Annotated in this window: 201 protein-coding genes, 15 tRNA genes, 1 other RNA gene and 10 pseudogenes (2 of these 227 cut by a window edge); 107 read left to right on the top strand and 120 right to left on the bottom strand. The window is 48.0% G+C overall.

Annotated features, from left to right (window positions below; all coding sequences use genetic code 11):
- The 3 genes from speG to AC3CIC_RS04290 all read right to left on the bottom strand — a co-directional run.
- Positions 1-68, bottom strand: the 5' portion of a protein-coding gene (gene speG / locus AC3CIC_RS04300; RefSeq protein ID WP_394212643.1) for a spermidine N1-acetyltransferase. 460 nt of this gene lie to the left of the window's left edge; only the first 68 of its 528 coding nucleotides appear in the window; the start codon lies at positions 66-68; the stop codon falls past the left edge of the window.
- A gap of 226 nt (positions 69-294) precedes the next feature.
- Entirely contained in the window at positions 295-552 is a 258-nt protein-coding gene (locus AC3CIC_RS04295; RefSeq protein WP_488515431.1) for a hypothetical protein, read from the bottom strand.
- 371 nt (positions 553-923) lie between these two features.
- Positions 924-1193 (bottom strand): hypothetical protein, encoded by a 270-nt coding sequence (locus AC3CIC_RS04290; RefSeq protein WP_017004760.1) that lies wholly within the window; start codon positions 1191-1193, stop codon positions 924-926.
- 208 nt (positions 1194-1401) lie between these two features.
- Here AC3CIC_RS04290 and AC3CIC_RS04285 point away from each other — a divergent pair.
- Positions 1402-2969, top strand: a protein-coding gene (locus tag AC3CIC_RS04285; RefSeq protein ID WP_488515430.1) for an IS3 family transposase whose coding sequence is annotated in 2 segments (ribosomal slippage) — positions 1402-1855 and positions 1855-2969 — 1569 coding nt in all. Because the reading frame shifts where the segments join, the coding sequence is not laid out codon by codon here.
- Positions 2970-3586: 617 nt separating this feature from the next.
- Here the strand turns inward: AC3CIC_RS04285 and ffs are convergent.
- An RNA gene (gene ffs / locus AC3CIC_RS04280) (signal recognition particle sRNA small type) lies at positions 3587-3683 on the bottom strand.
- Positions 3684-3819: 136 nt separating this feature from the next.
- Positions 3820-4554 carry a VP0952 family biofilm-associated protein gene (locus AC3CIC_RS04275; protein WP_488515429.1) on the bottom strand — a complete coding sequence of 245 codons (735 nt, stop codon included), beginning with the start codon at positions 4552-4554 and terminating at the stop codon, positions 3820-3822.
- Between the two features lie 194 nt (positions 4555-4748).
- On the opposite strand from AC3CIC_RS04275, the gene AC3CIC_RS04270 reads away from it, so the two are divergent.
- Positions 4749-5060 carry an MGMT family protein gene (locus AC3CIC_RS04270; protein ID WP_016958467.1) on the top strand — a complete coding sequence of 104 codons (312 nt, stop codon included), beginning with the start codon at positions 4749-4751 and terminating at the stop codon, positions 5058-5060.
- A gap of 28 nt (positions 5061-5088) precedes the next feature.
- Here AC3CIC_RS04270 and cutA read toward each other — a convergent pair whose 3' ends face one another.
- Positions 5089-5436, bottom strand: coding sequence for a divalent-cation tolerance protein CutA (gene cutA, locus AC3CIC_RS04265; RefSeq protein WP_488515428.1), 348 nt, complete (start codon positions 5434-5436; stop codon positions 5089-5091).
- 133 nt (positions 5437-5569) lie between these two features.
- Here cutA and AC3CIC_RS04260 point away from each other — a divergent pair, with 133 nt between their 5' ends.
- Positions 5570-6280, top strand: a complete 711-nt coding sequence (locus AC3CIC_RS04260; protein ID WP_488515427.1) for a DUF1223 domain-containing protein — start codon at positions 5570-5572, stop codon at positions 6278-6280.
- Positions 6281-6389: 109 nt separating this feature from the next.
- On the opposite strand, the gene AC3CIC_RS04255 is transcribed toward AC3CIC_RS04260, so the two are convergent.
- Positions 6390-6809, bottom strand: coding sequence for a YbaY family lipoprotein (locus AC3CIC_RS04255; RefSeq protein WP_016958470.1), 420 nt, complete (start codon positions 6807-6809; stop codon positions 6390-6392).
- A gap of 234 nt (positions 6810-7043) precedes the next feature.
- Here AC3CIC_RS04255 and tesB point away from each other — a divergent pair, with 234 nt between their 5' ends.
- Entirely contained in the window at positions 7044-7907 is an 864-nt protein-coding gene (tesB, locus tag AC3CIC_RS04250) for an acyl-CoA thioesterase II (RefSeq protein ID WP_488515426.1), read from the top strand.
- A 154-nt stretch (positions 7908-8061) separates the two neighbouring features.
- On the opposite strand, the gene AC3CIC_RS04245 is transcribed toward tesB, so the two are convergent.
- From AC3CIC_RS04245 to AC3CIC_RS04225, 5 genes are all read right to left on the bottom strand, one after another.
- Complete coding sequence (locus AC3CIC_RS04245; protein WP_394212599.1) at positions 8062-8985, bottom strand: porin; 924 nt, start codon at positions 8983-8985, stop codon at positions 8062-8064.
- A 335-nt stretch (positions 8986-9320) separates the two neighbouring features.
- A complete protein-coding gene (locus AC3CIC_RS04240) occupies positions 9321-9629 on the bottom strand; it encodes a hypothetical protein (protein WP_488515425.1) in 309 nt (102 codons plus the stop codon).
- A 112-nt stretch (positions 9630-9741) separates the two neighbouring features.
- A complete protein-coding gene (locus tag AC3CIC_RS04235; protein ID WP_488515424.1) occupies positions 9742-11520 on the bottom strand; it encodes an ABC transporter transmembrane domain-containing protein in 1779 nt (592 codons plus the stop codon).
- Entirely contained in the window at positions 11517-13262 is a 1746-nt protein-coding gene (locus AC3CIC_RS04230; protein ID WP_488515423.1) for an ABC transporter transmembrane domain-containing protein, read from the bottom strand. The genes AC3CIC_RS04235 and AC3CIC_RS04230 overlap by 4 nt, the downstream gene beginning before the upstream one ends.
- Before the next feature lie 80 nt (positions 13263-13342).
- A complete protein-coding gene (locus AC3CIC_RS04225; protein ID WP_488515867.1) occupies positions 13343-13807 on the bottom strand; it encodes an Lrp/AsnC family transcriptional regulator in 465 nt (154 codons plus the stop codon).
- 195 nt (positions 13808-14002) lie between these two features.
- On the opposite strand from AC3CIC_RS04225, the gene AC3CIC_RS04220 reads away from it, so the two are divergent.
- The 6 genes and pseudogenes from AC3CIC_RS04220 to AC3CIC_RS04195 all read left to right on the top strand — a co-directional run bounded on the left by AC3CIC_RS04220 (position 14003) and on the right by AC3CIC_RS04195 (position 17430).
- On the top strand, positions 14003-15076 hold the full coding sequence (locus AC3CIC_RS04220; RefSeq protein ID WP_016958478.1) for a PLP-dependent cysteine synthase family protein: 1074 nt from the start codon (positions 14003-14005) through the stop codon (positions 15074-15076).
- 131 nt (positions 15077-15207) lie between these two features.
- Positions 15208-15366, top strand: a complete 159-nt coding sequence (locus tag AC3CIC_RS04215) for a hypothetical protein (RefSeq protein ID WP_016958479.1) — start codon at positions 15208-15210, stop codon at positions 15364-15366.
- Positions 15356-15715: a Fic/DOC family protein gene (locus AC3CIC_RS04210; protein WP_488515422.1), complete on the top strand. Its 360-nt coding sequence runs from the start codon at positions 15356-15358 to the stop codon at positions 15713-15715. The genes AC3CIC_RS04215 and AC3CIC_RS04210 overlap by 11 nt, the downstream gene beginning before the upstream one ends.
- On the top strand, positions 15678-15953 hold the full coding sequence (locus tag AC3CIC_RS04205) for a Fic family protein (RefSeq protein WP_488515866.1): 276 nt from the start codon (positions 15678-15680) through the stop codon (positions 15951-15953). The genes AC3CIC_RS04210 and AC3CIC_RS04205 overlap by 38 nt, the downstream gene beginning before the upstream one ends.
- 108 nt (positions 15954-16061) lie before the next feature.
- Positions 16062-16754, top strand: a pseudogene (gene queC / locus AC3CIC_RS04200) (7-cyano-7-deazaguanine synthase QueC); the annotation flags it as partial.
- 130 nt (positions 16755-16884) lie between these two features.
- Entirely contained in the window at positions 16885-17430 is a 546-nt protein-coding gene (locus tag AC3CIC_RS04195) for a peptide-methionine (S)-S-oxide reductase (protein WP_488515421.1), read from the top strand.
- 66 nt (positions 17431-17496) lie between these two features.
- On the opposite strand, the gene AC3CIC_RS04190 is transcribed toward AC3CIC_RS04195, so the two are convergent.
- The 3 genes from AC3CIC_RS04190 to AC3CIC_RS04180 all read right to left on the bottom strand — a co-directional run bounded on the left by AC3CIC_RS04190 (position 17497) and on the right by AC3CIC_RS04180 (position 22153).
- Positions 17497-17814: a DUF1244 domain-containing protein gene (locus AC3CIC_RS04190; protein ID WP_488515420.1), complete on the bottom strand. Its 318-nt coding sequence runs from the start codon at positions 17812-17814 to the stop codon at positions 17497-17499.
- A 130-nt stretch (positions 17815-17944) separates the two neighbouring features.
- Complete coding sequence (locus AC3CIC_RS04185) at positions 17945-21073, bottom strand: multidrug efflux RND transporter permease subunit (protein WP_488515419.1); 3129 nt, start codon at positions 21071-21073, stop codon at positions 17945-17947.
- Entirely contained in the window at positions 21074-22153 is a 1080-nt protein-coding gene (locus tag AC3CIC_RS04180; protein WP_488515418.1) for an efflux RND transporter periplasmic adaptor subunit, read from the bottom strand.
- 221 nt (positions 22154-22374) lie between these two features.
- On the opposite strand from AC3CIC_RS04180, the gene AC3CIC_RS04175 reads away from it, so the two are divergent.
- From AC3CIC_RS04175 to AC3CIC_RS04160, 4 genes are all read left to right on the top strand, one after another.
- Positions 22375-22459: transfer RNA gene (locus AC3CIC_RS04175), tRNA-Tyr, on the top strand.
- A 71-nt stretch (positions 22460-22530) separates the two neighbouring features.
- Positions 22531-22615, top strand: a tRNA-Tyr gene (locus AC3CIC_RS04170).
- A 72-nt stretch (positions 22616-22687) separates the two neighbouring features.
- A tRNA-Tyr gene (locus AC3CIC_RS04165) sits at positions 22688-22772 on the top strand.
- 71 nt (positions 22773-22843) lie between these two features.
- Positions 22844-22928, top strand: a tRNA-Tyr gene (locus AC3CIC_RS04160).
- A gap of 81 nt (positions 22929-23009) precedes the next feature.
- Here the strand turns inward: AC3CIC_RS04160 and AC3CIC_RS04155 are convergent.
- Both AC3CIC_RS04155 and AC3CIC_RS04150 read right to left on the bottom strand, forming a co-directional pair.
- Entirely contained in the window at positions 23010-23978 is a 969-nt protein-coding gene (locus AC3CIC_RS04155; protein WP_488515865.1) for a glutathione S-transferase family protein, read from the bottom strand.
- 155 nt (positions 23979-24133) lie between these two features.
- Complete coding sequence (locus AC3CIC_RS04150; protein WP_488515417.1) at positions 24134-24550, bottom strand: hypothetical protein; 417 nt, start codon at positions 24548-24550, stop codon at positions 24134-24136.
- A gap of 224 nt (positions 24551-24774) precedes the next feature.
- Between AC3CIC_RS04150 and xthA the strand changes: the two genes are divergently transcribed.
- Positions 24775-25581: an exodeoxyribonuclease III gene (gene xthA, locus AC3CIC_RS04145; RefSeq protein WP_371733025.1), complete on the top strand. Its 807-nt coding sequence runs from the start codon at positions 24775-24777 to the stop codon at positions 25579-25581.
- Between the two features lie 161 nt (positions 25582-25742).
- On the opposite strand, the gene AC3CIC_RS04140 is transcribed toward xthA, so the two are convergent.
- From AC3CIC_RS04140 to AC3CIC_RS04125, 4 genes are all read right to left on the bottom strand, one after another.
- A complete protein-coding gene (locus AC3CIC_RS04140; protein WP_016958489.1) occupies positions 25743-26465 on the bottom strand; it encodes an ABC transporter permease in 723 nt (240 codons plus the stop codon).
- An 11-nt stretch (positions 26466-26476) separates the two neighbouring features.
- Entirely contained in the window at positions 26477-27178 is a 702-nt protein-coding gene (locus AC3CIC_RS04135; protein WP_017004744.1) for an ABC transporter permease, read from the bottom strand.
- A 179-nt stretch (positions 27179-27357) separates the two neighbouring features.
- Entirely contained in the window at positions 27358-28122 is a 765-nt protein-coding gene (locus tag AC3CIC_RS04130; protein ID WP_016958491.1) for a transporter substrate-binding domain-containing protein, read from the bottom strand.
- 76 nt (positions 28123-28198) lie between these two features.
- Positions 28199-28969, bottom strand: a complete 771-nt coding sequence (locus AC3CIC_RS04125; protein WP_016958492.1) for an ABC transporter ATP-binding protein — start codon at positions 28967-28969, stop codon at positions 28199-28201.
- Between the two features lie 383 nt (positions 28970-29352).
- On the opposite strand from AC3CIC_RS04125, the gene AC3CIC_RS04120 reads away from it, so the two are divergent.
- Entirely contained in the window at positions 29353-30999 is a 1647-nt protein-coding gene (locus tag AC3CIC_RS04120) for an ABC transporter substrate-binding protein (RefSeq protein WP_488515416.1), read from the top strand.
- Positions 31000-31003: 4 nt separating this feature from the next.
- On the opposite strand, the gene AC3CIC_RS04115 is transcribed toward AC3CIC_RS04120, so the two are convergent.
- Entirely contained in the window at positions 31004-32179 is a 1176-nt protein-coding gene (locus AC3CIC_RS04115; RefSeq protein ID WP_488515415.1) for a tetratricopeptide repeat protein, read from the bottom strand.
- A 149-nt stretch (positions 32180-32328) separates the two neighbouring features.
- On the opposite strand from AC3CIC_RS04115, the gene ycaO reads away from it, so the two are divergent.
- From ycaO to pflA, 5 genes are all read left to right on the top strand, one after another.
- Positions 32329-34083: a 30S ribosomal protein S12 methylthiotransferase accessory factor YcaO gene (gene ycaO, locus AC3CIC_RS04110; RefSeq protein WP_488515414.1), complete on the top strand. Its 1755-nt coding sequence runs from the start codon at positions 32329-32331 to the stop codon at positions 34081-34083.
- A 550-nt stretch (positions 34084-34633) separates the two neighbouring features.
- A complete protein-coding gene (locus tag AC3CIC_RS04105; RefSeq protein WP_394212578.1) occupies positions 34634-36178 on the top strand; it encodes a DUF3360 family protein in 1545 nt (514 codons plus the stop codon).
- A 198-nt stretch (positions 36179-36376) separates the two neighbouring features.
- Entirely contained in the window at positions 36377-38653 is a 2277-nt protein-coding gene (gene pflB, locus AC3CIC_RS04100) for a formate C-acetyltransferase (RefSeq protein WP_488515413.1), read from the top strand.
- Positions 38654-38926: 273 nt separating this feature from the next.
- The gene (locus AC3CIC_RS04095) at positions 38927-40132 is read left to right on the top strand and encodes an EAL domain-containing response regulator (RefSeq protein WP_488515412.1); all 1206 of its coding nucleotides are present in this window, start codon (positions 38927-38929) and stop codon (positions 40130-40132) included.
- Positions 40133-40333: 201 nt separating this feature from the next.
- Entirely contained in the window at positions 40334-41074 is a 741-nt protein-coding gene (pflA, locus tag AC3CIC_RS04090; protein ID WP_488515411.1) for a pyruvate formate lyase 1-activating protein, read from the top strand.
- 117 nt (positions 41075-41191) lie between these two features.
- Here the strand turns inward: pflA and AC3CIC_RS04085 are convergent, their stop codons facing one another.
- Entirely contained in the window at positions 41192-41839 is a 648-nt protein-coding gene (locus AC3CIC_RS04085; RefSeq protein ID WP_488515410.1) for an energy-coupling factor ABC transporter permease, read from the bottom strand.
- Positions 41840-42055: 216 nt separating this feature from the next.
- Here AC3CIC_RS04085 and AC3CIC_RS04080 point away from each other — a divergent pair.
- The 4 genes and pseudogenes from AC3CIC_RS04080 to AC3CIC_RS04065 all read left to right on the top strand — a co-directional run bounded on the left by AC3CIC_RS04080 (position 42056) and on the right by AC3CIC_RS04065 (position 47509).
- Positions 42056-42564 (top strand): annotated as a pseudogene (locus tag AC3CIC_RS04080) (YfbU family protein).
- A 676-nt stretch (positions 42565-43240) separates the two neighbouring features.
- The gene (gene speA / locus AC3CIC_RS04075) at positions 43241-45163 is read left to right on the top strand and encodes a biosynthetic arginine decarboxylase (RefSeq protein WP_394212570.1); all 1923 of its coding nucleotides are present in this window, start codon (positions 43241-43243) and stop codon (positions 45161-45163) included.
- A gap of 52 nt (positions 45164-45215) precedes the next feature.
- Entirely contained in the window at positions 45216-46139 is a 924-nt protein-coding gene (gene speB, locus AC3CIC_RS04070; protein ID WP_488515409.1) for an agmatinase, read from the top strand.
- Positions 46140-46477: 338 nt separating this feature from the next.
- Positions 46478-47509, top strand: coding sequence for an IS110 family RNA-guided transposase (locus AC3CIC_RS04065; RefSeq protein ID WP_488515408.1), 1032 nt, complete (start codon positions 46478-46480; stop codon positions 47507-47509).
- Positions 47510-47938: 429 nt separating this feature from the next.
- Here the strand turns inward: AC3CIC_RS04065 and AC3CIC_RS04060 are convergent.
- Positions 47939-48106 (bottom strand): annotated as a pseudogene (locus tag AC3CIC_RS04060) (IS6 family transposase); the annotation flags it as partial.
- 66 nt (positions 48107-48172) lie between these two features.
- Positions 48173-48436, bottom strand: a pseudogene (locus AC3CIC_RS04055) (helix-turn-helix domain-containing protein); the annotation flags it as partial.
- Between the two features lie 152 nt (positions 48437-48588).
- On the opposite strand from AC3CIC_RS04055, the gene AC3CIC_RS04050 reads away from it, so the two are divergent.
- The 7 genes and pseudogenes from AC3CIC_RS04050 (at position 48589) to AC3CIC_RS04020 (ending at position 55236) form a co-directional block, all read left to right on the top strand.
- The gene (locus AC3CIC_RS04050) at positions 48589-49590 is read left to right on the top strand and encodes a phytanoyl-CoA dioxygenase family protein (RefSeq protein WP_488515407.1); all 1002 of its coding nucleotides are present in this window, start codon (positions 48589-48591) and stop codon (positions 49588-49590) included.
- Between the two features lie 16 nt (positions 49591-49606).
- Entirely contained in the window at positions 49607-50932 is a 1326-nt protein-coding gene (locus AC3CIC_RS04045) for a serine hydroxymethyltransferase (RefSeq protein ID WP_488515406.1), read from the top strand.
- Positions 50929-51567 (top strand): LysE family translocator, encoded by a 639-nt coding sequence (locus tag AC3CIC_RS04040; RefSeq protein ID WP_488515405.1) that lies wholly within the window; start codon positions 50929-50931, stop codon positions 51565-51567. The genes AC3CIC_RS04045 and AC3CIC_RS04040 overlap by 4 nt, the downstream gene beginning before the upstream one ends.
- 135 nt (positions 51568-51702) lie before the next feature.
- Positions 51703-51854 (top strand): annotated as a pseudogene (locus tag AC3CIC_RS04035) (GFA family protein); the annotation flags it as partial.
- Positions 51855-51947: 93 nt separating this feature from the next.
- Positions 51948-53056 (top strand): IS3 family transposase gene (locus tag AC3CIC_RS04030; RefSeq protein ID WP_488515404.1). Its coding sequence is split into 2 segments (ribosomal slippage): positions 51948-52200 and positions 52200-53056, totalling 1110 coding nucleotides; the frame shifts between segments, so codons are not numbered across the junction.
- Positions 53057-53369: 313 nt separating this feature from the next.
- Positions 53370-54185 (top strand): 23S rRNA (guanine(745)-N(1))-methyltransferase, encoded by an 816-nt coding sequence (rlmA, locus tag AC3CIC_RS04025; RefSeq protein WP_488515403.1) that lies wholly within the window; start codon positions 53370-53372, stop codon positions 54183-54185.
- 94 nt (positions 54186-54279) lie between these two features.
- A complete protein-coding gene (locus tag AC3CIC_RS04020) occupies positions 54280-55236 on the top strand; it encodes a ChaN family lipoprotein (protein ID WP_488515402.1) in 957 nt (318 codons plus the stop codon).
- A gap of 44 nt (positions 55237-55280) precedes the next feature.
- Here the strand turns inward: AC3CIC_RS04020 and AC3CIC_RS04015 are convergent, their stop codons facing one another.
- Entirely contained in the window at positions 55281-56852 is a 1572-nt protein-coding gene (locus tag AC3CIC_RS04015; RefSeq protein ID WP_488515401.1) for a cryptochrome/photolyase family protein, read from the bottom strand.
- A 349-nt stretch (positions 56853-57201) separates the two neighbouring features.
- Positions 57202-57651 carry a terminus macrodomain insulation protein YfbV gene (yfbV, locus tag AC3CIC_RS04010; RefSeq protein WP_017004724.1) on the bottom strand — a complete coding sequence of 150 codons (450 nt, stop codon included), beginning with the start codon at positions 57649-57651 and terminating at the stop codon, positions 57202-57204.
- A 418-nt stretch (positions 57652-58069) separates the two neighbouring features.
- Between yfbV and AC3CIC_RS04005 the strand changes: the two genes are divergently transcribed.
- Both AC3CIC_RS04005 and pta read left to right on the top strand, forming a co-directional pair.
- Positions 58070-59266 carry an acetate kinase gene (locus tag AC3CIC_RS04005; RefSeq protein ID WP_017005509.1) on the top strand — a complete coding sequence of 399 codons (1197 nt, stop codon included), beginning with the start codon at positions 58070-58072 and terminating at the stop codon, positions 59264-59266.
- Positions 59267-59419: 153 nt separating this feature from the next.
- Complete coding sequence (gene pta, locus AC3CIC_RS04000) at positions 59420-61567, top strand: phosphate acetyltransferase (protein WP_016959362.1); 2148 nt, start codon at positions 59420-59422, stop codon at positions 61565-61567.
- A gap of 73 nt (positions 61568-61640) precedes the next feature.
- On the opposite strand, the gene AC3CIC_RS03995 is transcribed toward pta, so the two are convergent.
- Positions 61641-64472 carry a hybrid sensor histidine kinase/response regulator gene (locus AC3CIC_RS03995; protein WP_488515400.1) on the bottom strand — a complete coding sequence of 944 codons (2832 nt, stop codon included), beginning with the start codon at positions 64470-64472 and terminating at the stop codon, positions 61641-61643.
- 272 nt (positions 64473-64744) lie between these two features.
- Here AC3CIC_RS03995 and AC3CIC_RS03990 point away from each other — a divergent pair, with 272 nt between their 5' ends.
- A complete protein-coding gene (locus AC3CIC_RS03990; RefSeq protein WP_017004719.1) occupies positions 64745-65845 on the top strand; it encodes a response regulator in 1101 nt (366 codons plus the stop codon).
- On the opposite strand, the gene AC3CIC_RS03985 is transcribed toward AC3CIC_RS03990, so the two are convergent.
- The 4 genes from AC3CIC_RS03985 to AC3CIC_RS03970 form a co-directional block, all read right to left on the bottom strand.
- Positions 65842-66450: a LysE family translocator gene (locus AC3CIC_RS03985; RefSeq protein WP_198928787.1), complete on the bottom strand. Its 609-nt coding sequence runs from the start codon at positions 66448-66450 to the stop codon at positions 65842-65844. The two genes, AC3CIC_RS03990 and AC3CIC_RS03985, sit on opposite strands and share 4 nt — an antisense overlap.
- A 143-nt stretch (positions 66451-66593) precedes the next feature.
- Positions 66594-67973 carry a TRAP transporter large permease gene (locus AC3CIC_RS03980; RefSeq protein ID WP_016959346.1) on the bottom strand — a complete coding sequence of 460 codons (1380 nt, stop codon included), beginning with the start codon at positions 67971-67973 and terminating at the stop codon, positions 66594-66596.
- Positions 67970-68536, bottom strand: coding sequence for a TRAP transporter small permease subunit (locus tag AC3CIC_RS03975; RefSeq protein WP_488515399.1), 567 nt, complete (start codon positions 68534-68536; stop codon positions 67970-67972). Before AC3CIC_RS03975 ends, AC3CIC_RS03980 begins: the two co-directional genes overlap by 4 nt.
- Positions 68537-68609: 73 nt before the next feature.
- The gene (locus AC3CIC_RS03970) at positions 68610-69719 is read right to left on the bottom strand and encodes a TRAP transporter substrate-binding protein (protein ID WP_371733045.1); all 1110 of its coding nucleotides are present in this window, start codon (positions 69717-69719) and stop codon (positions 68610-68612) included.
- 987 nt (positions 69720-70706) lie between these two features.
- Between AC3CIC_RS03970 and metN the strand changes: the two genes are divergently transcribed.
- The 5 genes from metN to AC3CIC_RS03945 all read left to right on the top strand — a co-directional run bounded on the left by metN (position 70707) and on the right by AC3CIC_RS03945 (position 74481).
- Positions 70707-71741, top strand: coding sequence for a methionine ABC transporter ATP-binding protein MetN (metN, locus tag AC3CIC_RS03965; protein WP_488515398.1), 1035 nt, complete (start codon positions 70707-70709; stop codon positions 71739-71741).
- Positions 71731-72423, top strand: coding sequence for a methionine ABC transporter permease (locus AC3CIC_RS03960; protein ID WP_016959342.1), 693 nt, complete (start codon positions 71731-71733; stop codon positions 72421-72423). Before metN ends, AC3CIC_RS03960 begins: the two co-directional genes overlap by 11 nt.
- Before the next feature lie 50 nt (positions 72424-72473).
- On the top strand, positions 72474-73286 hold the full coding sequence (locus AC3CIC_RS03955) for a MetQ/NlpA family lipoprotein (RefSeq protein ID WP_371733046.1): 813 nt from the start codon (positions 72474-72476) through the stop codon (positions 73284-73286).
- A gap of 146 nt (positions 73287-73432) precedes the next feature.
- On the top strand, positions 73433-74197 hold the full coding sequence (locus tag AC3CIC_RS03950) for a sulfite exporter TauE/SafE family protein (RefSeq protein ID WP_488515397.1): 765 nt from the start codon (positions 73433-73435) through the stop codon (positions 74195-74197).
- 8 nt (positions 74198-74205) lie between these two features.
- The gene (locus AC3CIC_RS03945; protein WP_016959339.1) at positions 74206-74481 is read left to right on the top strand and encodes an Rdx family protein; all 276 of its coding nucleotides are present in this window, start codon (positions 74206-74208) and stop codon (positions 74479-74481) included.
- Positions 74482-74521: 40 nt separating this feature from the next.
- Here the strand turns inward: AC3CIC_RS03945 and AC3CIC_RS03940 are convergent, their stop codons facing one another.
- The 4 genes from AC3CIC_RS03940 to AC3CIC_RS03925 are packed head-to-tail and all read right to left on the bottom strand — an operon-like array spanning position 74522 to position 76801.
- Positions 74522-74917: a CBS domain-containing protein gene (locus AC3CIC_RS03940; protein WP_016959338.1), complete on the bottom strand. Its 396-nt coding sequence runs from the start codon at positions 74915-74917 to the stop codon at positions 74522-74524.
- Entirely contained in the window at positions 74914-75264 is a 351-nt protein-coding gene (locus tag AC3CIC_RS03935; protein ID WP_016959337.1) for a P-II family nitrogen regulator, read from the bottom strand. Before AC3CIC_RS03935 ends, AC3CIC_RS03940 begins: the two co-directional genes overlap by 4 nt.
- The gene (locus tag AC3CIC_RS03930) at positions 75264-76070 is read right to left on the bottom strand and encodes a DUF1538 domain-containing protein (RefSeq protein ID WP_016959336.1); all 807 of its coding nucleotides are present in this window, start codon (positions 76068-76070) and stop codon (positions 75264-75266) included. Before AC3CIC_RS03930 ends, AC3CIC_RS03935 begins: the two co-directional genes overlap by 1 nt.
- Positions 76067-76801: a DUF1538 domain-containing protein gene (locus AC3CIC_RS03925; RefSeq protein ID WP_016959335.1), complete on the bottom strand. Its 735-nt coding sequence runs from the start codon at positions 76799-76801 to the stop codon at positions 76067-76069. Before AC3CIC_RS03925 ends, AC3CIC_RS03930 begins: the two co-directional genes overlap by 4 nt.
- 291 nt (positions 76802-77092) lie before the next feature.
- Here AC3CIC_RS03925 and AC3CIC_RS03920 point away from each other — a divergent pair, with 291 nt between their 5' ends.
- On the top strand, positions 77093-77986 hold the full coding sequence (locus AC3CIC_RS03920; RefSeq protein ID WP_488515396.1) for a TIGR01777 family oxidoreductase: 894 nt from the start codon (positions 77093-77095) through the stop codon (positions 77984-77986).
- 132 nt (positions 77987-78118) lie between these two features.
- Here the strand turns inward: AC3CIC_RS03920 and AC3CIC_RS03915 are convergent, their stop codons facing one another.
- Both AC3CIC_RS03915 and AC3CIC_RS03910 read right to left on the bottom strand, forming a co-directional pair.
- Positions 78119-80539 carry an ABC transporter permease gene (locus tag AC3CIC_RS03915; protein ID WP_488515395.1) on the bottom strand — a complete coding sequence of 807 codons (2421 nt, stop codon included), beginning with the start codon at positions 80537-80539 and terminating at the stop codon, positions 78119-78121.
- Positions 80536-81213, bottom strand: a complete 678-nt coding sequence (locus AC3CIC_RS03910) for an ABC transporter ATP-binding protein (RefSeq protein ID WP_016959332.1) — start codon at positions 81211-81213, stop codon at positions 80536-80538. The genes AC3CIC_RS03915 and AC3CIC_RS03910 overlap by 4 nt, the downstream gene beginning before the upstream one ends.
- Between AC3CIC_RS03910 and AC3CIC_RS03905 the strand changes: the two genes are divergently transcribed.
- From AC3CIC_RS03905 to AC3CIC_RS03890, 4 genes are all read left to right on the top strand, one after another.
- A complete protein-coding gene (locus AC3CIC_RS03905; RefSeq protein ID WP_016959331.1) occupies positions 81212-81820 on the top strand; it encodes an arylesterase in 609 nt (202 codons plus the stop codon). The two genes, AC3CIC_RS03910 and AC3CIC_RS03905, sit on opposite strands and share 2 nt — an antisense overlap.
- Before the next feature lie 8 nt (positions 81821-81828).
- Positions 81829-82656 carry an SDR family oxidoreductase gene (locus tag AC3CIC_RS03900; RefSeq protein ID WP_488515394.1) on the top strand — a complete coding sequence of 276 codons (828 nt, stop codon included), beginning with the start codon at positions 81829-81831 and terminating at the stop codon, positions 82654-82656.
- Positions 82657-83115: 459 nt separating this feature from the next.
- Positions 83116-83970, top strand: a complete 855-nt coding sequence (locus AC3CIC_RS03895) for a tetratricopeptide repeat protein (protein ID WP_488515393.1) — start codon at positions 83116-83118, stop codon at positions 83968-83970.
- 198 nt (positions 83971-84168) lie between these two features.
- The gene (locus AC3CIC_RS03890; RefSeq protein WP_488515392.1) at positions 84169-86133 is read left to right on the top strand and encodes a CHASE3 domain-containing protein; all 1965 of its coding nucleotides are present in this window, start codon (positions 84169-84171) and stop codon (positions 86131-86133) included.
- A gap of 250 nt (positions 86134-86383) precedes the next feature.
- Here AC3CIC_RS03890 and cueR read toward each other — a convergent pair whose 3' ends face one another.
- Positions 86384-86803: a Cu(I)-responsive transcriptional regulator gene (gene cueR, locus AC3CIC_RS03885; RefSeq protein WP_017004711.1), complete on the bottom strand. Its 420-nt coding sequence runs from the start codon at positions 86801-86803 to the stop codon at positions 86384-86386.
- A gap of 122 nt (positions 86804-86925) precedes the next feature.
- Here cueR and AC3CIC_RS03880 point away from each other — a divergent pair, with 122 nt between their 5' ends.
- The 3 genes from AC3CIC_RS03880 (at position 86926) to AC3CIC_RS03870 (ending at position 91251) form a co-directional block, all read left to right on the top strand.
- Positions 86926-89718, top strand: coding sequence for a heavy metal translocating P-type ATPase (locus tag AC3CIC_RS03880; protein WP_488515391.1), 2793 nt, complete (start codon positions 86926-86928; stop codon positions 89716-89718).
- A 147-nt stretch (positions 89719-89865) separates the two neighbouring features.
- Positions 89866-90300, top strand: coding sequence for a DUF411 domain-containing protein (locus AC3CIC_RS03875; protein WP_394213447.1), 435 nt, complete (start codon positions 89866-89868; stop codon positions 90298-90300).
- A gap of 63 nt (positions 90301-90363) precedes the next feature.
- Positions 90364-91251 (top strand): TraB/GumN family protein, encoded by an 888-nt coding sequence (locus AC3CIC_RS03870; protein WP_488515390.1) that lies wholly within the window; start codon positions 90364-90366, stop codon positions 91249-91251.
- An 802-nt stretch (positions 91252-92053) separates the two neighbouring features.
- On the opposite strand, the gene AC3CIC_RS03865 is transcribed toward AC3CIC_RS03870, so the two are convergent.
- The 3 genes from AC3CIC_RS03865 to AC3CIC_RS03855 form a co-directional block, all read right to left on the bottom strand.
- Positions 92054-92130: transfer RNA gene (locus AC3CIC_RS03865), tRNA-Pro, on the bottom strand.
- A 50-nt stretch (positions 92131-92180) separates the two neighbouring features.
- Positions 92181-92257: transfer RNA gene (locus tag AC3CIC_RS03860), tRNA-Pro, on the bottom strand.
- A gap of 179 nt (positions 92258-92436) precedes the next feature.
- Positions 92437-92513: transfer RNA gene (locus AC3CIC_RS03855), tRNA-Pro, on the bottom strand.
- A 315-nt stretch (positions 92514-92828) separates the two neighbouring features.
- Between AC3CIC_RS03855 and AC3CIC_RS03850 the strand changes: the two genes are divergently transcribed.
- Together AC3CIC_RS03850 and smrA are read left to right on the top strand one after the other, a co-directional pair.
- Entirely contained in the window at positions 92829-92969 is a 141-nt protein-coding gene (locus AC3CIC_RS03850) for a DUF3149 domain-containing protein (RefSeq protein WP_016960630.1), read from the top strand.
- Between the two features lie 197 nt (positions 92970-93166).
- Positions 93167-93751, top strand: a complete 585-nt coding sequence (gene smrA / locus AC3CIC_RS03845; RefSeq protein ID WP_083248031.1) for a DNA endonuclease SmrA — start codon at positions 93167-93169, stop codon at positions 93749-93751.
- Positions 93752-93861: 110 nt separating this feature from the next.
- Here the strand turns inward: smrA and AC3CIC_RS03840 are convergent, their stop codons facing one another.
- From AC3CIC_RS03840 to AC3CIC_RS03820, 5 genes are all read right to left on the bottom strand, one after another.
- Positions 93862-94476 carry a LysE family translocator gene (locus tag AC3CIC_RS03840; RefSeq protein WP_488515389.1) on the bottom strand — a complete coding sequence of 205 codons (615 nt, stop codon included), beginning with the start codon at positions 94474-94476 and terminating at the stop codon, positions 93862-93864.
- Complete coding sequence (locus AC3CIC_RS03835) at positions 94473-94895, bottom strand: lysozyme inhibitor LprI family protein (protein WP_488515388.1); 423 nt, start codon at positions 94893-94895, stop codon at positions 94473-94475. The genes AC3CIC_RS03840 and AC3CIC_RS03835 overlap by 4 nt, the downstream gene beginning before the upstream one ends.
- A complete protein-coding gene (ybaK, locus tag AC3CIC_RS03830) occupies positions 94892-95374 on the bottom strand; it encodes a Cys-tRNA(Pro) deacylase (protein ID WP_394213620.1) in 483 nt (160 codons plus the stop codon). Before ybaK ends, AC3CIC_RS03835 begins: the two co-directional genes overlap by 4 nt.
- Before the next feature lie 162 nt (positions 95375-95536).
- On the bottom strand, positions 95537-97213 hold the full coding sequence (gene ushA / locus AC3CIC_RS03825) for a bifunctional UDP-sugar hydrolase/5'-nucleotidase UshA (protein ID WP_488515387.1): 1677 nt from the start codon (positions 97211-97213) through the stop codon (positions 95537-95539).
- A 205-nt stretch (positions 97214-97418) separates the two neighbouring features.
- The gene (locus AC3CIC_RS03820; RefSeq protein WP_488515386.1) at positions 97419-98762 is read right to left on the bottom strand and encodes a Na+/H+ antiporter NhaC family protein; all 1344 of its coding nucleotides are present in this window, start codon (positions 98760-98762) and stop codon (positions 97419-97421) included.
- A 278-nt stretch (positions 98763-99040) separates the two neighbouring features.
- Between AC3CIC_RS03820 and AC3CIC_RS03815 the strand changes: the two are divergent.
- Positions 99041-100914 (top strand): annotated as a pseudogene (locus tag AC3CIC_RS03815) (methyl-accepting chemotaxis protein).
- A gap of 114 nt (positions 100915-101028) precedes the next feature.
- Here the strand turns inward: AC3CIC_RS03815 and kdsA are convergent.
- The 6 genes from kdsA to hemA form a co-directional block, all read right to left on the bottom strand.
- The gene (gene kdsA, locus AC3CIC_RS03810; protein WP_016960622.1) at positions 101029-101883 is read right to left on the bottom strand and encodes a 3-deoxy-8-phosphooctulonate synthase; all 855 of its coding nucleotides are present in this window, start codon (positions 101881-101883) and stop codon (positions 101029-101031) included.
- A gap of 13 nt (positions 101884-101896) precedes the next feature.
- A complete protein-coding gene (locus AC3CIC_RS03805; protein ID WP_016960621.1) occupies positions 101897-102706 on the bottom strand; it encodes a SirB1 family protein in 810 nt (269 codons plus the stop codon).
- A 2-nt stretch (positions 102707-102708) separates the two neighbouring features.
- Positions 102709-103092 (bottom strand): SirB2 family protein, encoded by a 384-nt coding sequence (locus AC3CIC_RS03800; RefSeq protein ID WP_016960620.1) that lies wholly within the window; start codon positions 103090-103092, stop codon positions 102709-102711.
- A gap of 82 nt (positions 103093-103174) precedes the next feature.
- Positions 103175-104020 carry a peptide chain release factor N(5)-glutamine methyltransferase gene (gene prmC, locus AC3CIC_RS03795; protein ID WP_488515385.1) on the bottom strand — a complete coding sequence of 282 codons (846 nt, stop codon included), beginning with the start codon at positions 104018-104020 and terminating at the stop codon, positions 103175-103177.
- The gene (gene prfA, locus AC3CIC_RS03790) at positions 104020-105108 is read right to left on the bottom strand and encodes a peptide chain release factor 1 (protein WP_488515384.1); all 1089 of its coding nucleotides are present in this window, start codon (positions 105106-105108) and stop codon (positions 104020-104022) included. The genes prmC and prfA overlap by 1 nt, the downstream gene beginning before the upstream one ends.
- Before the next feature lie 14 nt (positions 105109-105122).
- Positions 105123-106382, bottom strand: a complete 1260-nt coding sequence (gene hemA, locus AC3CIC_RS03785; protein ID WP_016960617.1) for a glutamyl-tRNA reductase — start codon at positions 106380-106382, stop codon at positions 105123-105125.
- 313 nt (positions 106383-106695) lie between these two features.
- Between hemA and lolB the strand changes: the two genes are divergently transcribed.
- The 14 genes from lolB (at position 106696) to AC3CIC_RS03715 (ending at position 114018) form a co-directional block, all read left to right on the top strand.
- Positions 106696-107304, top strand: coding sequence for a lipoprotein insertase outer membrane protein LolB (gene lolB / locus AC3CIC_RS03780; RefSeq protein ID WP_016960616.1), 609 nt, complete (start codon positions 106696-106698; stop codon positions 107302-107304).
- Positions 107301-108176, top strand: a complete 876-nt coding sequence (gene ispE, locus AC3CIC_RS03775; RefSeq protein ID WP_394213608.1) for a 4-(cytidine 5'-diphospho)-2-C-methyl-D-erythritol kinase — start codon at positions 107301-107303, stop codon at positions 108174-108176. The genes lolB and ispE overlap by 4 nt, the downstream gene beginning before the upstream one ends.
- A gap of 42 nt (positions 108177-108218) precedes the next feature.
- On the top strand, positions 108219-109166 hold the full coding sequence (locus AC3CIC_RS03770) for a ribose-phosphate pyrophosphokinase (RefSeq protein WP_026024034.1): 948 nt from the start codon (positions 108219-108221) through the stop codon (positions 109164-109166).
- A 202-nt stretch (positions 109167-109368) separates the two neighbouring features.
- Positions 109369-109959: an aminoacyl-tRNA hydrolase gene (gene pth, locus AC3CIC_RS03765; RefSeq protein WP_016960613.1), complete on the top strand. Its 591-nt coding sequence runs from the start codon at positions 109369-109371 to the stop codon at positions 109957-109959.
- Between the two features lie 26 nt (positions 109960-109985).
- Positions 109986-111077 (top strand): redox-regulated ATPase YchF, encoded by a 1092-nt coding sequence (ychF, locus tag AC3CIC_RS03760; RefSeq protein WP_488515383.1) that lies wholly within the window; start codon positions 109986-109988, stop codon positions 111075-111077.
- Positions 111078-111307: 230 nt separating this feature from the next.
- Positions 111308-111384: transfer RNA gene (locus AC3CIC_RS03755), tRNA-Met, on the top strand.
- A 28-nt stretch (positions 111385-111412) separates the two neighbouring features.
- Positions 111413-111497 (top strand) — tRNA-Leu (locus AC3CIC_RS03750).
- 58 nt (positions 111498-111555) lie between these two features.
- Positions 111556-111630 (top strand) — tRNA-Gln (locus tag AC3CIC_RS03745).
- 11 nt (positions 111631-111641) lie between these two features.
- Positions 111642-111718: transfer RNA gene (locus AC3CIC_RS03740), tRNA-Met, on the top strand.
- 80 nt (positions 111719-111798) lie between these two features.
- Positions 111799-111883 (top strand) — tRNA-Leu (locus AC3CIC_RS03735).
- A 77-nt stretch (positions 111884-111960) separates the two neighbouring features.
- A tRNA-Leu gene (locus tag AC3CIC_RS03730) sits at positions 111961-112045 on the top strand.
- 73 nt (positions 112046-112118) lie between these two features.
- A tRNA-Leu gene (locus tag AC3CIC_RS03725) sits at positions 112119-112203 on the top strand.
- Positions 112204-112239: 36 nt separating this feature from the next.
- Positions 112240-112314, top strand: a tRNA-Gln gene (locus AC3CIC_RS03720).
- Between the two features lie 222 nt (positions 112315-112536).
- Positions 112537-114018 (top strand): protein adenylyltransferase SelO, encoded by a 1482-nt coding sequence (locus tag AC3CIC_RS03715; protein WP_488515382.1) that lies wholly within the window; start codon positions 112537-112539, stop codon positions 114016-114018.
- A gap of 43 nt (positions 114019-114061) precedes the next feature.
- On the opposite strand, the gene AC3CIC_RS03710 is transcribed toward AC3CIC_RS03715, so the two are convergent.
- Positions 114062-115222, bottom strand: coding sequence for a 2-octaprenyl-3-methyl-6-methoxy-1,4-benzoquinol hydroxylase (locus AC3CIC_RS03710; RefSeq protein WP_488515381.1), 1161 nt, complete (start codon positions 115220-115222; stop codon positions 114062-114064).
- A 291-nt stretch (positions 115223-115513) separates the two neighbouring features.
- On the opposite strand from AC3CIC_RS03710, the gene miaB reads away from it, so the two are divergent.
- From miaB to AC3CIC_RS03680, 6 genes are all read left to right on the top strand, one after another.
- The gene (gene miaB, locus AC3CIC_RS03705; protein WP_016959663.1) at positions 115514-116938 is read left to right on the top strand and encodes a tRNA (N6-isopentenyl adenosine(37)-C2)-methylthiotransferase MiaB; all 1425 of its coding nucleotides are present in this window, start codon (positions 115514-115516) and stop codon (positions 116936-116938) included.
- Between the two features lie 115 nt (positions 116939-117053).
- Complete coding sequence (locus AC3CIC_RS03700) at positions 117054-118127, top strand: PhoH family protein (RefSeq protein WP_488515380.1); 1074 nt, start codon at positions 117054-117056, stop codon at positions 118125-118127.
- 1 nt (position 118128) lies between these two features.
- Positions 118129-118593 (top strand): rRNA maturation RNase YbeY, encoded by a 465-nt coding sequence (gene ybeY, locus AC3CIC_RS03695; protein ID WP_394210850.1) that lies wholly within the window; start codon positions 118129-118131, stop codon positions 118591-118593.
- A gap of 24 nt (positions 118594-118617) precedes the next feature.
- A complete protein-coding gene (corC, locus tag AC3CIC_RS03690) occupies positions 118618-119484 on the top strand; it encodes a CNNM family magnesium/cobalt transport protein CorC (protein WP_016959666.1) in 867 nt (288 codons plus the stop codon).
- Positions 119485-119491: 7 nt separating this feature from the next.
- Positions 119492-121039: an apolipoprotein N-acyltransferase gene (lnt, locus tag AC3CIC_RS03685; RefSeq protein ID WP_488515379.1), complete on the top strand. Its 1548-nt coding sequence runs from the start codon at positions 119492-119494 to the stop codon at positions 121037-121039.
- Positions 121040-121131: 92 nt separating this feature from the next.
- Complete coding sequence (locus AC3CIC_RS03680; protein WP_016959668.1) at positions 121132-121716, top strand: lipid-binding SYLF domain-containing protein; 585 nt, start codon at positions 121132-121134, stop codon at positions 121714-121716.
- Between the two features lie 101 nt (positions 121717-121817).
- Here AC3CIC_RS03680 and AC3CIC_RS03675 read toward each other — a convergent pair whose 3' ends face one another.
- Positions 121818-122303: a zinc ribbon-containing protein gene (locus AC3CIC_RS03675; protein WP_488515378.1), complete on the bottom strand. Its 486-nt coding sequence runs from the start codon at positions 122301-122303 to the stop codon at positions 121818-121820.
- Between the two features lie 108 nt (positions 122304-122411).
- On the opposite strand from AC3CIC_RS03675, the gene leuS reads away from it, so the two are divergent.
- From leuS to AC3CIC_RS03605, 14 genes and pseudogenes are all read left to right on the top strand, one after another.
- Positions 122412-124985 (top strand): leucine--tRNA ligase, encoded by a 2574-nt coding sequence (gene leuS / locus AC3CIC_RS03670; RefSeq protein WP_488515377.1) that lies wholly within the window; start codon positions 122412-122414, stop codon positions 124983-124985.
- A gap of 39 nt (positions 124986-125024) precedes the next feature.
- Positions 125025-125696, top strand: a complete 672-nt coding sequence (locus tag AC3CIC_RS03665; protein WP_016959671.1) for an LPS-assembly lipoprotein LptE — start codon at positions 125025-125027, stop codon at positions 125694-125696.
- Complete coding sequence (gene holA, locus AC3CIC_RS03660) at positions 125693-126721, top strand: DNA polymerase III subunit delta (protein WP_488515376.1); 1029 nt, start codon at positions 125693-125695, stop codon at positions 126719-126721. Before AC3CIC_RS03665 ends, holA begins: the two co-directional genes overlap by 4 nt.
- A gap of 99 nt (positions 126722-126820) precedes the next feature.
- Positions 126821-127138 (top strand): ribosome silencing factor, encoded by a 318-nt coding sequence (rsfS, locus tag AC3CIC_RS03655; RefSeq protein ID WP_016959673.1) that lies wholly within the window; start codon positions 126821-126823, stop codon positions 127136-127138.
- 4 nt (positions 127139-127142) lie between these two features.
- Positions 127143-127613, top strand: a complete 471-nt coding sequence (gene rlmH, locus AC3CIC_RS03650) for a 23S rRNA (pseudouridine(1915)-N(3))-methyltransferase RlmH (RefSeq protein ID WP_016959674.1) — start codon at positions 127143-127145, stop codon at positions 127611-127613.
- Between the two features lie 3 nt (positions 127614-127616).
- Positions 127617-129500 carry a penicillin-binding protein 2 gene (gene mrdA / locus AC3CIC_RS03645; protein WP_488515375.1) on the top strand — a complete coding sequence of 628 codons (1884 nt, stop codon included), beginning with the start codon at positions 127617-127619 and terminating at the stop codon, positions 129498-129500.
- Complete coding sequence (rodA, locus tag AC3CIC_RS03640; RefSeq protein WP_016959676.1) at positions 129497-130618, top strand: rod shape-determining protein RodA; 1122 nt, start codon at positions 129497-129499, stop codon at positions 130616-130618. The genes mrdA and rodA overlap by 4 nt, the downstream gene beginning before the upstream one ends.
- A complete protein-coding gene (locus tag AC3CIC_RS03635) occupies positions 130618-131421 on the top strand; it encodes a septal ring lytic transglycosylase RlpA family protein (protein WP_017006257.1) in 804 nt (267 codons plus the stop codon). Before rodA ends, AC3CIC_RS03635 begins: the two co-directional genes overlap by 1 nt.
- A 111-nt stretch (positions 131422-131532) precedes the next feature.
- Positions 131533-132705 carry a serine hydrolase gene (locus tag AC3CIC_RS03630; RefSeq protein WP_016959678.1) on the top strand — a complete coding sequence of 391 codons (1173 nt, stop codon included), beginning with the start codon at positions 131533-131535 and terminating at the stop codon, positions 132703-132705.
- 198 nt (positions 132706-132903) lie between these two features.
- Positions 132904-133173 carry a DUF493 family protein YbeD gene (gene ybeD, locus AC3CIC_RS03625; protein WP_016959679.1) on the top strand — a complete coding sequence of 90 codons (270 nt, stop codon included), beginning with the start codon at positions 132904-132906 and terminating at the stop codon, positions 133171-133173.
- A gap of 152 nt (positions 133174-133325) precedes the next feature.
- Positions 133326-133978: pseudogene (gene lipB / locus AC3CIC_RS03620) on the top strand (lipoyl(octanoyl) transferase LipB).
- Entirely contained in the window at positions 133975-134940 is a 966-nt protein-coding gene (lipA, locus tag AC3CIC_RS03615; protein ID WP_016959681.1) for a lipoyl synthase, read from the top strand. Before lipB ends, lipA begins: the two are co-directional and overlap by 4 nt.
- Before the next feature lie 188 nt (positions 134941-135128).
- Positions 135129-136670 (top strand): YjjI family glycine radical enzyme, encoded by a 1542-nt coding sequence (locus AC3CIC_RS03610; RefSeq protein ID WP_488515374.1) that lies wholly within the window; start codon positions 135129-135131, stop codon positions 136668-136670.
- A gap of 53 nt (positions 136671-136723) precedes the next feature.
- A pseudogene (locus tag AC3CIC_RS03605) lies at positions 136724-137616 on the top strand (YjjW family glycine radical enzyme activase).
- On the opposite strand, the gene AC3CIC_RS03600 reads toward AC3CIC_RS03605, so the two are convergent.
- From AC3CIC_RS03600 to AC3CIC_RS03570, 7 genes are all read right to left on the bottom strand, one after another.
- Positions 137613-138536, bottom strand: coding sequence for a LysR family transcriptional regulator (locus AC3CIC_RS03600; RefSeq protein WP_017004692.1), 924 nt, complete (start codon positions 138534-138536; stop codon positions 137613-137615). The pseudogene AC3CIC_RS03605 and the gene AC3CIC_RS03600 sit on opposite strands and share 4 nt — an antisense overlap.
- A gap of 147 nt (positions 138537-138683) precedes the next feature.
- Positions 138684-139967 carry a glutamate-5-semialdehyde dehydrogenase gene (locus AC3CIC_RS03595; protein ID WP_488515373.1) on the bottom strand — a complete coding sequence of 428 codons (1284 nt, stop codon included), beginning with the start codon at positions 139965-139967 and terminating at the stop codon, positions 138684-138686.
- 55 nt (positions 139968-140022) lie between these two features.
- A complete protein-coding gene (proB, locus tag AC3CIC_RS03590; RefSeq protein WP_488515372.1) occupies positions 140023-141180 on the bottom strand; it encodes a glutamate 5-kinase in 1158 nt (385 codons plus the stop codon).
- Between the two features lie 105 nt (positions 141181-141285).
- On the bottom strand, positions 141286-141690 hold the full coding sequence (gene crl, locus AC3CIC_RS03585; protein WP_016959687.1) for a sigma factor-binding protein Crl: 405 nt from the start codon (positions 141688-141690) through the stop codon (positions 141286-141288).
- 225 nt (positions 141691-141915) lie between these two features.
- A complete protein-coding gene (gene frsA, locus AC3CIC_RS03580) occupies positions 141916-143169 on the bottom strand; it encodes an esterase FrsA (protein ID WP_016959688.1) in 1254 nt (417 codons plus the stop codon).
- A 156-nt stretch (positions 143170-143325) separates the two neighbouring features.
- Positions 143326-143784 carry a xanthine phosphoribosyltransferase gene (gpt, locus tag AC3CIC_RS03575; RefSeq protein ID WP_016959689.1) on the bottom strand — a complete coding sequence of 153 codons (459 nt, stop codon included), beginning with the start codon at positions 143782-143784 and terminating at the stop codon, positions 143326-143328.
- 66 nt (positions 143785-143850) lie between these two features.
- Positions 143851-145137: an NCS2 family permease gene (locus AC3CIC_RS03570; protein WP_016959690.1), complete on the bottom strand. Its 1287-nt coding sequence runs from the start codon at positions 145135-145137 to the stop codon at positions 143851-143853.
- A gap of 1264 nt (positions 145138-146401) precedes the next feature.
- Here AC3CIC_RS03570 and AC3CIC_RS03565 point away from each other — a divergent pair.
- Positions 146402-147861: pseudogene (locus tag AC3CIC_RS03565) on the top strand (aminoacyl-histidine dipeptidase).
- 81 nt (positions 147862-147942) lie between these two features.
- Here AC3CIC_RS03565 and dinB read toward each other — a convergent pair.
- From dinB to bolA, 10 genes are all read right to left on the bottom strand, one after another.
- Positions 147943-149001, bottom strand: coding sequence for a DNA polymerase IV (dinB, locus tag AC3CIC_RS03560; protein WP_488515371.1), 1059 nt, complete (start codon positions 148999-149001; stop codon positions 147943-147945).
- A 159-nt stretch (positions 149002-149160) separates the two neighbouring features.
- Positions 149161-149382, bottom strand: coding sequence for a (Na+)-NQR maturation NqrM (nqrM, locus tag AC3CIC_RS03555; protein ID WP_016959695.1), 222 nt, complete (start codon positions 149380-149382; stop codon positions 149161-149163).
- A gap of 10 nt (positions 149383-149392) precedes the next feature.
- Entirely contained in the window at positions 149393-150409 is a 1017-nt protein-coding gene (locus tag AC3CIC_RS03550) for an FAD:protein FMN transferase (RefSeq protein WP_017004687.1), read from the bottom strand.
- Between the two features lie 257 nt (positions 150410-150666).
- Complete coding sequence (gene nqrF, locus AC3CIC_RS03545) at positions 150667-151890, bottom strand: NADH:ubiquinone reductase (Na(+)-transporting) subunit F (protein WP_016959697.1); 1224 nt, start codon at positions 151888-151890, stop codon at positions 150667-150669.
- A 31-nt stretch (positions 151891-151921) separates the two neighbouring features.
- Positions 151922-152518, bottom strand: coding sequence for an NADH:ubiquinone reductase (Na(+)-transporting) subunit E (gene nqrE, locus AC3CIC_RS03540; protein ID WP_016959698.1), 597 nt, complete (start codon positions 152516-152518; stop codon positions 151922-151924).
- 7 nt (positions 152519-152525) lie between these two features.
- Positions 152526-153158, bottom strand: a complete 633-nt coding sequence (locus tag AC3CIC_RS03535; protein WP_016959699.1) for an NADH:ubiquinone reductase (Na(+)-transporting) subunit D — start codon at positions 153156-153158, stop codon at positions 152526-152528.
- Entirely contained in the window at positions 153151-153942 is a 792-nt protein-coding gene (locus AC3CIC_RS03530; RefSeq protein ID WP_016959700.1) for a Na(+)-translocating NADH-quinone reductase subunit C, read from the bottom strand. Before AC3CIC_RS03530 ends, AC3CIC_RS03535 begins: the two co-directional genes overlap by 8 nt.
- Positions 153929-155173: an NADH:ubiquinone reductase (Na(+)-transporting) subunit B gene (locus AC3CIC_RS03525; protein ID WP_016959701.1), complete on the bottom strand. Its 1245-nt coding sequence runs from the start codon at positions 155171-155173 to the stop codon at positions 153929-153931. Before AC3CIC_RS03525 ends, AC3CIC_RS03530 begins: the two co-directional genes overlap by 14 nt.
- Positions 155174-155176: 3 nt before the next feature.
- Complete coding sequence (locus tag AC3CIC_RS03520) at positions 155177-156517, bottom strand: Na(+)-translocating NADH-quinone reductase subunit A (protein ID WP_488515370.1); 1341 nt, start codon at positions 156515-156517, stop codon at positions 155177-155179.
- A 498-nt stretch (positions 156518-157015) separates the two neighbouring features.
- Positions 157016-157339 carry a transcriptional regulator BolA gene (bolA, locus tag AC3CIC_RS03515; protein WP_371732948.1) on the bottom strand — a complete coding sequence of 108 codons (324 nt, stop codon included), beginning with the start codon at positions 157337-157339 and terminating at the stop codon, positions 157016-157018.
- Between the two features lie 126 nt (positions 157340-157465).
- On the opposite strand from bolA, the gene AC3CIC_RS03510 reads away from it, so the two are divergent.
- The 8 genes from AC3CIC_RS03510 (at position 157466) to AC3CIC_RS03475 (ending at position 164205) form a co-directional block, all read left to right on the top strand.
- Complete coding sequence (locus tag AC3CIC_RS03510; protein WP_488515369.1) at positions 157466-158593, top strand: methyltransferase; 1128 nt, start codon at positions 157466-157468, stop codon at positions 158591-158593.
- A 27-nt stretch (positions 158594-158620) separates the two neighbouring features.
- Entirely contained in the window at positions 158621-159193 is a 573-nt protein-coding gene (locus tag AC3CIC_RS03505) for a YajG family lipoprotein (RefSeq protein ID WP_017004684.1), read from the top strand.
- Complete coding sequence (locus AC3CIC_RS03500) at positions 159193-159762, top strand: peptidylprolyl isomerase (RefSeq protein ID WP_488515368.1); 570 nt, start codon at positions 159193-159195, stop codon at positions 159760-159762. The genes AC3CIC_RS03505 and AC3CIC_RS03500 overlap by 1 nt, the downstream gene beginning before the upstream one ends.
- Positions 159763-159778: 16 nt before the next feature.
- Positions 159779-160147 (top strand): hypothetical protein, encoded by a 369-nt coding sequence (locus tag AC3CIC_RS03495; RefSeq protein WP_016959707.1) that lies wholly within the window; start codon positions 159779-159781, stop codon positions 160145-160147.
- A 48-nt stretch (positions 160148-160195) separates the two neighbouring features.
- Positions 160196-161590 carry an AmpG family muropeptide MFS transporter gene (locus AC3CIC_RS03490; protein ID WP_488515367.1) on the top strand — a complete coding sequence of 465 codons (1395 nt, stop codon included), beginning with the start codon at positions 160196-160198 and terminating at the stop codon, positions 161588-161590.
- Positions 161591-161844: 254 nt separating this feature from the next.
- A complete protein-coding gene (locus tag AC3CIC_RS03485) occupies positions 161845-162609 on the top strand; it encodes an outer membrane protein OmpK (protein WP_488515366.1) in 765 nt (254 codons plus the stop codon).
- Between the two features lie 119 nt (positions 162610-162728).
- Positions 162729-163619: a 2-dehydropantoate 2-reductase gene (locus AC3CIC_RS03480; RefSeq protein WP_488515365.1), complete on the top strand. Its 891-nt coding sequence runs from the start codon at positions 162729-162731 to the stop codon at positions 163617-163619.
- Positions 163606-164205 (top strand): DJ-1 family glyoxalase III, encoded by a 600-nt coding sequence (locus tag AC3CIC_RS03475; RefSeq protein WP_488515364.1) that lies wholly within the window; start codon positions 163606-163608, stop codon positions 164203-164205. The genes AC3CIC_RS03480 and AC3CIC_RS03475 overlap by 14 nt, the downstream gene beginning before the upstream one ends.
- A gap of 91 nt (positions 164206-164296) precedes the next feature.
- Here AC3CIC_RS03475 and thiI read toward each other — a convergent pair whose 3' ends face one another.
- The 3 genes and pseudogenes from thiI to pomA all read right to left on the bottom strand — a co-directional run bounded on the left by thiI (position 164297) and on the right by pomA (position 167575).
- A complete protein-coding gene (gene thiI / locus AC3CIC_RS03470) occupies positions 164297-165745 on the bottom strand; it encodes a tRNA uracil 4-sulfurtransferase ThiI (protein WP_016959712.1) in 1449 nt (482 codons plus the stop codon).
- A 129-nt stretch (positions 165746-165874) separates the two neighbouring features.
- Positions 165875-166803 (bottom strand): annotated as a pseudogene (locus AC3CIC_RS03465) (flagellar motor protein MotB).
- 10 nt (positions 166804-166813) lie between these two features.
- Positions 166814-167575: a flagellar motor protein PomA gene (gene pomA, locus AC3CIC_RS03460; RefSeq protein WP_017004679.1), complete on the bottom strand. Its 762-nt coding sequence runs from the start codon at positions 167573-167575 to the stop codon at positions 166814-166816.
- A 351-nt stretch (positions 167576-167926) separates the two neighbouring features.
- On the opposite strand from pomA, the gene xseB reads away from it, so the two are divergent.
- The 4 genes from xseB (at position 167927) to AC3CIC_RS03440 (ending at position 174301) form a co-directional block, all read left to right on the top strand.
- Positions 167927-168172 carry an exodeoxyribonuclease VII small subunit gene (gene xseB, locus AC3CIC_RS03455; protein WP_488515363.1) on the top strand — a complete coding sequence of 82 codons (246 nt, stop codon included), beginning with the start codon at positions 167927-167929 and terminating at the stop codon, positions 168170-168172.
- Positions 168165-169064, top strand: coding sequence for a (2E,6E)-farnesyl diphosphate synthase (gene ispA / locus AC3CIC_RS03450; protein ID WP_016959716.1), 900 nt, complete (start codon positions 168165-168167; stop codon positions 169062-169064). The genes xseB and ispA overlap by 8 nt, the downstream gene beginning before the upstream one ends.
- 29 nt (positions 169065-169093) lie before the next feature.
- Positions 169094-170956 (top strand): 1-deoxy-D-xylulose-5-phosphate synthase, encoded by a 1863-nt coding sequence (gene dxs / locus AC3CIC_RS03445; RefSeq protein ID WP_488515362.1) that lies wholly within the window; start codon positions 169094-169096, stop codon positions 170954-170956.
- 408 nt (positions 170957-171364) lie between these two features.
- On the top strand, positions 171365-174301 hold the full coding sequence (locus tag AC3CIC_RS03440) for a sensor domain-containing protein (protein ID WP_488515361.1): 2937 nt from the start codon (positions 171365-171367) through the stop codon (positions 174299-174301).
- A 72-nt stretch (positions 174302-174373) separates the two neighbouring features.
- On the opposite strand, the gene pgpA is transcribed toward AC3CIC_RS03440, so the two are convergent.
- The 9 genes from pgpA to glyA form a co-directional block, all read right to left on the bottom strand.
- On the bottom strand, positions 174374-174862 hold the full coding sequence (gene pgpA / locus AC3CIC_RS03435; RefSeq protein WP_016959720.1) for a phosphatidylglycerophosphatase A: 489 nt from the start codon (positions 174860-174862) through the stop codon (positions 174374-174376).
- Positions 174863-174876: 14 nt separating this feature from the next.
- The gene (thiL, locus tag AC3CIC_RS03430; protein ID WP_488515864.1) at positions 174877-175848 is read right to left on the bottom strand and encodes a thiamine-phosphate kinase; all 972 of its coding nucleotides are present in this window, start codon (positions 175846-175848) and stop codon (positions 174877-174879) included.
- Between the two features lie 67 nt (positions 175849-175915).
- A complete protein-coding gene (nusB, locus tag AC3CIC_RS03425; protein WP_371732996.1) occupies positions 175916-176389 on the bottom strand; it encodes a transcription antitermination factor NusB in 474 nt (157 codons plus the stop codon).
- Positions 176383-176853, bottom strand: a complete 471-nt coding sequence (ribH, locus tag AC3CIC_RS03420; protein WP_016959723.1) for a 6,7-dimethyl-8-ribityllumazine synthase — start codon at positions 176851-176853, stop codon at positions 176383-176385. Before ribH ends, nusB begins: the two co-directional genes overlap by 7 nt.
- Positions 176854-177066: 213 nt before the next feature.
- Complete coding sequence (gene ribBA, locus AC3CIC_RS03415; RefSeq protein ID WP_488515360.1) at positions 177067-178176, bottom strand: bifunctional 3,4-dihydroxy-2-butanone-4-phosphate synthase/GTP cyclohydrolase II; 1110 nt, start codon at positions 178174-178176, stop codon at positions 177067-177069.
- A gap of 96 nt (positions 178177-178272) precedes the next feature.
- Positions 178273-178935 (bottom strand): riboflavin synthase, encoded by a 663-nt coding sequence (locus AC3CIC_RS03410; protein WP_488515359.1) that lies wholly within the window; start codon positions 178933-178935, stop codon positions 178273-178275.
- An 8-nt stretch (positions 178936-178943) separates the two neighbouring features.
- A complete protein-coding gene (gene ribD / locus AC3CIC_RS03405) occupies positions 178944-180056 on the bottom strand; it encodes a bifunctional diaminohydroxyphosphoribosylaminopyrimidine deaminase/5-amino-6-(5-phosphoribosylamino)uracil reductase RibD (protein WP_488515358.1) in 1113 nt (370 codons plus the stop codon).
- Between the two features lie 8 nt (positions 180057-180064).
- Positions 180065-180514, bottom strand: coding sequence for a transcriptional regulator NrdR (gene nrdR / locus AC3CIC_RS03400; protein WP_016959727.1), 450 nt, complete (start codon positions 180512-180514; stop codon positions 180065-180067).
- 119 nt (positions 180515-180633) lie between these two features.
- On the bottom strand, positions 180634-181884 hold the full coding sequence (gene glyA, locus AC3CIC_RS03395; protein WP_017004674.1) for a serine hydroxymethyltransferase: 1251 nt from the start codon (positions 181882-181884) through the stop codon (positions 180634-180636).
- 531 nt (positions 181885-182415) lie between these two features.
- Between glyA and AC3CIC_RS03390 the strand changes: the two genes are divergently transcribed.
- Positions 182416-182985, top strand: a complete 570-nt coding sequence (locus AC3CIC_RS03390; RefSeq protein WP_371732997.1) for a DUF6198 family protein — start codon at positions 182416-182418, stop codon at positions 182983-182985.
- 128 nt (positions 182986-183113) lie between these two features.
- Here AC3CIC_RS03390 and glnB read toward each other — a convergent pair whose 3' ends face one another.
- The 3 genes from glnB to purL all read right to left on the bottom strand — a co-directional run bounded on the left by glnB (position 183114) and on the right by purL (position 188044).
- Positions 183114-183452 carry a nitrogen regulatory protein P-II gene (gene glnB / locus AC3CIC_RS03385; RefSeq protein WP_016960918.1) on the bottom strand — a complete coding sequence of 113 codons (339 nt, stop codon included), beginning with the start codon at positions 183450-183452 and terminating at the stop codon, positions 183114-183116.
- Between the two features lie 113 nt (positions 183453-183565).
- Complete coding sequence (locus AC3CIC_RS03380; RefSeq protein ID WP_017004673.1) at positions 183566-184003, bottom strand: GNAT family N-acetyltransferase; 438 nt, start codon at positions 184001-184003, stop codon at positions 183566-183568.
- A 132-nt stretch (positions 184004-184135) separates the two neighbouring features.
- Positions 184136-188044 carry a phosphoribosylformylglycinamidine synthase gene (gene purL / locus AC3CIC_RS03375; RefSeq protein ID WP_488515357.1) on the bottom strand — a complete coding sequence of 1303 codons (3909 nt, stop codon included), beginning with the start codon at positions 188042-188044 and terminating at the stop codon, positions 184136-184138.
- A 370-nt stretch (positions 188045-188414) separates the two neighbouring features.
- On the opposite strand from purL, the gene mltF reads away from it, so the two are divergent.
- On the top strand, positions 188415-189896 hold the full coding sequence (gene mltF, locus AC3CIC_RS03370; RefSeq protein ID WP_488515863.1) for a membrane-bound lytic murein transglycosylase MltF: 1482 nt from the start codon (positions 188415-188417) through the stop codon (positions 189894-189896).
- Positions 189897-190005: 109 nt separating this feature from the next.
- Entirely contained in the window at positions 190006-190167 is a 162-nt protein-coding gene (locus tag AC3CIC_RS03365; RefSeq protein ID WP_016960914.1) for a hypothetical protein, read from the top strand.
- Between the two features lie 16 nt (positions 190168-190183).
- On the opposite strand, the gene tadA is transcribed toward AC3CIC_RS03365, so the two are convergent.
- The gene (gene tadA / locus AC3CIC_RS03360; RefSeq protein ID WP_017005861.1) at positions 190184-190705 is read right to left on the bottom strand and encodes a tRNA adenosine(34) deaminase TadA; all 522 of its coding nucleotides are present in this window, start codon (positions 190703-190705) and stop codon (positions 190184-190186) included.
- A 4-nt stretch (positions 190706-190709) separates the two neighbouring features.
- Complete coding sequence (locus AC3CIC_RS03355; protein WP_017004670.1) at positions 190710-191642, bottom strand: LysR family transcriptional regulator; 933 nt, start codon at positions 191640-191642, stop codon at positions 190710-190712.
- Positions 191643-191813: 171 nt separating this feature from the next.
- Here AC3CIC_RS03355 and AC3CIC_RS03350 point away from each other — a divergent pair, with 171 nt between their 5' ends.
- Positions 191814-192944, top strand: a complete 1131-nt coding sequence (locus AC3CIC_RS03350) for an S-(hydroxymethyl)glutathione dehydrogenase/class III alcohol dehydrogenase (protein ID WP_371732954.1) — start codon at positions 191814-191816, stop codon at positions 192942-192944.
- A gap of 58 nt (positions 192945-193002) precedes the next feature.
- On the top strand, positions 193003-193848 hold the full coding sequence (gene fghA, locus AC3CIC_RS03345; protein WP_016960910.1) for an S-formylglutathione hydrolase: 846 nt from the start codon (positions 193003-193005) through the stop codon (positions 193846-193848).
- A gap of 203 nt (positions 193849-194051) precedes the next feature.
- Here the strand turns inward: fghA and AC3CIC_RS03340 are convergent, their stop codons facing one another.
- From AC3CIC_RS03340 to guaB, 3 genes are all read right to left on the bottom strand, one after another.
- Positions 194052-195611 carry an AbgT family transporter gene (locus AC3CIC_RS03340; RefSeq protein ID WP_488515356.1) on the bottom strand — a complete coding sequence of 520 codons (1560 nt, stop codon included), beginning with the start codon at positions 195609-195611 and terminating at the stop codon, positions 194052-194054.
- A 375-nt stretch (positions 195612-195986) separates the two neighbouring features.
- Positions 195987-197564 carry a glutamine-hydrolyzing GMP synthase gene (gene guaA, locus AC3CIC_RS03335; protein ID WP_371732955.1) on the bottom strand — a complete coding sequence of 526 codons (1578 nt, stop codon included), beginning with the start codon at positions 197562-197564 and terminating at the stop codon, positions 195987-195989.
- Positions 197565-197628: 64 nt separating this feature from the next.
- Positions 197629-199095: an IMP dehydrogenase gene (gene guaB, locus AC3CIC_RS03330; protein WP_016960907.1), complete on the bottom strand. Its 1467-nt coding sequence runs from the start codon at positions 199093-199095 to the stop codon at positions 197629-197631.
- Between the two features lie 163 nt (positions 199096-199258).
- Here guaB and xseA point away from each other — a divergent pair, with 163 nt between their 5' ends.
- Positions 199259-200587, top strand: coding sequence for an exodeoxyribonuclease VII large subunit (gene xseA / locus AC3CIC_RS03325; RefSeq protein ID WP_016960906.1), 1329 nt, complete (start codon positions 199259-199261; stop codon positions 200585-200587).
- Between the two features lie 29 nt (positions 200588-200616).
- Here the strand turns inward: xseA and AC3CIC_RS03320 are convergent, their stop codons facing one another.
- From AC3CIC_RS03320 to trmJ, 20 genes are all read right to left on the bottom strand, one after another.
- A complete protein-coding gene (locus AC3CIC_RS03320; protein WP_488515355.1) occupies positions 200617-200853 on the bottom strand; it encodes a zinc ribbon domain-containing protein in 237 nt (78 codons plus the stop codon).
- Between the two features lie 754 nt (positions 200854-201607).
- A complete protein-coding gene (der, locus tag AC3CIC_RS03315) occupies positions 201608-203104 on the bottom strand; it encodes a ribosome biogenesis GTPase Der (RefSeq protein ID WP_017004668.1) in 1497 nt (498 codons plus the stop codon).
- A gap of 88 nt (positions 203105-203192) precedes the next feature.
- Positions 203193-204353: an outer membrane protein assembly factor BamB gene (bamB, locus tag AC3CIC_RS03310; protein WP_016960902.1), complete on the bottom strand. Its 1161-nt coding sequence runs from the start codon at positions 204351-204353 to the stop codon at positions 203193-203195.
- Positions 204354-204362: 9 nt separating this feature from the next.
- The gene (locus AC3CIC_RS03305; protein WP_488515354.1) at positions 204363-204968 is read right to left on the bottom strand and encodes a YfgM family protein; all 606 of its coding nucleotides are present in this window, start codon (positions 204966-204968) and stop codon (positions 204363-204365) included.
- 13 nt (positions 204969-204981) lie between these two features.
- Positions 204982-206250, bottom strand: coding sequence for a histidine--tRNA ligase (hisS, locus tag AC3CIC_RS03300; RefSeq protein ID WP_017005871.1), 1269 nt, complete (start codon positions 206248-206250; stop codon positions 204982-204984).
- Between the two features lie 53 nt (positions 206251-206303).
- Positions 206304-207422, bottom strand: coding sequence for a flavodoxin-dependent (E)-4-hydroxy-3-methylbut-2-enyl-diphosphate synthase (ispG, locus tag AC3CIC_RS03295; protein WP_016960896.1), 1119 nt, complete (start codon positions 207420-207422; stop codon positions 206304-206306).
- Positions 207423-207437: 15 nt separating this feature from the next.
- On the bottom strand, positions 207438-208412 hold the full coding sequence (rodZ, locus tag AC3CIC_RS03290; RefSeq protein ID WP_488515353.1) for a cytoskeleton protein RodZ: 975 nt from the start codon (positions 208410-208412) through the stop codon (positions 207438-207440).
- The gene (gene pilW, locus AC3CIC_RS03285) at positions 208402-209157 is read right to left on the bottom strand and encodes a type IV pilus biogenesis/stability protein PilW (RefSeq protein WP_488515352.1); all 756 of its coding nucleotides are present in this window, start codon (positions 209155-209157) and stop codon (positions 208402-208404) included. Before pilW ends, rodZ begins: the two co-directional genes overlap by 11 nt.
- 25 nt (positions 209158-209182) lie before the next feature.
- Positions 209183-210304: a dual-specificity RNA methyltransferase RlmN gene (gene rlmN / locus AC3CIC_RS03280; RefSeq protein ID WP_016960893.1), complete on the bottom strand. Its 1122-nt coding sequence runs from the start codon at positions 210302-210304 to the stop codon at positions 209183-209185.
- A 178-nt stretch (positions 210305-210482) separates the two neighbouring features.
- Positions 210483-210914 carry a nucleoside-diphosphate kinase gene (gene ndk / locus AC3CIC_RS03275; protein ID WP_016960892.1) on the bottom strand — a complete coding sequence of 144 codons (432 nt, stop codon included), beginning with the start codon at positions 210912-210914 and terminating at the stop codon, positions 210483-210485.
- Positions 210915-211068: 154 nt separating this feature from the next.
- Positions 211069-212370 (bottom strand): aminopeptidase PepB, encoded by a 1302-nt coding sequence (pepB, locus tag AC3CIC_RS03270; protein WP_016960891.1) that lies wholly within the window; start codon positions 212368-212370, stop codon positions 211069-211071.
- A 190-nt stretch (positions 212371-212560) separates the two neighbouring features.
- On the bottom strand, positions 212561-212761 hold the full coding sequence (gene iscX / locus AC3CIC_RS03265) for a Fe-S cluster assembly protein IscX (protein WP_016960890.1): 201 nt from the start codon (positions 212759-212761) through the stop codon (positions 212561-212563).
- Positions 212762-212783: 22 nt separating this feature from the next.
- Positions 212784-213122 carry an ISC system 2Fe-2S type ferredoxin gene (fdx, locus tag AC3CIC_RS03260; protein WP_016960889.1) on the bottom strand — a complete coding sequence of 113 codons (339 nt, stop codon included), beginning with the start codon at positions 213120-213122 and terminating at the stop codon, positions 212784-212786.
- Positions 213123-213124: 2 nt separating this feature from the next.
- On the bottom strand, positions 213125-214972 hold the full coding sequence (gene hscA, locus AC3CIC_RS03255; RefSeq protein ID WP_488515351.1) for a Fe-S protein assembly chaperone HscA: 1848 nt from the start codon (positions 214970-214972) through the stop codon (positions 213125-213127).
- 38 nt (positions 214973-215010) lie between these two features.
- Positions 215011-215526, bottom strand: a complete 516-nt coding sequence (gene hscB, locus AC3CIC_RS03250; protein ID WP_488515350.1) for a co-chaperone HscB — start codon at positions 215524-215526, stop codon at positions 215011-215013.
- A 13-nt stretch (positions 215527-215539) separates the two neighbouring features.
- Complete coding sequence (iscA, locus tag AC3CIC_RS03245) at positions 215540-215863, bottom strand: iron-sulfur cluster assembly protein IscA (protein WP_017004663.1); 324 nt, start codon at positions 215861-215863, stop codon at positions 215540-215542.
- A gap of 24 nt (positions 215864-215887) precedes the next feature.
- Positions 215888-216271, bottom strand: a complete 384-nt coding sequence (gene iscU, locus AC3CIC_RS03240; RefSeq protein ID WP_016960885.1) for a Fe-S cluster assembly scaffold IscU — start codon at positions 216269-216271, stop codon at positions 215888-215890.
- Between the two features lie 28 nt (positions 216272-216299).
- Complete coding sequence (locus AC3CIC_RS03235; protein WP_016960884.1) at positions 216300-217514, bottom strand: IscS subfamily cysteine desulfurase; 1215 nt, start codon at positions 217512-217514, stop codon at positions 216300-216302.
- Between the two features lie 30 nt (positions 217515-217544).
- Entirely contained in the window at positions 217545-218066 is a 522-nt protein-coding gene (gene iscR / locus AC3CIC_RS03230; RefSeq protein ID WP_016960883.1) for a Fe-S cluster assembly transcriptional regulator IscR, read from the bottom strand.
- 110 nt (positions 218067-218176) lie between these two features.
- Positions 218177-218908: a tRNA (cytosine(32)/uridine(32)-2'-O)-methyltransferase TrmJ gene (trmJ, locus tag AC3CIC_RS03225; RefSeq protein ID WP_016960882.1), complete on the bottom strand. Its 732-nt coding sequence runs from the start codon at positions 218906-218908 to the stop codon at positions 218177-218179.
- A gap of 218 nt (positions 218909-219126) precedes the next feature.
- Between trmJ and suhB the strand changes: the two genes are divergently transcribed.
- Positions 219127-219930 (top strand): inositol-1-monophosphatase, encoded by an 804-nt coding sequence (gene suhB, locus AC3CIC_RS03220; protein WP_016960881.1) that lies wholly within the window; start codon positions 219127-219129, stop codon positions 219928-219930.
- 110 nt (positions 219931-220040) lie between these two features.
- On the opposite strand, the gene secF is transcribed toward suhB, so the two are convergent.
- The 7 genes from secF to AC3CIC_RS03185 all read right to left on the bottom strand — a co-directional run bounded on the left by secF (position 220041) and on the right by AC3CIC_RS03185 (position 228189).
- Positions 220041-220991, bottom strand: coding sequence for a protein translocase subunit SecF (gene secF, locus AC3CIC_RS03215; protein ID WP_016960880.1), 951 nt, complete (start codon positions 220989-220991; stop codon positions 220041-220043).
- Between the two features lie 12 nt (positions 220992-221003).
- Entirely contained in the window at positions 221004-222857 is a 1854-nt protein-coding gene (secD, locus tag AC3CIC_RS03210; RefSeq protein WP_016960879.1) for a protein translocase subunit SecD, read from the bottom strand.
- Between the two features lie 26 nt (positions 222858-222883).
- Positions 222884-223213: a preprotein translocase subunit YajC gene (yajC, locus tag AC3CIC_RS03205; RefSeq protein ID WP_016960878.1), complete on the bottom strand. Its 330-nt coding sequence runs from the start codon at positions 223211-223213 to the stop codon at positions 222884-222886.
- A gap of 80 nt (positions 223214-223293) precedes the next feature.
- The gene (tgt, locus tag AC3CIC_RS03200; protein WP_016960877.1) at positions 223294-224421 is read right to left on the bottom strand and encodes a tRNA guanosine(34) transglycosylase Tgt; all 1128 of its coding nucleotides are present in this window, start codon (positions 224419-224421) and stop codon (positions 223294-223296) included.
- Between the two features lie 327 nt (positions 224422-224748).
- Positions 224749-225804, bottom strand: a complete 1056-nt coding sequence (queA, locus tag AC3CIC_RS03195; RefSeq protein WP_016960876.1) for a tRNA preQ1(34) S-adenosylmethionine ribosyltransferase-isomerase QueA — start codon at positions 225802-225804, stop codon at positions 224749-224751.
- Positions 225805-225912: 108 nt separating this feature from the next.
- Entirely contained in the window at positions 225913-226983 is a 1071-nt protein-coding gene (locus tag AC3CIC_RS03190; protein ID WP_488515349.1) for a S1 family peptidase, read from the bottom strand.
- Between the two features lie 198 nt (positions 226984-227181).
- Positions 227182-228189, bottom strand: coding sequence for a serine protease (locus tag AC3CIC_RS03185; RefSeq protein WP_488515348.1), 1008 nt, complete (start codon positions 228187-228189; stop codon positions 227182-227184).
- 258 nt (positions 228190-228447) lie between these two features.
- Between AC3CIC_RS03185 and AC3CIC_RS03180 the strand changes: the two genes are divergently transcribed.
- The gene (locus AC3CIC_RS03180; RefSeq protein ID WP_488515347.1) at positions 228448-228897 is read left to right on the top strand and encodes a CBS domain-containing protein; all 450 of its coding nucleotides are present in this window, start codon (positions 228448-228450) and stop codon (positions 228895-228897) included.
- Positions 228898-229000: 103 nt separating this feature from the next.
- Entirely contained in the window at positions 229001-229615 is a 615-nt protein-coding gene (locus AC3CIC_RS03175; protein ID WP_488515346.1) for an acyl carrier protein phosphodiesterase, read from the top strand.
- 168 nt (positions 229616-229783) lie between these two features.
- Here AC3CIC_RS03175 and aceA read toward each other — a convergent pair whose 3' ends face one another.
- On the bottom strand, positions 229784-230686 hold the 3' portion of the coding sequence (gene aceA, locus AC3CIC_RS03170) for an isocitrate lyase (protein WP_016960871.1). Its footprint extends 402 nt past the window's final position; 903 of the gene's 1305 nt are visible here — the last part of the coding sequence; its start codon lies beyond the right edge, outside the window; its stop codon occupies positions 229784-229786.

Below are 230686 nucleotides of genomic sequence, written 5' to 3'. Positions count from 1 at the left end.
TTGTTCAACTGATGAATAAAGCGAAGGTCGGTTTGCTCAAGAGCACGTAGTCGGATTTGATTATCCATATCACTTTCCATTAACAATTTAAAATATCATCTACAGCATAAAATACAGATTTTTATGCCAAGCAAGGAAAATATCACTATTGCTTGCAGTGGGAAATGGAAATGTTGGCCCAAATACCCCGATACCTATCTCATTCGCTTTATTCGGCATCGGTGGCATCGATAGCCACTAAGCTGGCTATCACACAGGCAGTGCGCAGAGGATTATTGGAAGTAAGTCGCTTATTTACATCGCAAGCGCAAACAAGGCGAGAGGGATACCAATCACGGACAAGTGTAAAACGTTGAAAAATTTATCGCGATGTTGAACAGGCTTGAAACCCACAATCGCCAGTAGTGCATCAAGAATCGTCATCTTCTGTCGCGTGACCATCAATACAAACAACAACAAGACACCCCCCATAAAGATGAATTTCGCCGCTACGCCATAAGGTGTCGCCCAAACGGCATTGAGGCTTTCAACAAAACTTTGATCGGCTGGCATTGATACTTACATCCTTGTTTACTGGTCTTTTGGGGCATCCTGCCCTTTGGGGCGACGTGAGGCGCAACCCGCATTTCATCATCAAGAGACTATAGCGCGAATGGGGATCTGATAACGTTCCTGATTTGAAGAAAAAGCGCAAAGGAGAAAGGAGAGGAGATGAATCACTAACTCATCATCTTCTCTTCTGATGGTATTTCCTTGAACCTCCGCAGAGCCGACTTCAAAATGTATGGTTCCTGCAATAGGCTCCTCAGGCACAACATCATCCTTAATGCAATAACACGCGCAACCTCTTGGGTGAGTCCTGCTTTACGCGCCATTACCTAAGTGTCGTAACAGCGCATATCCATTTACATTGCATTGCCCTCTCAACGAATGGCGTCTAACACCTTTTTTAGCAGTTCGCCGCCTTCCTCTTTCAACGCTTCGATGCGCGACGTTAATAATGCTACGTTGCGATTATCCGCCGAAGCCTCTTGAATCGCTGAAATAAGCGCTGGGTAAGCAGCATGTTCTGTGATCTCAGGGCTGAGTCGGGATACGTCTAGGTCGGTATCAAGCAACAGGCTGGCTTCTTTTTCGGACAAATCACGGTCAGTCTTGTCGGCAGTGCGCCTTGCGCGTTCAAGCATGCTCATTATCTTCACTCCAAATGTTTGTTGGCTTTTTTATCGAGTTTTCGAATCTCATCCAGCCCTGTAGAGGCCTTTTCAGACAGGTCGGAAAGTTGCTGATTAATCTGGTTACGAACCGCTTCTAGCCCGGCGTTATCCCCCGGTGTCAGGATAGTTGTCCAGATCTTAGAACGCCCAAAAATCCAGCAATGGAGGGCTAACGAAGGACACTATGCCGAGATATTCCGAAGAAAGAAAAGCTGCCATCTTGAAGAAGCTACTGCCACCGCATAACAAAACCATTCCAGAAGTTGCTGCGGAGGATCACATCAGCGAAGCAACGTTATACAATTGGCGTAATAAACTCCGCTCCGAAGGTAAACCTGTGCCAGGTAATCAAAAAAATTCTGAACATTGGTCAGCTGAAGCCAAGTTCGCCACCGTCATCGAAACCGCCAGTTTGTCAGAAACTGAGCTTAGCCAGTATTGTCGCCAGAAAGGTTTGTACCCTGAACAAGTTAAAGCGTGGAAACTCGCTTGTATCAGCGGTGCGGGTCAAGCAGAGCAATCTAAGAAAGCAGAGCAGACAGAGCGTAGAGCGGATAAAAAGCGTATCCGAAAATTGGAAGCAGAGCTGCATCGTAAAGACAAAGCCCTGGCAGAAACGGCGGCGCTATTGGTGCTGTCAAAAAAGCTCAACGCCTTGTACGGGAGCGACAGCGAGGAGGACTGACTCCTCTCGATATGCGCGAGACATTGCTGGCGCTTTTTGATGAAGCGGTTGCTAATGGCGCGCCTCAGTACAAGGCTGCAGACCTCATGCAAGTTCCACAGCGAACGTTGCGCCGCTGGCGTACGTCACAGGGTCATGTGTTGCCCGATCTTCGTCCTCTGGCTATCAGACCAGAGCCGAAAAACAAGCTGTCAGAGCAAGAGCGCCAACATATTCTGAATGTCTGCAATGAGGCTGACTATGCCAATTTACCGCCCAGTCAAATCGTGCCGAAACTGGCCGATCAGGGAGAATATATGGCCAGTGAGTCAAGCATATATCGTGTGCTGAAAGCTAACGACCAACTGCACCATCGAGGACGGGCGAAACCGCCACAGCCTACGACGGAGCCCGCTTCTCATGTGGCGACAAAGCCCAATGAGATCTGGACTTGGGATATCAGTTATCTGCCCGCGAAGGTTCGTGGTCTGTACTGGTATCTTTATATGGTCATTGATATCTACAGTCGCAAAATTGTGGGTTGGGAAGTCCATGACTGCGAATGCGGAACCCTTGCTTCTCAGCTGATTGAGCGAGCCACCTTCAGTGAACGCTGCTTCGTGAAGCCTCATTATTTACATTCTGACAACGGGGCCCCAATGAGGTCACTCACCTTGCGTGCAAAGCTTGATGAAATGGGCATCCGAACATCCTTCAATCGTCCGGGCGTTAGTAATGACAATGCCTATTCAGAGTCATTGTTCCGTACAGCCAAGTACCGGCCTAACTATCCGGAGCATGGCTTCGAAACGCTGGCAGAGGCACGTGAATGGATGCTGAATTTTGTAAACTGGTACAACAACGAGCATCACCACAGTGCGATTAAGTTCGTCACTCCAGCAGAAAGACACAGAAACTTAGATACAACAGTGCTGGCGAAGCGGCATGCCGTGTATCAGCAGGCGAAAGCCAAGCATCCTGAACGTTGGGCAAGGGAGACTCGCGACTGGTCACCCGTTGGTTCGGTAACACTCAACCCCAAAAGCACAGACAATAACGAACATGGCGGTCAAAAAAGAGCCGCTTAATTAGAAAATCTGGTCAACTACCTTGAAATCTACCGATACTAGCTTGGGGCAAATGATAAGCTCTATCGAGGATAAGCAACAAGGTTTATATTTTATTAAATTACTGATCTTAACATACAAGTTAAGCAAACTAAGGACAGGCATACTTAAAAACCAGTGTTCGGATTACAAAAAGTAGGGCGAATAGGAGACTTTTAAATACCTCATCAAAAATGATGCTAACTCACTTTGGGGCAAAAACAAGCTACCCCAACTCACTCTGGTCAAATCATGCCCTCCCCGAATCATCCCGCTTCACCGCACGCACCAGCAATAACGCCGCTATTGCCACCAGTAGAAGCCCAAACCCAATAAACACCCATTGTCCGTCTGTCATCTTGATATCCTATTTGTGTGTATTCAAAGTACGCAACGCCCTTCCTAATAAATCTAGGAATGAAGCTTTCTGCATATGATTATAGGAAAAGTTTACAGGCGTGTTGAGGCAGGGTTTTGGTGGTTAACATGGGAGTTAGTGTCAGATCACGTTGTTTTTTCGCGTTTCTTTGAGTGTGTGGGTAAACAAAGGAGAGTGAAAATGTAGAAAGGGAATTTTTGAAACGCTAGAAGGGTGGAAGCCTCCCCAGCCACATCCCGGCACACACGTCCCAAGCGGGGGCTGCTTCCTTCCGGATCTGACCCAATACACAAGATAGTGTTGCGGGAGGACCAAGGAGGCCTCCATAGATTCTTTTACCGAACAATTTCTTATGAAAGAAACCGTTGGTTCGAGCGCATTATGTGTGAACCCTAAGCCCATTGCAAGGGGTTATCTGGCTATCACTGTCTAACTGGTGAGTTTTTATCCGCCCTACTCTTCTTCGTTTTCTGCATTGAGCAAGTAATCGCCTAACCATGCAATGGTGAGTGACAGTAACCACGCGACAAACACGGGGTTGGGCACGCTAAATTGCGGGAACACGACGATGGTTGCGAACGCGATGGCCGGTAAAATCACGCTGAGCTTGTCGCCCCGTGCTTCGCCGCCAATACATTGTAATTCTTGCAATGTTATCACTAACACACTGCCGCAGAACGCGAGCAAGGCGGCTTGTGTCCAACCACCCGCCAAGAGTGCGAGAATGAATAGCGCAGGCCACCAGCTGAGGTTTTTTATTGGCTTCCAGAAATAGGCGGAAACCCACACGGTGATCACACAGAAGATTTGCAGCAAGGTATAGCTCATGGCGCCACCGAGCTTTTCATCCCCTTGCAATGCCAACACGCCGCATTCCATGGCAATCACCACGGAAATCACGAGCAATGAAACCTGCCAGTTACGACGTTCTCCAGTGATCAGTACTAAAGCTGGGAGGATCATCCAAAGGCTTAACGAGATGGCGATGGGTTGGTATGGCATGAGTGCGCCGAAGCCAATAAGCCCGATGGCGAGCAGCCAGACAGCAACGCCGCCTGAGCCAATAAAAAACAGCGCGGGGATTGCGAAGGCAATCAGCGGGATATTTCCATCGGCAATAGCAGCCGAGAGTGCGGCCCCAACAACCATGACGGCAGCGGTGACCATTAACATTGTCGCATACCACATAACCGCACCTCCTTGCGCCTTATGCTGACATCGAACCAATATCTTCTTGGTGGGTTGTCTTTGTTTCTGCTTATCCTTGAGGGTTGTCTTCGCAGCGAAGAGAATCTGCTGCTTTCCTATCCACAATTACTGTTCACAATTGATATGATAGCGAGCAATAACCCTTTTCTTTTTTCATTGTGCTCAATATCAATATGCCTAATTTTGACGATCAGATCTACGCGGTCTTGATACAGATACCCCAAGGAAAAGTAACAACTTACGGTGATGTCGCAAAAATGGCAGGCTTCCCGAGACATGCGCGGCATGTTGGCAAGTTATTAGGCTCCTTACCCAAAGATAGTCGTCTACCTTGGTTTCGGGTAATCAATGGGCAAGGCAAGATTTCGATGATTGGTGAACGCTTCGATCGTCAACGCGAAAAACTGCGGGATGACGGCGTTGAGGTAAAAGATAACGGCACGGTCTCGTTGCGACGTTTCCGCTGGGACGGTTTTCCAGTTTGATAAACAAGCGGCTTCGGTGATTGGAAGCTTATGGTTCTTGCTTCTTCTCCTGATCGCAACTCTCGCTTATCCATCCTAGATACGCATCTAGCCCTTGCTCAATTGGCAGTTGGATGATCTCTGGCACGTCGTAATCATGCAAACGGCATATCTCTAACTCTATTGTTCTATACAATGACTTTTTCGTTTTGATCATCACCTGCTTTTCGGCATCTTCTGCGATTTTGCCCTGCCAATGGTAATAACTTTGAATAGGCATGACCTGTATACAGGCCGCTAGCTTTTTCTCTAATAACGACTCAATGATGCGCTTGCCAATGTGCTCGTTGGCAAACGTGGTTAACACGACAATGTAGGCGTCTTCTGATGCTGTCATGGCATACCCTCTCTGCGCGTGTGTGCTTTGTTCGGCCAATCTTTCACGTCTTGATGAAAGCAAAAAGACGTTAGTAAGGTCTTTGAATATACCCCCACTCACGCCGAGTAACCTCAAGATGCAGGATGCTGTTATGCGAATCGCGCTCTTATTGCTCTTATCCGTCTCCATGGGCACAACATTGCCTGCGCTTGCCCAAAGCTTTGAAAACAGCGGCTCACCTGCCACTGTGGTGGAGCTTTTCACCTCAGAAGGATGCAGCAGTTGCCCTTCTGCAGAAGCGGCTCTCAATCAATTAAAAGAAAGCGATGGATTGTGGACACAGGTGATCCCCATGGCGTTTCATGTTGATTACTGGAATGACATCGGCTGGCCGGATCGCTTTTCCAAACCTGATTTTAGTCAGCGTCAGCGCCAGAAAGTGTCGCAAAGTAGTGCCAGCGGCGTTTATACCCCCGGCTGGTTTATTAACGATCAAGAATGGCGCGGCTTTTTCGCCCGTCAGTCAGTGCCTTATGCCAATGGCCCTGCCGCATCGGTGCTAAAAGCCTCGGTGAACGGCAATACATTGCGGGTTGACTATGCAGGCAATGAGCGGCTAAACGCGAATTTTGCACTGTTGGCGATGGGATTAACCACGGAAGTGAAACGGGGCGAAAATCGAGGTAAAACCCTTGAGCACGAATTTGTGGTGGTGGATTTTGACGCCAAAGCAGGTCAGCGTCATTGGCAGTTTGTATTGGATGAAGACACCATCGAAACACCGTCTGCGATCGCGGTATGGCTAACGCCGCAAGGCGGGGGCGATCCCATCCAAACCGTTGCAGGCTGGCTTGAGCCTTGAGCCTTAAGAAATTAAAGACAAAACATGCATCAACCGATCAAAAAAGGGGAGCTTAGCTCCCCTCTGTTATTTAGATTGCGTCGTCATTGAGCAACGCTTTTTGTAGAGGCTATCTAGCTGCGCTAACAACCTGAATGCTGATGTTCTGCGTTTTCGCGGGGTCGTTGATCACGGGGTTGGCCGTGTCGCTGATAAACAGCAATTGCCCATCAAATTCGATGCGCGCGCTCACTGTGTAGGTATGACCCGGTTTAATTTCTGATGGCGAATAGCTTAAGCTAAATGGCAGAGGAACTTGTTGGCCTTCCGTCATGTAAGATTGGCTGCTAATCACTTCCATCGGTGCATCTGCGAGAGACACGTCCGCAAGTGTGACGGTTAGCTTGGCGTTATCAGGAAGTGCAATGCGCTGTAAGTAATAAACATCACCGTTGACTGTCGCCATGACGGGTTCCTTTGTGAAGCCACTGCACGCGGTAAAAACCACAGCGACCAGCGCCAAGAAGAAACCATAAAACGCTTTTTTCATTACTTGTACTCCAAGGCGACCATATTATTGATAACAATAACAAGAGTTTAACACTGCAGGGGCGTATTCCTCCCTACAATTGTGGATTTAAGATCACAATCTGAAATATTATTTTGCTATTGATTAGAAGCATAAACCCATAAAAAGTTCGGTAATATACGGGGATTGAGAGAATTTTGTCAGTTTTCTGTCAACTCATTTGAAATCATTCCGTTATGTTTGGCTAGGAGCACTATGAGCACACAACTTGACGCACTTTTATCACTTCTGAACCTTGAACAGCTTGATGAGGGCTTATACCGAGGGCAAAGCGAAGACTTGGGCTTGCCGCAAGTTTACGGCGGTCAAGTGATAGGACAAGCGCTCTCCGCTGCAAAAGGCACTGTCGAAAGTGACCGTTTCGTGCATTCGTTCCATAGCTATTTCTTGCGCCCTGGTGACCCAGAAAAGCCGATTATTTATGACGTCGAAAATCTCAGAGACGGACAAAGCTTTTCGACACGTCGCGTAAAGGCAGTACAAAAAGGCAAGCCGATTTTCTATCTAACGGCGTCTTATCATTTGCATGAGCCCGGCCTTGAGCATCAGTTCACCATGCCGAACGTCGCTGGCCCTGAAGGTTTGATGTCGGAAAAAGAGCTTGTTGCTTCTATTGCACAGCATTTACCCAAGCACATCAGTGATACCTTCGGTGGTGACCGCCCAATTGAAGTTCGTCCTGTGGTTGTGGTTAATCCGCTAGCGCCGGAAAAGCAGGACGCGAAGCAGTATTTGTGGATCCGCGCGAACGGTAAAATGGTGGACGATTTGCGCATTCACCAATATCTGCTGGGCTACGCCTCTGATTGGGGTTTCTTAGTCACTGCCATGCAACCGCATGGCGTTACGCTGATGACACCGGGCATGAAAGTGGCGACGATTGATCATGCCATGTGGTTTCACCGCGAATTCCGTATGGATGAATGGCTACTGTTTGCTATCGACAGCCCTTCTGCCAGTGGTTCACGTGCCTTGGTTCGTGGCAGTTTCTACAACCAGAAAGGTGAATTAGTGGCATCAGCGGTACAAGAGGGCTTGCTGCGTAAGCGCAAAAACTAAGTTCCGTTAAGCACGATAAACGCACAGAAAAAGGCCAGCAGTGATGCTGGCCTTTGCTATTTTTTTAGGGCAGTTGTAGGGCAGTTCTTTGGAAGAAATAGCGCCTAAGAAGACGCAACTCTCAAGAGAAAATTGCGCTTAGCAAACGGGACGATTAGAAATCGTAACGAATACCGGCTTGCAGTTGGTCGTCTTTGCCAGAGATACCTTCAAACTTGTAACCCGCGTAAGTGCGTAAGTGACCGTTGAATTTGTACACCGCTTCAAGTGCGATGTTGTTGGCTTCTTCCGTGGTGGTGTTATCAAACTCACCAAAGTTATATACACCCACGACAGCAAGTTGCTTGGTCGCTTTATATTGCGCTGACAGTTCGTAGCCTGTGTAATCTACGTTGCTTTTAGACGCCATGGTGTAAAGTGCGCCCAAGGTAATCGCATCTTGCTTGAACTGTGCAGCAAGGTTGATTTGGTCGTCGCTGTCAGTCCCCGCATCTTGAGAAACATAACCTGCACCAACGGCGAATGCACCGAAGCTGTAAAGTGCTGAAATGCCCACGCTGTCTGCATCTTTCTCATCCGCTGCGATGTAGTTCGCTTGAATGCTCAAACTGTCAAACTCACCAGCGTATAAAAAGTTGTTTTCGCGCTTATCTTTGTTGCCTGAAACCACGTCTGCAGCGTCACCACCAAACGTTGCCATGACATCAGTGATATCCGTCAATTGAACTTGCGCAGAATCTTGCTTACCGTAAGAAAGCTCGCCTGCTGAGAAGCCTAGGCCTGCGTAGAAATAACGGTTTTTCAAGCTATCAGCATCTGAAAATTCTGCTTCGTACTTACCAAAACCATACAGTTCATCTGAAATTTCAGTTTTACCTTTCAGGTTTACACGAGCACGAGATTTGTCTTTGAAAGAGCTATTTTCAGTGCTTTCGTTGTTATCAGAAATGTTGAAACGCGCTTCCGCACGACCGCCTACTTTGAGTGTTGTACCGTCTGCATCGTATACCGTTGCAGCCATTGAAGGGGCTGATACCAACGCACAAAGAATTGCTGAAGCGAGTGCTGCCTTTTTCATTTTCTAACGTCCTTTTAAATATTGGGCTTTCTGCCATCTCATTTTCGAGAAGGCCAAGGTAGACGTTGAAAATGAAGCTTGGGTGACTAAACGGTGACATTTCATGGCGAGTCATATTGCAGTTTGATGACCGTAAACATGGCTCGCAAAATGGCGCAACGTATTGATAAATTTCAGTTGTGTTGGACGAAAAAAAGAGAAAAAAGAGGAGAAGAGGAGAAGAGGAAAAATAAGGGGAAAGAAAGAGATTAACAACGAGAGCCGAGAAAAAGCCAAGGGGCTGACGGTGTACCGCCAAAGCCCCAAGTTGAAGAGTCTGTTATTCGCGTGTCGTGCTATTCAAGTGACAGGTTTTCTTTTTGATAGTCCGACATCTCACTGCCATCTCGGTTTTTCAAGTTGTTAAGTTCTTGCTCATGCAGGTACGGCTGCTTCGTGTACTGCTGAAGTTGATAATCCGATACAGCTTGTGGCAGTTGAGAATTACCAGGCTCTAACGCAGGTTGTGGCATGGGGTCAGATTGAAGACTCATGGGGGGAATAGCATCTGGGTTGTTCATTTCATCTAAATTTTCCGCCGCATCTGCTGCCGAAAAAACAACCAGTGGCAGCGCCATCAACAACAAGGCAAGTTTTGTGTTCATAAGTGGCACTCCGATAACGAGGTTTATAACCGATCACATACGGTATAGTTCTCTGTACACGCTAACGGTGTGCCACTTTTAAGCTTATCTTTTATGACTAGCGAGAATCACGTTATTCCGCGCTTTCCGCTTCACCACTGGCAATTTGCTCCAGTTCCACCAGATGGGCTTTCGTCTGTTGTAGCTGATACATCTGCCAATATCGACCCTTGTTAGCCAGCAACTGCTGATGGCTACCCTGCTCTTCGACATGCCCGCGATGCAGCACCAGAATCTTATCTGCATCGGCAATGGTCGAGAGTCGGTGCGCAATCACAACAATGGTCATGGTATGACGAAGGGACAACAACGCGCGTTGCACCCGCTCTTCCGTCCCCGAATCAATGTTCGCTGTGGCCTCATCCAAGATCAAAATACGTGGACGTTCCACCAGCACACGCGCTAGCGCCAACAACTGTTTTTGACCCGCGGACAAAGTGACATCGCCGGTACCAATCGGCGTATCAAGCTTGGTAGGAAGATGCTGAACATAATCCGCCAAATCGACTTGCTCCAGCGCCTGCCAAATATCATCATCAGATATCTTGCGCCCTAGCGTGACGTTTTCACGAAACGTGGCTGACAACACATGCGGGTCTTGCTGCACCATGGCAATACCTGTGCGCATCGCGTTTTGCGTGAGCGATGAAATAGCGCGGCCACCGAGTTTTAACTCGCCCGCTTGCAAAGGGTAAAAACCCATCATCAGCGACGCTAATGTGCTCTTTCCGCTGCCCGTGTGTCCGACTAGCGCGAGGAACCCACCTTCTTTTACCGACGCATTGATGTCAGTCAGCACCGGTGTTTTGCCGTCGTAGCTAAAAGTGAGATTGGAAATCTCGATGGCGCCATTTTCAATCGGCGCATCATCGCTGCCGTATTGATTCGGTTTAGCGTCCATCAATTCAAACAATCGCTCGCCCGCCATGATCGCTTGCTGCAACAGCGACAAACGCTGCATCAGTTCAATCAAGGGTTCTGTCACGCGTCCGAGGTAACTGATAAAGGCATACAGCACGCCGACACCAATCACTTCACTTCCCTGCCAGCCAAAAATCGCAGTCAATGAGATCAGTGCAATGCCGGACATGAGATCAATCAGTGGACGCAGAAAGATGCCGTTCACTTTGACGATCTTCACTTCTGTGGTCAGGTGCTGATCGGTTAGCGACGCAAAGCGTTCCGAAAATCGCTGCTCTTGCCCCATCAACTGGATCAAGCTCATGCCCTGAATCGACTCGCTCATCACGCTGTTAATGTCGGTGAGTAGATCGCGCGAATCTCGATACGCAGGCGTAGAACGATGCTGGTAGTAGTACATCACAAACACCACGGACGGCAGCAAAATAGCGACAACAAGGGTCAGCGTTGGACTGAGCAGGTACATGGCAATCAACATGGCGGTGATAAGCGCCACACTGTTCAAAAAGCTGGCGACAACCTGCACGTACAGCTCTTTGAGCGATTCTGTGTCGTTCGTCACCCGAGAGACAAGTTTACCCGCAGGCACGTAATCAAACGCCGATAGAGGCTGATTGATGATGCTGGCATACACCTTCTTGCGAATGGTCTGCACGATGCCAATCGCAATGCGACTAAAGCGCAAGCCATAGCTGTAGTGCAGCGCAGCAGAAAGCACGGTCGCCGAGATGTACCCTATCGCCAACCCCCACAACACCATGGGCGGGAAATACGATTTCGCCAGGTAATCATCAAGGAAAATGCGTATCAACCAAGGGCCGCTGACATCCGCAACCGCGGCAACCAGCAACAATGCGGCGGCAATCGCGAAGCCTTTTTTGTCATCCAGCAAGTAACGCAGCAATCGCGCTAAGACGTCACGTTTACTCATAGCGACTCCTCCAGCGCTTGTTCGAGTTGCTGATAATGCTGCATTTCTGAGTACCATCCGTTAGCTGCTACCAGTGCGGTATGTGTGCCGCGCTCTTCGATATGCCCTTTTTGCAACACGATGATCTCATCGGCCGCTTCCAGTGCTGAAAGTCGGTGAGCAATCACCACCGTGGTTTGGTGCTGTGCGCGGTCGTGAAGGTTTTTCAGAATATGGTGCTCAGTGCGACCATCAACGGCTGACAAGGCATCATCCAATACCAGAACTTCCGCATCGAGTAACAAAGCACGTGCAATCGAAATGCGCTGTTTTTGACCGCCAGATAGGGTAATGCCTTTCTCGCCGACGAGGGTTTCATAGCCTTCGCGGAACTGGAGAATGTCGTCATCGACACATGCGAGTTTGGCCGCGGCGCGTATCTGCTCGTGTGTCGCGTCCGGTCTGCCCAGCGCGATGTTTTCCGCAATGGAACGCGAGAACAAAAATGGCGTTTGGGTGACCACGGCCAATTTGCTGCGCCACTCGCCGATCTTAAATTCTTTCAAACTGACATCGCCATATTTCACGGCGCCTTGAACCGGATCTTCAAAACGCAGCATCAAGGAAAGCAGGGTCGATTTTCCGCTGCCAACGGGGCCAGCAATGCCGAGCATTTTTCCCGCCGGAAGCTCGATGGCAATATCGCGCAATGCGGGAATATCATGACCACGCCACGTAAACTGATCGAGGGTAATGGCAAGCGTCTGCGGATTTTCCGGTAACGGCATCTCACCGTCTTGAAGCTCTGAGGTTTCATCCAACACTTCTTTGATACGCTTCCACGCTGCCGCACCACGTTCAATGATGTTAAATAGCCACGCAACCGCCAACATTGGCCAAATCATCAAGCCTTGATACAAGGTGAATGCCGTCAGCTCACCGAGCGTCAGCGTGCCAATGGCGACCATATAACCGCCGCCTGTGATAGAACAGAAGAACGAGGTGCCGATGGTGACGAAAATCACCGGATCGAACATGGCATCGACTTTCGCCACCGCCATGTTTTTCTCGCCCGTGTCATCGGCGACCTTGTTAAAACGCGCAATTTGCTGAGATTCCAAGCCAAACGCGCGGATCATGCGAATGCCATTGAGCGACGATTGGGTTTCATCAGACAGATCAGAAAACGCGGCTTGTGATGCGGAGAAACGATGATGCAACTGCGTGCCAAATCGGTTCACCATAAACGCCATAACAGGCATAGGCGCAAGCGCCAAAAGAGTCAGTTCCCAGCTAATGGTCGTGGTCATCACGATCAGCACGGCCAAGCCTGTGATCACCGAGTCCGCCAACGTGAGCACACCTTCACCTGCGGTCATCACCACCGCTTTCACATCATTGGTAGAACGCGCCATGAGATCGCCAGTGCGATAGCGTTCAAAGAAGCGAGGCGAATGGGTAGTGAAATGGCGATATAACTTATCACGCAGCACAGTGCCAAGCCCCGCCGCTGCGCCAAATAACCAGACTCGCCAGATAATACGTAGCGCATAGACAACAAACCAAAGCAGCACGATAGCGCCAAGCGCCATCAGCATATGCTCTCGGGTAATGTCGCCTGCCATGACGCCGTCCACCAACCAACCGATCGCTTTTGGTGGGATAAGTTCAAACGTCGCGACGAAAACAAATATGACAATGGCACCGACATAGCGCTTCCACGCCTGTCGAAAATACCAACCTAGCTCGACGAAAATGCGCATTCATCCTCCTGTGCGCGATGACTTTTAGTTCTAATAATTTTTTATATTTTATCAGGTGAAACATCTAACAAGATGAAGCATCAAAGAGGCAATGCCGTGGTGTACTTCAGCGGTTCCATCGCAAAGGTTGAGGTCACATTGGTCAGACCCTCTAAGCTGTTCACCAGCTTTTTGTAAAACTGATCATAAGCGGCCATGTCTGCCACTTGTACCTTCATCATGTAGTCGTATTCCCCCGCCATGCGGTAGCACTCCATCACTTCTGGAAATGGCGTCACCGCATCCACAAACTTGCGATACCAGCTCTCTGAATGATCGGCCGTTTTTATGTGTACAAATGCCGTGAACGACAACCCAAGCGCTTGAGGATCTAACAGCGCCACGCGCTTTCGCAACACGCCACATTCTTCAAGGCGCTTTAACCGCTTCCAACAAGGCGTAGTAGTGAGGTTGACCTTCTCGGCCAAATCAGACAGCGATAGCGACGCATCACATTGCAACCAATCCAAGAGTTGACGATCAATATTATCTAAGGAAATAGCCATTAACGGTTTACCATTTTTGCGCGAAACACGATGAATCATTCCTCCAACCAGCCTACAAGAGAAATTATTCCTATAATTCTGTTTATTTTAGAATTATTTTCCATGCATGGCGATTTATAAACGATAAATGGCAAAACATTACTCTTAACAACCGCTTATAGTTTAGGTATCAACTATGCAGTAAGAGTTTGACCAATGATGACCGACACCGTTAGCACTAACACTTCGTCTCACTGGGTTTGCGAGGCAATTCGTAAAATAGAAGCGGATTTCCAACGTTCAGCGGACACCCACTTGATTAAGCTGGATTTACCCTATTTCAGCGATATTGATATTTACCTCAAAGATGAAAGTACCCATCCAACAGGTAGCCTGAAACACCGCCTTGCACGCTCACTTTTTCTCTACGGTTTGTGTAATGGTTGGATTAAAGAAGGCACCACGGTCATTGAGTCGTCATCTGGCAGCACGGCCATTTCTGAAGCCTACTTCGCCCGCTTGCTTGGCCTCCGCTTTATTGCGGTTGTGCCGTGCACCACCGCGAAAAAGAAAATCGAGCAAATCCAATTCTACGGCGGCGAAGCGCATTTCGTTGATCGTTCTGATGCGATTTATGCTGAATCTCGTCGCTTGGCAAAAGAGTTGAACGGCCATTACATGGATCAGTTCACCTACGCCGAACGCGCAACCGACTGGCGCAGTAATAACAACATCGCTAACAGTATTTTCGGTCAGATGAAGTTCGAGCGTTACCCCGTGCCTAGCTGGATTGTGATGAGCCCAGGCACAGGCGGCACATCGGCAACCATTGGTCGTTTCATTCGCTACCGTTGTCATGAAACCCAACTGCTGGCGGTTGACCCTGAAAACTCGGTATTCCACGAATTCTACAAAACCGGAGATTGTTCCCTGACGCTTGATCGCGGTGGAAAAATCGAAGGCATTGGTCGCCCGCGCGTTGAGCCGAGCTTTATTCCCGGCGTGATTGATCGCATGGAAACCATTGCTGACGCAGACAGTGTGGCAACCGTTCACTGGCTGGAAGGCATTTTGGGCCGCAAAGCAGGCGCATCCACAGGCACTAACCTGTTCGGCGCGTTGAAACTGGCTGAAGAGATGCAAGCGCGCGGCGAGAAAGGCTCAATCGTCACCCTGCTGTGCGACAGCGGCGATCGCTATCTTGATACCTATTTCGATGAAGCATGGGTAGAAGCCAATATCGGTGATGTTGCGCCAACGCTGGCGTATTTGCAGAAGTTTGGCGGGTAATAGGCTTATTGTTTCCCTGTATTGCGCTAACTAGATAACCCAATATGTGCATAGTCTGCATCAAAGCCACATTGATGACAGACTGTGCTTTTTTGCTTTATAATTGACCTAATTGCAAAGTGGGAGGCTACATGACGAAAACGTGTTCGAAAGCACCATCTGAAAATCAAACGCAATTCAAACCAAAAATTGAAAACTTTAAAACCAGCCTTGCTTATGAAGGCTTATCACTTAATAAAACTAACAAGAATCGTTCAATTGAAGAATTGAAACAAGCGTATGCGAGATAAATATGGCGTAGCACAAGACAAATATTGCTACGCAGATTCTGATGTTCTGATAAACCTACTTAACATCAGAGATTTTGACGACTTGGCAGAAGCTGAATCTGAATTCACTGCTGAACGCTATCGAACCTATCAAAGTAAAAAAAAACCGATAGAAAGGTTTGATCTCGCCCACCTGAGCCACCTCCACTATCACCTGTTCCAAGATGTGTACAAATGGGCAGGTCAACTAAGAGATGTAGATATCTCCAAAGGAAATACAAGGTTTTGCACCTTCACTCGAATAGTGCCAGAAGCAAACAAACAAACTTTTTATCAAAATCCCTTCGTTACAAACAATCACACACCGTGAACAACTCATTGACGCGGTTGCAGATCTTTTTTGTGAGCTTAATCTTTTGCATCCATTCAGAGAAGGAAATGGACGAACGCTAAGGTTTTTTTTCGAAGAAATGCTTTTTGATATTGGGTATGACATCACTTGGCCGGAGATTAACCAACAGCAGTGGGTTGAAGCAAATATTGCTGGTGTACATTTAGATCTGGCTCCGCTTAAGGGTATCTTCAACCAAGCAATACCTAACCGATAACGCGCTAAACATCCTACTTGTCAAATCGATTTATACAGCTCTTGCATAGAGCTCCTCACCCTTCTGCGCTAAACTCCGCACCTAAGAAACTATCTACAAACGGTTAAAGGTTTACCCATGAAAAAAGCGGTTGTCGTCTTTAGTGGCGGTCAGGATTCAACAACCTGCCTGATTCAGGCGCTGTCTGAATTTGACGAAGTGCATTGTATTACCTTCGATTATGGTCAACGCCACAAGCAAGAAATTGAAGTGGCTCGTGATGTGGCTGAAACGCTCGGCGCGACATCACACAAGGTAATGGATGTCGGTCTGCTGAATGAGTTGGCGATAAGCTCGCTGACCCGTGACAACATTCCTGTTTCACACGAACTGCAAGAAAACGGCCTACCAAACTCATTTGTACCGGGTCGTAATATTTTATTCCTGACACTGGCAGGGATTTACGCGTATCAGTTGGGCGCACAAACCGTGATCACGGGTGTGTGTGAGACCGATTTCTCTGGCTACCCAGATTGTCGCAATGATTTTGTTCAGGCAATGAACAAGTCATTGGTGCTGGGAATGGATCGTGAACTGGAAATTCGAACGCCTTTGATGTGGCTAAACAAAGCGGAAACCTGGGCGCTGGCAGACAAGTTCAGTAACCTTGAGTATGTTCGCGATAACACCCTAACTTGCTACAACGGCGTGATTGGCAAAGGCTGTGGCGATTGCCCTGCCTGTGATTTGCGCCAAAAAGGGCTAGATAGCTATCTTGATGACAAAGATGCAGTGATGGCATCGTTGAACGAAAAAGCCTAACTTCGCTTTCAAGCTCTAAAAGTCAGGAAAACCAGAAAACAAGGCAGCACAGTCTGCCTTTTTTATCATTTAATGAAAGTTATTCCTGCATCTCCGGTTTCTATTGATAGCGAAATTCAAAGGAGGATGCATGTATCTTGCAGTAAGTGGCACCTGTTACTGGTGTATGGAAGCGGTATTCAGTTCATTACGCGGTGTTTCCAACGTTGAGCAAGGCTTTGTGGCATCTGATGATGGGCGGTTTGTTGAAGCTGCACTATTTTGCATCGACGAGTCTCGCATTCGTCTCGAAGAAGTGATTTGCGCGCACCTTGCGACTCACGCTTGCACGGCCAATCACAGCGCGCGTGATAAGTATCCCAGTGCGATTTATCCCTTAGATAACAACAAAATCGGTCAGTGTCAGTTTGCTATTAGTCTGGCGGCGAAAGCCTATTCGGTGCCAGTGATCACGCAAGCAAAACGATTTATCGCTTTTTATCCTACCCCCTATGCACAGCAGAACTACTTTTGGCGTCAAACAGATAAACCCTTTAGCCAAAACACCATATTGCCAAAACTCAAAACGTTGGCGATAAGGTTTCCTACCCAAATCAAACCCCGAGTCGTGCAGTACTTAAGCGCGAGCATTGGCGCTATGCGCGAAAAAGAAAAGCGCCAACCGGCGCTTTCTTAGATATCACGTTTATGCGCGACAGTGTGCTGCCGCCAACCGAAGGTTATAGTGATTAGTCTCTGATCACTACTTCGCTTCTCTGACCTTCTTACGTTCGTTGTATGCTGCCATTTGCTCATCCGTGGCTGGCAGTTGGTGATACGCTTTCCACTCACCATAAGACATGCCGTAAACTCGCTCGCGCGCTTCGTCGTCACTCACATCAATGCCGTTGTTATCAGCTTCAGCTTTGTACCACTTGCTCAGGCAGTTACGACAAAAATCCGCCAGAATCATTAGGTCGATATTCTGAACATCTTTGTTGTTGTCCAGATGCGATAGGAAGCGACGGAACGTGGCGGCATCCAGTTGATCTTGTTGTTCTTGCGTCAATTTATCAGACATGACTTTTTTCCCGTTGATGCTTATTGAATTCGTTATCGTTCAACCTTACCAATGCTCAGCACGGAAAACCAAATAAAAAAATGCCAGCCTCTTAGCAAGGCTGGCATTTTTATTGTGCTGTCTCAGATAATTAGCGCGCGTCGAATTCGCCATGTGCCGCGCGATGCGGCTTGGCAGCTTCAAGCTCGGCATTCAACTGCGCTTCAACATAACCCGGAGAATGGGTTTTGACTGAAAGCAGACGATACATAGCTGGAATAACGAACAAGGTCACCGCTGTTGCGAACGTCATGCCCGCAAAAATCACCGTACCCACGGCAACACGGCTTTCATAGCCTGCTCCCGTCGAAATAATCAACGGAATCGCACCAATGATCGTGGTGAATGCCGTCATCATGATTGGGCGCAGACGACGCACAGACGCATCAACAATCGCTTGTTCAAACACCACACCACGGTCACGAAGCTGGTTCGCGAACTCCACGATCAAGATACCGTTTTTGGTCACCATACCAATCAACATGATCATGCCGATTTGTGAGTAGATATTGAGCCCTTGATTGGTCAGCCATAGACCAGCAAAGCCACCGAAAATCCCCATTGGAACAGTCAGCATGACCACCAACGGATTCACGAAGCTTTCAAACTGAGCAGCAAGCACCAAGTAAGCCACTAGCAACGCCAAGCTAAACACAATTAAGATGCTGCTTTGGTTGTCTTTAAACTCTGCAGATTCACCAGAATAACTGACCGAAATATCGGCTGGCAGCAATTCGATGACTTTGGCATCCAGAAAATCAAGTGCATCGCCTAAGGTGTAACCGTCACCCAAGTTGGCTTTCAGAGTGATGGCTTTTTGCTTATTGAAGTGACGCAATGTCTGCGCGGACGCGACTTCTTCCACTTCTGCTAGCGTATCCAAACTCACCAGATCGCCATTGCGGGTGCGCATGTAAATCTGGCTGATATCATCTTTGCTGTTGAAGCGCGATTCATCACCACGAAGATACACATCGAACTCTTCACCACGATCCACAAACGTGGTCTCAGTGCGTCCGCCCAACATGACTTCCATGGTGTTAGACACTTCATCGACACTGATACCCAGCTCCGCCGCACGTTGACGGTCAATTTTCACAACAAGTTCTGGCGTGGTTTCTGCGTAATCGAGATCCACCCCTTGCAGCATTGGGCTGTTATTGGCTTCGTCCACGAGCAATTGTGCCCATTTGTTGAGCTCTTGATAGTCAGGACCACCAAGCACCAATTGCACAGGCTCGCTTGAACCCCCACGGAAACCCGGCATAAAGGCGCGCACAAAAATATCAGGAATACCGGCTAAGGCTTGGCGAACACGCCCTAGGGCTTGGCCTGCGGTTTCATCTCGGTTATCCCAGTCTTCCAACTGCATGATCACAAAGCCTGTTTGATCGCCGGCCATGCCGCCAAATGCTGGTGCTTGCAAACTGATAGATGTCAGCAGGCCTTCTTCCACCAATGGCATCAGGCGTCGCTCAACTTCTTCCATGTTGCCAACCATACGGTTGTACGCTGTGCCTTCTGCGCCTTTAACAAAGGCCATCAGCACGCCGCGATCTTCTTGCGGCACGAGCTGTGCTGGCAAGTTTTTCATCAAAAAGGCGCTACCACCAATACAGGCAATAATCACCAGCGGCGCGACGAATCGCGCGGCAACAGCAACGGTTACCATGCTGCGATATCCATTTTCGAATTTCTCGAAGAAGTTATCGACCATGCGATTGAACGCGCCACGCTTCACGTTGGCTTTGAGGATTTTACTGCCCAGCACTGGCGTTAGTGTTAATGCCACGATAGAGGAGAAAATCACAGACATCGCGAGCAGTACGGAGAACTCGGTAAACAGTTTTCCGACCATGCCATCCATAAAGGAGATCGGCAGGAACACCATCACCAGTACAGCCGTTGTCGCCACGACCGCAAAGCCCACTTCTCGCGTGCCGTTGAAGGCTGCCACCAACGGCGTTTCGCCTTTTTCGATATGGTGGAACATGTTCTCGACCACCACGATGGCGTCATCAACCACCAGACCAATGGAAAGAATAAGCGCCATCAAGGTCAGTAGGTTGATAGAGAAACCAAAGAAGTACGCGGCAATAAATGCAGAGATCAGCGACACAGGTACTGTGATCGCAGGGATCAATGTCGCGCGAACCTGCCCAATGAAGATGTACAGCACTAGCACTACCAGTGCCCCTGTTACAAACAGAGTGCTGTAAACCTCATCAATGGAACGTTCGATAAAGATAGTCGAGTCATAGTCCACCCAAAGGCTTGCCCCTGCGGGCAGGAACTGCTGGAACTCGTCAACCAGCGCTCGCACGCCGACAGCGACATCCAACGGGTTCGCATCAGATTGCGGTACGATCCCTAAGCTGAGGTTGTTGATGCCGTTGTTTTTGTACGTGGCATTTTCGTTTTGGGAGCCAATATAAACGTCAGCCACATCTTTTAGATAAATCGGGCTGCCATCTTTTGCTGTGCGGACCACCAGATATTGAAAATCTTCTGGTGTTTGATACAAACGCTCGGTACGTACCGTCATCTTGGTGATGTCGTTACGAATTTCACCACCTGGACTTTCGAGGTTTTCACGACGAAGTGTTGAGGTAATGTCTTCCGTGGTGACACCGCGACCCGCCATCAAAACAGGGTCGAGTCGCACGTACATGACTTTGTACAATGCACCATATAGCTCAACAGAACTCACACCAGATAGCAGGCTGAATTTATCTTCCAGCACGCGCTGCGCGTATTCTGTCAGCTGTGTTCTGTCCATTTCAGGCGAAGCAAGGTTGATGTAGATTGACGCTTCACCCGAGCCGTTGGATTTGGACACGACCGGTTCATCAGCTTCGTCAGGGAGACCACGTTGTGCTCGCGCGACGGCGTCACGCACATCACTCACGCCTTCTGTTAAATCCCAGTCGATATCAAATTCAACCGTGATACGAGACATGCCGTTACGGCTGACAGAGGTAATTTCCTCAATGCCACTGATACCAGAAAGCTCATCTTCCAATACCTGGGTGATCTGACTTTCCATGATGCTGGCTGACGCCCCCGCATAACGGGTCATCACCGACACCACAGGGCTGTCGATATCTGGGTATTCGCGTACAGAAAGATTACTAAAAGAAACGATACCGAAAACACACAGCAGCAGGCTCAGTACAATCGCGACAACCGGTCGCTTAACAGAGACATCCGAGAGCCACATTTATTCGCCCTCGTTTTTCGCGGCTTTGGCTGCGGTCAGATCGTTAACTTTAGTGCCATCACGCATGCTCACGAGACCTTGCACCACGATGCGGTCACCAAGTTCAAGGCCGCTTTCGACGGTGACTTTGTTTTCAACGCGCGCGCCCAACTTCACTTCGGTGCGATGCGCAATACCTTGGTCATCGACCAGATAAACAAAGCGTTTCGTGCCAGAGTATTCGATCGCTTGAACCGGTATCACTGTGGTCACCTGCGGAGCAAAGCCCAGCGTGGCTTCCATCATCATCCCTGGGCGCAGCAAACGATCACCGTTATCAATGTCGATACGCGCACGCAGGTTAAGCGTGTCATTGTTTATGCGTGAATCGACAGCCGTTAGTTCCCCATCAAAGGTTTTGTCTTTCCACGCTTTGGTACGAGCAGTCACGTTAATGTCTTTGCTCAGTTCACTCAGGTATTGCTCAGGCACGTTGATGTCTAATTGCATCAAGGCCAGATCATCCAGGTTCAGAAGCGCTTCGCCCGCAGATACCAGTTGGCCACGGGTGATATCCACCAAGCCCACAGTGCCCGCGAACGGCGCTTTGATGTGAAGGTCATCCAGATCGGCTTGTGCCGCATCCAGACGCGCTCTAGCGATGTCGACACTTGACTGTTGGGCATCGAGTTCAGTTTTGGTTAAAGCGCCGCGCTTGTGCAGTTTGGCAAACTCACCCAATTTGCGCATTTCGTCTTTATGGAAGGCTTGCGCTTCGGCTACTGACGCTTGTGCCTTGGCCGTTTCTAATGTCAGTAGTGGCGTGCCTTCTTTGACTTGTTGACCCGCGCGAACATGAATCGCATCAATTTTACCGCCAATCTCAGGGGAGATGATCACAGAGTTTTCAGATTTGAGGTTACCAATCAGCGATAGGTTGCGTGCAACGGGATATTCTTCCACCTGCGCGGTTGCAACGGCAATCGCCGCACGAGCAGGATGCCCAGAGGGGCTATCTGCCGCTTCTGTTTTACTTTGCCAAGCGAAGTAGCTCACGCCGCCAAGGACAATGGCAGCAGTGAAAAGGAGTTTGTTTTTCATTTTATTAACCGTAAATAACAACTCGCCATAGTCTACTCCATGCCTATCTTGCGTGCGGTAAAGAAATGTAAATCCGAGAAAAGTTTACGCTAATCACGCAAAATCCCCCAAATTGCTCCAACACGGCGTATCAACGCCGAAAAAACCAGCAAACGCGCGTTGTTTTCGTTAAAAAGGCTTTACAGCTTCCCTTCGTTTGATAATATGCGCCCCGCACTTGTGGTGGGATTCCCGAGTGGCCAAAGGGATCAGACTGTAAATCTGACGGCTCCGCCTTCGAAGGTTCGAATCCTTCTCCCACCACCATTATTCGCTTTGTGGATTGATGGAAACATTGGAACGCAACGCAAGATAGAAAATGTAAAAGAAAAACTCGTGGTGGGATTCCCGAGTGGCCAAAGGGATCAGACTGTAAATCTGACGGCTCCGCCTTCGAAGGTTCGAATCCTTCTCCCACCACCATCATTCGCCTTGTGGCTTGATGGATAACATTAAGAACGCAACGCAATATAAAAAAGTAATAGAAAAACTCGTGGTGGGATTCCCGAGTGGCCAAAGGGATCAGACTGTAAATCTGACGGCTCCGCCTTCGAAGGTTCGAATCCTTCTCCCACCACCATCATTCGCCTTGTGGCTTGATGGGCAACATTAAGAACGCAACGCAATATAAAAAGTAAAAGAAAAACTCGTGGTGGGATTCCCGAGTGGCCAAAGGGATCAGACTGTAAATCTGACGGCTCCGCCTTCGAAGGTTCGAATCCTTCTCCCACCACCATCATTTAAAAAGCCAGCTCATTGAGCTGGCTTTTTTCGTTTGTACTTGATGGCTGCACTTCTTTATTGACCGCGCATTGCGCTATTTACCGATGACGCCTCTGCCATGAGGCGCCCACAAATCCTGCTCTGGCCCTTTAGGCACAATACGTGTCGGATTGATGTTAGCGTGACTGAAATAGTAGTGACGCTTGATATGATGCATGTTGACCGTGTCTGCCACCCCTTGCACCTGGTACAGCTCTTTCATATAACCAAACAAGTTAGGATACTGAGCGATCTGCTGACGGTTGCATTTAAAGTGACTCACATACACAGGATCAAAGCGAACCAGTGTGGTGAATAAGCGCCAATCTGCTTCGGTGATATGATCGCCAGCCAGATAGCGATGGCTCGCCAAATGTACATCGACTTTATCTAGCGCTGCAAACAAATTATCAAACGCATCTTCGTAGGCTTCTTGCGTGGTGGCAAACCCGCTGCGATACACGCCGTTATTGATATTTGGGTAGATATAATCGTTCCACTCATCAATCGTGTCACGAAGTGCTTCTGGGTAGTCATCGTCAGTATTGCCTGTTAGCTCGTTAAACGCCGAATTGAACATGCGGATGATTTCTGACGATTCGTTACTGACAATGGTTTGGGTTTTCTTGTCCCAAAGAACGGGGACAGTCACGCGTCCAGTGTAAAACGATTTTGCCTTGGTGTAGATTTGATGCATGAAGTTGAAGCCGAACAATGGCTCAGGTGAATCAAACACCCACCCGCTTTCCAGCATATCCGGGCTGACTATGGACACATCAATGTGCGCGTCTAAGCCTTTGAGCTTGCGGAAAATCAATGTGCGATGCGCCCAAGGACAGGCTAACGACACGTAAAGGTGATAACGACCTGATTCGGCTTTGAAGCCTGACTCGCCCGTTGGCCCCGCTTCGCCGTCCGGCGTTACCCAAGATCGGAAACCTGCATCTTCACGGACGAATTTGCCGTTGGACGCTTTTGTGTCGTACCACACGTCATGCCAGACACCTTCAACTAACTTTCCCATCATCTCTCTCCTCAACTCATCTGCAATCAGTGTATTAAGCAAACGCAACAATGTCGGTAGCAGGAAGTTGGCAGACTTATTCGAAAAAACTGAACATCAGAAAAAAACCCCTCGAATGAGGGGCTTAATTTAGAAAGCGTGTGGATATAAACGGATTAAGTACGACCACCCAGCATGCTGATGTTAAAGGTCACATTTTTTGCCGCACTACCGTCTGGGTACATTTCATTGATTTCAATTTCATCATCATTAATGACAAATCGTATTGTCGGATCTTGAGCCTGATCTCGCCATCGACCCTCGTTTTGAGCCCAAATGGCGCGCTTCTTGTTTATTTTGCAGCGCACATGCCACTTATTGTTATCATCAGGTCGTGCATAGGAGATGTAGAAAACATCGAGTTCCGTCTCTTCTTCCTTAACAACCTTGTCCGTCATCATCATGGTTGGGCTTTTTCCCTTGATGGCAGCTAGGCTCGCCTTGCAAATCTGCTCTGTGGTGAAATCACCGTACTCGCTGCACCCTGCAACGAGAATAAGAGCCGATGAGACCATCGCTGTTTTTATCAGCATGCACATTTTCATTTAATGACCTCTTACCATGGGTATAAGACAAACAACACCTTGATTGCCAATAATATTGTTTTACTACAGCATAGTTGCAAATGTAAGACTCTGCGCTATGACACATTGGATTGTGTTTTTTCCAAGGCGCTTTACACAACCACTCTGAACCGTAATCAGTTACAATAGGCTGCGCTCAACGTATTTCACCAAATAAAGAGTAGAACAAAGACATGAAAGTCATCTCATTTAATATCAATGGCCTACGAGCACGTCTTCACCAACTTCAAGCACTGATCGAGAAACATCAACCGGATGTGATTGGCTTGCAAGAAATCAAAGTTCACGACGAAGCCTTCCCTCTCGAAGATGTCGAAGCCATGGGTTACAAGGTCTATTTTCACGGTCAAAAAGCACACTATGGCGTGGCAATGCTGTGTAAAGAAGAACCCATCAAGGTCCAAAAAGGATTCCCGACTGACGAAGAAGATGCTCAGCGCCGAATGATTATGGCCACCTTCAAACAGGCCGATGGCAGTGAAGTGACGGTACTCAACGGTTACTTCCCGCAGGGTGAAAACATTGCGCACGAAACCAAGTACCCTGCAAAGATAAAATTTTACAGCGACTTGATGACTTACCTCAATGACGCGCACACCAACGAAGAAAACGTGATCGTGATGGGCGACATCAATATCAGCCCAATGGATTTAGATATCGGCATTGGTGAAGTGAACCGCAAGCGCTGGTTGAAAACCGGCAAATGTTCGTTCCAGCCAGAAGAACGTGAAATGCTGGCAACACTGATGAACTGGGGTTTTGTGGATACCTTCCGCCAGCAGTTCCCAGATGCCGACGACAAGTACTCATGGTTCGATTACCGCTCACGTGGCTTTGACGACAACCGTGGCCTACGCATTGATGTGGTTCTCGCAACCCCCTCTCTCGCGGCGAAATGCGTAGATACTGGCATTGATTACGAGCTTCGAGGCATTGAGAAGCCGTCCGATCACGCGCCAATTTGGGCAACCTTCGAGTAAGCGCGGAAGAGAAAGTCCTAGGAAGAGCATTAGGTTACAACGCCCACAAAAAAACCGCCGATATATGGCGGTTTTTTTTGCTTTGGGGTTTTGTTCTTTTGCTCTTCCTAGGACCTGCTTTTCCTAGCACCTAGTACCCTATGTGTACCTAGGCCCTGCTCTTAGCTTTCCAACGGTCTCAAATGCCTATGCCAGCGATGCTCTAATCGCTTAAAGCCATAAACAATGCTGAACGTTAAGCACAGATAAATAGCCGCGACAAACAAGAACGCATCAAACGGTGCGTAGAAACGTGCGTAGATGTCTCGTGCTGCGCCTGTCAGGTCAATAATGGTGACGACGGATGCAATCGAACTGGCATGTAGCATGAAGATAACTTCGTTGCTGTAAGCCGGCAATGCACGACGAAATGAAGACGGCAAAATAATGCGACGAAGAATCGTAAAGCGAGACATGCCATACGCCTTGCCCGCTTCAATTTCGCCATTCGGCGTCGCCATCATGGCGCCACGCAAAATCTCAGTCGTATAAGCCGCGGTATTCAGCACGAAAGCAAATAAGCATGGGTAGAACGCATCTTCAACAATCGCCCAAAACATGGATTGTTGAATGCCTTCAATTTTCGCCACACCATAGTAAATCAGATAAAGCTGGATCAAGAGTGGCGTTCCACGGAACACATACACGTAAATCCAAACAGGACGGTTAATCCATGGGTTCTTTGACGTTCTTGCGACAGCCAACGGCACAGACAAAATAAGGCCGAGGATCAGTGACAGTACCACTAACTGAACCGTAGTGGTTAAGCCACTCCAGTAATGAACAATGGTCGTTGAGGTGAAAATCTCGTTTTGATCGAGAAAAGCATACAGTGATTCTAACATTCCGACTCTCCTTAGCCTCTTACCACACCAGCACTGAATTTACGTTCCAGTCTTTTAAGGCCTAGCTCAGAAACGGACGTGATCATCAGGTAGACAATCGCTACCGGAATAAAGAATTTAAACGGTTCGTTCACCGCGCCCGCGGCTTCTTTTGCCAAGCGCGTCATATCAGCCAAGCCAATCACGGAAACCAGCGCCGTGGTTTTCACCAAAACCAACCAGTTGTTGCCGATACCCGGCAGAGCGTGACGCATCATTTGCGGGAACATAATGCGACGAAACACCATCCAGTCACTCATGCCGTAAGCGGTGCCCGCTTCAAGTTGACCTCGATCAACCGCGAGAAACGCGCCACGAAAGGTTTCAGCCATGTATGCGCCGAATATAAAGCCGATGGTCGAAACGCCTGCGGTGAATTCATCGACGTTAAAGAAAACATCGTATTCGTAGGTGTCATAGAGCCAGTCAGAAAAGTTGTTGAGCATGATCTGAACGCCGAAGAAGATCAGCAGCATCAGCACCAGGTCAGGCACGCCACGAACAACCGTGGAATACACTGTCGCCACGCCACGCGCGAAGCGGTTTTTGGAGACGCGAGCCATTGCGGTTACCAATCCAAGTAACAAAGCAATAATCGCTGAAAGCACCGCCAATTCGACGGTCAGAATAGCGCCCATAAATATGGAAGGGCCATAACCATGCAGATCTAACATCCTTTACCTCCTGCACGTAAAAAAACCGACGTCGATTGTCATCGGTCGCAAGGGAGCATATCCGGCGCCCTTTGGAACGCTCTGTGTATCGTTAGCTCTGTCCGTTAACGGTATACAGGGTGTTGCTCTAACTTGAGGGCAGCATTCAACACGGAATACTCACCCTCAAGGACGATCAATTACATTTTGATGTCGTACTTAAAGTACTTGTTCATGATCTCATCATATGTACCGTTTGCTTTTACTTCAGCCAACGATGCATTGAAGATCTCAACCAAGCCTTTGTCGCGCTGACGGAACGCTGCAGCAACACCATTACCGAGTTGAATATTCTCACCAACGGTTTTGAAGTTAGCACCATCAGACGCACCCAAAATCGCAGCTTCACCAACAGGGAAGTCAATCAGTACCACGTCAAGACGACCGCCTTGCAGGTCCAAAACCAGATCATCACCGGTTGTGTAGCGCTTGATTTCAGCAGTTTTGCCAAATGTGTCAGTCGCGTGGTTATCTTGGATCGTGCCACGTTGAACACCAATACGCTTGCCAGCCAGTGATGCAACATCACTTGGGTTCAAAGTAGACGCTTTTGGTGCGAAGTAGCCACTTGGGGTGTTGTAGTAAGGTTCTGAAAACGCAACTTGCTTCGCACGTTCTTCAGTGATCGACATAGAAGAGAAGATCACGTCGTACTTACGTGCTTTCAAGCCAGGAATGATGCCATCCCATGCTTGCACAACCCAGCTACAGTTTAGTTTTGCGTTTTCACACACTGCATTACCTAGGTCTACTTCAAAACCTGTCAACGTGCCATCGGGTGCTTTGTATTCGAACGGTTCATAAGGTACATCCACAGCGATGCGTACGTCTTTCCACTCTTTCGCTTGAACAGCTGTCGCGCCAAGTGCAGCAGTGACTGCTACAGCAACTAACCATTTTTTCATCTTTCTGTCTCCTTATGGATATTTGAACCAGATGGGGATATTCCTTTGCCATCTGTCGAATATGCGTAAATACGCGTTAGTAAATTGAAGAAATAAATTGTTTTAAACGCTCTGACTCAGGCGAGGTAAAGAGCTTTTCAGGATGCCCCTGCTCTTCTACTCGTCCTTGATGCAAGAACATCACGTGATTGGATACATCGCGAGCAAACGCCATTTCGTGGGTAACCACCAGCATGGTGCGCCCTTCTTCTGCGAGAATTTTCATCACATTTAGTACTTCACCGACCAATTCGGGGTCGAGTGCTGACGTCGGTTCATCAAATAATAGCGCTTCTGGCTCAACAGCGAGTGCGCGAGCTATTGCGGCACGTTGCTGCTGACCGCCTGACAAATGACCGGGGTAATAATCTCGGCGCTCATAAAGGCCAACACGCTGAAGGTAAGCTTCTGCGCGCTCTATGGCTTCTGCTTTCGATACACCAAGAACATGGATAGGGGCTTCGATGACGTTTTCCATGACGGTCATGTGGGACCAGAGGTTGAAACCTTGGAAAACCATGGCGAGGCGAGAGCGAATACGTTGCACTTGTTTTTCACTGACAGGAATGGCGTCACCACCGCGTCCATTCTTCATCTCGATCAGTTCACCATTGACCCAGATTTCTCCGCTGGTCGGCGTTTCAAGTAGGTTGATGCAGCGAAGAAAGGTACTCTTACCTGAACCGGAAGAACCGATAATTGAAATCACATCGCCGCGATGTGCATCCAGTGAAATTCCTTTTAAAACTTCGTGTTGACCGAACGTTTTATGTAGGTCTTTAATCTGCAGCGCTACTGCTTCCGTCATGCGCTTGACTCCTGTCATTCTGTTAGCACGTCGCTTTTCGTTGAATCTAGTTCTCAGCCGCATAAACACTGAGTTCAAAAGTAATTTGAACTCAGTAATAATGACCAAAATAGTGAAGCTCGGCGATTCAATTGACAATCCTGTAATTTTCACCCGTGCTACAACATAATTCACTGCTTAAGCTCGTTTCTGTGAAAATAACACCCATCAGTTCCAACAGCAACAATTTGTTAACCTTTAAGTTGGTAAAAAATAAGTCATTTTAAATGCATAAATAAACAGAGTGAATGATTGCTATGCCATCGATTTCATTGATGGTTAGTTAAGGTTAGTGTAGGGTGTGTTTTGAGAAAATACTCTTATATTTCAATATCGAGAGAAATATGCTTTCCCGCTTGCTGACACTGTGTTTTGCGCTTGTCTCTTTTGCAGGTATCGCCGCGCCTCACACACTAACGATCATCCCCGAGCTATCAAACGGTTTCGTGCGTAACTACAACCCTTTTCGCCCCGATAAACTGGCGACGACACGGGATTTCATCTTTGAACCTTTGATGGTATTCGAAGACGATGTCACTCACTATCGCTTGGCCAAAAGCTACGCCCTGTCACCTGACTTAAAGGGGATTACATTGACCCTAAGAGACGGTATTCAGTGGTCTGATGGTGTTTCCTTCTCTGCGGATGATGTTGTCTTCAGTTTGTCACTGCTCAAAAACGAACCAGAACTGGATTACAATTCACTCGGCGAGTGGATCGAACGTGTCGAAAAACGTGGTAAAAATGAGGTATACGTCTCGTTAACTCGCCCAAACGCGCAAATTGCGCTGCGTCTGCAAGAGGCGATTATCGTTCCGGAGCACCAATGGAAGGATATTAGGGACAAACGCTACTACCTCAATGCCATGCCTGTGGGTAGTGGCCCTTTTACCGATATTCGTGCATTTAGCAGTAACAACGTCGTGCAGTGCCGCAATCCCAATTATTGGCAACAAGATGCGCTTAAGATCGACTGTATTCGGTATCCATTGGTGCGTACCAATGACGAACTGATCTCTCGCTTAAGTAATGGTGAGTTTGATTGGGCAAGTGCGTTTATTCCTGATATCGAGCGAAATTACTCGTCGTATTCTCCTGACTATCACTACCACCATAAGCCGTCGACTATTGTCAGCCTGCTTTTTAATTTTAACCACCCCGATCCTGAAACACGCCAAGTTATTCAAGATGTCAGATTTCGTCGCGCCATCTCCATGAGTCTCGCGCGCGACCTGATCATCGATATTGCGGTATTTGGTCAAGGCGAAAAGGCGGCATTTGCCAGTGGGTTAGAGTCTAAATTTGACGATTGGATTGTGAACTCAGCGGCAGAACAGCACCTGTACTACATTCGCTTTCACCCGAATACCGCTGCACGTCTTCTTGATGAAATGGGCCTCAAAGACACCAATGACGATGGATTTCGTGAGCTGCCCTCTGGCGCCCCACTCTCACTGAGTCTTATCGCACCATCAGGTTGGAGTGACTTCACCTCTGCCGCCAATATCACGGCAGAAATGTTGAATGCCATTGGTATAAAAATCGATAGCCAAGCACTGCCTTTTTCAAAATACACGGAGCAAATGGCAGAAGCCCGTTATGACATGAGCATAACGAACTACTTTTCAGGCATGACGCCTTTTCGCTATCTCAATTCTGCGTTCAACAGTCGCTACCAAACGCCGTTAGATCCCCGCTTTGCGCAGCACTACTTTCGTGATGAAGAAATCAACCAACTGCTCGATGCATTTTTGCTGGAAACCACGCAAGAAGGGCAACGAAAAGTGATTAACCGCCTCCACTTGCTCATCTCAGAACAACAGGTGACCGTGCCTCTTTATTACAAGTTGGAGACGGTGGAATTTACAAAAACCCGATTTAACGGGTGGCGCAGGCATGCCGATGGTACACCCAACGTTCCACCTATTTGGTATACAGAAAGGCTGCGTCTGATTCAGCTATTGGCACTCGAACCAGTTGACGGCGAGTAGCAAACTACTCCGTCGTTGACTCGTTCGTCATTAAATCTAACGTTTTTAGCCAAACATCAGCGTCGCTTGCGGGGTCAAGTTCTCGCAGGGTTTCATAAGCCGAACGAGCCAATGACAATTGGTTGGATTTCATCGCGCTATAGCCTAGAATTTCCCATAAAAAAGCATCTCGATACCCCCCCATATCAATCGCCTGTTGCGACAACATGGCAGCATCTGACCAACGTTGTAGTTCCGAGGCGACACGAGATTGTGCTTTAAGCAGATAAAGTTCCGGCTCTTCTTTATTAAGTACTGACGCCACTTCCCATGCTTGTGACCATTGTCCAGCCTGCATGTGATATTGCAGTTTACGCTTTAATACATCTCGACTAGTACCGACCTGCTCTTTTTGAATGCCTTGATTGAGAAAGCCCATTGCTTGCACCGGCTCACCGAGCATGCTGGCAAATTGCGCCATATCGAGATAATCCGCCCCACTCAGCGCTGACCCTTTCTTTTGCTCAGATTTCAAGATTGAAAGTGCCTGACGCACCTCACCCAAACTGGCATAGGCCATGGCCTGTTTTTGCTGCCAACGAAATTCGTCACCAAACTTCTGCTGAATAATTCGCGTTGTATTCACCAAAGCACGGTGTTGCTTAAGCTGTTCCTCACTGAGCGCTTTGATCTGCCAGATAAACTCAGGCACATCAGCATAACGCGCAATAATCGCGTTGCTTTGTTTTAAGGCTTCACGGTAGTTTTTCTGTGTGAATAAGGCTCGCGTGTATAACTGTGCAACGGGCTGAAACGGCGGAAATTCGTCGAGATAGGTACGACCATAGCTGACAGCCATGTCTGACCTATCCCTTTTCATCGACAAAGACACTAATGCACCTAATGTATCCTGTCGCAAACTGGCAGGTAACTTTCGGTACTCAATGGCTTTTGTATATGCCATATAGGCGCGGTCATAATTGCCTTCATGTAAATAGATAAAACCAAGCAGACGTTGATGAAGCGCTTCTTGTTCCTCGTTATCAGCCACAATGGCTTTTGCGAGATCTGCGGCATCACTGAAATTATCTTGAGACAATAACTGTTCAATGCGGTTCAGGTGATTGGAGAAGTCAGGATCGCTGGCCTGTACTGGAAAAATCACACTGAATAGGAGGATGCCGGCGCCAAATAATTTCATATCCCTCAGCCATTAACGATTTGATATCTCGACTATAACGTAATTTGGACAACTGCTGGCTAACTGAGCGTCTATTTTTTGCAAGTACGTAGCAATATTTTGACATTATGAGTATATACTCCCAGCCCCTCTGTGAGATTGAGAACCCCATGAAAACCTATATCCCTGGTAAAGATGCCGCACTGGAAGAGTCGATCAATCGTTTTGAATCCAAGCTAACAGCTGCGGGATTTAACGTTGAACCTGTTTCCTGGCTAAACCCTGTCCCTAACGTTTGGTCTGTTCATATTCGTGACGTTGACGCACCAATGAACTTTACTAACGGCAAAGGTGCCAGCAAAAAAGCCGCGTTAGCGTCTGCGCTGGGTGAATATTTCGAGCGTTTATCGTGCAACTATTTCTATGCCGATTTCTATCTTGGCAAAGAGATCGCTGACTCTTCGTTTGTTCACTACCCGAACGAGAAATGGTTCCCGCTCACTGACGACGACAGCCTACCAGAAGGTCTGTTAGATCAACCGATGTCTGCGTTCTATGATCCAGACCAAATGCTAACTTGTTCAGATCTCATTGATCTTCAATCGGCCAATGAAGATCGCGGTATCTGCGCATTGCCGTTCGCACGTCAGAAAGATCAACAAACCGTTTATGTACCCATGAACATCATCGGCAACTTGTACGTGTCAAATGGCATGTCAGCAGGTAACACGCAAACAGAAGCGCGCAGCCAAGCATTGTCCGAAGTCTTCGAACGTGCCATTAAAAACCGTATTATTTCGCAGCGTCTGAGCATGCCGGAGATCCCTGCTGAAGTACTGGCTCAATACCCGTCTATTCAAGCGTCTATTGATGCGATGGTTGCCGAAGGCTTCCCTATCGTTGTGTACGACGCGTCCATGGGCGGCAACTACCCCGTTGTTTGCGTCACGCTGTTTAACCCGCATAACGGCACTTGTTTCACGTCATGGGGGGCACACCCTCGCTTCCAAGTGGCACTAGAGCGCACTGTGACAGAGCTATTGCAAGGCCGCAGCCTGAAAGATCTCGATGTGTTCGAAGCGCCATCTTTCCACGATGAAGATGTGGCTGATCACCACAACCTGGAAACGCATTTTATTGACTCATCAGGCACTGTGTCTTGGGACATGTTTAAAGACTCGCCAGATTACGCATTTGCAGAATGGAACTTTGAGGGAACCTCACAAGAAGAAGTGGATTGGTTGCTAGCAAAACTGCACGCTGAAGACGCCGACGCTTATATTGCCGATTACGACCACTTGGGCGTGAACTGCTGTCGCATCATCGTACCGGGCTGGTCTGAAATCTACCCACCGGAAGAAGTGCAGCTTTGCAACAACAACCGTGGCACCGATTTGCGTGATGCTTTAGGCATGCTGCTAGCGACGGAATACAGCGATGACGCCTGTGAATTCTTGTTCGATGTGCTAGAAATGGCGGATTTCGACGACAGCTACATGGTATGTGAGCTGATGGGTATTGCGCCGGACGCAGGCACCATTTGGAAATCACTCACCATTGGCGAACTGAAATGCTTATTGGCATTGGCGATGGGCGATTTGGAATCAACACAAGACTTCGCCGTATGGAGCTTGGATTACAACGCCACGATTTACAGCCAAGAACGCTCAGTGTTTATGCGCTGTTTGATTGCAAGCCTAGAACTTGCACAAGACAAAGACCGCGACCCTGTTGAATATCGACGCGCATTTGGCTTCACCTATGGTGACAGCGTGACCGAAGCCGTTTGGCAGTCCATCACTGGCGATATTCGCTTTTATGGCTTGACCGCGCCGGAAGCGTCGCTTACCGAATTTGGTGCGCATCAGAAGTTGCTGGGTTCTTACCACAAGCTGCAAAAAGCAAAAGCTGCCGCGCAAGACTAACACCCAATAGACGGTTACATGCCCACATGGTGATTCGTCATGTGGGCGTTTTTTTGCAATATGGTTGTCGGTGAGCATCGATTGTTGGATTGTTGATGTCATCAGCTTATAAATGATCCTCCTTTAAAGAAAGGAACAGCTTAAGACGTTTGGTTTTTGAGAAAAAATGATATGCGTCCGAAATTCATTCATTGAGGCTGGTTGCCCCCGATGTTTCTCTGTAAAAACACCTTGAATTACACATTTCTGTAGCACGCATCACACTCCGCCTTTGGTAATTTTATTTCAGTTTCGCATCCAAATAGACAGATTTAGTCGTAAATACGACCATTTGATTGCTATTTGACCAATCCTCTCTTGCCTGACGTGTAATTTATTTTCACGAAAATGATCTAAATCAAGTTAGCCGAGAAGAGGTTTGTTAGTATTCATGTTACGAATTTTGGCTCCCGGCTTTTGCCCGTTTCACACCTTATTTGAAGGGTGAAACATTTGCTGAACAAGGCGAGAGCGTAACCAGTTCTGTTTGCTTTTGTACGTAGAGGACTTTATGTCAACCCAAGCCCCATCAGAGCAAATCGGTGATCAGGCGCAAAGCGAGTATCAAGCTAAGCACCGTCCCGCTTCGGAGTTCGCAACGCGTTCAGATTACCTGGACCACGAACTTCAAATCATGAACCCACGCCGTTGGAAACTTAACCTTCCTGGCCGTGATTTCCGTTTCGAACTCGAAGATTTAGTTCCGGCTCTTGCAGGTACTATCGGCATTATCGCAATGTACTCAGCGGTAATGATGTCTTGGGCTGATGGCCTGACACAAGCTTGGGACCACATCAACCTCGGTAAAGAATTCGCCATCGAAGTCGCACGTGTTGAGATGCTTATCCCAGCGCTGCTTTTCTGTATCTTGGCATCTGGCTTTATTAACCCTCGTGCAAACCTTGCTGGTAACCACGGCCCAATGATCCCGTTGATCGGAACCATTGCGCTGGCAGGCGCTCACCCCCTCGCTTTAGCATTACTTCTTGGTGTGTTTGGCCTGACGTTGAGTTACTTCAAGGGCGGTTCAAAACTGGTCAACCTCACCAGTGAAGGTGTAGCAGGTGGTCTGCTTGTCTTCCTTGGTTTTACCGGTGCAATGAGCCAAATCAGTGACATTCAATCTTGGGCCAAGGGCTTGGAATCAGCGTCAGTGGCTAAAGGCAGCATGGGCTATATCGGTCTGGTTGTCCTTGCCGTGAACGTCATCCTTTACGCATTCCTAGCGCGTATCGGTAAACGTTGGTTAGCGATTCCTGCTTGTGCGGTATTAGGCTTAATTACTGCATTGGCCATGGGCGCAGGCTTTGACCTGACGTTCACAACCGAAATGGGTCTGCCTAACCTGAACCCTGTTTATTGGTGGGGAAGCACTGAGCAAGGTTGGATGCTGGGTCTGCCGAATCTGCAGCACTTTATTGCATCATTGCCATTTGCCATTCTTGCTGTTGCTATGTGGTCACCAGACTTCTTGGGTCACCGTATCTTCCAAGAGTTGAACTACCCGAGAAAAACCGAAAAAGTACTGATGGACGTAGATGACACCATGACCACTTGTTCACTACGTCAAATCGTAGGTACAGCGGTAGGTGGCGGTAACATCACTTCATCTTGGGGTACTTACATGATCCCAGCAGCTATTGCGAAACGCCCAATTCCAGCGGGTGCCATTTTGCTTGGCTCACTGTGCATCATTATTGCCATCCTTGGCTTCCCTATGGACGTTGCAGTATGGCCACCAGTGATGCGTATCGCGCTACTGGTTGGTGTATTCCTGCCATTGCTTGAAGCTGGCGTTCAGATGATTCGTGAAACCAAAGATTCACAATCAGCCGGTATCTGTATCTTCGCTGCCATGGTTGCGAACCCAGTACTAGCATGGGCACTAGCAATGCTGTTGGACAACAACGGTCTCATCGGTGACAAAGAGCGTGCGAAGAAACTGTCTTTTGTAGACCGTATCGTGATTCCTGGTTCAGTATTAGTTATCTGTCTGGTTGCTATGCTGGCGGTTGGTATGCTCGAAGATCAGTTCGGTATTCCAGCACTGATGTAATTATTGATTTGGGCAGCCGCTTTGGCTGCCCAAATTACTATCCATACAAGGCTAAGAAAGCGTAAAATCAAGCTCGTTTAATAAAGCGTTTTTGCTTTTACAGTTTTTAATGATCGCGTACTGACCACTGTCTCCACAGTGGAGCGGCATTCAAACCGCTAAGTACTTGTTTTCTTCTACTAAAAAGGTAGGTACATCATGTCTGAGCAATTTGCTAAAGCATGGGAAGGTTTCGCTGAAGGCGAATGGCAGAACGAAGTTAACGTTCGTGACTTCATCCAGAAGAACTACACCCCTTATGAGGGCGATGAATCATTCCTAGTGACTGAAGGTACTGAAGCGACTAACGCGCTTTGGGACAAAGTCATGGAAGGCATCAAGCTTGAGAACTCAACTCACGCCCCTGTAGACTTCGATACTTCTGTTGTTTCTACCATTACCGCTCACGATGCAGGTTACATCATCCAAGATCTGGAAAAGATTGTTGGTCTGCAAACTGAAGCACCATTGAAACGCGCACTTATCCCTAACGGTGGTGTGCGTATGATCGAGGGTTCTTGCAAGGCTTACGGCCGTGAGCTGGACCCAATGGTTTCAAAAATTTATTCAGAATACCGTAAGACGCATAACCAAGGCGTTTTCGATGTCTATACCCCTGACATCCTAAACTGCCGTAAGTCTGGTGTTCTGACTGGTCTGCCTGATGCATACGGCCGTGGCCGCATCATCGGTGACTACCGTCGCGTAGCACTTTACGGTATCGACTACCTGATGAAGGACAAAGCTAAGCAATTCCATTCGCTACAAGCGAAACTGGAAGCTGGCGACGATCTTCAAATGACCATGCAACTGCGTGAAGAAATTCAAGAGCAGTACCGTGCATTGATCCAGATGAAAGAAATGGCTGCAAAATACGGCTGTGACATCTCTGGTCCTGCATTGACTGCACAAGAAGCTGTTCAGTGGGTTTACTTCGGCTACCTAGCCGCTGTTAAATCTCAAAACGGTGCAGCAATGTCTTTGGGTCGTACTTCTACGTTCCTAGACGTGTACATCGAGCGTGATATTGCTGAAGGCAAGATCACGGAAGTTGAAGCACAGGAAATGATCGACCACTTCGTCATGAAGCTGCGTATGGTTCGCTTCCTACGTACGCCTGAGTACGATGAGCTGTTCTCTGGTGACCCAATTTGGGCAACAGAATCAATGGGTGGTATGGGTGTTGACGGTCGTACTCTGGTAAGCCGTACTAACTTCCGCTTCCTGAACACGCTTTACACCATGGGTCCAAGCCCAGAGCCAAACATCACTGTTTTGTGGTCTGAGCAACTGCCAATCGGCTTCAAGAAGTTCTGTGCGAAGGTATCTATCGATACGTCTTCTATCCAGTACGAAAATGATGACCTGATGCGCCCTGATTTCGACAACGATGACTACGCTATCGCTTGTTGTGTATCACCAATGGTTATCGGTAAGCACATGCAGTTCTTTGGCGCGCGTGCAAACCTTGCGAAAACTCTGCTGTATGTAATCAACGGCGGTGTTGACGAGAAAATGAAGCTGCAAGTGGGTCCTAAGCAAGCGCCTATGACTGACGACGTTCTGGACTTTGATAAAGTTTGGGCTGACCTAGACAACTTCATGGATTGGCTAGCAACTCAGTACGTGACCGCACTGAACGCTATCCACTACTCGCATGACAAGTACAGCTACGAAGCGTCTTTGATGGCACTTCACGACCGTGACGTTTATCGCACCATGGCGTGTGGTATCGCAGGTCTTTCTGTTGCAGCTGACTCACTGTCTGCTATTAAATACGCAACGGTTAAGCCTATCCGTGACGAAGACGGCATCGCGATCGACTTCGACATCGACGGCGACTATCCGAAATTTGGTAACAACGATTCACGTGTTGATGACATCGCATGTGAACTGGTTGAAAGCTTCATGACCAAAATTCGTAAGATGAAAACGTACCGTAACGCTGTGCCTACTCAGTCTATCCTGACTATCACGTCAAACGTGGTGTACGGCAAGAAAACGGGTAACACGCCAGACGGTCGTCGTGCAGGCGCACCATTCGCACCGGGTGCAAACCCAATGCACGGTCGTGACGAAAAAGGTGCTGTCGCATCTCTGACGTCTGTAGGTAAACTGCCATTTGCTCACGCAAAAGACGGTATCTCTTACACCTTCTCTATCGTGCCTAACGCACTGGGTAAAGATGGCGACACGCAGAAAGCGAACCTTGCTGGTCTAATGGACGGTTACTTCCACCACGAATCAGGCATCGAGGGTGGTCAACACCTGAACGTGAACGTTCTGAACCGTGAAACACTGGAAGACGCTGTTAAGCACCCAGAGAACTACCCACAGTTGACTATCCGTGTATCGGGTTACGCTGTGCGTTTCAACTCTCTGACTGCTGAACAGCAAAAAGACGTTATCGCACGTACTTTCACTGAATCTCTATAATTTTTTAGAGTCAGTTTGAATCAGAAAACACCTCCCATGCGGAGGTGTTTTTTTATGTCCTTTTTCCACTATATCCACACCAATTTCCCGTCTCTTACCTTTCTCTTATCCATCTTTGATACCAAATATCCCACGATCCCCGTATTGGTGAATTCCCAGCCCATCTACCGTACGACGTTCTGTCGACGTCTGCTAAAAACCTGACCATACTGTAGGGAAAAGCTTGCCCATCAACTAAATAGCGCAACCTATTACAAGGATTTGTGGGGAAACATGAAGATATTGCTTGTCGAAGATCATCCGTTTCAAAGGGACATGGTAGCAGGACAATTGATGCAGCTATTGTCTGGGGATGAGATGCTTCTGACAGCTGGAAGTGGTGCCGAAGCACTTGAACATGTGCTTGCTCATAAACCCGATTTGGTCTTTTGCGATTTACACCTGCCTGACATTGACGGTATCAAGCTCTTAAGCAACATGGCAGAAAGAGGCTTTTCAGGCTGTATCGTCATCACCAGCGCAGCATCGCAAAAGGTGCTGGATACGGTAAAAAGTATGTGTGAAAACCTTCACCTGAATGTGCTAGGCATACTCCCGAAGCCTGCCACTATCCCTTTGCTGAAATACTACATCAACCTCACCCATGAGCATGACACCAATTTCCCACTAGATCTTGTTCCATTGTCGGAAGATGAGGTGCTTGAAGCATGGAAAGCGCAACTGTTTGAAACGTGGTTTCAGCCTATCGTTCGCTTAAGTGACGGAGAGTGGATCGCCTGCGAAGCCCTTCAACGTTTGCACCACCCAACACGCGGCACGCTAATACCTCGACATTTTTTAGGACAACTTTCGGCGCTGAATATGGAGTCCGAACTCACGTTGTCAGTCATAGACAAGATCATTGCCAATCAGGTTGACCTGAAAGGACGGCCAGTCGGCGTGAATATCTCGATGAACAACCTCATTGAACTTAACTTCATTGACCAAATTATCGAGATCGGTAAAGCGCACCCTACACTGTGTGAAGCCATGTATTTTGAACTGATGGAACCCGACCATTTCGTCCATATTGGACAAGTTCAAGAGGCAGCATCGCGTTTGCTGCTCAATGGCTTTCGCATTGCCATCGATGATTTTGGTGCGGGGCATACTTCACTGCAAGAAGTGGAATTTTTGCCGCTAGACTCGCTCAAAGTGGGCTTGTCTTTGGTTCTCCCCATGCTAAGCAGCCGAACAGCGAGTGCATTGGTAGAAGCGAGTATCCTGATAGCAAGGCGCATCGGTGTCGCTTCGGTCGCCGAAGGGGTTGAATGCATTGAAACATGGCACGGCGTTCGAGATATGGGCTGCGACTACGCTCAGGGATTTTTTATCGCCAAGCCCATGCCTATTGAAGACCTAGAAAATTGGCATACGTTATGGTTATCGCTCAAAAATCACCGGTCCCTCTGCCCCCCTTCAGTGCTTAATACCATTTAACGTCACTTAACGCGTTTTTAGCTTGCACACTTTGTCATTTTTAACGAAGGGCACCTGATTACCCCTGCCTCAAATTCATCGCGATTAACTCGCTCTTCCTCTCCGAATAATGTCTATGCCAAACAGGCTGAATCCCTGTATCTGAAAGGGGTTTCGGTATAATATAACCCCTTACTTTTTACAGTAGTTTTGGAGAATCTCATGTCGGTGATGGGCCGTATTCACTCTTTTGAGTCTTGTGGAACCGTTGATGGTCCTGGCATTCGCTTTATCGTGTTTTTGCAAGGTTGCTTGATGCGCTGCAAATACTGCCACAACCGCGATACATGGGATCTGGATGATGGCCGTGAAGTGTCTGTTGAAGAAATCATGAAAGAAGTGGTCTCTTATCGTCATTTCATCAATGCATCTGGCGGCGGCGTTACCGCTTCAGGCGGTGAAGCCATGCTTCAACCTGAATTTGTACGTGACTTTTTCCGTGCAGCAAAAGCAGAAAACATTCATACCTGTCTTGATACCAATGGTTATATTCGTAAACACACTGACGTGATTGACGAAGTACTCGACACAACCGATTTGGTGATGCTGGATCTCAAGCAACTTAACGATGAAATCCATAAAGATCTGGTTGGTGTTTCAAATCGCCGCACACTCGATTTTGCTCGTTATCTGCATCAGCGCGGCCAAAAGACCTGGATTCGCTATGTGGTCGTTCCGGGTTATACCGACGATGAAGATTCGGTTCATCGTCTCGGCGAGTTCATCAAAGACATGGACAATATCGAAAAGATCGAGATGCTGCCTTACCATCAATTGGGCGAGCATAAATGGGAAGCGTTGGGTTACGAATACGACCTCAAAGACGTGAAACCACCAACGAAAGAAACCATGGAAAAGCTGAAAGCAATTTTGGAAAGTTATGGCCACAAGGTGATGTACTAAGCCTGCCGTCCATGACATGCCCGCTTTAGATAACCGATTAAAAAACGGCCATTTTGGCCGTTTTTTTGTCTCTGCAACCTCAGATGTTTACCCTTTCAGGTATTGTTAATGTCTCATCTAACGCTCTGGAGAGAGATACTCCTTGTCATAAAACGTGCGCAGCCAATGTGGTCGGTACACCGCCAGCAAAGTCACGGCCATTCCATTTAACAAGCCTTCTGGGAACCACATCAACAGGGCCAAGATCAGATAATTATCAACAATGGTTCCCCATGGATGCAGCCCTGAAATCCAATACCCTGCCGATACAACACAAAGATGAAAAACAAGGGTGAACGCTGCATTTAAGAACCCAGCGACAAAAATATAGATAAACAAATGGTGGCTTAGATACTGGTAGGAAAGCCAGAATATCGCATAGCTAACAAAAGCAGGGATCACCGCTGTGGTGAAGGCATACAGGCCAACGTCTTGCCAAGGCAACAAGCCAAACCCCACCATTAACGCCAAAGGGAACACACTGATCCAAACGGCAATCCTAGGGCCATGGCACAGCGTCAGCACTGTCATGCCGAGGAAATGAATATCGAGCCCCTCACTGATCCCAGCTTTCAACGCCCATAAGCAAAACAACACCATGGCACTCGCAAACACCAAATGCTGATACCCTTTGTTTTGATGCATTTTCTGCCACGCGACTGGCGTCCAACAAAACCAAAGCGCCACCAATAAACACGCCCACCCCAATCCTTGCCAATAAACCATGAGTGCTCCATCACACGTTCCGCTGTGGTCGAAATTTTAAGCAGTATTCACCACACAGGCTTCAAGTTAAAAAACCGTAACTAACCTGTGTTGAGATCAAAAAAACACACGGTGCTAACTGCTAATCTGTGGCACATGAAATGCCAAATATGCTCACGACTAACGACAATTAAGAGACTGTTTGGATAACGAATTTTAATCTTTTGAGGCTATACCATGGAAATGACCCACGCTCAGCGTCTTATCCTATCTAATCAGTACTCGCTGATGTCGCAACTTGAACCACAAAACGCGGAAAAGTACCGTCGTCTACAAACCATTGTAGAACGTGGTTACGCGCTGCAAATGCGTGAACTTGATAAAGACTTCGGCGATATGTCTGAAGATCTCTGCCGTCAGGTGGTTGATATCATGGAAATGCACCACGCACTTCAAGAATCATTCCGCATGTTAGAAGCTGGCACACGATGCGAATGCGATGTCGATGAGCGTCGCCTTCAGTTCTGGGGCTTCGATGCAGCAACAGAAGCACATCTAGTTAACTATGTTCGTTTCCTTACCGACATTGAAGGCGTTTATACCCTCAATTCGATAAAGGCTCGCACCATTTCAACAGCCAAATGCCGATGCTTGAGAAGTATCAGCGTATGTTAACTGTATGGCGCAACTGTCCGCGTCAGTATCACCTCTGTGGCAATGAACTTTGCCAAATCGTGAACGCATAACTCTCACAAGCTTTCGCTCAAAGCCGTTCTCCTGAACGGCTTTTTTGTATCAATTATTGTGTCTGCACCACAGTCAAATAGGCTGTGAAGAAGAAGGTGATGATACGAGAATCCGCCCCCTATCTGCCCTGCCTCTTCGGCCACCCACTCGATGAAACAAATCACTCGTCACGTGCAAATTAATTTATTTGCACCGAGCGTAAAACGGTTGTCTAATCGCCACGCACCCGTTCTGGTTTAGATGATGCCAATGAGGTGTATCCGGGCTTTGAACAGCATTTCCCAATGAATGAATGCTGACAATAAAAGAGCCGTGTTCCCTGTCATACCGTGCCTGTCTGCAGCACGGCCTTTTTAGGAATGGCAATGAAATCTTTCGCAAAACCGCATGTTCTGGCGACTAGCCTGACCCCCGTTTGCGACACCGCAGTAACTCTTCATCCGCAAAACAGCCCCCAGACCCTGTCGACTCATACGCGCAGGAAAAGGGCATCGTTAAGGCGAACACGAAGCGCTGACGCCGTGCTTCTTGATCTTTCGCTACAGATGCCTGAATAAGGTCTGCCTGCGTTAAACGCAATCCAATAATTTTCTTTGGTACAAGCTACCGTTGATCGCGTGACGTTATCCGCGGTCTGCGAACTTGCTTGTGCCCAATCACCGCCGAGGAATGAACATGAGTGATTGGTCTATTAATGACGCCCGTGATGTCTACAACACACCGTATTGGGGTCAGGGGTACTTTGATATTAATGCTCAGGGTGAAGTGATTGTTCGTCCTGATGTAAAACGTCCAGAGAACACTGTCGGGCTATCGACACTGGCCGATGAGCTGATCGCGCAAGGCGCATCGCTCCCGGTATTGGTGCGTTTCCCAGAGATCTTGCATCATCGCGTAGACAGCCTGTGTGCGAACTTTAATGATGCGATTGCTGACTATGGCTACCTCGGCGAATACCTGTTGGTTTACCCCATCAAAGTTAACCAACAAGAAGCCGTTGTGAGCGAAATTCTCAAAAGCCAATATGCGCGTCAACAGCGTCAGCTCGGCTTAGAAGCAGGCAGCAAGCCTGAACTTATGGCGGTGCTAGCCATGGCGCGTCAAGCAAGCTCTGTGATTGTGTGTAACGGTTATAAAGACCGCGAATACGTGCGTCTGGCACTCATTGGTGAAAAACTCGGCCACGAAGTGTACATCGTGCTCGAAAAGCTTTCCGAACTTGATCTGGTGCTTGAAGAAGCCAAAGCCTTAGGCGTGAAACCACGTCTTGGCCTGCGTGCGCGTCTTGCCTCTCAAGGCAAAGGCAAATGGCAAGCAAGTGGCGGTGAAAAGTCTAAATTTGGTCTGTCTGCTTCGCAAGTTCTGACCGTGATGGACAAGCTGCGTGAACACAACATGTTGGATTCACTGCAACTGCTTCACTTCCACCTCGGTTCGCAAATCGCCAATATTCGCGATGTACGCTCCGGCGTGAGCGAAGCTGCCCGTGTGTATGCAGAACTTCACAAACTTGGCGCAGGCATTACCACTGTCGACGTGGGCGGCGGTCTCGCCATCGATTACGAAGGAACACGCAGCCAAAGTAGCTGTTCAATGAACTACAGCTTGCGCGAATACGCCAACAATGTGGTTTATACCATCGGCGATGTCTGCAAAGAATACGACATAAAAATGCCGCGTATTATCTCAGAATCTGGCCGAAATCTGACCGCACACCATGCTGTGTTGGTCACCGATGTCGTCGGTGTGGAACGCTATCAGCGCGAAGAGGTGTTTGCGCCAGCTGAAAGCGCACCACAGAATTTGCACAACATGTGGCATTCGTTTAAAGATTTGAGCCAATCAGGCGATCAGCGTTCATTGGTCGAGATTCACCATGACAACCAAAGCGATCTGTCCGAAGTGCACATGCAGTTTGCCATGGGTATGGTCAGCTTTGCCGAGCGCGCGTGGGCAGAACAAATCAGCCTGCGTATTTGCTACGAGTTGTCACGCAAAATGTCGTCAAAGAACCGCGCGCACCGTCCTGTGTTGGACGAACTGAACGAACGTTTGGCGGACAAGTTCTTCGTGAACTTCTCTTTGTTCCAGTCGTTACCTGACGCATGGGGCATCGACCAAGTCTTCCCAATTTTGCCGCTGAGCAATCTGGACAAAGCGCCAGAGCGCCGTGCAGTCATGCTCGATATCACCTGTGACTCTGATGGTGCCGTTGATCAGTACGTGGAAGGACAAGGCATCGAAAGTACCCTTGCTGTTCCAGCATGGAGTGACGAAGAGCCTTACCGCATGGGTTTCTTCCTTGTGGGTGCTTATCAAGAAATTCTGGGCGACATGCACAACCTGTTTGGCGATACGGATACCGCCGTGGTGCGTAGCCGCAGTGAAGGCGGTTTCGACATTGAAGCCATTGAACGTGGTGACAGTGTTGGCGACGTTTTGCGCTATGTGCATCTCGACCCATCACAGTTCTTGCTGCAATACGAAGAGATGGTAAAAGAGCATTTGCCCGAAGAAGAGCACGATGCAATTCTGGCTGAATTGTCAGAGGGCCTAAATGGCTACACCTACCTCGAAGACATTCGTTCAAACCGTTAATTTTTGATTGCCCGCTCCAGCGGGCAATTCGTATTTGATAGGGAGTTATTTCATGGCAACACTGGCCAACTACCCAGATTATTCGCTGTATTCCAATGCGTTCGGTTTCCTTCGTCAGCCATTGGTTTTCCAACCACACGGTTGCGACGCTGACGTTATCATCACAGGTGTGCCATTTGATATGGCGACCACGGGGCGTTCAGGCAGCCGCATGGGGCCAGGGGCCATTCGTCAGGCTTCGATCAATCTGGCTTGGGAAGGTAAACGCTGGCCGTGGGACTTTTCACTGACCAAAGAAATCAAAATGGCCGATTGCGGCGATCTCGTTTTTGATTGCGGCGACGCAGCGCAAATGTGTGAGCGCCTAGAAGCGCACGCCACCAGCTTGCTGGCTGAAGGCAAAACGCTGCTCACTTTTGGTGGCGATCACTTTGTTACCCTGCCGCTGCTACGTGCTCACGCCAAACAGTTTGGTGAAATGGCGCTGGTACACTTTGACGCCCACACAGACACCTATGACATGGGCAGCCAATACGACCACGGCACCATGTTCTACCATGCGCCCAACGAAGGTTTGATTGACCCACTAAGCTCAATCCAAATCGGTATTCGCACCGAGCACAGCCACAAACTTGGCTACCAAGTGGTGGATGCAGCAACCGCGAATGATTGGTCTGCTGATCAAATCATCGAAGCGATCAAAACGCGCGTTGGCGATCGTCCGGTTTACCTAACGTTTGACATCGACTGTCTTGACCCCGCTTACGCACCGGGCACAGGCACACCAGTGTGCGGCGGTTTGAGCACAGACAAGATCCTAAAAGTTATCCGTGGGCTTCAGGGCATTAACCTGATTGGCATGGATGTGGTAGAAGTCGCTCCCGCGTATGACCACGCGGAGCTAACGTCTCTAGCAGCCGCGACGATTGCGACCGACCTGCTTCACGTGTGGGCGGCGAACCGTAAGGCGAAGTGATAGTAACTCGCTAACGAAAAACACCCGCTTAGGCGGGTGTTTTTGTATGTGCTAGTGGGTTGAAAGCTGTTTGTTCGCTCAAGATCGTTTATGCCCCATTCCGTGTTGCCAACGTTAAAATACATCAGCCTCGCCCCAAGTGGTTTCGATAGATTTTCTAATAACAAACGAGAGGTTGGTAGCAATACCACATCTTGCCAAAGGGCGTCAGGATTGTATTTGCCCGATAGCTAACACTTCTTTTCCTTTCTAAAAGTGCCTGATGAGATGGACGCTCCCAAATACGGCGTCATGCACCAAACTGAGATTGCGAAATCAGTTAATCAGGAGCGTCCGTTATGCAGTGTAAAACCATTGGCCTCGATCTGGCTAAGAACACCTTTCAAGTCTGTGGCGTAGGCGAACATTCCACGCCGATTTTTAACCGTAAATTGAAGCGCAGCCAACTGGTGCAGTTTTTTGTCCAACAACCACCGACAACCGTGGTGATGGAGGCCTGCTACTCCGCCCACTATTGGGGGCGTGAACTGGCTAAACTTGGTCATCAAACAAAGCTTATTCCCGCACAACATGTCACGCCCTTCGTGCGAGGAAACAAAAATGACCACAATGATGCCTTAGCCATTGTTGAAGCCTGCCAACGGCCTCATGTCCGTTTTGTGCCCGTAAAAACCGAGTACCAACAAGAAATACTGTCTCTGCACCGTGTACGTGAGCGACTACAGCGAAATCGTACATCTTTGGTTAACCAAACCCGAGGCATATTGAGTGAATTTGGTGTCATTGCACCTGTTGGCGTTAAGCACCTCAGAGCCAAGCTTGCCGACATTATCGGGGATACCTCGTGCTCTCAAGGGCTACGTAACATTGTGGCTAACGCCTACATAGAGTTGCTTGATACGGAGCAGCGTATTGAAGACATTGAACAAAGGCTTAAGGCCTTCCTTGACGAACATCCTTGCGGTGACATTGTCATGAGCCTTCCTGGTGTTGGGCTCATCAATGCGTCGGCGTTTCTTGCTTCCATAGATAAAGGGCAAGCTTTTCATTCCCCGAGAGAATTTGCGGTGTGGCTAGGCCTGACGCCTCAGCTTTATGCCTCGGGCGATACACGTCGCATGGGAGGCATTACGAAGCGAGGCGACCGATATCTGAGAACACTATTGGTGCATGGAGCTCGGGCGGCGTTGAGTCGTGCGAGAAACAAAACAGACGCATTAAGTGTGTGGGGCAATCAGTTGGTACATCGGCGTGGTTACAACAAAGCCGTTGTGGCCTTCGCCCATCGCCTGGCACGACTGATGTGGATATTGCTCCAGCGGAATGAATGCTACCAACCGCAGCCAGCCTTGGAGGCATGCCAAGGATGAACACACAAAGAACGACGAGTCTGCCTTCACAATCACACCATTTTTATACAAAAAGCAATGCAACAAGATGGCGTGGCGGCGGATAATACAATCAGTTTCACCCACCGTGGTCAGTCATGGTTGATGAACAAAGGTTTTCCCTACCTGATTCAAGCCTGTCTGGGACAAGGGCGCTAAGCCCGAGTGTCTGTTGAAGGCGGTCAGGTACGGAACTCATTAGAGGCCGAGGCAGGCGAAAAAACCGCCTCATTCTTGTCAAAGAAACGAGCCTGGATATATGTCAGTACTGACCTTCCCTTAAAGGGAATGAAAACCTGAACATCAACACTGAACACAGTGGCAAAAACAACCTGAAATTCGTCTCGCTACGCGAAACGACAAGAGCATTTTGGCTTGACGTTCGGGGAGCGTCCATATATGTCCCAGCAAGTATTCAATAAACCACCGATAAATCGTTGAGCGGTTCACTGAAATCCCTCTTTCCGCCAACATATCACTGACGTTGGCATAACTCATGGGTGTTGAGCCATACCAACGTAGCGACCAAAGAATGATTTCAGGCGCGAAGTGTTTCCATTTGAATTCGTTGTTGGTCATTGACTACCCATCCGCTAAGGCGATATGAATATGTTGGATCACGAGGGATTTTTTGCAACAAGCCCCTATCAACGCCATGGTTTGAATCACCGTTAGATAGCCTGATGAACCGCCATTTAAAGGCGTTAGTTTTGCCGATAATGTGTAATCAACAAGGTGGCGATGCACAGTTGTTTCGTGGATACGCAGAGCTTGTGAAATCATTGCGGCACTCCAACCTTCAGATGCAAGAAGTACCGCTTTAATGCGGTCACGCACTCGACCATCACGAGTTTTATCATGTTGTATTTCGAGTTCTTTTTTCTGATTATCGGTTAGAGATATTTTCATGGTCTGTAAACAATCCTGAACGTTTAAAAAATCAAGCATCTTCAATGATCACGGGTATAGTTGACCACTAAAATAAAGACTGATAGGTTCGACACCCTTCATTTAACATCATAGTAATATCACAGTAACATCATAGGGTGGACAGCTAATCAATGGACAAGAGCAAAGGATTGACGAGAGAGCAAATAAGGTGTTTTCGCCGAGATGGTTATTTAGGACCATTACCGAGGTTCGCAAATGTCGAATTAATTCAAGATGTTTTAACGGAAGTTAAGGAGATAGCTCAAAGCCCAGAGCCGCATCCCCTGTATGGTCGTTATTCTGTCCGGGATTGGCATTTAGTATCGACGGAAATTAAAGAGTTGATGACAGATTCAGCTTTGATCCCACAGCTACAGTCTCTAATTGGAGGCGATTTAGCTCTTTGGCGCTCAAAAATTTTTCACAAGAAACCTGGAGAGAATGGTACAGGTTGGCATCAAGAGTGGGGGGATTTCGATGGTGAAGAGATTGGTAATAATAAGCCTAGTTTAAGGCCAAAACAAGAAAGGCGAGATCGTTGGTGGAATTTAACTGTTTGGGTTGCTCTTACTGATGTTGAGCTTGATTGCGCTCCGTTACGTTTCATTCGTGGTTCACATAAAAAACAATATCCTAAAACCATGGTTCCGATGACAGAATCTGAGTTTTGGCATGATCCATTTATTGACTGTAAAACAATCGAAGACGTTGTCGAAAGGGCGAATAATTACACACTAGTATTGGACGTTGATACCAGTGGGATTTTTGAAAATTATCAAATTAGTGGGAAATCATTCGAGGATGTTAAAGCCTATGTTCGAGCTGAACTTGCAAAATTACCTGCAAAAAAAACATTGGGTGTAGACGAGAGCCAAGAAGATATAGTGACGATCCCTATGAAAAAAGGGGAATTTGTTATTTTCACGGAAAGAACCATGCATGGTTCTCTTACTAATACATCTTCTAATGACCGGTTTGGCATTAATTTTAGAGTAACGGCAACGGATACGGAAATTTATCCATTTCGACATTTGGGCGACTTTATTGATGGCTCAAACATAGATATCACAAAACATTCGAGCTTACTGCTCTGTGGTAAGGATCTGTCTAACACACGTAACAGTTATACGTGAGAAGGGAGGTTAGAAAGTGATTATCAACAAACAAATGCATGACATGAATATTCTGAATGATGCTTCTGCCTTACTTGGGCGTTCGACTTCTAAAGAGCTCTATCAAAAATTAAGATCTTTAATAGAGCGACACGATACTGTGAGAGTGAAGACAGGAGTAAACCTTGTGGCAGCAGAAGGCCCTATGAGTTTACAAGCTCGGGGACTACTAAGTTGTGACTTGGGATCTAGAGCCTCAGGCGGTTCTATTGGGCGAAATAACCGTTTTTTTACGGGGCTTGATCAAGCTGACGAAATAGAAGCACTTTGCATAGTATTACTTAAGGAATTATTTGAATGCAATCATGCAGACTCTAGGCTTTTAGGAGGGCTTCATGCTAATACGGTTGTCTACTCAGTTCTCAAAAACCATTTCAACGTATCAGATATGTCCACCCTCAATACATTTTATGGTGGTAACTCAAGTAACCATAGTTTAGGCCCCCCGGGGATCTTGAACTATTCCATTTCAGATCTTCCTGTGGATCCGAATACCCTCGAAATTGACTTAAACGCCTTTGAAGACATGGCTAAGTTTAGACAACCGAAATTAGTGAGTTTAGGGGCAGGCCTCAACCTTTTTCCCTTTCCTGTAAAAGAGATAAAAGACATTATTTCTCGTTGGGGAGGGATGTTACTTTTTGATGGCTCACACCAAGCAGGGTTGATTGCTGGTGGAGTTTATCCAAACCCTCTGTCTTTGGGAGCTGATATCTACACTGCATCGACAGGAAAGACGTTTAGTGGTCCTCAGGGAGGAGTAATTTGTTGGAATTCGGAAAAGTTTTCTTCTCCGATTAGCACGACTATATTCCCAAAGCTAACTGGTTCACATCAACTTAATCGAATTGCTGCCCTGACGGTCTCATGCTTAGAATTAAAGGAATATGGCCTTGAATATATGGCTCAAGGGATACTTAATGCTAGGCAACTTGCTAGTAATTTACAGGCGCACGGGTTGGAGGTGCTCTGTTCTGATGAAGGCTTTACTGAAACTCATCAAGTTGTTGTGAAATGGACTCGAGAAGAAGGTGCGCGTTTAGCATGCTACCGTCTAGCTGATGTTGGGGTTTTTGCTAATGCAGTCCCACTTCCTGAAGATAGAGAGTTGTTATCTGGGATACGTTTTGGTGCAACAGAAATTACTCGATTAGGGGTTACACAAAGTCAAATAGTTGTTTTAGCTGAGGTAATCGCAGGCGTTCTACAAGGTAATTACAATTTGAAGGAGGCGCGTAATGTAGTAAGTGAGTTAGCCTCAACATTTTCTGGCTTTAAATATAGCTTGGAGGGTGGACAATGATTTCAATTACAGAACTGTTTACCTACTTATTTGTTACGTTGCTATATGCGTTTATGCCCGGTCCTGCAATGCTTTACAGTATTGCTCAAGCAGTGTCAGGAGGGAAGAAAGTAGGAATTATGGCAGCTTTTGGCCTTCATATAGGAGGTTATTTTCATGTAATTTTAGCTGTATTAGGTTTGTCTTCTGTGCTTTTAGCTAATCCTTCTCTCTATTCTGCTATTCAAATGTTAGGAGCTCTCTATCTTGTTTGGTTGGGTTTCCAACGTATCTATCTATCAAAAAAATTACGTATTACTTCTTGTGAAAGCAATCTTACCTCTCCTAAAAGAACGTTTATTGATAGTATCATTGTAGATATTCTGAACCCTAAAGCCGCAATTTTCTATCTTGCTTTTCTCCCACAGTTTGTGAATGAAGCAGGAAGTGTTGCTGTTTGGCTCCAACTGCTTATTTTGGGAGTTGTTACGAATTTATTGTTTAGTAGTGCTGATCTGTTAAGTGTTTTGATGGCGAGTCATCTACAGAAAAAGTTCCAAGCAAGAAGTAACTGGGTTGATGTTTTCTCAAGGTGGTCTGGTAGTATTTTTATACTGTTAGGTGTTATGGCCTTGGTAAACTCCTCGTACAATTAGAGGGAGGGACACACTTCTCGGATTTTCAATTCAAGTTGAGCTTTATGTTTACGATGTAATGACTTAGGTTAGACGGTAGTGTTGCTCGTTACTTAATTCGTAGTTAGCTGCGACTCATGTTGTGAGGAGTAATAAATGGAATATCCACTTATAGGAGCATGTCAGTGCGGGCAAGTGACCTATGACTTGTATGAAAAACCACTAATGGTCTTTGCTTGTCACTGACAGAGAGCCAAAAACTGTCTACCAGCCCATTTAGCATTACAGCAGTTGTCGATGCCGAGAAAACTACTAAGGGAAACTATTCAAACTGTCTACTTCCCCTATGCTGAGACAGTCTAAACTGGAGTTTTCTGCCACAGAAAAAGCAGGAGAGCACCATGAAGAAGTCACGGTTTACTGAATCACAGATTGTCACGATCCTCAAAGAAGCCGACGCAGGCATGAAAGTTGACGATATTTGCCGTCAACATGGCATCAGTAGCGCAACTTATTACAATTGGAAAGCCAAGTATGGTGGGCTTGATGCGTCTGAACTGAAGCGTATCAAGGAACTAGAGGCAGAAAATGCCAAGCTCAAAAAAATGTTTGCCGACGTCAGTTTGGAAAACCATGCCATGAAGGAGCTGTTCGCAAAAAAGGGTTGGTAGTGTGTGAGAAACGAGATTGTACACGCACGTTAGTTGCCGCTGGTCTGAGTGTTCTTCGTGCATGCCGGCTCACGGCACTGGGGCGCGCGAGTTACTATCGAGAGCCGAAGGATTGGCGTATTGCCGATATTGAGGTTATTGATGCCATTAATGCGGTACTTGAAAAAGCCCCTAATGCAGGTTTCTGGAAGTGTTTCTGGCGAATAAAGCGAAAACATAAAGGTTTCAACCATAAGCGGGTATACCGAGTTTACTGCCGTATGGGATTAAACCTAAAACGGCGTCAAAAGCGCGTACTACCGCCACGAATTGCTATGCCGCTGGATGTGGTGGATACACCAAACCACCAATGGGCACTCGACTTTGTCCATGACGCTCTGTATTGCGGTAAACGCTTTCGGACGCTCAATATTCTCGATGAGGCAACACGCGAATGTTTAGCCATAGAAGTCGATACCAGCTTACCAGCGGGACGAGTGGTACGTGCCCTCGAACAGTTGGAACAAGAACGCGGCCTACCAAAACAGCTTCGTATGGATAACGGACCAGAGCTTATCTCTGAGCAATTAACCGACTGGTGTAAAGCACACGATATTGACCTTGTGTATATCCAGCCTGGCAAGCCTCAGCAAAACGGTTTTGTTGAACGTTTTAATGGTTCATTCCGGCGAGAGTTTTTGGATGCATATTTGTTTGATTCACTGGTTCAGGTTCGAGATATGGCATGGGTATGGATGTGTGATTATAACGAAGAGCGAACCCACGAAAGTTTAGGAAATATTCCTCCGGCGGAATACCGGAGAAAGCTGGAAACCTCTAATTATGAGTTGTCTCAATAAATGGGGAGTGGACACTAGGTTCTAACCCTTTTCAGCCGCCCCACTACGCATTATACCCATAGTGTTAAATAGCTTTAGATAGACCCAAAGATAGCACCTACCCGTGATTTCAACTCTTCAAGAGAAACTTGCTTAGAGCAGTAAGACGCAGATCGTGGTGTATATTGCTCCGTGATAAATGCAGCCGCATAGCCTTTCGCATCATTGACAATTGTCTCTATGAATTTTCTTCTTCTATTCTCCTCACCTTGCTTGAACCCCCAGCGCCTACACCGTATCCTTGCCGCTCATCCATTCTTGTCGAAACATCACTATGTCATCTTATCTTTGCCCACTGTGTCAGCTTCCGCTTAAGCGCATTGAACGCACTTACAAATGCACCAATAACCACCAGTTTGATGTGGCGAAAGAAGGGTATGTGAACCTTCTTCCGGTTCAGCATAAGCGTTCAAAAGATCCCGGTGATAACAAAGAAATGATGCAGGCTCGCCGTCAGTTTCTTAACGGCGGTCACTACCAGCCAATGCGCGATGCGGTGTGTGAGTTGCTTTCTGACTTATTGGCCGATCAGTCATACACCCAGCTTTTGGACATAGGTTGTGGCGAAGGGTATTACACCAGCCATTTTGCGCAGGCATTGCCTGACACCAAGGTGCTTGGCCTCGACATTTCCAAAGTCATGATCCGCCATGCAGCCAAACGCTACCCAGAATGCGATTTCTTGGTCGCCTCAAGCCAACGCCTCCCCTTTGCCGACGCGCAACTGAGCGCGGTAGTACGCATCTACGCACCTTGTAACGGTGAAGAGCTTCAGCGCACTATTAAAGACAATGGCGTGGTCGTGACTGTGACACCAGGCCCTCGTCACCTGTATCAGCTCAAAGAGGGTATTTATGATGGCGTAAAGCTTCATGATGTCCCTGTAGAAGATCTGCCAGGGTTTGAACTGGAAACCGAGCACAGCGTTGCCTATCCAATGACGCTCAACAGTGAAGACGCAACCACATTGCTTCAAATGACGCCGTTTGCATGGCGAGCACCTGACGCGTTGTGGCAGACATTAAAAGAGACTGAGCAGTTTGACTGCGAAGCAGATTTCACCCTGCGCGTTTATCGCAAGAAAGCCTAAAAAGCAGAAAAACGCGGGAATAACGCAACAAAGCAATCACCCACGTTTTCCGTCATACTGGTGCGTATCTCCTGATATTCAAGGACACGAATTCATGTCGATACGCGCATTTTCCGCCGCATTCATTCTCGCGACGCTTTTAGGTTGCAGTCACCCACTTACGCCGAAAGAAACCCCAGCCCCCAAGGGCACGCTTTACGACTACCGCATTGAATCTCCCAATGGCGTGCCCTATTCGCTCAACGAACTTGCCAATGCACTGAGTGACGCTGACGTCATATTGGTGGGGGAATGGCACACCCATCCTGGTATTCACTTATTTCAAGCGCAATTGCTTTCTACTCTCGCCGCGCGTTATCCCGCCACTGCGCTGTCTATGGAGCAATTTTCACGCCCAGACCAAAGCCTGATTGACGGCTATCTTCAAGGTGATTTTGGGGAAAGTGCGCTATTGAGCCAAAGTGGTAAATGGCCGAACTATGCCAGTGATTATCGCCCTTTGATTGAAATAGCCAAAACCAATGCCATGCCTGTTATCGCGGCGAATACCACGCAAGAGATCGTGCGTTGCCTCGCCGCTAAAGGGGAAGGCTACCTTGATACATTACCTTCGGAGAAACGTCGCTACGTGGCACAAACCCTCTCGAGCGAGCCCTCGCCGTACAAAGAGAAATTCTTGTCCGTGATGTTCCACGGCAACGAAGAGAAAACCAATAACCAGTATCTGGCACAAATCGCGTGGGACGACACCATGGCCGAAAGCATGGTCGAATTTTTGGCAGAAAACCCGAATAACAAGGTGATGCACATTGCAGGCGCGTTCCATGTTGAAAATGGCTTAGGTATTGCAAGCCGCATTTTGGCGCGAAACCCCAGCCTCAAGATCGCCATTGTTTCGCCGCAAACCCAAGGTGCGCCGCTGCCCAACGAGGTTAAAGATTATCGATTAGTCGTCAACCCACTGCCTGAGCAATGGCTATCAGAGAAAGAAATGCAGGATGCTATCGGGAGCATGCGACACAACGGTGGGAACGCACCTAGCTGCTCCTAGATGCTAAACAGCGAGCCTGCGTGCAAACCCATCAGGCTCGCCCGCTATAACTGCTCAATGGCTTGTAGGCTTCGAGCCGCTTTGTCTAACACCGCTTGTTTTTGCTCGTCAGTCTTCTTATTCCAGTTCGCATACACCATTTTGGTTCTTGGGTTGCCGCCAAAATCGTCTTGGTGTTTATCCATAAAATGCCAATAAAGCGCGTTCAATGGGCAAGCGTCATCTTCGGTGGTTTTCGCGACCTTGTAGTGGCAGTTCGTGCAGTAGTCGCTCATTTTCTTCACATAATTACCGCTTGCTGCGTACGCTTTCGACCCCACGATACCGCCATCAGCAAACTGGCTCATGCCGCGTGTATTGGGAAGCTCCACCCACTCAATCGCATCGATATAAATCCCGAGATACCACTCGTCAACTTGCTCAGGGGCAATGCCCGAAATCAGGCAAAAGTTACCGGTGATCATCAAACGTTGAATATGGTGCGCGTAGGCGTAATCGAGTGACTGTTCGATCGCGTGTTTCATGCAGGCCATTTTGGTGTTGCCCGTCCAAAACCATGACGGCAAATCGCGCGTAGCAGACAAACTATTCAGCGTGGCGTACTCCGGCATGTTCACCCAATAGATGCCACGAATGAACTCGCGCCAACCAATGATCTGGCGAACAAAGCCTTCCACTTGTGCCAAGGTGATTTCATCGGGTCGTGTGTGATAGTGATGAATCGCCGCGTCCACCACATGCTGAGGGCTCAAGATTTTGCTGTTTAGCGCAAACGACAGCCTAGAGTGATACAGGCTCCATTGTTTGTGCTTGCCTTCCTCATCGATCTGCCCAGTCATCGCATCTTGGAAGCGTCCAAAGTTAGGTAAGCAATGCTGGCAGAAAAAAGTCAGTAATTCGTTCGCTTGCGTGCGTGTTATCGGCCACAGTAGATTTGAGTCAGGTTTTCCGATCACCTTGATTTCGTGGCGCTCAATGCGCGCGAGAATGTCAGTGACATCATGACCAAACAGCAGTGGCTCTGGTACATCGTCGATGTCTTTCGCTTTGAGTTTGTTTCGATTATCAGCATCGTAGTTCCATTGTCCGCCTTCAGGTTTTTCGCCGTCCATCAACACATTGAAGCGCACACGCATCTTGCGGTAGAAGGCTTCCATGCGGTGTCGCTTACCTTGTTTAAAGTCGCGGGGAAGTTCTTGGTCAGAAAGGTAGAAATGCTCTGACTCAACCACATTGGAAGCAATAGACAACGAGGATGCAAATACCGACAGTTGTTTCCTCAGACGATACTCATCCGGCAATTGGTATTCGAATGCACTCACGCCATGTTGCTCAATGAGGTGGGTAAGCAAGGCCGGTAAATCCGGGAATGGCGCGGTGTCGTCCAAGGTGAGGTGCAAGACTCTGTGCCCTGCGTGTTGCAATGCCCGTGCGAATGCAGACATGGCGGCGAAAAAGGCACAGACCTTTTGTACATGATGAGGCACATAGCTGGATTCTTGGTGAAGCTCGGCGATGACATACAAGGTGTCATCATCTTGCTCCGTAAACCAAGAGTGACTGGCGTTAAGCTGGTCTCCAAGAATCAAACGTAATCGAGAACAGGTTGCATTCATTGGGTGCTCACTCAGTCCGACGCATCAGTGCGTTTGGAATGGGTACGAAACCTGATGATAAATGGATTGTTCTTTTTGTTTATTAACTGACTGTTTTATCGAGCATCCAGATAGTAGCGCTTAGCTCCGCACCTCCACCGATGAACAAACCGCCAAGGAATCGCAGGTGTATTGGGTTTTGGCAAACTGAGTTTTAGACATGAAACTTAGTGTTAAATCACTTCAGGCAGCGTAAGTACAGGGACTCCATCACCTGACGTTGGCGGTTTAGGGCTGAAAACAAAAACGCCTCGATTCATAATCGAGGCGTTTCTTCATTCTACGGATCGCTTAATAAATGCCTAGGCAGTTAGAACCAGCGTTCCAGTGACGATTTATCTAATTGCTTGAACGCGCGATTCAAGGTTTGCGCCAGTTCTTTGTAACGAGGGCGACTTTTGATGGGTTGTACTGCCCCACCTTCACTCACAATTTTCTCGTGCAGCTCGCGATACCAACCCGCCAATGCCGGCGGAAGTTGCGTGTCACGACGTCTTCCCAGCCACCACATACCCTGTAGTGGCATACTCAATGCGAACAACGCCATGATCATTGCTTGAGGCAAGCCTGAGTAATTATTAAAGGCCATTTGCATCAACACACTCATCACTGCGACAGCAGGCATCACTTTGGTAGCAAACTGTGTTGCTCGAATCACCCGGTTTTCTGGGAACATAGGGGCCAATTCTTTTCGGATTGGCCATTCCGTCATGTATTTTTGACCATCACGAAAACTGTTCCACATCGATTTATTGCTCATACGGTGCATACCTCTCAGCGATGTCTCTGTATTGTCAGCTAAAATCCTGCTGCAAGCTTTAAAATAAAGTTTATAAACATTAATTCAAATCAATAATGACTTAAAAATTTTTGTTATCTGCCGCAAGTATCGCTATCCTTAGCCGACCTAAATCAATTGTTGCTCGGATTTGATTATCTCGCAACCACAGAAACGCCAAATGGATGACCGGCAGCGCAACAAATCACCAACGATGGTGAGCCTGTAGGTTAGTCTGTCTGGCGTTTTTCGTTGCATATCAGGGACCGATGAGCGATGCATCTATTCCGCGACAAATTTTTTGCTTATTGCTTTTGTGAGAAGAATAGTGACTTTTTTATCTACTATCCTTCTCCGATTAGTTAACAAACTCTATTTTACATCGAATAGGTAGTATTAAATGTCTAAGCTGGTTCTTGTTCTTAACTGCGGCAGCTCATCGCTGAAATTCGCTATCATTGACGCACAAACAGGTGATGAGCACCTGTCTGGTCTGGCTGAGTGTCTACACCTGCCAGAAGCTCGCATTAAGTGGAAATTGGACGGCAAACACGAAGCTCAATTGGGCGAAGGTGCTGCACACAAAGAAGCACTGAGCTTCATCGTTGAAACCATTCTGGCTTCTAAGCCTGAACTGGCAGAAAACTTGGGCGCAATTGGTCACCGTGTTGTTCACGGTGGCGAGCAGTTCACGCAATCTGCACTTATCTGTGACAGCGTTCTGAAAGGCATTCAAGATGCGTCTAGCTTCGCACCGCTTCACAACCCAGCACACCTTGTTGGTATTGAAGCGGCTAAAGCTGCATTCCCAGAGCTGAAAAACGTTGCAGTATTTGACACAGCGTTCCACCAAACTATGCCGGAAGAAGCGTACCTATACGCGCTGCCATACAAGCTGTACAAAGAGAACGGTATCCGTCGTTACGGCATGCACGGTACTTCTCACTTCTTCATCGCGCAAGAAGCAGCAAACCTACTTGGCAAGCCAGTTGAAGAACTCAACATCATCAACTGTCACCTAGGTAACGGCGCATCTGTATGTGCAATCAAAAACGGTAAATCTGTAGACACTTCAATGGGTATGACGCCGCTTGAAGGTCTGGTCATGGGTACGCGTTCTGGTGATCTTGATCCTGCTATCATTTTCCACCTGCACGATGCACTGGGTTACAGCGTTGAGCAAATCAACAACATGCTAACCAAAGAGTCTGGCCTTGCGGGTCTGACTGAAGTGACTTCTGATTGCCGTTTCGTTGAAGACAACTACGGTCAGAAAGAAGAAGCAACCCGTGCGATGGACGTATTCTGTCACCGTCTTGCTAAATACGTAGCCGGTTACACTGCATGTCTTGACGGTCGTCTTGACGCAATCGTATTCACTGGCGGTATCGGCGAGAACTCTGGCCCGATCCGTGAATTGGTTCTGAACCGTCTGGCTCTGCTGGGTGTTGAAGTTGACCAAGCACGCAACCTGAAAGCACGTTTCGGCGGCGAAGGCGTTATCACTACAGATAGCAGCCGTGTTCCTGCGATGGTTATCTCTACCAACGAAGAACTGGTTATCGCTCAAGATACTGCACGTCTGACGGGTATTTAATCAGTATTTGACGTGAACTTGCGACTGGTCAATGCGATCAGTCGTTTCAATTTGGCATAGTAATAGGCCACATTGAACACATTAACAAAGCCTGCCTCGCGCGGGCTTTGCTCCTGACGTAGTAAAGAGGAATTAACCGTGTCCCGTACTATTATGCTCATTCCAATCGGCGCTGGCGTTGGCCTAACAAGCATTAGCTTAGGCGTATTGCGTGCGATGGAACACAAGGGCGTTCGCGTTTCGTTTTTCAAGCCAATCGCGCAACCTCGCCATGGCGACAATCAGCCTGACCTGACCACCACAATTATCGAAGCTAACAGCAGCATGAAAGTGGCTGTGCCACTCAGCATGGCAAAAGCTGAAGCGCTGATCCGTACTGACCAAAATGATGTGTTGATGGAAGAAATCATCGCACGTTTCAAAGAAGCCACTGCTGATACAGAAGTCGCGCTGATTGAAGGTCTAGTACCGACACGTAACCACCCGTTCGCTAACCAAGTGAACTACGAGATCGCGAAAACACTGGATGCGGAAATCGTGTTCGTGGCGACGCCGGGTACGGATAACCCATCGCAGCTTCGTGAGCGAATTGAGGTTGCGGTATCTAACTTCGGTGGTTCGAAGAACAAAAACATCTCTGGTTTGATCATCAACAAGCACAATGCGCCTGTTGACGAAGAAGGCCGCACTCGCCCTGACCTGTCTGACATCTTTGACGAGTCAAACGCGGCGAAACCAACCAACGTAGAAGTGATGGAGATTTTCAACTCTAGCCCTATCCGCGTTCTTGGTTGTGTGCCTTGGAGCATCGATCTTATTGCAACACGTGCAAGCGATTTAGCAGCGCACTTGAAAGCTGAGATCGTAAACGCAGGTGACATTAATACGCGTCGTATTAAGAGCATCACGTTCTGCGCACGCTCTATTCCAAACATGATCGAGCACTTCCGTCCGGGTTCACTGCTGGTGACTTCAGCAGACCGTCCTGACGTTATCGTAGCGGCATGTCTGTCTGCGATGAATGGTCTTGAAATCGGCGCCCTGCTGCTAACTGGCGGTTACAACATCCCAGAACAGCTTCAAGGTCTTTGTGCGCGTGCGTTTGAATCTGGCTTGCCTGTATTCACCACCAAAGGTAACACTTGGCAGACATCTCTGAATCTTCAGAGCTTCAGCCTAGAAGTGCCTGCTGACGACAAAGAGCGCGTTGAGTTCGTTAACGAGCACGTAGCAAGCCACATCGACGGCAACTGGATTGAATCGCTTTCTGAAGGTTCTGTTCGTGCGCGTCGTCTGAGCCCACCAGCGTTCCGTTACCAGCTTACTGAGCTTGCTCGTAAAGCCGCTAAACGTATCGTTCTGCCTGAAGGCGACGAGCCACGTACAGTGAAAGCAGCATCAATTTGTGCTGAGCGTAAAATCGCTGAGTGTGTGCTTCTGGGTAACCCTGATGAAATCCGTCGCGTAGCCGCTCAACAAGGTGTTGAACTTGGCGCTGGCGTCACCATCATCAACGCTGACGAAGTGCGTGAAAATTACGTCGCGCGTTTGGTTGAGCTACGTGGTTCGAAAGGCATGACGGAAGTTGTGGCTCGCGAGAAGCTAAAAGATTCAGTATTCCTTGGCACCATGATGCTTGAAGCGGGTGAAGTTGACGGTCTGGTTTCTGGTGCGGTTCATACCACAGCAAACACCATCGTTCCTCCGTTCCAAATCATCAAAACAGCCCCTGATGCATCTATCGTATCTTCAATCTTCTTCATGCTTCTGCCTGATCAAGTGCTTGTATACGGTGACTGTGCGATCAACCCAGATCCAACGGCTGAGCAACTTGCTGAAATCGCTATTCAATCTGCTGATTCTGCAGCGGCATTTGGTATCGACCCTCGCGTTGCAATGATCTCATACTCTACCGGTGAATCTGGTAAAGGCGCAGACGTTGATAAAGTGCGTGAAGCAACAAAACTGGCACAAGCGAAACGCCCTGATTTGATCATCGACGGTCCGCTTCAGTACGATGCAGCAATCATGGAAAACGTAGCCGCTTCTAAAGCGCCTAACTCTCCTGTTGCGGGTAAAGCTACCGTGTTCGTCTTCCCAGACTTGAACACCGGTAACACCACGTACAAAGCGGTACAGCGTTCTGCTGATTTGGTTTCTATCGGTCCTATGCTGCAAGGCATGCGTAAGCCGGTAAATGACCTGTCTCGTGGCGCACTGGTAGACGATATCGTTTACACCGTGGCACTGACTGCGATTCAAGCGAAACAAGCTGACGACGCGGAAGCGGCGGCAGAATAAGCCACGCGCTTATTGATAAAAAAAGCCGATGCTGATGCATCGGTTTTTTTTTGTCTTGAGATTACCCGCTGTATCAGCCGGTCTTTTTCTTGAGCTCTTTAAGGTGGTCTTCTGCAGTCAGAAAATCAAATTGGCCTATCGCCTCTTGCAAACGCTGGAATTCCTCAAGCTGGTTGCACCATTGCGGCAGGGCTTTCGCCAAAACAGTCACCTTATCCTGCACCTCAATATCAAACTCCTGCAAACTGACTTGCAACGCATTAAGCTGCTCAACAAGATAAGCATCAAGCGGTTTGATTTCTTCGTCAACTTGCGGCTCAGGCGTTTCTTCCGCGCTAGCGGCTATTTCATCAAACTTTTCAATCGCAGCGATAATCATCGATTTCAGCACTAGCACTTCACTTTCTGATACTGGCTCGCCCGCGTTATATTTGTCTTCCAACGCAGAGGCGACATCGGCCATTTCATCCGCGCCTATGTTGCTGCCGGCACCTTTACACGAGTGCGCCAAAATGCCTTTCTCGCTGTTGTCATCCGACGTCAGCAATTGCTCGACAGAACTCACCTGAGAATTGAGAAAAAGCGACAGTATTTTGAGATATTTTGCTTTGTTGCCCCCCAAGCGTTTAACGCCGTCAGCAAGATTGATACCAGGGACATTATCCACCATCAGGTCGAACATGGTTTCGGTGTATTCCATTGTTGCTCTCCTTCGGTTTTTTCCTGCCTCATCACCTTGTTGTTGCGGTTGCGATGTGAGTACAATTTCTGGCTCTGGCTCTGGCTCTGGCTCTGGCTCTGGCTCTGGCTCTGGTTCAGGTTTTGATTCTGGTACTAATTCAGCTTCTTTTTGCGTCTCAGCTTGCACCTCAGCCTTAACTTCTGGCTCTGGCTCTGGCGCATGAGACAACGTTTTAGCCATTAACACTGCCTCACTGTCGACTTGGCGCTTTTCATCCAAAGAAGCCGCATGGGATTCTATGGCCGAAGGGGAAACATCGGTTTCTGATGTAACAGACTCGATTGGAGGTGCCGCAGGGTCACCTTTGGTTAGCCAATGAATTAAGCGATCTTTCAAAAGTTCAAAATTGATGGGTTTCGCGATATGCTCATTCATGCCCGCTTCCCGACAGGCCGCCACATCATGGGCATCCGTATTTGCCGTCATGGCTAGAATCGGTAGCGCTGTCATTCCCATTTCTCGGCGGATAATTTTTGTGGCTGTCACGCCATCTATCACGGGCATTTGCATGTCCATCAACACTAAATCGACGGCGTATTCTTTCAGTATTTGAATCGCCTCATCACCATTATTTGCCACCAATACATTGATGGGTAAACACTCCATGGCACCAATAGCGACTTCTTGATTGATCAAGTTGTCTTCAACCAGCAGCACCATGCGATCGCGTATCACCAACTCCCACTCAGGGATATCTTCAAGCTCTAACTCTGAGTCGCGATCATAAGCGCTATGCCTGATTGGGGCGACAGAGTGGCGCTCATCGGTAATAGCACGAAGCAATGCAGAAGGAAGTGTCGGCAGGGCTAGCCATTTAAACGTAAAGGATGGGCGAGTTTCCGGCACATCCAAACAGTGATCGGGGCCAGAAAGCAGCAATACTGATGGCGATGTCTTTAATCCCCCCAGAACTGAGGTCAATAACGACGTCATTTCTGCACTAATACCTGCCCAATCGACGACAATATGTGCGTAGTTCCCTCTTTCTATTCCTTTTTGACACTCTTCTAATTCAGCAAAATCACGACATTGACTGACGTTTGCTCCGGCATAGACAAGTGGGTCACAAATGTTGCCTTGCAGGGTCGTATTGGTTGCTATCACCAACACACTTTTTGTCGTTAATGCGCGCGACCATGCACCACCCAATCGCGTATTTCCCCTCACGCCAGACTGACAAGGCAGCGTGAAAGAAAGCATCGTTCCTTCACCAAGCCGACTTTCCACTTGAATATTGCCGCCCATCAGCGCCACCAACTCTTTCGCCAACGACAAACCGAGCCCTTTCCCCCCCTTGGAGCGAGACGTCGATGAATCGGCTTGAGAAAATGGCTGAAACAACAGATCGAGATCTTTGCGCTTAATACCTATCCCAGTGTCATTGACCGCAAATCGGATCTTCACGTCGTCTTCGCGACGAGACTCAAGCGAAACAGAGATTGTTACTTCGCCCTCGTCAGTGAATTTGATCGCATTATCGCCGAGCGCCATCAATACCTGCATCATGCGAACGGTATCCGCATCGATCACCTTTGGTATGTTCATGTCGACATTGACACACAACAAGAGGCCTTTTTCATCAGCGCGCTCACCCAATGTCTTAGCTACCGGTGAAAGAATGGTTTCAACATTACATTCCACCCATTCAATCTCGAGGTTGCCCGCTTTAACATTGGTAAAATCTAAGGTGGCATTGACCGCTTCCAACAACGAATGCGCAGAGGTAACAACACGCCGTATGTAGCGCTGTTGCTTGGACTCTAGGCCGCTATCTAGGGCAAGTTGAGACATACCCAAAATCGCATTGAGCGGTGTTCTAAATTCATGAGACATATTGGAAAGAAAATCGCGCTTAGCCTGATGCGATACCTGCGCAGCTTTCTTTGCGATTTGCAGTTCCTTTTCTTTTTGCATTAACGCTTGTCGTTGTTCTCGCAACTCTTCTTGCGCGCGCTTATTCATGACACTGTTGAAGACTAACGCGCCAGCGAGAGCAAGAAGAAGGATAACCAGTAATGTGATGATACTCGTGGCATCAGCCACAACGCTTTGATCAATCGGAGGAAGGTTCGTTCCCGACAAATATCCATGCTCTTCTTTGCCCAAAACAGTCAAAGGAGAAGTCAATGTAAACACACCAAACAATTTTACTAGTTGGGTCATAGTCAGCGTAAAGTGCTATCTCAAACAGCACATTTCCATTATGTCGAATTGCAATCCGCCCGGGTCGAAATCAAAACGGGCACCTACCTTTTTCGCTGAAATACATCATGGGCGAACTGTCAACAAACCAACAAGGCTTTCGTTGGTACATCAAGCATCTGGTTTTGACGCTAAATGCATGTCTCAAATTAAATTAATGTGATTCATAATTGGAACAATAGTAAGAGTAGACCTAGGATTGAATTAGTGAAAAGTGAATCAGGATCCCGTTGATGGAGTCACCGGAAAGCAAACAGAAAAAACGCGCAACCATCCTGGTCGTTGACGATACTCCAGAGAATCTCGTGTTCGTCAGTGAAATGCTGAAAGACAGTTATGAAGTAAAAGCAGCAACGAACGGCCAAACTGCGCTAGCTATCGTCGAGAAGTTTTCTATCGACCTTATTCTGCTGGATGTCGTCATGCCTGGCATGGATGGCTATGAAGTGTGTCGCCAAATTAAAGCGAAAAAGAGTGCATGCGACATACCCGTGATTTTTCTCACCTCAAAATCAAAAGCTGAAGACCAAGAGTTTGGCTTTACCGTTGGTGCTGCGGATTACATTAAAAAGCCATTAAGTCCCCCCATCACGATGGCTCGCATCAAGATCCACTTGGAAAACAAAGCATCGCAAGATTTCCTACACGATCAAAACGAATACCTTGAAGCCGAAGTTCAACGTCGGGTGAAAGAGCTCAGTGTCATTCAAGATGTCACCATCAATGCGTTGGCAAGTCTTGCTGAAACCCGTGATCAGGAAACAGGCAATCACATTGTACGTACACAATATTACGTGAAGATTTTGGCCGACCAGCTCTACCTGCGAGGTAAATATCCAGAACTTGTGACTGCAGAGTACATCACCATGGTCTTTAAAACCGCGCCGCTGCATGACATTGGCAAGGTAGGGATCCCTGATGCGATCTTGCTCAAGCCAGGCAAACTCACAGCAGAGGAATTCGAGATAATGAAAACCCATGCCAAGCTGGGTTATGACGCCATCGTAAAAGCCGAAAAAGAAGTGGACGCGCATTATCCCTTCTTGAGCGCGGCAAAAGAGATTTCTTATGGGCACCACGAGAAATGGGATGGTTCGGGCTATCCGCAAGGTCTGATCGGAGAAGACATTCCGCTCAGTGCGCGACTCATGGCTGTTGCCGATGTATTTGATGCGTTGGTGAGTAAACGCGTTTACAAATCAGCCATGTCGCACGATGAAGCGTTTGAGATCATTCGTGAAGGCAAAGGGACCCATTTTGATCCCATGCTGGTCGATTTGATGTTTGATATGAAAAACGATTTTATTAAAATTGCAGACACCTACAAAGACTAACCAACCGCCAACCAAACACCGACAGCCATCATTAATGTACCTGCAATACGGTTCATCATCCGCACATTTCCACTTTTTTGTAGGAAATGGCGTAACGTGCGCCCACCACTCGCATACAGCATCAAACAGCTAAACTCTGTCATCAAGATTATGCCGATCAGTACCGCTAGCTGAGGAGGAAGTGCAGCTTGAGGGTTAATAAATGGTGGTAGCAAGGACACCATAAATGCCCAGCCTTTAGGGTTGGCAATAGCAGTAACAAACCCTTGCGTTGCCAACGATAGTGGAGAGGTATTTCCATTCACTGATAAGTCATCTGGAATGGCCATTTTTCCGCGAGATAGCCACATCTGAATGCCCAGATAAAACAAGTAGGCACCACCAACGTACTTGAGCACCATGAACAAGCTCGGATAATTGAGCATGATCGCAGCGACACCGACCACTGACGCCAACGAGACCAGCCCAACGCCAATCAGCTCACCCCACATCATATGCAGACTTTTTCTTACGCCAATACTCATGCCGAGCGTCATGGCAAAAGTCATACACATTCCAGGGGTCACTGAAACAAAGAAAAATGTGGGAATAAACACCGCTAACATGGCGATATCAACAGCAGATGTCACGTTATCTCCAGACAAAAGCAAACAAAAAGTCGCTTAGTAGAAACTGAGCAGGGTCATTTCGTCAAGTGTAATTAATGAGAAAAAAAAGCCTCCAAAAGAGGCTTTAAACTCATCAAAATTTATCCGTATACCAATTCAGGCAGCCATGTCGCGAGTGTTGGCCAATAGGCAAGCAAGCCCAGCATTAGAAGCTGAATGAAAATGAATGGTACAACGCCACGATAAATATCAGACGTTGATATGGAATCAGGCGCAACACCTCTCAGGTAGAACAACGAGAAACCAAACGGCGGGGTTAGAAATGATGTCTGCAGATTCAACGCAATCATGATACCCAGCCACACAGGGTCAACACCCATGGTCAGCAGAATCGGCGCTACAATCGGAACAACCACAAAAGTGATCTCGATAAAATCGAGGAAGAAGCCCAATAAGAACAACACCAACATCACCAGTGCCATCGCACCAAATACGCCACCAGGCAGGCTTGTCAGAAAGTCTCTAACAATGTCATCGCCACCAAAACCACGAAATACCAAAGCAAAGAGTGACGCACCAATGAGGATCAAGAACACCATCGCCGTCACTTCAGTGGTGCTACGCAGCACATGACGAAGTATTGACAGGTTAAACATGCCCTTGCTCATTGCCAAAATGATTGCACCCACAGAGCCGACAGACGCGGCTTCTGTCGGTGTTGCTACGCCGCCTAAGATTGAACCCAACACCAGAACAATCAACATCACAGGTGGGAACAATACGGTCAACACCTGCATCCAAAGCTCTTTGCTCACTTTGCGCTCTTCCACTGGGATCGGCGGCACACGCTCAGGTTGCGTAATGGCAACAAAAATAAGGTAAAGAATGTACATACCCACCAGCATGAAGCCTGGGATCAGCGCGCCCAAGAACAAATCACCAACAGTGACGCTGTCTGGCGAAAAAATCCCTTGGTCTAGTTGCGCTTGTTGATACGCAGAGGAAATGACATCCCCCAGCAATACCAAAACAATTGAGGGTGGAATGATTTGTCCCAGCGTTCCCGAGGCGCAAATAATGCCCGTTGACAGCTTGGGGCAATAACCGCGTTTCATCATCGATGGCAACGAGAGCAGACCCATGGTGACCACGGTTGCGCCCACAATACCGGTACTGGCGGCAAGCAGCATCCCAACGATAGTCACGGAAATACCTAAACCACCCGCCAAGCCCCCAAACACTTGTCCCATGGTGTCCAGCAAGTCTTCCGCAATGCGAGATTTCTCTAGCATGACCCCCATAAAAACGAACAACGGAATCGCAACAAGCAACTCATTGGCCAAGGTGCCTTGAATACGGTTGGGTATCGCTTCGAGAAAAGCTGGGTCAAACGTTCCCGTGACTGTCCCAATAAACGCGAACAAGAGCGCAGAACCGCCAAGCGTAAACGCGACGGGATAACCCACAAGGAGGACGCCAAAGGTAAACAGAAAAAGAAATAAAGCGAGGAACTCACTCATAACGCGTGCTCCTCGTCGTGGTCTTCGAGTTGTTTAGCAATGTCTTGATGTCCTGTAATCGTGAGCACTGATTTAAGGGCTTCAGCAATACCTTGTAAAATCATCAAAGCAGGCATCAATAAAATACTGGTTTTAAAAAGGTATTTGGCATCGACGCCACCCGCTTCTTGCGAGCCTTCCATGATTTGCCATGAGACTGCGACGTAATCCCATGCGATATAGAAAATGAACGCGCATGTCGGAAGTAATAAGAACAAAAAGCCAAGCAGGTCGACCCAGGCTTTTTTCTTTTCAGACGCGGGGCGATAAAAAATATCAACGCGAACATGGGCGCCTTTTAACAGCGCGTAAGCAGCGCCAAGCATGATGACGTAGTTGTGAAAATAAAGGACGGATTCTTGCAGAAAAACAGATCCCGAGTTAAACAAATAGCGCATAACGACGACCAAAAAGGTAATCAGCACAATGGCTAACACGAACCAAGAAACAAAACGTCCTGTCCAGTCACTAAAACGATTAATGCCCTTAATGAGGGCAATAAGACGAGGAGAGGCGGTATCCATACTACTACTCTAACTTCAGCCTGTTGGCTCAATGGAAAAGAAAAAGAGGCTGCCATAGACAGCCTCTTAAAGGTTATTGCGGATTACGGGCATTCAACATAGCTTGCTCAGAAATAGCATGCCAATCAATCGCTTGGTCACGGAATGATTTGTAAGAGTTGTACACTTTCTTACTCACTTCATCCACTTCAGCTTGCTCGGCAACCACTTGATCCGCCAAAACTTGCAGTTCACTCAGCACTTCTGCTGGGTAAGGACGAAGTTCGACTTTGTGCTCACCAATCAGGCTTTCCAATGCTGCGTTGTTACGGGCAGTGAACTCAGCCAACATGTCAGCATTCGCTACGCGCGTCGCCGCAAGAACGATAGATTGAAGATCTTTAGGTAGCTTATTAAACGCTTCTTTGTTGATCAGCGCTTCTAGCGTTGTACCTGGCTCATGCCAACCTGGGTAGTAGTAGTATTTTGCGGCTTTGTGCAGACCAAAGGCCAGATCATTGTATGGGCCAACCCACTCAGTCGCATCAATCGCGCCAGATTGCAGTGACGGGAATATCTCACCACCGGGCAGCAATACTGGTGTACCACCCGCACGTTTCAACACTTCACCGCCAAGGCCTGGAATACGCATTTTTAGACCTTCTAGATCGCCAATGGTATTAATTTCCTTGTTAAACCAACCACCCATTTGCACACCGGTGTTACCCGCAGGCATAGGGATGATACCGAAAGGTTCATAGGCTTCAGCCCAAAGCTCAAGACCACCACCGTTGTAGATCCAACCGTTCATTTCTTGTGCTGTCAGGCCAAAAGGAACCGCTGCAAAGAACTGACCTGCAGGCGCTTTGCCTTTCCAGTAGTAACCTGCACCGTGACCCAGTTCCGCGGTTCCGCGCGAAACTGCATCAAACACGTCGAGTGCACCAACAAGTTCCCCTGCGCCGTATACTTTCACGTCCAAACGCCCATCACTCATCTCGGTGATTAGCTCAGCAAGGTTATTTGCACCTGTACCTAGCCCTGGGAAGTTTTTCGGCCAAGTCGTTACCATTTTCCAACTGATTTTTTCCTGTGCTGCTGGCTGAGCCTGCGCACTTGCTTCCTGCTTTTCTTCACCACAACCAGATAGCAGCACACTCAGTGCGACTGCTGTTGCGGCAAGAAACGAACGACGTTTGTACATGAGAGTTATCTCCTTGCTTGGGAAAGGCGAAAGGTTTAGCAGTACTGAAGGTTTACATCAAAAAGTAGGTACTGCCTTACTAACACGACACTCATCAATCACACCGATGAGTTAATGGTTTGTTACGATAACTTTACCTATTATCGCGACCAGCAAGTAGTAAAAGGGCAAGGTTGTTTGAAGTTGGTCAAACAATGATCACTAGAAATATAAACATATGATAGATAACACGCTCTGTGAGCGACCAATTACGTGCTACGCCGCGTCAACCTTATCCCTGCGCGTTGTGTTTACATTTTTTGGTAGAGACGAAAATGCCTTCCCACAGGAAGGCATGTCGTCGTGTTTTTTGGCGAAAAAAAAACGTTTTCGCGTTAACTTAACGCATCTTTAAATGTCACCATATATCGGCAAATCAACGCATCAATGACCCTCAAAGTCACCTTGACGACCCAAGCCATTGGAAACGCAATATCCTGAAAACGATGCTGCAAACAATGACGTTCCACAACCCGATTTTTCCGATGGCGATAATGCCCTCAACGCAAGGCGAGCGAGAAAATATCAACGGTTTTGAAGCATGTTGCGTGCGGAAGAGTCGAGTAGGTCCATATTCATTAAGCGAATAGAATTGACGAAAGACCTTAGTGTAAATCGACATTAGAAACGTGCTTCAGTGCAAAAACTAAGCAGTTGGTTCACGAACAACAGAAATTTAATTACAAACCGTTCAGGTTTGGGTATTTCTATAGAGCACTTCCCCGTAAGCATCCTGCCTTACTGGACTTTTCTTAAAATACAGTCTTTGTACTTCCCTCAAAACACGTCAAAAAAACCTCAAATAAACGTATAGACGTCTAGCCGTAAAAATATCTATTGACTTGTCGTTCGACTATAAATAGCATCAAATTCCAGAGTGAAGAACAAAAGCAACGATTATCACTACATTTTAACGATTATTTAACACAATTTTGTCCAGGATGGATTATGATCGAAATTAGTCAGGTTAATAAAGAATTCAAGCAGGGCGTGAAAACAATTCATGCTTTGCGTGATATTGACCTTCACATTCCACAGGGCAGAATTTTTGGGGTTATCGGCGCATCTGGCGCAGGTAAAAGCACCTTGATTCGTATTGTTAACTTGTTGGAACGCCCAACAAGCGGAAGTGTGAGCGTCGATGGTGTTGAACTCACCCGCCTTTCAGCGTCAGAGCTGACGCGAGAACGCCAAAAGATCGGCATGATCTTCCAGCACTTTAATTTGCTCTCTTCCCGCACTGTATTTGATAACGTGGCGTTGCCACTCGAACTAGCAGGCAAAGAACAGGCAAATATCCAAAAGAAAGTGACCGAGCTACTCGAACTGGTCGGCCTTGAAGACAAGCACGATACTTATCCGGCGAATCTGAGCGGCGGTCAAAAGCAACGCGTGGCGATTGCGCGCGCACTCGCCAGTGACCCAAAAGTCCTGCTATGCGACGAGGCCACCAGCGCCTTGGACCCTGCCACCACCCATTCAATTTTGAATCTGCTGCAAACGATTAATCAAAAGTTAGGTTTAACTATCTTGCTGATCACCCATGAAATGGATGTGGTAAAGCGCATCTGTCATGAAGTGGCAATTATCGGTGACGGAAAATTGGTAGAAAAAGGCACGGTCGGCGATATTTTCGCCCATCCAAAAACCGAGCTTGCCCGCGACTTTATTCGTGCCACCCTAAATCTGTCGATTCCTCAAGATTACGCAGCGCGTCTGCAAGTTGAAAATACCGGCTCACTGCCGCCCTTGGTGCGTCTTGAATTTACTGGCACCAGCGTGGATGCCCCATTGGTGAGCCAAGTTTCGCGCAAATTCAATATCGATGTGAGCATCCTAAGTGCAGACATGGATTACGCCGGCGGCGTGAAATTCGGCCTAATGCTGGCAGAGTTTTTCGGTGATGCACCAGATGTCACACGCGCATTGGAATACTTAAAAGAACACAACGTCAACATCGAGGTGCTTGGTTATGTCGCTTAATATTGCTGCCATTTCTGGCTGGTTCGCTGAAAACGAACGACTTGTAGGCTTATTGATTGATGCACTCGGCCAAACCCTCACCATGGTGTTTGTTTCAGGTTTCATCGGCTTTGTGTTTGGTATTCCTTTAGGTGTCTTGCTTCATCTGTCCAAACCACGTGGTTTGCTGGAAAACAAGCTACTTAATCGCAGCTTAGGGGCCATAGTGAACATTGGTCGCTCTATCCCCTTCATCATTTTGCTGGTTGCCATCATTCCGTTTACTCGCCTTGTGGTGGGTAGCTCGATCGGCACAGCCGCAGCCATCGTGCCTTTGATTGTTGGCGCTATTCCTTTCATTGCTCGCCTTGTTGAAGGGGCGCTCATCGAAGTGCCTTCAGGTCTTGTTGAAGCGGCGCAAGCAATGGGTGCCACACCGCTGCAAATCATCCGTAAGGTTTTGTTACCAGAAGCCCTGCCTGGCATCGTGAACAGCGTAACGATCACCTTGGTCACGCTGGTGAGCTATTCCGCGATGGCGGGAGCTGTTGGCGGCGGTGGCTTGGGCGATGTCGGCATTCGCTACGGATACCAACGCTTTGATGGCACCGTCATGATGATCACCATTGTCATGCTCGTCATACTGGTGCAAATGATTCAATCGGCCGGTGATTACTTCGTAAAACGGGTCGACCACAGATAAATATAGAAAATCAAAAATAATGGAAATTTAAGCTCATAGGAGATGCGCAAATGACTTTCAATCTTAAAAAAATCGCCACCGCTCTAGGTTTAGCGTCAGCACTAGTACTTACCGGCTGCGGTGAAGAAAAAGCGGTCGATCTGACCAAAGTGAAAATCGGTGTGATGGCGGGTGCAGAAGAGCAAGTTGCCGAAATCGCAGCAAAAGTGGCAAAAGAAAAATATGACTTAGACGTGGAACTGGTGACGTTTACGGATTACGTTTCGCCGAATGCAGCACTGGAAGAAGGCGCCATTGATGCCAATGCTTTCCAGCACAAGCCATACTTGGACCAGCAGATCAGCGACCGTGGTTACAAATTCACTATTGCAGGTAACACCTTGGTTTACCCAATTGCGGGTTACTCAAACACAGTGACGTCTGTTGAGCAAATCCAAGACGGCGCTCAAATCGCGGTACCTAATGACCCAACAAACCTAGGCCGTTCTTTGATTCTTCTTGAAGAGCAAGGCTTGCTGACGTTGAAAGAGGGCGTAGGCCTTCAAGCAACGGTACTGGATATCGTAGGCAACCCAAAGAACTTGGATATTGTTGAGCTAGAAGCGGCGCAACTTCCACGCTCACTGGACGATGTGACCCTCGCAATCATCAACAGCACGTATGCAGCGACTATTGGTCTTTCACAAGAAAAAGACGGTGTCTTTGTTGAAGATAAAGAGTCTCCGTACGTGAACCTGATTGTTGCTCGTACTGACAATGTTCAAGCGCAGAACGTTCAGCAATTCGTTCAGGCTTACCAATCTGATGCGGTATTCAGTGCTGCAATGGACATCTTTGACGGTGGCGCAGTGAAAGGCTGGTAATCACTTACCTTTCATTTCGAACTAAAGCCTGTGCTCGTCACAGGCTTTTTCTTTTCTGTGTTACTGGTAACCATTCTCTCGCCGTGGTATCAACACTCAATCGCAGCATAACGACTGCCAACCAATCTCTTGTTAACTGAGCGAATATGGATATTCTCGCAACCTTTGGCCTATTTGTCGGCTCACTGATCTCAAATACCCTCGCCTCTCTCGCTGGCGGCGGCGCTGGCTTACTTCAACTTCCCCTGTTGTTATTCCTTGGTCTGACATTTTCTATCGCGCTTGCGACCCACAAAGTGGCGTCTGTTGCCCTTGGTTTGGGTGCAGCACTGAAACACTGGAGAAGCGGTAACCTCGACCCCACACTCACGCTTTATGTGGTTTTAGCTGGTGCTGCGGGCGTGATAACAGGTGCGAATCTTATCTTGTTTGTACCCGGTCCTTTGGCAGAAGCACTGCTGGGAGCGCTGATCATTGCGCTCGGTCTCTATTCCCGAATGCGAAAAAGCTTGGGACAAGATGCAGAGCCGAAACATCGTGACACCTTGGGCTTGGTAATAGGCTGCATCGGGTTAAGTGTGATTGGCATACTCAATGGCTCTTTAACCGCGGGGACAGGGCTTTTCGTGACGCTGTTTTTGGTACGATGGTTCGGTTTAGATTACAAACAGGCCGTTGCGCTTACATTGGTCAGCGTCGGTATCTTTTGGAATGGATTAGGGGCGATAACACTTGCTGTCGCCGGCGCCGATATCTACTGGCCTTGGATACCCGCACTACTGGTTGGGTCGTTACTCGGCGGTTACTTGGGCGCTTACATGGCTGACAAGTACAGCAATCAGCTGATAAAAGTCGCCTTTGAGTGGCTCACGTTCGCTATCGGACTAAAACTGCTTTGGAGCGCATGGTAAGGAACATCATGGACAAAATGAATATCGATATTTACTACTGCCGTCAATGCAACTGGATGTTACGATCGTCGTGGATGGCGCAAGAACTGCTTTCTACCTTCAGTGAGGAAATTGGCGGCCTTACACTTCACCCTGATACCGGCGGACGTTTTGAAGTCCACTGCAATGGGGTGATCATTTGGGAGCGCAAACGCGATGGCGGCTTTCCCGAAGCCAAGGTGCTGAAACAACGCGTCCGCGATGTGTTCGATCCTGATCGTGATTTGGGACATAACGACCGCTAAGGCTTTTCCAACCCAACGCGCAGTGATCTCAACACATAGCCTAGTCCGACAACATCCCATACATGACGATACTGTTGTAACTCACGACACCCAAGACTTCGCCATTATCGATCACTGGCGCTCGGCTAATACCAAAACGCTCAAACAGTCGAGCGCAATACTTTACGTTCATGTTTGCCGACACACCCAATGCGGGCTTGGTCATGATCTCATAAATATTAACGCGTTCAGGCGAGCGATTTTGTGACAGTACCTTTTTGGCGATGTCATTCATCAGCACCAAACCGTATTCGTCATTTTCATCACGCTTATCTACCACAAGTGCTTTGATATGCTTATCTCGTGCAATGCGAATTGCCTCAGCAACGGTAATTAATCCGTCTACTACGGCAAAATCATCTTTCATGACGTCACCAACGCGTTTCGTTACTTTCATAATTCATCCCCAATCACGCTACTCAATTCTTGCACTTGATGCGCCACACCGACCGCATCTTCGATATCTAACTGTACGGCAATCCCTTTTCCAGACGTCGCATCAAACTCGCCAACTTGATTAATGGTCTCCAAAATACTGCGAGCGAGGTGCTCTTCCACCACAAAAAGCAGTACGTCACGCTGCACATCAAGGGTCAAACCAAAAAAGGTTTTCTGCTTGGTGAGCCCTTCACCTCGCGCATTGTTAATGACGGTCGCACCCGTCGCTCCTGCCTTCCTTGCGGCATCAAGCACCGCATCGGTTTTTGAATCTTCAATGAAAGCGACAATCAGTTTGAATCGCATTATGGTTCCCTCGTTTCTTTTTGAGCCGATCCGCGTTTTGCTGACCACTCGGTTAACTGTGCATATCCCATGACGGTGATCATTGGGAATAAGCTGGCAAAGGCAATCAAACCAAAACCATCAATTAATGGGCTTCTCCCTGGAACCGTGGAGGCAAGGCCAAGGCCTAGTGCAGTCACTAACGGCACCGTTACCGTAGATGTTGTTACCCCGCCTGAGTCATATGCTAGCGGGACAATAAATTTGGGCGCATAAAAGGTTTGAATAACCACCAATACGTAGCCAGCAATAATGTAGTAATGGATAGGATCGCCGGCGACAATACGATAACAGCCCAACGAGATACCGAACGATACCCCGAGCGCCACTGAAAATCGCAACCCGTTTACACTGATCGCGCCCCCCGACACCTGCGCCGCCTTTATTGCCACAGCGATCAAGGAAGGTTCTGCCACTGTGGTGCTAAAGCCTATGGCCGCAGCAAAAATGTACACCCAATAGTAATGCTGCCAATCCACCACAGCGGGCATGACCGCGCCTTCACCGTATAGAAATTCCGGTGCAGTTAGCTGAATTGCCATCGACTCGCCAAGTGGGAACAAGGCCATTTCGAGCCCCATCAAAAACAAAGACAGCCCTAAAATAACGTAGGCGAAACCGAAAATGATTTTCTTTAGGTTCACCACAGGTTTGCGTAAAACCGCAAACTGAAAGCCAAAAATGATACAGACGATAGGAAATACGTCTCTGACCGTCGAAAGTAAGGTGTCGAAAAAGGTTGGGATAAGGGAAAGGAATAGGGTCATACCGCCACCATCCCGTAAACCATGACGAATATCATCGGGGACAGGGAGGCAAAGGCAATCAAACCAAAGCCATCAATCATCGGGTTGCGCCCTTTAATCACAGTGGCTAAACCAACGCCTAATGCGGTCACAAGCGGCACGGTAATGGTGGATGTAGTCACACCGCCTGAATCGTAGGCGATGCCAATAATATAGCGCGGCGCAACCATGGTCATCGCCACCACCAGCATGTAGCCACCAATGATAATACGGTGGATAGGCCAGCCTTTGAGTATGCGCAACACACCCAACATAATGGCAAAGCCAACCGAAAAGGCGACCGTGAGCCTAAGGCCATTAGCATAGGAAGACTGCGCTTCTTCGGTGAGAGGGATCATCCCCCCTTCAGCAGCCACTTCTGCGGCCTCTGCTGCGACAGCAGTGAGTGCAGGTTCGGCAATCGTGGTACCAAAACCCAGCAGAAACGCGAACACCATTAGCCAAAATACACTGCCTTTTTTCGCCAGCGCGTGAGCCATGGATTCACCGATGGGGAACAAGCCCATCTCCAAACCAAAAACAAAGAACGTTAGCCCCATCACGACGAGAACTAGGCCGATGACAATTGAAATCCAGTCTGGCAACGGCTGCTGCAAGACGACGACCTGAAAAAAACCAATGACCAAGATGATAGGCAACAAATCTTTAAAGCTTCCTAACATCGCGGTGAGCAATGCAGTAAATCCCTTCACACTCATTCCATTTGAATATACTCAAGTCACTAGCGCTTCCCGAGTACGAACGGCAAACCAATAATAAAGACGATATACTCAAACAACCTCAAGATGCTTGAGTATATGCTGTCTTTATAACCCTGAGCCACTGTACAGGTATTTGCCATCCCACAATGTCTATAGGGTGATAAAGGTAACAAGGTTTTCTTTAAAATCGCTATCGTGGTCATTTCTGTATTTGGCGAGATAGTGATCATTTAACCGATTGAATGCATACTAATCTTATCGTTCATCGAAAGGATTATTCCCATGCACATTCTTGTCACTGGGGGAACGGGCTTAATTGGTCGTGCGCTCATCGCTCAACTGGAACATCATCAGGTCACTGTTCTTACCCGCTCACCAGAGATGACCAAGAAAAAGTTACCCAGCAGAGTTCACCTGATTAAAGAGCTGGATGCGCTATCAGACTTCAATGGCATTGACGCGGTCATTAATCTGGCAGGCGAACCTATTGTTGACAAACGATGGACGGAACAACAAAAAGGCATTATTTGCACCAGTCGTTGGGGGATCACTGAAAAACTGGTGAATCATATCCTTGCGGCTGAAACGCCTCCTCATACCTTTATCAGTGGCTCTGCCGTTGGCTATTATGGCGATCAAGGCGATAAAATCGTCGATGAATCACTGAAGGTTGATGCGACTGATTTTGCTCACTCAGTTTGTGCAAACTGGGAAAAAATCGCGATGAAAGCCGATTCAGACCATACCCGCGTTTGCCTGCTGCGCACGGGGATTGTGCTGAGCAAAGAAGGCGGCGCTCTCAAGAAAATGTTATTGCCCTATCAATTCGGACTGGGCGGCTCCATTGGTGATGGCAGCCAGTATTTTCCGTGGATCCACATTAATGACATGGTATCGGGCATTATCTTTCTGCTTGAGCATGCAGAAGCACGCGGGCCCTTTAACCTCACAGCCCCGCATCCCGTCACCAATAAAGCCTTCAGCAAAACACTGGCTGCAACCCTGAAACGTCCTCACCTGCTTTTCACGCCAAAAGTGGCGATATCCTTGATGTTAGGCGAAGCGGGTCAACTGCTGTTAGAAGGGCAACGCGCGATGCCTCGAGCACTAGAAAATCTCGGGTTTGGTTTCGAGTATCCTGACTTGCCGCCGGCATTGGACGATCTGTTGAGTTAGCAACCTGCTACGTGAGCCACCAATCAGCCTAATCATAAATACAGCAAGACCGCGAATTTTCAAAAGAAACAAAAGAGAGAAAAAGAAAGGCACGTTTTCACGTGCCTTTTTGGTTTTCGTATTTTCAACACATTATTGTCTAAGCGGCTGTAGCAACCCTCTTATCATCCATGCGACGGTTAAGAAAACCAATCCAACCGCGAGCGTGGGCAAGCTAAGCCAAACTTCTGGGTGTAAGCGAACAGGCAATTCGACGCCCCACTTCAACAGCGCTGCCATCGCCAATTCTGCCCCCCCCACCGCCATGCAACCCGAAACAAAGGCCATGATGCCGTATTCCGCCCACAAGGTAGTATTGATACGCTTCTTACTCGCGCCCAAGGTACGATACAGCATGATTTCACGTTGTCGTTCTGACAAGGTAATGCGCAGCAAGGTCAGCAACAGCAATAAACCACTCACCACCGCCAAGCCAGCCAGTACCGACAACGACAAACTGATTTGCTTCAAAATCACTTGGATTCTGCCACTCATGGTGCGCAAATCGAGCAAGGTTATGGTGGGGTAATCACGGCCTAACTGATTGAGAACATCGCTTTGCTCTTGCTCCAAACGAAAACTTATCAGCCAGTTCGCTGGCAGTGTCTCCACGAGCGCAGGGTCAAATATGAAGTAGAAATTTGGCTTCATGTTTCGCCATTCCACATCGCGAATTGAGTTCACGGTGGCAGTAAACTCCTGACTACTGACGCTAAAAGTTAGCTCGTCGCCCAAACGTAAACCAAGACGTTCAGCAATGCCGCTTTCGACAGATACACCGCCTTCACTTGGCCAAGTACCTTGCAATACCTCATTGTGGCTCGGCAATGTGTCTCGCCATGTGAAGTTCAGCTCGCGACGTAACGCTTCATCACGCTCCTCACGATTAGGCTCAAGATCCGCATAGTTGTCGCCGTTTTTACCTATCAATCTGCCGCGAATAATCGGGTACGCTTCCGATCGTTCAATGTTGTTTTCATCAACACGAGACAGGTAATCATCCAACTCTTGTTTAGCGATGTTCAGGGCAAACACATTGGGTGCATCAACCGGCAAGGTCTGTTGCCAATCTTCTAACAGGTCCGTTCTTAGCAGCCAGATAATCGACAGCAGCATGAAGGAGGTTGCCAATGCACCCAGTTGTGCACCGCTCGAAGCAGGATTACGGGTAATCCGGCTCAAGGCCAGTTTGAATGCAGGTCGTTTTACGCGTTTTTGTGCAAAGCGAAGCACCATAACGCCAAGCCCTGCCAGCAGGCTAAGCATAAGCACCAGTGCCGCCAACACCAGCCACAGCAAGCGATTGTCGTAGGACCAAGCAATCAGCGCTAAGATTGGCACAGAGGCAAGCGCCCAGCTCCAGGGATTCTTTCTTGCTCGCACTTTGCTTTGTTCTTGCAGCACACTCATTGCTGGGGCTTCAATTAAACGGATCAGCGGAATACCCAGCGCAGGTAATGCCACCAGCAAAGCCACTAATGGGCCTAAGATCCACGGCAACATGCCATAACTTGGCAGTGGCGAGGGCAACACATCAGCCAAAGGCAGGCGCAGTAAGTATTCCAGCGCTGCGCCAATGCCCAAGCCCAGCACGGTCGCCATGACCATCAACATCAGCAACTGCCTTGCTAGCCAGCGACGAACCCAACTTCGTTGTGCCCCAAGGCTTTTGACCATGGCTAATGTTTGGGTGCGACTGTCCGCGTAATGTTGGCAAGTCAGCAACAAGGTCGCCGCTGCCATGATGATGACCAACACGACGGTTAACGACAAATACCCGCGACTGCGCTCAAGCATGTCACCGGTGCGATCCCCGTCGTTTTCGTCAATCCAACGCTGACCGTCAGTGAGGGTGTATACAGATTTTACAGCGGCTAATTCATTGTCGCTGCCACGAAAGAAATAACGGTAGCTGACTCGACTGCCAGGGCGCACAACACCGGCGGCTTCAACATCGCTTTGGTGCATCAATGCCGCTGGCATTTGGCTAAACGGATTGAAAGATAACTCAGGCTCTGAAACGATCATCCCGGACACCGTGAGGGTTAAATCTCCCACATCAACCTGATCCCCGCGTTTCACGTCCAGCAGTGAGAAAAGGCGCTCTTCCAGCCACAACTCGCCCGGCTGAACCTTGTCATGCATCTCGGCGTCACTTTGTAGCTCCAACGCCCCACGTAGCGGATAGTTGCTCTCTACCGCCTTCACGGTGATGAGTTGCATGTTGTTGTCACTGAATGCCATGGTGCCAAAGCGCGTTTGATCGGAGCCTTCCGCGCCGGAAGCGTCAAGTGCAGTCAGTACCTCTGGTGCCAAAGGCTGGTTACTGCGAAGCACCAAGTCCGCCGCCAGCATCGAGCGGCCTTGCTGGGTTAAAACAGACTCAATACGCCCCGCCAATGCCGACAGCGCAAAGACACAAGCAATAATAAGTGCAAGCGCCGCAACAACAGGCCAAAGCTGACCATGAAACAATTCACGCCACGCCCAGCGCCAAACCAAATTCTTCCTCATGCCGCCCCCACCATTTCACCCGCATTAAGATGCAAGGTTCGGTGGCAACGATCAGCCAAAGCAGGATCGTGAGTCACCAAGATCAGTGTTGTTCCGTGGTCGCGGTTGAGAGAGAAAAGCAGGTCAATCACGGTTGCTGCGGTGTGCTGGTCAAGGTTGCCTGTCGGTTCGTCCGCAAACAGCACACGAGGCTTGGTCATAAACGCTCGTGCAATGGCTACGCGCTGTTGCTCACCGCCAGAAAGCTGCGAAGGCAAATGGGTTTCACGGCCATTGAGCCCAACTGAGGCAAGCAATTCCATGGCGCGTTCTTCGTCTTCATCCTCACCGCGAATCGTGCAAGGAAGCAGTACGTTTTCCAGGGCAGTCAAAGAAGGCACAAGCAGGAAGCTTTGGAAAACAAACCCGATAGATTCAGCCCGCAGTGCAGCACGCTGATCGTCATCAAGCTGGCTAAGAGGCTTGCCCAATAATTCGATTTCTCCGGTACTTGGTGTATCCAATCCGGCAAGCAGTGTCATTAGTGTTGACTTGCCTGCACCAGAAACGCCCACCAAAGCAATACTTTCCCCTTGCTCGACCTGAAGCGAAACATCCTGCAATATGGTCAGAGACTGCGTATTCGTTGTTACTTTTTTTGAAACATTTTTCGCCCTGATCACTGGAGTTGTCATGATTCGCATCCTTTCTTTTTGTCTTTTAATTCTGAGTCAAAGCGCTGCGGCGCAGACGCTGCTTGTATTGGGTGACAGCCTAAGTGCTGGATACCAGATGCCCATTGAAAAAAGTTGGCCAAGCCTCTTAGAGCCTAACGTTGTTTCCGCTAGCCCTATCGAACGCGTCATTAATGCCAGTATTTCGGGAGACACCAGTGGCAATGGCCTCCACCGTTTACCCGCCTTACTTGAACAGCATTCTCCCGATTGGGTATTCATAGAGTTAGGCGCAAATGACGGGCTGCGAGGCTTTCCACCCAAGCAAGTACGCAACAACCTCGCCAAATTGATCACCCTCAGTCAGGAAAGTGGCGCAAATGTCGCTATCATGCAGATCCAGATCCCACCAAACTATGGTCAACGATACAGCAAGGCCTTTGCTGATATCTATCTGACATTGAGTAAAGAAATGCAAATCCCACTTATTCCGTTTTTTATGGAGAAGGTGGTATTGACCGAAGGATGGATGATGTCTGACGGCCTCCACCCAAACGAAATTGCTCAACCTTGGATTGCCGAATTTATGACCGAACAACTTCTCCCTCATCTGAACAAACAAGGATAGTAAAAACAATGACAAATACCGTTTTGATAACTGGATGTTCAACGGGAATTGGTTACGCTTGCGCCCACGCATTGGCAAAGAAGGGCTTTGATGTCATTGCGTCATGTCGAAAAAAAGAAGATGTGGCAAGACTAAATGCCGAAGGACTGAATTGCATTCAGCTCGATTTAGCGGACACAGACAGCATTCTTGCTGCGGTTGAAGAAGTCAGAACACACACTGGCGGAAAGCTATATGGTTTATTTAACAATGGCGCTTACGGCCAACCCGGTGCATTAGAAGACCTCCCCACCGATGCACTTCGGAAACAATTTGAAACCAATTTCTTTGGGTGGCACACGCTTACTCAAGCCGTTATCCCGATGATGATGGCAAATGGCAAAGGCCGTATCGTGCAAAACAGCTCTGTGCTGGGTTTTATTGCGCTGAAGTTTCGCGGCGCATACAACGCCAGCAAATTTGCGGTGGAAGGCTGGACTGACACACTCAGACTGGAACTAAAAGGCACCCCCATTCAAATCAGTTTGATTGAACCGGGTCCGATCGACAGTCGCTTTCGCGCCAACGCGCTTGATGCGTTTCTTCGGGCTATCAATCTCAATACCAGCCGCTTTAAAAAAGATTATCTCGCCCAACAATCACGCCTCGAAAGCGAGCATTCCACCAACAAATATACTTTGCCATCAGAAGCGATCATTGCACCTTTGTTACACGCACTAACCGCGCCAAACGCAAAAATCCGTTACCGTGTGACAAAACCGACCCACTATATGGCGATATGTAAAAGACTGCTCCCCGCAAGCATGCTTGACCGTCTGTTGGCGAAAGGAGGCTAAAGGCAGTAACTGTCGATTGGTTCCCAAAAACCGCTGAAAAACAATCTTATCAGGTTCATATTTTTGTCATAAATGATCGGTAGGCTTAACCCTGTACCGTGAAACACCTGCCCCACCCTTCAACTTCAACGTGATGTGAGTCGGATCAGGCCGTAAACGGGGACGAAAACAAAAACAATAATTCCCCTCAAGGAGCCGGACTATGTCCTTAAGCCAATTGAACTGGCTCTGTTTGAGTGTAACGCTGGCTATTTTGCTTGTGTTCTAAGTCAGCGTTTCATATCGACAAACGCCAAGAGGAAGGCCACTGATTATCAGTGGCCTTTTTCATTTCTCGCCAGTGATAGCCATGAAAACTCTCATCTTTGCCATCAAGCACTAATTTCGTGCGCTAATGCCTTGAATTTTCGGTGCTCTCCCCCCACCTTTACAGCATTACTCCTTTAATCAGGCGATAACATGCAACCTAATTACATTGTTGAACTTACCGAGCAAAACTTTCAGCAAGTGCTGGAAAACTCAGTAACAACACCCGTCCTGATCCACTTTTGGGCTCAGATGAGTCCTGAAAGTACGGAAATCATTCCTGCAATCGAAAAACTGGCACATGAATACGCAGGGGCGTTCACACTGGCATTGCTCGATTGTGAGCAGCAACAAATGTTGGCGCAACAGTTTGGCGTGCGCGCTTTACCAACCATTGCCCTGTTCAGCAATGGGCAACCTGTCGATGGTATTGCGGGCCCACAAACCGAAGACACTATTCGTGAAATGCTGACGCGTCATCTGCCTAGCCAAGATGAAATGGCATTCAAGCAAGCACTGGCACAAATTGCTGAAGGTAACCACGCAGAAGCACTGCTGCAATTGAAGGCACTAGAAGCCACGCTGAGTGAGGCGGGAGCCTATAAGTTGGCCTTGGCGGAATGTCATGTCGAAACCCAGCAATATGATGCGGCAGAAGCGATTCTTGCGACCGTGTTAATGCAAGATCAGGATGCGCAATACAAGGCGCTCGTTGCCAAAGTTGAACTGCACAAGCAAGCTGCTGACACACCGGAAATTCGCGAGCTTGAGAAAGCATATGAAGCAGACCCAAGCAATGCTGAAGTCGCCTATGAACTCGCTGTTCAGTACAGCCAAGTTAGCCGACAAGAAGAAGCGTTGGAGATCTTGATTGGTCTATTACGTAAAGATCTTAACTGTGCCAACGGCGACGCGAAAAAGACCATGATGGATCTTCTCGCTGCACTGGGGCAAGGCAATGAGATAGCAAGCCGTTATCGTCGCCAGCTCTACTCACTGCTCTACTAATTGACACACCACTGAAATAAATCATCATTGCCTCATTATTATATAGCCCCTTATCTATAGGGGTTATTCCTCTTTAAAATCATCACTGCCCACAAAAACACACAGCAAAAGTCTCACTTTTGAACCACACTAAACCTTGAACTTGCAGCTAATGAGTATCAATCCTGCTCGACAAAGTACGCCAGTGGAGGAAAAGCCTTGTTAATAAAAAAGTTAACCATCAAATCAAAACTACTCGTCGGTAATTTGATCACAGCTTCGTTACTCGTGGTGCTTTGTAGTATTGCGTGGAGTGGGATCAACACCATGGATAAAACCGCTGACATGGTGAGCCACACTTACAAAGTCATCGATAACTCCAATGGCCTTGTCAACGCGATGGTAGACAAAGAAACGGGTTTAAGAGGATTTGCTATCGGTGGCGGTGATGACTATTTAGAGCCTTATTACGCTGGGATCACCGCGTTTGATGAAAGGCTGAAAACAGTCAAAAAACTTACCAGTGATAATCCCGCTCAGCAAATACGATTCGACGATGTGGCCAAAGATGCCGCTGCATGGGATGCCTATGCAGAGGGTGTTATCACTTTGCGAAAAGATATTCGTGAAGGTGAAAAAGCCAATATCCAACTCAAAGAACTTATTGCTTCCGGTATTGGTAAGGAAAAATTTGATGGCCTTCGCGCAGAAATTGCCACAGGAAATTTTGGTCTCGCTGGCACTCGCCTTCTTGAAGCTATGGTGAACATGGAAACTGGCTTACGTGGCTTTATGCTCAACCGCCAGGAGGAATATTTGGAGCCGTACCTGGGAGGCAAAGAAACGGTAAACAACATTCTAAAAACGCTTCAGGGCACAAAACTCGCGGCAGATGCAAATGGCTGGATTGACGACTATGCCGAAAAAGCCATCGCAACGGTTCGCGAGGCCAATCAATATGCAACAACATCAGACTTGTTCAACAAGCTATCTAAAAAAGAAGGTAAAGCTTTTATGGATGGCCTGAGAGAAAAAGTCTCAGCTATTGTTGCGGTGGAAGAGAGCTTAAAAGATCAACGCTACGTTGCTGCCCACCAAGCATCAACCGTCGCATCAAACGTAATCATTTTCGGTGGGCTGCTTACCATTATCGTGGCGATTTCTTTTGGTATTTTCGTTTCTAACTCCATCACCAAGCCCATCAACAAAGTGGTGATCGCAGCAGGGCAGCTCGCAAAAGGCGACCTGACCTTCAATCTTGATAAAGGTCACAAGAACGAAGTTGGTGAGCTGCAAAATGCGCTGATTGCAACATCAGAAAGCCTCAGTAACATTATCAGTAACATGGCTAAAGCCAGCGACCGATTAACAAACGCGTCAAACGAGCTGGGGGAAACCACCCACGCAACCAGCCAAGGGGCGCAAAACCAGTTAAAAATGACCGACCAAGTTGCTGTTGGTATGCAGGAAATGGCCAGTGTTGTTGGGGAAGTATCTGCTAACGCCGAGTCAGTGGCGCGTCTTGCCGATGAAGCTCACGGTCATGCTCAGTCAGGCATGAAGGTGGTACAAGGTACCATCAGCAGTATCCAGCAGCTTGAAGGGGAAGTGAAAACAACAGCCAATCGCCTTAATGAGCTCGCCCAGGAGACAGACAATATCGGCGGCATTCTAGATGTGATATTAGGTATTGCCGATCAAACCAATCTACTCGCCCTCAATGCGGCCATTGAAGCTGCCCGTGCAGGTGAACAAGGCCGAGGGTTTGCCGTTGTGGCCGATGAAGTAAGAGGATTGGCACAGAGAACGCAAAATTCCACATCAGAGATACAGTCACTGATTGAAAGGCTGCAACAAGGAACACGTGAAGTGGTCACGAGTATGGAAAAGAGCAGCACTATTGTTCAATCTAGTGTGGCTGATGCTAGCAAGTCAGGAGATGCGTTCGATACGATCACTCAAGCCATCAGTGAAATTCAACAGTTCAGCACATTAAATGCCACAGCCTGTGAAGAGCAAAGCGCAGCAACCAATGAAATAAATAATAATGTTCAGGAAGTCAGCATCATCTCGAAGAAAAGTGCGGATGGTGTAGAAACCACGGTTAAGTCCACTGATGAGCTCTCGCAATTAGCAAGCACTCTGAAGGGAATTGTGGATCAATTTAAGCTCCGACAAGCCTGAGTGTAAACTAGCACCGACATGTAAAAAGGCCGCTTTGATAGCGGTCTTTATTCTTTCTGTGAGTCAGTGATTCAACCACCCACCCGTTGCCCCAAATTTGGTTTCAACGCACCTTCCCCAGTTAAGGGCATACATAAGTCTTTGTGTATCAAATCACGACAAGTGTTAAACATCAGTTGAGTAATTGTCGTTCCAACCATACTGATAGCAGATGCACGAGAAAGTGGCTAGCCAGCACACTAATTGGTCGTCAGTCTTCAGTTCTCATCGATGCGTTTTCACTGTTCGAAGACAGAGCTTCGATGATGGGACAGCAAGCACTTTCATCTCCAGGACATGCACTCGCTAAGGATTTCAGCGACGTTTTCATCGCCTGAAGTTCTTTGATTTTGTCGTCAATCTCAGCGATTTTTTCTAACGCTTTTTGTTTTACATCAGCGCTGCGGCGGTTTGGATTACGTGACATATCCAGTAAAATTTGGCATTCATCCAAACTAAACCCGACCAATCTCGAACGCTTGATCATTTGCAATTCATTGATATGACATTCGTTATAGGCGCGATATCCATTCTCACTTCGCTCAGGTTCACTGATGACCCCTTTTTGCTCATAGAAACGAATAGTCTTCGCTGTCAGCCCCGTTAAACGAGAAACCTCATTTATTTTCATCAATGACTCCCGATCTCAAATTCACGCTTGACCTTACAGTTGATGGAAGGTTTATGCTCTGTATTATGAACAATTAGCCTGCCTGACTGCAAGTCATGCAAATGCACAACAAGGTTACCGCTATGGCTGACATTGAAATGACAAACGCAACCACGCCACAAAAGGCACAAGCGCTGATCACTCTGCCCCTATCAGGGCTAAGCTGCATGAACTGCGCCCGAAAAGTCATGGCGGCGGTTGAACCTATTGAAGGTGTTCATTCTGTCACTGCAGATAAAGCCTCCCTGACCATCAATGCCGATGCACCTATTCAAGAGGTTATCAAAGCTGTCGAGTCATTAGGCTATCAAGCAGGTGAAACCCTAACCGTGCCATTGTCAGGGTTGAGCTGTGGACGCTGCATTGCAAAACTCACCAGCGCCTTCGAGCAAAGCGACACCATTTTTGATGCCGTTGTGAGCAAAACAGAGGCGACAGTGACAGGCACGATCGACAGAGCGGGCATTGTTGCTATTGTCGAAAAAACGGGCTATCAGGTGCCAGATCTGCAAGACGAAGTGATCGCAGGCATTAACGCTAACGCTGAGACACAAACTGAATCAGTGGATCAATCAGCATCACTGCCTATCGATGCTGAGTCAGTAAAAGATACCGTGACCACGAACCAAACAACTGACAGCGTGACACAACAATTCATTTTGTCAGGCATGAGCTGCGCAAGCTGTGTCTCTTCGGTTGAGGGCGCACTAAAAGGCGTTGCTGGCGTTGATAGCGTGAACGTCAATTTGGCTGAGCGTACCGCGCTGGTGTCCGGTCACGCCCCTGCCGCAGCACTGATTCACGCGGTTGAAGACGCAGGATATGGCGCAGAACTTAGTGAAGATGAAACAACACGTCGCGAGCGCCAAGCCACCTTGTATGCGCAGCAGTTTACTCAACACAAACGCAATACGTGGTTGGCGTTAGGATTAGGCGCACCGCTAATGGCATGGGGTCTGTTCGGTGGTTCAATGACCGTTGACAGCACCACCAGCCAAATTGCATGGGGCATTGTTGCTGTCATGACGTTCGCCTTGCTGTGCACAGCAGGCAAACATTTCTTTGTCGATGCGTATAAATCAGCGCGTCATCATAGGGCCACCATGGACACCTTGGTGGCGCTAGGCACAGGGTCTGCTTGGCTTTATTCGACTGCTGTTGTTGTCGTACCAACACTGTTCCCTGAGCAAGCTCGGCATGTTTACTTCGAAGCCACAGCCATGATCCTTGGCTTGGTGACTCTTGGTCATGCCATTGAAGCCAAAGCACGTGCTTCAACCTCTAAAGCATTGGATCGACTGCTCGATTTGCAACCGCAAAACGCGTTGGTTGTGGAAAACGGTCAAGAGCGTGAAGTGCCATTGGCTGCCGTCACCGCTGGCATGGTGCTTCGCATCAAGCCGGGTTCAAAAATTCCTGTCGATGGCGTCGTAGAAAGCGGTGAAAGCTTTGTCGATGAATCCATGCTCACAGGCGAGCCATTGGCAGTAAGAAAAACGCTCGGTGATACTTTGCATGCGGGTACCGTCAACCAAAACGGCAGCATGTTGTTTAAAGCCACTGGCATTGGCAGCGACACCATGTTGTCACGCATCATCAATCTTGTTCGTCAGGCGCAAAGTAGTAAGCCCGCTCTAGCAAGAATGGCTGACACGGTATCGTCGATTTTCGTCCCAACCGTGATGATCATTGCGATTCTCACTGCGCTGGGTTGGTACAACTTCGGCCCTGACCCAAAACTCAGCTTCATGCTGGTCACAGCGACCACGGTGCTGATTATCGCCTGCCCTTGCGCACTTGGGTTAGCAACGCCCATGTCCGTCACCACAGGCGTTGGGCGTGCTGCTGAGCTCGGCGTGTTAATCCGTGATGCAGAAGCGCTTCAACATGCGGCAGGCGTCGATACGGTTGTTTTGGATAAAACTGGCACGCTGACAGAGGGTAAACCTCAAGTCACGTCATTGGTAAATTTTGGACTCGACGATAATGTTGTCCTGCAACTCGCCGCAAGCTTAGAGCAAGGCTCAGAGCACCCGCTAGCAAAAGCAGTACTCGATGCGGCCAAGAGCAAATCACTGACATTGTCGAATATCGACCAATTTGAAGGTATTCCTGGCAAAGGGCTTCAAGCTGTCATCGACGGTGACACTTACCTGTTAGGTAATGCGCGTCTGATGGAAGAAAAAAGCGTGGACGTGAGCAGCGCAAGCGACGCTGCAGCGAAACAAGCAAAACGCGGTGAAACGGCGGTTTATCTCGCCCAAGGTACGAGGTTGATCGGTCTAATTGGCATCAGCGATCCACTACGACATGATTCGGTCAGTGCCGTCGCACGCATGAAGAGTTTGGGCTACAAGGTCGTGATGTTAACGGGCGATCACCCTGACACCGCCAACGCCATCGCGGCACTTGCAGGCATTGATGACGTGATTGCAGGGGTGCTGCCTGATGGCAAAGCCGACGCCATTATCACGCTACAAGCTCAAGGCCGTAAAGTCGCCATGATAGGTGATGGGATTAACGACGCGCCTGCGCTTGCGAAAGCCGAAGTAGGCATCGCTATTGGCAGCGGTAGCGATGTTGCGATTGAAAGTGCGCAAATGACCCTGATGCGTCACTCCATTGATGCAGCGACAGACGGGTTAGAATTGTCCAAAGCAACGCTACGCAATATGAAAGAGAACCTGTTTGGCGCATTTATTTACAATTCTTTGGGTATTCCCATTGCAGCGGGTGTGCTATATCCCCTCACCGGTGCATTGCTTAGCCCCGTGGTAGCAGGCGCAGCCATGGCGTTGTCATCCATCACCGTGGTGAGTAACGCAAATCGACTGCGCTGGTTTAAACCTCGCAAAGGAGGCAATCATGTTGGTTAATCTGATAGGTATTGGCCTGATTGCTTTAATCATTTGGTGGTTCTGGCTATCTGGCAAGAAAGATAAACAATAAAATTAAACATTTAGCCAGGCGCCCTTACAGGTGCGCGTGGTGATAAAGATCTTAAAAACACTGAGGAGATAATCATGAAAACTCTACCTAAACTTGCCGCCTTTTCCCTCGCTCTTCTTTCAGCAAGCACTTTTGCGGCAGCAGGCATCACGTATAAATCCCCTTATTGCGGTTGCTGTAAAGAGTGGGTAAAGCACATGGAAGACAATGGCTTTGAGATGACCGCTGAAGACCATGTGAACATGAACCCCATCAAACAAAAGTTTGGCATCAAACCGCAGCTCGCTTCTTGCCATACTGCTGTGATTGATGGCTACGTATTTGAAGGTCATATTCCCGCTAGTGACGTTAAGAACTTCCTTGCTGAAAAACCTAAGCTAGCCGGCCTTGCGGTTCCCGGCATGCCGATGGGCTCACCTGGCATGGAATATGGTGATCAAAAAGATGCCTATAACGTGATTGGCTTTTCAAAAAATGGCATGACGATGGTCTTTAACAGCCACAATTAACAACGCATAGTGACTTATTGGCAATGGGTCTCCATACTTTGATTTCATCAGCATGGAGGCTCAATGTTAAAAGTTATTACAATTCTTATCTCACTGTTTTATTGCACTTATACAGCCGCAGAACCCACTGTTTGGCAGGCAAAAAAAGGGCAACTGACTTTTGTGTTGATGGGGTCTGTCCATATGGGCAAACCTGATTTCTATCCCCTTCCTAGCAGTATTCTCGACCCTTTCCCACACACAACAGGGTTAGTCGTCGAAGCTGATCTAAACAAAGATACCCAGTTTGAGATTCCGCAGGGAGCAACGACAAAATCTCTTTTGAACAAACAAGAACTTCGCCGTCTGACGGAGATAGCCAAAGAGATTGGCGTACCCGAAATCGCCTTATACAACATGCCGCCATGGCAAGCAGCTATGGCCATTCAACAGGCGCAAAGTGAGCAGTTTGAGCTCGACGCAACCCTTGGGGTCGATCTGCACTTTCTCTCTCTGGCGCAAAAAAAAGATATCCCAATCATTGCGTTTGAAACGGTTCAAGAACAACTGGATATGATTGCTTCAATGGGAAAAGACGGCCTACCGCTACTCGCAGATACCCTGAACTACTGGGAAGACTCGAAAGCACTACTACCTTGCATGTTCAGCGCTTGGGAAAGCGGCGACAGCCAAACCATGACGGCAATCGTTGATGACATGATGCAAGAGGCGGGTGTGCTGGAACACGTCATATTCACAGACAGAAATGAAAATTGGGTACAGCAATTAAGTAATACGGGTCGCTTTACTGATGGCACTTACACGGTTGTTGTCGGTGCACTTCATTTTTATGGCGAAGAGGGCTTACTTGCTTTGCTCGAAAGCAAAGGGTTTACCATCGAATCGTTAACTGAAAGCCGAAAAGCCGATTGCGACATTTCGGCGCTCCTGTCGCGAGAAGGTGTGTCGTAAAACTTAGCCGCTAACCACCACATTTGTGACAAGCATAGAAACCACGAAAAGCAGAATGAACCAGATGATGAATGACTTGCGCATGAGATGTCCTTACAACGTGGGCGCGGTACGCGCTGAAAGTGAATTCAGTTTAACGTAAACACCCCCTCCAACGCAGCGACAATTCTGATTTTGTTACACACTCAGCAGCCAAAAAACGAAAAAGCCTCAGCATTTCTGCGAGGCTTTCGAATGGTTGGTCGGTGAAGATGGATTCGGACGGGGCGACCTTCCGTACCCGACCCTCTGGTCCGCTTTTATTCAGAAGCAGAGATGCGCTACCAAACTACGCTATTCACGTGCAGCGTTTTACTCTACGTCAGATGCAAAAAAGCCTCGCATTTCTGCGAGGCTTTCGAATGGTTGGTCGGTGAAGAGGGATTCGATTGGTTCGGCATTCCGAGGACTTGCCATCAAGCGGGGCGGCCTTCCACGCCCGACCCTCTGGTCTGCATTTATTCAGAAGCAGAGATGCGCTACCAAACTACGCTATTCACGTGCAGCGTTTCACTCTACGTCAAATGCAAAAAAGCCTCGCATTTCTGCGAGGCTTTCGAATGGTTGGTCGGTGAAGAGGGATTCGATTGGTTCGGCATTCCGAGGACCTGCCATCAAGCGGGACGGCCTTCCACGCTCGACCCTCTGGTCCGCTTTTATTCAGAAGCAGAGATGCGCTACCAAACTACGCTATTCACGTGCAGCGTTTCACTCTACGTCAGATGCAAAAAAGCCTCGCATTTCTGCGAGGCTTTCGAATGGTTGGTCGGTGAAGAGGGATTCGAACCCCCGACCCTCTGGTCCCAAACCAGATGCGCTACCAAGCTGCGCTATTCACCGAACCGATACAACTCTTTCTGAATCATCAGAGGCGGCTGTCTACCTGAAAGTGGTCGGTGAAGAGGGATTCGAACCCCCGACCCTCTGGTCCCAAACCAGATGCGCTACCAAGCTGCGCTATTCACCGAGATTTTGCGTTTTTTTGAGATGCTTTCAGAGGGTCACCCTCTGCTCCGCTATTCCCAAGATCCGGATGCGCTACTAAGCTGCGCTATTCACCGAACGTTGTTCTTTGTCAGCCGTTATGCTAACTAATGATAAGACCATCTTGAAACTCGTTCATTGATATCTCACCACTTTAAATAGTGGTCGGTGAAGAGGGATTCGAACCCCCGACCCTCTGGTCCCAAACCAGATGCGCTACCAAGCTGCGCTATTCACCGAACGTGTTGCTGTATTTCTTTGTGTCGAGTGCGTTAGAAAAACCACGTTACTCACCGACAATCGCTGTTTACGCAGTGCGTCTCAGAGGTCGCTATAATACTCATCCTTGTACGAGACTCAAGTATTTTATCATGATTTTTACTCGTTACGGACCGTTCGCTCAAAGGATCACCAATCCGAGGCAAATTGCGACCTTGAACACAGTTGAATTATCACGTGGCACTAACACGCTGCTCACTTGATCTGGATCATCGATGAATCGTTCACCAATTGGCAACCTAGTCTTAACTTTCACAGACATAGGAATCACAAAAATGGACTTCTGGTTAGACCTACTTTTCGGAAACGCAATTGGCCTCTCCTCAATGATCGTCATTTTTGTTGCTATTGGCATGATCACGTTTATGGGTGGTTTCTTTGTTTACAAAGCGCTTCAAGAGCCTGAAACGCACTAATTTCATTGAAGCTGCTAACTGAAAAATTTGGTTGCTTACGCCAGAGTATACAAGGCGCTCTGGCCTTTTTTTCTCATTATAAGAAAAGAAGTTTGCCGCAATTTCTCCCATTCCTGCATTTTCCGCAGCACGATCTACAAGACCTACGCGCAAATTACAATTATACTCCAGCGATGCTTCACCAATCCGTAACGACTATGAACGGTAATAATGAGTCCGATATTTTTCGGGAAATGATGGCTGATGTAGCGCCGATTGATCACGATACGGTGGAAAGAACCAGCCATCCGCACAAACCCTCTGACGCACAGCTTGCTCGTCAACTTGCTGCGCAGCGACTCTCTGACGGCGATCCTCAGTACCTTTCTCTTGATTATGCCAAGATGCTTAAGCCGGAAGATACCGTTGGTTACAAGCGCGCAGGTGTACAAGATGGTGTGTTCAAAAAACTGCGTTTAGGCAAGTATGATATCCAAGCGCGACTGGATCTTCACAAGTTCACTTTGAAAGACGCGCGTGAAGAGATCCTCAAATTCCTGAAACAATGCCAACGTATGGACATTCGCACTGTCATCGTTGTACATGGAAAAGGTGAACGTTCAACACCACAGGCTCAAATGAAGAGTTATGTCTGTCAGTGGCTTGAACAGATCAGTGATGTGCAATGTTTCCACTCAGCACTACGCCATCAGGGCGGTGCAGGTGCAGTGTACGTTTTGATTAAAAAGAGCCAAGAAAAGAAGCTAGAAACGCGCGATCGCCACTTGAACCGCCGCAGTTAGCGTCCGTCATCACTGATAAAAAATGACACGAATAACGTAAAAAGGAGCGAATACATCGCTCCTTTTTTGTTGTTTGATACGCAGCCAAATCGACTGACACGATTGCTAGCCTATAGGGTCACAATCACACGAGCGGCTAACCCGAGCAGCACTAACCCGCATAGCTTATCAATCAATACCGCATTTTGTTTTAGCGTTTCTAACATACGGCTGGATGACAGAGCCAGTGCGACGAGCGTATACCAAAGCCCATCAATCAAGAACGGCGTGATCACAATGACAGATCGGCTAAAGGTATCCGAACCAATGGCGACAAACTGGCTGAACAACGCTAAAAAGAACAACGCCAGTTTTGGATTAAGCACCGAAATCATTGCGCCATCTCGTGCCGCTTCCAATAACGTCGTTTTCTCGCCTTTTTCAAGTTTCGCCGCAACGCCACCTTTTGCACGCAGCGACTTAATCCCTAGCCAAGCAAGGTAAGCAGCACCTGCATAGGTAATAAACGTAAATACCATCGGCGATTCTTTTAAAATCACAGCCAACCCAAGCAAGGTAAGCAACGCGTAAAAGCCCACACCCAAGGCATGTGCCCATGCTGCGACAATACCGTGCAAACGCCCACCAGCAAGGCTGTGACGCACCATAACAACCAAGCTAGGTCCTGGGGACATCGCCCCTAACAGGCATACCAATACCAGACTTAACCAAACAGACAAACTCACTCTGTATTCCTCTTTGCGCCCATCAATCCATTTAAACGAGCTACCTGCTCATTAGTGAGTTCAATCATACAACTAAGATAACCTTGTCCACTGCCGGAACCAGACGCGTAGCTAACCTCCACCATTTCGCATTGCTCTTCTCGCCACACGTCAAAACTCGCAACAGCTTTGTTTTCTGCAGCAACCGCGTTAGAGCCCGACGAAATTTGATCTAATTCTACAAAGTGCACATTGAGTGCAGCCGTAGTTCTGTCCAATTCGACCCGCGCAACCTGCCAATGATTATCAAGGCAAGCGGTCACCTCAACATGGGTTTCGTGTGCTTTGTAACACGTCAAAAGTGCTGATTCTGGTTTCTCCGCCGCGGCAGAAAAAGGTAAGCACACTAGCATGAATGCGGGTAACCCTTTGTGCATCATTTGCTCTCCTTTCCAATTGAAGCCATCTTCCCTTGGGTTAACGCCACCAAATCCGCTGGTGATAGCTCGATCTCTAGTCCACGACGACCCGCACTGACATAAATCGTCTTAAAGTGTGCAGCGCTGGCATCAAGCAGTGTCGGCAAACGCTTTTTCTGACCTAGCGGACTGATCCCTCCCACGACATAACCCGTGGTTTTTTCTGCGATGTCGGGGTTCGCCATTTCCGCCTTTTTGGCACCCGCCGCTTTTGCAGTCGCTTTTAAATCCAATTGCCCCACAACGGGAACAATCGCCACGCCGAGCTTTTTAGGGTCGCCATTCATGGCAAACAGCAGGGTCTTGAACACACGCGTAGGATCTTGCCCAAGCACAGATGCCGCTTCTAGGCCGAAATTAGTGTTGTTAGGGTCATGCTCATAGCTATGCACGTGGAATGCGATGCCTGACTTCTCTGCGAGGGTAATGGCCGGTGTCATAATAATTTCTCTCGAGCGTGGCGAAGGCCAGTTAACATGTTACAGCCAATGACCTGACTAATACTGTTGCGATAATGACATAAAAAAAGGCACTGTCACCAGTGCCTTTTTAGCCAGAGCGTGATAGCGCAAGCGTTTACTTGCACTTCAATTCACAAGTCTTTACTTGTAAACGATATCGCCAGTTGGCTCATACTTGTTCACATCAATTGGCGAGTTTTTCTCTAAGAAGTCTTTAAGCACTTCCGCATCTACAAAACCCGTGTTGACGTTGCCAGGATGATCGGCAATTTTTGGATAGCCATCACCGCCTGCTGCGTTATAGCTTGGCACGGTGAAACGGTACGTTTTATTTGGATCCAGTGGCTCACCACCAATCACAACGTCACTCACGCCTTCTGGAGAAACACTCATCGCAATACCATAAAATTGCGCATAGGCACCAGAATCAACGGATTTTGTCGCAACCACATTCAGATAGTCCAATACTTCAGCACCGCTCATGTCGGTGTAAGTCAGCATATTTCCAAACGGCTGAACGGTCAGGACGTCTTTGTAAGTCACGTCACCGCCTTCGATAGAATCACGCACGCCGCCTGAGTTCATCACGGCAAAATCTGCTTTCGCACGTTCTTGGTGTGCAGCGGCAATCATACGGCCCAGATTAGTTTGCTGGAAACGCACCACGTTGCGATCACCTTCCAGTTTTCCGTTGGTTTCCGCGATCTTGATGTTTAGCTGATCTTGGCCTTTGTCTTGGTAAGGTTTAAGGAAGTCATAAATCTCTTTGTCTTTAGGAATCTCGCTCTCGATAAAGACTCGCTTCTTCTCGCCGTTAACCTTTATTTTTTTCTTCAGGTTTACGGGAATCAGGTCGTAAGACACTAAGTTCAATTCGCCGTTGCGGAATTCAAAGTCTGCCTTACCAACGTACTTACCCCATTCGTGCGCTTGAACAATCCAAGTGCCGTTTTGGTTGTCTGGCTTACACTCATCACCCGGTTTGAACGACTTGCTGTATACGTTTGGACCTTCCATACACACTGGCTCTTGTGAGTGACCACCCACAATCATATCCAGCGAACCACCGTCAAGATAACGCGCAAGCGCCACGTCACCCGGCGCGTTCACGCCACGATTACCATCTTCATAGTGACCCATGTGTGTGGTCGCAATGATGATGTCAGGCTTTTCGGTTTTCTCTAGCTCAGCAATCAGCTTTTTCGCTTCTTCTTTTGGATCACGAAAATCTAGCTCGCCAATGTATTCTGGGTTACCGATTTTTGCTGTGTCTTCAGTAGTCAAACCGATAACCGCAATACGTAGGCCATTCTTTTCGAAAATTTCGTAGGCCTGGTATTTACGTTCACCCGTCGCTTTGTCGTAAATATTCGCTGACAGCATTGGGAAGTCAGCCCACTGCATTTGCTTTTCTAGCACGTCGAGCGTGTTATCAAATTCGTGGTTGCCCAGAGCCATCGCGTCATAACCAATCATGGTCATACCCTTGAAATCTGGTTCTGCGTCAAGTAAATCAGACTCTGGAACACCTGTATTTATGTCACCGCCAGACAGCAACAGCACCGAGGCACCCTGCGCTTCAGCTTCGGTGCGTAAGTGGTCGATTAGCGTCTTACGTGCTGCCATACCGTACTCGCCATGGCGATTATGCCAAAAGCGACCATGGTTATCATTGGTATGAAGAATAGTGACGTTATAGGTGGTATCTGGTTGCCAACCTTGCACAACTTCCGTTGTTTCAGTGGTGGTTGAACAGCCAGCCAATGAGGCCAGCAATGCAGCGCTAATGGCTACTTTCAGAGAAAGGCGATCCTTCATGGGTGTACCTATATTTGTTGAGAACTTTAAAGCTAGCGTATGTCTAGCTTCTAGATTGATTAACGAAGATTTTCGTCATTTTCACGAAACAGTCTAAATATATCCGTTAATCATCACATTGTTCTTTCAACAAACTGCCGCCCAGATCACTGAAAAACACCCTGTAGGTAGACATCTAATGCCTGCTACAGGGTGTTTGTGGTGGTTATTTCGCCGCGAGTTGTCGCTTTGAGCGCGCGATGGCAAAACCTGCAGATATCGCCAAAAGGAAACAGTAATAAGACTGTCCAACCACGGAAAGTGGCGACAATTCAAAAATAGAACCCAATAGCAATGCTTGAGCGCCATAAGGCAACATGCCTTGGATGACACAGGAGAATATATCCAACAAACTTGCACTGCGTTTTGGTGCCACATCATGTTGCGTTGACAACTCTTTCGCCACACCACCAGCCACAATGATCGCCACCGTGTTATTGGCAGTGCAGAAATTCGTCAAGCTAACAAGAAGCGCGATACCCGCTTCACTTGCACGCGGTGAGCCTTTTTCAGCCGACTTGTCAGCACGTGACAAGATAAGTTTGCTTAGTTTCTCAGTGACAAAAGCAAGCCCGCCCTGCTGACGCATCAACTCAGCCAGACCTCCGATAAGCAAAGACAACAGGAAGATCTCCTGCATGTTGCCAAAGCCCGCGTAAACATCCTGACTGAATGTCATCACGCTGTAGCCATCGGTTTGCGCCAAGCCCACAACTCCTGCGAATACAATGCCGATAGTCAGCACCACAAACACATTAATGCCGTATACCGCCAAGGCCAGAATAGTTAAATATGGCAACACGGCTAACCAATCAATCTCACCTGCCACTGGGGCTTGCGTGACTTCATTGGCAAAGAAGAAAATCAACAATGTCACCAACGCTGCAGGGACCGCAATTTTTACGTTCTCTCGAAATTTGTCTTTCATGTGACACCCTTGCGAACGCGTTGCCGCAATGGTGGTGTCTGAAATGATCGAAAGATTGTCACCAAACATCGCGCCGCTCAATACCACACCTGCCATCAACGCGGCATCTATACCCGTGCTATCGGCTATTCCCAGCGCAACAGGCGCAACGGCGGCGATGGTGCCCATGGACGTCCCCATTGATGTCGCAATGAAGGCAGAAATGAGGAATAAGCCTGGCAGAATGAAACTAGAAGGGAGTATCGCCAAGCCTAAATTAACGGTCGCATCCACCCCGCCCGTCGCTTTTGCGACCGCAGAGAATGCACCGGCCAACAGATAAATCAGACACATTGCCGTTATGTCACGGTGCGACACACCTTCAATAAACTGGCCAATCGCTGTGTTCAATTTATCTTTGCTCATCAACACCGCCAGCATGATGGCAGGCAATACCGCTATCGGTGCTGGGAGCTGATAAAACGCGAATTCAATATTCTGGGTGGAGAAATATACGCCCGTACCAATGAACAGGCACAGGAATAGTCCAAAGGGCAGCAGCGCGAGCGCTGAGGGAGTCATGTCTGATTGCTTCTGTGTCATGTCATGTTGCATATATTTTGTGAGGTTGGACGCAGAGTAAAAGGAAACGCCCATTACGTCAATAAATAGACGTCTAAACGTCCGCATATATTTATCTTCATTGCCCACACTTCTTGGTTTGAAACAAGCTCACACTATGATGTCTTTTTGCTAAAGCATTCACTATCCGTGCCGATACCACACGTCATACCAATAACAATATTGACCATAACAACATGGCGATTGGCCCCTTTGGCGCCTTTCCTTTGAATTCTCGAGTAAGCTGCAAGGAACGTAAGATGACACTCACACTCAAACAAAAACTCATAGGCACTTGCCTTGTTGCCGTGATGGCAATGGCAACTGTTCTCTCATTACTGGCAGCCAATCAACTGTCTACGCAAACTCAACAGAGCCTAGAGTATCGCGTAAAAAGTATGTCTGAAGTCGCTAAAGTGGGCTTCACTGATTGGTTAGAGGCGCACTCGGTGGCGATGTCTGGCTTCATTCAAACCATGCCCCACAATGATGAAGTCAACGCCCTGGAAATGCTGCAATTATCAGGCAAGTTTGCGATGACGTTTTATGCGCAAACCGATGGCACACTTGTATTGGCGAACGGCGCAAGCGTAGACATCGACCCTCGTCAGCGTCCTTGGTACCTTGAAGCAATCAAAGAAGGCAAGACTATTTGTACCGACCCATACCGTGATGCGCTAACAGGCGAAACCATGGTTACTGTTGCCACACCCGTGTATCAAAATGGTCAGCTGACCGGCGTTGTCGGCGGAGATATCAGTCTTCGCAAAGTCGTCAGTGATTTGTCTCAGTTTAATTTTGGTGAAAATGCATTCGGCATGCTGTTTAGTGACAGTGGCACGCTAATCGCACATAGAGATCCAGCCCTAAATAGCAGGCCTGTCACCCAATACAATCCCGCGCTAAACCTTTCTGTTGTTCGTCAAGCCACGCAGAACAGCGAATTGGTACAAACCACGCTCAATGGCAGCAACAAAGCCTACTTCTTTACTGAATTACCACTAGCCCAATGGTTTATCGGTATTGAGTTGGATATGGAAACGGAACTGGCGGAACATCACAGTGCTGTGACCACTCTGATTTTAACCAGTCTTGCCGTGACACTGGTGGTTTTAGTGCTATCAGTTTGGCTGGTGAATGTACTGTTTCGCGATCTGAACCGTGTGGCTACTGCAATGGCAGAAATTGCCAGTGGTGATGCGGATTTAACACAGCGTCTCACCCCTCACAGCAATGATGAAGTGGGTCAACTTGCCCATAACTTCAATACCTTTGTTACCAATATGCACACGATGGTCTCGCACCTAAAAGATGTAGGTGAGTCACTGTCAGTGCAAGCGAATAACGCAGCCGACCAAGCAGGTATTCGCAGCGCGCGTATTCGTGGTCAGCAAGATGAAATCAGCATGGTTGCCACCGCCATTAATCAAATGGCAGCAGCGACACAAGAAATCGCAGGCAGCGCAGAAAATACCGCACAACTGTCAAAAGAGGCTGTTGGGTCTTCTGAATCAGGCGCATCCCAGGTTATGCAGAGTCAACAATCTATCGGCAATCTGTCCGTAGAGGTGGAGTCAGCAACCTCGGTTATTGCGGAGCTGCAATCGCACACCCAAAGCATCAACTCTATCTTGTCGACCATTCAGGACATAGCAGAGCAAACTAACCTATTGGCGTTGAATGCGGCCATTGAAGCGACCGCGCAGGTGAGCAAGGTCGTGGCTTTGCGGTAGTTGCAGATGAAGTTCGTGTGCTCAGTCAGCGCACACATGATTCAACCCGCGAAATTCAGTCCACCATTGAAACACTGCAAAGCACCACCCATTCTGCAGTTAAAATCATGGAAGGCAGCCGCCACCTTGCGACCACCAGCGTTGAAGATGCGAATAGCGCCACCGACAGCTTGTCACAAATCACGACCTCGGTTTCCACCATCAGTGACATGGCCACACAAATTGCTTCCGCTGCAGAAGAGCAATCTCTGGTAACAGCAGAAATAACACGCAATACAGAAGCTGTGCGCAGTGCGTCAGATGAATTGGCACAAGAAGCCAACGACGCATCCCAACAAGCAAGTGAGCTTTCCCAATTGTCCAAACAACTGAATGCTGAAATCTCTCGCTTCCACTTGTAGTAAAAACTGATGCCAACGCATCAAGGTAATGACGACAACAAAACGTAAAAAAGCCGGCGTAAGCCGGCTTCTATTTTTTATCAGTTTGCCTGATAAACTAACGCAATAAACGCCTTAGCGAATATCTAATTCATCAAAGCTTTTCACCAGATCGTCCAGTGCTTTCATTTGCTTTAGGAATGGCTCTAGCTTATCCAGTGGCAAGGCAGAAGGTCCGTCACAACGCGCGTTGTCTGGATCTGGGTGTGCTTCAATAAACAGACCCGCAATCTTGGTGCCTAAACCTGCACGCGCCAAATCCACAGTTTGTGAACGACGACCACCCGATGCTGCACCCAGAGGGTCACGGCATTGCAGGGAATGCGTCACATCAAAGATGATTGGGCTGCCATTGCTGGCTTTTTTCATTACGTCAAAGCCCAGCATATCAACAACCAAGTTGTCATAGCCCATGCATGAGCCACGCTCACACAGAATGATTTTTTCGTTTCCGCACTCAGCAAACTTGTCGACGATGTTGCCAACCTGACCTGGGCTCATGAACTGAGGTTTTTTCACGTTGATAACAGCATTGGTTTTCGCAAACGCTTCCACCAGGTCGGTTTGACGTGCAAGGAATGCCGGTAGTTGAATCACATCAACCACTTCAGAAACTGGCTGTGCTTGCCAAATTTCATGAACGTCGGTGATCACTTTCACGCCGAACGTTTCTTTCAGCTCTTGAAAGATTTTCATGCCTTCATCGAGGCCTGGACCACGATAAGAATGCACTGATGAGCGGTTAGCTTTGTCGAAAGACGCTTTAAAAACGTATGGAATACCCAGTTTTTGCGTCACTTCCGCGTAATGCTCACAAATCTGCATCGCAAGATCGCGAGACTCCAACACATTCATTCCGGCAAAAAGAACAAATGGCTTGTCGTTAGCAACGTTAATATCGCCAATCTGAACTGTTTTTTGTGCTGTCATGCTACATTCCTGATTAATGGAAAATAGGGGCTTCTGCGGTCAACACTTTGACCTGCAGTTTCAAAAGCTCAGCGGCCGGATCATTGGGACACTGAGCAATAAAGTATTCGTAGTCTTCTGCCGCAACCCAGTCACATTTTAGCTGCTGGAAGATATAGCCACGGTCTCGAATTTCATATGGATCATCAGGGCTAAAGGACAATGCTAGCTCACTGCAGCGTAACGCCATGGCGTAATTTTCTTCGCGAAGCAATGCGCTTTTAATCACTGCCAACCAACGGCCAATCAAGGTCGGGTTATCCGTTCCTTCAAGGTGTTCGGGTTGTAGCTGTGCCATTGAACCTTCTTTGCCCACTAACCAACCGCGCAACACACGTGGTGATAAAAACTCGCCATCAAACGGGTTAATATACTGCGCTTCGCGATGATGCCAATCCACTTTCAAGATTAGCTGAGTGGGAAAACCAACAGGTTCTAGCGGTAAATCCAAGCGATCAGCAAAGAAAAGGAAAATGGCGCCCAGACTTACCGGGATACCTTTGCGACGCTTCAATACTTTTTCGACAAAGGCATTGTCGGATGAAAAGTATTGTTCGAAGTCTCCTTTGAATCCCCATTCTTTGTAGAATAGGCGGATTAAGCCTTCCAGCCGAAGCTCATCATTGGTTTCTCCCGCCAAAAGATGTTCAGCATCCTTGGCAAGCACTTCTAGCTCCGCACGCACCCAATGCATGGATGTGGCGGGATCAACGGCGGCATTGAGTGCTAATGCACCCTCGACCATCGTTAGCGCATCTAATTCCTGATCAGTAAACTCGATCATATTTACCCCAACAACTGCGGTGTTTTGGTGATCGCTAAGTTAGCGGCCGCAAATACCCAACCTAAAGCACCAAAAAAGGCAAAGAGTCTAAACAGTGTGCCCTGGCTGTAATGCAGAGCCACGTATCCCAGCGCGATATAAGCCAGTACACAGGTCAATTTCTCTGTCATCCAAACGGCGCTTGGCGTGAAGGGAATAAAGCCAGTGATGGCGATCAGCGCGATCCCCGTTGCTAACAATCCAGTATCAATAATGTGTGGAACGACTTTAACCCACTTTTTCTCCAACATTTTGCTGCCCATCATCAGCCACGCAAAACGAAGGATAAAAAGGCTTACACTCAAGGCGATAAACAAAAAGTGGGAGTGCTTCAATGCAGCGTACATAATCCGTAATTCTCTATTTCGTTATTGATAGTCGTATCTATCGGCAACTTTACTTGTCGGCAGATATTTGGGGTAATAGGTATTAGCGCGTCGAACGACCTAGCGTAACACGATCATGTCCTGCATAGTCTTGCTGGGTTTCAACATCGTAAAATCCAGCCTCTGTAAACAGTGCCCTGACGGCATCACCTTGATCAAAGCCATGTTCAATCAATAGCCAGCCATCGCGACTGAGATACTGAGGGCTTTGCTGACAAATGTGGCGAATATCCGCCAACCCATGTTCATCTGCAATTAATGCCGTTTTCGGTTCAAAGCGCACATCACCTTGAGCAAGGTGCGGGTCTTCGGGGTCGATATACGGGGGGTTACTGACAATCATGGTAAAGGTTTGTGCCGGAATTTTATCAAACCAGCTACTTTGAACAAATTGGGCATTGGTAATGTGATTTTCGCGTTGATTGCGTTGAGCAAGTGCCACTGCTTCAGGCCGCAAATCCACACCCGTGACTTGGATGTCACGACGCTCACTGGCCATAGACAGCGCAATAGCACCCGTTCCTGTGCCAAGATCTAACACATTCCCTTCACCCGCAGGTAAACGCGCCAACGCCAATTCAACCAATCGTTCGGTATCAGGACGTGGGATCAATGTGCTGGGTTCGACACTCAGTCGCAACGACCAAAAATCACGATAGCCAATAATGTACGCAACAGGCTCGCCCAATTTTCGACGTTCAATCAGCGCATCAAAATCTTTGCTTTCTTGCTCAGACAAGACTTTGTCCGACCAGGTGTACAAGTAGCTGCTCGGTTTATCAAGCACATGACAAAGCAACACCGAGGCATCAATCCTCGGTGACGGGCTTTGGTGATCGGCTAACAAAAGCGCTGCATCACGCAGCGCATGTTCGATAACGGTTGGCATTAGTGCTGTTCAGCCAGCGCCGCCAGTTGATCTGCTTGGAACTCAAGAGCGATTGGCTCAATCAAGCAATTCATATTGCCTTCCATCACTTCATCCAAGCGGTATACCGTCAGGTTGATACGGTGATCAGACACACGGCTCTGCGGGTAGTTATAGGTACGGATACGATCCGAACGGTCACCAGAACCCAACAGGTTACGTCGTGTGCTTGCCTGCTCTGCCGCCAGCTTCTCTTCTTGCGCTTTAATCAAACGCGCGGCCAGCACAGACATCGCTTTGGCTTTGTTTTTGTGCTGTGAACGTTCGTCCTGACATTCGACCACGGTGCCCGTTGGCAAGTGAGTAATACGAATAGCAGAATCGGTGGTGTTGACGTGCTGACCACCCGCGCCCGATGAACGGAAGGTGTCGATTTTCAAATCAGATGGATTAATATCTGGAACTTCCGCTTCTGGAACCTCAGGCAAAATCGCGACGGTACATGCAGAAGTATGAACACGACCTTGCGATTCTGTTGCTGGCACACGCTGGACTCGGTGACCACCTGATTCAAACTTCATCACACCGTAAGCACCATCACCTGAGATCTTGGCAACCATTTCTTTGTAACCGCCCTGCTCAGAGCTATTGGCGTTAATGACTTCAACACGCCAGCCTTTTGATTCTGCAAAACGGCTGTACATGCGGAACAAGTCACCTGCAAATATACCCGCTTCATCACCGCCTGCACCGGCACGAATTTCCAAGAAACAGTTGCGGTCATCGTTCGGGTCTTTTGGCAGCAGCAGAACTTGAAGTTCTTCTTCTAGGCGTTCGATTTCCACTTTCGTGGTTTTGATTTCTTCTTGCGCCATTTCGCGCATTTCAGGATCGTCTTCGTCCGCCATTTCTTTTGCGGCGGCTAGGTCTTCTTCAGCTTGCTGATAAAGGACAAAGCACTTGGTCACTTCTTCTAGCTGACTGTATTCTTTCGACAAGGCGCGGAATCTGTTCTGATCACCGATAACACCAGGGTCACCCAGTAGATGTTGTACTTCTTCATAACGCTCAGCGAGCGCTTCTAATTTGGCGAGAATAGATGGTTTCATAGTAAGTTTTACAACTATTTTAGGGGATCCAAACCTAAGCTCTGACGCAGCGTGTCGAGTGTACGCTCATCACCATTTCTGGCAGCTTCCTGCATGGCCTGAGTCGGCGCATGGATCAATTTATTGGTCAGTTTATTGCTCAGTTCAGCCAGCACTTTTTGTGGGTCTGCACCGCTAGCCAGCGCCTGTAGGCTTTTACTGAGCAATTCATTTTTTAGTGCTTCAGAATCTGCACGATATTGTTTAATGCTGTCCACGGCGTCGCGTGAGCGCATCCAGGTCATAAACCCATGGCTTTCTTCTTCAACGATGGCTTCAGCCTGAACGGCTGCGGCTTTTCGTTGCTCTCGATTGCGTTCGACAATCGAGTGTAAATCATCGACGGTATACAAATAGGCGTCATTAAGCTCGCCCACTTCTTCTTCAATATCACGAGGCACGGCAATGTCGATCAGCAGCATGGGCTGATGCCGGCGTGCTTTCAAGGCTTTTTCCACCATCCCTTTACCGATAATCGGCAATGGCGCGGCGGTCGAGCTGATCACGATATCGGCCTTGTGCATGTGCTCGGGAATTTCTTCCAACGAGATCACTTTTGCCCCAAAGGCATCTTCAAACGGCTTGGCTCTTTCACGCGTTCGGTTTGCTACGATGATGTTTTTACATTCGTGCTCATACAAATGCTTGGCAACCAGTTCAATAGTTTCACCCGCTCCCACTAGCAATGCGGTTGAGGCTTCCAAAGATTCGAAGATCTGCCGCGCCAAGGAACAAGCCGCAAACGCAACAGAAACGGCGTTGCCGCCAATATCAGTTTCGGTACGAACACGCTTGGCAACCGTAAAGGTTTTATGAAATAAACGCTCTAACGGGCCGTTAATCGCATTGAGCTCAACAGATTCCGCATAGGCTTGTTTGACTTGCCCAAGGATCTGAGGCTCTCCCAACACAAGCGAATCTAACCCACAGGCAACACGCATTAAGTGTTGTGCAGCAGCTTGATCATGATGGGTGTATAAGCAAGGAAGTAAGGCATCACTGTCCAGGCTGTGGAAATCACGAAGCCAATCCACGACTGCACCTGGGCTAGGTTGGTCTAATTCACAATAGATCTCGGTTCGGTTACAGGTAGATACAATAACCCCACTCTGCACGACCTGCTTTTCTTTTAGCTGGTGTAGTGCATCGCGAAGTTGTTGCTGTGAAAAGGCGACCTTTTCACGCAAGTCGACCGTAGCGGTCTTATGATTAATTCCGAGAACTAGCAAGCTCATTAAGCAGGGTTACCGACAGCACCAGATGAAATCCGAACCGTGGATTTTACGTTATGGGCTCGTCGAATAAAAGATAACATTAGTTTCCTGTTCCCGCTAACAACCAGAAGTGTGACTATTTCGCACTCAATGCGAAATTTTCGTCCATTTTTTCAACAACTAATCATTGATTATATTTCAAGATGTCGCCCAACTTTCTGTTTCATTTGTCTGTTTGTGTGAATTTTCTTGATCTGTCGCGGATAAGCCACTGATGATTGCCGATAATTATCTGTATAATTGTTCGCGACCGCTATATAAACGGAGTTTCATCATGTCTCGCTCTATCAAGCTTGCTCTGACCTTCATGCTTGGTTTTCTCGCTCTTTCGGGATGCACTTCAGTACCTGCACCTTCTACTGAGTGGCAAACCCACCAAGAGGCGCTCGCTGGTATTACAAACTTCACCGCAAAAGGCAAAGTGGCCCTGATCAGTCCAGAACAACGTGTTTCCGCCAACTTCCTCTGGCAACAAAAAGACGATGAACTCTCTTTAAGGCTCACTAATTTCCTTGGCACGACGTTATTAACGCTAGAGGCTACGCCTGACATCGCTATTTTGGTGGATAACGAAGGCCAGCGTTACGTCGGGCGAGATGCCGCCAGCCTGTTAGAAAAATTAACCGGTATTGCTTTACCCGTGGACGACATGACGCAATGGATCAAAGGATTGCCAACGGAGCAAAACGATTTCACCTTAGGTGCCGATAATCGGCTGGCTTTTTTAAGCGAAAACAGCGCCGAGTCCAATCAGCCAGGTTGGCAATTGGAATACAGCACCTATGATGCCAACACCGACAGTTTGCTTCCGGCCAAAATCAAAATGAACCAGAACACGCAAAAAGTGAATCTGGTGATTTCCGAATGGATCTACCCGCAATGACACAATCCGCAATAGAACAATACTCGGACACCACCACTTGGCCCTCCCCCGCCAAGCTGAATCTTTTTTTATATGTCACAGGTCAGCGCGAAAACGGCTACCACGACTTACAAACGCTGTTTCAATTTCTCGATTATGGCGACACGTTACATATCACGCCCAATGAAACAGACAAAATCACCCTATCACCAGACATCGAAGGGGTAGCGGTTGAAGATAATCTCATTTATCGCGCAGCAATGACGCTAAAAGCCCAATCAGGCAGCAAGCAAGGCGCGCATATTCACATTGAAAAAATTCTACCAATGGGTGGCGGGCTTGGTGGGGGCTCTTCCAATGCAGCCACCACATTGGTCGCACTCAATCACCTTTGGAACACTGCACTATCAAGCGATGAACTGGCAGACCTTGGGCTAGCACTGGGCGCAGATGTCCCGGTATTTGTGCGCGGTGTGACAGCATTTGCAGAAGGTGTTGGCGAAGTACTCCAACCCGCCTACGCTGAAGAAAAATGGTATCTGGTCGCAAAACCTGATGTTAGTATCGCAACAGCAAAAATTTTTGGTCATCCTAACCTGCCACGAGACACGCCAAAACGCGCATTAAATGTGCTATTGGCGGGAAATTACGAAAACGATTGCGAAAAGATAGTCAGAGAGTTGTTTCCAAAGGTTGATAAGGCCATTTCGTGGCTGGTAGAATACGCGCCGTCAAGATTGACTGGAACGGGTGCCTGTATTTTCGCGGAGTTCGAGAATGAGGACGACGCTCGTTTAACATTTAACAAATTGCCCGACTGGCTCACTGGTTTTGTAGCTTGTGGTGTGAACACTTCACCGCTCTTAACCACGCTAAAAGCGCAGAAACAATGAGACAGACAAAACTCAATGGATACAACCCCGAGGTTTTCCACCGTGCCTGATATGAAGCTGTTTGCTGGTAATGCAACGCCTGTGCTCGCCCAACGCATTGCGAATCGCCTATATATGTCACTAGGTGACGCTACCGTTAGCCGTTTTTCTGACGGCGAAGTGTGTGTACAAATCAACGAAAACGTACGGGGTAGCGACGTATTCGTTATCCAGTCGACGTGTGCACCTACCAATGACAACCTAATGGAATTGGTTGTGATGATCGATGCACTGCGTCGCGCATCTGCTGGTCGCATCACCGCAGTTATTCCTTACTTTGGTTACGCTCGCCAAGACCGCCGTGTGCGTTCTGCGCGTGTTCCAATCACTGCGAAAGTGATTGCAGACTTCCTATCTAACGTCGGTGTTGACCGCGTTTTGACGGTTGACCTGCACGCAGAGCAAATCCAAGGCTTCTTCGATGTACCCGTAGATAACATCTTCGGTACACCGGTACTGCTTGAAGATATGCTAGCGAAGAAACTGGAAGATCCAGTGGTCGTTTCTCCAGACATCGGTGGTGTTGTGCGTGCTCGTGCAACAGCAAAGCTGCTGGACGACACTGACATCGCTATCATCGATAAACGCCGCCCACGTGCAAACGTGTCTCAGGTTATGCACCTGATTGGTGACGTTGAAGGCCGTGACTGCATCATCGTTGACGACATGATCGACACCGGTGGCACTCTGTGCAAAGCAGCAGAAGCGCTGAAAAACCGTGGTGCGAAGCGTGTATTCGCTTACGCAACACACGCGGTATTCTCAGGTAACGCGCCTCAAAACATCAAAGATTCTGTGATTGACGAAGTGATTGTCACCGACTCAATCCCGTTGAGTGCAGAAATGCAAGCGACGGGTAAAGTGTCTCAGCTGACCTTGTCAGGCATGCTGGCTGAAGCAATTCGCCGCATCAGCAATGAAGAATCAATCTCTGCAATGTTCGATTCTTAATCGACACCTTGTTAGAGTAAAACGCCTCGCTTTTGCGGGGCGTTTTGTTTTGCACAGTACTTACTCAAGCGAACTCTTTACGCCATCATTTTGAGGTCGCTTACGTATAGTGTTAGGATATGCCGCCTTTGGCGTTGGTCGGGTGACGTCATCTGATCTTTAGCGCCTAACCGATGACAACCATAACAACGAGAATCTCACCGTGAGCGACCAAATTCGTCTTTTAGTGGGTCTGGCGAATCCTGGACCAGAATATTCAAAAACCCGTCACAATGCGGGGGCTTGGGTCGTTGAAGAGTTAGCACGTATTCATAATGTGCAACTGAAAGAAGACAAAAAATATTTCGGTTTAACGGCCAGAATTAGCATGGGTGGTGAAGATCTACGTTTATTGATCCCAACAACATTCATGAATCTGTCCGGTAAATCTGTGGCTTCACTGGCCAATTTCTTCCAAATAAAACCGGAAGAGATCATGGTAGCTCACGATGAGCTAGACTTGCCGCCAGGTGTTGCCAAGTTCAAAAAAGGTGGTGGGCATGGCGGTCATAATGGTCTGCGTGACATCATCAGCAAGATGGGCAACAACAAAGAGTTTTATCGTCTTCGCATCGGGATCGGACATCCCGGCCACAAAGACAAAGTAGCGGGTTTTGTATTAACGAAAGCCCCTGCTAATGAACAAAGCCAAATCGAAGAAGCTGTCGACGAAGCCGTTCGCTGTATCGACATTCTGCTGAAAGATGATTTAGCTAAGGCGCAGAACCGCCTTCATACATTCAAGGCGCAATAATATTTTTAACGAAAGGTTACCATCTCATGGGTTTTAAATGCGGTATCGTTGGCCTGCCAAACGTAGGTAAATCAACACTGTTCAACGCTCTGACCAAAGCCGGTATCGAAGCGGCAAACTTCCCGTTCTGTACTATCGAGCCAAACACGGGTGTGGTACCTGTGCCTGATCTGCGTCTGGATGCGCTTGCGAAAATCGTTAACCCACAACGTATTTTGCCAACCACGATGGAATTCGTAGACATCGCGGGCTTGGTTGCTGGTGCGTCAAAAGGTGAAGGTCTGGGTAACAAATTCCTTGCAAACATCCGCGAAACTGACGCGATCGGTCACGTTGTTCGTTGTTTCGAAAACGACAACATCATCCACGTCGCTGGCAAAGTTGACCCTGCTGACGACATCGAAGTGATCAACACGGAACTGGCACTGTCAGATTTGGAAGCATGTGAGCGCGCTATTCAGCGTCAAGCGAAGAAAGCAAAAGGCGGTGATCGCGACGCGAAAATCGAGATCGCTGTGCTTGAAAAGCTTCTTCCTGTGCTGGAAGAAGGCAACATGCTGCGTTCAGTAGAGCTGACCAAAGAAGAAAAAGCTGCGGTTGATTACCTCAACTTCCTGACCATGAAACCAACCATGTACATCGCGAACGTTAACGATGACGGTTTTGAAAACAACCCATACCTCGACATCGTGCAGGCGATCGCTGAAAAAGAAGGTGCTACCGTTGTTGCTGTTTGTGCTGAAATCGAAGGCGAGCTGTCTGAACTAGAAACAGACGAAGCGGCAGTATTTCTTGAAGAAATGGGCTTGGAAGAACCAGGTCTAAACCGTGTGATTCGTGCTGGCTACGACCTGCTAACATTGCAAACCTACTTCACCGCTGGCGTAAAAGAAGTGCGTGCATGGACGGTTGCTGTTGGTTCAACCGCGCCACAAGCTGCCGGTAAGATCCACACTGACTTCGAAAAAGGCTTTATTCGCGCCGAAATCATCGGTTACGACGATTTCATCACTAACAACGGTGAAGCTGGCGCGAAAGTTGCGGGCAAATGGCGTTTGGAAGGCAAAGAATATATCGTTAAAGACGGTGATGTTATTCACTTCCGCTTTAACGTGTAATTTGGCTTCATTGATGAAATTATAAAAGCTGGCTTTTGCCAGCTTTTTTATTTTTCAGCGCCTGTTTTTGTCTAAAACCGCTTGATTCGATCAAAAAACGGTCCTCCCTGCTCAAAATCCAAGCGAAGACACCAAATCACTGAAAAAACCGCGGGAAAAAGGTTGACGGGGTCTTAGCTTCTTCGCATAATGCGCCCCGCACTCAGGGGAGACCCTGACGAAAATAAGATGGCTACGTAGCTCAGTTGGTTAGAGCACATCACTCATAATGATGGGGTCACAGGTTCGAATCCCGTTGTAGCCACCATTCTTTTTTCAGTGCCAAGCAATACAAAGCGGAAGTGGCGAAATTGGTAGACGCACCAGATTTAGGTTCTGGCGCCGCAAGGTGTGAGAGTTCAAGTCTCTCCTTCCGCACCATTGCTCTTGTGAAGAGCAAAAGAATTGAAAAGGTCATGCTCTAGAGCGTGATGACTGTTGGGATATCGCCAAGCGGTAAGGCAGCGGCTTTTGATGCCGCCATTCCCTGGTTCGAATCCAGGTATCCCAGCCATTTTTCAGGTTGGCTACGTAGCTCAGTTGGTTAGAGCACATCACTCATAATGATGGGGTCACAGGTTCGAATCCCGTCGTAGCCACCATTTATTCGAAGGCCTTGGGCTTTCAAAACAGACTGACACTGTCACGTGTTCAAAAGCATTAGCTTTAGTCTGAAAAATTTGCGGAAGTGGCGAAATTGGTAGACGCACCAGATTTAGGTTCTGGCGCCGCAAGGTGTGAGAGTTCAAGTCTCTCCTTCCGCACCATATATCTTGTTTCTCTCAACGTTTAACGTTGAATAGAAGGTTTCAGACAAGACTAAAAAACTGAAACGACTAGGATTGCGGAAGTGGCGAAATTGGTAGACGCACCAGATTTAGGTTCTGGCGCCGCGAGGTGTGAGAGTTCAAGTCTCTCCTTCCGCACCAATCCTCTTGTTCTTTATTTGTGCTTTAATGCATAGTAGAGACGGTCAGACAAGATAGAAAACTGATCAAAAATGCGGAAGTGGCGAAATTGGTAGACGCACCAGATTTAGGTTCTGGCGCCGCAAGGTGTGAGAGTTCAAGTCTCTCCTTCCGCACCATACTTTAAGACTCATGCTTCATTGCGTGAACTCTGTTGGGATATCGCCAAGCGGTAAGGCAGCGGCTTTTGATGCCGCCATTCCCTGGTTCGAATCCAGGTATCCCAGCCACAACATTGAAAAGCTCGCTCTCAGCGAGCTTTTTTTGTTTCTGATTTCCTTCTTTTTGTACTCCTTCCCCCTCTTTATTTCTGCCTGTACCCGTAACATTTTCCTTGGCGTCTGTATGGTTGAATTGGTATTGAATCCCTGTAGGCTTATGGTGATCATGTGCTGATCGGATCGCTTTCGATCGCGTATCAAACAGTTTGTACGACAGGGGCGCAGTAAAACATGAACAAAAATGACAACCTCAGCAATCCTATTCAACATCAGGTGTATCACGCTCTTCCTGATGATGTGTACAGCGACGTCCCGCCGGTGCGCGTCGAGCAGCCTTCGCTACTCGCTCTCAATCACGATCTGCTTTCACAATACGGCCTCACCTCATCATGGTTTGAAAGCGCAGAGGGCATTAACTTTCTTGCCGGTAATCATGACTATGCCGAGCAGCATCCTATTGCTATGGGCTATGCCGGTCATCAGTTTGGTCACTACTCTCCGCAGTTAGGTGATGGACGGGCTCATATGCTGGGGCAGTTTAAAGACGCTAACGGCCAATTAATCGATGTACAACTCAAAGGCTCGGGACGCACACCCTATTCCCGAGGTGGTGATGGTCGTGCCACGCGAGGCGCAGTGATCCGAGAGTACCTCATCAGCGAAGCCATGGCTGGGTTAGGCATCCCCACTACACGAACATTGGCCATGATATCAACGGGCGATCAAGTGATGCGCGACTACCAAATGGTGCCTGGTGCCATTCAAGTACGCACCGCAACCAGCCATATTCGCGTCGGCTCTTTCCAGTATGCTTATGCCAAACTGGGTGAGAGCGGCGTAAAAGCACTGGCGGACTTTCTTATTGAGCATCATTTTTCCGATATTGCTGAAAGTGACGATAAATACCTCGCGTTGTTTGAAGCGATTTGTGTGCGTCAGGCAAACCTTATTGCACAGTGGATGTTAGTCGGCTTCATTCATGGTGTGATGAACACAGACAATATGTCACTGGTGGGTGAAACCATCGATTTTGGTCCATGCGCATTTATGGATGAATTCAAAACAAACAAAGTGTTTAGTTCTATCGACCGTGAGAGTCGTTATGCTTGGGACCAACAGGCCAATATTGGCTATTGGAATTTACAGCGTCTCGCTGAAACTTTCTTGCCACTGTTAGACAGCGATTCGGACAAAGCCGTAGAGAAGGTGCAAGCACCACTGACCACCTACATCAACACATTCCAGCACGCCTTTGAGCAAGGGCTCAAACGAAAATTAGGCGTAACGGTATCAACACCAGATGCGGAAGACTTTGTTAACCATGCACTGCCGGTGGTTGCCGCTGAGGGTATGGACTTTACTCAATTTTTTGATGCGCTTACACGCGTAGCACAGGGTTCGCCTAACAGTGACGTTCTGGCTTTGTTCTCCAACCAAGAAAAAGGCGAGCAGTGGTTGAGCAGTTGGCAGGAAATTAGGGAACACTCAACCGAGACAGTGAGTGCGATGCGAACGGCGAATCCCACGCTTGTCGCAAGAAATCATCAGGTAGAGCAGGCGATTCAAGATGCGACAGAGCGTGACGATTTTGCTCTATTCCATCGTTTGAATGAGGCGTTGAAAACACCGTATACCGTGAGTGAAGAAAACCAAGATTTACAAGCCGCGCCGGCACCTAACGAGCGCGTGCTTAGAACCTTCTGCGGGACTTAACTTAACCAAACATTGAAAGTATATTCGAAAACAAAAATGGGGCTCAAAGCCCCATTGCGTATTTCAAAACCTGCTTCTTTATTGGGCCGCTTTTCTCCGCCAGCTTTAGTCCAACATTGCGTAGCAATTTCAGCGGCGCAATTTCATTGCTAAATCCAGCATAGAAGAGATCCATGCCCGCCTGCATGATGAGGTTATCGGGTTTACGTTTACGCTCGTAGGCTGCCAGCACTGAGTCATTGAGCCATTCCACGCCAGCATCAGCAGCCACATCCAATAACGCGTCCACGTCTTTAAATCCGAGATTAACACCCTGACCCGCCAGTGGGTTGATGGTATGCGCAGCATCACCGAGCACCACCACATTATTGCGATAATAAGACTGCGCATGGCGTCTGGTAAGCGGAAACGCACCGTGTTGAAGCACCTCAATATCACCTAGCTCTTTAGGGAAGTGGCTCAAGATTTCTTGTTTCAGCGCTGCAGGTGTCATAGCACCAAGTTGTTTAATGCGTGAGGGTGAGTCATACCACACCAACGAACCTTGATGACCAGTAAGAGGCAGGAATGAGCGCGGTCCATCCGGCGTAAACCATTGCCATGTGACATCTTGCTGAGGCAATTCGGTTTTCACATTAATCAACATACAGTGTTGGCGATAATCCCAAGCAGTCACACCAATGTTGGCATAATCTCGAACGCGGGAATTCGCACCATCAGCGCCAACTAACCAGCGCCCATGAAGCACCTCGCCGCTTTCCAATTCTACGCGGTGTCCATCACCATCAGGCTGCATGGCAACAATATTGGCAGGACACAGCAAATCCAGATTTTCTTGCGCTTCACAGGCCTTCCAAAGCGCCAGTTGAAGCACACGATTTTCAACGATAAACCCTAGTTCAGACAAATCCATACTTTGCGCATCAAAGCGGATACGGCACTCAGGATGCTCCCAGGTTTCAAGGCGACGATACGGACACAGGCGCATTTTGAGCACCGAATCCCATACCTTGAGCGAAGTAAGCAGTGATACAGATGCTGGCGAAATAGCCGACACACGTAAGTCCATTGGCTGCTCTGGCGAAAAAGCCTGTGGCGCAATACGCTCCACCATTGCCACGCGTTTTCCTTGTCTGGCAAGACCAAGCGCTGTCGCCGCCCCCACCATACCGCCACCGACGACGATAATATCGAATTGTTTCATAACACAATCTCTTTAAGTCCTGAGGGCATTTTACCCTTCACGCCACCAATTGCGACTCCCTCTGACCTCTGCACCACATAAATCCTGCAAAAAATTGGGGAGAAGGTGATCTGGTCACAGTTTGGCTAAAGCAGTACAATACGCCCCCAATGTCCAAACCTCGTTGAAATTCTCACGGTTTGGCAACAACTGGACAATGCTTTTCGGCTGAGGTTGCAGTTATAACACAGCGTTACCACACATCACCTTTCAGCCGAAACACGTAAAACATTACTATGAGCAATAAGTTACATGGCTAAAAAACTTTTGATCAAAACCTGGGGCTGCCAGATGAACGAATACGATTCATCTAAAATGGCGGATCTTCTTAATGCGGCTGGCGGCTACGAGCTAACCGAAGTACCTGAAGAAGCCGATGTACTGCTTCTCAACACGTGCTCTATTCGCGAAAAAGCCCAGGAAAAAGTGTTCCACCAGCTAGGACGCTGGAAAAACTTGAAAGATCAGAAGCCCGATCTCGTGATTGGCGTAGGCGGCTGCGTGGCAACCCAAGAAGGCGACCACATTCGTGAACGCGCTCCTTATGTTGACGTAATTTTCGGTCCGCAAACGTTGCACCGTTTACCACAGATGATCAAACAGTCTCGTGAAGACCACGGTCCTGTCATGGATATTTCTTTCCCAGAGATCGAGAAATTCGATAACTTGCCAGAGCCACGAGCTGAAGGTGCAACAGCCTTTGTTTCGATTATGGAAGGCTGCTCAAAGTACTGTACGTTCTGCGTTGTGCCATACACACGCGGTGAAGAAGTCAGCCGTCCAATGGATGACGTACTGTACGAGATCGCACAACTGGCAGAGCAAGGCGTGCGTGAAGTTAACCTGTTGGGTCAAAACGTCAACGCATACCGCGGCGAAATGCACGATGGTGATATTTGCACGTTTGCAGAACTGCTGCGCTATGTGGCTGCGCTAGATGGTATCGACCGCATTCGTTACACCACCAGCCACCCGATAGAATTCACTGACGACATCATCGAAGTGTATCGCGACACGCCAGAGCTTGTTAGCCACCTACACTTGCCTGTTCAAAGTGGTTCAGATCGTATTTTGACGATGATGAAACGCCCGCACACGGCGATTGAATACAAGTCAAAAATCCGCAAGCTGCGCGAAGTGCGTCCTGATATCGCCATGAGCTCTGATTTTATTATTGGCTTCCCTGGCGAAACAGAGGCTGACTTCCAAGCCACGATGAAGTTGATCCGTGACATCAATTTCGATATGAGCTTTAGTTTTGTCTACTCACCACGCCCGGGGACACCGGCGGCAGACATGCCGGATGACACCCCAGAGCAAGTGAAGAAAGACCGTTTGTCTGAACTTCAACAGCAAATCACTGCGCAGACCATGATCTTTGCGCGTCAGATGCTAGAGACAGAACAACGTATTCTTGTTGAAGGGCCATCTCGCAAAAACCTGATGGAACTGCGCGGCCGTACAGAGAATAATCGTGTGGTTAACTTCGCGGGATCGATGGATTTGATTGGTCAATTCGTTGACGTGAAAATCACCGACGTGCATGCAAACTCATTGCGCGGCGAACTGGTTCGTACTGAGAAGGAAATGAACCTGCGTATCGCAATATCTCCAGCCGAGATGATTGCAAAAACACGCAAAGAAGATGATCTAGGCGTAGGCGTGTATACTCCGTAATAGTACGGAATCACATCGCCGTGCCAAGCCCCGTTTCGACGGGGAGAATCAATGGTTACCGGTGTGCTATTCAGGCACCGGTGATGTTTGTGAGGACAGGTTTGCGAGGACAGTATTGAACAAGATAATTACCTTAGAAGTATCACTGGAACCAGCTGATAACTCACGCCTAGCCAGCCTATGCGGCCCTTTCGATGACAATATCAAGCAACTCGAACGCCGTTTGGGAGTGGAAATCAACCACCGCAGCCATCACTTCTCCGTTGTGGGTAAGCCACACACTGCCACTGCGGCAATCGAAATTCTCAAAACGCTTTATGTAGAAACTGCCCCTGTTAAGAATCGCTTTCCCGATTTGGAACCAGAGCAAGTTCACCTCGCCATCAAAGAAAGCGGTGTACTTGAGCAGCAGGTAGAATCTTCTATCCCCTACGGGAAAGAGATCAACATCAAAACCAAGAAAGGCGTGATCAAGCCACGTACACCCAATCAGGCGCAGTACATCACCAATATGGTGACGCATGATATTACGTTTGGTGTCGGGCCTGCAGGTACAGGTAAAACTTACCTCGCTGTTGCTGCTGCTGTTGATGCACTTGAGCGCCAAGAAATTCGCCGAATTCTGCTGACGCGTCCCGCAGTAGAAGCGGGTGAGAAACTGGGTTTCTTACCCGGCGATCTTAGCCAAAAAGTCGACCCTTACTTACGCCCACTTTACGATGCCCTTTTTGAAATGCTGGGTTTCGAGCGTGTCGAAAAGCTGATCGAACGTAACGTGATTGAAGTCGCGCCGCTTGCTTACATGCGTGGTCGCACACTGAATGATGCCTTCATTATTCTTGATGAAAGCCAAAACACCACCGTTGAGCAAATGAAAATGTTCCTGACCCGTATTGGCTTTAACAGCCGCGCGGTGATAACCGGTGATGTCACGCAAATAGATTTACCGCGCAATGCAAAATCTGGCCTGCGTCATGCCATTGAAGTGTTAGCGGATGTCAATGAAATCAGCTTCAACTTCTTCCAAGCAGACGATGTTGTGCGCCATCCTGTGGTTGCACGCATTGTCCTTGCTTATGAAGCATGGGAAGCAGAAGACGCCAAAGCTCGAAAACACGCAGAAGAACGTCGCCGTCAAGAACGCGAAGCCACATTCTCGACGCCGCAATCAGAAGAGAACCAACCGTAACATGCAGTATTTTGTCGATCTTCAAATCGCGACACAAAACACCGAAAACCTGCCAAGTGAAGAGCAGTTTCAACACTGGTTTGAACAAGCAGTAAAATCTTTTTGCGAACAAGCAGAAGTGACCATTCGCATAGTGGATGAGTTTGAAAGCCAAACTCTTAACCGTGATTATCGCGGTAAAGACAAGCCAACAAACGTATTGTCATTTCCGTTTGAAGCGCCTCCTGGTGTAGAGTTAGACCTACTAGGCGACTTAATTATCTGTCGTCAGGTAGTCGAAAAAGAAGCAAAAGAACAGAATAAAGACCTCTTTGCCCATTGGGCACACATGGTTGTACACGGCAGTCTCCATCTGCTAGGTTATGATCATATTGATGATGAAGAAGCAGAAGAAATGGAATCTCTCGAGATTTCTATCATGAATGCGCTTGGGTTCGACAACCCTTACGCGGCCGACTTTATCTAAATTAACGTTGTAAATATTGAGACAATGAACGAAGACAACTCACAAAGCTCTGAAGGTCCGAGTAGAAAGACCTTCTTCGAACGTTTAGGACAGATTTTTCAGGGTGAACCCAAAGATCGTCAGGAACTGGTAGATGTATTCCGTGATTCAGAACAGAACGATCTGATCGATCACGATACACGGGATATGCTCGAAGGCGTCATGCAGATTTCTGAAATGCGCATTCGAGACATCATGATTCCGCGTTCGCAGATGGTAACCATCGAACGCTCACAACCTCTCGAAGAGATTATCACGGTTATCAACGACGCCCAGCATTCGCGCTATCCGGTGATCAGCGATGACAAAGACCATGTTGAAGGCATTCTGCTAGCAAAAGACTTGCTACGCTACCTGATGGCCGACAGCGAACCGTTCGACATTGATAAAGTAATCCGCCGCGCTGTTGTCGTGCCGGAAAGCAAACGTGTTGACCGCTTGCTGAAAGAATTTCAGGAAGAACGCTATCACATGGCGATTGTTGTCGATGAATTCGGCGGCGTATCCGGCGTGGTGACTATCGAAGATATTCTTGAAGAAATCGTTGGCGATATTGAAGACGAATACGACGACGAAGAAGAGCAGGAAATCCGCCAGCTCAGCAAGCACACCTTTGCGGTGAAAGCGCTGACCACGCTGGAAGATTTTAACGAGAAATTTGGTTCTCAGTTCAATGATGACGATATCGACACCATTGGTGGATTGGTCATGACCAGCTTTGGTCACCTTCCAACCCGCGGCGAAGAAGTGGACATCGAAAACTTCCATTTCAAAGTCACCGCAGCTGACAGTCGACGCGTTATCCAATTGCAGGTTACTATCCCCGATACGACTGCAGAGGAAACGGCTTAATCGTCAAATGCTAAATATTGAAACTTCAAAGCGGCCCCAAGAATTCATGCGGATCTTCGGGGCCGCTTTTTCTGGTGCACTTGCTACTCTGGCGTTCGCGCCTTACGCCTTCTGGCCAGCCATGCTGGTCTCTTTGATCGCACTTCTCCTACTTATCCACCAGCAATCACCTAAGAGCGCCGCGTTAATCGGCTTTAGCTGGGGTCTGGGCCAATTTGGTACCGGCGTTGGTTGGGTGTATGTGGTTATTGAGAAATTCGGTGGCTTACCAACGGCGATAGGGCTTTGTCTCATCGGCTTGTTGGTGATGTTCTTAGCGCTCTACCCTGCGCTGTTTGCATTCATCCTAAGACGCACTCGACTGCCACTCGCGCTATCGTATTTGTTATTCGCCCCCTCGCTTTGGCTTTTAATTGATTGGTTCCGCGGCTGGTTCTTAACGGGCTTCCCTTGGCTGTGGCCTGGTTACAGTCAAATTGATGGCCCTCTTTCTGCCTTTGCCCCTTTGCTGGGCGTACAGGGCATTACGCTTGCGCTACTGATTATTTCAGCATCGATTGCGCACACGCTCATTGTTCGTAAAGTCTCGGCGCTATTGCCGGCACTTGTGGTGGCGATTGTTGCCGCGGTATCCAGTCAAATTCCGTGGGTACAGGAAACAGGCGAAAGCGTTGATGTCGCCATGGTGCAAGGTAACGTTCCTCAAGAGCTGAAATGGCTACCGAGCCAGCGCTGGCCGACGTTACTGAGCTATCAGGACATGACACGTCAAAACTGGGACGCTGATATTGTTATCTGGCCAGAAGCTGCCATACCCGCACTGGAGCGCGATATACCCGACTTCCTTGCCCGTCTCGATTCGGCGGCGATCAACAACGACACTGCTATTATTACGGGCGTCCTTGATCAAAACCAAGAAGGACAATTCTATAACAACGTGATCACCCTCGGTGATAATGGCATGGAAGGATACGATTATCCGGCGCAGCAAAGCTACAGTAAGCACCATCTGCTGGTATTTGGTGAGTTTGTGCCGTTTGCTGACATTTTGCGTCCGTTAGCGCCACTGTTTAATCTGCCCATGTCATCATTTAGTCGCGGTGACTATACGCAGCCGAACATTAGTGCAAAAGGCTATCAACTCGCCCCTGCGATTTGCTATGAAATTGCATTTAGCGATCAAGTCCGCCAAAGCCTAACACCCGAATCTGATTTCATTTTAACCCTGTCTAACGATACCTGGTTTGGTACGTCTATCGGCCCGCATCAGCATCTTGAAATAGCACGAATGCGCGCGCTGGAAAATGGCAAGCCTGTCCTGCGTTCAACCAATACAGGGCTCACTGCTGCTATTGGCTATCAAGGTGACGTGATCGCACAAATCCCGCAGTTTGAAACCATCGTATTGCGCGCCGATGTGCCGACAACACAAGGACAAACGCCCTATACCCGTTTTGGTGACTGGCCGCTTTATCTGTGGATTCTTATGTCAGGGATTGCACTGATTGTGTTAACACGCGGTCAAACATCATCATCTGACAGCAAGTCGCAATAATAAGAGCGAACATTCGCTAACCCCCTGTGTCTTAAACAAGGCTGAGCATCTCGTCTCAGCCTTGTTTTTATTTGCTTCATAGGGAGATTCAAATGCGCGCCTTAGCACGACTTTTGTCACTAACAGTGATCCTTTCTTCTTCGCTTTTTATCACACCCGCCTCGGCCGAACCTGATCCGGAATTATTTGCCGACACCCGTGCAGCCCTTGCCAATTACCACCGTTTTAATCAAGTAAAGCCGTTTTTCGAAAAGGCTTATGGCTACGCCGTGTTTCCATCTGTCGGAAAAGGCGGGTTCTGGATAGGCGGTGCATATGGAAAAGGCTTAGTCTTTCAAGGCAATAATACCGTCGCACAAGCCGAGCTTATTCAAGTGTCGATTGGGCTTACGTTTGGTGGGCAAGCATTCAGCGAAATACTGTTTTTTGAAGACAAAGAGACTTTCGACAGTTTTATGGCGGGCAGCTTTGAACTAGGCGCACAAGCTTCCGCTACGGCGCTCACTGAAGGTGCTGCGGCACATGTGGGTACCACGGGCACATCAGCCAGCGCAGGCAACGTGCAATCCAAGGCTTATTACATAAACGGCACCGCCATTTTCACCCAAGCCAAAGGCGGGCTAATGGTGGAAGCAGCACTCGCTGGGCAGAAATTTAACATTGAGCCGCTAAAATAAGCCGCAAGCTGGGTCCTGGGAGCTTTTGATTAGGCGACGACCTGAATCAAGCTTTCGCTCTTCCTAGGATCCTTTTTTCCTAAGCCCTGTCTTCCCCACATTTACGCCGGAAATGGCTTACGGCTAAACTGTTTGTTGCCGCATTTGATGCACGGGATCAACACGCCAACATGGGTATGCTCGGTCTGATTCGCGCACTTCTCGCAAACCAGAATCCCCAAACCAACCACTTCGCCGGCAGAATACACACCATGATGCTGAATATCTTGCAGCACTTCACGCCATTCCAGTTGGGTCTTGTCTGTGATTTCGGCCAATTGCTGCCAGATAGAATTGGCAATCAAACTGCGGAATAACTGACCATCATCTGCGCCTGTCTCTGGCTCATTGTAACGCTCACTGAACGCCTGAACATCGCGCTTGAAGTATGCTTCAATCAAGGCGAGTTCATCTTTGGTCATGTCTGCCGCAGCAGCAAAATATCGCTCAGACAAGTCAACCCAGCGTTGGAGCTCTTCAGGGCTGTTCTTTAACGCGTTGCTAATTCGTTGAGTTAGCAACTTATATTCCGTTTTTTGCTCTGACATTGGGCACCTCTGCATTCAACTGTTGTTGCGCCATCTACCTTTAGTTATTCTATGTCGATTATTTTGGTACATTTCATACCTATCTCACAAATTTCCCGGATGTCATCGATGCAAGAACAATACCGTCCACAGGACATAGAGCCTAAGGTTCAGGCCGATTGGGACAAGAACAAAACTTTTGTTGCTCAAGAAGACCCTAGCAAAGAAAAGTTCTACTGCCTATCAATGTTCCCATACCCAAGTGGTCGCCTGCACATGGGTCACGTTCGTAACTACACCATCGGTGATGTGATTGCTCGCTATCAGCGCCTGCAAGGAAAAAATGTGATGCAGCCTATCGGCTGGGACGCATTTGGCCTGCCGGCGGAGAACGCCGCGGTGAAGAACAAGACTGCACCAGCACCTTGGACTTACGAAAACATCGAATACATGAAGAACCAGCTAAAACTGCTGGGCTTTGGCTATGACTGGGATCGCGAATTCGCGACCTGTACGCCTGAATACTATCGTTGGGAACAAGAGTTCTTCACCAAGCTGTACACTCAAGGCTTGGTATACAAGAAGACGTCTTCAGTTAACTGGTGCCCGAACGACCAAACCGTACTGGCTAACGAACAAGTTGAAGATGGCTGTTGCTGGCGTTGTGATACGCCTGTAGAGCAAAAAGAAATCCCACAGTGGTTCATCAAAATCACCGCTTATGCGCAAGAGCTGCTGGACGATCTGGACACCCTAGAAGGCTGGCCTGACATGGTGAAAACCATGCAGCGCAACTGGATTGGTCGCTCTGAAGGTGTTGAATTGTCGTTCACCGTTGCTGGCAATTCAGACCTAGAAGTTTACACCACACGTCCTGACACCCTGATGGGCGTCACCTACGTGGGTATCGCCGCAGGTCACCCTCTGGCCGCGAAAGCTGCAGAGAACAACCCAGAACTAGCAGCATTCATCGAAGAGTGCCGCAACACCAAGGTTGCAGAAGCAGAGCTTGCGACCATGGAGAAGAAAGGCATGGATACGGGCTTGACCGCTATCCACCCTTTGAATGGCCGTGAAGTGCCAATCTATGTGGCTAACTTTGTTCTGATGGATTACGGCACAGGCGCTGTCATGGCGGTTCCTGGTCACGACCAGCGCGACTACGAATTTGCCACCAAATATGGCATCGAAATCATCGGTGTTATCAAACCAGAAGATGGCAGCGAGCTAGATATTTCAGAAGCTGCGTACACCGAAAAAGGTGTTCTGTTTAACTCTGGCGAATTCGACGGTTTGGCTTTCGAGCAAGCGTTTGACGCGATTGCGGCAAAACTTGAGTCAGAAGGCAAAGGCCACAAGACAGTCAACTTCCGTCTACGTGACTGGGGCGTTTCTCGTCAACGTTACTGGGGTGCACCAATTCCAATGGTCACCACAGAAGACGGTCAAGTACACCCTGTCCCAGCAGATCAGCTACCCGTTCTTCTGCCAGAAGACGTAGTGATGGATGGCGTGACTAGCCCTATCAAAGCAGACAAAACATGGGCAGAAACCACCTATAACGGTCAACCTGCGCTGCGTGAAACCGATACGTTTGACACCTTCATGGAGTCTTCTTGGTATTACGCGCGTTACTGTTCACCAAAAGCTGACCAAATGTTGGATTCAGATGCGGCCAACTACTGGCTGCCAGTTGACCAATATGTGGGGGGTATTGAACACGCTTGTATGCACCTTCTGTATTCTCGCTTCTTCCACAAACTGCTGCGTGATGCTGGCATGGTGGAAAGTGATGAGCCATACAAACAACTGCTGTGCCAAGGCATGGTGTTGGCGGATGCTTATTACTACAACAACGAAAAAGGCACGAAAGTATGGGTTTCTCCAACTGACGTGACCGTTGAGCGTGATGACAAAGGCCGCATCACTAAGGCAGTTGATAACGAAGGCAACGAGGTTGTTCACTCAGGCATGACCAAAATGTCTAAGTCGAAAAACAACGGTATCGACCCTCAAGAGATGGTGGACAAATACGGTGCTGATACCGTGCGTTTGTTCATGATGTTTGCGTCGCCAGCGGATATGACGCTGGAATGGCAAGAGTCTGGCGTTGAAGGCGCAAACCGCTTCCTGAAACGTATCTGGAAACTGGTCTTCGAGCACACCGCAAAAGGGTCGGTTTCTGCATTGGATGCCTCTGCGTTAACCGCCGATCAGAAAACGCTGCGCCGTGAAGTACACAAAACCATCGCGAAAGTAAGCGATGATATTGGCCGCCGTCAAACCTTCAACACAGCGATTGCTGCCGTGATGGAATTGATGAACCGCCTAACGAAAGCGCCGCAGGAAACCGACACGGATCGCGCGATCCTTGATGAAGCACTTAAAGCCGTGGTTTCTATGCTTTACCCAATCACGCCGCACATCAGCAATGAATTGTGGATTGCTCTGGGTGAAAGTGATGTCGACAACGCGCAATGGCCTATCGCAGACAGCGATGCCATGATTGAAGACGAGAAGCTAATCATCGTTCAAGTGAACGGCAAGCTTCGCGCAAAAATCACCGTTGCGGCTGACGCAGCGAAAGCTGACGTTGAAGCCATGGCACAAAACGATGAGCACGTAGTGAAGTTCACCGAAGGGAAAACCGTTCGTAAAGTGATCTACGTACCAGGCAAACTGGTTAACATTGTTGCTAACTAATTTGTTCGCATCTTTGCCAACAACAACAGGGAGAATTCGGTGACATCGATCTTTCGCTCTCTCCGAACCCTGCTTGTCGTGGTGGCCGCTTTGGCCACCGCGTCTTGCGGATTCCAACTTCGTGGCAGCTACAACCTGCCTGATGAAATTCAGAAGCTTTCTATCACGAGTTTTGACCAATACGGCAAACTGACCCGTGAGATGAAATCCCAGCTTCGTCTTTACGATATTGATCTCGTACCACCGGCTGAAACTATCTCAAATCTACGTTTGAATGGTGAGAGCTATGGTGAAAGTACGCTTTCTCTTTACCAAAATAGCCGCGTTGCAGAAAAGCAATTTGCTTACACTGTGAGCTATTCCGTGACGGTGCCTGGTAAAGGAAACTACGGATTCTCTACGTCTCTTAGCCGCACCTACCTTGATAACCCATTGACCGCACTAGCAAAGTCAGTGGAGGAGGAAATGCTTGCGCAAGAGATGCGAGTTGAAGCGACAAAGCAAATCATGCGACAACTCGCGCGTTTGAATGCGCATATCGAAGCCTTTGAGCGCAAAGAAGCCGAAGAGAAAGCCTTACGTGAGCTTTATCAGGGCGTCGATAGCACCAACCCTGACCTCACTATTGAAACGCGTTTTAACGGCAAGGAAGAGGAAAACCGCGGTAAACCTCTGTCCAGCTACACCACTGACGGTGAAAACGTCGAATGAGGATCTACCCAGAACAACTGACACAACGCCTATCTCAAGGTTTGTGTCAGACTTACCTTCTGTTCGGCAATGAACCACTGCTTAAACAAGAAGCCCAACAAAGTGTCATTGCAGAAGCGGCGCGCCAAGGTTTTGATGAAAAGCACCGCTATACGGTCGACAACCAGCTCAACTGGCAAGACATATACGATACTTGTCAGGCACTGAGTTTGTTTTCCAGCCGCCAGGTCATTGTCCTGACGTTGCCTGAAAACGCGCTGACAACTGCTCAAGCCAATGCATTAAAAGAACTCGAGCCGTTGCTACACCAAGATCTGGTGTTGATTCTGGAAGGCCCGCGTCTTAACAAAAAACAAGAATCAGCGAAATGGTTCACGCTGTTTCAAAAAAATGGCCTTTATGTGCCATGTAATACACCCGATGCACGCCAATTGCCTCGCTTCGTCGAAACGCGCTGTCATGCACTTGGCTTAAAGCCAGATCATGAATCCGTCCAATTGCTCGCACAATGGCACGAAGGGAACCTTCTCGCTCTGTCGCAAAGCCTGATGAAGCTGCAGTTGTTGTATCCCGATGGCGCACTCACTTTGCCACGTTTGCAAGACGCCCTGTCACGAAACAATCACTACACGCCCTTTCAGCTCACCGATGCGTTGATTGATGGCAAAGCCAAACGTGCCGTGAGAATTACGCGCCAATTGGAAGCGGAAGGTGTCGAGATCACCATATTGCTTCGCGTGATCCAAAAAGAGTTAATACAACTTTGCAAGATGCAGGAATATGGCGCGTCGGGCATGGGGATAAATAAGATATTTGACCATTATTGCGTATGGCAAGCTCGCCGAGCACCGCTAACCTCAGCCTTGCACCGACTGCCACTGTCAAGATTAATGCACTTGGTCAACAGCCTTGCCAACATCGAAATGATGGTAAAAACTGACTTTGATAGCCAGCCTTGGCCTGCGCTGTCCGCGTTTTGTCTTGATATGTGTGGCCACCCTGTGCACCTTGAGCCCATTCGCTGAGTATCAACGCGACACCACCGTATTTTAATCGCAACAGCCAGTGTTATAATTTTCTCGATGAGATCTCACTGACCAATAGCCACCATTAAGGGGAAAACATTGCTTCCGGACCAACTTCAACATTTCGTTGCCGACAAAGCTGATGATATGAAAGCGGCAGACATCGTGACTCTTGATGTCAGAAACAAAAGCAGCATCACTGATTTTATGGTGCTGTGCACCGGCAACTCTAAACGTCACGTTTCCTCCATTGCCGAGCATGTTGCTGATGAAGCACTGGCTGCCAACGTTCGCTCATTGGGTATGGAAGGACAAAACGAAGGCGAATGGGTTGTGCTAGACCTTGGTGACGTCATGTTACATGTCATGCAAGACGACCAACGTCAGTTGTACGAGCTTGAAAAGCTGTGGAACTGATCCGATGAAATTACAACTGATCGCGGTTGGCACCAAAATGCCGAAATGGGTCGAAGAAGGCTACAAAGAATATAGTCGCCGCTTCCCAAAAGATATGCCCCTTGAGCTGATCGAAATTACGGCAGGTAAACGCGGGAAAAATGCTGACATTGCGCGCATCTTGCAAAAAGAAGGCGAAGCGATGCTGGCGGCGGTTCCAAAAGGAAACCGCATTGTGACACTGGATATTCCGGGTAAGCGCTGGGACACAGAGCAGCTGGCTGAGCAATTGGAAAGTTGGAAACTGGATGCTCGAGATGTTTCCATCTTGATTGGCGGCCCAGAGGGACTGTCACCTGCATGCAAAGCGGCCGCAGAGCAGAGTTGGTCTCTGTCACCATTGACACTTCCTCACCCATTGGTCCGTGTAGTGATGGCTGAAAGTCTTTATCGCGCCTGGAGCATTACCGCGAATCACCCTTATCATCGGGAATAGTTCATGAGATACAGGCGTAGCCCAATACGCGATCATCAGGCCGAATCTTCTTTGTTTATCCGCCGAGCCATTGTGGCTTTCGGCGGCATTGTTATTTTAGTCGGCCTGCTTTTACTCAATCTGTACACCATTCAGGTTGATGACCATGATGATTACATCACCCGCTCAAACGACAATCGCATCAAAGTGGTGCCGGTTGCGCCTAATCGCGGCCTCATTTTTGATAGAAACGGTAAACTATTAGCCGAAAACCGCCCCGTTTACGCACTCGAAATTACGTCTGAGCAGGTCAAAGATATTCCTGGAACCATTGCGCGTTTACAGGCATTGATCGATATTTCTGATCGTGAAATCGCCGCGTTTGAACGAGACAAAAAACGCTCTCGTCGCTTTAATGCGGTTGCCGTCAAAAATCAGCTTTCCGAAGAGGAAGTCGCGATATTTTCAGCCAACCAACACAAATTCCCAGGTGTTGAGATTAAAGGCTACCTCAAGCGTTATTACCCTTACGGCGATGCACTGACACACGTATTGGGTTACGTGGCCAAAATCAATGACAAAGACGTTGCGCGTCTTGAGCGCGACGAAATGAGCACCAACTACAGAGCGACTCGCGATATTGGCAAGCTCGGCATTGAACGCTTTTACGAAAGAGATCTTCATGGAACCGCGGGCTATCAAGAAGTTGAGGTGAACAGCCGAGGACGTATCATTCGCACCTTGAAATACGTCCCCCCTGAGCCAGGTAAAGATCTTGTACTCAACCTTGATGTGGATCTTCAGCTCTACATCCGTTCCATTTTGGGTGAGCGCCGTGGTGCTGTTGTCGTACTTGACCCTGAAGATTCGTCCGTTTTAGCTATGGTCTCATCGCCAAGTTATGACCCGAACCTATTTGTTCATGGCATATCTAGCCCAGAATATCGCGGATTACTTGAAGACAAAAACCGACCTTTGGTCAACCGTGCGACACTCGGTATTTATCCACCAGCCTCAACAATAAAACCGTTTATTGCTGTCGCTGCGCTTCAAGAGAAAACGCTCACTCTTAATACCACACGTAATGATCCCGGTTATTGGCATTTACCTAATTCAACCTCTCGACCATTTCGAGATTGGCTAGCATGGGGTCATGGCAGAGTAAATATCGTTCAATCGATTGAAGAGTCAGTGGATACGTTCTTCTACCAAATCGCCTACGATTTAGGGATAGACAAGCTGTCTGAATGGATGAGCAAGTTTGGTTTTGGTGATTACACAGGCATCGATATCCACGAAGAAAGCAAAGCCAACATGCCAACCAGAGAATGGAAAATGGCACGTTACCGACAGCCTTGGTACAAAGGTGACACAATACCGGTCGGGATTGGTCAGGGTTACTGGACATCAACACCGATGCAAATCGCTAAGGCGACCACCGTATTGGTCAACAAAGGCATCGTCCATCCACCGCACCTTTTAATGCGCACAGAATCAGAAGGTGAAGTGGAAATCGCACCGATCGCGCCGTACCCGCCCATTGCTGATGTTAACGACAAGTACTGGAATGCAGCACTTGAAGGTATGCGTTTGGTTAACCATGGCAAAAAAGGAACTGCACGACGTGCATTTGCCAATGCCCCTTATGTCACGGGTGGAAAATCGGGCACCGCACAGGTATTCGGATTGGCAGAAGACGAAGAATATAAAGCAGATGAAATTGCGGAGCATCTGCGTGACCACGCCTTGTATACTGGCTTTGCACCTTTCGATGATCCTCAAGTCGTGGTTTCTATGGTGTTAGAAAATGCTGGGGGTGGGTCCACCAATGGTGCTCCGATCGCCCGTCGTATTTTTGACCATATGTTGCTCGGGAAAGATAAAAATAACGAGGAGCAGGTTCAATGAGTATGTTCGCGTCCACAGGCCAAAAAAAGACCATTTTTGAGCGCTTGCACCTCGATGCTCCCCTGTTGCTCGGCATTATTTTACTGATGGGTTTTGGTTTAATGGTGATATGGAGCGCCAGCGGACAAAGCGTTGCCATGATGGAGCGTCAGGTTTTCCGCATGCTGCTGGCTCTCGGAGTGATGTTCGTGCTAGCGCAAATATCGCCGCGACATTACGAGTTCTGGGCGCCGTATCTCTATGTCACTGGCATAATCATGCTGATTGCCGTGCTATTTTTTGGCGAAACAGCCAAAGGGGCACAGCGGTGGCTGGATCTCGGTATCCTCACCTTTCAGCCCTCTGAGTTAATCAAACTTGCCGTGCCTCTGATGGTGGCACGTTTCATTGGTAAAGAACCTCTTCCGCCTCGCTTTAGAAACCTGATTATTGGCTTGGTGATGGTCTTTGTGCCTACCATCCTCATCGCCAAGCAACCGGATCTGGGAACGTCGATACTCATTGCGGCATCAGGGATCTTCGTTTTGTTTCTCTCTGGTATCCGATGGCGCATCATTCTTGGCGCAGGGGCTTTGGTCGCGGCATTTATTCCAGTGCTTTGGTTTTTCCTCATGCGCGAATACCAGCGCGTCCGTGTGCGGACACTTTTCGATCCAGAATCAGACCCGCTTGGCGCCGGTTACCATATTATTCAATCCAAAATAGCGATTGGATCCGGGGGTATTTCAGGCAAGGGGTGGCTGCAAGGCACACAATCACAACTGGAGTTCTTGCCAGAACGCCATACCGACTTTATCTTTGCCGTGATTGCTGAAGAATGGGGAATGGTCGGCGTCGCTTGCTTGCTCATGTTGTATTTGTTCATTATCGCGCGAGGTTTAATGCTGGCAAGCCGAGCACAAACGGCCTTTGGTCGCATGATGGCCGGCAGTATTGTGCTAAGTTTCTTTGTGTATGTATTTGTTAATATTGGCATGGTCAGTGGTATTTTACCCGTCGTTGGCGTCCCACTTCCATTGGTCAGTTACGGCGGTACATCCATGGTGACGCTAATGGCAGGCTTCGGGATTTTGATGTCTATCCACACTCACAGAAAAATGCTTTCAAAGGCTTTGTAATGAAAAAACTTCTCGTATTGATTGCGATTGTATTGTCAGGTTGTGCCACTAAGAACGACGAACGCTACAGTATTGCGCAAGACCAGGCGCCTGAAGCAACACCCACTTTGGAACATATTGAGGATGCGCATCCTCGTTACGAACCCTACAGTCGAGCGGGAAACAAGAACTACACGGTTCTTGGTCAAGACTACGAAGTGATCAAAGATCCCGAAACGTTTACCACTGAAACCGGTATCGCTTCTTGGTATGGCAAGAAATTTCATGGCCATAAAACCTCGAATGGCGAGATTTATGATATGTATTCGATGTCAGCAGCCCACAAAACATTACCACTGCCGAGTTATGTCGAAGTGGAAAACACCGCCAATGGCAAAAAAGCCATTGTACGTGTTAACGACCGTGGGCCGTTCCATGAAGGACGTGTCATTGATTTAAGTTACGCAGCAGCATCGAAACTGGGGGTTTTGGCTTCGGGTACGGCTCCCGTCAAAGTCACTTTACTTAAAGTCGACAAACCCGTGGAGAACGATGAATGGCAAGGTGCGCGACTCAATCGCTACTTTGTGCAATTAGCCGCGATCTCCGATAAAACCAAAGCAGAAAAAGCGGCTGCGAGTTTTAGCCAGCAGTTCGAACTTCCCACTGACATTCATCAGTCGGGAAAAGTGTATCGTGTTCGTCTCGGCCCATTTCATGACTATGACCAAACGCAACATGCTGCAATGCTTGCACAAGAACATCAAATAAATGAGGCCTTCATCGTTGTTGAGCCAATGAGTAATGAACCGACTCTGAAATAGAGTGTCATTAATTAGTAAGTTGTTGTAACCCCATCTGACACTTATCAGGGCTATCTGATATAGTGTCGACTGCTTTTGACTAGAGAAATATTCAAGTAAGTACTTATATCTATGAAAAAATCACCTTCTTTGTTGCGCTCTTTAGTCTTGTTGACTGCCGTATCCACTTCCGCTGTAACGATTGCAGCACCATCTGTCGTACCTGATGCGCCTCAAATCGCAGCAAAAGGCTATGTATTGATGGACTACAACTCGGGCAAAGTCTTGGCCGAGAATAATGCCTACGAACGTCTAAACCCAGCTAGCCTAACCAAAATGATGACAAGCTATGTTATCGGTCAGGAAGTTGAACGCGGCAATATCAGCCTCGAAGACGAAGTTGTTATCAGTAAAAATGCTTGGGCGAAAAACTTCCCAGGTAGTTCGAAGATGTTTATCGAAGTAGGTACCACTGTTTCAGTTGCTGACTTGAACCGCGGTATTATTATTCAATCAGGGAACGATGCATGTGTGGCGATGGCTGAACACGTAGCGGGCTCTGAAGATTCATTTGTCGATCTCATGAATGGCTGGGCGAAAACCCTCGGTATGAAAGATACCAACTACGCCAACTCACACGGCCTCGATCATGATGAATTATACTCAACGCCTTATGATCTGGCACTTCTAAGCCAAGCCCTTATCCGTGATGTGCCAGAAGAATACCGCATCTACGAAGAGAAATCGTTCACCTACAACGGCATCACCCAATACAACCGTAACGGTCTACTTTGGGATAAGAGCATGAATGTTGATGGTATTAAGACAGGCCACACAGACAAAGCCGGTTACAACCTCGTCAGCTCTGCAACCGAAGGCAAGATGCGTTTGATCGCTGTTGTCATGGGTACAAACAGCGCTAACGCACGTAAAGCAGAAAGCAAGAAGCTGCTGAATTACGGGTTCCGCTTTTTCGAAACCGTTGCACCGCATAAAGCCGATGAAACTTTCGTAACCGAAAAAGTATGGATGGGTGATACCGACCAAGTTGCATTGGGCGTGAGCGAAGATACCTATGTCACACTGCCTCGCGGTAAAGCGAAAGATTTAGAAGCCAGCTTTGTGCTAGAAAAAACACTTGAAGCCCCTATCGCGAAAGGCGATGTGGTCGGTAAGCTTTACTATCAAGTTGATGGCGAAGATGTGGCGGAATACCCACTAGTTGCGCTTAATAACGTGCAAGAAGGTGGTTTATTCAGTCGCTTGGTTGATTACATCATCATGTTCTTCAAGAGCTTGTTCTAAGCACCCAGAAAGAATTTAGAAGGCAGCCTATTGGCTGCCTTTTTATTTGCCTCGCCCGCCCCCATATTCCTCCTCAAGCGCATGATCTTGTTTTCTTATAACAGGACGATTACTATTCTCCCCCAACGCAATGCGTGATCATTAGCACAAAATATAGGTCGCCGGACAATGCTTCCGACGCCAATTCTGGAGTAAAAAATGGAAGAGCAACCAAAACTAAAAGACCTTCTGGAGTTCCCATGTACATTCACTTATAAAGTGATGGGTTACGCCAAACCAGAACTCACAGATCTGGTTTTGGAAGTCATTCAGCGTCACGCTCCGGGTGATTACACACCGAGAGTGACACCCAGCGGCAAAGGTACTTACAATGCCGTGTCTGTCACCATTACAGCGACGTCTATCGAACAAGTTGAAACGCTGTACAAAGAACTGGGTGATATTGAAATCGTTCGTATGGTTCTGTAAGCGATCACGTATAGACAAGATCACCACAATACTTTACGACAATGCCCTTACAAATAGACGGCTGTTAATTCAGCCGTCTGTCATTATAATGGCGTAACTGACGAGCTCGGTGCCCTTAATCTCTCAGCCCTTTTTAGCCAAGCAGGTGTACTTTGCAACAGAACCGCCTCATTATCAGACAACTTGGATTGCGTCCTTACGAGCCGACGTGGAAAGCCATGCATGCTTTCACTGACGAACGCACGGCTGAAACCTGTGATGAGATTTGGCTGGTCGAACACGAACCTGTGTTTACCCAAGGCCAAGCGGGAAAAGCGGAGCACTTACTCGCGACAGGAGGTATTCCTGTGGTGCAAAGTGACCGTGGCGGACAAGTGACCTATCATGGGCCTGGTCAGCAGATTGCTTATATCCTGATTGACTTGAAACGCAAGAAATTGGGTGTAAGAGAGCTGGTAACCAGCATAGAAAACATAGTGATTGATACGCTTGCTCACTATGGTATTGAATCAAATGCACGACCGGACGCACCGGGTGTGTATGTGGGTGATAACAAAATTTGCTCGCTGGGTCTTAGGATCCGTCGCGGCTGTTCATTCCACGGATTGGCATTAAACGTCAATATGGATTTGTCTCCGTTCCTACGCATTAACCCTTGTGGCTATGCAGGGATGGCAATGACACAAACCGTCGATTTAGGGGGCCAGCATCACTGACTGAGCTTTACCCTGTGTTAGTAGATAAACTGACATCGCACCTGAACTATGATCAGGTCGAGTCCCTAACAGAAAGCAATCAATTATGAGCAAACCGATCCAGATGGAACGCGGCGTTAAATACCGTGATGCAGACAAAATGGCGCTCATCCCGGTCAAGAACATGCCGACTGAGAAAAAAGAAGTGCTGCGCAAGCCCGAGTGGATGAAGATCAAACTTCCTTCTGACAGCAAACGTATTCAAGAAATTAAGTCTGCATTGCGTAAAAACAATCTGCATTCTGTCTGTGAAGAAGCGTCTTGCCCGAACTTGGCTGAGTGCTTTAACCACGGTACTGCTACGTTTATGATTTTGGGTGCAATTTGTACTCGACGATGTCCATTCTGCGACGTTGCCCACGGTCGCCCGAATGCACCAGATGACAATGAGCCAGCAAAACTGGCGAAAACCATCAGCGACATGAAGCTCAAATACGTTGTTGTGACCTCCGTAGACCGTGACGATCTGCGTGATGGCGGCGCACAACACTTTGCGGATTGTACCCGTGAAATTCGCGCCCTAAACCCAGAGATCCGCATTGAAACACTGGTGCCCGATTTCCGTGGTCGTATGGATACGGCATTGGAATTGCTAAAAGACAATCCGCCAGATGTGTTCAACCACAACCTTGAAACAGCACCGCGTCTTTACCGTAAAGCTCGCCCAGGCGCCAACTACAAGTGGTCGCTCGAACTGCTGAAGAAATTTGGTGAGATGCACCCTAACGTGCCGACGAAATCGGGTGTCATGATGGGTTTGGGTGAAACCAAAGAAGAGATCGTACAAGTGCTGAAAGACTTGCGCGAGCATGGTGTGACCATGCTGACACTCGGCCAATACCTGGCACCAAGCCGTCACCACTTGCCGGTTGAGCGTTATGTGCCGCCAGAAGAATTTGATGAACTACGCGATATCGCATTGGAGCTGGGCTTTACTCACGCTGCATGTGGTCCGTTTGTTCGCTCGTCTTACCATGCTGATCTGCAAGCGCAGGGTGTGGAAATCAAGTAGACACCATTGCTCTTTTAATCATGCTAAACGCCGAGCCCATGCTCGGCGTTTTTGTGTTGGTCGTTTCCCAAAAATCCGATTGCCCTTGGCGGATTTCCAAAATGGAAATATCACCTTCCCATAAAGTTAATAGTGGAAACTCCTAGCCGCAACGTAAAATAAACCCAAATTAAAGTAGGGTCTTTTCCATGAACAACAACCTTTCTGAACTGCAGCAACGTTTTTACCAGATCATCAACAACCCAACGCTTTCTCCAAAGCAGAAGAACCAATTTCTGGCATTGGAAGCGGAGGCAAGCCTGCCTTACCTGTCGATTGAAGACGACATAGCGCAAGCAATGAAAGACGGTGTTATCTGTGACATGTTTGAAGGGCACGCGCCATTCAAACCACGTTACGTGCTGCCAGATTACGCGAAGTTTCTTTCGCAAGGTTCTGAGTACTTGGAATTGACGCCAGCAGAAAACCTTGATGATGCACTCAACATGCTGAATATCATCTATCACCACGTTCCTTCCGTGACCAACATTCCTGTGTATGTCGGCCAACTCGATGATGTGCTGATGCCTTACGTTGGTTCGCTGAGCGACGAAGATATCTACCAAAAAATTAAACGTTTCTGGATCATGCTTGATCGCACTCTGCCAGATGCATTCATGCATGCGAACATCGGTCCTGCTGACAACATCATCTGCCGCACTATCTTGCGCGTCGATGCTGAATTAAAACAAATCGCACCAAACCTAACGTTCATGTATGACCCTGCTGTCACACCAGACGATTTGCTTCGCCATGCCACTCGCAACATCTGTGAATGCAGCAAGCCACACATTGCCAACTACCCAATGCATGCTGGCGCTTACGGTGACAAACGTTTCGGCATCGTGAGCTGTTACAACTCTCTGCCATTAGCGGGCGGTTCAAACACCCTAGTGCGTATGAACTTAAAAGAAGCCGCGAGCAAAGCAGAAAGCACAGAAGACTTCATCAACACAACGTTGCCAACTTACAGCAAGTTGATGGTTGAGTTGATGGACGTTCGTAGCACTTACCTTCACGAATCTTCAAATTTCTTCACCAACTTCCTTGCAACGGAAGGCCTGATTGAAGAGAGCCGTTTTGCACCCATGTTTGGCATCTACGGCATGGCTGAAGCAGTGAATGCTCTGTTAGAAAAAGATGGCAAGCAAGGCAAATACGGACATGACATCAGCGCCAACGAGCTGGGTCATGCCATTTCTGAAAAGCTGGCTGCACTGGTTGACGAAAACCCAGTGAAGTACGGCTACAACGGTAAGGCACTGCTTCATGCCCAAGGTGGTATCAGCCTAGACATGGACGCTACCCCAGGCGTGCGCATCCCTTACGGTACTGAACCTGATCCTGTGACGTATGTTCACGCAACGGCGGGCCACCACAAACACTACACATCAGGCATCAGCGACATTCTGACCATTGATGAGACCGTGAAATCGAACCCTGAAGCCATGTACAACCTTTGTAAAGGCGCTATCAACCTGGGTTACCGTGAATTCACGGCCAATGTCGCGTCGAACGATTTGGTTCGCGTGACGGGTTACATGATCAAGCTGTCTGATATTGCGAAATTTGACGACGAAGGTTCACGCAAGAACACCACGTGGTTAGGTGCAGAAGCATCGAAGAACACGGGGATTTTGAACCGTGCGCCACGCGTGGTGAGCTTTGAATCAACCCCTGTTTACAAGTAACAGTATTGCCGATCACAGCGTCCGTTAATAACGAACACAACGAGAGCAAGAGAATGTCAGTGAAGCCAACGCAAAACCAAGCACTGGTCAGTCGTATTCTGACATTCTCTTGTGTTGATGGACGGGCAACCGCTTGGTGGTATTTTTGCAAGGATGTAACTTCGATTGCATCACTTGCCATAACCCTCACACCATCAATCACTGCACCCATTGTGGTGATTGCGTGAAAAGCTGTCCAAGCGATGCCCTGTCCATCCATACCCAAAAGAACGACCAACAGCGTGTTATCTGGCATGCTGATAAATGCACACACTGCGACCGTTGCATTGATGTGTGCCCAGACAAATCCAACCCGAAGATTGTTCGCTACGGCGTGGACGAGATGCTTGCGCTGATCCGCAAACATCATTTCTTCCTCAATGGCATCACCATTTCTGGCGGTGAAGCAACACTGCAACTTCCCTTTATACTGTCATTGTTCAAAGCCATAAAATCTGACCCTGAGCTTGCACACTTAACCTGCTTCATCGACAGCAATGGTTCATTGTCCCGCACGGGATGGGAGCGCGTTTCGCCCTACCTTGATGGTGCCATGATCGATCTCAAAGCCTGGCAATCAGACACGCATTTGTGGCTCGTCGGTCGAGATAAGCATCGCGTCATCGACACCATTGATTACTTGGCTACGCAGAACAAGCTGCACGAAGTGCGTTTGCTGCACATCCCAGGGAAAAGCGATTTGGATACCGAAGTCGATGCGGTGGGAGATTACTTAAAGACCCTGCCTGAAGGTGTGAAGATCCGCCTTAACGCGTTTCAACATCACGGTGTGATCGGTGAAGCGTTAACGTGGGAGAAATGCAGTGAAAGCGAGATGAATCGCTTCCACGAATTGTTGTTTTCGAAGATCAATCGGCCCATGCAATTGCCGACGGTTTATACCTAAATCTCTGCCGTGTCACCAACCAGTTGATCGTGCAACCAGCGACACGCTGGATTGTTCAAACTCACCGTGTTCCAAACCAAGCTATAGGCCACTTGGCCATAATCAAATGGCAGCGCTTTGGCCACCAGCCCCTTGCCTTGCAAAGCCGTTTCTGCCCAGCGTTTCGAGCAAGTAAACAAATACGGCGAGTGCTGACACATTAAAGCCGCTGAACCAAAGTCTGCGACCATCGCAGCAATGTTTCTCGCGCCATGTCGTTGCGTAAGTGTCTGTTCAAAGTAAGGCTCAGCCAAATCCTTATCAATGACGCGAATGTGGCGATAACTTAAATACTTTTCAATAGTCAGCGCTTCATTGGAAAGTGGGTGTGCCGGGTTCATCAAGCAGACCATTTCATCACTTAAAATCGTTTTCCAAATAAGACTCTTGCTGTGTGTCGGCGGCTGACTGATATCATGCGGAAGCAGCAGAAAATCGATTTTTCCATTCAAAAGCGCTTCGAAGCTAAATTGCTCTTTGGTGGAAATAACCAACTGCGCATGGTCACTCAATCGCTGAGATATTTGCCCCAACTGAGGTGCAAAAAGCTCAAACGTACTCTCTCTCATCGACAATGAAAGCATGCCCGTAAAGGTTTCAGGCAAGAATTCTCCTTGCTGAAAAATACCATTCATGTTCGACAGAACATTGTGGATTGCGGGGCCAATACTTAACGCATATTGTGTCGGTGCGAGTTGGTTTCCTCTGCGGAAAAAGAGCTCATCGTTCAGCTGCGCTCTTAGTTGTCCCAACGCTTTGCTGACGCTCGATGGCGTCACACATAATATATTGGCCGTTGACGTCACACTATGCGTCATCAATAGCACATGCATAACGGTGAGGTTTTTAACGCTAATACGAGAAAGTGTGGCGTAATCCATCGAAGACCATCTTCATTCAAACAATCACGGCATAGCGTAGCCTTAAACCCGTCTAATACCAATTGGTATTAGACTGAGATATACGCAAACGCCAGACACAACAAAGGCGCTGATTCAGCGCCTTTTCATCGAAAATCTGCTTACCGATTATGGGCGAGACAGATAATCCGCTTTACCTACCCACTTGTAGGTTGTCAGCTCCTCTAAGCCCATAGGGCCGCGAGCATGAAGCTTTTGTGTAGATACAGCAACTTCTGCACCCAAACCGAACTGGGCGCCATCAGTGAAGCGTGTAGAGGCATTCACATACACTGCCGCAGACCCTGCGCCATTGATAAACGCTTCTGCCGCCATCAAATCGTTGGTGAGGATCGCATCAGAGTGGCTCGCATTGTGGTCACGCATATGTTTGAGCGCTGCGTATACATCCGAGACCAATGCAACGCCAAGGGTAAAGCTCAACCATTCGGTATCAAAATCACCCTCTCCCGCTTCTTGCAGGTCTGCAACACCACCCAACAATGGCAATGCCGCCGCTTCAGCAACAATCTTAAGCTTATTGTCATTGAACAATGGCGTCAGTTTTTGCAGAAGTGTTTCTGCAATTTCTTGATTCACTAGCAAGGTATCTAGGGCATTACAGGCAGACGGACGTTGCGCTTTAGCATTGATAATCAAATCCAATGCACGGTCCAAGTCAGCGGTTTTGTCTACGTACATATGGCTGATGCCGAAGCCACCAATGATGACCGGAATGGTGCTGTTTTCTTTACACATTTTGTGCAAGCCCGCACCGCCGCGAGGAATGATCATGTCGACATAGTCATCAAGACGCAGCAATTCACCAACCAATTCGCGATCTGGCTTCTCGATATACTGCACAGAGGCCGCGGGTAGGTCTGCTTTTTCCAGCGCGGTTTGGATAACTTTCACCAACTCAACGTTTGAATGGAAGGTTTCTCGACCGCCACGAAGGATGCTTGCGTTACCCGTTTTCAGGCACAAAGAGGCAATATCAATCGTTACGTTAGGTCGAGCTTCATAAATCACGCCAATCACGCCGATAGGCTCGCGACGACGGCTCAACGTCATGCCGTTCTCAAGCACTTTGCAGTCCATTTCGCTACCGACCGGATCAGAAAGCGAAATCACGTTACGAACGTCGGCGGCAATACCAGCCAAACGCTCGTCGTTCAGCAGAAGACGATCTAGCATTGCATCAGGCAAGCCGGCTTCACGACCAGCATCGATATCTTTTGCGTTCGCAGCAAGGATGCTAGCTGCATTCGCTTCTAATTCATCAGCAATCACTGCCAACGCTTTATTCTTCTGCGCTGTTGGTGCCGTTGCCAATACATATGCAGCGTCTTTGGCTGCGCGTCCCATCTTCTGTAGACCGTTGGTTTGTAGACTGGTTGTTTGCAGACTCATGTCAGCCTCTATTGCTTGTCCATAGCGTTAGCAGCAGTACCACTAACCAAATTAATTAATCAATGACGACGAGATCGTCGCAATGTATTGCAACGGCGCCGTGTGCATAGCCCAGAATATCTTGAATATCCTGACTGTGTCGACCTGCGATGGCACTTAAATCTGTACTTGAGTAGCGGCAGATACCGCGCGCTAATAGCTTACCGTTTTGGTCACAAATACGCGCCACTGCGCCACGATCAAAACGGCCTTCCACGCCGACAATACCTTTAGACAATAGGCTGCTATGGCGTTCTACCACGGCTTTCGCTGCGCCTTGATCGATAATGATGTCGCCTGCAGGCGGAGGGCCAGCCAATATCCAACGTTTGCGGCTTTCAAGCGGTGATGCCAACGGTAAAAAGCGTGTGCCTGCAGGTTTTCCTTCAACCAAATGTTGAATCACCTCTGGGCGGCTACCTGCTGCAATAGTCACTTCAATACCCGCTCGACGTGCTACATCAGCGGCCTGTAGCTTGGTCGCCATGCCACCCGTACCCAAACCACTGACACTGCCGCCAGCTAACTTGTGTAAGGTCTCATCGATCGTATGCACTTCGCGGATCAGTTCAGCGTCTGGGTTGTTACGCGGATCTGCAGTAAACAAGCCAGGCTGATCGGTTAGAAGCAGTAATTTGTCAGCTTCAGCAAGAATCGCCACAAGCGCCGACAAATTATCGTTATCGCCCACTTTTATCTCAGCCGTCGCAACCGCATCATTTTCATTCACAACGGGAACGATATGATTATCTAGCAGTGCTTGAAGCATATCGCGGGCATTGAGATAGCGCTCGCGATCATCCAAATCTGCGCGTGTTAGCAGCATCTGGCCAATGTTAATGCCATAAATAGCGAACAGGCTTTCCCATTCTTGAATTAAACGGCTTTGCCCTACCGCTGCCAGCATTTGCTTGTTGGCGATAGTATTGGGGAGATCGGGATGATTGAGGTGTTGTCGACCCGCCGCAATAGCGCCGGAAGTGACAACAATAACCTGATGACCTAGGCGAATAAGCTTGGCACATTGACGCACCAATTCGACGAGGTGAGCGCGATCGATTTTGGTTGAGCCACCAGTAAGCACACTGGTTCCCAATTTTACAACGATGGTCTGGCGATCTTGTGTATCGCCAGATTCAGAAATCAAAGATGAAACGTTTTCTTGGCCTGACATGACATTGACAACATAAAAGCGAATATGCCTTTCTTTTATCAATCCCAGACCAAGATAACAAGTGATTAAAGCAACTGTCTCGCGATAATCGACAAATTAAGGCCTTTAAGCGGCAGTGCCCAATTTCGGTTTCTTCAAAGATGGTAGCGCGGTGATTTCTAGCGCCAACTCCCCTTCAACAAAGCCCGCAATTTTTTTATAGAAAGTATCGAGAGATTCCGTCACTTCCTGCACACATTTCTTCGGTAATTTTTCTTCCAGCCATTCGCCTTCGGTATTAAATTTCCCAAAGGTGTAGGAATATTCGAAGCCGCCTTCTTTTGGCGTTAACTTCATCCACCAACCCCAAAACTCACGACTTTCGGGCGTTTTTTTGGCATTAACACAAGCAGAAAGGCAATCAAAAAAGTAGCTTTCCCCCGTCGATTTCTTTTGACGCAAATAAGGACCAAGCTGAGCAAACCTTGTCAGCAGGCGTCCATGAGATAAGGTTTTAGTTTCTTCGGTCATAGCAAGCTCCCTTAAGGCGAATATCCATCTCTTTATTATCAATCGCATGTTTACTAGCGTAAGAAGTTGGCTGTACCGCCATTCCGTACTTTTAATCACCCCCAAAAGGAGGAAACGCTTAAACAGCAAACAATCACTGTATAACATGCAACCGGATAAAATTCGTCCTTTGGCAGAGAGCTTTGATTAATCTGTCTTTATCCCAAGGCAGTAAAAAGATCTAGATCACAATGTTCTTGTGAACCATTCAATGGCTTCAAGCATAATTCTGTGATATCCGTCATGAATAGGTTTGCTCGGCAAGGTTTTTGCCCTTCCTCCATAACTGTATAGCGCAGCCAGTTGATTATCAGAATCTGGGCACACTGGATCGCCATCCAGACCAAGCGCCAAGATCGGTACTTTGGTTTTTCTGCCGTTGAGCAGTCCCTGATGACGAAGTGATAATGCTTGAAGTTGTGTCAGCAGCGACGCAGACGCACTACTTTTCCCCATACGAGAAGCAATCGTATCTAAGTGCATTGGGGGGATAGTCTTGAGACGCTTAGCATCTGTCAGCATGGCATGAAGAATACCGCCAACAGAAACGCAAGACTTAATTAGATTTTGCTCTACAAACGCCATTCTCACTGCGGCATTCGCACCAAACCTAATACCTAAACAACCAACTCGATGTTGATCAACCCAAGGCACTGAGACCAACTCATGGAGCATCGCTTGATGCAAACGACTACTATCTTCAGTGAGCTTCCACGCGCTGCTTCTACCAACCGAAGGCATATCAAGAGTTAACATCGCGATGTTTGCAGGCGCGAAATAGGTTTGGAATAAATGCCAGAGATCGGTCTGCAAACTATCTAAGCTACCACTCACAATAACAGTCGGAAGCGGCTCATCGGTATGAGGAATATAAAGAAACCCTTCTAGCGACTTACCGTCAACTTTGGTCACCACTTTTTCAATTCTGAACGTCGACTTTTCCATCGCGGAATGAAACGCTTTGTTAGCAAGGATTTCGGTTTGCTGTGAAAGAGGGTCACCTTTTAGGTGAGGATAGCCTGCAATGCTGAAACAGGTGCTCGCACGTAACCAATCTGTAAACGCACCCTCTTTATCGCCTTGTTCTTCTTTCAACAGCGCCGTTTTCTGGTGGCTGATACCCGTCTGTGTCCATTCATAAGGCCAGTTTCCCGAACGGTAACCCACTACGGTATCAAGCAGCTTATCATTGCTTCGGTCGTTGTCTGAGGCAGCAATGCGCGCAAGCGTTTCTTCCATCTCAATCGGATCAACACCTTGCCATGTCCATTGCGGACGACGCAGCACGCGATACCAACTGTTGTCACTGTCACCGTCTAATACGCTATCAATGTCGTTTGACGCTTGATTGACACTCCCTACGATGGTGGAGGTTTCTTTTGCATGTTTGGTGGGTTTGAAAAGCTTAACGGATAGGTTTTCTGACTCTGTTTCTCTCACGGAATATCTCCAGAGCATTCATTTCAACTGGCTCCAGTGTAAACCATGGTAAACAGAAAACCATGATCTTACCGAGGGGTAATAATACCGAACAACATTTACTTAACTCTGAGCATAAAAAAAGCCCCTTTCGGGGCTTTTCAGTAAATCGTTATTTTAGCGCTTAGCAACAGGCTCGACAAACGTCACGGCCATATCCCAAGGCTGCTCAATCCAGCAATCTTGAGCAATGTCGACAACGTAGTCATCCACTAAGTGTTTGCCCGCCGGTTTCGCACATACCGTCACGAACTTGGCTTTCGGGTACATGTTACGAATGACTTCAGCAGTACCGCCAGTGTCGACCAGATCGTCAACCACGATAAAGCCTTCGCCATCGCCGTCAGCTTTCTTTAAAACTTGCATATCACGCTGATGATCATGGTCGTAGCTCGCGATACAAACCGTATCTACATGACGAATACCCAGCTCACGCGCCAAAATCGCAGCAGGAACCAAACCACCACGGCTCACCGCGATAATACCTTTCCACTGCTCAGCAGGTAGAAGCTTTTCAGCCAATTGGCGGGTATACATTTGCATGTTGTCCCAGGTGATAACAAACTTGTTGCTCATTTCAGAAAACCTCGGAGGCGATGGTCGCCTTTTAACTCACTAAAAAATATTGCGGCATATTGTGTCTTACATAACGAATTTCAGCAAGAACAGGGCAGCCAGAACCCAAATACTGATAGGTACATCACGTCCCTTACCACTAAATGCTTTGATTGCGCAGTAAGAGATAAAGCCTAAACCGATACCGTGTGCAATTGAGTAGGTCAACGGCATCAGTAAGCAAACAACCACAACGGGTGCCGCTTCTGTTAGGTCACGCCAGTTAACGCTAACCAAACCAGACATCATCAAAATAGCCACGTAGAACAAAGCACCTGCTGTTGCGTAAGCTGGCACCATACCTGCCAATGGCGAGAAGAACAGTGCAAGCAGGAACAAGATACCGACCACAACAGCGGTCAACCCCGTGCGACCACCAGCAGCAACGCCTGACACACTTTCAATGTAAGACGTCGTATTTGACGTACCCAGCATTGCACCCACAGTGGTTGCAGTACTGTCCGCCAACAGCGCACGGTTCAAGCGTGGTAGTTTACCATCTTTGTCCATCAGGTCCGCTTTTTGTGCCACACCCACTAAGGTGCCAGCTGTATCAAACAGGTCGACGAAAAGGAATGCAAACACAACAGAAATCATGCCGACTTCAAATGCACCGGACAAGTCCATCTGCATGAAGGTTGGAGCAAGACTTGGCGGCGCAGACATTATGCCACCGTACTGAACGTTACCTGTCGCAACAGCAATACCTGTCACAACAAGAATAGCAATCATCACTGCGCCTTTAACGCCGCGATTCACCAAGCCAATGGTCAGGAAGAACCCGAGTGCTGCCATTGCAGGTGCAAATGAGGACAGATCTCCCATGGACACCAAGGTTGCTGGGTGTGCCACAACGATGCCGGAGTTTTGCAGCGCAATCAGCGCCAAAAACATACCGATACCGGCAGAGATACCGGTTCGTAGAGAAAGAGGTATGGAGTGAATAATCAACTCTCGAACCTTAAACAGGCTCAAAGCGATAAAACACAAACCAGACAAGAAGACCGCACCCAATGCTACCTGCCACGAATATCCCATTTGGAATACGACCGTGTAAGTAAAGAAGGCGTTCAAACCCATACCTGGTGCTTGGGCAACAGGATAGTTCGCAACCAAACCCATCACGAAACAGCCAATTGCCGCAGCCAAACAGGTCGCAACAAATACCGCTCCACGGTCCATGCCTGTTTCAGACAAGATCGCTGGGTTCACAAAAATGATGTAGGCCATTGTCAGGAAAGTTGTCAATCCCGCAATGATTTCGGTTCGAATATCTGTACCTTGCTCTTTTAACTTAAATAGACGCTCAAGCATGGCTTTCGGTTCCTTGGAAAGTGTGTGTATGCCAGTCAATAAGACACGAACGTTTTACGAAAACGTTTGCGTCGAAATTTGACGCGAATCTTACCCGCCACTTCGTGAAATTTCCAGTGTGAATTGCATCACTTAGACTCCGATCGGTGGCGAAACAAGCGACTTAGCATCATCCTGATGATTTAGTCAGTTTAAGGCATACATATTAGAGGGGAATTTAGATTAAGAAATGAACAAACCGTAAATCTGAGACGAGCATACCCCCATTTACCTCAAGGTGCCTGTTCAATCAGAGACAAAGCCAATATTTCAGAATTTAAGACAAAAAAAACGCCACTAAAAAGTGGCGCCAGATAAAAGTCTGATTTCCAAAATGGAAACGAAATATCTGTTAGAGCGGGGTAATTCTTCTATCAGCAAGCCATTAGTTACTTGCTTTTGTATCCGAACGTCGCCGGATAACGAAAATTGTTGGTGTATACGGAACTACGATTCCAGTATTGACACGCAGAGTTGCCTTTCATCATTTGTACCTCAAAAAATTCGAATCGAATAAATGCAGCTTTAGTAAAGCTCGGTTCCGTGGAGACGAATAATTTCGGGTTTATCCATAAACAAATGCTAGCGCATGGCTGTGTCTTTGGGCTCACTGCCCATCCAGAAGACGGTGAGATAATAGCCTTTACGTTATTTAATTACAATACAAAAGAGATCCAAATCACATTAATCACCAAGCTCGAACCTATTATGTAATTAAACTACACAACAAAAGCGTCTCGAAAATAATAATACTATACATACCAAAAACTTAGGCTCACATGCTTGCAGTGTAACCAGTTAGTTGAAAAAGTATCCATCCCGAAACAACAAAACAATAGAAATAGGGATTGTTATTGATGCTTGTTGACGTAATTCGAAATATCAATATAAGTAACCGCGTATTCTTTCTGGTTGCAATCACACTAAGTGCAATGCTACTGCCGATCTACCTCTTTGCCACTCAGAATTACAACAATCTGATGGTCTTTAAAAAGGGAAAGAGACGGTAGAACAAAGTCGCGATTTGACTGAGCAAAGCTTGGCGCTTTCGGCAGTTGGCGTTCAGCTTAAAAGCGCTATCGGGCAGTTTAAAATGCAGGCATTTCATACGATATGTAGCGATATGCTTTTAACAATGCATACTTTTCCGCTGCAAATTCTGTTAGCTTATTGGCATGCAGTACTGCATGCCTTTTTTCATTCTGTGTTTTTCTGGAGATCGCCCGTGTCAGAGATCAGCCAATTGTCGCCGCAACCTGTGTGGCAGTTTTTCGACAAAATTTGTTCCATTCCTCACCCGTCAAAGCATGAAGACCAGCTCGCACAATACATTGTGGACTGGGCAACCCATGAAGGTTTGTCGGTGTGTCGAGATGATGTGGGTAACGTCATCATCAAGAAACCAGCAACACCAGGAATGGAAAACCGAAAAGGCGTGGTGCTTCAAGCTCACATAGACATGGTGCCTCAGAAAAACGAAAACACAGATCATGACTTCGTCACCGACCCGATTCGTCCGCACATTGACGGCGATTGGGTAACGGCAGACGGCACAACGCTTGGCGCAGATAACGGTATGGGCATGGCAACCTGTCTTGCTGTACTTGCCGCCAATGATATTGCTCATGTCCTCTCGAAGTGCTACTCACTATCGACGAAGAAGCTGGCATGACTGGCGCATTTGGCCTCAAAGAAGGCTGGTTAGACGGTGACATTTTGCTAAACACTGACTCGGAGCAGGAAGGCGAAATTTACATGGGCTGTGCAGGCGGTGTCGATACTTCCATTGCGTTCACCCTAGAGCGAGAAGCACTAGGAGAAGGCTATGTGGGTAAAGCACTGCAAATCAAAGGTCTCAAAGGCGGACACTCTGGTGTTGATATTCACACTGGTCGCGCCAACGCCAACAAACTTCTTGGACGCTTTCTTGCCGGCCACGCTGACGATTTAGGCTTACGCCTTATCTCTATTCGCGGTGGTACATTGCGTAATGCAATCCCACGCGAAGCCTTTGCCCATGTCGCTATACCTGCTGAGAATGCCGAAAAATTAGCGTCACTCTTTATGCATTTTGAAACAGTGCTAAAAGAAGAATTGGCGGCCATTGAAACCTCTATTGCATTATCAGTATTAGATAACGAGATCAGCGAGCAAGCACTGACATCTAACGTACAAGGTCGCATCATTGCCAGTATTAATGCCTGTCCTAACGGCGTGATCCGTATGAGTGATGATATTGACGGCGTCGTAGAGACATCGTTAAATCTCGGTGTGATCACCACAGAAGAAAATACCATGACACTGCTATGCCTTATCCGCTCACTGGGGGATAGTGGTCGCAGTTATGTTGAAAGCATGCTGCGATCATTGGGTGAACTAGCCGGCGCTGAGGTGACATTCTCAGGTGCTTACCCAGGCTGGAAACCAGATCCAGAATCAGAAATTATGCACATCTTCCGCAAAACCTATGAAGACATCTATGGCCGCGTACCGGACATCATGGTGATCCACGCAGGTTTGGAATGTGGTTTGTTCAAAGAGCCATACCCAAACATGGACATGATCTCTTTCGGCCCAACGATCAAATTTCCGCATTCTCCCGATGAGAAAGTCAACATCGCCACTGTTGGTCTGTTCTGGGAACAAATGATTGCTATGCTTAGTGCCATTCCGGAAAAAGCATAATTGCATTAGATGCGAGCAGATTAACCACGACAATGATTAGTGTGAGCTAACGAAATGTTGAGAGCGCCACTTGGCGCTCTTTTACCATTCAAAACTCAACTGTGCGGCCTTGTCTTTGTCTTCCGATTTAAGTCCGACGCTTAACCCTATCAAACGCACACCTCTTCCTTGTTGGCGAGCTAGCGCTTCTTTTAAGAGATCAGGAAACACATTCGTATCGAAGCACCACTGACGATGTTCGACCGAGGTTAACTGAAAATCGGAAAATTTAAGTTTGACCCCTTGGCGCGCAATGTCCATATCAGGACACACTCGCTTTAAACGCGTTTCCATCTCATCATAAAGTGACTCCATAACGGCCAAGCACTCCGCTTCGGTGCGAATGTCTTCTGGCAAAGTCCGCTCCACCCCCACCGACTTGCGAACACGGTCGGTTTCAACGTCTCTTTCATCAATGCCCTGACATCGATTCCATAACGCATGACCGAATTTACCAAATCGCTGAAGTAATAGATTTTGATCAAACTGCTGAACGTCTTCACCTTTAAATAAGCCAAGTTCATGCAGTTTCACCAAGGTCACTTTACCCACGCCTGGAATTTTCTCCAACGGCAAGTTCTTCACAAATGCATCGATTTCATCCGGCGTGATCACATAGATACCGTCAGGCTTGTTTAAATCAGATGCCACTTTGGCGATGAACTTAACGGGTGCCACCCCGGCTGACGCTGTTAATCCGAGCTCGCGTTTAATCGCTTGTCGAATGTCTTCAGCGATAAGCGTTGCTGAGCCTCTAAATAGTGAGCTGTCACTCACATCAAGATAAGCTTCATCAAGGGATAGGGGCTCTACTTTGTCGGTATACCGAGCAAAAATGGCTCGAATTTGAAGAGATACGGCTTTGTACTTGTTCATGTCACCACGAACTACCGTGAGGTTGGGGCAAAGTTTCTTAGCATGTGCCGTCGCCATCGCTGAGCGAACACCATATTTTCGTGCAAGGTAATTACAGGTCGATATCACACCTCTGCGCGTTTCTGAGCCGCCAATGGCAAGAGGAATATCCCGCAACTCAGGGCTATCACGCATCTCTACAGCGGCATAGAAACAATCCATATCGATGTGCACAATTTTTTTCATGGATAGAGAGCCTGACAATCAGATACTGTATGTATACACAGCAACCGATGTGGTTGTCAATATTCGAAGCAAAGGTGTTAGGGGCTTTGGAGGCAGGGAACTAACGATAAAAAAGGCCAGTCTGTGACTGGCCCTCATGAGTCAGATGATTCAAATAGATCAAATGATTTGATTCTTCTTCCACTCAGCTGCTTTGGCAGCACGCGCTTCGCGCTTTTGCCTTGCATCACAAGGTTCTGGACAGTCACATTCTTTTTCAATGCCGACAGAACCCAGACCACCACAGCTTCCACTGATGGTTTTGCGTTGAATAATGTAGCCGATCGCCATGCCAGCAATCACTAGCAAGAAAACCGAAAACGTTATCAGATACTCAGACATCTCATTACCCTTAACGTGTTAGATATTGTTTAAATGCGTCCGATGCGATTTCTTTAAATCCATTATCGGTCTTTACAATGAAAAATGCTGGAATATTTTCACTGTTAGCAAGCGCTAGTGCATTTTCTGGCCCCATCACCATAAAGGCAGTCGAGAAGCCATCAGCCGTCATACATGATTTATCCAGCACAGTCACCGACACCAAACGATGATTGATCGGCTTGGCTGTTTTTGGATCAATGGTGTGAGAGTAACGTATGCCATCTTCTTCAAAATAATTGCGATAATCCCCTGACGTCGCAACGGCCATATCACCCGGCGCAATTATTTCTTGGACAGTTTGCTGTTCAGTGCTTGGTTTTTCAATCGCGATACGCCAAGGCACACCTTCGGCATTCACGCCATGAAGTTGAAGTTCACCACCAATCTCAACCAAGTAGTTTTTAATCCCTAACTCCGCCAAATAGTTAGCAACCACATCAACACCAAACCCCTTCGCAATCGACGATAAATCGACATAAAGATCAGGGTTGGTTTTCGTCAGAAAATGACCATCAACCTCGATAAATTCGATGCCGGTCATTGCTCTGCGTTCAGCCACTTGAACATCACTAGGTGCGCGATCAGGTCGTCCCTCAGGACCAAAGCCCCAGAGATTCACTAATGGCCCAACAGTAACATCCAGCGCACCCTCAGACAGCTTATTGAGACGAATGGCTTCAGCGACAACCAATGCGGTATCTGCCGACACAGAAAATGGCTCACTGCCTTTTTGCTGATTAAAGCGACTCAACTCGGAGTCCTTGCGGTACGTCGACATTTGGTCGTTCACCCGCTCCAAGCGAATATCGATCTCGGTCTGAATAACATCATGACTTGGCACGTCACCATCCGACATGTATTTCACCGAATAGTAGGTCCCCATAGTAGAACCTGTTAGATGAACTTGTTTTGGTGCTTGTTCACATCCTGTAAGCACAAGCAGGCTGCTTACAATAAGACCGAGAGACAACAGGAATTTTTTCATTACTTCATCCAGTTGGTTGAAATTAGACACACAGACCATGATTACGATGGGAGATTGAGGTCCGCTTAATACGAATCGCAGTATGTATTTGCGGTGAGATAGCAACGTATCTCAGTCGCAGAGACAGCCAATTGATGAGACGCGAAAATATCTACTGAGATTGGTATCTGTGTATTCATATCGATGTGTTCGTATCGATGTATATGCAAAATGGCTGACCCTAAGGCCAGCCATTTGTCTTTTCGACTTAGCGGTGTTTAGCCACCGAAATCATCAAGCAGGATGTTTTCGTCTTCAACACCAAGGTCTTTCAGCATGCCGATAACTGCCGCATTCATCATTGGAGGACCACACATGTAGAACTCACAATCTTCTGGGGCGTCGTGATCTTTAAGATAGTTCTCAAACAACACGTTATGGATAAAGCCAGTGTAGCCTTCCCAGTTATCTTCTGGCAGTGGATCAGAAAGCGCACAGTGCCAAACGAAGTTTTCGTTTTCAGCAGCTAGGCCGTCAAAATCTTCTACATAGAACATTTCACGCTTAGAGCGAGCACCGTACCAGAAAGACATCTTACGCGTAGAGTTCAGACGCTTGAGCTGGTCGAAAATGTGAGAACGCATTGGTGCCATACCTGCACCACCGCCCACAAATACCATTTCTGCATCAGTATCTTTCGCGAAGAACTCACCAAACGGTCCTGAAATCGTACACTTATCGCCTTCTTTCAACGACCAAATGTACGAAGACATAATGCCTGGCGCAACAGTTGGGTTGTTAGGTGGCGGCGTAGCAATACGCACGTTTAGCATGATAATGCCAAACTCTTCAGGGTAGTTCGCCATTGAGTACGCACGAATGGTTTCTTCGTTAACCTTGGACTCGTAACGGAACAGGTTAAACTTCTCCCAGTCTTCACGATATTCTTTAGGAACATCGTAATCTGCGTACTTAACGTGGTGAGCAGGCGCTTCGATTTGGATGTAACCACCCGCACGGAAAGGCACTGACTCGCCATCTGGAATTTGCAGCTTCAGTTCTTTGATGAAGGTTGCTTTGTTATCGTTAGAGATAACTTCACATTCCCACTTTTTCACACCAAAAATTTCTTCTGGCAGCTCGATGTCCATGTCAGTTTTCATTGCTACCTGACAGGCCAAGCGCTCGCCTTCACGTGCTTCACCTTTGCTGATGTGATCAAGCTCAGTCGGCAGAATGTCACCGCCACCTGATTTGATCTTCACGCGGCACTGACCACAAGAGCCACCGCCACCACAAGCTGAAGAAACGAATACGCCAGCGCCCGCAAGAGCGGTCAGTAGCTTGCCACCTGGCTGTGTGGTAATTGCCAGATTTGAATCGCCATTTACAGAGATGATGATGTCACCTGAAGGTACCAGTTTTGATTTGGCGAACAAGATCACCAGAACCAATACCAGTACGATAAGAGTAAACATCACTACACCAAGAATAATGTCCATTGACTAATCCTTATATCGCGGTTTACCCGACTTACAGTTGAACACCAGAGAAAGACATAAAGCCCAACGCCATCAAACCTACAGTGATAAAGGTAATACCCAAACCACGTAAAGCAGGAGGAACATCAGAATACTTCATCTTTTCACGAATACCTGCCAGCGCAACAATCGCTAGCATCCAGCCGATCCCCGACCCTGCGCCGTATACCACTGATTCTGCGAAATTGTAGTCACGCTGAACCATGAAAGATACACCACCGAAGATCGCACAGTTAACTGTGATAAGCGGAAGGAAGATACCCAGTGCGTTGTAAAGTGGCGGGAAAAAGCGGTCTAGGACCATTTCCAGAATCTGAACCAACGCCGCGATAACACCGATGAAGGTGATAAAGTTCAGGAAGCTCAGATCAATGCCTGGTGCCAACGCGCCGTCTTTCAAAATCAGGTTATAAACCAGATTATTGACAGGAACAGCGATGGTCAGTACGACGATAACTGCGACACCTAGGCCAAACGATGTTTTTACTTTCTTGGAAACAGCCAAGAAAGTACACATACCTAGGAAGAATGACAGCGCCATGTTCTCGATGAAAATCGAACGAACCATAAGGCTAATGTAATGTTCCATTACGTCCTTACTCCTTCGCTTCTACTTGTTCAGGTTTGAACTCACGTATAACCCAGATCATAAAGCCGATCAGGAAGAACGCTGATGGAGCCAGCAACATCATACCGTTTGGCTGATACCAACCGCCTTCTGAAGTCAGAGGCAGAATAGACACACCAAACAATTTGCCAGAACCCAACAGTTCACGGAAGAAACCAACAGTGATCAGTACGAAGCCGTAGCCAAGACCATTACCAATGCCGTCAATAAATGATGGCAGTGGCGCAGACTTCATCGCATACGCTTCTGCACGTCCCATAACGATACAGTTGGTGATGATCAGGCCAACGAATACAGATAGCTGTTTAGAGATATCGTAAACGTACGCTTTCAAGATCTGGTCAACCACGATGACCAGCGATGCAATGATCGCCATCTGCACGATGATACGTACAGAGTTAGGAATGTGGTGACGAATAGCCGAAACAAACAAGTTAGAAAACGCGGTTACAAACGTAACAGCTATCGTCATAACAAATGCAGTTTCTAGCTTGGTGGTCACTGCCAATGCAGAACACACACCTAGAACCTGAAGGGCAATCGGGTTATTGCTAAGTATCGGCGCCCATAGATTCTCTTTCAGTTCTTTAGTATCAGCCATTGTTCAGCTCTCCCTTTTGAACCATCTTCAGGAACGGGCCAAAGCCATTGTTACCGAGCCAGAAGTCGAATGTGTGCTGAACACCGTTTGAAGTCAGTGTTGCACCCGACAGTCCATCTACACCATGGATGTCACCCGGTTGTGCGCCACCTTTAACGATGCGAATTGCTGGCTGACCTTTGTCATCAAACAGCACTTTGCCTTCGAATTGTGAACGCCAGCGTGGGTTTTCAACTTCACCACCCAGTCCCGGAGTTTCGCCTTGCTGGTAGTATGTGATACCACCAACGGTGTTACCGTCAGTCTCAACAGCAACAAAAGCGTACATCATTGACCACAGACCATTACCGTGCATAGGCAGGATCACTTCGTCAGTCCCGCCTTGGTCATTCTTAACCAAGTAGACTTTCGCTAAATTAGCGCGACGACCAATCTTCGCCAAATCCTGCTCTGCAGCAAGCTTGACTGATTGAGAAGGATCCGACGCTGCAACGCGTTGGTCATAAGCTTCAGCTTCAGCTTCCGTACCCGTTAGCTCACCCGTTGAAAGATCAACAAGGCGAGGAACGATAAATTTTTCAAAAGCTTGGTTAACTTCGGTCTTGCTCGCTCCAACAGGAATACCAGCAACAGACAGGATGTTACGCTGAACATCGAGTACTGCATTTTCTTGCTGTAGTGGACGCAAAGACACCGCTGCAAAAGAAACCACGACTGAACAAACTAGGCTCAGCGCGACAACTACGGTCAGCGTTTTTTTAATGCTATCGTTATTGCTTGACACGAGCCAGTCTCCGTTTGATGTTACCCTGTACTACCAGGTTGTCGAACAGCGGGGCAAACAGGTTCGCAAACAGGATAGCCAGCATCATACCTTCTGGGTACGCTGGGTTAACCACACGAATCATCACTGCCATCGCACCAATCAGGATGCCATACCACCACTTCGCTTTATTGGTGAAAGACGCTGAAACTGGGTCGGTTGCCATGAACATCATACCGAATGCAAAGCCACCCAAAACCAAGTGCCAGTGCCAAGGCATGCTGAACATCGGGTTGGTGCTAGAGCCTGCGATATTGAATAGCGTTGCCGTTGCAACAAGACCAATCAACGTACCCAGAATGATGCGCCATGATGCAATTCGCATTGCAACAATCATTGCGCCACCAATCAAGATAGCCAGCGTCGATACTTCACCGATAGAACCAGGGATGTTACCGATGAAAGCATCCATCCAAGTGATCGTGCTACCAGAAACGTTGTTCACTAGTGCGCCTTGACCGCCTGCAGCCCATTGGCTAAGCGCCGTTGCACCAGAGAAGCCGTCAGCCGCAGTCCAAACCAAATCACCAGAGATTTGTGCAGGATAAGCGAAGAACAGGAATGCACGGCCAGCAAGAGCAGGGTTCAGGAAGTTACGACCGGTACCACCAAAGATTTCTTTTGCAACAACAACACCAAAGGTAATACCTATAGCTGCTTGCCACAAAGGAAGTGTAGGCGGAACGATCAACGCAAACAGGATAGAAGTGACAAAGAAACCTTCGTTGACTTCATGCTTACGCACCATACAGAACAACACTTCCCAGAAACCACCGACGATAAATACCGTCGCGTAGATTGGTAGGAAGTAGGTTGCACCAAGCAGCATTTTGCTTGCCCAACCTGCATCAGGAGACAGCGAACCCCCTAGCATTTCTGTTAACCAGTAATGCCAGTTACCACCCACAATGGCTGCAAGTTGATCAGCGCTGTACATCGAGTTCAGTGCCATAACAGCCTGATTACCCGAGTTGTACATACCGAAGAACATTGCTGGGAATACAGCCAGCCATACCATGATCATAATGCGCTTCAGATCGATGCTGTCACGAACGTGAGCACCGCGCTTTGTCACTAGACCAGGGGTGTAAAAAAGTGTCGCTGCAGCTTCGTAAAGCGCAAACCATTTCTCGTGCTTACCGCCCGGTTCAAAATGCGGTTCGATATCTTCAAGAAATTTTTTCAGGCCCATCGGTTACCCTTCCTTCTCAATTTGATCAAGGCACTCACGTAACATCGGGCCAAAATCGTATTTGCCAGGGCAAACAAATGTACACAGAGCAAGATCTTCAGGATCCAGTTCAAGTGCACCTAGCTGAGCCATGCTGTCCAGATCGCCTGCACAGATATCTCGTAGCAAAAGTGTTGGCTCGATGTCCAGTGGCATAACACGCTCATAGTTACCAATTGGCACCATTGAACGCTCACTACCATTAGTGGTAGTCGTCATGTTAAACAGCTGACCTTTAAAGAACTGACTCAAATACGCACGCGTAACTGAGAATTTGTTTTTACCTGGAGTGATCCAGCCAAACAGTTCTTTTTCACGACCTTCGCGCAACGCACTTAATTGTAAGTGGAAACGACCAAGGTAACCGTGAACACCACCAGCTTGTGTTCCACTTAGTACGGAGCCAGAAATGAGACGGATTTCTCCAGGCATCAATTCGTTGTTTGTCAGCTCATTGATTGACGCACCGATTTGCGTACGGATAAGGCGTGGGTTGTTAACCACTGGACCTGCCAAAGCAATCACGCGGTCGGTATACAGCTCACCCTCAAGGAAAAGCTTACCGAACGCAATCACGTCTTGGTAGTTCAGGTGCCAAACCTGCAACTCTGCACCAACAGGGCGAAGGAAGTGAATGTGAGTACCCACCAGACCAGCTGGGTGAGGGCCATTAAACACTTGCTCTTCAACGTTAGACTGCGAGCTACGTGGCAGGCTAGACTCACCTTTACACACGTAAACTTTGCCGTCTGTCAGACGCGAAAGAACATCCAAGCCTGCTACAAACGCTTCTTGCTGCTCATTAATGATCAGCTCAGGGTTTGCTGCGAGAGGGTTGGTATCCATTGCGGTGACGAACACAGCAGAAGGTTTCGCATCAACCGCAGGGTTTTTGCTAAATGGACGAGTACGAAGCGCAGTCCACAGACCCGATTCCACCAATTGGTCAACAACCATTTGGCGATCAAGACCTGCAATTTCAGAGGCTTCATATTTATTGAAAGTGACTTGCTCGTTGCCTTCGATTTCGATGACAACAGACTGAAGAACACGTTTTGCACCACGGTTAATCTCAACCACAGTACCCGCTGCAGGTGCAGTGAATTTAACGCCAACATTCTTTTTATCTTCAAAAAGAATCTGACCTTTTTTCACTACATCCCCAACACGAGCATGCATTGTTGGACGCATGCCAACGTACTCTTCGCCTAGCAAGGCGACTTTTGTGATGGCTGAGCCATCATTTATCACCTGAGCAGGAGTCCCTGAAATTGGGATATCCAAGCCCTTTTTTATTGTAATCATACGCACTTGCACTACATTAACGGGAAAAATTCTGTTATTGCGCAGTTGATACACGACTTTCTACTGTTTGGCGGGATGATACCACCCCAAGCCTTCGCAACTTCCTCATCACCAATCCGCAACAATTCTGCGGACGGGGTCAGTTTTCAAGCGATGGATTCTATCATCAACCAAAGATGCTATTCCACGGCAATCACCGTGATGCACCCTGAAATTTCAACAACTGAGCAAACTATCGCCAATTGAGAGTGATAAGTATGAGCCGGTGCACAAAATGTCATGCAAACGTAGTGTGTAAAAAGTGTTACAAAATCAACATAACTCACGAAAGCCTGTCTTAATGTTGAATTGATTAATACACTACATTTCTTAACAATCTGCTGACGACCATTGCCATACTCTGAATCCAAAGCCGTTATGTTGAACAGCTGGAAATCTTAGTCGAACATATTACTGCGCAGTATTGGGTTGTTTGTTTAACAGCCCATCGCGATATTATTATTTGTTATCGTGTAAAGACCCACCACGACACGGTGGTGAGTTCGGTGAATGCCCATTCAAATCATGCCACTCACTCTCAGTATATGTATGAATTGCCAATGCATGGATATCATTTTTCAACTCATCCGCCAGTGTTTGGTTTACCGCACGATGCCTTGTGATTAAACGCTGCCCTTCAAAGTCACCACTAACAATCGTCACTTTGAAATGACTTTCTGACCCAACAGGCACATTGTGCATATTACTTTCATTAAGCACTTCTAAAAAGATAGGCGAAAAAGCAGTGTTCAGTTTCTGCTCAATATTTTTTTGAACAATCATACGTCCCTCTTTTACATATTAGCTTTTTTCTGCATTGTCTTTCTTCGATCGCTGCAAGACAATTGCAGTATTCCTGTCATCTGCGACAATATACCTCATTCTCACAAGCGCTTCGCTGATACCCCCATGAAAACCACATTACAAATCGAAGGCATAGCGTTAGAACTGCGTCGCTATCCCCTTCAAAAAAGCGAAACATTACAAGCTTGGGATGCTGCCGATGAATATCTCATCGAGCACATCGAAGCGACAGATTTGGAATCCGGTGCACATATTCTGATCATGAATGACGGATTCGGTGCGCTTAGTTGCTGGGCTTCACTGAAAGGCTACCAAGTCACTGCAGTTAATGATTCTTTGTTATCGCAACAAAGTATTCAACATAACCTGAATAAAAATGCGCTTTCTCATGTTCGGTGTTTGTCATCGCTGGATACACTGCCTGACGATGTCGATCTGGTTGTGATGAAGTTGCCAAAGAACAACCGCCTTTTAATTTGGCAGTTGCAGCAAATTGCACAACTTGAACGCGCCCAACTCACCACGATCACGGGCGCAAAAACCAAAGATATTCATACATCTACACTTAAACTGTTCGAAAAACACTTGGGGTCAACCCATACTTCTTTGGCAAAAAAGAAAGCGCGTTTAGTTTTCTGTAACAAAGAGAAGTCGTTGAATATATTGCCCCCAGCAACGACGTCATTTGATGTTCCGGACTACCAATTGTGTCTGGCAAATCATGCCAACGTGTTTTCTTCAGAAAGTTTGGATATTGCCGCCTATTTGATGCTTCAACACATGCCACATGACGAAAGCATCAAACACATTATTGACCTAGGGTGTGGAAACGGTGTTTTGGCGATTCAAGCGGCGAAGCTAAATCCTCAAGCACGCGTTACTGCCGTAGATGAAAGCCACATGGCAATCGCTTCTGCCTCGCTGAATTTATCCACCCATGGTATTGAGCCGACAAGAACGCATTGCCTCGTCAATAACTGCCTTGATGACTTTGCACCTGAAAGCGCAGATGTCGTGATGTGCAATCCGCCGTTTCATCAACTACAAGCAGTGACGGATCACATTGCATGGCAAATGTTTTGTGACGCTCAGCGAGTTCTTGAACCCAAGGGCAGAATTGTGGTCATTGGTAATAGGCACCTCGGCTATCATACTAAATTGAAACGTCTTTTTGGCAATGCACAAGTCATTGCTTCCAACCGTAAGTTTGTTATTGTCGAAGCTTACAAATAGCCAGACTCTAAAGGGATGCGTTAACTCATGAAAAAACTTCTGCTTGTTTCCGGACTTGTCATCGGCTTGAGCGCCTGCTCTGCACCTCAAGAGCCTCAATTGACTGTCGCACCTCAACCTACAATTTCACCCGTACCCGTTGCTCAAAACAAATCTGTTGCGGTTGAAAGTCGTGATTTACGAACCGCGCAGTTTGTCGCAGTTGTAGATAATGGCCGTAAAAATGTGCAACCCATTCAATCCACATCAAATGTGCGTGTCGTTCTGGAAGATGCACTCACCCGACAGCTAAACTCTCAAGGCTATCGTGTTATTACCGAGGGCAAAGGAAAACTTCGCTTAGATCTGCTCGACGCATTGGTGAAAGTGGAGCACTCAGTGTTCTCACACGACATGATTACCAATGTGCAGATCCAGCTGGTTGCAGAAACCGGTGAAAACAAATTTGTTAAGCGCTACACAGGTAAATCAACGTCTGAAGGCGCGACCAGCGCGTCAGTTGAAGATATGGAAATCGCACTTAACAGTCTGCTAGAAGCCGTGTTGCAAGACATTGCTCAAGACAAACAACTGATGACCTTTATGAACGAGAACTTTTAATGCGAGCTTTGTTTAAATCAATCGTTGTTGCGGCAACAATGACGTTGGCACTTCCTACACTGGCTGCCAATCCTATTGTTGATGTAGAAACCAACATGGGCAATTTCAAGCTGGAGCTTTATCCAGATAAAGCGCCCAAGTCCGTTGAGAATTTTTTACGTTATGTCGAAGATGGCAGTTACGTAGATACCCAGTTTCATCGCGTGATAAAGGGGTTTGTGGTTCAAGGTGGCGGCTATGATGCTTCTTTTAATCCGCGCCCGAGCACTTATGGTGAAGTGGTTAACGAATCAAAGAATGGATTGAACAATGACCGCGGCACCATTGCGATGGCGCGTAAATCCACGCCGGATTCAGCCACGCGACAGTTCTATATTAATCTACAAAATAACAGTAACTTGAATGGTTCTACTAACAAATTTGGTTATACCGTTTTTGGTAAAGTGATCTCAGGTTTCAACGTTATCGAAAACATAGCGAACACGAAAACGGTCACAATCGCTCAAGCTGGCATGCGAGATGTTCCACAGCAACCTATACTAATTGAGAAAATTATCATTACCAATTAGTCGTAGGAATCAGGGAATGCTAAAACTCATTGCAGACAATCCCGAACCTGAAATAAATCAAGCACTCGCCGATGAGCATATTCACACTTATGCCCCGGCGTTTGCCGCTGAAGTCATCCGCTTCATTTTAAGGCAATCGCCTTATGATGAGCTGAAAGATATATGCCGTCAGCAGTTTATTGATTGGTGGAAGCTTTCGATGCCCAGCGGCTCACCAAAAGACAACTATGAATCTGTTTATTGGTACTTGTTGTACTTAATCGAGTCGAGACGAGAAGATGAATTACGTGGTAATCGTTTCGCCAATCGGCGCGTAAAAGAATGTGCTTGTTATTTGATGAACAAGGGAAAATTTCCTGATTACGCGCGTGGCATTCGTCCTTGAAGCACGGTAGCATGACGTTACTTATGTTACTCACAAGGACGTCACTACATGTCCCAAGCACCATCCCCTACTTGGCGAGAAACCGTTCACAGTTACCTTGACCGCCGACTCTTATGGGTTTTTCTTCTTGGCTGTGCAAGTGGCTTTCCTTGGCTTTTAATTGGGTCAAACATGTCAGGTTGGCTCAAGGATGCAGGCCTCACTCGAACAGCGATTGGTTTATTTGGCTCCATCTTTGTGGTTTATGCCATTAACTGGATGTGGGCGCCGCTCATTGACCGAATCAAACTTCCCTATCTTTACAATAAACTAGGTCAGCGTCGCAGTTGGATCGTGCTCATGCAATCGATCATGTTAGTGTGCACCTTATTTATTGCAAACACCGACCCTTCATTCAATTTGTGGCTCACCTCGGTGCTGGCGCTGACCATTGCCCTTGCATCATCGACTCAAGATATCGCCATTGATGCCTTTCGTATCGACAGCTTCAAGGAGCAGGAAAAGTCTAAAATGCCTCAAGCTGCTGCCATGGCAGTGATTGGATGGTGGACAGGCTACAGCCTCCCCGGTTATTTCGCCTTCATCAATGCTGATAGCATTGGTTGGAATGGCGTGTATTACGGGATGGCCGTCTTTATTGGACTATTAATCCTATTTACACTTTTCGTCGGGGAACCCGATTCTGAGCGTGAAGCATTGCAGGCAGAAGCCGAAGCGCGCTATGCAAAACGACTTAAACATGGCGAAAACAGAGTCTTGCTATGGTTGTCAGTCACCCTCGTTGAGCCTTTTGCGGAGTTCTTTCGCCGAAACGGCGTGAAAGTCGCATTAACCCTGCTGTTATTCGTTTTCCTGTTCAAAATTGGGGAAGCATTCCTTGGTCGAATGTCGATCGTTTTTTACAAAGAAGTCGGTTTCAGTAACGAACAAATTGGCCACTATTCCAAACTTATTGGCTGGGGTGCCATGGTGGTGTTCACCTTGATTGGTAGTGCTATCAACGTTCGTTTCGGCGTGGTGAAAGGGCTGCTGATTGGTGGTATTTCCATGGCAGCTAGCAATCTTATGTTTGCGCTCATGGCGCAAGTGGGTCCAAGCGAAGATCTTTTCCTTGCCACCATTATCGTGGATAACTTCACGAGTGCATTTGCCACGATTGCTTTTGTCTCTTTCTTGACCTTCTTAACAGGACGCGCATTCTCCGCTACACAATATGCTCTGCTCGCATCGCTAGGTAACTTAGGGCGAACGACACTGTCATCGTTTAGCGGCGCCACTGTCGATTGGATAGAGGGCTTTGAGTGGCTGCATGACATCACTTGGCTCAATCCATGGTCATTTTTCTTCATTCTTACCACGATCATGGTTGTACCAAGTCTCGCCATGATTATTGGACTCAAGCATCACTTCCAAGCGCTTACTGACAAGCAAAACCTCACTTAAATGTGTTTAATCCGCGACGCCTGTCGCGGATTACCACCCTAAAACCTGTTGAATCCTTTACCTCTGTCATCTTTTGAAACACTTATCTCTCATGTAATCCATTTCAACGAGATCTAAATCACATTTAGCAAACGATTGCGGTTTCATTGCATTTTCTTTTTTGAACTTTCCCATAGAATGGCGCTCGCAACGGCGAGGTCCAACCATTTGGTGTCTCTGCCACTCCAATCCTTACGATGTAAAGAGAGCTAACGATGCGTAAATCTGTAGTAGCACTGAGCGTTCTGGCAGCAGCAGCGGCTGTCCCTGCACAAGCGGAATACCTATTTGGTTTTGGTGGCATGTATGCTGACTACCAAGTTTGGGATCATGGTATTGGTAACGATAACGATAACTTCGGTGGCGACATTTCAGATCGTAACCAAGCTGTAGTCGGTATCGAAGGCGGCGCAGGCTTTACTTGGGGTCAAATCTACGGCTTCTACGACTACGAAGGTGTGGATCGCGGAACTGGCGATCGTGGTGCATCGGCAAAAGGTACTATCCACTACAACCTGACTGATGCTGGTGTAAGCCTTTATGCTCAAATTTACAACACTGACAAAGACGAAGACGGCCGCGGCGGTGCGCTTCACGAACAAAACCGTGTACTAGGTTTAGGTTACACTGGCCTTAACGGTGACGGTTGGGCATTTACGCCATTCATCGGTGTTCACGAAATCAACTCTGGTGACATTAAAGGCGCAAACGGCGGTATGGCTGGTTTCGTAGGTTTCTACAACACCAACATCGGCAGCCAGAACTTTACGTTCTCTTCTTGGGCTGAATACGAGTTTGGTCGCCAAGAAGCATACGCAGCAGTGCAAGGCGATGACTGGGGTCTAAACGGCTCTGTTAATGCAATGTGGAACATCAACCAAAACTGGTCAACGGGCGTACTTTACCGTTACACCGTAAACAAGTTGGCGCGTAAAGATTACCAAGACATCATGATCTACCGCGTACAATACAACTTCTAATTTATAGAAGTATAAAAGCGCTTCAAGAGGCAGCCTTCAGGCTGCCTTTTTTGTTTTCCATTCGATGAAAGAACCAATAATGGTATGCTGGTTTTCGAAACAGGAAAGAGGAATAAAAAATGCATTTCACGATTGTTGGCACCGGTGCAATCGGTTCGCTTTGGGGCTTAAAGCTACGACAAGCAGGCCACCAAGTGCACCTTCTCTCTCGCCATCAAGAAGCCACGCTTGAGCGCGGTTTTGAGAAGGCTCAGCCAGTGTATTTTGCTGCCAACCAGCCAGATTTACTCAAAGACAGTGATTGCATAGTGATCTGCGTGAAAGCATTTCATGTCGAAGCCGCGATACACCGCATACTTCCTAACCTGCATCCTGATATGCCTATGGTACTGATGCACAACGGCATGGGAACCACTGACACGGCGCTACGTTTAGTGAGCAACAATCCTTTGCTGTTTGCTACCACGTCTCACGGCAGCCTGATGTTGTCCTCTACCGAAGTTAAACATACGGGCATTGGTGAAACACGAGTGGGTGGCATTAACGCACTTGGTAAACGCTGCGATTTTCTCGCGGACGTATTAGATCACGCACTCTCCCCATGTTGCTGGGATGAGCATATCCAGCAAGCGCTTTGGCACAAACTCGCTATCAATTGTATGATCAATCCATTGAGCGCCATTGATCAAATACCGAATGGGGACCTGTTGCTTCCGCGTTATCAGGAGCAACTGCTTTTACTCAGCAAAGAAATTGCCCAAGTAATGAATACAGAAGGAATAGCGACCAGCGGTGACGACGTTCTTCACAAAACACTGGACGTTGCTCAAGCGACCGCAAGTAACTACTCGTCGATGAATCGCGATATCTTCCACCAGCGACGCTCAGAGATTGATTTCATTACGGGCTATTTAATCAAAAGAGCTGCATTACACGGTATCGCCACACCAAAAAATACGGCGCTCTACAAGGCTATCAAGAATTTGGAATCATCCTATGACAACACCTAGTGTATTGGTGTGCCTCGCTCCGGGCACGGAAGAAATTGAAGCCGTAGCTGTGATGGATATTATGGTACGAGCCGGTTTTAACGTCACTACCGCCAGTGCGGCAGAAGATGGAGACCTTACCGTGACTTGCTCCCGCGGCGTAAAGATCCTTGCCGACGCACCATTAGTCAAAGTCGCTGACGAAGAGTACGACTGTATTGTGGTACCCGGTGGAGTCGAAGGCGCGACGTGTTTGGGCGAAAGCGCGTTGGTACTGGAAATGCTCCGTCAGCAGTACTGCGATCAAAAATGGGTAGCGGCTATCTGCGCAGCCCCTGCGTTAGTACTCGAGAAAAACGGCTTGTTCCCTGATGCACACAAAGCGTGTCACCCTGCGTTTATCGAACAGATTAACGAGGAAAAGAGGAACACTAAGCGTGTATTTACCGATCACGACCACAAACTGATCACCAGCCAAGGTCCGGGCACTGCGTTGGAATTTGCCGTTGAGATTGTGTTGGTATTGGCTGGAAAAGAAAAAGCGAAGGAAGTCACCGATCCTATGGTGATGATCCCGAGCCTTCACTATGACAAGAAGTTTGCGTAGTTAATCCAAGCCCTTACAATAAAAAAAAAGCCAGCATACATGCTGGCTTTGGTTTTCTCGACCCTATGAGCTGCGCTTCCTAGGACCTGCTTTAAGGGCGATATACCTTCACATTCGCGTAGCCATTTTCTTGCAAATACAACGCTTGCAATCGGCTCATTACGCCACGGTCACAGTAAAGCAAATAGGTCTTGCTCTGATCTAAATCGCCAAACTTGGTTGCCAATTTGAAGAAAGGAATGTGAGTGACTTCCACACCGTCAATCACCAATGGGTTACCATCTTCTTCATCAGGGCTGCGAATATCTAGCACCACTGCACCATGAGCAATTTCATCAACCAGTTCAACGTCTGGCGCTTTTTCTTTACTTTGCTTTTCAATCTCACGAATATCAATGGTACGTGCATCACGTACCACCTGATCGAGAATATCAAAGTTAAAGTTCGCTTCTTCAATATCTAGCTTCGCTTTCTCGGCCTTGATCGTTGGCTTACGAGAAATCACACCACAGTACTCTGGCATGGTTTTAGCAAAATCTTCAGTACCGATATGGCGCGCCATATTGATGATGTCTTCTTTGTCCCAGTTGATCAAAGGACGCAGGATTAATGTGTCAGTCACGTTGTCGATATGACGAAGGTTGGTCAGCGTCTGGCTAGAGACCTGCCCTAATGCTTCACCTGTCACCAACGCTTGAATACCGTTTCGCTCAGCCATCATCGATGCAGCACGCATAAACATACGTTTTAGTACTACACCCATCTGACCATCTTCAACCTTTTCCAAGATCTCAGCCACAACAGGTTCAAAATCGATAGAGACAAATTTCACCTTTGCAGAAGAACCAAATTTCTCCCACAAGTAATAAGCCGTTTGTCGAACACCAATTTCGTGTGCCGCACCACCAAGATTAAAGAAGCAGTAATGCACCTTACTGCCGCGCTTAATGTGAAGATAGCTCGAAACGCCTGAATCAAAGCCACCCGAGATCAAACTCAGCACTTCTTCTTGTGTACCTAGCGGGAAGCCGCCCAAGCCTTTAAAGCGCTCGCGCACAACGTTGACATTTTCTCTATCCACATCAAGGTGAACGGTGATGTCAGGGTTCTTTAATCGGACACTCGCAGATTCAACATCTTGATTCAAACCACCCCCCACGTAGCGCTCTACCTCAGTAGAGGTAAATGGATGATTACCACGACGCTTAGCGCGCACACAGAATGATTTACCTTCCAGTTGGTGGCTTACTGTTGCAGCGACGATCTCATAGATGTTGTGCAAATCAGTGAATGGCGTTTGTTCAACTTCCAGCACATGGTGAATACCTGGCGTATTCGTGAGGACTGAAAGTGCAATATCACGATCAGAAGCATTTTTCAGCGAAACCTCGATATGGTCACGACGGTTGAATACCGCCACAGCATCTGACTTTCGCTTAAGAATAGTTCTGATGTTCGATTCCAGAATTTTCGTGAAGCGCTTCCGTACAGATTCACTTTTAACCATCACCTCAGGGTGAATTTTTACGATAAATTTCATATCAGGTTTCGCTACAGCTTCTTTAAAGGCGCGGATTATACATCAAGCATAACGTATTCGAAATAACCGACTAAAACGAAAAAGGCAGTGCCTTCGCACTGCCTTAGTAACATAAGCGCATCGATGCGCTTAATTTTCCTGAATAGGTTGCACAGGCGTATCTGCTGAAATTTCATCAGATTCTCGTGGCTTACCTTGCATAACAGCAATTTCCACACGGCGGTTTTGTGAGCGATTCTCTGGCGTATCATTCGCCACACGAGGCGTCGTACCCGCCATCCCTTCTACTCGCATTCGCATCGGGTCAAACCCGTCTACTTTTTCCATCTCCTGAGCCACCGACACAGCGCGCTGCGCGGACAAATCCCAGTTGGAACGGTAGAGCTCTGAATCCAACGGCGTATCATCGGTATGGCCGGAAACTCGGACAATACCGGGCACATCTTTGACCAAACCAGCAATTTGTCGCACCAATGGCCTAAACTTCGGCTGTAAGAACGCGGAGCCCGCAGGGAAAGCACCATTTTCACGAATACGAATAATCAGCTGCTGGCCAAGGTTTTCAACCTCAACCGCCCCTTCTTCTACTTCCCGCTCTAATGCCTGCACGACCATTTGCGCGGTACTGGACATCTGTTCGGTGTCTTGTTCTTGCTCTTGCATCGACGCTTCAGTCGCGGTTGAACCACCATCTAGTTTGGCGGACTCACGTTGAGAGCCACCCGCCCTGTCAGATTCACCATCCTGAAAATCCAATGACCGCTGTGTCATGTCGATGGTCTGCTGCATAATCACTTCAATGGGTGTCGGCTCAGGGCGACCAGGGCGAAATTCTTGCGCAATCACACTGGTACCTTTGGGTATGTCTTTCACTTCAAGAAGATTTTGCACACCAAACGCAAATTTCATTGAGCCCGCGATTTGCTTGAACTTCAGTACGTCCATTTCCGAAAACGAAAGGAGCAGTACGAAAAAGCACATCAATAGCGACATCAAATCCGCGAACGTACCCATCCAAGCTGGTAGCCTGGGGGGGGACATTTGCATTCTTCTTCCATACCAGACTCCTTATGCGTCTACGTCAACGGCGCGTTTTTTCTCGTTGAGGTAGTTTTTCAGGTAGCCATCGATAACACGTGGGTTTTGACCATCTTGTATCGCAAGCAAACCGTCCATAATTAAACGACGATTCAGCTTTTCCTGATCTTTGCGTAAACGCAGTTTGTCCGCGATAGGGATCGCGACCATATTCGCAAGCATCGCACCATAGAGTGTAGTAAGAAGTGCTACCGCCATTGCGGGACCGATCGCCTTGGGATCATCCATGTTTGAAAGCATGGCGACCAGACCAACCAGTGTGCCGATCATCCCCATCGCTGGTGCAACGTCAGCGAGCGCACTATAAAATTGAGCCCCTCCATCATGGCGTTCATCCGTCATGAGGATATCTTTTTGCAGTGTCATCTTAACAACTTCAGCATCGTGACCATCCACCAGCATGTCGACACCTTTCTTCATAAAAGAGTTAGTCACTTCCATCTCTTCTAATGCAAGAAAACCGCCTTTACGTGCTGCGTCTGCCATTTCAACTATTTTGGCAATCAGATCTTCCGGGTCATCAGCTTTGAACATAAAAGCCTTGCCCGCAATTTTGAAAGCACCGAAGAACTGCCCCATTGGGTATTTCATCATCACAACGAAAAGACTACCGCCAAATACAATCAGCGCAGACGGTACGTCGGCAAACATACTCAAAGTACCACCGAGTAGCATCGCCATTATGATGAAGGCAAAGGCGCCAATAAGTCCTATGAGTGTCGCCAGATCCACAGAACGATCCCCTTAATTTTCGACAAAAGAGTGAATGTTGAAGTATGAATAACGCTATTCGCTGACCAAGTTATCGGCAGCAACAAAAATAGATTTAGCGCGTATTAATGATTTTATACCCAACTCGTCTCAATATGCAGATTTCGTTCGCAACTTTAAGCTCAATCTCCAGTATTAAGCAAAAACCCTCGCAGAACGAGAGTAAATCGGTCTTTCTTTCTCTTCATTTTTCGCTCACGCAACGAATTCACCTTGAAATCCCTTTTAGATACACAGAAATTCGTTCAAGAGTTTGACCCCTATCAGGCACTGAGTTAACTTCTCCGCCATTCCCTACTATCTAGGATTATCATGGCGACCAAGAAACCAGAAAACATGACCTATGAGGAAACCCTCAAGGAACTAGATACGATTGTTAATGGCCTAGAAAATGGCGAACTGCCGTTAGATGTGGCACTAAAACAATTCGAACGCGGTATTTCGCTCGCCCGACAAGGTCAAAAAACCTTGTCGGATGCAGAGCAACGCGTCGACATCCTTCTTGCACAAGACGACAATACCCCTTTAGAGCCCTTTGAAGACGCGCGCGATGAGTAACAACGATTTAAAATCCACTCTTCTTCATTATCAACAACGCAATAATGAGCAATTAGGGCTTTGGATTGATGCGCTAGGTAACACTGACCAATCTTTAATTAAGGCCATGAAGTACGGCACATTAATGGGAGGGAAGCGCGTTCGCCCTTACCTCACCTACGTCACTGGCCAGTTATTTGGCATGGCTGACGATGCGTTAGATACGCCTGCTGCTGCCGTTGAATGTATACACGCCTATTCACTGATCCACGATGATTTGCCCGCCATGGATGACGACAGTCTGCGTCGCGGCCAAGCGACCTGCCATATTGCCTTTGATGAAGCCAATGCGATTCTTGCTGGCGATGCACTGCAAACCTTGGCGTTCAGTATTTTGGCAGACGGCAAGCTTTCGACTGAAGGTGACACTTACCGCATTCATATGGTCAAAGAACTGGCAACCGCTTCGGGTGCCATGGGCATGTGTCTTGGTCAAGCGCTCGACTTGGCGGCAGAAGGGAGGCAGGTCGATTTAACTGCTTTAGAAACTATTCATCGCAACAAAACGGGTGCTCTGATACGCTGTGCAGTCAGATTGGGCGCTTACGCCGCTGGTAATAAAGGGGTTGCCTGTCTTACACAACTTGATACCTTTTCAAATGCCATCGGCCTTGCCTTTCAAGTGCAAGATGACATTCTGGATATCATCAGTGACACAGAGACGCTCGGTAAGCCTCAGGGGTCAGATCTAGCGGCAGAGAAAAGCACTTACCCTGCTCTTCTTGGTCTTGAAGGCGCGCAAGAAAAAGCAGCGCTTTTGTATCAAGAAGCACTACAGGCTCTGCATGCGATCCCCTATAATACAGAGCAATTGGAGCTGTTCGCCCGGTACATCATCGAGCGAAATAATTAAAAGCAATGACGTTGCGCCAAAACGAATTTATGACTCTCAATATCGCAAAATACCCAACGCTCGCGCTGGCGAATACGCCCGATGAATTGCGGACTCTTCCGCGTGACATTCTGCCTACGCTATGTGATGAGCTAAGAACTTATCTATTGAACTCCGTCAGCCACTCAAGCGGACACTTTGCGTCTGGCTTGGGCACAGTTGAACTGACGGTGGCGCTTCATTTCGTCTATAACACACCGTTTGATCATTTGATTTGGGATGTTGGCCATCAAGCCTACCCACACAAGATCCTAACTGGTCGCCGTGAACAGATGCCAACCATTCGTCAAAAGGACGGGTTACACCCTTTCCCATGGCGTGAAGAAAGTGAATACGACGTTCTTTCTGTCGGCCATAGCTCCACCTCTATCAGCGCCGCATTAGGTCTCGCTATTGCCGCAGCCAAAGAAGGCCGTGAGCGAAAAGTGGTGAGCGTGATTGGTGACGGTGCAATTACCGCAGGTATGGCGTTTGAAGCCATGAACCATGCCGGTGATGTTCATCCTGACATGCTGGTTGTCCTCAATGACAATGAGATGTCGATTTCTGAAAATGTCGGTGCACTCAATAATCATTTAGCCCAATTGCTATCTGGTAACTTCTATACCTCTATCCGTGAAGGCGGAAAGAAGGTGCTTTCTGGTGCGCCACCGATCAAAGAACTGGTTCGTCGTGCAGAAGAACACCTCAAAGGCATGGTAGTACCAGGCACCTTGTTCGAAGAACTCGGCTTTAACTACATTGGCCCTGTTGATGGGCACGATGTGGAAGAGTTGGTCAAAACGTTGAAAAATATGCGTGGACTGAAAGGCCCGCAATTCCTTCACGTGATGACCAAAAAAGGCAAAGGCTACGAGCCCGCGGAAAAAGATCCGATTGGTTATCACGCTGTGCCTAAGTTCAACCCAGCTGACAATAAACTGCCCAAAGCCCAAGCCTCAGGCCCAACGTTCTCCAAAATTTTTGGGGATTGGTTGTGCGACATGGCCGCAGAAGATGACAAGCTACTTGCTATCACGCCAGCGATGCGCGAAGGCTCAGGCATGGTGCGCTTTTCCAAAGAATTCCCAGATCGCTACTTTGACGTCGCGATTGCCGAACAACATGCCGTGACATTGGGTACAGGTATGGCGATTGGCGGCTATCACCCTGTTGTGGCCATTTATTCGACATTCTTGCAGCGCGGTTATGATCAGTTGATTCACGACGTTGCCACCATGAACCTGCCTGTCATGTTCGCTATCGATCGCGGCGGATTAGTGGGAGCAGATGGCCAAACTCACCAAGGTGCGTTTGACCTGAGTTTTATGCGATGCATTCCTAACATGTTGATCATGGCACCAAGTGATGAAAATGAATGTCGCCAGATGCTTTACACCGGTCACAAGCACAATGGTCCTACCGCCGTGCGTTACCCACGTGGCACAGGCTGTGGCGCAACCGTCGAAACATCCATGACCCAATTACCGATTGGCAAAGGTGTGCTTCGCCGTCAAGGTGAAAAGGTAGCGATACTGAGTTTTGGCACCATGCTACCCGCTGCTCTAGAGGCGGCAGAAAATCTCAATGCAACCGTGGCAGACATGCGCTTTGTGAAGCCATTGGATGAAGCCATGATCGACGATCTTGTCTCAACACACGATGTGTTAGTGACGGTTGAAGAAAATGCCATAGCTGGCGGTGCTGGCTCTGGTGTGGTGGAATATTTGATGAAGTCTCGCCAAATCAAGCCTGTGTTGCAAATTGGCTTGCCCGATACCTTTATACATCAAGGTACTCAGCAAGAGCTTCACGAAGAGCTGGAACTTGATAGCAAAGGCATTGAAGCGCAAATTATTCGCTACCTCAGCTAGCATATAAGCAGGCATCATACGTAAGCCAATGACCACCTTCATCAACTAGAAACGGCGCAGATGCGCCGTTTTCGATCTATCCCTTAATGTTCATCACTGCCTTATCTCTAGAAACAAACACCCTGCAAATTCTCACATTTGAAACTACACTCACAAGGTGTAATTAAGCGTTTTTTATCAAAATCTTATGACTAAATACGTAACGAGCCATGTTGATGATGAAGAGAATTTACCAATATTTAGCGACTTTTATTTTTGTCAGATTACCTGACCCGCATGCGGTTGCTATGAATAATCAGCCCGCTAAAATTGCCAACCTCTTCTCTGCGATTCACGTGCCTTTCTGGAATATCCCCTATCGAGGTCCCCAGGTATTAGCCGAAACGTGCTTGGTATATGCGGGGAATCATGACGCTGACTAATACACAAAAACCGACGATATTCTCACACCTTGTAATTGCTGTGACGCTTGTTGTGATGAGCATATTTACCCTATCGGCATTTCTGGTTTATCACCATCAACGTGAGGGGCTAATTGCAGATCTTGACGGTAGTACTCAAGAAAGCCTGTTACGTTTAACCCGTACTATTACACCCTATATGTCTTCGCATTCCGTTCACGAATACGAGAAACTTATTTTAGCCGAAGCCAAACTTAATCAGTTTCACGCCATTATCATCGTTGACCATAAAATGGGTGACATTGATGGCAAATCCACCAATGTTACAGGCTATATCCGAGAAAAAAACGGTCAACTCCAAGCTTATCGACAAGAAGACGGAATCAACGATAGCCGCCTTAATTCCAGTTTTTTCAACGTTTCTTCCCCCATCCACTCCACCGAAGGTAAAGAACTAGGACGCGTTACTCTTTATGTGAGTGATGAAGTCATTACAGACGAACTAAATCAGCATTTAATTCATCTAATATTGACCAGTATTGCTATTGCAATACTGCTTATTACGATACTGCTCTATTTTGCCAAGCGCCTTTTCATCACCCCCATAGAACAAATGGTACAAACTATTGAAACCCAAGATGCCAGCGGTATTCCGCTTTCTCACATTCCTGAATTCAGTAACCGAGAATTATCGTCACTAAGCCACACCATGAATAACATGTTGGACGTTGTCCGCCATTCCCATCAATCACTAAAACTTGAACACTCTCGCTTACTGAACGTCATTGATGGAACACGCACAGGTACGTGGGAGTGGAACATCGAAACGGGACATATTGACTACAATGGCACGTGGCAAGAAATACTGGGTTGGGACATCGCTGATCTCAATGGACCGCCCAATCAAGATTGGAAAACTTTTATCCACCCCGAAGATAAAAGCCAGTCTGATACCCTTTTGGAAAAGCTGTTTAACAAAGAAATTGAATACTATGACTGTGAAGTCAGGCTACAAAATCGCGCTGGGTTCTGGATTAACGCTCTAGGACGCGCAAATGTCGTTGAGTGGAATAACAATGGGCAGCCACTGAAAATACTCGGCACTCATCAAGATATTACTACTCACAAAAAGGCCGAGGACAGATTGCGGCTAGCCGCGAAGGTATTCACCCATTCTCGCGAAGGGATCATCATTGCAGATGAGCACTCACGTATCATTGAAGTCAATGAGGCTTTCACCCGCATTACTGGCTATTCCATTGACGAGGTGCGAGGTAAAAAGCCAAGCATTCTTCACTCAGGTCGTCAAGATGCCGGTTTTTACAAGACGATGTGGCGATCATTAACCGACAACGGCTATTGGAGTGGAGAGCTATGGAATTGCCGAAAAAATGGCGAGATATACCCAGAACTGCTAACCATTAGTTGCGTGTTTGACGAAGACATTAAACTCGTGAATTTTGTCGCTGTATTTTCAGATATCACTTCATACAAAGAGCAGGAACGTAACCTAGAGAAAATTGCTCATTTTGACACACTCACTGAGCTACCTAATCGATTTTTGCTAGGCGATCGCTTAAAGAATGCCATGAAAAGTGCAAAAAGAAATGGGCAGTATGTTGCAGTCATTTTTCTTGATCTTGACGGTTTCAAATCAATTAATGACACCTACGGACACAGCGTCGGAGACATATTGTTGCAAGAAATTGCAAAACGAATGCAAGCTGCGATGCGCGATAGCGATACCATTGCCCGCATTGGTGGTGATGAATTTGTCGCAGTGTTAGCAGGACTTAACTCACCCAAAAACTGTACACCTTTACTCCCAAGGCTCGTTGCTGCAACCTCAGACCCTGTTGATGTTAATGGATATTTAGTTCAAGTATCCGCCAGTTTCGGTATTACGATTTACCCGCAAGCTGAAGACGTTGATGCTGATAAGCTTCTTCGCCAAGCCGACTACGCCATGTATCAAGCTAAATTGAATGGTAAACACCGTTATCATTTCTTCGACGCAGAGCTTGAGCAAGCACTTAAAACTCAAAATGAGCATTTGCGCTCAATCGGCTATGGTCTGTTAAACAATGAGTTTTACCTGTGCTATCAACCAAAAGTGAGTTTTCGAAATGGCGAAATTATTGGGTTGGAGGCACTGATCCGCTGGCAGCACCCAATTCAAGGCAAGCTCATGCCCAATGATTTCATCTCATCCATAGAGAATCACAGTCTGATTGTCGATGTGGGTGACTGGGTATTAGAAGCCACGTTTCAACAGCTAACGGAATGGCAAAAAAAAGGATTTGTCACACAAGTCAGCGTTAACATCGCCCCACACCAACTGATGCAGCCTGACTTTATGGATAAGTTAATATTGCTACTGGCGCGCTTCCCTCACATTCAACCCAATCAGTTGCAATTAGAAATTCTTGAAACCAGCGCATTGGAAGATATTGTTGTCGTATCACAAATCATCACGCGGTGTCAGTCCATGGGGATTTCATTTGCGATTGATGATTTTGGCACAGGTTACGCTTCGCTGACCTATCTCAAAAAGCTGCCTGCAGAAACACTCAAAATAGATCAAAGTTTTGTGCATGACATGCTGGATAACACCGATAATTTAGCCATTTTAGAAGGCATTATCACCCTGGCTAACACCTTTGGAAGAAAGGTTCTGGCTGAAGGCGTAGAGAAAAAAGAACAGGTACAACTGCTACTCTGGTTGGGTTGTGAATTTGGACAAGGCTTTGGCATTTCGCGCCCTATTCGCGCTGAAAGTGTACTCGCTTGGACCAAGGAATGGAGACTCGACCCCACGTGGCATCAAAGCCCTAAGATCAAAGATGAACTGTGCCCACTCATAGACTCTGTCGTCAAAAATCGCGCGCGCACCGAGCGCATGCAATCGTACCTGACAAAAAGAACCATCGGTAATACGAAATAACGGATGATATAAAAAACGGCGCTATCGCGCCGTTTTTCCGAGGAGTGTTGAGGTCAAGCCATCACTTGGTTCTTACCACCAGCCCAGATAAGCGTGTCCTAACCACAATATCACCATCGACATCAGACCAGCCACAATATCGTCGAGCATGATGCCGAAACCACCGTGAACTTTTTTATCCAACCAGCTAATAGGCCAAGGTTTGACCATGTCAAAGAAACGGAAGATCACAAAACCCGCCAAGATCGTCTGCCAATCCATTACTGGCACCAACAACATGGTAATCCAAAAGCCAATAAACTCATCCCACACAATACTGCCGTGGTCATGAACCCCCATATCTTTTGACGTGCGGCCGCAAAGATAAATACCTATTGCGCTACCCAGAACAATCGCAACAGGGAGCAATGTCGTGGACAATGAAACAATCAATAAATAAACAGGTATGGCAGCCAAGGTGCCCATCGTGCCAGGGATCAAAGGAGAAAGGCCGGAGCCAAAGCCTGTCGCAAGAAGATGTACAGGGTTTGATAAGCGAATTTTACTGATCGGATTATTCATTTTTTTCTACAACCTTACGCGGAAAAATGGTCCCAACCAGAGAGAGACCAATCAACTTTTTTTCCCTCCCACATGACGTTCAAACCTTCGCCATGACGGATCTGACCAATACAGGTAATTGGTGTGTTGGTATGGGCAAGTGCCGCATCCAACGCGCCACGATGACTCTCAGGCACAGTAAAGCAAAGTTCGTATTCTTCGCCGCTGCATAATGCCAACTTCGCGGCGACCTCACGACTGCCTGCATACTGTAACAGTTCGTCAGATAACGGCAATTGATCAGCATTGACCACGGCAGAGACATCGCTGGCTTTGAGAATGTGCTTAAGATCAGCAATCAGTCCATCGGAAATATCCAGCGCTGAAGAGGCTATATCACGAAGTGATTGTCCCGCTAACACTCTGGGTGTCGAATAGTAGTGGCGATGCAGTAGCGTGTTTTCTATGTCATTTGAAGGGGTGTTATCACGCAAGATAACATCTAGCCCAGCCGCGCTATCACCTAGCGTTCCGGTGACATACAACCAATCACCTGCGCTTGCACCATGGCGACAAATTGCTTTGCCTGATGGGATAAAGCCTTGCAGCGTAATGGTAATGCTCAGTGGGCCTTTGGTGGTGTCTCCACCAATAAGCTGGACGTGATAATATTCTGCGAGTTTGTAAAAACCGTCACAAAAGCTTTTGAGCCATACTTCGTCTGATGAAGGCATCGTGAGTGCCAAAGAACACCATGCAGGTATTGCGCCCATCGCAGCGAGATCACTCAGATTCGCAGCTAACGCTTTGTGCGCCACTTTCATAGGGTCAGCATCAAGGAGAAAGTGATTGCCAGCCACCAGCGTGTCTGTCGTCACCACGAGCTGACTGCTTTCTGGCATGGTCATCACCGCAGCATCATCACCAATGCCCAGCACAACGTCTTTTCTTGAGACAGGCTGTGCTTTGAAGTAACGGTTTATTAGATCGAATTCGTTACCAGCCATCATTCCTTTCCAAGCAAACGAGAATAAGAAAAAGGCCAGCGAGGCTGGCCTTGTCATTACTTTTTAATTATTTCTTTCGCAGAGTCGGTACTGCTTTATCCAGCACCCCGTTCACGAATTTGTGGCTGTCTTCGGCGCCGAAACGCTTCGCCAACTCAATCGCTTCGTTGATAACCACTTTGTAAGGAACATCTTGGCGCTTGCACAGTTCATACATAGCAAGACGCAGCAGTGCGTGCTCCATCTCATCCAGATCTTGGATCGGGCGAGACAAGTACGGACGCATTTTGCTGTCCATTTCTTGGTAGTTCAAGACTACGCCCGAGAACAAATCACGGAAGTACTCAACGTCTGTGTCTGGTTGACGAAGACGTGGCTCATCAGCCTGGTGTTCTTCTTCTTCGTAGTTATCTGCCGCGAGAAACTGTGCTTCAATATCAGCAACGTTGCCTTTGGTCAATTGCCAAGAATAAATGGCTTGTAGTGCAAAATGACGCGCATTGCGTCGTGCGGCTGGTTTCACGATAACCCCCGTTAGGATTCGATTTGGGACAGGACATTTACCATTTCAAGCGCGCTCAGTGCAGCCTCTGCCCCTTTATTACCAGCCTTGGTACCCGCGCGTTCGATGGCTTGTTCGATGGTATCTACGGTTAGCACGCCGAAAGCAACTGGAGTATCAAACTCTAGTGCTACTTGTGCCAAACCTTTGTTACATTCTCCGGCCACATAGTCAAAATGTGGCGTACCGCCTCGGATCACAGATCCTAGCGCGATAATTGCGTCGTAACGACCGCTTTTTGCAACACGTTGCGCCACTAATGGCAGCTCGTAAGCACCAGGGCAACGTACTACAGTAATATTTTCTTCGCTAACTTGGCCCTGACGCTTCAGCGCATCAATAGCACCGTCCAGCAGACTTTCGTTAATGAAGCTGTTGAAACGAGATATAACGATAGCAACTTGAGCATTTGGTGCTGCGAATGCACCTTCGATTACCTTCATGGGCCTTCCTGTGACTTTTTTATCCGGATTAGAAACCGCGGGATTCTAACACACTTTTCTGCAAAGCATCCAGCGCTTATCCCTCTTGGCTCACGCCCTGCAAGGAGGAGGACAGGAGCGGGAGCAAGCGGATGAAATCTGTTTAACATGAACTAAAAAACGCAGCGGTTGCTGCGTTTTTCTCTGTACGTTTATTGGCAGTGTATAGCCAGCTTAGTCACAAACGTACTCTACCACTTTCAAGCCAAACCCTGATAATGCATGGTAGCGCTTGTTGGCCGAAGAAAGCAGGCGCATTTCGGTCACCCCTAAATCTGCCAAGATTTGCGAGCCCACACCGACACGACGACTGGTGCCTTGCCATTTTGCTGACGCTGGCTGGTCGCCGTTATCTTGCGCTTCAAAAGTACGTACTTTATTGATAATGGCGTCAGAGGTCGATTCTTTACCCAAGATCACCAAAACACCGCCATCGGCGTTAATACGTTTCATGGCATCAGTCAGTGACCAACTTCTTTCCGCTGAACGATCGGAATGGAGCAGATCAGTGAAGGTGTCTTGAAGATGTACACGCACCAAAGTTGGCTGATTAGACACTTCGCCTTTGAGCAGCGCGTAGTGTACTTGATTATCAATGGTGTCACGGTAAGTAATCAGGTCAAACTCACCATATTCCGTCGGCAATTTGCACTTTGCCACACGTTCAATGGTGGTTTCATTGTTATTTCGGTATTCAATCAGGTCCGCAATAGTGCCAAGCTTGATGCCATGCTTCTCACCAAACAGTTCTAAATCAGGACGACGCGCCATGGTGCCATCTTCATTAAGGATTTCGACGATAACTGCGGCTGGAGAGCACCCTGCCAAACGCGCCAAATCACAGCCAGCTTCAGTATGACCCGCACGGGTCAGCACGCCACCATCTTGCGCCATCAATGGGAAAATGTGCCCTGGTTGAACCAGGTCAGCCGCAACCGCATTAGGTGCAACAGCGGCATCGACGGTACGCGCTCGGTCGGCCGCAGAGATCCCCGTGGTGACGCCTTCCGCCGCTTCAATAGACACCGTAAAGGCCGTGGAAAACTGTGCATTGTTGTCGCTAACCATCAAGGGCAAGCCAAGACGCTGGCAGCGCTCTTTCGTCATGGTCAAACAAATCAACCCTCGGCCGTACATCGCCATAAAGTTAATCGCTTCCGGTGAGATTTTTTCGGCGGCGATAATCAGGTCGCCTTCGTTCTCACGATCTTCGTCATCCATTAAGATGACCATTTTTCCATGACGAATATCGTCAATGATTTCTGCAGCGCTACTGATCGGCATTGTTCTGTCCCTGTTACTGTCAGTGCACATCGGCACGGTATTATTTGTCTACGCGAGTTAGCCCTGAGAGCTAACGACGTTATTTATCTACGCGAGTTATCTAATAAAACCAGATTCAGCAAGTTTTGCCATGGTAAGCCCACCCGAACCTGCTTGTTGAGCGGCACGATCACCCATCATCAGGCGCTCTAAATAGCGTGCGATAACATCAACTTCAAGGTTAACCTGCTGCCCGACACGTAACACTTCAATGGTCGTTTCAAGCGCAGTGTGAGGCACAATGGTCAGCTTGAAGCGATTGCCATCGACATCATTAATGGTAAGACTAATACCATCAATGGTCACCGAGCCTTTTTCTGCCAAATATTTGGCAAGACTTGCTGGGGCTTCCAACCAAAATTCGATAGCACGGCCTGATTGCGTGCGAGATACCACGGATGCCAAGCCATCAACATGACCCGACACCATGTGACCGCCAAATCGCGTGGTAGGTAGCATGGCTTTTTCAAGGTTCACGACCTGACCCGCTTGATACGTCGTAAATGCGGTGCGCTGAAGCGTTTCCATCGAGAGGTCAGCAACATAGCCATTACCCGTTAATTGCACGACGGTCAGGCAAACCCCATTGGTCGCGATACTGTCACCCAATTTCACATCCGATAAATCCAGATTGCCGCTTTCTACGGTCAGTGAAATGTCTTTGCCTTTTGGTGTGATTTTTCCGATGCGACCAACCGCTTCGATAATTCCTGTAAACATACGATTCTTTACTGCTTTTTCATACGAAGACGCACGTCATTACCAATTTGGCAAACATGCTTCAATTCAAAAGAGGGCACTTGATCCATCGCGGTCAAACCGCCGAAGTTCGCCAGTGCGCGACCATCTTGCCCAATCAGTTTAGGTGCTTGATAGAGAATAAGCTCATCGACAAGGCCCGCGTTGAGCAGGCTACCCGCCAATGTAGCACCCGCTTCCACCCAAAGATGATTAATCCCTTTTGCGGCAAGCGCTCGCAATGCGACATTCAAATCCAGCCCATGTTCATCTTTGGGAACACAAATCACATCAACATTTTCATGCGGATACGACACGTCAGTCGACGCCGTCAAAATAATGATCTCACCCTCAAGGGTGAACAAATGCGCGTCCGGTTTAATCTTGCCATGCGTATCGAGAATAACGCGTACAGGTTGACGCAACGAACCGAGATCATAGTCAGCTTGAATGCCCTTCGGCAGTTGCGCCCAACGAACATTCAGGGAAGGATTGTCATCCAGTACTGTCTGACTAGTCGAAAGCACAGCACCTGATTGTGCGCGAAAAACCTGCACATCGGCTCGCGCTTCGGGTCCGGTGATCCATTGGCTCTTGCCGTTTGACAATGCCGTTCGACCGTCAAGGCTCGCCGCCAGCTTTAGCTGTACATACGGCAATCCTGTTTTCATCATCTTGATGAAACCCGCATTCAGCGCTTCAGCTTGCATTTGCATCAAACCAACATCGACTTGAATGCCAGCGTCTCGCATGCGCTGAACACCACGCTCTGCGACTTTCGGATTGGGGTCAACCATGGCGCAAACCACTCGGCTGACACCAGCAGCAATTAATGCGTCGGCACATGGCGGCGTTCTGCCATGGTGCGAGCAGGGCTCCAGCGTGACATAGGCTGTCGCGCCTTTTGCTTTTTCACCTGCGCTGCGCAAAGCATGCACTTCAGCGTGCGGCTCGCCAGCGCGAAAATGAAAGCCGTCACCAACAATGTCATCATCTTGCGTGATCACACAGCCAACATTGGGGTTCGGTGCAGTGGTAAAGATGCCGCGTTTCGCCAAATCAATGGCGCGCAACATCATGTCTGAATCAAAAATAGAAAACATGTGATCGCTTACTTTTCCAGACGAGCAATTTCTTCGCCGAAGTCTCTGATGTCTTCAAAGCTATGGTACACAGACGCAAAACGGATATAAGCCACTTTATCGAGCTCTTTCAGCGCCTCCATAACCAAATTTCCTACCATGGTTGACGACACTTCGCGTTCACCGGTGGCTCGAATCGTGGATTTTATGGTGTTGATGGCCTTTTCGATATCGTCCGTGCTGACAGGACGTTTTTCAAGTGCTCGCTGAATACCACCGCGCAGCTTATCTTCGTCAAAAGGTTCTCTATTGCCATTGGTTTTGATGATACGCGGCATCACCAGTTCTGCTGTTTCAAACGTCGTATAACGTTCGCTACACGCCAAACACTGACGACGGCGACGCACCTGATGGCCGTCTGCGACCAATCGTGAATCAATGACTTTGGTGTCATTCGCACCACAAAATGGACAGTGCATCTCGCCTCCTCAAACAATTAACCAACAGTGTACCCGATTTAATCGCAAGGGTAAGCGGTGTTAAAGGAATTTCGGGCACAAAAAAAGCACCCGAAGGTGCTTTTTCAATCAGTCATAACTTACGCGTAAACAGGAAGGCGTTTGCAGATTTCCAACACTTTCGCTTTTGTCGCTTCAATCACTTGCTGATCGTTGATGTTATCCAACACATCACACATCCAGTTTGCCAATTCTTTAGCATCACTTTCTGTAAAGCCACGACGCGTGATCGCAGGCGTACCAACACGGATACCAGAAGTCACAAACGGGCTACGTGGGTCGTTAGGCACACTGTTTTTGTTCACAGTAATGTTCGCAGCACCCAAAGCAGCGTCGGCTTCTTTACCGGTGATGTCTTTGTCAATGAGGTCAACCAATAGCAGGTGGTTTTCAGTGCTGTTAGAGACGATTTTATAACCGCGCTCTTGGAACTGACCAACCATGGCTTTTGCATTAGCAACAACACGATGTTGATACGCTTTGAACTCAGGCTCCATCGCTTCTTTGAATGCGACCGCTTTTGCTGCGATAACATGCATCAATGGGCCACCCTGACCACCAGGGAATACTGCTGAGTTCAGCTTCTTGTACATGTCTTCGCCTGCGTTAGACAGGATAAGACCGCCGCGAGGACCGGCCAACGTTTTGTGCGTGGTGGTGGTCACAACATGTGCGTGTGGGATGGGTGTTGGGTAGGCGTCAGCTGCGATCAAACCTGCAACGTGTGCCATATCAACAAACAGGTAAGCACCCGCCTTGTCCGCGATTTCACGCATACGCGCCCAATCTACGATTTGTGAGTAAGCAGAAAAACCACCGATGATCATCTTAGGTTTGTGCTCAAGCGCCAGCGCTTCCATTTCGTCGTAGTTGATTTGACCCGCTTCGTCGATACCGTAAGGGATCACATTGTAGTGCTTACCAGAGAAGTTTACTGGTGAACCGTGAGTCAAGTGACCGCCGTGTGCCAAGCTCATGCCCAGAACCGTATCGCCTGGGTTCAGCAGAGCCATGTACACAGCGCTGTTTGCTTGAGAACCCGAGTGTGGCTGTACGTTTGCGTATTCTGCGCCAAACAACTCACAAGCACGATCAATCGCCAATGCTTCTGCTTTGTCTACATATTCACAACCGCCGTAGTAACGCTTGCCTGGGTAGCCTTCTGCGTACTTGTTGGTTAGCTGGGAACCCTGCGCTTCCATAACACGAGGACTGGTGTAGTTTTCTGACGCGATGAGCTCAATGTGCTCTTCCTGACGTGCTGTCTCTTCTTGGATCGCGGTAAATAGTTCCGGATCGTAATCAGCAATATTCATGTCACGCTTTAGCATCTGTATCTCCTGACTCAGATTGTTCCCTAGGCTAACGAATGTAACCAAGCTGACCGAATGACTCGTTGAAACAAAGCATCAGGTCAACCTGGTTAATACCTCACAATGGATAGATGACTGTCAATTCAACAACGTCAGTATCCGCGTAGACGCAAACGTTTTCGTCATGACCATCCTATCGCTGCGATTCTACAAAATTTGTTGCGCAACAGGTAGTAGCAATCACATTTTTTTTGTATCAACAAACATGGTCATTTTTCATTCTAGTCATGAATTGAATTCATTTTGACCAAAACAACCGTGTGTAAACCTTTGATCTTTACACTGCGTAACAAGGCGCTGACACTTGTGAAGCGCCAAATTTGCCCGCCCTCTTTTCTACGTATTGCATAGTCTTTAAGATGCCCTGCTTTTTGATTTATTTTGCATGTCGTTGCGTCATTTTCGCATTCATTCACGACACGTGAATTAGCCGTTTTCTAAGGAGTTGAAACGTTGATCCCACAGCCCAAACATACCACCATTGAAGATATGATCGCCATTTTGTCTGGCACTTTTCTTGTCGCCCAAGGTGTGTACTTTCTTCAGCAAGCAGGGCTACTCACAGGTGGAACAACAGGTCTTGCCCTGCTTGTTACGCAATTCGTCGATCTGTCTTTTGGTACGCTGTACTTTTTATTCAACATCCCTTTTTACATCATGGGCTGGCGACGATTTGGCACTCAATTCGCCTTACGCAGTGTGTTCGCGGGCGGTATGGTCTCGCTGATTGTTGATCATATCTCTCATGTATTTACCATCGGCTGGCTGTCACCGCTCTATTGCGGCTTGATTGGTGGGCTATTGATGGGTGTCGGCATGCTGATGATCTTTCGTCACAATGCGAGCTTGGGCGGGTTCAATGTTCTGGCGCTTATTTGTCAGGATAAATTCGGCATTCGTGCCGGTAATGTACAAATGGCCATTGATCTCGGCATTCTATTAGCATCATTCTTCTTTGTTTCGCCGTGGCTGCTGGCCTGTTCGGTGCTGGGCGCGGTTGTGCTGAACCTTGTGCTCACCATGAACCACAGGCCTGATCGCTACGTCGTGTGCTATTGACTGAACGGCCTCAAATAGGCCTAGAATAGAAAAGACCGCCAAGCTGGCGGTCTTTTTGTTTGTCTCGCGAGCATTGCGCTAACGCGCAAAGGTACAGAAGTACAGAAGTACAGAAGTACAGAAGTAGATTAAATCGCTTCTTCGTCTTCTTCACCGGTACGGATACGCACCACGCGCTCCACTTCAGTGACAAAGATTTTACCGTCGCCAATCTTGCCCGTTTGTGCGGTTTCAACAATGGTGTCGACGCACCGATCTGCTGCATCATCCGATACAACGATTTCTAATTTCACTTTTGGCAGAAAATCCACCATGTATTCAGCACCACGATACAGCTCAGTGTGGCCTTTTTGACGACCAAAACCTTTTACTTCCGAGACGGTCATACCCGTGATGCCGACTTCCGCCAATGCTTCACGTACATCGTCCAGTTTGAACGGTTTAATAATCGCTTCAATTTTTTTCATTTCGCATTCCCTTTAAATACCCGCTTTAAGCGTTAGCCAAGCGTTAGCGCCAATGTATTAATTGTAACCCCACTGCGAAGGCTTCGCGCAGCTTTCACAAAAAAATGAGTGGGTTAAACCAGTGATTTCTTCCATTGTGTGGTTTTGGCTTCTTCACAAGCAAATGGCGGTTGATAACCAGAATGGGCTAACAATGCCTGCATTGGCTTACGACCAATCACAGCGCCACAGTCCACTTTTAATTCATGAGTCACGGTCGCGGCGTACGCTTCTAATGCATTCAACAGCGCCTTACCAATACCCTGAAGGCGAGAAGCCTCGTCCACTTCAAGAAGCGTAATAGTCGCATCACTTACCATGATGCCGTTGTGGCGCTTTTCATGCTGTAACACGGCCACAGCAACAGGCACACCGTCTTTCTCTGCCACCAGCATGGGTAACTCCAAGTCGTTTGACGGAACCACCAATGACAACAAAGAAGGAAAACGGGCTTGAAGGGTGTCAGGGGCTTGCCCTGTCGGAATTAGCGTTAAGTTGATTGCACTATCCATTGCTCTTCTCTCCATGTTTTGCCGAAACACTTTACCCTCTCGCCAATACTGGACGCAATCAGATAAAAAAGCCGCCACCCGAAGGTAGCGGCTTGTGTCACAAGTTTTGCATATTTTGCTCGTTGGATACTGCTAACCCAAAGTCACACGTGCGTTGCGGAACATACGCATCCATGCACTGTCTTCACCCCAGTTGTCTGGGTGCCAAGAGTTAGCGACGGTACGGAACACTCGCTCTGGGTGAGGCATCATGATCGTTACACGACCGTCAGTGGTGGTTAACCCTGTGATACCGTTTGGCGAACCATTCGGGTTTGATGGGTAGCTTTCCGTCACTTTACCGAAGTTATCCAAATAACGCAGTGCAATGGTGCCTGATTGCTCAATAGCAGCAAGATGCTGGGCATCACGCACTTCCACACGACCTTCACCGTGAGAAACGGCAATCGGCATACGAGAACCGGCCATGCCACCAAGGAACAAAGATGGGTTTTCCTGCACTTCTACCAGACTGAATCGCGCTTCAAAGCGCTCAGATTCGTTGCGAACAAAACGTGGCCACAAATCCGCACCTGGGATCAGCTCATGCAAGTTAGACAGCATCTGACAACCATTACATACGCCCAGCGAGAAAGAATCACCGCGTTGGAAGAAGCGCGCGAATTGGTCGCGTGCATCATCGTTGAACAAAATCGACTTCGCCCAACCTTCACCCGCGCCCAGCACGTCACCGTACGAGAAACCGCCACAGGCAACCAGTCCGTTAAAGCCGTCCAATGACACCTTGCCGCCAAGAATATCGCTCATGTGAACGTCTTTGGCATCAAAACCTGCACGGTCAAACGCGGCGGCCATTTCGACATGAGAGTTAACGCCTTGCTCACGTAAAATCGCCATTTGAGGACGTGCGCCTGTCGCAATAAACGGCGCGGCAATGTCTTCTTTCACATCAAACGTCAGTGCCGCAGACAAACCTGGGTCGGTCACGTCTTTCTTGGCATCAAATTCTTGTTGTGCGCACGTTGGGTTGTCACGCATTGCTTGCATCTGGTACGTAGTTTCCGCCCATACAGCGCGAAGTTCCGTACGATTTTGTTCTAGCAACAGTGCATCACCGTTCCAAATACGCACCGTATCGTCTTCGATAACCGTACCAATAACGTGAGTGCAATTTTCCAAACCATGCGCAGACAGCGTTGAAAGCACGGAATCTAATTCATCCGTGCGGACTTGAACGACTGCGCCCAACTCTTCGTTGAACAATGCAGCCAGTTCGTCATCACACTCTTCATTGGCAGACAAGGTATTGATGTCTACTTCCACGCCGGTGTGGCCCGCAAACGCCATCTCCGTCAAGGTGACATACAAGCCACCATCACCGCGATCATGGTAAGCCAACAGCTTCTCGTCACGCACCAAAGATTGCATGGCAAGGAAGAAGCCTTTTAGCAGCTCCGGGCTATCAACGTCAGCAGGCTTGTCACCCAGTTGTTTGTAAACTTGCGCCAGTGCCGTAGCACCAAGGCGGTTTTGACCCTGACCAAGATCAACCAGCACCAGTGCACTGTCACCTTTATCTGTGCGGAGCTGTGGCGTCACCGTTTTACGCACATCGTTCACACGGCCAAAGGCTGTGATCACCAGTGACAATGGAGAGGTATTTTCTTTCTGCTCACCATCTTGTTCCCAACGGGTCTTCATCGACATGGAGTCTTTACCGACTGGAATCGTCAAATCAAGCGCGGGACACAGCTCTTCACCAATCGCTTTCACGGCTTCATAAAGACCCGCGTCTTCGCCCGGGTGACCTGCTGCAGCCATCCAGTTTGCAGACAGATTAATGCGTTTCAAATCGCCAATATCCGCACACGCGATATTGGTCAGCGCTTCCGCGACCGCCAAGCGTGCAGAAGCGGCGAAATCAAGCAAGGCCACTGGCGTACGCTCACCCATCGACATGGCTTCACCATGGTAGGTGTCGTAACTTGCTGCCGTGACAGCACAGTTCGCCACAGGTACCTGCCATGGGCCAACCATCTGGTCACGTGCAACCAAACCTGTGACCGTGCGATCACCAATGGTGATCAGGAAGGTTTTCTCTGCAACCGAAGGCAAGCGCAGTACGCGCTGTGACGCTTCTTCGACAGAGATGCCTGCACGTTCAATCGCTTTGCCTTCCACTTTTTGTGTTTGCACGTCACGGTGCATTTTAGGGGGTTTGCCCAGCAACACATCCAACGGCATATCAATTGGCGTATTATCGAAATGGCTGTCTTCCAGCTCAAGATGACGCGCTTCGGTGGCTTCACCGACAACCGCATATGGCGCACGTTCACGCTGACAAATCGCATCAAATACGCCCATGTTTTCTGGCGCTATCGCCATCACATAACGTTCTTGTGATTCGTTACACCAAATTTCTAACGGGCTCATGCCCGGCTCGTCGTTTGGCACGTTACGCAATTGGAATTTACCACCACGCTCGCCATCATCCACAAGCTCAGGCAAGGCATTAGAAATACCGCCCGCACCCACATCATGGATAAACGCAATTGGGTTGTCGTCACCCAACTGCCAACAACGGTCAATCACTTCCTGACAACGACGTTCCATTTCTGGGTTTTCACGCTGCACAGAAGCAAAATCCAGATCTTCCGCTGACTGGCCAGAGGCCATTGAAGACGCTGCACCACCACCCAAACCAATGTTCATGGCGGGGCCACCAAGTACAATAAGCTTGGCGCCGACTGGAATTTCTTTTTTCTGAACATGCCCATCGCGAATGTTACCCATACCACCGGCAATCATGATCGGCTTGTGGTAACCACGGACTTCTTCACCGTTGTGCGAGGTGACTTTTTCTTCGTAGGTGCGGAAATAGCCCAATAGGTTAGGACGACCAAATTCGTTGTTAAATGCCGCGCCACCTAATGGGCCTTCTAGCATAATGTCCAACGCATTCACGATACGGCTAGGCTTGCCGAAATCTGTTTCCCAAGGTTGTTCAAAACCTGGGATACGCAAGTTGGACACGGAGAAACCGACCAAGCCTGCTTTTGGCTTACCACCGATACCAGTAGCGCCTTCATCGCGAATTTCACCACCTGACCCCGTCGCTGCGCCAGGCCAAGGTGAAATAGCGGTTGGGTGGTTATGTGTTTCCACCTTCATCAGAATATGTGTCGCTTCCTGATGGTAATCATACTGACGTGATTCAGGGTTCGGGAAAAAACGTCCTACGCTTGAGCCTTCCATAACAGCAGCGTTATCTTTGTACGCAGATAACACATAGTCGTTGTTATGCTCGTAGGTGTTCTTGATCATCTTGAACAGGCTCTTGTCCTGATCCACACCGTCAATAGTCCAATCAGCATTGAATATTTTATGGCGACAATGCTCTGAGTTTGCCTGAGCAAACATCATCAGTTCGATATCGTTAGGGTTGCGACCCAGCTTGGTAAAGCTTTCCACCAAATAATCGATTTCATCGTCAGCCAAAGCAAGACCCAACTCCACGTTGGCCACTTCCAAGGCTTCACGACCCGCAGAAAGGATATCTACCGCTTTCATCGGTGCTGGCGTTGCTGCTGCAAAGAGTGCTGACGCCGCATCCATATCAGCAAATACCACTTCCATCATTCGGTCATGGAGCAAACAGGCCAACACTTTATGTTGGTCAACAGACAATTCAGATGCCAATTCAACATAATAGGCCGTGCCACGCTCAAGGCGTTTAATCGCATTTAGACCGCAGTTGTGCGCGATGTCAGTCGCTTTTGAAGACCAAGGAGAAATCGTGCCAGGACGAGGGGTTACAAGAATAAGGGTGCCCGTAGGCGCGTGCTCAGCAATCGTTGGCCCATAAGTGAGCAGACGATTCAGCTTTTGCTTCTCATCGGCACTCAAGGGAGTACTGATATCAGCAAAGTGGATATACTCGGCATAGAGGCCAGTCACAGGCAAGTCATTCGCCTGACAGCTTTCTATCAGTTTATTGACTCGGAATTCGGACAGAGCGGGGGAACCACGCAAAATTTCCATGTGCGTACGTCTCTCGGTTAGCGGTGAATTAAAGTGATATTGGCCTAACCCCATGAGTTTTATGTCGTAACATAAATGGGAAAGCTACGTCGATATCACTTCTGTTCTTGCTGCTAGGGTATCTCCTAGTGTTCGGGGCGCTATTATAGGGTAAAAATGTGGGCGACGTAACACTTGACGCAACCGTTTGCGCAACTTTTTTTCCTCGACGATGACTGTCATTATTCTGCGTCTAAACTAAGGTACCCATCCAGCTTCACTTTATGCGGGATGCCACCTTTGATATAACAGTCGGTAATCAATAAAGAGTGAGCATAACTTTTTGAACGCGAATGCTATAAAACGAATCTATCAACTGCTTGTTGGCACAATGTTAGTGCTGTTTCTTTCCGGTTGTGAATGGAAATACGATGACAGAACTGAACTAGAAAAAATTCGTGACAGTGGCGTACTTCGCGTAGGGACACTGAACAACCAACTTTCCTATTACATTGGCCCAGACGGCCCAACAGGGCTCGACTTAGAACTTGCCTCGCAATTCGCACAAAGTCTTGGTGTGAAACTGGAAATGCAGCCTGCTTACACCCTTTCAGGTCTCTTTCCAGCGTTAGAGCGTGGCGACGTCGATATCATTGCTGCTGGACTAACGATTACCAAAGATCGCCTTGACCATTTTCGCCCAGGTCCTGCTTACTATTATGTCAGCCAGCAATTGGTCTACAAAAAAGGTCACTGGCGTCCGCGAAACCTGTCAGAGTTGAACAAAGATGGTGCACGCATTGCCGTGGTTGAAGATTCCAGTCATGCCTTGACACTGCAAGCCATACAACGTGAATTTCCAGAAATGATCTGGGAAAGTGTTAAAGACACCGATGACGACGAATTGCTGAAACAAGTGGCTGATGGCCAATTGGACTTCACCATTGCTGATTCCGTCGACATTGCGTTAATTCAGCGCATTCACCCCGCTATTACTGTTGCATTGGAGCTGACAGAAGACGAACCCGTCGCTTGGTTCATGAAGAAATCACAAGATGACAGCGTTTACGCTTTGATGATTGAGTTCTTCGGCAAAAAAACACAAAGCGGTGAATTAGCAGCGCTCGAAGAAAAGTACTTTGGCCATGTCGACAGTTTTGATTACGTCGATACTCGCGCCTTTTTGCGCGCTATTGACAGTAAACTGCCGAAGTGGGAGCCGCTATTTAAAAAATACGCGGATCAGTTTGATTGGCGAATGCTGGCTGCACTGTCCTATCAAGAATCACACTGGAATCCACGCGCTGTTTCACCCACCGGTGTTCGCGGCATGATGATGCTGACGTTACCCACGGCAAAATCAGTCGGTGTGAAAAACCGTCTTGATCCGGAGCAAAGCATTCGTGGCGGCGCTGAATATCTCTATAAAATGCTGCAACGAGTACCTGACAGCGTCAACGAAAATGAAAAAATCTGGTATGCACTGGCATCCTATAACATCGGATTTGGCCACATGATGGATGCGCGTCGATTGACAAAAGCACAAGGCGGCAACCCTGATTCATGGGCTGATGTGAAACAGCGCTTACCATTGCTTGCTAAACGCCAGTACCACAAACAAACGCGTTATGGTTACGCCCGAGGTTATGAAGCCTTGAGTTACGTTGAAAACATTCGCCGTTATTATCAAAGTATTGTTGGCTATGAGCAGGATAAAGCGCAGGCAATTGGTGCAGATCTTACGGATAATCTTGATGGATTGCAGACGATCAATATTGAGACTTCGCCCGATGAGGTGGAAGCATTAACACAAACCGATGTGATTGAGCCTGTCTCAGAAGAGAGCCCAGCAAAAGAAGCCAATGACAAATAGGGGCTCCCTCTTGTCATAGTGTGTTCACAATGGCAGGTTATAACCTAGGTGTCAGAGACAACAAAAACGCAGCACTGGCTGCGTTTTTGTCTAAATAGGAACTGAAACTATGTTTGCTAACAAACGAAAAACGCAGTCCACTTTTGCACGTAACTCAAGCTCAGCATCAAACCGACGTAAGCGCATGCGCAACGTTAACCTGAAAAAAGTATTGTGGCGTCAACGCACCTTTGCCATTCGAGAATTTGCCATGATGGACGAGAGTTTCTAATTCGGCAAAGTGTCGCTTACTCTGGGTCTTGCGCTGAGTCGTTAATGCGCTTACGTGCATCTCTGTCGGCTTTTTTCTCCGCGCGACGACGACGGAAAAAGGCTTGTAACTGCGCCCGACACTCCTCTTCCATCACCCCACCTTGATAAGCAACATGGTGGTTAACACCGTCGTAGCTCAGTAAGTTCATCACACTTCCCGCCGCGCCTGTTTTGTAATCCGGCGCACCATACACGACCCTTCCAACGCGACTATGCACCATCGCACTCGCACACATTGGGCACGGTTCTAAGGTCACATACAACACAGCGTCTAGCAGTCTGTAGTTTTGTAGCACCTTACCCGCTTGACGAAGAGCCATCATTTCAGCATGCGCCGTGGCATCATGTTGACCGATAAGACGGTTCCACCCCTCACCAATCACTTCGCCGTTAAGTACCACGAGTGCACCAACTGGCACCTCACCTTCGGCTTCCGCTTTGGCAGCTAATGTCATCGCATGCTGCATAAATTGCTGATCTAATTCGTTTTGAGTCACTGTGCTATCTGCCTGAGGATGTTGCAGCGCGCAGTATATCATTCTGTGTAGCGGTTGATCTCGCTCCGTTTGCTAAACCGTCAGCCAAAAAATCCACCAGCAATTTCACCCGTAATGATTGCAAGCGACGATGAGGAAACAACGCCCATATCCCCTCTTCCATATCTTGATACGCATTCAGCACGCGAACCAACTCGCCCGATGCCAACGCTTCATCAATGTAATAATCAGGCAATTGAACCAGTCCCATCCCGCGCTTGGCGGCATCAACCAAGCCCACACCACTGTTGCAACGCAGGCTGCCCTTGACGCGCACCGTGCACTCTTTGCCACTCTCACGAAAACGCCAGTAATCATGCTGTCCACGTAGGCAATTAAAATGCGGTAGTTCCGACAAGGTATGAGGTGTGCCAAATTTAGAGAGAAATTCTGGCGCACCACAGACAATTAATTTTCGGGTTGCGAGACGCTTACATACCATGGAGGAATCCGTCAGTCGCCCCAATCGCAGTGCAAAGTCACAGCCAGAGTCAATCAAATCAAGCGGCGTATTGGTCAGGTCGATATCAACATGGATTTCAGGGTACCTGTCCATAAAATCGAGGATCAACGGCATGACCACCTTTTCCCCGTAAGTGACAGGCGCGGTCAGTTTAATATGACCATTAGGGGTTTCTTGCAATTGTGTCACGGCACTTTCCGCTTCTTTTAGCGCATCAGCGACCATACGACAGTGCTGGTAATAGACATCACCTTCTTCAGTCGTCGACACTCGGCGAGTCGTTCGATAGAACAATCGCGTATTTAGCCTTTCTTCCAGCATGGCGACTTGCCGGCTTACGTGTGCCGTCGAAATACCCAGCCTTTTTGCCGCCTTGGTAAAACTTGCTGTTTCAACCACTGCCAGAAATTCAGAAACACCCTGCCAATTCGCCATTGTTACACACCAGTAAAAGTTAATTGCTAGGATTATGGATTATCAATACCAACGAAACAATTAGACTAGATAATGAAAGTGGGGTTGTCACACATTTGGACACATGATCCCTTCAAATTTGACCTACGGTTAGTCGAGAAGGACTGATCACATGCATAGAGGACAGAGTCAATGGCGGAACAATTTATTAAATCTCGCGCAGCAGTCGCTTGGGAAGCAGGCAAACCGCTAAGCATAGAAGAAGTTGATGTCATGCTACCTAAAGCCGGTGAGGTATTGGTACGTATCGTTGCAACAGGCGTATGCCACACAGACGCATTCACTCTGTCAGGCGATGATCCAGAAGGTATTTTCCCTGCGATCCTGGGACATGAAGGTGGCGGTATCGTCGAGCAAATCGGCGAAGGCGTAACCAGTGTTAAGGTTGGTGATCATGTGATCCCGCTTTACACGCCAGAATGTGGCGAATGTAAATTCTGCCTATCCGGTAAAACCAACCTGTGTCAGAAAATTCGCGAAACCCAGGGCAAAGGACTAATGCCAGACGGTACCACGCGTTTTTACAAAGATGGCCAGCCGATTTACCACTATATGGGTTGTTCAACGTTTTCTGAGTACACCGTGTTACCCGAAATCTCACTAGCAAAAGTGAACAAAGACGCCCCTCTCGAAGAAGTCTGCTTGTTAGGCTGTGGCGTAACAACAGGTATGGGCGCGGTACTTAACACAGCGAAAGTACAAAAAGGCGATACCGTTGCTATCTTCGGCCTGGGTGGTATTGGCCTATCTGCCATCATCGGCGCTGCGATGGCGGGCGCTAGCCGCATCATTGGTATCGACTTGAACGAAAGCAAGTTCGAACTGGCAACCAAGCTAGGCGCAACAGATTGCATCAACCCAAGTAAGTTCGATCGGCCAATCCAAGATGTGATCGTGGAAATGACCGACGGTGGCGTCGATTTCTCGTTCGAATGTATTGGTAACGTCAACGTGATGCGTTCAGCCCTCGAGTGCTGTCACAAAGGTTGGGGCGAGTCGGTGATCATCGGCGTGGCAGGCGCAGGCCAAGAAATTTCAACACGCCCATTCCAATTGGTGACAGGCCGCGTATGGCGTGGCTCTGCATTCGGTGGCGTTAAAGGCCGTTCAGAACTGCCTGAAATTGTTGATCGCTACCTCGCTGGCGAGTTCAAGCTTGATGACTTCATTACCCATACCATGGGCTTGGAAGGCGTTAACGAGGCGTTTGACCTGATGCACGAAGGTAAGAGTATTCGTTCTGTCATCCACTTCGACAAGTAGCCCTTTACGGTGACAACAACGTGGGCGCACTCATGGTGCGCCCACACTGGAGCCCAACATGAGTCTTGAAAATACCAGCAGCAATCGCAGCTTTGGCGGTTGGCACAAGCAATACACACACACTTCTCGCACTGTGCACTGCAACATGCGATTCGCCATCTATCTTCCGCCGCAAGCTTCTGAATCAAACAAAGTGCCAGTGCTCTATTGGCTATCAGGCTTAACCTGCTCAGATGAAAACTTCATGCAAAAAGCGGGCGCGCACAAGTTGGCGGCAGAATTAGGCATCGCGATTGTCACCGCTGACACCAGCCCGCGTGGCGACAATATTCCTGATGATCCCGATGGCGCGTATGATTTTGGCGTCGGCGCTGGGTTTTATTTAAACGCTACCGAAGCACCGTGGAATCGTTATTACTACATGTACGATTACGTGGTGAAAGAACTGCCTGCGGTGATTGAAGGCCATTTCCCTGTCAGCGACGTGAAAGCTATCTCAGGCCACAGTATGGGCGGACATGGGGCACTAACCATTGCACTGAAAAACAGTGATGCCTATCGCTCGGTATCTGCATTCAGCCCTATCGTTAATCCATCAGTCGTGCCTTGGGGACAGAAAGCCTTTACCAATTATTTAGGTGACGATACGTCGACGTGGCTGGAATATGATGCATGCGCTCTGATCAAAACAGCGGAGAAACACGTGCCAATGTTGGTTGACCAAGGGGATGGCGATCAGTTTTTGCATGATCAGTTAAAACCGGGTCATCTGCTGCAAGCAGCCGAAGAAGCGGGTTACCCGTTAGAGCTTCGCATGCAGGAAGGTTATGACCACAGCTATTACTTTATTGCCAGTTTCATTGATGATCATCTTCGCTTTCACGCACAGCACCTCAAAGGCTGAATATCTAGCTAGCATTTAAAAACAAAAAACCGGCCGAGGCCGGTTTTTTTATCTGACGGGGCAACTAACGGTATTCATTAGAAGCCCAGTGGAATGTTGAAGTTAACCAACACCATCAACATTGCGGTCTATTCCCTGACGAAAACTGCCGCATATAACGTCATACCAATCAGAAAAAGCGAAGTCGCTTATTGCTCACTCGGCTACAACTGATAGGTGTACGGTGCTTGAATACCCAATGGAATACCCAATGCCCAGTATGCCAGCAAGAAAAGACTCCAGCCGATCAACATAGCAATCGAGTAAGGCATCATCATTGAAGCCAAGGTACCAATACCAGTGTTCTTCACGTAACGCTGACAGTAAACCACCACTAATGGGAAGAAGACCATCAACGGAGAAATGATGTTAGAGACAGAGTCACCGACACGATAACCTGCTTGTGAAAGCTCAGGGGAAATACCCAATGCCATCAACATCGGCACAAGGATTGGACCAATCAACGCCCACTTCGCAGAAGCAGAACCAATCAACAAGTTCACACACGCCGTCAGTAAGATCATGCCAATAATTGTCATTTGACCTGGCATGTTAAGTGCTTTTAGAAGCTCTGCGCCTTCTAACGCCAACAATGTACCAATGTTTGATTGGCTGAATGCGGCAAGGAACTGCGCACAGAAGAATGACATGACCAAGTAGCTACCCATGGTAGACATGGTCTGGCTCATTGCCACAATGATATCGCCTTGCTTCTTGAACGTCCCTGCTACGCGGCCATATACCACACCAGGAATGACGAAAAGAATAAAGATCAGCGGTACAATTGACTTCATCAACGGCGCAGAGAATGCAGTTAACTCGCCTTCTGGTGAACGCAGTGCTGATGTTTCAGGAATAAGCGCAAAAATTAGCAACGCAATACCCGCCAGCATTGCAAAGCTTGCGCGATTGAACGCCTTGCTTTCAATGTCGGTGAAGCTACCCAGATCAGGGGCTTTCTCGGCATCGTCATCAATAGGCAATTTGCTTAGACGCGGCTCGATGATTTTTTCAGTCACATACCAACCGATTGCCACGATCAAAATCGAAGATAAGCCGGTGAAGTAAATGTTTGCCAGTGGGTTTACCAAGTAATCTTTATCAAGTACTTGCGCCGCTGATTGAGTAAAGCCAGCAAGAAGCGGGTCGATACCAGAAGGAATGAAGTTCGCAGAGAAACCGCCTGATACACCAGCAAATGCCGCCGCAATACCCACAAGAGGATGGCGACCTGCCGCGTGGAAGATGATGCCACCCAGCGGGATAACCAGAACGTAGCCCGCATCTGCTGCGGTGTGCGAAACGATAGCCACCAAGATCAATGCTGGCGTCAGCAATTTCTTCGGTGTCACGTTCAGCATTTTCTTCAGGCCGGTGGTGATAAAACCTGAAGCATCCGCAACACCAACACCCAACATCGCCACCAGCACGATACCCATAGGGGCAAAGCTAGTGAAGGTGGTGACCATGTTAGCGAGGAAGTTAGCTAGCGCAGTGCCAGTCAACAAGTTATTAATTTCTACAGTCTGGCCGGAGATTGGGTGTATCAGGCCAAAATCAACCTGAGAAAGAACGGCAGACAGACCCCATACGATTAATAACCCGTAAAAGAACAGTAATGCTGGATCAGGGATTTTGTTCCCTGCTTTCTCAATCCCATTGAGAAACTTGTCCATTGCGCTCATCGGCGCGTCTGGAATGTTGTCCATAGCATGGTTACTCATGTAAAGCTCCATGGTTAATTGTGTGTGTTTGCATCGTGTATTCTGAATCTTTCGATTCAGACGACGTCATCATTATTCAGCAGCATAAAATACATACTTAATTCTTTTTTGGCAGGGGTAAATATCAATTTAACTCACAAAAAAAGAAGATTGATTCAATATTCACACAACAAATAAACACAATGGATACAAGGTGAATCCTGAGCGGCAACAATTCCAAAGAAATCGTTACTTCAGAACGAAAGAAAGAGTATTAGGCAAGGTTAGGGCACGCAGCGTCACGGTATTGAGAGCGCATGACAGAAAGTTAGACACAAAAAAGGCACGCAATGCGTGCCTTTCGTCTTTCTCTTTCATCTTTTAATCAGAGAGGAATTATTCCCACTCGATCGTTGCAGGTGGCTTACCAGAAATGTCATAAACCACACGGCTGATGCCGTCGACTTCATTGATGATACGGTTTGATACCTTACCCAAGAAATCGTAAGGCAGGTGTGCCCAATGCGCGGTCATGAAATCGATGGTTTCAACAGCACGCAGAGAAACAACCCAATCGTATTTACGGCCATCGCCCATTACGCCCACTGAGCGCACTGGTAGGAATACCGTGAAGGCTTGAGACACTTTGTTATACAAGTCTGCGTTATGCAATTCCTCAATGAAGATAGCATCAGCACGACGTAGCAAATCACAGTACTCTTTTTTCACTTCACCCAACACGCGAACACCAAGGCCTGGACCTGGGAACGGGTGGCGGTAAAGCATGTTGTAAGGCAGGCCAAGCTCAAGACCAATCTTACGCACTTCATCCTTGAACAGCTCTTTAAGCGGCTCAACCAATCCCATTTCCATGTCGTCTGGCAGACCGCCAACGTTATGGTGAGATTTGATCACGTGTGCTTTACCCGTCTTCGATGCGGCAGATTCGATCACGTCAGGGTAGATAGTGCCTTGCGCCAACCACTTCGCGTTGTCCAACTTCTTCGATTCTTCATCGAATACATCAATAAACACGTGGCCAATTTTCTTACGCTTAGCTTCTGGATCAGCAATGCCTTCAAGTGCAGAAAGGAAGCGTTGCTCCGCTTTCACATGAACGATGTTCAATCCGAAATGATCGCCAAACATGTCCATAACTTGCTCGCCTTCATTAAGACGTAGCAGACCATTATCAACAAATACGCACGTTAACTTGTCACCGATCGCGCGGTGAATAAGCATAGCAACAACAGAAGAATCCACACCGCCTGACAGGCCTAGGATCACTTCGTCATCACCCACTTGCTCTTTGATGCTTTCAATGGCGTTTTCAATGATCGATGCTGACGTCCAAAGACGCTCACAACCACAAATGTCGAGAACGAAACGCTCAAGCATGCGGTGACCTTGACGAGTATGTGTCACTTCTGGGTGGAATTGCACACCATAGAAACGCTTCTCTTCATTGGCCATTGCCGCGAATGGGCAAGTATCGGTTGACGCCACTTTCACGAAGTCAGCTGGGATCTCGACCACTTTGTCACCGTGGCTCATCCATACATCAAGAATGCCTAAGCCTTCTTCGTTGATAGAATCTTCGATACCTTCAAACAGGCTACCCGCATTGTCGAGAGTGACTTTTGCGTAGCCGAATTCGCGTTCCGTTGATCCTGAAACTTTACCGCCAAGTTGCGCGGACATGGTTTGCATGCCGTAGCACACACCCAAAACAGGCACACCAGCGGTGAACACATATTCCGGTGCACGAGGAGAACCCGCTTCCGTCACACTTTCAGGGCCACCAGAAAGGATGATGCCATCTGGGTTGAAGTCACGAATATCCTGCTCATCGACGTCCCAGCCCCACAATTCGCAATACACACCGATTTCACGGATACGACGCGCAATAAGCTGCGTGTACTGTGAGCCGAAGTCGAGGATCAGAATACGTTGGTCGTGAATATTTTTAGTCATTTCAGCTTGTCTCAAAATGTCAGCGATTCAAGGGGCAACGCCCCTTGGTATTTGTAAAAAAAGATTACTGCCCAGTACGGTAGTTTGGCGCTTCTTTCGTGATCGTCACATCATGTGCGTGCGATTCAGTCATGCCTGCACCTGTGATGCGAACGAATTCTGCTTTTGTGCGCAGAGCATCAACCGTTGCAGAACCCGTTAGGCCCATGCACGAGCGCAAACCACCCATTTGCTGGTGAATAATTTCTTTCAGACGGCCTTTGTAAGCCACGCGGCCTTCAATGCCTTCAGGTACAAGCTTGTCGGCAGCGTTATCTGTCTGGAAGTAGCGGTCAGATGACCCTTTAGACATGGCACCCAATGAACCCATGCCACGGTAAGACTTGTAAGAGCGGCCTTGATACAGCTCAACTTCACCCGGAGACTCTTCAGTACCCGCTAGCATTGAGCCAACCATTACACACGATGCGCCAGCGACAATCGCCTTACACATGTCACCAGAGAAACGAATACCGCCGTCAGCAACGACAGGGATGCCGTATTGGTCAGCCACTTCAACTGCGTCAGAAATCGCAGTTATTTGTGGCACACCCACACCGGTCACGATGCGCGTAGTACAAATTGAACCCGGGCCGATACCGACTTTTACTGCGTTGACGCCCGCTTCGATCAGCGCTTTTGCACCAGAACCGGTTGCGACGTTACCGCCAATGATTTGCAGATCAGGGAATGCCGCACGTGTTTCACGAATACGCTGAAGAACACCTTCAGAATGACCGTGAGAAGAATCGATAAGCAACACGTCAACACCGGCTTCAACCAGTGCCGCAACGCGTTCTTCGTTGCCAGCACCCGCGCCAACAGCTGCACCTACACGTAGACGGCCTTTTTCGTCTTTACACGCGTTGGGTTTGCGTTCTGCTTTTTGGAAATCTTTTGCTGTGATCATACCGCTGAGATGGTGGTCATCATTCACAACCAACACTTTCTCAACACGGAATTGTTGCATCAGCTTTTGCACTTCTTCAGGGCTTGCGCCTTCTTTCACTGTTGCCAGACGATCTTTTGGTGTCATCACATCAGCCACTTTCAGGCTAAGGTCGATAACAAAGCGAACATCACGGCCAGTAATGATACCAACAAGCTCATTGCTCTCAGTCACCACAGGGAAACCTGCAAAGCCATTACGCTCAGTCAGCATTTTCACATCTGCAATGGTTTGATTTGGGGTAACAGTGACTGGGTTGGAGACCACACCTGCTTCGAAAATTTTCACCAAGCGAACTTGTTCTGCTTGTTGTTCGATAGTCATGTTTTTGTGGATGAATCCGATACCGCCTTCTTGAGCTAACGCAATCGCGAGACGGGCTTCTGTCACTGTGTCCATCGCCGCTGAGATCAGAGGGATATTCAGAGAAATAGTTTTCGTCAGTTGAGTACGTAAGTCGGCAGTGTTTGGAAGAACTGTGGAATGTGCTGGGACCAGCAATACATCATCAAAAGTTAGTGCTTCTTTAGCTATTCGTAACATTGCAATATCTCACGCCAAAAGTAAATACGGGGGACTAAATATTGCCGCAGCATTATACTGATGACGCAAACGTTTGGCTATAGATTTTAACGAAAACGTTTGGCATTCATTTTTTGCCCCAGTACCATGACGAAAACCCGCTGATATTTAAGGCTAACTGGTGATGACAAGCCCTAACGAAAACATTTTCACCGTCTCTCGTTTGAACGCCGAAGTTCGTCTTCTACTCGAGAACGAAATGGGCATCGTCTGGCTGGTTGGCGAAGTATCAAATCTTACTGTTCCTGTGTCTGGCCACTGGTATTTCACCCTCAAAGACAGCCGTGCTCAGGTGAAATGTGCCATGTTCAAAGGCAACAATCGCCGTGTGACCTTTAAGCCAGCCAACGGCAATCAAGTACTGGTTCGCGCCAGATTGTCCTTGTATGAACCGCGCGGCGACTACCAAATCATTGTTGAAAGCATGCAGCCGGAAGGAGATGGCATGCTTCAGCAGCAATTTGAGAAGCTGAAAATGCAACTGGCGGCGGAAGGTCTGTTTGCAGCCAGTACCAAAAAAACATTACCCGAACAGCCAAGACGCGTCGGGATCATCACCTCAAAAACTGGCGCTGCCCTTCACGATATTTTACATGTATTAAAGCGCCGGGACCCAAGTCTGCCCGTGGTGATATACCCTACTCAAGTTCAGGGAAAAGACGCGGCGATCCAAATAGCGCAAGCGATTGGCCGAGCCAACAGTCGTGACGAGTGTGATGTGCTTATTGTGGGACGCGGTGGCGGTTCGTTAGAGGACTTATGGTGTTTCAACGAAGAAATAGTGGCGCGCACCATTGCTGCAAGCAGCATTCCTATTGTCAGTGCCGTGGGTCATGAGGTCGATGTAACCATCGCCGACTTTGTTGCGGACATGCGCGCACCCACGCCTTCTGCTGCGGCTGAATTGGTGAGCAGAGATACCTCAGTACGAGCCCAACAGTTTTCGCAACGCAGCGATCGGCTGGCACATGTGTTCAGTCGACACCTATCACGTAGCCAGGAGCGCCTCACACGCCTGCAACACCGATTGGCAATGCAACACCCCCAAGCTCGTCTGCAACAGCAAGCACAGCAGTTTGACGAGCTCGAACGTCGTCTCTACCAATCCATGCGAACCAAACTGCAAACTGATGCGCAGCGCCTAGATAGAGCGAGTCAGCGTTTAGAGCGTTTCTCGCCAGCGAACCAACTGCCAGGACTCAGCACGCAATTAGGATACACACAGCAGCGTTTAACTGACGCCATGCACCGTCAGTTACGCCAACATCAGCATGAATTAGCCCTGAAAATGGAAACCTTGGACGCAGTCAGCCCGCTCGCCACACTGGCTCGAGGATATTCGATCACTCGAGGCAAGAATAACAAAGTGATCCGGTCTGACAGTGACGTGAAATCCGGCGATCAGATCACCACAGTATTATCGAGCGGCGAGATCCAATCCACAGTGATCTAGGATCGCGTCAAAGCACGTCTAGAACGGTGTCATTGCGACGCCGTTTTTTGTGTCTCAAATACAATTCTCGCGCTCGAGCGAGACTTCAACTCATTGCACTGATTGCAGAAATAATTTGTCGCACCACACGCCTGCAGCTTTTCTAATTGCACGTCGCAAGTTTGACAATACCCCTGTTTTATAAAGACTTTATCGCAAGGTCCACAGTGATACGTGCCCTGTTCCCAACGCATTACCACACCACACTCTGGGCAGTTATTTTCCATACATCATTCCCCTTAGCTGTCCAAGTCGCACTTTTATACGCCCATATTTTCTGTATTCGTTTTACGCGCTATTCTAACTTAACGCTGAGATCTAACAGAACAGCCTCTCGCTGGATCCTATCAAGATCGTCTGATCGAGGTGTTTATGGGATCCGATCAGCGATCTACCCCTAAAAGAATATTTATCAATACAACTCCCGAAAGCATAAGTTACATGTTCTGTATTTGGATTTTAAGCGATATTAAACTCCAATAAATTTAAAAATCATCAAACTTATCAGTATTTAGTAAATACAAGTTGCTTTAGTAGCCGAGTAAAAAATCACCTTGGTGCCCTAGAACGATATTTCTCGCTTTCATGCCCCCGTAAATGTGACAAAGATCTATATTAGGCTGCAAAATAAGCAACAGATCACACATCGATAGTGTCAGATCATGCGAGTTTTAATCAAATAGACGCTAATGAATGGCGATACTATCCGCAGATTATCGGAAGAATATCGCCAATGTATAAATTACATGAACTGTCATTCAATCTTCATCGTTTCGGCTAATAGTAATCGGACTAAACTTTGCGCAGGAAAAATCAACAAGAGCAAGGAAGAGATTGCACTCAGTCGTTACGCGACTAATACCTAAGCAACCACAGGGTGCTTGTTCAGCAAGAATGACTGAATACTTGTTCCGGTTGGTATAAATGACAGGCATAAAAAAGCCGACCACTAAGGTCGGCTTTCTTCTTTTCACAGTATGATTACTTCTTACCGCGATGTTTTACCATATCCATCAATCGCTTACGTTGGCGAGACTGAGAGATAGTCAGGTTTTCTTTCTTGCCTTCAAATGGGTTTTCGCTGTTTTGGAACTGAATGCGAATTGGTGTACCCATGATTTTCAGTGATTTGCGGTAGTAGTTCATCAGGTAACGTTTGTACGCAGCGGGCAGCTCACGCACTTGGTTACCATGAATAACAATGATTGGTGGATTGTAACCGCCTGCGTGCGCATATTTCAGCTTCACACGACGTCCACGGATCATTGGTGGCTGGTGATCATCTTGAGCCATGCTCATGATTCGAGTCAGCATTGAAGTGCTAATACGCTTAGTCGCAGACTCATACGCTTCTTGAATTGACTCAAACAAGTGACCAACACCGGTTCCATGCAATGCAGAAATAAAGTGAATACGGGCGAAATCAACAAAGCCAAGACGACGATCAAGTTCTGACTTCACGCGGTCTTTCACATCATTGTCCAGACCATCCCATTTGTTCACGGCGATCACGATTGAACGGCCAGCGTTCAACGCAAAGCCCAACAAGCTTAGGTCTTGGTCTGAAATGTTTTCACGCGCATCAATCACCAATAACACAACGTTGGCATCTTCAATGGCTTTCAGCGTTTGAATAACAGAGAACTTCTCTACTTTTTCGTTCACACGCTTACGACGGCGAACACCGGCTGTATCAATGATCACGTATTCACGGCCATCACGCTCCATCGGAATGTAGATGGAATCACGTGTGGTACCAGGCATATCGAAGACCACGACACGGTCTTCGCCAAGAATACGGTTAGTCAGTGTCGATTTACCCACGTTTGGACGACCAATGATACTGAACTTGATCGGACGATTACGCAGACGCTCTAGCGCCGATTCCGCATCTTCCTCAGTCAGCTCTTTGTCTTCGTCTTCAAAGTCTTGCTCGCCAGTTAAATCAACCAAGCCTTCCTCGTCAGCTTCTTGTTCAGCCAGCGATTCTGCAAACGGTTTTAATGCACGGTCAATCAAACCAAGTACACCACGTCCATGCGCCGCAGCGATTTGGAACATGTTGCTCATGCCTAACTGCCAGAATTCCGCACTGGCAGCATCAGCATCAATACCGTCGACTTTGTTCACCACAAGGAAGGTTGTCTTTTCACGGCTGCGAAGATGCTGCGCAATCGCTTCATCTGCAACCGTCAGGCCTGCGCGGCCATCAACCATGAACAACACGACATCCGCTTCTTCAATCGCCGCCAGTGACTGCTCAGCCATTTTGGTTTCAACACCTTCTTCGGTACCGTCGATACCACCAGTGTCCACCACAATGAACTCATGCTCACCCAGCATGGCTTTTCCGTATTTACGATCCCTGGTCAAACCCGGAAAATCGGCCACCAGCGCATCGCGCGTCCTTGTCAGCCGGTTAAAGAGTGTCGACTTCCCCACATTTGGACGCCCAACAAGGGCTACTACAGGAATCATACTGACCTCTTAAAATCTCATATTCATTAATAACAGCGGCTCCTGAACCTTAGGGTCCAGGAGCCGAATAATTTATAAACGCTTGATGTTACTGCGTTTGCTTTTTACTAATACGACCATCGCGCGTGATAACAATATACGCGTCATCCGCTTTTATTGGCGCTACCGCAATGCCGCTGTCATCCAGTTGTTGTTGAGCGACAAATTCACCCGTTGTTGGGTCAAGCCAATGCAGATAACCTTCCGCATCTCCCACCACAACATAACCAGAAATGGCGACTGGAGCTGTTAGCTGGCGATATTCAAGATCGCGATTTTGCCAAAGCTCTGTACCACTGCGTGCATCAACGGCGACAACATGGTCTTTATCGGTGACAAGGAACAAATAGCTGCCCACCACCAAGAAATCCGTTGTTGAACTGTAGGTGCGCTTCCATGCTGGTCTTCCTGAACGCAAATCAATTGCCACTAGCTGACCATTGTAACCAACGGCGTAAAGTAGCGAACCTGAAATCACCGGCGTTGCATCAACATCGACCAAACGATCGATTTCTGTTGCACCTTTAGGGCTTGCCACAGTTTGCTGCCAAATGATGTTACCGTTTTCGATGAAAGCGGCACCTAAGCGACCATTTGCCATTCCCCAGAACACACCACCAGAGATAGCAACCGGTGAGCTATCACCACGTAACGTCAGATTGGGAACATCGGTAGAAATACGCCAGCGCTCTTCACCGGATTCAGCATCAAAGGCTGCCAATTCACCGCGACTCGTATTTACCACAATCAGGCTTTCGTCCGCTAGTGGTTTCGACAAGATTTCACCACCCGCGTTAATACGCCAAACCAGATCTCCGGTTTCTTCATCCAGTGCAATCAGTTCACCTGTTTCGGTGCCCAGATACAACTTACTGTACGATGCCGTAATACCACCGGAGATTAACGCAGGCTTTTCTTCACTTAAGTTAACCGTCCACAGCGTTTTTCCTGTTTCACCGTCAATGGCTTTTACTTCACCACCACGATCCGCTGCATACACTTTGCCATATTCGTAAGCTGGGGTGAGGTTACTATAATAGCGCCCAACACCATCACCGACGTTAGATGACCAAAATGACTCGGGCGTAAAGGTATTCTCAACCACAGGCACAGGTGCCATGACAATCGAATCTTCTTCACCGGCACAACCAATAAGCAGTGTTCCAAGCAAGGCTACTGCACTAACACGTTTCCATCCCTTGCGCATCATACTCAAACCTTACTGAGGCAGGTTGTCCAGTTTCATTTGAACAACAGGATTAGACGCGGCGGCAATGGATGCTGCGTACGCTGAACGCGCCGCATTAGTATCGCCTTTACGCAATTCAATATCACCACGAAGCTCTTCAACCTGTGGTTTCCAGCTGTCGCCAGTCACACCATCTAGCTCTTTTAACGCAGCATCAAAGTTACCTTGCTGTGCTTCAATACGTGCTAGACGCACAGTTGCCGTTGCTTTCAAGGCATCATCTTTTGCGGTTTTAACCGAACGTAGTTGCTCAGCCGCTTTAGCCAAATCGCCAGCTTCCACAAAGGACTTCGCCAATTGCAGTTCCACTAACGCCGTGTAAGCACCGTCATGAGACTGAAGAAATGCTGTTGCTTTCTCTTGGGCTTCAGCATCACCCGCGGCCAACGCACCGACCACTTGCATGTAAGCTTCTGATGCCTGTTCACGGCTCGTTTCTTGCTCTGACTGGTAATAGCGCCATCCATAAAGACCGCCCAAACCAATCACTGCGCCGAGGAAAATGGCTTTGCCATTTTCCCGCCACCACGACTTAATTGCTTCGACTTGCTGTTCTTCTGTGGTGTAGACGTCCACGATTTGTCCTCTCTTAAACTAGTTGAGCCAGTTTTTCGGCTACATCATCCTGAGTAATGGTCAGCTGCTCGCCACCTTTAAGATCTTTATAAGTCACGACTTTGTTTGCCACTTCATCTTCACCGAGTACCAGTGCGACCGATGCGCCCACTTTATCCGCACGTTTAAATTGCTTCTTAAAGTTGCCACCACCGAAGTGAGTCATAACACGAAGACCCGGTACGCGTTCACGTAGGAGCTCCGCCAATTGCATACCTGCAGCTAATGTACCTTCACCCGCAGTGACCATGTAAACATCAACAGCAGGTCGGGTTTCATGTAGCTCCAGTGTTTCCATCAGCAGTACCAGACGCTCGACACCCATAGCAAAACCAACGGCTGGCGTTGCTTTACCACCCAGCTGTTCCACTAAGCCATCATAACGACCGCCACCACACACGGTACCCTGAGAGCCTAAGCTTTCAGTGATCCACTCGAAAACGGTACGGTTGTAGTAATCAAGACCGCGAACCAATTTCTCGTTAACTGTGTATTGGATGCCTGCAGCGTCCAACAGTTCACACAGACCTGCAAAATGTTGTTTTGATTCATCATCTAGGTACGCAGATAGCTTAGGTGCATCCGTTAGTACCGCTTGAATTTCTGGATTTTTAGAATCGAGAACACGCAATGGATTGGTGTGCATACGACGTTTGCAATCTTCATCCAAAACCGCCTCATGTTGCATCAAGAAGTCGACCAGCGCTTCACGGTAATCTGCACGCGCTTCTGGCGAGCCAATGGAGTTAAGCTCTAAACGAACATGCTCATGAATACCCAACTCACGCCACAGGCGGGCTGTCATCATGATCAACTCTGCGTCAACATCAGGGCCATTCAGGCCAAAGACTTCAACACCAAACTGGTGGAACTGACGGTAACGACCTTTCTGAGGACGCTCATGACGGAACATTGGACCCATGTACCACAGGCGTTGTTCTTGGTTATACAGCAGACCGTTTTCAATACCCGCACGGACACAGCTTGCGGTTCCTTCTGGACGCAAGGTTAGGCTGTCGCCATTGCGATCCTCAAAGGTGTACATCTCTTTTTCAACCACATCGGTGACTTCACCGATAGCACGACAAAACAGATTGGTCATTTCGACGATCGGCATACGCACTTCGCTGTAGCCGTACGCGCTGATCACGTCTTTAACTGTACCCTCAACTTTTTGCCAAAGTGGGGTTTGTGTTGGGAGGCAATCGTTCATGCCTCGAATCGCTTGAATTGTTTTCGCCACGTTTACTCTCGAAACCGATCTTTTATATTCTGTCTTGAAGCAAGCCGTTTGGCTTACTCCTGCGTGTTTACGTCAATGCGGTTGTTCTCATCCAGCATTGAAGCTTTAGCCCGGATCTTCGCTTCCAGCTCATCGATCAGGTTGTCATTATCAAAACGTTCTTTCTGGCGAATCCCGTCGTCATAGTAAGCACTGCGCTTATTGCTTCCGGCCACACCAATATGAGAGACCTCAGCTTCGCCGGGACCGTTAACCACACAACCTATAATGGACACGTCCATCGGTATCACAACATCTTCCAGACGCTGCTCTAGCGCGTTAACGGTGCCAATCACATCAAACTCCTGGCGGGAGCATGTTGGACAAGCAATAAAGTTAACACCGCGCGAACGAATGCGCAGCGATTTCAATATATCAAAGCCAACTTTAATTTCTTCAATTGGATCCGCCGCAAGCGAGATACGCAGAGTATCACCGATACCTTCGCTCAGCAGCATACCTAAACCAACTGCCGATTTCACGGCACCCGCGCGGGCGCCACCAGCTTCTGTAATACCCAGATGTAATGGCTGATCAATGCGTCTAGCCAATTGACGATAAGATTCTACTGCCAAGAAGACATCAGACGCTTTCACGCTCACTTTAAACTGGTCAAAGTTAAGGCGATCTAAAATATCAACATGGCGCATTGCCGATTCCACCAAAGCTTCTGGGGTTGGCTCGCCATATTTTTCTTGAATTTCACGTTCCAACGATCCGCCATTAACACCAATGCGGATTGGAATGTTTTTGTCACGAGCCGCATCAACCACAGATCGAATACGTTGCTCATTACCAATGTTACCTGGGTTGATACGAAGACAATCCACGCCATACTCGGCAACGCGCAAAGCAATGCGGTAATCGAAATGGATATCAGCAACCAACGCCATGTTAGTTTGCTCGCGGATCAGTTTGAATGCTTCCGCCGCTTCCATGGTCGGTACTGAAACACGAACAATATCTGCACCCACTTTTTCCAGTGCATTAATTTGAGCGACAGTCGCTGCGACGTCTGTGGTTCGAGTATTCGTCATTGACTGAACGGCAATTGGTGCGCCATCGCCGATTGGCACGTTGCCCACATAAATACGCGTTGACGGGCGACGCTTAATAGGAGATTCGGTATGCATTAGGTGTACTCTGAATTACTTCGGAAGGCTCAAACGGGCTACCCGTCCAGAAGGGTAACTACTTAAATCAACTTTGTCGCCATTGTAGACAAGGTTTACAGCAGCGGGTGCGCCAAGCACTACTTTAAACGGCGCTTGACCAGACAGATCTACGGTCTCGCCCGCAGACTTAATTCCGGTCAACAAACGCTTACCACTGGCATCTCGAATGTCTACCCAGCAATCCCCCTTAAACGACAAAGAAAGCGTAGGCGATTGATTAGCGGCTTCATTGCTGCTCGTCACGGCATTCGATGCGGTGGTCACAGGAGATGGTGTGTTGACCTCAGGGCTTGTTTCAACCTTTGGTTGAACATCAGCAGGAGCCGATGCCGTGATGCTATCTGTTTCGACAATCTCATCTTTTACGGCCATTTCAGGCACGACAACTCCAGCGGCACTCACTTCGGCCTCGGGTTCCACAGGCGAGATCAGGGTTGTCTCTGTTTCTGATATTTGTTCATTGTCATCGGCGCTACTCTCCGATTGAGTAAACGCGACAAAATCATCAGACAACGACATCAAGGGATCATTTTGTTGGTTCTGCCACCACCAAAATGTAGTGATGCCAACAACAACGGCCAAAATCACCCAAGTTAAACTCATGACGCGGCTGTCATGCTTATCAAGGCGCGTTTTACGAGAAAAACTCTGCATTTTCTGCGAAGATTCTTCCGATTGTGGCGTTGCTTGATAGCCGCGGAGCAAATCATCTGCGTTCAAGCCAAGGAGTTTGGCATAAGAGCGAATATAGCCACGAGTAAACGTAGCTATTTGTTTGTTATCACAACAATTTTCTTCCAAGTCTCGAATAACGGAAACACGAAGTCTTAGACGATCTGCGACGTCTTGTTCAGAAAGACCTAACGCCTCACGGGCTTGTTTTAGTATCTTCCCCGGTTGAGTAAACTCAACCTCTAACACTTGCTCTTCGTTTTGTTCAGTATTCATTCGCTAAGTACTGTCTATATTCGTTAGATTCAGGATATTGTCTGGCCAACAAATTGGCATATCTTGCCACTTCGCCAGGGCGTTCAGCTTTATGCTCCAGCTCAATGAGTGTGTAGAGAGAGCCCGCTCGATAACCGTACCGCTTATGAAATTTGAATAAGCGCAAACGTGCATCGTTGAACTGGTTATCTTTGACTTCCAGTCGCGCAAGCTGTACCGAAGATAAAGGTCGATTCGGTTCGTGATCGACAGCCTTGGCAAACCACAGCTTGGCATCCTCTGTTTTACCGGCTTTCAATGCACAGAGTGCCGCATTTTCAAAGCTTCCAGACAACTTGTAATAGTAAGGCTGTGCAATGGCCTTCGCAAATGCCTTTTGCGCTTCATCATAACGTTCTTGGCGACATAAAAAGACGCCATAGTTATTCTGAACGTCCCCGTTTTTTGGAGAGTAGCGAAGGGCCGTGATGTACTGTTCTTCTGCCTGTTCGAACTCTTCTACTTGCTGCAAATAGTGAGCAAAGGAGATCAAAGAACGGTAATACCTAGGGGCAAACTGCACTGCCATTTCGAGGTTTTCCCTCGCCCGCTCCCACTGGCCTGCATTCAAATAAGCAATACCCAATGCGATTCGGGATTCAGCAGCGTCAATACTATCAAACTTAACGTTACTTTGCTTATCCGTTACTGTGACACAGCCTGCTAATAATCCCATCAATAACAGTGTACTAAGCGTCCTTGCCATCATCCCATCCTATCAGTCTATGCGATCAGACTGATTTTACTGGGATTTGCTCCTCAACGTTCAGTCTGCTCTGCGTACGTTTGGTGCGGTCAATAACATCACCAACAAGCTGACCACATGCTGCATCTATATCATCGCCTCGAGTTTTGCGCACGGTGACCGTGTAATTGTATTCCATCAATGTTTTCATGAAACGGTCAATGCGAGAGTTACTTGGCTTCTTGTATGGTGACCCAGGATAAGGGTTAAAAGGAATCAAGTTTATCTTTGCAGGGGTATCTTTTAACAGCTCTGCGAGTTGACGCGCATGGTCCATATCATCATTAACATGATCCAGAAGCACATATTCAACAGTCACTCGACCACGGTTCGCATTTGACGATGCGATGTAACGACGAACTGATTCCAAAAACGTCGCAATGTTATAACGATCGTTGATCGGCATAATCTGGCTACGCAACTCATCATTAGGTGCATGCAATGAAATGGCCAATGCCACATCAATTTTGTCTGTCATCTGATCCAAACCAGAAACCACACCCGATGTGGATACGGTGACACGACGCTTAGAAAGGCCGAACCCCAGATCATCGAGCATCAGATTAAGTGACGGGATCAGGTTTTTCATGTTAAGCAGTGGTTCGCCCATGCCCATCATTACGATATTGGTGATAGGACGACGACCTGTGTCCTTCTCGATACCGATCTCTTTCGCTGCACGCCATACCTGACCGATAATTTCAGACACTTTCAGGTTACGGTTGAAGCCTTGTTGAGCGGTCGAGCAGAATTTGCAGTCAAGCGCACAGCCTACTTGTGAAGAAACACATAACGTTGCGCGGTCTTCATCAGGGATATAAACGGTCTCTACGTCTTGGTTGCCGACACGCATTACCCATTTGATGGTGCCATCACTTGAATGCTTTGCAAGCGTAACTTCTGGCGCGCGGATTTCGCATTTCGCTTTTAGTTTTTCACGAAGCTTTTTATTGATGTTGTTCATCTGATCGAAATCATCAACACCAAAATGGTACATCCACTTCATGATCTGATCAGCACGAAACGCCTTTTCGCCTAACTCGTCAGCGAAAAACGCTCGCATTGCTTGCCGATCAAAATCCAGTAGATTGATTTTTTCCGTTGTCATCAGATTGCCTCGTGAAACAGGTTATATACGGGTTGATAAGGGGCTTACAGCCTTAAATCAAGGCGCGAAATTGTACAGTCTTTGTGATCTGGATTCCACCTGTTACTTGTAGGCTTATTATATGCCAAAAATAAAAAAGGGAGCGCAAGCTCCCTTTTTCCTGTTCCTTCACAGTAGATTACGCTTTGCGAGGGCAAATCTCATCACTGGCGAAAAAATAGGCTATTTCACGTTCTGCAGAAGCCGGGGCGTCAGAACCGTGTACCGAGTTAAAACGCATGCTAACGGCATAATCTGCACGTAGTGTGCCGCATGCTGCTTCTTCAGGGTTGGTTTTGCCCATCAACTCTCGGTAATTTGCGATTGCATTTTCGCCTTCTAGAACCTGCACCATCACAGGGCCAGACGTCATAAATTCAACCAGATCATCAAAGAAAGGTTTGCCTTCATGCTCTGCGTAAAAGCCTTGCGCTTTTTCTTTGTTCAGGTGAAGCATTTTGGCTGCGACAACTCGCAGTCCAGCGGCTTCAATACGCTGATAGATAGCGCCAATCAGATTGCGTTCAACGGCGTCGGGCTTCACGATTGAAAAAGTGCGCTCAATAGTCATTCTATCTTCCTTATTATATTTTCAGACAGCAGGTAGAAAACGAGCTATCTGCTTGTAATGTCAAAGGTAGCCTACCAGAGCACAATGTCAGACCCTAGACTGACATTGCGGAACCGTTAACTGTGTTGATAATTCAAGGGAACTTTTGTTTGAATTATCGTGACGATTCATCCATCAAAATACGGGACAGGGACTTCACGCCCATGCCTGTTGCGCCTACGGCCCACTTATCGCTAGCGCCTTTACGGTACGTACCTGAACAATCCAAGTGAATCCAACCGTTTTTGTAATCATCCACGAAATAGGACAAGAACGCCGCTGCGGTACTGGCACCTGGTGAATATTGCCCTGCTCCTACGTTAGCGAGGTCTGCAAAACTTGACGGCAACATGTTGCGATGAAAATCTGCCACTGGCAGTTGCCACATGCCTTCGTTTTCCGCATCCGCCGCTGATAAGCAGCGTTGTGCCAATGATTGGTCAAAGCTAAACAGTGCGTGGTAGTCATTCCCCAGCGCCATTTTCGCCGAGCCTGTCAGTGTTGCACAATCAATCGTGAGGGCGGGTTTGAATTGGTTGGCATACAATAGGCCATCAGCCAGCACCAAACGCCCTTCAGCGTCAGAGTTGAGCACTTCAACCGTCACGCCGTTTTTGTAGGTAATGATGTCACCTAGTTTATAGGCGTTACTCGAAATCATGTTCTCAGCGCAGCAAAGGATCAGCTTCACACGCTTGTTCAGGCCTTGAGCGATAGCCAGACCCAAACCACCCGTGGCCATCGCTGCGCCGCCCATGTCTGCTTTCATTGCATCCATGAAGCTAGATTGCTTGATGCTGTAACCACCCGAATCAAAGGTAATGCCTTTGCCAATAATACAGGCAAACACTTCCGCGTTTTCATCACCCGTTGGGTTGTAATCCAGTTGCAGCATAGCAGGCTTGCGGGCAGAGCCACGGCCTACCGTATGAACACCGACCCAACCATGCTCAAGTAAATCTGCGCCAGACACTATTTTGTAGCTAACATTCTCAGGGCTCGGCGCTTGTGATTTGATGAATTCGCCAGCACGCACAGCCAGTTGCTGTGGACCCACTTCTTCTGCCGTCTCGTTGATAACCTGACACACCCAATCAATCGCAGTGATACGGTCATTCAAGGCTTTCAGTGATTTTTGTTCGAGCGCTGGCGGCTCAAACTCAAAACCTGATTTCGGGCCACGAAGTCCCTGATAGAAAGCCCACGCGGTTTCAAGATCCCAGTTATCACCCATCAGGCTGACTTTGCGAATGCCTTGTGACTCGAGCTTGCGCGCGGCTTGTTGTACAGGAGAAAGGGTATCTTCCCCAGTAGCGTGAACGGTGGCGCCATCTTGGCCAAAAGAAACAACGGCATTGGCGCCCCAAACATCTGCAGCAGATTCATGGGATAGCGCGATACGCATTTTGTCGGTCATGCTGAACTCCTTTTTCAACTCGCGTTGCCAATCTCGGGCAAGGCGTTTCTATTTTTTTGACTGATTATATTTTTTATTTTACGCCACTTGTATGACGTTTTTATCAGATAAAACAAAGCGGGCATTAGCCCGCTTCAATATGATCAATGTGCCTGCATTAAACGACTAACACAAGGGCTATACCCAAAGATTAATCCATTTCGTCCATCCAGCACAGGATGATCGCCTCCAATATTTTCTCATTGGAGTGATTAGGGTCATCAGAGAAGTCTTCCAGCTCCATCACCCAACGGTGCAGATCAGTAAAACGCACTGCTTTAGGGTCAGTTTCCGGAAATTTTTCTACAAGCTCAATCGCGATGTCGCGAGAGTCAATCCATTTTAAGCTCATTGTTCTGCTCCCTAGGGTTGAATTAGTGGTGCTCTGACGCGTGATTTAAGGTGTAGCGAGGTACTTCTACCACTAAATCTTTATCAGCCACTTTAGCCTGACAACCCAAACGTGATTCAGGCTCAAGACCCCATGCTTTATCAAGCATATCGTCTTCCAGCTCCTCACTTTCATTCAGAGAGTCAAAACCTTCACGAATGATCACATGACACGTAGTACATGCACACGATTTCTCACAAGCATGTTCAATCGCGATACCGTTACGCAGCGCTACATCCAGCACTGTCTCTCCAGTTTTCGCTTCCAACACCGCCCCTTCCGGACATAGATCCTGGTGTGGCAGAACAACAATCTTTGGCATGTTTAAACCTCATCAATGGAATGGCCAGCCAGTGCTTCGCGGATGGATTTATCCATACGACGCGATGCAAATTCCTGACTCGCTTTGTCTGTATCTTTAATACCTTGCTCAATGGCAGCGGCATCGTCGCCGTTACGCAGCGCAATCAGTGCTTCAATCGCTTGCACCAAGGCTTTCTGTTCTATGTCTGTCAGCAATACTTGCGCATCAGCTTGAATGGCAACCAGCAGACCTTCGATCACGCGATCAGCTTCAACCCGCTGTTCGGCAAGGTAGCGAGCATCTTTGTCATCTTGCGCGTGAGTAAACGATGATTTGATCATGTTAACCACTTCATCATCACTCAAACCATAAGATGGCTTAACCTGAATCGATGACTGCACTTGCGTGCTTTTCTCCATCGCTGTGACAGAAAGCAAACCATCAGCATCCACTTGGTACGTCACGCGAACATGCGCAGCACCCGCAGTCATTGGCGGAATACCTTTCAAGGTGAAATTGGCGAGTGATCGGCAATCATCGACCATCTCACGCTCACCTTGCACCACATGCACTTTCATGCCAGTTTGACCGTCTTTAAACGTGGTGAACTCTTGAGCGCGCGCAACAGGAATGGTGGTATTGCGTGGAATGATTTTTTCCACCAAACCGCCCATGGTTTCAATGCCTAACGACAGAGGGATAACATCCAGCAGCAACATTTCGCCATCCGGCTTGTTGCCCACCAAAATATCAGCCTGAGTCGCTGCACCCAGCGCAACCACTTTGTCGGGATCAATACTGGTTAGTGGTGTGCGGTTAAAAAATTCGCCCACTTGTTCGCGAACCAAAGGAACACGCGTTGAACCGCCGACCATCACCACTTCTAGTACTTCATCAGTGCTGACACCAGCGTCTTTTAATGCACGGCGACAAGAAAGTAAGGTTTTCTTAACCAATGCGCCAATTAAATCATCAAACTGCGCACGAGTCAGTGAGCCTTTCCAACCCAGCACATCAATGTCAGTGCTGGCGTTGTCACTCAATGCCACTTTTGTAGCCGTCGCCACATTGTGTAGTCGACGACGATCATCGCCAGACAATTCGGCAAAGCCTGCTTGCTCAGCAATCCAATCTGCGACTAAGTGGTCAAAATCATCCCCACCTAACGCAGAATCACCGCCAGTCGCCAACACTTCAAACACGCCTTTAGACAGTCGAAGAATGGAGATATCAAAAGTGCCACCGCCCAAATCATAAACCGCTATCACACCTTCTTGGCCTGAATCTAGACCATAAGCAATCGCTGCAGCCGTGGGTTCATTGAGAAGGCGAAGAACGTTAAGACCTGCCAGTTTGGCAGCATCTTTCGTGCCCGCACGCTGCGCATCATCAAAGTAGGCAGGAACGGTAATCACCACGCCTTCAAGCTCACCACCTAATGACGCTTCCGCTCGTGCATTCACAGCACGCAATATATCGGCAGAAACTTCAATCGGGTTTTTTGCGCCTAAACGGGTATTGATCAGTGGTAAGCCATTTTCTGACGCAGACAGCTGGTAAGGCAGATGCGAATAGCGTGATTGAACGTCAGAGAGTGAGCGTCCCATCATGCGTTTAATAGAAATGATGGTATTGGCGCTGTCTGTTTCAGACATCGCCTGTGCGTCATAACCCACAGTGACGGTGTCGCCATAATGCACCACTGATGGGATCAGTGATCGGCCATCCAGATCATCAAGGGGTGTTGAGGTGCCGCTGCGAACTGATGCCACAAGCGTATTGGTTGTCCCGAGGTCGATACCCACTGCGAGCTTATGCTCATGCGGTGCAGCACTTTGACCAGGTTCTGCAATTTGTAACAGTGCCATGTTGGTTCCTGTAGCCTGATCTGCCACTGCGCCGTGAATTAACCCAGCAGCCGATCTTCGATTCGTTCGATTTCTTGCTTGAGTTTGACTAAGAATTTGAGCTTACGTACCGTCACTGCCGCATCTGGCCAATGCTGAGTCTTGAGTTGTTCTATCAGTTCACTCAGCAGCGCTTGATGAAGTGTCGATACCTGCTTCTCAAAGTCAAACAACAATACATCCGGCTCATCACTATCTGCAATCTCTTCGAGCTCTTCACGCAGTTCCATTTGCTGCATTAAAAACTCAGGATCCTGCATTGTCTGCTGTTCGTCGCGCAGTTCTAGCCCATTCAGTGAAAGGAGGTATTCCGCGCGGCGAACGGGGTCGCGTAGCGTCTGATAGGCATCGTTGATTTGCGCCGCTTTCTGAACAGCTAGCAGGCGCTCTTGAGCTGAGGCCGTAGCAAATTTGTCCGGGTGAAAACGTCGTTGGAGTTCGCGATACTGCGAAGAAAGAGAGCTACCATCCAGTTCAAACTCAGATGATAGCCCGAATAGTTCGAAATGATTCATGTCATCTCACGTGTTAAACGTTAAAGCTTTCGCCGCAACCACACTCACTGTTTACGTTAGGGTTGTTGAATTGAAAGCCTTCATTCAGGCCTTCTTTTGCAAAGTCGAGCTCCGTACCTTCAAGATACAACATACTCTTGCTATCAACGATCACTTTCACGCCGTCATACTCAAACACTTGGTCTTCTTCTTGGAGTTCGTCAACGAACTCCAAAACATAAGCCATGCCTGAACAACCAGAGGTACGAACACCTAAACGTAGTCCGATGCCTTTACCTCGGCTTTCAAGAAAAGTGCGGACACGTGATGCCGCTGCGTCTGTCATAGTAATGGCCATAAGTACAACAACCCTTCTTACGTATTAAGCTTCGTGCTTTTTCTTGTAATCGCTAACAGCGGCTTTGATTGCGTCTTCCGCCAGAATTGAGCAGTGAACTTTCACTGGTGGCAATTCCAACTCTTCAGCAATTTCGGCGTTCTTGATAGAAGCCGCTTCGTCCAGAGATTTGCCTTTAACCCATTCTGTTACCAGAGAGCTAGATGCAATCGCAGAACCACAACCGTAAGTCTTGAACTTCGCATCTTCGATGATGCCTTGATCGTTCACTTTGATTTGTAGCTTCATCACATCGCCACACGCGGGTGCGCCAACCATGCCACTACCCACATTTGGGTCGTTTTTATCAAAGCCACCCACGTTACGTGGATTTTCATAGTGATCGATTACTTTTTCGCTGTAAGCCATGATCTATTCCTCAATATCCTTTGACCGATTAGTGATGTGCCCACTCAACGGTGTTTAAATCAATACCTTCTTTGTACATGTCCCAAAGAGGTGACATTTCACGAAGCTTGGTAACCGCTTTCAGTACCTGCTCAATCGCGTAGTCCACTTCTTCTTCCGTGGTAAAACGACCGAATGAGAAACGAATTGAGCTGTGTGCCAATTCATCGTTCAGGCCTAGAGCGCGCAGAACATAAGACGGTTCAAGGCTTGCAGATGTACATGCGGAACCTGAAGAAACAGCCAAATCTTTCAGTGCCATCAGCAGTGACTCACCTTCTACAAAGGCAAAGCTCACATTTAAGTTGGCAGCAACACGCTGTTCCAAATCACCGTTTACGTAAACGGCTTCTAAATCTTTTACGCCATCAAGGAAACGGTTACGCAATGCCAGTGAGTGTGCTTGATCTTTTTCAAGCTCTTCTTTTGCAATACGGAACGCTTCACCCATGCCCACGATTTGGTGGGTCGGTAGCGTACCTGAGCGCATACCGCGCTCGTGACCACCACCGTGCATTTGTGCTTCTAGACGAATACGTGGCTTACGGCGTACATACAATGCGCCGATACCTTTAGGGCCGTAGGCTTTGTGTGCACTCATCGATACCAAATCAACTTTGATTTCTTGCGTATCGAGTGGCAATTTGCCAACAGATTGCGCGGCATCAACGTGGAAAACCACTTTACGATCACGACATAATTCGCCGATGGCTGCGATGTCTTGAATGACGCCAATTTCATTGTTCACATGCATGATAGAAACAAGAATGGTGTCTTCGCGAATCGCGTCAGCCAGTTTGTTCAAATCAACAATGCCGTTTGACTCAGGCTCAAGGTACGTGACTTCAAAACCTTCACGCTCTAGTTGACGGCAAGGGTCCAAAACCGCTTTGTGCTCAGTTTTGCACGTAATAATGTGCTTACCTTTTTTGCCGTAAAAATGCGCAATACCTTTGATTGCCAAATTGTCTGATTCTGTTGCACCTGACGTGAAGACAATTTCACGTGGGTCAGCATTCAGATAGTTCGCAATGTTTTCACGTGCAGTATCAACCGCTTCTTCCGCTTGCCAACCGAAACGGTGCGAGCGAGATGCTGGGTTACCGAACACGCCATCCAGTGTCAGGTGTTGCATCATTAATTCTGCAACACGCGGATCTACTGGGCATGTTGCTGAATAGTCAAAATAAATTGGCAATTTCATTTGTGTCTCCAAGTACTCCGGCACGACTCATTACGAGCGAAAATTCACACCCATAGTGACTGAGTTTTCACTGCCACTGGAGTTTAAACCGTGTCTAACAATAGTGGTTGACTCACGAGTTGAGTCTTGACGCCCGGCGACCTGCTTGACTTCGTTGTCTTGCATGAGTTCGCCAAGCGTTATGTCATTTAAAAAGCTGCTAATACGCGAGCTTAAATCACGCCAAAGCGTGTGTGTCAGGCAGCGTGTTCCGCCTTGGCAGTCGCCTTTACCTTGACACTTAGTTGCATCTACCGATTCATCCACCGCCGCGATAACCATACCAACTGCGATTTCATTTGCGCTAACACCTAGGCGGTAACCACCACCAGGGCCGCGAACACTAGACACAAGTCCAGCTTTGCGAAGACGCGAGAAAAGCTGCTCAAGATATGACAAAGAGATACCTTGACGCTCAGAAATGTCAGCCAGAGGCACGGGCCCCATTTCGGAGTGCAGCGCGACATCAAGCATCGCTGTAACGGCATATCTGCCTTTAGAAGTCAGTCTCATAACATCCTACCTGTGAGCGAGTAATGCAATGAGTCTGACATACCCGACTAAAACGGTCAAGTATTTAACCTACCATTTTAGTCAAGCTTTTAGCCCTAACTAAAAAGCGGTTATTCTTGTGTCTTTTTGATTGTTTTTTCAACAGCAGAAAGCACACCACGCAATATATTTAGCTCCTGACTTTCAGGGCGCGCGCGATTAAACAGACGACGCAGTTTAGTCATCACCAAGCCTGGGTGTGATTTATTGATGAAGTCTGTTTTATCCAACACCTGCTCAAGGTGCGCATAGAAACGCTCTAAATCTTCAGCCATTGGATAAGGTTGTTCTTTCACTTCCCCTTGATAGGCTTGGCTGTCTAGCCATGCCATACGCGCTTCGTAACAAAGGGTTTGCACAGCCATCGCAAGGTTAAGCGAGCTGTATTCAGGATTGGCGGGGATCGCCACATGGAAATGACAAGCTTGAAGCTCTTCATTGGTTAATCCAGTGCGTTCTCGACCGAAGACCAAAGCGACAGGATGTTGGCTTGCTTCTTCAATGGCTTTTTTACCGCACTCGCGAGAATCCAACATTGGCCATTCAAGAGTTCGGCTTCGCGCACTTGTGCCAACGACCAAACCACAGTCTGCGACGGCTTCTTCAATGGTATTTACAATGCGCGCATTGTTGGCAATATCGCTTGCACCCGCAGCGAGCGCGATAGCTTGACCGTCTACTGTGCAGTCGGGAGCAACGAGCACCATGTTTTTTAGCCCCATCACTTTCATGGCTCGGGCAGCCGAGCCAATGTTGCCAGAGTGGGTGGTGCCAATCAGTACAATTCGAATATTATCTAACATTTAGCGATCACTGAATTACGTCGGGGAATTCAACCCAAACGACCACCAAATGGCGTTTGAGCATTGAGCCGCGCGATTCTACCACACTGGTATTTGTTTTACCCTTTTTACACTACAGTACGAAAATGGGTGCGCAAAAATTCACCACTTCCCTTTTGGCCCAGCTCTGATATACTCGCCGCCGCTTTCCGTTCTTTAACATCCGTTGGGAAAATTGTATGCATCCAATGCTAAACATTGCCATTCGCGCTGCGCGAAAGGCTGGCGACTTTATCGCTAAATCTGCTGAAAACCCTGATAACGTAGAAGCCACTCAAAAAGGCACTAATGACTTCGTTACCAATATCGATACTTCTGCTGAGCACATTATTATCGATGTAATCAAGAAATCTTACCCTGACCACAGCATCGTTTCTGAAGAAGCGGGCGTGATTAAAGGGAAAGATGCTGATTACCAATGGATCATCGACCCACTGGATGGCACGTCAAACTTCATTAAAGGTATTCCTCACTTCTCAGTCTCTATTGCACTACGCATTAAAGGCCGTACTGAAGTCGCTTGTGTTTACGATCCAGTCCGTAATGAGTTGTTCTCTGCTCAGCGCGGTTCAGGCGCACAGCTAAACAGCAAACGTCTTCGCGTGAGCAGCCCTAAAGATTTGAATGGTACGATTCTGGCGACAGGTTTCCCTTATAAAGCGAAGCAACACTCAGAAGGCTTTATGAAAGTCGTTAGCGCACTGTTTGTTGATTGTGCTGACTTCCGTCGTACCGGCTCAGCAGCACTAGACCTTTGTTATGTTGCAGCTGCTCGCTTTGACGGTTTCTTCGAGCTTGGCTTGAAACCTTGGGACATGGCAGCAGGTGAGCTGATCGCACGTGAAGCGGGTGCACTTTGCACAGATTTCGCAGGTGGTACTGATTACATGCAAACCGGCAACATTATTTCTGCTAGCCCGAAAGTACTGAAAGGTATGCTGGCGAAAGTTCGCGATAACGCGAACGAAGCAATGAAGAAATAAGATTGTTCTGAATTAAAAAACGGCGTCCTTCGGGACGCCGTTTTTGTTTGGGGAAAAGAATAGAAAAATGGAGCCTTTCGGCTCCATTTTTGTTACCACATAGGTATGCGTTACGGCATTGCGTCGAACTCTTCGCCTTCTTTATCCACTGGCGGTGGAGGAAGAAGGTGCTCACGGGTGATGCCCAATTTGAGCGCCAGTGCCGAAGCCACATAGATAGAAGAGTAAGTACCGATGGTAATACCAATCAACAATGCTGCTGCAAAGCCGTGGATCATCGCGCCGCCTTGCATAAACAAAGCGATAACCACGAACAAGGTTGTGCCTGACGTGATCAAAGTACGGCTCAATGTCTGTGACACCGAGGAGTTAATGATCTCAGCCGCGTCACCTTTACGCATTTTGCGGAAGTTCTCACGGATACGGTCATAAACAACAATCGTATCGTTCAAGGAGTACCCCACTACCGTCAGCAATGCTGCCACGATGGTTAGGTCCACTTCGATTTGCATGAACGAGAAAATACCCAGCGTGATGATCACATCGTGCGCCAAAGACGTTACCGCACCTGCCGCTAGACGCCATTCAAAACGCACAGAGACATACAGCAAAATACACAGCAACGAAGCAATAATGGCCAAGCCACCCGCTTCGGTCAGTTCATCACCCACGTTCGGGCCAACAAACTCGATGCGGCGCATTTCAACGGCTTCACCTGTACCGGTTTTGATCGCTTCAAGGATTTGAGTCCCAAGCAGTTCACCCTTAACGTTTTCACGCGGGCGAAGGCGCACCATCACATCACGAGAAGTACCAAAGTTCTGAACAATCGCATCCCCAAAGCCTTCAGCTTGAAGAGAGTCGCGAATAAGTTGCAGATCAGCAGGTTTCTCAAAACCCACTTCAATCAGCGTACCGCCGGTAAAGTCGAGTCCCCAGTTCAACCACTTTGTTGACAAGCTGAACACAGACGCCGCAATCATCAAGGCCGAAAAAATAAAAGCCGGCTTGGACCAACGCATGAAATCGATATTCAGGTCGGGTTTTAAAAGTTGAAACATTTTAATGCCCCCTTAGATCGATAGCTTGTCAATGCGCTTACCGCCGTAAACCAGGTTAACCAGGCAACGGGTTCCGATAATAGCAGTGAACATTGAAGTGAGAATACCGATAGACAGTGTCACAGCGAAACCTTTCACCGCGCCCGTACCAACAGCAAACAGAATGATTGCAGTGATTAGGGTGGTGATGTTGGCATCAGCAATGGTGCTAAACGCATTCGCATAACCTTGAGAAATCGCTTGTTGAGGGTTTCGCCCTTCATGCAATTCTTCACGGATACGCTCAAAGATAAGCACGTTAGCATCGACCGCCATACCGACCGTGAGTACGATACCGGCAATACCTGGTAGCGTCATTGTCGCCCCCGGGATCATCGACATCACACCGATGATAAGCACGATGTTCGCCGCCAGTGCACAGTTAGCAAATAGACCAAATCGACGGTAATAAACCAAGGTGAAGAGCATGACCGCAACTAAGCCCCAAAGACAGGCTTTAATACCCATGTCGATGTTCTGTTGACCCATAGATGGGCCAATGGTGCGTTCTTCAACAATCGAGATTGGCGCAATCAATGCACCTGCACGTAAAAGCAGCGCTAGGTTATGTGCTTCAGCTTGCGAATCGATACCAGTAATACGGAAGTTACGTCCCAGCGCCGTTTGAATGGTCGCTTGGTTAATCACTTCTTCATGCTTAGCAAGAATGATCTTACCGTTTTCATCACGCTTGCCGCTGTCTTTGTATTCAGCAAACACTGTCGCCATCAATTTGCCGACATTGTTCTTACTGAACGCAGCCATCTTGCTACCACCGTCACTGTCGAGCGAGATGTTAACTTGAGGACGGCTGTATTCATCAAAGCTAGAACTTGCATCCGTGATGCTTGAACCGCCCAGAATAACGCGTTTTTTCAATACTGCCGGACGACCGTCACGCGTGTATTTTATTTCGCTACCTGGTGGTACACGACCCGCTGCGGCTGCCGCTAAATCTGCACTGTCATCCACTTCGCGGAATTCCAGTGTTGCGGTCGCACCCAAAATTTCTTTTGCACGCGCGGTATCTTGAACACCTGGCAACTCAACCACGATACGGCTTGAACCTTGACGCTGAACCAATGGTTCGGCGACGCCCAATTCGTTAACGCGGTTACGTAGAATCGTGATGTTCTGATTCACAGCGTAGTTAAGGATTTCTTGAAGACGCGCTTCGGTGTAGGTCGCTGATACTGCAAAACGGGCACTGTCGGTGGTAAACACCATATCTGGGTGCAGCTTCGCGAGCTCTGTCTCCGCTTGATCCATATCGGCTTCATTGCGCAGCATGACTTCGACATTGTCGTTGCTGCCAACGCGAAGACCACGATAGCGGATTTTCGCTTCACGCAATTCGGTACGGAAAGTGTCTTCCTGCTGGGTAAGAAGCTTCTCCATCGCCGCGTCCATGTCCACTTCCATCAGGAAATGCACACCGCCGCGAAGATCCAACCCTAACTTCATTGGGTTTGCACCAATGACTTCAAGCCAATGAGGGGTGGCTGGCGCAAGGTTCAACGCAATAATCAAACCGTCGTCTTTGAGCGTGCTATTTAACGCGTCGCGGCCTTCAATTTGAACTTCAGTGTCGGAAAAGCGAACCAGTACTGTGCCGTTTTCTAGCGCAATAGATTTATAAGGAATGCTGTCTTTTTCGAGGGTGGTTTTTACGGTATCCAGAGTTGAAACATCAACCGAGGCGCCACGCGCCCCGGTGATTTGAACCGCTGGATCTTCACCGTAAATATTGGGAAGTGCATAAAGGGCGCCGACAAATAAGACCAACACCACCATGATGTACTTCCACAAAGGATAACGGTTTAGCACTGCTATGATCCTTTATGGTTATCAGATTACAGCGACTGAATCGTGCCTTTTGGCAGAACAGCAGTCACAAAATCCTTTTTGATAGTTACTTCGTTGTTGTCGTTAAGCGCGATAACGATGAAGTCGTTTTCTTCTGAAATCTTAGTGATTTTGCCAACTAGGCCGCCACCAGTAAGAACTTCATCCCCTTTACCCATCGCTGCCATCAGGTTTTTGTGTTCTTTAACACGTTTTGCCTGCGGACGATAAATCATGAAGTAGAAAATAACAGCAAACAGGCCAAGCATAATAAATAGCTGCATACCGCCACCCTGTGGTGCGCCTTCTGCTGCTGCATGAGCTTGTGAAATAAACATTCAGTCACGTCCTCGTATTAATTTGAATATTGTTGCGATTTTACCTCTCCCAAAGCGAACTTTCGAAGAGGCAGAACTTCTTAGTCTTCTTTCAACGGTGGCACTTCACGGCCACGACGTTCGTAGAATTCTTTAACGAAGGTATCTAATCTACCTTCGTCGATAGCGTTACGCAAACTCTCCATCAGACGCTGGTAATAGCGTAGGTTGTGGATAGTGTTGAGACGAGCGCCAAGAATTTCATTACAGCGATCAAGGTGATACAAATACGCCTTGCTGTAGTTGCGGCAAGTGTAACAGTCACACTCTGGATCCAGTGTAGTTGTGTCACTTTTATGCTTCGCATTACGGATCTTGATCACACCTCCAGTCACAAACAGGTGGCCATTACGCGCATTTCGGGTTGGCATCACGCAGTCAAACATGTCGACCCCGCGGCGCACGCCTTCAACTAAATCTTCTGGCTTGCCCACACCCATCAGGTAGCGTGGCTTGTCTTCAGGCAGTTTTGGACAAGTATGTTCCAATACGCGATGCATATCTTCTTTTGGCTCACCGACCGCCAAACCGCCAACGGCATAGCCATCAAATCCAATCTTGGTGAGGCCTTCAACAGACACGTCACGCAAGTCTTCATAGACTGAACCTTGCACGATACCGAATAGAGCATTCTTGTTGCCCATTTTGTCGAAATGGTTACGGCTACGTTGTGCCCAACGCAAGCTCATTTCCATCGACTTTTTCGCTTCGTCATGGGTAGCAGGATATGGCGTACATTCGTCGAAAATCATCACAACGTCTGAACCCAAGTCGTACTGGATTTCCATTGATTTCTCAGCATCCATGAACACGCGGTCGCCGTTCACTGGATTACGGAAATGCACACCTTCTTCGGTGATTTTTCGCGTTTTACCCAAGCTGAAAACTTGGAAGCCGCCTGAATCGGTCAAGATAGGACCTTGCCAATGCATAAAATCGTGCAAGTCGCCGTGCGCGCGCATCACTTCCTGACCAGGACGCAACCAAAGGTGGAAAGTGTTACCTAGCAAGATTTCCGCACCGGTTTCAGCCACTTCTTCTGGCGTCATCCCTTTTACAGTGCCGTAGGTACCAACAGGCATAAATGCCGGGGTTTCCACTGTACCACGTTCAAAAACCAGACGGCCACGACGGGCGCGGCCATCTTTTTTAATCAGTTCGTATTTCACGATACCTCCGAAATGCCAGATAAACAGTCTGGCGAATATGTGTTTAATACCAATCGGATTAAGTAGGTGGTCATAAATTTGCGAAGGAAAAATCGTCAAGAGCCTGGAAGAGATTGCAGTAAGTAGTTACTCTACTTGCAAAATATCTGACGCAGCTATTGTCGATTTTAACCAGCAAGAATGACTGAATATTTAATCTGATTGGTATAATGACACAGAGACAAAACTGGCTGCCAACTTATTCAGTGGACAGCCAATCAAAAATTATCGTCCGTGTTTGCCAAGTTTCTCTGTCAACAAACGCGGTATTCTGGCGTCAACCGCAGATTATACCTCAGTCTGGCGCGTGACAAACATCGCATCGCCATAACTAAAGAAGCGATATTCATTCTTTACCGCCTCATGGTAGGCATTAATGACATGATCGTAACCTGCAAACGACGATACCAGCATTATCAATGTCGATTCTGGTAAATGGAAATTGGTCACCAACGCATCGACTAACTGCCACTCATAACCTGGGTAGATGAAGATCTGCGTGTCATCGAAGAAAGGCTTAAGCGCTGTCCCCTCTTGCTTGGCACGCTGTGCGGCACTTTCCAAAGAGCGGACTGACGTCGTGCCAACAGCAATCACACGGCTACCGCGCGCTTTTGCCGCAATCACAGCATCAACCACATCCTGTGGGACTTCTGCGTATTCTGAGTGCATGATGTGATCGTTAATATCGTCCACGCGCACTGGCTGGAATGTACCTGCCCCAACGTGCAAAGTAACAAAAGCGGTTTCAACGCCTTTCTCTTTTAGAGCAGCCAGCATTTTTTCGTCAAAGTGGAGACCAGCCGTTGGCGCAGCAACAGCACCTGGCTTTTGGTTATACACCGTCTGATAACGCTCTTTGTCAGAATCTTCATCTGGGCGATCAATGTATGGCGGCAGAGGCATGTGACCAACTTGATTCAGAATATCAAGCACGGCTTGATCGCCGCTGAAGCGGATCTCAAACAGCGCATCATGTCGCGCCACCATTTCCGCTTCGAATTCGTCATTTTCGCCAAGAAGCAACAGGTTGCCAGGCTTAGGGGATTTAGATGCACGCACATGCGCAAGGATCGATTTATCGTCCAGCACTCGCTCCACCAGCACTTCAATCTTGCCGCCCGATGCTTTTCGCCCGAAGACTCGTGCTGGGATCACGCGGGTGTTGTTAAACACCATAAGATCGCCAGGTTCAACAAGGTCGAGGATATCAGTAAATTGCGTATGGCTCAGTTCACCGGTGTTGCCGTTCAGTTGCAATAGACGGCTCGCCGTACGATCCGGTTGCGGATAACGTGCGATAAGTGAATCTGGAAGGTCAAAATGAAAATCGGATACTTGCATTGAAAAAGCCCCATTCTGCAGCAGCCCGCTAGTATAGGGACACACGCTGCAATATCAAGCAAGATGGAGCTTGCTCGCCGAAAATCTGGCGAGCAAATTTGTCAGGAATTATGAAAACGGTATGCGTCGGCGAAGCGCAACTGCACCCGCAAAAATGAACGAAAGCCAACCGAAAGCACCACCACCACCGCCAGATGAGGGGGGCACGACATTGTCATCGGATTCATCGGAAGGGTATTGAGGCTCAACTGGCGGGTTATCAAATGGATTGTAACCACTAGACTGATCAAAAATATCTTCTTTAAATGATGGGCTTGGCGATTGATAACCACCAATCATGTTTTGACCAATCCAATCGTAGTAAGTGCTAATTTGGGTAAAGCCATCTTCAGAACTGGTGCTGCCGCAACCATAATTACTACTAGAGAAACTCACAATGCCGACAGCTCGGTATCCACGGTCTGCATCACCAGCGTAATCTTTATCTTGCCATACAAGCGGCCCACCAGAATCTCCCGAACAAATTCCCGCAGTGTCTGATTGATCAGCACAAACATAAGCGGCTGAAAGTTCACCGCTCACTGCACCCGATACCTCCGTCCAACTACAGGTATCATCACTCACGCCATTCATTGTTGTTTTTAATAACGCCTCGGTGACGCTCCCACCCGTGTATGTCGCTCCCCACCCAGACACATATAAATTGTCTTGTGCAGCACCAACAAATTCTTGGTCTAAATCGTCTTGCCTATCCGGTAGAAGAATTTTGATCGGTTGGGCGTTAGAGGGAAGTCCTTCTGCTAATCGAACGAGTGCAATATCACCAGTCAACATTTCATCATCGTAGTCCGGATAAACCTTAACACTCGCGACAGCAATTCCAGTTCCTGCGAAGCTAAGCTGTTCAAAGCCTGCATAAACTCTAACGTCAGCAGCAGAGAATCCATTAACACAGTGAGCTGCCGTGATCACGTAGTCATCAGAAATAATAATACCGCCACATGCATAATAGCCAGTACGGCTATTGCCAATGCTAAGAAATGCCTGCCAAGGTGTCGATTCAATGGAGGCATAGCTGCCGCTGATTATTCTTGCTTCTTTCACGCCCTCGGCAAACACTGAGCCAGCCGCGCTCAACATCAAAAGAGCCAACGTTGCATTCCCTTGCCAACTTCTCATTATTATTCCTCGCCAACATTTTCTTTACCGCAATCAAGAACCGTATCTCAAGATTGCATAAAGAAAAAGCTGACAAGGACGATCATGCGGTCTTTTTCTCGACTTTACAGCGATGTGTAAAAAGTAAGACTCACAACAAGGCGTCACAGATCTAATTAATGGAAGACCGAATCAGAAAACGCCCACTAAAAAGGAACGTTAGGGGTTATTCGAACAAAGAAGATCGCGAAGAAAGTATCTGCGGAAAACGGTGATAACGAAAAGCCAAAGCAGTGCACTCAGCCCTACCTCCCCACCTCCACCACTCGACGATGGAGAAACCGTCACCACCTGCGAGTTATTACTGGCACAACTACCATTCTGGCAATTACTTATCCAGTTAGCATAGCTAGACACTTGTGTATACACATCAGGGAACGCATCGGCTGCACATTGGAAATTGACGCCGAAACTGACGATGCCCACCAGCGTTGCACCGCCATCTGAATCCGCTGCGCGAGAGGGGTCAAACCAAACCAAAGGGCCGCCAGAGTCGCCATTGCACGCCCCTTTCCCCGTATCCTGAGCGCAAAAATATTTTCTCTGGTAACCCGACACATTGGTGACTGTCGACCCCCAACTTGTTGCGCACGATGAGTCCGAAACCGTTGATAGCGACGCTTTTTGTAAAGCAGTCGTCGACGTGCTGCGGTTAGCGTCTATATATCCCCAGCCTGTCAGTTGCAAATCTTGTTGGGATAAATCTGCTGTGGCATCGACGGCGGTTTGCACAGAGGTACTTGCAAGTGCAACGCTTGACGCATTGGCATGAAGAGGCGCTGAAAGTTTAATAAGGGCTATGTCATTAGCGAGTGTTTTCTTGTCATAACTGCTGTTGGCATAAATCGAATCAACCGTGGATTGATAGTTGGCAAAATCCGAACCATAGAGTTGCGCGGTTCCTGTGTAAACAGACACAGTATTGGCAGAAGCTAACTCAAACGGGTCATTCTCATCGGCAGTGTCTAGGCAATGCGCAGCGGTAAGCACCCAGTCATCCGCAATAACCACGCCTCCACAATAGGAATTTCCTATACGTACAAATGCCTGCCACGGCGCATCCGCTATCGCAGCATTTGAACCACCTACCACATAGGGCGATCGCTCAGCACTATGGGCAACAAAGGTCATTAAAAAGATAAGTGTCAGAACAAAACGTTTACGCATTTCCAACAGCCCTCATCACAGTGTATTTACCCAAGCAGCCCTAGATGCTCGGGGATACGTCAACATGGAGCACACGCCTGATTGCTGCTACTTGCGGAACAACAATGTACTGACGGGACAACAATGTATTGACGGAACAACATTGAAAATCCGAAAACATGGTCAAACAGATCTTTGATTAGGGTCACCTTTCATGCGCCATAATTTGGCTACATTCGACATATGCCCCTTATTTTCATACGTCTTCTTGGAGGCCATATGCTTACTGTCAAAGAAATGATGACACCAGAACCCATCACCTTATCTTCTAAGCATACGATAAATGACGCAAAGCGCCTGATGGATTCAAAACGGATCCGCCACATTCCCATCGTATCTGACACCCATCAATTGCAAGGTCTTGTCACACAAAGAGATGTGTTAGCAGCGCAAACCTCCAGCCTTGAAAAATCATTGGGGAACGACGACCCAATGAAGGCGACACTTTCTCGATTTTTGACGCATTCGCTCTATACCGTCGCCCCAACAGCAGGGCTAAAATCTGCGGCACTTTTCATGCAAAAACATAAGATAGGCTGCTTACCCATTGTTGAAAACGAAAGGCTTATTGGCATTATCACGGATACCGACTTTGTCGCCATTGCCATTAATTTGCTAGAGATCCAAGAGGAAACTGAGCCGATGGAACTCGAAGGCGAAAGCGCATAAATGCACTAGCAGTCGCGACAGCACTGTCATTCCTCGTCATAATCGATGGCACATCACCACATCGACCGCGCTTTATCTAAAAGCGCAGACCAAGGAAGACGGATTGAATTATCTTGCGCATTTGCATGTCGCATCCTGCTGCCAAAGCCAATTGTTCGGCAACCTGTTGGCGGATTTTGTTAGAGGCAAGCCGGACGGACGCTTTCAACCACAAACCGTCGACGGGATTTATCTGCATCGCTATGTCGATGGGTATATTGATGCGTTAGATGACATAAAGGTCTGTCGCGCACTGTTTCCGCCCGAGCTTTATCGCTATAGCGCCATTGCACTCGATATTTTCTGGGATCACGCACTGGTCACACACTGGGAAACCTTTCACGACGCACCATTAGAGCTATTTGTTCAGCAAGCGGAGAGCGACTGCCAGCAAGCTTCTGATTTAGAACCTTCCCCCTTGCCCGAACGCTTTGCTTTTATGTCAGAGAAAATGTGGCGCGAGCAATGGATTCAATCCTACGCAGATATCAACACCCTGCCTTTTGTCTTAAAGCGCATGTCAACGCGAAGCCCAAGAATGACGCCACTAGCCGATACCGCGGAAGTACTGATTGCCCACCAAGTTCAACTGCTCGACGCCTTTCCTTCCATATACCAACAAGTATTGAATGCCGCCTCGACGTTCAGTGAAATACAGCAGAGCAATACAAAGGGGTGAGTTTTTAGAAAGGCTTTTAGAAAGCGAGATACAAAGTTGAAGAAAAAGATGAAAAATGGTCATAAAAAAAGCGACCCGAAGGCCGCTTAAAGCGTGGATTATGAGGCTCGATTAAGTTGGCCCCTTTAGACTCGTTCTCGTCACACGTATTGGCTGTTTACGCGTCAATTAAAACTGATCTTCTTCCGTAGAACCTGTCAGTGCCGTCACTGACGAGTTGCCACCTTGAATGGTGTTCGTCATGGTATCAAAGTAACCCGTACCCACTTCCTGCTGGTGAGCCACGAACGTATAACCACGCTCAGCCGCTTCAAACTCAGGACGTTGTACTTTCTCAACGTAGTGGCGCATACCTTCACCCTGCGCATAAGCGTGGGACAATTCGAACATGTTGTACCACATGTTATGAATGCCAGCGAGCGTGATGAACTGGTACTTATAACCCATGTCTGACAGCTCTTGCTGGAAGCGCGCGATAGTATCTGCGTCCAGATTTTTCTCCCAGTTGAACGACGGCGAGCAGTTGTACGCCAGCAGTTGATCGGGGTATTTCGCATGAATAGCTTCCGCAAATTGACGCGCTTCTTCCAAATCAGGTTTTGCTGTTTCACACCAAATCAGGTCTGCATACGGCGCATAAGCCAAGCCGCGAGAAATCGCCTGCTCAATACCTGCACGTACTTTGTAGAAACCTTCAGACGTGCGCTCACCCATGATGAAGTCTTTATCGTATTCATCGCAATCAGAGGTAAGTAGGTCTGCAGCATTCGCATCAGTACGAGCGATCACAAGGGTGGTGGTGCCTGCAACATCAGCAGCAAGACGCGCTGCTACCAGTTTTTGAACGGCTTCTTGGGTAGGAACCAGCACCTTACCACCCATGTGACCACATTTTTTCACTGACGCTAGCTGATCTTCAAAGTGAACACCTGCCGCACCCGCTTCAATCATTGAACGCATAAGCTCGTAAGCATTCAAAACGCCACCAAAGCCCGCTTCAGCATCCGCAACGATAGGTAGGAAGTAATCCGTGCCTTCTTCTGGCGTAACGCCCTTCGACCATTGAATTTG

This window comes from Enterovibrio sp. QJM3NY_24 (assembly GCF_057786035.1).
The sequence above is the reverse complement of the archived record's forward strand: the minus strand, read 5'-3'. Positions and strand labels throughout refer to the sequence as shown.

Coding starts and splice junctions, on each gene's coding strand:
- dxs (WP_488515362.1), top strand. CDS start 169,094: ATGACTCTCAATATCGCAAAATACCCAACGCTCGCGCTGGCGAATACG.
- hscB (WP_488515350.1), bottom strand. CDS start 215,526: ATGAATCATTTCGAACTATTCGGGCTATCATCTGAGTTTGAACTGGAT.
- AC3CIC_RS04065 (WP_488515408.1), top strand. CDS start 46,478: ATGCAGTGTAAAACCATTGGCCTCGATCTGGCTAAGAACACCTTTCAA.
- AC3CIC_RS03380 (WP_017004673.1), bottom strand. CDS start 184,003: ATGGATAGTGCAATCAACTTAACGCTAATTCCGACAGGGCAAGCCCCT.
- AC3CIC_RS03600 (WP_017004692.1), bottom strand. CDS start 138,536: ATGGATTACGCCACACTTTCTCGTATTAGCGTTAAAAACCTCACCGTT.
- pflB (WP_488515413.1), top strand. CDS start 36,377: ATGTCTGAGCAATTTGCTAAAGCATGGGAAGGTTTCGCTGAAGGCGAA.
- AC3CIC_RS04135 (WP_017004744.1), bottom strand. CDS start 27,178: ATGTTAGATCTGCATGGTTATGGCCCTTCCATATTTATGGGCGCTATT.
- AC3CIC_RS04085 (WP_488515410.1), bottom strand. CDS start 41,839: ATGGTTTATTGGCAAGGATTGGGGTGGGCGTGTTTATTGGTGGCGCTT.
- AC3CIC_RS03895 (WP_488515393.1), top strand. CDS start 83,116: ATGCAACCTAATTACATTGTTGAACTTACCGAGCAAAACTTTCAGCAA.
- AC3CIC_RS03835 (WP_488515388.1), bottom strand. CDS start 94,895: ATGATGCACAAAGGGTTACCCGCATTCATGCTAGTGTGCTTACCTTTT.
- lolB (WP_016960616.1), top strand. CDS start 106,696: ATGTCTCGCTCTATCAAGCTTGCTCTGACCTTCATGCTTGGTTTTCTC.
- rlmA (WP_488515403.1), top strand. CDS start 53,370: ATGTCATCTTATCTTTGCCCACTGTGTCAGCTTCCGCTTAAGCGCATT.
- AC3CIC_RS03525 (WP_016959701.1), bottom strand. CDS start 155,173: ATGGGCCTGAAAAAATTTCTTGAAGATATCGAACCGCATTTTGAACCG.
- glyA (WP_017004674.1), bottom strand. CDS start 181,884: ATGCTAAAGCGTGACATGAATATTGCTGATTACGATCCGGAACTATTT.
- speB (WP_488515409.1), top strand. CDS start 45,216: ATGGCAACACTGGCCAACTACCCAGATTATTCGCTGTATTCCAATGCG.
- pgpA (WP_016959720.1), bottom strand. CDS start 174,862: ATGAATAATCCGATCAGTAAAATTCGCTTATCAAACCCTGTACATCTT.
- miaB (WP_016959663.1), top strand. CDS start 115,514: ATGGCTAAAAAACTTTTGATCAAAACCTGGGGCTGCCAGATGAACGAA.
- rodZ (WP_488515353.1), bottom strand. CDS start 208,412: ATGAATACTGAACAAAACGAAGAGCAAGTGTTAGAGGTTGAGTTTACT.
- iscA (WP_017004663.1), bottom strand. CDS start 215,863: ATGGCCATTACTATGACAGACGCAGCGGCATCACGTGTCCGCACTTTT.
- ybeD (WP_016959679.1), top strand. CDS start 132,904: ATGGAAGAGCAACCAAAACTAAAAGACCTTCTGGAGTTCCCATGTACA.
- pflA (WP_488515411.1), top strand. CDS start 40,334: ATGTCGGTGATGGGCCGTATTCACTCTTTTGAGTCTTGTGGAACCGTT.
- guaB (WP_016960907.1), bottom strand. CDS start 199,095: ATGTTACGAATAGCTAAAGAAGCACTAACTTTTGATGATGTATTGCTG.
- AC3CIC_RS03870 (WP_488515390.1), top strand. CDS start 90,364: ATGTTAAAAGTTATTACAATTCTTATCTCACTGTTTTATTGCACTTAT.
- AC3CIC_RS03535 (WP_016959699.1), bottom strand. CDS start 153,158: ATGGCTGATACTAAAGAACTGAAAGAGAATCTATGGGCGCCGATACTT.
- ychF (WP_488515383.1), top strand. CDS start 109,986: ATGGGTTTTAAATGCGGTATCGTTGGCCTGCCAAACGTAGGTAAATCA.
- pepB (WP_016960891.1), bottom strand. CDS start 212,370: ATGACCGACAAAATGCGTATCGCGCTATCCCATGAATCTGCTGCAGAT.
- AC3CIC_RS03610 (WP_488515374.1), top strand. CDS start 135,129: ATGAACAACAACCTTTCTGAACTGCAGCAACGTTTTTACCAGATCATC.
- AC3CIC_RS03875 (WP_394213447.1), top strand. CDS start 89,866: ATGAAAACTCTACCTAAACTTGCCGCCTTTTCCCTCGCTCTTCTTTCA.
- AC3CIC_RS03520 (WP_488515370.1), bottom strand. CDS start 156,517: ATGATTACAATAAAAAAGGGCTTGGATATCCCAATTTCAGGGACTCCT.
- pta (WP_016959362.1), top strand. CDS start 59,420: ATGCTCATTCCAATCGGCGCTGGCGTTGGCCTAACAAGCATTAGCTTA.
- hscA (WP_488515351.1), bottom strand. CDS start 214,972: ATGGCACTGTTACAAATTGCAGAACCTGGTCAAAGTGCTGCACCGCAT.
- AC3CIC_RS04140 (WP_016958489.1), bottom strand. CDS start 26,465: ATGTTAGAATCACTGTATGCTTTTCTCGATCAAAACGAGATTTTCACC.
- AC3CIC_RS04290 (WP_017004760.1), bottom strand. CDS start 1,193: ATGAGCATGCTTGAACGCGCAAGGCGCACTGCCGACAAGACTGACCGT.
- AC3CIC_RS03980 (WP_016959346.1), bottom strand. CDS start 67,973: ATGAGTGAGTTCCTCGCTTTATTTCTTTTTCTGTTTACCTTTGGCGTC.
- AC3CIC_RS03800 (WP_016960620.1), bottom strand. CDS start 103,092: ATGTACGCTGCATTGAAGCACTCCCACTTTTTGTTTATCGCCTTGAGT.
- AC3CIC_RS04260 (WP_488515427.1), top strand. CDS start 5,570: ATGCGAATCGCGCTCTTATTGCTCTTATCCGTCTCCATGGGCACAACA.
- AC3CIC_RS03880 (WP_488515391.1), top strand. CDS start 86,926: ATGGCTGACATTGAAATGACAAACGCAACCACGCCACAAAAGGCACAA.
- yfbV (WP_017004724.1), bottom strand. CDS start 57,651: ATGAGCAATAAATCGATGTGGAACAGTTTTCGTGATGGTCAAAAATAC.
- fdx (WP_016960889.1), bottom strand. CDS start 213,122: ATGCCAAAGATTGTTGTTCTGCCACACCAGGATCTATGTCCGGAAGGG.
- hemA (WP_016960617.1), bottom strand. CDS start 106,382: ATGAGCTTGCTAGTTCTCGGAATTAATCATAAGACCGCTACGGTCGAC.
- AC3CIC_RS03320 (WP_488515355.1), bottom strand. CDS start 200,853: ATGGAAAATAACTGCCCAGAGTGTGGTGTGGTAATGCGTTGGGAACAG.
- ycaO (WP_488515414.1), top strand. CDS start 32,329: ATGAAAACCTATATCCCTGGTAAAGATGCCGCACTGGAAGAGTCGATC.
- nqrM (WP_016959695.1), bottom strand. CDS start 149,382: ATGTCTGAGTATCTGATAACGTTTTCGGTTTTCTTGCTAGTGATTGCT.
- trmJ (WP_016960882.1), bottom strand. CDS start 218,908: ATGTTAGATAATATTCGAATTGTACTGATTGGCACCACCCACTCTGGC.
- AC3CIC_RS04180 (WP_488515418.1), bottom strand. CDS start 22,153: ATGAAAAACAAACTCCTTTTCACTGCTGCCATTGTCCTTGGCGGCGTG.
- AC3CIC_RS03340 (WP_488515356.1), bottom strand. CDS start 195,611: ATGAGTAACCATGCTATGGACAACATTCCAGACGCGCCGATGAGCGCA.
- holA (WP_488515376.1), top strand. CDS start 125,693: ATGAGGATCTACCCAGAACAACTGACACAACGCCTATCTCAAGGTTTG.
- nqrF (WP_016959697.1), bottom strand. CDS start 151,890: ATGGACATTATTCTTGGTGTAGTGATGTTTACTCTTATCGTACTGGTA.
- AC3CIC_RS03235 (WP_016960884.1), bottom strand. CDS start 217,514: ATGAAATTGCCAATTTATTTTGACTATTCAGCAACATGCCCAGTAGAT.
- ispA (WP_016959716.1), top strand. CDS start 168,165: ATGAGTAACAACGATTTAAAATCCACTCTTCTTCATTATCAACAACGC.
- kdsA (WP_016960622.1), bottom strand. CDS start 101,883: ATGACAGCACAAAAAACAGTTCAGATTGGCGATATTAACGTTGCTAAC.
- AC3CIC_RS03180 (WP_488515347.1), top strand. CDS start 228,448: ATGCTTACTGTCAAAGAAATGATGACACCAGAACCCATCACCTTATCT.
- AC3CIC_RS03935 (WP_016959337.1), bottom strand. CDS start 75,264: ATGCGATTCAAACTGATTGTCGCTTTCATTGAAGATTCAAAAACCGAT.
- glnB (WP_016960918.1), bottom strand. CDS start 183,452: ATGAAAAAAATTGAAGCGATTATTAAACCGTTCAAACTGGACGATGTA.
- queA (WP_016960876.1), bottom strand. CDS start 225,804: ATGCAAGTATCCGATTTTCATTTTGACCTTCCAGATTCACTTATCGCA.
- AC3CIC_RS03185 (WP_488515348.1), bottom strand. CDS start 228,189: ATGCGTAAACGTTTTGTTCTGACACTTATCTTTTTAATGACCTTTGTT.
- ispE (WP_394213608.1), top strand. CDS start 107,301: ATGACACAATCCGCAATAGAACAATACTCGGACACCACCACTTGGCCC.
- metN (WP_488515398.1), top strand. CDS start 70,707: ATGATCGAAATTAGTCAGGTTAATAAAGAATTCAAGCAGGGCGTGAAA.
- AC3CIC_RS04130 (WP_016958491.1), bottom strand. CDS start 28,122: ATGAAAAAATGGTTAGTTGCTGTAGCAGTCACTGCTGCACTTGGCGCG.
- yajC (WP_016960878.1), bottom strand. CDS start 223,213: ATGTTTATTTCACAAGCTCATGCAGCAGCAGAAGGCGCACCACAGGGT.
- AC3CIC_RS03500 (WP_488515368.1), top strand. CDS start 159,193: ATGCGAGCTTTGTTTAAATCAATCGTTGTTGCGGCAACAATGACGTTG.
- AC3CIC_RS03715 (WP_488515382.1), top strand. CDS start 112,537: ATGAACAAAAATGACAACCTCAGCAATCCTATTCAACATCAGGTGTAT.
- xthA (WP_371733025.1), top strand. CDS start 24,775: ATGAAAGTCATCTCATTTAATATCAATGGCCTACGAGCACGTCTTCAC.
- AC3CIC_RS03995 (WP_488515400.1), bottom strand. CDS start 64,472: ATGACCCAACTAGTAAAATTGTTTGGTGTGTTTACATTGACTTCTCCT.
- ybaK (WP_394213620.1), bottom strand. CDS start 95,374: ATGACACCGGCCATTACCCTCGCAGAGAAGTCAGGCATCGCATTCCAC.
- AC3CIC_RS03805 (WP_016960621.1), bottom strand. CDS start 102,706: ATGATCGAGTTTACTGATCAGGAATTAGATGCGCTAACGATGGTCGAG.
- xseB (WP_488515363.1), top strand. CDS start 167,927: ATGGCGACCAAGAAACCAGAAAACATGACCTATGAGGAAACCCTCAAG.
- ribH (WP_016959723.1), bottom strand. CDS start 176,853: ATGAAGGTAATCGAAGGTGCATTCGCAGCACCAAATGCTCAAGTTGCT.
- suhB (WP_016960881.1), top strand. CDS start 219,127: ATGCATCCAATGCTAAACATTGCCATTCGCGCTGCGCGAAAGGCTGGC.
- pilW (WP_488515352.1), bottom strand. CDS start 209,157: ATGGCAAGGACGCTTAGTACACTGTTATTGATGGGATTATTAGCAGGC.
- AC3CIC_RS04245 (WP_394212599.1), bottom strand. CDS start 8,985: ATGAAAAAGGCAGCACTCGCTTCAGCAATTCTTTGTGCGTTGGTATCA.
- cutA (WP_488515428.1), bottom strand. CDS start 5,436: ATGACAGCATCAGAAGACGCCTACATTGTCGTGTTAACCACGTTTGCC.
- corC (WP_016959666.1), top strand. CDS start 118,618: ATGAACGAAGACAACTCACAAAGCTCTGAAGGTCCGAGTAGAAAGACC.
- AC3CIC_RS03920 (WP_488515396.1), top strand. CDS start 77,093: ATGCACATTCTTGTCACTGGGGGAACGGGCTTAATTGGTCGTGCGCTC.
- AC3CIC_RS04275 (WP_488515429.1), bottom strand. CDS start 4,554: ATGTGGTATGCGACAATGTTAATGGTCACCGCTGCCGTCATGGTTGTT.
- AC3CIC_RS03480 (WP_488515365.1), top strand. CDS start 162,729: ATGCATTTCACGATTGTTGGCACCGGTGCAATCGGTTCGCTTTGGGGC.
- nqrE (WP_016959698.1), bottom strand. CDS start 152,518: ATGGAACATTACATTAGCCTTATGGTTCGTTCGATTTTCATCGAGAAC.
- guaA (WP_371732955.1), bottom strand. CDS start 197,564: ATGACTAAAAATATTCACGACCAACGTATTCTGATCCTCGACTTCGGC.
- AC3CIC_RS03510 (WP_488515369.1), top strand. CDS start 157,466: ATGAAAACCACATTACAAATCGAAGGCATAGCGTTAGAACTGCGTCGC.
- AC3CIC_RS04190 (WP_488515420.1), bottom strand. CDS start 17,814: ATGTCTGATAAATTGACGCAAGAACAACAAGATCAACTGGATGCCGCC.
- AC3CIC_RS04240 (WP_488515425.1), bottom strand. CDS start 9,629: ATGAACACAAAACTTGCCTTGTTGTTGATGGCGCTGCCACTGGTTGTT.
- AC3CIC_RS04040 (WP_488515405.1), top strand. CDS start 50,929: ATGATTTCAATTACAGAACTGTTTACCTACTTATTTGTTACGTTGCTA.
- AC3CIC_RS03850 (WP_016960630.1), top strand. CDS start 92,829: ATGGACTTCTGGTTAGACCTACTTTTCGGAAACGCAATTGGCCTCTCC.
- AC3CIC_RS03490 (WP_488515367.1), top strand. CDS start 160,196: ATGTCCCAAGCACCATCCCCTACTTGGCGAGAAACCGTTCACAGTTAC.
- AC3CIC_RS04125 (WP_016958492.1), bottom strand. CDS start 28,969: ATGACGGAAGCAGTAGCGCTGCAGATTAAAGACCTACATAAAACGTTC.
- AC3CIC_RS03390 (WP_371732997.1), top strand. CDS start 182,416: ATGATCGCCATTTTGTCTGGCACTTTTCTTGTCGCCCAAGGTGTGTAC.
- AC3CIC_RS04210 (WP_488515422.1), top strand. CDS start 15,356: ATGCGAGATAAATATGGCGTAGCACAAGACAAATATTGCTACGCAGAT.
- nrdR (WP_016959727.1), bottom strand. CDS start 180,514: ATGCACTGTCCATTTTGTGGTGCGAATGACACCAAAGTCATTGATTCA.
- AC3CIC_RS03940 (WP_016959338.1), bottom strand. CDS start 74,917: ATGAAAGTAACGAAACGCGTTGGTGACGTCATGAAAGATGATTTTGCC.
- ushA (WP_488515387.1), bottom strand. CDS start 97,213: ATGAAGGATCGCCTTTCTCTGAAAGTAGCCATTAGCGCTGCATTGCTG.
- der (WP_017004668.1), bottom strand. CDS start 203,104: ATGATTCCTGTAGTAGCCCTTGTTGGGCGTCCAAATGTGGGGAAGTCG.
- xseA (WP_016960906.1), top strand. CDS start 199,259: ATGACAAGCCCTAACGAAAACATTTTCACCGTCTCTCGTTTGAACGCC.
- AC3CIC_RS03915 (WP_488515395.1), bottom strand. CDS start 80,539: ATGAGGAAGAATTTGGTTTGGCGCTGGGCGTGGCGTGAATTGTTTCAT.
- ndk (WP_016960892.1), bottom strand. CDS start 210,914: ATGACTATTGAGCGCACTTTTTCAATCGTGAAGCCCGACGCCGTTGAA.
- lipA (WP_016959681.1), top strand. CDS start 133,975: ATGAGCAAACCGATCCAGATGGAACGCGGCGTTAAATACCGTGATGCA.
- AC3CIC_RS03355 (WP_017004670.1), bottom strand. CDS start 191,642: ATGGCGAATTGGCAGGGTGTTTCTGAATTTCTGGCAGTGGTTGAAACA.
- thiI (WP_016959712.1), bottom strand. CDS start 165,745: ATGAAATTTATCGTAAAAATTCACCCTGAGGTGATGGTTAAAAGTGAA.
- AC3CIC_RS03495 (WP_016959707.1), top strand. CDS start 159,779: ATGCTAAAACTCATTGCAGACAATCCCGAACCTGAAATAAATCAAGCA.
- AC3CIC_RS03910 (WP_016959332.1), bottom strand. CDS start 81,213: ATGACAACTCCAGTGATCAGGGCGAAAAATGTTTCAAAAAAAGTAACA.
- ispG (WP_016960896.1), bottom strand. CDS start 207,422: ATGCATACCGAATCTCCTATTAAGCGTCGCCCGTCAACGCGTATTTAT.
- AC3CIC_RS03475 (WP_488515364.1), top strand. CDS start 163,606: ATGACAACACCTAGTGTATTGGTGTGCCTCGCTCCGGGCACGGAAGAA.
- AC3CIC_RS03960 (WP_016959342.1), top strand. CDS start 71,731: ATGTCGCTTAATATTGCTGCCATTTCTGGCTGGTTCGCTGAAAACGAA.
- AC3CIC_RS03630 (WP_016959678.1), top strand. CDS start 131,533: ATGAAAAAATCACCTTCTTTGTTGCGCTCTTTAGTCTTGTTGACTGCC.
- ribD (WP_488515358.1), bottom strand. CDS start 180,056: ATGTTTTCTATTTTTGATTCAGACATGATGTTGCGCGCCATTGATTTG.
- AC3CIC_RS04155 (WP_488515865.1), bottom strand. CDS start 23,978: ATGGGAAAGTTAGTTGAAGGTGTCTGGCATGACGTGTGGTACGACACA.
- rlmH (WP_016959674.1), top strand. CDS start 127,143: ATGAAATTACAACTGATCGCGGTTGGCACCAAAATGCCGAAATGGGTC.
- rlmN (WP_016960893.1), bottom strand. CDS start 210,304: ATGACAACGGAAAAAATCAATCTACTGGATTTTGATCGGCAAGCAATG.
- AC3CIC_RS03190 (WP_488515349.1), bottom strand. CDS start 226,983: ATGAGAAGTTGGCAAGGGAATGCAACGTTGGCTCTTTTGATGTTGAGC.
- proB (WP_488515372.1), bottom strand. CDS start 141,180: ATGTCAGGCCAAGAAAACGTTTCATCTTTGATTTCTGAATCTGGCGAT.
- iscX (WP_016960890.1), bottom strand. CDS start 212,761: ATGAGCTTAAAATGGATTGACTCTCGCGACATCGCGATTGAGCTTGTA.
- cueR (WP_017004711.1), bottom strand. CDS start 86,803: ATGAAAATAAATGAGGTTTCTCGTTTAACGGGGCTGACAGCGAAGACT.
- AC3CIC_RS04120 (WP_488515416.1), top strand. CDS start 29,353: ATGCTTTCCCGCTTGCTGACACTGTGTTTTGCGCTTGTCTCTTTTGCA.
- AC3CIC_RS04270 (WP_016958467.1), top strand. CDS start 4,749: ATGCCTAATTTTGACGATCAGATCTACGCGGTCTTGATACAGATACCC.
- AC3CIC_RS03990 (WP_017004719.1), top strand. CDS start 64,745: ATGGAGTCACCGGAAAGCAAACAGAAAAAACGCGCAACCATCCTGGTC.
- AC3CIC_RS03440 (WP_488515361.1), top strand. CDS start 171,365: ATGACGCTGACTAATACACAAAAACCGACGATATTCTCACACCTTGTA.
- AC3CIC_RS04185 (WP_488515419.1), bottom strand. CDS start 21,073: ATGTGGCTCTCGGATGTCTCTGTTAAGCGACCGGTTGTCGCGATTGTA.
- AC3CIC_RS04020 (WP_488515402.1), top strand. CDS start 54,280: ATGTCGATACGCGCATTTTCCGCCGCATTCATTCTCGCGACGCTTTTA.
- bamB (WP_016960902.1), bottom strand. CDS start 204,353: ATGATGCGCAAGGGATGGAAACGTGTTAGTGCAGTAGCCTTGCTTGGA.
- AC3CIC_RS04215 (WP_016958479.1), top strand. CDS start 15,208: ATGACGAAAACGTGTTCGAAAGCACCATCTGAAAATCAAACGCAATTC.
- iscU (WP_016960885.1), bottom strand. CDS start 216,271: ATGGCTTACAGCGAAAAAGTAATCGATCACTATGAAAATCCACGTAAC.
- speA (WP_394212570.1), top strand. CDS start 43,241: ATGAGTGATTGGTCTATTAATGACGCCCGTGATGTCTACAACACACCG.
- prmC (WP_488515385.1), bottom strand. CDS start 104,020: ATGCCAACCGTTATCGAACATGCGCTGCGTGATGCAGCGCTTTTGTTA.
- AC3CIC_RS04230 (WP_488515423.1), bottom strand. CDS start 13,262: ATGCGCATTTTCGTCGAGCTAGGTTGGTATTTTCGACAGGCGTGGAAG.
- AC3CIC_RS03680 (WP_016959668.1), top strand. CDS start 121,132: ATGCGCGCCTTAGCACGACTTTTGTCACTAACAGTGATCCTTTCTTCT.
- iscR (WP_016960883.1), bottom strand. CDS start 218,066: ATGAGACTGACTTCTAAAGGCAGATATGCCGTTACAGCGATGCTTGAT.
- AC3CIC_RS03550 (WP_017004687.1), bottom strand. CDS start 150,409: ATGAAAAAATTCCTGTTGTCTCTCGGTCTTATTGTAAGCAGCCTGCTT.
- AC3CIC_RS03675 (WP_488515378.1), bottom strand. CDS start 122,303: ATGTCAGAGCAAAAAACGGAATATAAGTTGCTAACTCAACGAATTAGC.
- AC3CIC_RS03985 (WP_198928787.1), bottom strand. CDS start 66,450: ATGTTAGCGGTGTTTATTCCCACATTTTTCTTTGTTTCAGTGACCCCT.
- prfA (WP_488515384.1), bottom strand. CDS start 105,108: ATGAAACCATCTATTCTCGCCAAATTAGAAGCGCTCGCTGAGCGTTAT.
- AC3CIC_RS03820 (WP_488515386.1), bottom strand. CDS start 98,762: ATGACACAGAAGCAATCAGACATGACTCCCTCAGCGCTCGCGCTGCTG.
- tesB (WP_488515426.1), top strand. CDS start 7,044: ATGAGCACACAACTTGACGCACTTTTATCACTTCTGAACCTTGAACAG.
- AC3CIC_RS03505 (WP_017004684.1), top strand. CDS start 158,621: ATGAAAAAACTTCTGCTTGTTTCCGGACTTGTCATCGGCTTGAGCGCC.
- smrA (WP_083248031.1), top strand. CDS start 93,167: ATGAACGGTAATAATGAGTCCGATATTTTTCGGGAAATGATGGCTGAT.
- lnt (WP_488515379.1), top strand. CDS start 119,492: ATGCTAAATATTGAAACTTCAAAGCGGCCCCAAGAATTCATGCGGATC.
- secF (WP_016960880.1), bottom strand. CDS start 220,991: ATGTTTCAACTTTTAAAACCCGACCTGAATATCGATTTCATGCGTTGG.
- rodA (WP_016959676.1), top strand. CDS start 129,497: ATGAGTATGTTCGCGTCCACAGGCCAAAAAAAGACCATTTTTGAGCGC.
- AC3CIC_RS03945 (WP_016959339.1), top strand. CDS start 74,206: ATGGACAAAATGAATATCGATATTTACTACTGCCGTCAATGCAACTGG.
- AC3CIC_RS03975 (WP_488515399.1), bottom strand. CDS start 68,536: ATGGATACCGCCTCTCCTCGTCTTATTGCCCTCATTAAGGGCATTAAT.
- AC3CIC_RS04225 (WP_488515867.1), bottom strand. CDS start 13,807: ATGGCTATTTCCTTAGATAATATTGATCGTCAACTCTTGGATTGGTTG.
- AC3CIC_RS04005 (WP_017005509.1), top strand. CDS start 58,070: ATGTCTAAGCTGGTTCTTGTTCTTAACTGCGGCAGCTCATCGCTGAAA.
- AC3CIC_RS03365 (WP_016960914.1), top strand. CDS start 190,006: ATGTTTGCTAACAAACGAAAAACGCAGTCCACTTTTGCACGTAACTCA.
- AC3CIC_RS03570 (WP_016959690.1), bottom strand. CDS start 145,137: ATGCTTGAGCGTCTATTTAAGTTAAAAGAGCAAGGTACAGATATTCGA.
- AC3CIC_RS03950 (WP_488515397.1), top strand. CDS start 73,433: ATGGATATTCTCGCAACCTTTGGCCTATTTGTCGGCTCACTGATCTCA.
- gpt (WP_016959689.1), bottom strand. CDS start 143,784: ATGAGCAACAAGTTTGTTATCACCTGGGACAACATGCAAATGTATACC.
- mrdA (WP_488515375.1), top strand. CDS start 127,617: ATGAGATACAGGCGTAGCCCAATACGCGATCATCAGGCCGAATCTTCT.
- AC3CIC_RS04220 (WP_016958478.1), top strand. CDS start 14,003: ATGATGACCGACACCGTTAGCACTAACACTTCGTCTCACTGGGTTTGC.
- dinB (WP_488515371.1), bottom strand. CDS start 149,001: ATGAAAAAAATTGTGCACATCGATATGGATTGTTTCTATGCCGCTGTA.
- AC3CIC_RS03955 (WP_371733046.1), top strand. CDS start 72,474: ATGACTTTCAATCTTAAAAAAATCGCCACCGCTCTAGGTTTAGCGTCA.
- AC3CIC_RS04095 (WP_488515412.1), top strand. CDS start 38,927: ATGAAGATATTGCTTGTCGAAGATCATCCGTTTCAAAGGGACATGGTA.
- ribBA (WP_488515360.1), bottom strand. CDS start 178,176: ATGCCGATCAGTAGCGCTGCAGAAATCATTGACGATATTCGTCATGGA.
- AC3CIC_RS03930 (WP_016959336.1), bottom strand. CDS start 76,070: ATGACCCTATTCCTTTCCCTTATCCCAACCTTTTTCGACACCTTACTT.
- AC3CIC_RS04050 (WP_488515407.1), top strand. CDS start 48,589: ATGGACAAGAGCAAAGGATTGACGAGAGAGCAAATAAGGTGTTTTCGC.
- AC3CIC_RS03970 (WP_371733045.1), bottom strand. CDS start 69,719: ATGTACAAACGTCGTTCGTTTCTTGCCGCAACAGCAGTCGCACTGAGT.
- AC3CIC_RS04015 (WP_488515401.1), bottom strand. CDS start 56,852: ATGAATGCAACCTGTTCTCGATTACGTTTGATTCTTGGAGACCAGCTT.
- AC3CIC_RS03900 (WP_488515394.1), top strand. CDS start 81,829: ATGACAAATACCGTTTTGATAACTGGATGTTCAACGGGAATTGGTTAC.
- AC3CIC_RS03635 (WP_017006257.1), top strand. CDS start 130,618: ATGAAAAAACTTCTCGTATTGATTGCGATTGTATTGTCAGGTTGTGCC.
- crl (WP_016959687.1), bottom strand. CDS start 141,690: ATGACCGAAGAAACTAAAACCTTATCTCATGGACGCCTGCTGACAAGG.
- AC3CIC_RS04150 (WP_488515417.1), bottom strand. CDS start 24,550: ATGCTGATAAAAACAGCGATGGTCTCATCGGCTCTTATTCTCGTTGCA.
- thiL (WP_488515864.1), bottom strand. CDS start 175,848: ATGGCTGGTAACGAATTCGATCTAATAAACCGTTACTTCAAAGCACAG.
- AC3CIC_RS03410 (WP_488515359.1), bottom strand. CDS start 178,935: ATGTTTACAGGAATTATCGAAGCGGTTGGTCGCATCGGAAAAATCACA.
- AC3CIC_RS03350 (WP_371732954.1), top strand. CDS start 191,814: ATGGCGGAACAATTTATTAAATCTCGCGCAGCAGTCGCTTGGGAAGCA.
- AC3CIC_RS04235 (WP_488515424.1), bottom strand. CDS start 11,520: ATGAGTAAACGTGACGTCTTAGCGCGATTGCTGCGTTACTTGCTGGAT.
- AC3CIC_RS03905 (WP_016959331.1), top strand. CDS start 81,212: ATGATTCGCATCCTTTCTTTTTGTCTTTTAATTCTGAGTCAAAGCGCT.
- ybeY (WP_394210850.1), top strand. CDS start 118,129: ATGCAGTATTTTGTCGATCTTCAAATCGCGACACAAAACACCGAAAAC.
- AC3CIC_RS03485 (WP_488515366.1), top strand. CDS start 161,845: ATGCGTAAATCTGTAGTAGCACTGAGCGTTCTGGCAGCAGCAGCGGCT.
- purL (WP_488515357.1), bottom strand. CDS start 188,044: ATGGAAATTTTGCGTGGTTCCCCCGCTCTGTCCGAATTCCGAGTCAAT.
- AC3CIC_RS04115 (WP_488515415.1), bottom strand. CDS start 32,179: ATGAAATTATTTGGCGCCGGCATCCTCCTATTCAGTGTGATTTTTCCA.
- AC3CIC_RS04105 (WP_394212578.1), top strand. CDS start 34,634: ATGTCAACCCAAGCCCCATCAGAGCAAATCGGTGATCAGGCGCAAAGC.
- AC3CIC_RS04255 (WP_016958470.1), bottom strand. CDS start 6,809: ATGAAAAAAGCGTTTTATGGTTTCTTCTTGGCGCTGGTCGCTGTGGTT.
- bolA (WP_371732948.1), bottom strand. CDS start 157,339: ATGATTGTTCAAAAAAATATTGAGCAGAAACTGAACACTGCTTTTTCG.
- AC3CIC_RS04295 (WP_488515431.1), bottom strand. CDS start 552: ATGCCAGCCGATCAAAGTTTTGTTGAAAGCCTCAATGCCGTTTGGGCG.
- AC3CIC_RS04195 (WP_488515421.1), top strand. CDS start 16,885: ATGTATCTTGCAGTAAGTGGCACCTGTTACTGGTGTATGGAAGCGGTA.
- AC3CIC_RS03595 (WP_488515373.1), bottom strand. CDS start 139,967: ATGAGTCTGCAAACAACCAGTCTACAAACCAACGGTCTACAGAAGATG.
- leuS (WP_488515377.1), top strand. CDS start 122,412: ATGCAAGAACAATACCGTCCACAGGACATAGAGCCTAAGGTTCAGGCC.
- AC3CIC_RS03710 (WP_488515381.1), bottom strand. CDS start 115,222: ATGAAACAATTCGATATTATCGTCGTCGGTGGCGGTATGGTGGGGGCG.
- fghA (WP_016960910.1), top strand. CDS start 193,003: ATGAGTCTTGAAAATACCAGCAGCAATCGCAGCTTTGGCGGTTGGCAC.
- mltF (WP_488515863.1), top strand. CDS start 188,415: ATGTTAGTGCTGTTTCTTTCCGGTTGTGAATGGAAATACGATGACAGA.